Annotated in this window: 268 protein-coding genes, 3 tRNA genes, 4 pseudogenes, 5 CRISPR repeat arrays and 1 riboswitch (2 of these 281 cut by a window edge); of the genes and pseudogenes, 176 read left to right on the forward strand and 99 right to left on the reverse strand. The window is 67.3% G+C overall.

The window, feature by feature from the left end:
* A protein-coding gene (locus AB0B64_RS19455; protein WP_358178766.1) for a M48 family metalloprotease crosses the window boundary here: on the forward strand, positions 1-992 show its final stretch. 1,681 nt of this gene lie to the left of the window's left edge; only the last 992 of its 2,673 coding nucleotides appear in the window; its start codon lies beyond the left edge, outside the window; the stop codon is at positions 990-992.
* Here the strand turns inward: AB0B64_RS19455 and AB0B64_RS19460 are convergent.
* The 4 genes from AB0B64_RS19460 to AB0B64_RS19475 form a co-directional block, all read right to left on the reverse strand.
* The gene (locus tag AB0B64_RS19460) at positions 989-1,639 is read right to left on the reverse strand and encodes a hypothetical protein (RefSeq protein ID WP_357943597.1); all 651 of its coding nucleotides are present in this window, start codon (positions 1,637-1,639) and stop codon (positions 989-991) included. The genes AB0B64_RS19455 and AB0B64_RS19460 overlap by 4 nt on opposite strands.
* A gap of 133 nt (positions 1,640-1,772) precedes the next feature.
* Positions 1,773-2,498 (reverse strand): WYL domain-containing protein, encoded by a 726-nt coding sequence (locus AB0B64_RS19465; protein WP_358178768.1) that lies wholly within the window; start codon positions 2,496-2,498, stop codon positions 1,773-1,775.
* A 37-nt stretch (positions 2,499-2,535) separates the two neighbouring features.
* Complete coding sequence (locus AB0B64_RS19470) at positions 2,536-3,525, reverse strand: alpha/beta hydrolase fold domain-containing protein (RefSeq protein ID WP_358178770.1); 990 nt, start codon at positions 3,523-3,525, stop codon at positions 2,536-2,538.
* A gap of 43 nt (positions 3,526-3,568) precedes the next feature.
* A complete protein-coding gene (locus AB0B64_RS19475) occupies positions 3,569-4,468 on the reverse strand; it encodes a LysR family transcriptional regulator (RefSeq protein ID WP_357943603.1) in 900 nt (299 codons plus the stop codon).
* A gap of 126 nt (positions 4,469-4,594) precedes the next feature.
* Between AB0B64_RS19475 and AB0B64_RS19480 the strand changes: the two genes are divergently transcribed.
* On the forward strand, positions 4,595-5,803 hold the full coding sequence (locus tag AB0B64_RS19480; RefSeq protein ID WP_358178772.1) for an MFS transporter: 1,209 nt from the start codon (positions 4,595-4,597) through the stop codon (positions 5,801-5,803).
* 36 nt (positions 5,804-5,839) lie between these two features.
* Positions 5,840-6,346 (forward strand): pyridoxamine 5'-phosphate oxidase family protein, encoded by a 507-nt coding sequence (locus tag AB0B64_RS19485; RefSeq protein ID WP_358178774.1) that lies wholly within the window; start codon positions 5,840-5,842, stop codon positions 6,344-6,346.
* A 36-nt stretch (positions 6,347-6,382) separates the two neighbouring features.
* Here AB0B64_RS19485 and AB0B64_RS19490 read toward each other — a convergent pair whose 3' ends face one another.
* Positions 6,383-7,321, reverse strand: a complete 939-nt coding sequence (locus tag AB0B64_RS19490; RefSeq protein WP_358178776.1) for a cyclase family protein — start codon at positions 7,319-7,321, stop codon at positions 6,383-6,385.
* A gap of 146 nt (positions 7,322-7,467) precedes the next feature.
* Between AB0B64_RS19490 and AB0B64_RS19495 the strand changes: the two genes are divergently transcribed.
* The 4 genes from AB0B64_RS19495 to AB0B64_RS19510 all read left to right on the forward strand — a co-directional run bounded on the left by AB0B64_RS19495 (position 7,468) and on the right by AB0B64_RS19510 (position 15,209).
* Positions 7,468-10,302 carry a BTAD domain-containing putative transcriptional regulator gene (locus AB0B64_RS19495; protein ID WP_357943611.1) on the forward strand — a complete coding sequence of 945 codons (2,835 nt, stop codon included), beginning with the start codon at positions 7,468-7,470 and terminating at the stop codon, positions 10,300-10,302.
* A 156-nt stretch (positions 10,303-10,458) separates the two neighbouring features.
* Complete coding sequence (locus tag AB0B64_RS19500) at positions 10,459-11,838, forward strand: FAD-binding monooxygenase (RefSeq protein ID WP_357943613.1); 1,380 nt, start codon at positions 10,459-10,461, stop codon at positions 11,836-11,838.
* Positions 11,839-11,914: 76 nt separating this feature from the next.
* Complete coding sequence (locus AB0B64_RS19505; RefSeq protein WP_357943615.1) at positions 11,915-12,250, forward strand: hypothetical protein; 336 nt, start codon at positions 11,915-11,917, stop codon at positions 12,248-12,250.
* Between the two features lie 139 nt (positions 12,251-12,389).
* A complete protein-coding gene (locus AB0B64_RS19510) occupies positions 12,390-15,209 on the forward strand; it encodes a BTAD domain-containing putative transcriptional regulator (RefSeq protein WP_358178778.1) in 2,820 nt (939 codons plus the stop codon).
* 58 nt (positions 15,210-15,267) lie between these two features.
* On the opposite strand, the gene AB0B64_RS19515 is transcribed toward AB0B64_RS19510, so the two are convergent.
* Complete coding sequence (locus AB0B64_RS19515; protein WP_358178780.1) at positions 15,268-16,878, reverse strand: thiamine pyrophosphate-dependent enzyme; 1,611 nt, start codon at positions 16,876-16,878, stop codon at positions 15,268-15,270.
* 151 nt (positions 16,879-17,029) lie between these two features.
* Here AB0B64_RS19515 and AB0B64_RS19520 point away from each other — a divergent pair, with 151 nt between their 5' ends.
* Positions 17,030-18,154 carry an FAD-dependent oxidoreductase gene (locus AB0B64_RS19520; RefSeq protein WP_358178782.1) on the forward strand — a complete coding sequence of 375 codons (1,125 nt, stop codon included), beginning with the start codon at positions 17,030-17,032 and terminating at the stop codon, positions 18,152-18,154.
* Between the two features lie 32 nt (positions 18,155-18,186).
* On the opposite strand, the gene prfH is transcribed toward AB0B64_RS19520, so the two are convergent.
* From prfH to AB0B64_RS19540, 4 genes are all read right to left on the reverse strand, one after another.
* Positions 18,187-18,864 (reverse strand): peptide chain release factor H, encoded by a 678-nt coding sequence (prfH, locus tag AB0B64_RS19525; RefSeq protein ID WP_358178784.1) that lies wholly within the window; start codon positions 18,862-18,864, stop codon positions 18,187-18,189.
* Positions 18,861-20,048 (reverse strand): RNA ligase RtcB family protein, encoded by a 1,188-nt coding sequence (locus AB0B64_RS19530; RefSeq protein ID WP_358178786.1) that lies wholly within the window; start codon positions 20,046-20,048, stop codon positions 18,861-18,863. Before AB0B64_RS19530 ends, prfH begins: the two co-directional genes overlap by 4 nt.
* 247 nt (positions 20,049-20,295) lie before the next feature.
* Positions 20,296-21,165 (reverse strand): LysR family transcriptional regulator, encoded by an 870-nt coding sequence (locus AB0B64_RS19535; protein WP_358178788.1) that lies wholly within the window; start codon positions 21,163-21,165, stop codon positions 20,296-20,298.
* A complete protein-coding gene (locus tag AB0B64_RS19540) occupies positions 21,162-21,857 on the reverse strand; it encodes a hypothetical protein (protein ID WP_357943629.1) in 696 nt (231 codons plus the stop codon). Before AB0B64_RS19540 ends, AB0B64_RS19535 begins: the two co-directional genes overlap by 4 nt.
* A gap of 351 nt (positions 21,858-22,208) precedes the next feature.
* Between AB0B64_RS19540 and AB0B64_RS19545 the strand changes: the two genes are divergently transcribed.
* Both AB0B64_RS19545 and AB0B64_RS19550 read left to right on the forward strand, forming a co-directional pair.
* Positions 22,209-23,387, forward strand: coding sequence for a beta-propeller fold lactonase family protein (locus AB0B64_RS19545; protein WP_358178790.1), 1,179 nt, complete (start codon positions 22,209-22,211; stop codon positions 23,385-23,387).
* Positions 23,388-23,562: 175 nt separating this feature from the next.
* Positions 23,563-24,351: a hypothetical protein gene (locus tag AB0B64_RS19550; RefSeq protein ID WP_358178792.1), complete on the forward strand. Its 789-nt coding sequence runs from the start codon at positions 23,563-23,565 to the stop codon at positions 24,349-24,351.
* Positions 24,352-24,855: 504 nt separating this feature from the next.
* Here AB0B64_RS19550 and AB0B64_RS19555 read toward each other — a convergent pair.
* From AB0B64_RS19555 to AB0B64_RS19565, 3 genes and pseudogenes are all read right to left on the reverse strand, one after another.
* Positions 24,856-28,266, reverse strand: a complete 3,411-nt coding sequence (locus AB0B64_RS19555) for an NACHT domain-containing protein (protein WP_358178794.1) — start codon at positions 28,264-28,266, stop codon at positions 24,856-24,858.
* A 641-nt stretch (positions 28,267-28,907) separates the two neighbouring features.
* Positions 28,908-29,382, reverse strand: a pseudogene (locus AB0B64_RS19560) (NUDIX domain-containing protein).
* A 27-nt stretch (positions 29,383-29,409) separates the two neighbouring features.
* Positions 29,410-29,649, reverse strand: a complete 240-nt coding sequence (locus AB0B64_RS19565) for a winged helix-turn-helix domain-containing protein (RefSeq protein ID WP_357943637.1) — start codon at positions 29,647-29,649, stop codon at positions 29,410-29,412.
* Between the two features lie 140 nt (positions 29,650-29,789).
* On the opposite strand from AB0B64_RS19565, the gene AB0B64_RS19570 reads away from it, so the two are divergent.
* Positions 29,790-29,999 carry a hypothetical protein gene (locus AB0B64_RS19570; RefSeq protein ID WP_357943639.1) on the forward strand — a complete coding sequence of 70 codons (210 nt, stop codon included), beginning with the start codon at positions 29,790-29,792 and terminating at the stop codon, positions 29,997-29,999.
* Between the two features lie 694 nt (positions 30,000-30,693).
* On the opposite strand, the gene AB0B64_RS19575 is transcribed toward AB0B64_RS19570, so the two are convergent.
* Positions 30,694-30,948 (reverse strand): hypothetical protein, encoded by a 255-nt coding sequence (locus AB0B64_RS19575; protein WP_357943641.1) that lies wholly within the window; start codon positions 30,946-30,948, stop codon positions 30,694-30,696.
* Positions 30,949-31,127: 179 nt separating this feature from the next.
* Positions 31,128-32,339 carry a hypothetical protein gene (locus tag AB0B64_RS19580; RefSeq protein ID WP_357943643.1) on the reverse strand — a complete coding sequence of 404 codons (1,212 nt, stop codon included), beginning with the start codon at positions 32,337-32,339 and terminating at the stop codon, positions 31,128-31,130.
* Positions 32,340-32,861: 522 nt separating this feature from the next.
* On the opposite strand from AB0B64_RS19580, the pseudogene AB0B64_RS19585 reads away from it, so the two are divergent.
* Together AB0B64_RS19585 and AB0B64_RS19590 are read left to right on the forward strand one after the other, a co-directional pair.
* A pseudogene (locus AB0B64_RS19585) lies at positions 32,862-33,014 on the forward strand (transposase); the annotation flags it as partial.
* A gap of 19 nt (positions 33,015-33,033) precedes the next feature.
* Positions 33,034-34,011 carry an IS701 family transposase gene (locus AB0B64_RS19590; RefSeq protein WP_357943645.1) on the forward strand — a complete coding sequence of 326 codons (978 nt, stop codon included), beginning with the start codon at positions 33,034-33,036 and terminating at the stop codon, positions 34,009-34,011.
* A gap of 126 nt (positions 34,012-34,137) precedes the next feature.
* Here the strand turns inward: AB0B64_RS19590 and AB0B64_RS19595 are convergent, their stop codons facing one another.
* Positions 34,138-36,387 carry a restriction endonuclease gene (locus AB0B64_RS19595; RefSeq protein ID WP_357943647.1) on the reverse strand — a complete coding sequence of 750 codons (2,250 nt, stop codon included), beginning with the start codon at positions 36,385-36,387 and terminating at the stop codon, positions 34,138-34,140.
* Between the two features lie 526 nt (positions 36,388-36,913).
* A CRISPR array of direct repeats spans positions 36,914-37,855; the repeat unit is 29 nt; unit sequence GGGACCATCCCCGCACGCGCGGGGAGCAC.
* Positions 37,856-38,095: 240 nt separating this feature from the next.
* Here AB0B64_RS19595 and cas3 point away from each other — a divergent pair.
* From cas3 to cas2e, 8 genes are read left to right on the forward strand one after another with little or no spacing between them, the layout of a single operon-like run.
* On the forward strand, positions 38,096-41,017 hold the full coding sequence (gene cas3 / locus AB0B64_RS19600; protein ID WP_357943649.1) for a CRISPR-associated helicase Cas3': 2,922 nt from the start codon (positions 38,096-38,098) through the stop codon (positions 41,015-41,017).
* On the forward strand, positions 41,007-42,710 hold the full coding sequence (casA, locus tag AB0B64_RS19605) for a type I-E CRISPR-associated protein Cse1/CasA (protein ID WP_357943651.1): 1,704 nt from the start codon (positions 41,007-41,009) through the stop codon (positions 42,708-42,710). The genes cas3 and casA overlap by 11 nt, the downstream gene beginning before the upstream one ends.
* Positions 42,707-43,360, forward strand: coding sequence for a type I-E CRISPR-associated protein Cse2/CasB (gene casB / locus AB0B64_RS19610; RefSeq protein ID WP_357943653.1), 654 nt, complete (start codon positions 42,707-42,709; stop codon positions 43,358-43,360). Before casA ends, casB begins: the two co-directional genes overlap by 4 nt.
* Positions 43,360-44,559: a type I-E CRISPR-associated protein Cas7/Cse4/CasC gene (gene cas7e / locus AB0B64_RS19615; protein WP_357943655.1), complete on the forward strand. Its 1,200-nt coding sequence runs from the start codon at positions 43,360-43,362 to the stop codon at positions 44,557-44,559. Before casB ends, cas7e begins: the two co-directional genes overlap by 1 nt.
* Positions 44,556-45,260, forward strand: a complete 705-nt coding sequence (gene cas5e / locus AB0B64_RS19620) for a type I-E CRISPR-associated protein Cas5/CasD (protein WP_357943657.1) — start codon at positions 44,556-44,558, stop codon at positions 45,258-45,260. The genes cas7e and cas5e overlap by 4 nt, the downstream gene beginning before the upstream one ends.
* Positions 45,260-45,949 (forward strand): type I-E CRISPR-associated protein Cas6/Cse3/CasE, encoded by a 690-nt coding sequence (gene cas6e, locus AB0B64_RS19625; protein WP_357944571.1) that lies wholly within the window; start codon positions 45,260-45,262, stop codon positions 45,947-45,949. Before cas5e ends, cas6e begins: the two co-directional genes overlap by 1 nt.
* A 3-nt stretch (positions 45,950-45,952) precedes the next feature.
* Entirely contained in the window at positions 45,953-46,918 is a 966-nt protein-coding gene (gene cas1e / locus AB0B64_RS19630; RefSeq protein WP_357943659.1) for a type I-E CRISPR-associated endonuclease Cas1e, read from the forward strand.
* Positions 46,915-47,265: a type I-E CRISPR-associated endoribonuclease Cas2e gene (gene cas2e / locus AB0B64_RS19635; protein ID WP_357943661.1), complete on the forward strand. Its 351-nt coding sequence runs from the start codon at positions 46,915-46,917 to the stop codon at positions 47,263-47,265. Before cas1e ends, cas2e begins: the two co-directional genes overlap by 4 nt.
* Before the next feature lie 143 nt (positions 47,266-47,408).
* Positions 47,409-48,896: a CRISPR direct-repeat array (repeat unit 29 nt; unit sequence GTGCTCCCCGCGCACGCGGGGATGGTCCC).
* A 544-nt stretch (positions 48,897-49,440) separates the two neighbouring features.
* Here the strand turns inward: cas2e and AB0B64_RS19640 are convergent.
* A complete protein-coding gene (locus tag AB0B64_RS19640) occupies positions 49,441-49,854 on the reverse strand; it encodes a GntR family transcriptional regulator (RefSeq protein WP_357943663.1) in 414 nt (137 codons plus the stop codon).
* Positions 49,855-51,101: 1,247 nt separating this feature from the next.
* Positions 51,102-51,618: a CRISPR direct-repeat array (repeat unit 25 nt; unit sequence GGGACCATCCCCGCGTGCGCGGGGA).
* A 511-nt stretch (positions 51,619-52,129) separates the two neighbouring features.
* Between AB0B64_RS19640 and AB0B64_RS19645 the strand changes: the two genes are divergently transcribed.
* Together AB0B64_RS19645 and AB0B64_RS19650 are read left to right on the forward strand one after the other, a co-directional pair.
* The gene (locus AB0B64_RS19645) at positions 52,130-52,438 is read left to right on the forward strand and encodes a hypothetical protein (RefSeq protein WP_357943665.1); all 309 of its coding nucleotides are present in this window, start codon (positions 52,130-52,132) and stop codon (positions 52,436-52,438) included.
* Positions 52,438-54,381 carry a hypothetical protein gene (locus AB0B64_RS19650; protein WP_357943667.1) on the forward strand — a complete coding sequence of 648 codons (1,944 nt, stop codon included), beginning with the start codon at positions 52,438-52,440 and terminating at the stop codon, positions 54,379-54,381. Before AB0B64_RS19645 ends, AB0B64_RS19650 begins: the two co-directional genes overlap by 1 nt.
* A 10-nt stretch (positions 54,382-54,391) precedes the next feature.
* On the opposite strand, the gene AB0B64_RS19655 is transcribed toward AB0B64_RS19650, so the two are convergent.
* Positions 54,392-54,874: a hypothetical protein gene (locus AB0B64_RS19655; RefSeq protein ID WP_357943669.1), complete on the reverse strand. Its 483-nt coding sequence runs from the start codon at positions 54,872-54,874 to the stop codon at positions 54,392-54,394.
* 532 nt (positions 54,875-55,406) lie between these two features.
* Positions 55,407-55,803: a CRISPR direct-repeat array (repeat unit 29 nt; unit sequence GGGACCATCCCCGCGTGCACGGGGAGCAC).
* 400 nt (positions 55,804-56,203) lie between these two features.
* Positions 56,204-57,879: a CRISPR direct-repeat array (repeat unit 28 nt; unit sequence GGACCATCCCCGCGTGCGCGGGGAGCAC).
* Between the two features lie 301 nt (positions 57,880-58,180).
* Positions 58,181-58,256 (reverse strand) — tRNA-Arg (locus AB0B64_RS19660).
* Between the two features lie 1,236 nt (positions 58,257-59,492).
* On the opposite strand from AB0B64_RS19660, the gene AB0B64_RS19665 reads away from it, so the two are divergent.
* Positions 59,493-60,518, forward strand: coding sequence for a D-alanyl-D-alanine carboxypeptidase family protein (locus AB0B64_RS19665; RefSeq protein ID WP_357943671.1), 1,026 nt, complete (start codon positions 59,493-59,495; stop codon positions 60,516-60,518).
* A 34-nt stretch (positions 60,519-60,552) separates the two neighbouring features.
* On the opposite strand, the gene AB0B64_RS19670 is transcribed toward AB0B64_RS19665, so the two are convergent.
* Together AB0B64_RS19670 and AB0B64_RS19675 are read right to left on the reverse strand one after the other, a co-directional pair.
* A complete protein-coding gene (locus AB0B64_RS19670) occupies positions 60,553-60,999 on the reverse strand; it encodes an SAF domain-containing protein (protein ID WP_357943673.1) in 447 nt (148 codons plus the stop codon).
* A gap of 203 nt (positions 61,000-61,202) precedes the next feature.
* Positions 61,203-62,009 (reverse strand): S-methyl-5'-thioadenosine phosphorylase, encoded by an 807-nt coding sequence (locus AB0B64_RS19675; RefSeq protein ID WP_358178796.1) that lies wholly within the window; start codon positions 62,007-62,009, stop codon positions 61,203-61,205.
* Between the two features lie 109 nt (positions 62,010-62,118).
* Here AB0B64_RS19675 and AB0B64_RS19680 point away from each other — a divergent pair, with 109 nt between their 5' ends.
* Positions 62,119-64,092, forward strand: coding sequence for a DHA2 family efflux MFS transporter permease subunit (locus tag AB0B64_RS19680; RefSeq protein WP_358178798.1), 1,974 nt, complete (start codon positions 62,119-62,121; stop codon positions 64,090-64,092).
* Here the strand turns inward: AB0B64_RS19680 and AB0B64_RS19685 are convergent.
* The 3 genes from AB0B64_RS19685 to AB0B64_RS19695 form a co-directional block, all read right to left on the reverse strand.
* A complete protein-coding gene (locus AB0B64_RS19685) occupies positions 64,089-64,406 on the reverse strand; it encodes an FmdB family zinc ribbon protein (RefSeq protein WP_357943679.1) in 318 nt (105 codons plus the stop codon). The genes AB0B64_RS19680 and AB0B64_RS19685 overlap by 4 nt on opposite strands.
* Positions 64,407-64,474: 68 nt before the next feature.
* Positions 64,475-65,980: a potassium/proton antiporter gene (locus AB0B64_RS19690; RefSeq protein ID WP_358178800.1), complete on the reverse strand. Its 1,506-nt coding sequence runs from the start codon at positions 65,978-65,980 to the stop codon at positions 64,475-64,477.
* Positions 65,981-66,004: 24 nt separating this feature from the next.
* On the reverse strand, positions 66,005-66,565 hold the full coding sequence (locus AB0B64_RS19695) for a 5-formyltetrahydrofolate cyclo-ligase (protein WP_357944574.1): 561 nt from the start codon (positions 66,563-66,565) through the stop codon (positions 66,005-66,007).
* Between the two features lie 33 nt (positions 66,566-66,598).
* Between AB0B64_RS19695 and galU the strand changes: the two genes are divergently transcribed.
* From galU to AB0B64_RS19730, 7 genes are all read left to right on the forward strand, one after another.
* A complete protein-coding gene (gene galU, locus AB0B64_RS19700; protein ID WP_357943683.1) occupies positions 66,599-67,501 on the forward strand; it encodes a UTP--glucose-1-phosphate uridylyltransferase GalU in 903 nt (300 codons plus the stop codon).
* Positions 67,488-68,675, forward strand: a complete 1,188-nt coding sequence (glp, locus tag AB0B64_RS19705) for a gephyrin-like molybdotransferase Glp (protein WP_358178802.1) — start codon at positions 67,488-67,490, stop codon at positions 68,673-68,675. Before galU ends, glp begins: the two co-directional genes overlap by 14 nt.
* A complete protein-coding gene (moaC, locus tag AB0B64_RS19710; RefSeq protein ID WP_225296114.1) occupies positions 68,672-69,139 on the forward strand; it encodes a cyclic pyranopterin monophosphate synthase MoaC in 468 nt (155 codons plus the stop codon). Before glp ends, moaC begins: the two co-directional genes overlap by 4 nt.
* Positions 69,136-69,615 (forward strand): MogA/MoaB family molybdenum cofactor biosynthesis protein, encoded by a 480-nt coding sequence (locus tag AB0B64_RS19715; RefSeq protein WP_357944577.1) that lies wholly within the window; start codon positions 69,136-69,138, stop codon positions 69,613-69,615. The genes moaC and AB0B64_RS19715 overlap by 4 nt, the downstream gene beginning before the upstream one ends.
* A 56-nt stretch (positions 69,616-69,671) precedes the next feature.
* Positions 69,672-70,325, forward strand: coding sequence for a GNAT family protein (locus AB0B64_RS19720; protein ID WP_357944580.1), 654 nt, complete (start codon positions 69,672-69,674; stop codon positions 70,323-70,325).
* 181 nt (positions 70,326-70,506) lie between these two features.
* A complete protein-coding gene (locus AB0B64_RS19725) occupies positions 70,507-71,040 on the forward strand; it encodes a hypothetical protein (protein ID WP_357943687.1) in 534 nt (177 codons plus the stop codon).
* A gap of 49 nt (positions 71,041-71,089) precedes the next feature.
* Positions 71,090-71,163 (forward strand) — tRNA-Ala (locus AB0B64_RS19730).
* A 105-nt stretch (positions 71,164-71,268) separates the two neighbouring features.
* Here AB0B64_RS19730 and AB0B64_RS19735 read toward each other — a convergent pair.
* The 4 genes from AB0B64_RS19735 to AB0B64_RS19750 form a co-directional block, all read right to left on the reverse strand.
* Positions 71,269-72,954, reverse strand: coding sequence for a hypothetical protein (locus AB0B64_RS19735; RefSeq protein ID WP_358178804.1), 1,686 nt, complete (start codon positions 72,952-72,954; stop codon positions 71,269-71,271).
* A gap of 42 nt (positions 72,955-72,996) precedes the next feature.
* Positions 72,997-73,713 carry a hypothetical protein gene (locus AB0B64_RS19740; RefSeq protein ID WP_358178806.1) on the reverse strand — a complete coding sequence of 239 codons (717 nt, stop codon included), beginning with the start codon at positions 73,711-73,713 and terminating at the stop codon, positions 72,997-72,999.
* Between the two features lie 50 nt (positions 73,714-73,763).
* Positions 73,764-74,159: a hypothetical protein gene (locus AB0B64_RS19745; protein WP_358178808.1), complete on the reverse strand. Its 396-nt coding sequence runs from the start codon at positions 74,157-74,159 to the stop codon at positions 73,764-73,766.
* Between the two features lie 154 nt (positions 74,160-74,313).
* Positions 74,314-74,757 carry a hypothetical protein gene (locus AB0B64_RS19750; protein WP_358178810.1) on the reverse strand — a complete coding sequence of 148 codons (444 nt, stop codon included), beginning with the start codon at positions 74,755-74,757 and terminating at the stop codon, positions 74,314-74,316.
* Positions 74,758-74,966: 209 nt separating this feature from the next.
* On the opposite strand from AB0B64_RS19750, the gene AB0B64_RS19755 reads away from it, so the two are divergent.
* The 25 genes and pseudogenes from AB0B64_RS19755 (at position 74,967) to AB0B64_RS19875 (ending at position 86,724) form a co-directional block, all read left to right on the forward strand.
* Positions 74,967-75,215 carry a helix-turn-helix transcriptional regulator gene (locus AB0B64_RS19755; RefSeq protein ID WP_358178812.1) on the forward strand — a complete coding sequence of 83 codons (249 nt, stop codon included), beginning with the start codon at positions 74,967-74,969 and terminating at the stop codon, positions 75,213-75,215.
* Complete coding sequence (locus tag AB0B64_RS19760; RefSeq protein WP_358178813.1) at positions 75,212-75,583, forward strand: hypothetical protein; 372 nt, start codon at positions 75,212-75,214, stop codon at positions 75,581-75,583. Before AB0B64_RS19755 ends, AB0B64_RS19760 begins: the two co-directional genes overlap by 4 nt.
* Before the next feature lie 206 nt (positions 75,584-75,789).
* Positions 75,790-76,053, forward strand: a complete 264-nt coding sequence (locus AB0B64_RS19765; RefSeq protein ID WP_358178815.1) for a hypothetical protein — start codon at positions 75,790-75,792, stop codon at positions 76,051-76,053.
* The gene (locus AB0B64_RS19770; RefSeq protein ID WP_358178817.1) at positions 76,050-76,295 is read left to right on the forward strand and encodes a hypothetical protein; all 246 of its coding nucleotides are present in this window, start codon (positions 76,050-76,052) and stop codon (positions 76,293-76,295) included. Before AB0B64_RS19765 ends, AB0B64_RS19770 begins: the two co-directional genes overlap by 4 nt.
* Positions 76,292-76,621: a hypothetical protein gene (locus tag AB0B64_RS19775; protein ID WP_358178819.1), complete on the forward strand. Its 330-nt coding sequence runs from the start codon at positions 76,292-76,294 to the stop codon at positions 76,619-76,621. Before AB0B64_RS19770 ends, AB0B64_RS19775 begins: the two co-directional genes overlap by 4 nt.
* Entirely contained in the window at positions 76,618-77,448 is an 831-nt protein-coding gene (locus tag AB0B64_RS19780; protein WP_358178821.1) for a hypothetical protein, read from the forward strand. Before AB0B64_RS19775 ends, AB0B64_RS19780 begins: the two co-directional genes overlap by 4 nt.
* A complete protein-coding gene (locus AB0B64_RS19785; protein WP_358178823.1) occupies positions 77,445-78,038 on the forward strand; it encodes a hypothetical protein in 594 nt (197 codons plus the stop codon). Before AB0B64_RS19780 ends, AB0B64_RS19785 begins: the two co-directional genes overlap by 4 nt.
* The gene (locus tag AB0B64_RS19790; protein WP_358178825.1) at positions 78,035-78,382 is read left to right on the forward strand and encodes a hypothetical protein; all 348 of its coding nucleotides are present in this window, start codon (positions 78,035-78,037) and stop codon (positions 78,380-78,382) included. The genes AB0B64_RS19785 and AB0B64_RS19790 overlap by 4 nt, the downstream gene beginning before the upstream one ends.
* On the forward strand, positions 78,379-78,762 hold the full coding sequence (locus AB0B64_RS19795) for a hypothetical protein (RefSeq protein WP_358178827.1): 384 nt from the start codon (positions 78,379-78,381) through the stop codon (positions 78,760-78,762). The genes AB0B64_RS19790 and AB0B64_RS19795 overlap by 4 nt, the downstream gene beginning before the upstream one ends.
* Positions 78,763-78,806: 44 nt before the next feature.
* A complete protein-coding gene (locus AB0B64_RS19800; protein WP_358178829.1) occupies positions 78,807-78,929 on the forward strand; it encodes a hypothetical protein in 123 nt (40 codons plus the stop codon).
* Positions 78,930-78,988: 59 nt separating this feature from the next.
* A complete protein-coding gene (locus AB0B64_RS19805; RefSeq protein WP_358178831.1) occupies positions 78,989-79,831 on the forward strand; it encodes a hypothetical protein in 843 nt (280 codons plus the stop codon).
* Complete coding sequence (locus AB0B64_RS19810; protein ID WP_358178833.1) at positions 79,831-80,187, forward strand: hypothetical protein; 357 nt, start codon at positions 79,831-79,833, stop codon at positions 80,185-80,187. The genes AB0B64_RS19805 and AB0B64_RS19810 overlap by 1 nt, the downstream gene beginning before the upstream one ends.
* A gap of 80 nt (positions 80,188-80,267) precedes the next feature.
* Positions 80,268-80,723 (forward strand): hypothetical protein, encoded by a 456-nt coding sequence (locus AB0B64_RS19815; protein WP_358178835.1) that lies wholly within the window; start codon positions 80,268-80,270, stop codon positions 80,721-80,723.
* A gap of 199 nt (positions 80,724-80,922) precedes the next feature.
* A complete protein-coding gene (locus AB0B64_RS19820) occupies positions 80,923-81,531 on the forward strand; it encodes a hypothetical protein (RefSeq protein ID WP_358178837.1) in 609 nt (202 codons plus the stop codon).
* Positions 81,528-81,941 carry a hypothetical protein gene (locus AB0B64_RS19825; protein ID WP_358178839.1) on the forward strand — a complete coding sequence of 138 codons (414 nt, stop codon included), beginning with the start codon at positions 81,528-81,530 and terminating at the stop codon, positions 81,939-81,941. Before AB0B64_RS19820 ends, AB0B64_RS19825 begins: the two co-directional genes overlap by 4 nt.
* A complete protein-coding gene (locus AB0B64_RS19830) occupies positions 81,938-82,345 on the forward strand; it encodes a hypothetical protein (RefSeq protein ID WP_358178841.1) in 408 nt (135 codons plus the stop codon). Before AB0B64_RS19825 ends, AB0B64_RS19830 begins: the two co-directional genes overlap by 4 nt.
* Positions 82,338-82,763 (forward strand): hypothetical protein, encoded by a 426-nt coding sequence (locus tag AB0B64_RS19835; protein ID WP_358178843.1) that lies wholly within the window; start codon positions 82,338-82,340, stop codon positions 82,761-82,763. Before AB0B64_RS19830 ends, AB0B64_RS19835 begins: the two co-directional genes overlap by 8 nt.
* Complete coding sequence (locus AB0B64_RS19840) at positions 82,763-83,176, forward strand: hypothetical protein (protein ID WP_358178845.1); 414 nt, start codon at positions 82,763-82,765, stop codon at positions 83,174-83,176. The genes AB0B64_RS19835 and AB0B64_RS19840 overlap by 1 nt, the downstream gene beginning before the upstream one ends.
* Entirely contained in the window at positions 83,169-83,384 is a 216-nt protein-coding gene (locus tag AB0B64_RS19845) for a hypothetical protein (protein WP_358178847.1), read from the forward strand. Before AB0B64_RS19840 ends, AB0B64_RS19845 begins: the two co-directional genes overlap by 8 nt.
* Positions 83,381-84,469 carry a DNA cytosine methyltransferase gene (locus AB0B64_RS19850; protein WP_358178849.1) on the forward strand — a complete coding sequence of 363 codons (1,089 nt, stop codon included), beginning with the start codon at positions 83,381-83,383 and terminating at the stop codon, positions 84,467-84,469. The genes AB0B64_RS19845 and AB0B64_RS19850 overlap by 4 nt, the downstream gene beginning before the upstream one ends.
* 205 nt (positions 84,470-84,674) lie before the next feature.
* Complete coding sequence (locus tag AB0B64_RS19855; RefSeq protein WP_358178851.1) at positions 84,675-85,463, forward strand: hypothetical protein; 789 nt, start codon at positions 84,675-84,677, stop codon at positions 85,461-85,463.
* A 195-nt stretch (positions 85,464-85,658) separates the two neighbouring features.
* A pseudogene (locus tag AB0B64_RS19860) lies at positions 85,659-85,934 on the forward strand (WhiB family transcriptional regulator); the annotation flags it as partial.
* A gap of 45 nt (positions 85,935-85,979) precedes the next feature.
* On the forward strand, positions 85,980-86,138 hold the full coding sequence (locus tag AB0B64_RS19865; protein ID WP_358179453.1) for a hypothetical protein: 159 nt from the start codon (positions 85,980-85,982) through the stop codon (positions 86,136-86,138).
* Positions 86,138-86,497 (forward strand): hypothetical protein, encoded by a 360-nt coding sequence (locus AB0B64_RS19870; RefSeq protein WP_358178853.1) that lies wholly within the window; start codon positions 86,138-86,140, stop codon positions 86,495-86,497. Before AB0B64_RS19865 ends, AB0B64_RS19870 begins: the two co-directional genes overlap by 1 nt.
* Positions 86,494-86,724: a helix-turn-helix transcriptional regulator gene (locus tag AB0B64_RS19875; RefSeq protein WP_358178855.1), complete on the forward strand. Its 231-nt coding sequence runs from the start codon at positions 86,494-86,496 to the stop codon at positions 86,722-86,724. The genes AB0B64_RS19870 and AB0B64_RS19875 overlap by 4 nt, the downstream gene beginning before the upstream one ends.
* A gap of 23 nt (positions 86,725-86,747) precedes the next feature.
* Here the strand turns inward: AB0B64_RS19875 and AB0B64_RS19880 are convergent, their stop codons facing one another.
* The gene (locus AB0B64_RS19880; RefSeq protein WP_358178857.1) at positions 86,748-86,933 is read right to left on the reverse strand and encodes a hypothetical protein; all 186 of its coding nucleotides are present in this window, start codon (positions 86,931-86,933) and stop codon (positions 86,748-86,750) included.
* Between the two features lie 150 nt (positions 86,934-87,083).
* Here AB0B64_RS19880 and AB0B64_RS19885 point away from each other — a divergent pair, with 150 nt between their 5' ends.
* The 16 genes from AB0B64_RS19885 to AB0B64_RS19960 all read left to right on the forward strand — a co-directional run bounded on the left by AB0B64_RS19885 (position 87,084) and on the right by AB0B64_RS19960 (position 96,077).
* Positions 87,084-87,608 (forward strand): endonuclease domain-containing protein, encoded by a 525-nt coding sequence (locus AB0B64_RS19885; RefSeq protein ID WP_358178859.1) that lies wholly within the window; start codon positions 87,084-87,086, stop codon positions 87,606-87,608.
* 115 nt (positions 87,609-87,723) lie between these two features.
* Entirely contained in the window at positions 87,724-88,824 is a 1,101-nt protein-coding gene (locus AB0B64_RS19890) for a hypothetical protein (protein ID WP_358178861.1), read from the forward strand.
* Positions 88,821-89,381, forward strand: coding sequence for an ATP-binding protein (locus tag AB0B64_RS19895; protein WP_358178863.1), 561 nt, complete (start codon positions 88,821-88,823; stop codon positions 89,379-89,381). The genes AB0B64_RS19890 and AB0B64_RS19895 overlap by 4 nt, the downstream gene beginning before the upstream one ends.
* Positions 89,378-90,763 (forward strand): DnaB-like helicase C-terminal domain-containing protein, encoded by a 1,386-nt coding sequence (locus AB0B64_RS19900; protein ID WP_358178865.1) that lies wholly within the window; start codon positions 89,378-89,380, stop codon positions 90,761-90,763. Before AB0B64_RS19895 ends, AB0B64_RS19900 begins: the two co-directional genes overlap by 4 nt.
* A 115-nt stretch (positions 90,764-90,878) precedes the next feature.
* Complete coding sequence (locus tag AB0B64_RS19905) at positions 90,879-91,145, forward strand: hypothetical protein (RefSeq protein ID WP_358178867.1); 267 nt, start codon at positions 90,879-90,881, stop codon at positions 91,143-91,145.
* On the forward strand, positions 91,142-91,696 hold the full coding sequence (locus tag AB0B64_RS19910) for a hypothetical protein (protein WP_358178869.1): 555 nt from the start codon (positions 91,142-91,144) through the stop codon (positions 91,694-91,696). Before AB0B64_RS19905 ends, AB0B64_RS19910 begins: the two co-directional genes overlap by 4 nt.
* Complete coding sequence (locus tag AB0B64_RS19915; RefSeq protein WP_358178871.1) at positions 91,693-92,412, forward strand: helix-turn-helix transcriptional regulator; 720 nt, start codon at positions 91,693-91,695, stop codon at positions 92,410-92,412. Before AB0B64_RS19910 ends, AB0B64_RS19915 begins: the two co-directional genes overlap by 4 nt.
* Positions 92,413-92,456: 44 nt before the next feature.
* On the forward strand, positions 92,457-92,753 hold the full coding sequence (locus AB0B64_RS19920) for a helix-turn-helix transcriptional regulator (protein WP_358178873.1): 297 nt from the start codon (positions 92,457-92,459) through the stop codon (positions 92,751-92,753).
* On the forward strand, positions 92,731-92,919 hold the full coding sequence (locus AB0B64_RS19925; protein ID WP_358178875.1) for a hypothetical protein: 189 nt from the start codon (positions 92,731-92,733) through the stop codon (positions 92,917-92,919). The genes AB0B64_RS19920 and AB0B64_RS19925 overlap by 23 nt, the downstream gene beginning before the upstream one ends.
* Before the next feature lie 12 nt (positions 92,920-92,931).
* Entirely contained in the window at positions 92,932-93,144 is a 213-nt protein-coding gene (locus AB0B64_RS19930; RefSeq protein WP_358178877.1) for a hypothetical protein, read from the forward strand.
* Between the two features lie 42 nt (positions 93,145-93,186).
* Complete coding sequence (locus tag AB0B64_RS19935; RefSeq protein ID WP_358178879.1) at positions 93,187-94,095, forward strand: phage Gp37/Gp68 family protein; 909 nt, start codon at positions 93,187-93,189, stop codon at positions 94,093-94,095.
* On the forward strand, positions 94,092-94,349 hold the full coding sequence (locus AB0B64_RS19940; RefSeq protein ID WP_358178881.1) for a hypothetical protein: 258 nt from the start codon (positions 94,092-94,094) through the stop codon (positions 94,347-94,349). The genes AB0B64_RS19935 and AB0B64_RS19940 overlap by 4 nt, the downstream gene beginning before the upstream one ends.
* Complete coding sequence (locus AB0B64_RS19945) at positions 94,346-94,792, forward strand: DUF397 domain-containing protein (protein WP_358178883.1); 447 nt, start codon at positions 94,346-94,348, stop codon at positions 94,790-94,792. The genes AB0B64_RS19940 and AB0B64_RS19945 overlap by 4 nt, the downstream gene beginning before the upstream one ends.
* Positions 94,793-94,912: 120 nt before the next feature.
* Positions 94,913-95,500 (forward strand): DUF5565 family protein, encoded by a 588-nt coding sequence (locus tag AB0B64_RS19950; RefSeq protein ID WP_358178884.1) that lies wholly within the window; start codon positions 94,913-94,915, stop codon positions 95,498-95,500.
* Complete coding sequence (locus AB0B64_RS19955) at positions 95,497-95,868, forward strand: hypothetical protein (protein ID WP_358178886.1); 372 nt, start codon at positions 95,497-95,499, stop codon at positions 95,866-95,868. The genes AB0B64_RS19950 and AB0B64_RS19955 overlap by 4 nt, the downstream gene beginning before the upstream one ends.
* Complete coding sequence (locus AB0B64_RS19960) at positions 95,868-96,077, forward strand: hypothetical protein (protein WP_358178888.1); 210 nt, start codon at positions 95,868-95,870, stop codon at positions 96,075-96,077. The genes AB0B64_RS19955 and AB0B64_RS19960 overlap by 1 nt, the downstream gene beginning before the upstream one ends.
* A 255-nt stretch (positions 96,078-96,332) precedes the next feature.
* Here the strand turns inward: AB0B64_RS19960 and AB0B64_RS19965 are convergent, their stop codons facing one another.
* Complete coding sequence (locus tag AB0B64_RS19965; protein WP_358178890.1) at positions 96,333-96,482, reverse strand: hypothetical protein; 150 nt, start codon at positions 96,480-96,482, stop codon at positions 96,333-96,335.
* A gap of 216 nt (positions 96,483-96,698) precedes the next feature.
* Between AB0B64_RS19965 and AB0B64_RS19970 the strand changes: the two genes are divergently transcribed.
* The 24 genes from AB0B64_RS19970 to AB0B64_RS20085 all read left to right on the forward strand — a co-directional run bounded on the left by AB0B64_RS19970 (position 96,699) and on the right by AB0B64_RS20085 (position 105,742).
* On the forward strand, positions 96,699-96,974 hold the full coding sequence (locus AB0B64_RS19970; protein ID WP_358178892.1) for a hypothetical protein: 276 nt from the start codon (positions 96,699-96,701) through the stop codon (positions 96,972-96,974).
* A 116-nt stretch (positions 96,975-97,090) separates the two neighbouring features.
* The gene (locus tag AB0B64_RS19975) at positions 97,091-97,411 is read left to right on the forward strand and encodes a hypothetical protein (RefSeq protein WP_358178894.1); all 321 of its coding nucleotides are present in this window, start codon (positions 97,091-97,093) and stop codon (positions 97,409-97,411) included.
* Positions 97,408-97,695 carry a hypothetical protein gene (locus tag AB0B64_RS19980; protein ID WP_358178896.1) on the forward strand — a complete coding sequence of 96 codons (288 nt, stop codon included), beginning with the start codon at positions 97,408-97,410 and terminating at the stop codon, positions 97,693-97,695. The genes AB0B64_RS19975 and AB0B64_RS19980 overlap by 4 nt, the downstream gene beginning before the upstream one ends.
* 62 nt (positions 97,696-97,757) lie before the next feature.
* Complete coding sequence (locus tag AB0B64_RS19985) at positions 97,758-97,919, forward strand: hypothetical protein (protein ID WP_358178898.1); 162 nt, start codon at positions 97,758-97,760, stop codon at positions 97,917-97,919.
* A 74-nt stretch (positions 97,920-97,993) separates the two neighbouring features.
* On the forward strand, positions 97,994-98,164 hold the full coding sequence (locus AB0B64_RS19990) for a hypothetical protein (RefSeq protein ID WP_358178900.1): 171 nt from the start codon (positions 97,994-97,996) through the stop codon (positions 98,162-98,164).
* Positions 98,165-98,259: 95 nt separating this feature from the next.
* Positions 98,260-98,415: a hypothetical protein gene (locus AB0B64_RS19995; RefSeq protein WP_357961920.1), complete on the forward strand. Its 156-nt coding sequence runs from the start codon at positions 98,260-98,262 to the stop codon at positions 98,413-98,415.
* A 62-nt stretch (positions 98,416-98,477) separates the two neighbouring features.
* A complete protein-coding gene (locus tag AB0B64_RS20000) occupies positions 98,478-98,798 on the forward strand; it encodes a hypothetical protein (protein WP_358178902.1) in 321 nt (106 codons plus the stop codon).
* 94 nt (positions 98,799-98,892) lie between these two features.
* A complete protein-coding gene (locus AB0B64_RS20005; RefSeq protein WP_357961929.1) occupies positions 98,893-99,180 on the forward strand; it encodes a hypothetical protein in 288 nt (95 codons plus the stop codon).
* A 3-nt stretch (positions 99,181-99,183) separates the two neighbouring features.
* Complete coding sequence (locus tag AB0B64_RS20010) at positions 99,184-99,417, forward strand: hypothetical protein (protein WP_358178904.1); 234 nt, start codon at positions 99,184-99,186, stop codon at positions 99,415-99,417.
* Complete coding sequence (locus tag AB0B64_RS20015) at positions 99,410-99,823, forward strand: DUF4326 domain-containing protein (protein WP_357961933.1); 414 nt, start codon at positions 99,410-99,412, stop codon at positions 99,821-99,823. Before AB0B64_RS20010 ends, AB0B64_RS20015 begins: the two co-directional genes overlap by 8 nt.
* Before the next feature lie 46 nt (positions 99,824-99,869).
* Positions 99,870-100,172 (forward strand): hypothetical protein, encoded by a 303-nt coding sequence (locus AB0B64_RS20020; RefSeq protein WP_358178906.1) that lies wholly within the window; start codon positions 99,870-99,872, stop codon positions 100,170-100,172.
* Positions 100,169-100,486 carry a hypothetical protein gene (locus tag AB0B64_RS20025; RefSeq protein WP_358178908.1) on the forward strand — a complete coding sequence of 106 codons (318 nt, stop codon included), beginning with the start codon at positions 100,169-100,171 and terminating at the stop codon, positions 100,484-100,486. The genes AB0B64_RS20020 and AB0B64_RS20025 overlap by 4 nt, the downstream gene beginning before the upstream one ends.
* The gene (locus AB0B64_RS20030; protein ID WP_358178909.1) at positions 100,479-100,733 is read left to right on the forward strand and encodes a hypothetical protein; all 255 of its coding nucleotides are present in this window, start codon (positions 100,479-100,481) and stop codon (positions 100,731-100,733) included. The genes AB0B64_RS20025 and AB0B64_RS20030 overlap by 8 nt, the downstream gene beginning before the upstream one ends.
* The gene (locus AB0B64_RS20035; RefSeq protein WP_358178911.1) at positions 100,720-100,983 is read left to right on the forward strand and encodes a hypothetical protein; all 264 of its coding nucleotides are present in this window, start codon (positions 100,720-100,722) and stop codon (positions 100,981-100,983) included. Before AB0B64_RS20030 ends, AB0B64_RS20035 begins: the two co-directional genes overlap by 14 nt.
* A 111-nt stretch (positions 100,984-101,094) precedes the next feature.
* On the forward strand, positions 101,095-101,493 hold the full coding sequence (locus AB0B64_RS20040) for a helix-turn-helix transcriptional regulator (RefSeq protein WP_358178913.1): 399 nt from the start codon (positions 101,095-101,097) through the stop codon (positions 101,491-101,493).
* On the forward strand, positions 101,490-102,083 hold the full coding sequence (locus tag AB0B64_RS20045) for a DUF6011 domain-containing protein (RefSeq protein ID WP_358178915.1): 594 nt from the start codon (positions 101,490-101,492) through the stop codon (positions 102,081-102,083). The genes AB0B64_RS20040 and AB0B64_RS20045 overlap by 4 nt, the downstream gene beginning before the upstream one ends.
* Entirely contained in the window at positions 102,080-102,532 is a 453-nt protein-coding gene (locus AB0B64_RS20050; RefSeq protein ID WP_358178917.1) for a hypothetical protein, read from the forward strand. Before AB0B64_RS20045 ends, AB0B64_RS20050 begins: the two co-directional genes overlap by 4 nt.
* Complete coding sequence (locus tag AB0B64_RS20055) at positions 102,529-102,726, forward strand: hypothetical protein (RefSeq protein WP_358178919.1); 198 nt, start codon at positions 102,529-102,531, stop codon at positions 102,724-102,726. The genes AB0B64_RS20050 and AB0B64_RS20055 overlap by 4 nt, the downstream gene beginning before the upstream one ends.
* 103 nt (positions 102,727-102,829) lie before the next feature.
* On the forward strand, positions 102,830-103,078 hold the full coding sequence (locus AB0B64_RS20060; RefSeq protein WP_358178921.1) for a hypothetical protein: 249 nt from the start codon (positions 102,830-102,832) through the stop codon (positions 103,076-103,078).
* A gap of 65 nt (positions 103,079-103,143) precedes the next feature.
* Positions 103,144-103,329, forward strand: a complete 186-nt coding sequence (locus tag AB0B64_RS20065; RefSeq protein WP_357961961.1) for a hypothetical protein — start codon at positions 103,144-103,146, stop codon at positions 103,327-103,329.
* Between the two features lie 107 nt (positions 103,330-103,436).
* Positions 103,437-104,270, forward strand: a complete 834-nt coding sequence (locus AB0B64_RS20070; RefSeq protein WP_358178923.1) for a hypothetical protein — start codon at positions 103,437-103,439, stop codon at positions 104,268-104,270.
* Positions 104,271-104,451: 181 nt separating this feature from the next.
* Positions 104,452-104,697: a hypothetical protein gene (locus tag AB0B64_RS20075; protein WP_358178925.1), complete on the forward strand. Its 246-nt coding sequence runs from the start codon at positions 104,452-104,454 to the stop codon at positions 104,695-104,697.
* 240 nt (positions 104,698-104,937) lie between these two features.
* Positions 104,938-105,234, forward strand: coding sequence for a hypothetical protein (locus AB0B64_RS20080; protein WP_358178926.1), 297 nt, complete (start codon positions 104,938-104,940; stop codon positions 105,232-105,234).
* 268 nt (positions 105,235-105,502) lie between these two features.
* A complete protein-coding gene (locus AB0B64_RS20085; RefSeq protein WP_357961972.1) occupies positions 105,503-105,742 on the forward strand; it encodes a hypothetical protein in 240 nt (79 codons plus the stop codon).
* Here AB0B64_RS20085 and AB0B64_RS20090 read toward each other — a convergent pair.
* The gene (locus AB0B64_RS20090; protein ID WP_358178928.1) at positions 105,706-106,173 is read right to left on the reverse strand and encodes a hypothetical protein; all 468 of its coding nucleotides are present in this window, start codon (positions 106,171-106,173) and stop codon (positions 105,706-105,708) included. The two genes, AB0B64_RS20085 and AB0B64_RS20090, sit on opposite strands and share 37 nt — an antisense overlap.
* A gap of 45 nt (positions 106,174-106,218) precedes the next feature.
* On the opposite strand from AB0B64_RS20090, the gene AB0B64_RS20095 reads away from it, so the two are divergent.
* From AB0B64_RS20095 to AB0B64_RS20105, 3 genes are read left to right on the forward strand one after another with little or no spacing between them, the layout of a single operon-like run.
* Positions 106,219-106,503 carry a hypothetical protein gene (locus AB0B64_RS20095; RefSeq protein WP_357961978.1) on the forward strand — a complete coding sequence of 95 codons (285 nt, stop codon included), beginning with the start codon at positions 106,219-106,221 and terminating at the stop codon, positions 106,501-106,503.
* Complete coding sequence (locus AB0B64_RS20100; RefSeq protein WP_357961981.1) at positions 106,490-106,723, forward strand: hypothetical protein; 234 nt, start codon at positions 106,490-106,492, stop codon at positions 106,721-106,723. The genes AB0B64_RS20095 and AB0B64_RS20100 overlap by 14 nt, the downstream gene beginning before the upstream one ends.
* 2 nt (positions 106,724-106,725) lie before the next feature.
* Entirely contained in the window at positions 106,726-107,181 is a 456-nt protein-coding gene (locus AB0B64_RS20105; protein WP_357961983.1) for a hypothetical protein, read from the forward strand.
* Positions 107,182-107,505: 324 nt separating this feature from the next.
* Here the strand turns inward: AB0B64_RS20105 and AB0B64_RS20110 are convergent, their stop codons facing one another.
* From AB0B64_RS20110 to AB0B64_RS20125, 4 genes are all read right to left on the reverse strand, one after another.
* The gene (locus tag AB0B64_RS20110; RefSeq protein ID WP_358178930.1) at positions 107,506-107,682 is read right to left on the reverse strand and encodes a hypothetical protein; all 177 of its coding nucleotides are present in this window, start codon (positions 107,680-107,682) and stop codon (positions 107,506-107,508) included.
* An 87-nt stretch (positions 107,683-107,769) separates the two neighbouring features.
* Complete coding sequence (locus AB0B64_RS20115; RefSeq protein ID WP_358178932.1) at positions 107,770-108,060, reverse strand: hypothetical protein; 291 nt, start codon at positions 108,058-108,060, stop codon at positions 107,770-107,772.
* Positions 108,061-108,276: 216 nt separating this feature from the next.
* Positions 108,277-108,720 (reverse strand): hypothetical protein, encoded by a 444-nt coding sequence (locus tag AB0B64_RS20120; RefSeq protein ID WP_358178934.1) that lies wholly within the window; start codon positions 108,718-108,720, stop codon positions 108,277-108,279.
* Positions 108,721-108,798: 78 nt separating this feature from the next.
* Positions 108,799-109,842 carry a hypothetical protein gene (locus tag AB0B64_RS20125; RefSeq protein WP_358178936.1) on the reverse strand — a complete coding sequence of 348 codons (1,044 nt, stop codon included), beginning with the start codon at positions 109,840-109,842 and terminating at the stop codon, positions 108,799-108,801.
* A gap of 206 nt (positions 109,843-110,048) precedes the next feature.
* On the opposite strand from AB0B64_RS20125, the gene AB0B64_RS20130 reads away from it, so the two are divergent.
* The 22 genes from AB0B64_RS20130 (at position 110,049) to AB0B64_RS20235 (ending at position 122,739) form a co-directional block, all read left to right on the forward strand.
* Positions 110,049-110,387, forward strand: a complete 339-nt coding sequence (locus AB0B64_RS20130; protein ID WP_357961995.1) for a hypothetical protein — start codon at positions 110,049-110,051, stop codon at positions 110,385-110,387.
* Positions 110,388-110,863: 476 nt separating this feature from the next.
* Complete coding sequence (locus tag AB0B64_RS20135) at positions 110,864-111,007, forward strand: hypothetical protein (protein ID WP_357961997.1); 144 nt, start codon at positions 110,864-110,866, stop codon at positions 111,005-111,007.
* 20 nt (positions 111,008-111,027) lie between these two features.
* Positions 111,028-111,363, forward strand: coding sequence for a hypothetical protein (locus tag AB0B64_RS20140; protein ID WP_357962000.1), 336 nt, complete (start codon positions 111,028-111,030; stop codon positions 111,361-111,363).
* Positions 111,360-111,602, forward strand: a complete 243-nt coding sequence (locus AB0B64_RS20145) for a hypothetical protein (protein ID WP_357962002.1) — start codon at positions 111,360-111,362, stop codon at positions 111,600-111,602. The genes AB0B64_RS20140 and AB0B64_RS20145 overlap by 4 nt, the downstream gene beginning before the upstream one ends.
* On the forward strand, positions 111,603-111,779 hold the full coding sequence (locus AB0B64_RS20150) for a hypothetical protein (protein ID WP_357962005.1): 177 nt from the start codon (positions 111,603-111,605) through the stop codon (positions 111,777-111,779). It begins immediately after the preceding gene.
* 408 nt (positions 111,780-112,187) lie between these two features.
* The gene (locus AB0B64_RS20155) at positions 112,188-112,457 is read left to right on the forward strand and encodes a hypothetical protein (protein WP_358178938.1); all 270 of its coding nucleotides are present in this window, start codon (positions 112,188-112,190) and stop codon (positions 112,455-112,457) included.
* Entirely contained in the window at positions 112,441-114,081 is a 1,641-nt protein-coding gene (locus tag AB0B64_RS20160) for a hypothetical protein (protein ID WP_358178940.1), read from the forward strand. Before AB0B64_RS20155 ends, AB0B64_RS20160 begins: the two co-directional genes overlap by 17 nt.
* Positions 114,082-114,093: 12 nt before the next feature.
* Complete coding sequence (locus AB0B64_RS20165) at positions 114,094-115,626, forward strand: phage portal protein (protein ID WP_358179431.1); 1,533 nt, start codon at positions 114,094-114,096, stop codon at positions 115,624-115,626.
* A 3-nt stretch (positions 115,627-115,629) separates the two neighbouring features.
* Complete coding sequence (locus tag AB0B64_RS20170) at positions 115,630-116,559, forward strand: hypothetical protein (protein WP_358178942.1); 930 nt, start codon at positions 115,630-115,632, stop codon at positions 116,557-116,559.
* A gap of 96 nt (positions 116,560-116,655) precedes the next feature.
* On the forward strand, positions 116,656-117,408 hold the full coding sequence (locus tag AB0B64_RS20175; protein WP_358178944.1) for a hypothetical protein: 753 nt from the start codon (positions 116,656-116,658) through the stop codon (positions 117,406-117,408).
* 22 nt (positions 117,409-117,430) lie between these two features.
* The gene (locus tag AB0B64_RS20180) at positions 117,431-118,282 is read left to right on the forward strand and encodes a hypothetical protein (RefSeq protein ID WP_357962016.1); all 852 of its coding nucleotides are present in this window, start codon (positions 117,431-117,433) and stop codon (positions 118,280-118,282) included.
* Between the two features lie 45 nt (positions 118,283-118,327).
* Positions 118,328-118,696 carry a hypothetical protein gene (locus AB0B64_RS20185; RefSeq protein ID WP_357962019.1) on the forward strand — a complete coding sequence of 123 codons (369 nt, stop codon included), beginning with the start codon at positions 118,328-118,330 and terminating at the stop codon, positions 118,694-118,696.
* Positions 118,696-118,998: a hypothetical protein gene (locus AB0B64_RS20190; RefSeq protein WP_358178946.1), complete on the forward strand. Its 303-nt coding sequence runs from the start codon at positions 118,696-118,698 to the stop codon at positions 118,996-118,998. The genes AB0B64_RS20185 and AB0B64_RS20190 overlap by 1 nt, the downstream gene beginning before the upstream one ends.
* A gap of 11 nt (positions 118,999-119,009) precedes the next feature.
* Positions 119,010-119,582, forward strand: coding sequence for a hypothetical protein (locus AB0B64_RS20195; protein ID WP_358178948.1), 573 nt, complete (start codon positions 119,010-119,012; stop codon positions 119,580-119,582).
* Positions 119,579-119,971, forward strand: a complete 393-nt coding sequence (locus AB0B64_RS20200; protein ID WP_358178950.1) for a DUF6093 family protein — start codon at positions 119,579-119,581, stop codon at positions 119,969-119,971. The genes AB0B64_RS20195 and AB0B64_RS20200 overlap by 4 nt, the downstream gene beginning before the upstream one ends.
* Positions 119,971-120,351, forward strand: a complete 381-nt coding sequence (locus tag AB0B64_RS20205; RefSeq protein WP_358178952.1) for a hypothetical protein — start codon at positions 119,971-119,973, stop codon at positions 120,349-120,351. Before AB0B64_RS20200 ends, AB0B64_RS20205 begins: the two co-directional genes overlap by 1 nt.
* Positions 120,348-120,764, forward strand: a complete 417-nt coding sequence (locus AB0B64_RS20210; RefSeq protein WP_358178954.1) for a hypothetical protein — start codon at positions 120,348-120,350, stop codon at positions 120,762-120,764. Before AB0B64_RS20205 ends, AB0B64_RS20210 begins: the two co-directional genes overlap by 4 nt.
* A gap of 70 nt (positions 120,765-120,834) precedes the next feature.
* Complete coding sequence (locus AB0B64_RS20215; protein ID WP_358178956.1) at positions 120,835-121,167, forward strand: hypothetical protein; 333 nt, start codon at positions 120,835-120,837, stop codon at positions 121,165-121,167.
* Positions 121,167-121,358, forward strand: coding sequence for a hypothetical protein (locus AB0B64_RS20220; protein WP_358178958.1), 192 nt, complete (start codon positions 121,167-121,169; stop codon positions 121,356-121,358). Before AB0B64_RS20215 ends, AB0B64_RS20220 begins: the two co-directional genes overlap by 1 nt.
* Before the next feature lie 3 nt (positions 121,359-121,361).
* A complete protein-coding gene (locus tag AB0B64_RS20225; protein WP_357962041.1) occupies positions 121,362-121,847 on the forward strand; it encodes a hypothetical protein in 486 nt (161 codons plus the stop codon).
* Positions 121,847-122,368, forward strand: coding sequence for a hypothetical protein (locus tag AB0B64_RS20230; protein WP_358178959.1), 522 nt, complete (start codon positions 121,847-121,849; stop codon positions 122,366-122,368). The genes AB0B64_RS20225 and AB0B64_RS20230 overlap by 1 nt, the downstream gene beginning before the upstream one ends.
* Positions 122,369-122,427: 59 nt before the next feature.
* The gene (locus tag AB0B64_RS20235; protein WP_358178961.1) at positions 122,428-122,739 is read left to right on the forward strand and encodes a hypothetical protein; all 312 of its coding nucleotides are present in this window, start codon (positions 122,428-122,430) and stop codon (positions 122,737-122,739) included.
* On the opposite strand, the gene AB0B64_RS20240 is transcribed toward AB0B64_RS20235, so the two are convergent.
* Positions 122,736-123,182 carry a DUF4190 domain-containing protein gene (locus AB0B64_RS20240; RefSeq protein WP_358178963.1) on the reverse strand — a complete coding sequence of 149 codons (447 nt, stop codon included), beginning with the start codon at positions 123,180-123,182 and terminating at the stop codon, positions 122,736-122,738. The two genes, AB0B64_RS20235 and AB0B64_RS20240, sit on opposite strands and share 4 nt — an antisense overlap.
* A 135-nt stretch (positions 123,183-123,317) precedes the next feature.
* Here AB0B64_RS20240 and AB0B64_RS20245 point away from each other — a divergent pair, with 135 nt between their 5' ends.
* The 11 genes from AB0B64_RS20245 (at position 123,318) to AB0B64_RS20295 (ending at position 135,151) form a co-directional block, all read left to right on the forward strand.
* Positions 123,318-127,853, forward strand: coding sequence for a hypothetical protein (locus tag AB0B64_RS20245; RefSeq protein ID WP_358178965.1), 4,536 nt, complete (start codon positions 123,318-123,320; stop codon positions 127,851-127,853).
* Between the two features lie 46 nt (positions 127,854-127,899).
* Positions 127,900-128,151, forward strand: a complete 252-nt coding sequence (locus AB0B64_RS20250) for a hypothetical protein (protein ID WP_358178967.1) — start codon at positions 127,900-127,902, stop codon at positions 128,149-128,151.
* A gap of 9 nt (positions 128,152-128,160) precedes the next feature.
* Positions 128,161-128,625, forward strand: a complete 465-nt coding sequence (locus AB0B64_RS20255; RefSeq protein WP_358178969.1) for a hypothetical protein — start codon at positions 128,161-128,163, stop codon at positions 128,623-128,625.
* A gap of 69 nt (positions 128,626-128,694) precedes the next feature.
* Complete coding sequence (locus AB0B64_RS20260) at positions 128,695-129,192, forward strand: hypothetical protein (RefSeq protein WP_358178971.1); 498 nt, start codon at positions 128,695-128,697, stop codon at positions 129,190-129,192.
* Entirely contained in the window at positions 129,193-129,897 is a 705-nt protein-coding gene (locus tag AB0B64_RS20265) for a hypothetical protein (protein WP_358178973.1), read from the forward strand.
* An 85-nt stretch (positions 129,898-129,982) separates the two neighbouring features.
* Complete coding sequence (locus AB0B64_RS20270; RefSeq protein WP_357962066.1) at positions 129,983-130,990, forward strand: hypothetical protein; 1,008 nt, start codon at positions 129,983-129,985, stop codon at positions 130,988-130,990.
* Between the two features lie 37 nt (positions 130,991-131,027).
* Positions 131,028-132,851: a hypothetical protein gene (locus tag AB0B64_RS20275; protein WP_358178975.1), complete on the forward strand. Its 1,824-nt coding sequence runs from the start codon at positions 131,028-131,030 to the stop codon at positions 132,849-132,851.
* Positions 132,844-133,242 (forward strand): hypothetical protein, encoded by a 399-nt coding sequence (locus tag AB0B64_RS20280; protein WP_357962071.1) that lies wholly within the window; start codon positions 132,844-132,846, stop codon positions 133,240-133,242. Before AB0B64_RS20275 ends, AB0B64_RS20280 begins: the two co-directional genes overlap by 8 nt.
* A gap of 69 nt (positions 133,243-133,311) precedes the next feature.
* A complete protein-coding gene (locus AB0B64_RS20285) occupies positions 133,312-133,632 on the forward strand; it encodes a hypothetical protein (RefSeq protein WP_358178977.1) in 321 nt (106 codons plus the stop codon).
* Positions 133,632-134,291, forward strand: a complete 660-nt coding sequence (locus AB0B64_RS20290; RefSeq protein ID WP_358178978.1) for a hypothetical protein — start codon at positions 133,632-133,634, stop codon at positions 134,289-134,291. Before AB0B64_RS20285 ends, AB0B64_RS20290 begins: the two co-directional genes overlap by 1 nt.
* Before the next feature lie 11 nt (positions 134,292-134,302).
* On the forward strand, positions 134,303-135,151 hold the full coding sequence (locus AB0B64_RS20295) for an N-acetylmuramoyl-L-alanine amidase (protein WP_358178980.1): 849 nt from the start codon (positions 134,303-134,305) through the stop codon (positions 135,149-135,151).
* Between the two features lie 47 nt (positions 135,152-135,198).
* On the opposite strand, the gene AB0B64_RS20300 is transcribed toward AB0B64_RS20295, so the two are convergent.
* A complete protein-coding gene (locus AB0B64_RS20300; RefSeq protein WP_358178982.1) occupies positions 135,199-135,543 on the reverse strand; it encodes a hypothetical protein in 345 nt (114 codons plus the stop codon).
* 159 nt (positions 135,544-135,702) lie between these two features.
* On the opposite strand from AB0B64_RS20300, the gene AB0B64_RS20305 reads away from it, so the two are divergent.
* Both AB0B64_RS20305 and AB0B64_RS20310 read left to right on the forward strand, forming a co-directional pair.
* Positions 135,703-136,242, forward strand: a complete 540-nt coding sequence (locus AB0B64_RS20305; protein ID WP_358178984.1) for a hypothetical protein — start codon at positions 135,703-135,705, stop codon at positions 136,240-136,242.
* A 9-nt stretch (positions 136,243-136,251) separates the two neighbouring features.
* Entirely contained in the window at positions 136,252-136,617 is a 366-nt protein-coding gene (locus AB0B64_RS20310; protein WP_358178986.1) for a hypothetical protein, read from the forward strand.
* Positions 136,618-136,721: 104 nt separating this feature from the next.
* Here the strand turns inward: AB0B64_RS20310 and AB0B64_RS20315 are convergent, their stop codons facing one another.
* Positions 136,722-136,997 (reverse strand): hypothetical protein, encoded by a 276-nt coding sequence (locus AB0B64_RS20315; RefSeq protein WP_358178988.1) that lies wholly within the window; start codon positions 136,995-136,997, stop codon positions 136,722-136,724.
* Between the two features lie 408 nt (positions 136,998-137,405).
* Between AB0B64_RS20315 and AB0B64_RS20320 the strand changes: the two genes are divergently transcribed.
* Positions 137,406-138,185: a phage antirepressor KilAC domain-containing protein gene (locus tag AB0B64_RS20320; protein ID WP_358178990.1), complete on the forward strand. Its 780-nt coding sequence runs from the start codon at positions 137,406-137,408 to the stop codon at positions 138,183-138,185.
* Between the two features lie 99 nt (positions 138,186-138,284).
* Here the strand turns inward: AB0B64_RS20320 and AB0B64_RS20325 are convergent, their stop codons facing one another.
* From AB0B64_RS20325 to AB0B64_RS20335, 3 genes are all read right to left on the reverse strand, one after another.
* Entirely contained in the window at positions 138,285-138,689 is a 405-nt protein-coding gene (locus AB0B64_RS20325) for a DUF1870 family protein (RefSeq protein ID WP_358178992.1), read from the reverse strand.
* Positions 138,690-138,748: 59 nt separating this feature from the next.
* A complete protein-coding gene (locus AB0B64_RS20330; RefSeq protein ID WP_358178994.1) occupies positions 138,749-139,234 on the reverse strand; it encodes a hypothetical protein in 486 nt (161 codons plus the stop codon).
* A 213-nt stretch (positions 139,235-139,447) separates the two neighbouring features.
* On the reverse strand, positions 139,448-139,714 hold the full coding sequence (locus tag AB0B64_RS20335) for a hypothetical protein (protein ID WP_358178996.1): 267 nt from the start codon (positions 139,712-139,714) through the stop codon (positions 139,448-139,450).
* Positions 139,715-139,894: 180 nt separating this feature from the next.
* On the opposite strand from AB0B64_RS20335, the gene AB0B64_RS20340 reads away from it, so the two are divergent.
* Both AB0B64_RS20340 and AB0B64_RS20345 read left to right on the forward strand, forming a co-directional pair.
* A complete protein-coding gene (locus tag AB0B64_RS20340) occupies positions 139,895-140,317 on the forward strand; it encodes a helix-turn-helix transcriptional regulator (protein ID WP_358178998.1) in 423 nt (140 codons plus the stop codon).
* A gap of 74 nt (positions 140,318-140,391) precedes the next feature.
* On the forward strand, positions 140,392-140,682 hold the full coding sequence (locus tag AB0B64_RS20345) for a hypothetical protein (RefSeq protein WP_358179000.1): 291 nt from the start codon (positions 140,392-140,394) through the stop codon (positions 140,680-140,682).
* Here AB0B64_RS20345 and AB0B64_RS20350 read toward each other — a convergent pair.
* Together AB0B64_RS20350 and AB0B64_RS20355 are read right to left on the reverse strand one after the other, a co-directional pair.
* Entirely contained in the window at positions 140,679-141,659 is a 981-nt protein-coding gene (locus AB0B64_RS20350) for a hypothetical protein (RefSeq protein WP_358179002.1), read from the reverse strand. The genes AB0B64_RS20345 and AB0B64_RS20350 overlap by 4 nt on opposite strands.
* 7 nt (positions 141,660-141,666) lie before the next feature.
* Complete coding sequence (locus tag AB0B64_RS20355; RefSeq protein WP_358179004.1) at positions 141,667-142,644, reverse strand: hypothetical protein; 978 nt, start codon at positions 142,642-142,644, stop codon at positions 141,667-141,669.
* Positions 142,645-144,178: 1,534 nt separating this feature from the next.
* Between AB0B64_RS20355 and AB0B64_RS20360 the strand changes: the two are divergent.
* Positions 144,179-144,652, forward strand: a pseudogene (locus tag AB0B64_RS20360) (SUMF1/EgtB/PvdO family nonheme iron enzyme); the annotation flags it as partial.
* Between the two features lie 363 nt (positions 144,653-145,015).
* Here the strand turns inward: AB0B64_RS20360 and AB0B64_RS20365 are convergent.
* Positions 145,016-145,498 (reverse strand): NUDIX hydrolase, encoded by a 483-nt coding sequence (locus AB0B64_RS20365; RefSeq protein WP_358179433.1) that lies wholly within the window; start codon positions 145,496-145,498, stop codon positions 145,016-145,018.
* Between AB0B64_RS20365 and AB0B64_RS20370 the strand changes: the two genes are divergently transcribed.
* Positions 145,477-146,334 carry a sugar phosphate nucleotidyltransferase gene (locus AB0B64_RS20370; RefSeq protein WP_358179006.1) on the forward strand — a complete coding sequence of 286 codons (858 nt, stop codon included), beginning with the start codon at positions 145,477-145,479 and terminating at the stop codon, positions 146,332-146,334. The genes AB0B64_RS20365 and AB0B64_RS20370 overlap by 22 nt on opposite strands.
* Here the strand turns inward: AB0B64_RS20370 and AB0B64_RS20375 are convergent.
* The 18 genes from AB0B64_RS20375 to AB0B64_RS20460 form a co-directional block, all read right to left on the reverse strand.
* Positions 146,297-146,503: a transposase gene (locus AB0B64_RS20375; protein ID WP_358179008.1), complete on the reverse strand. Its 207-nt coding sequence runs from the start codon at positions 146,501-146,503 to the stop codon at positions 146,297-146,299. The genes AB0B64_RS20370 and AB0B64_RS20375 overlap by 38 nt on opposite strands.
* Before the next feature lie 129 nt (positions 146,504-146,632).
* Complete coding sequence (locus AB0B64_RS20380; RefSeq protein ID WP_358179010.1) at positions 146,633-146,929, reverse strand: hypothetical protein; 297 nt, start codon at positions 146,927-146,929, stop codon at positions 146,633-146,635.
* A 109-nt stretch (positions 146,930-147,038) separates the two neighbouring features.
* On the reverse strand, positions 147,039-147,506 hold the full coding sequence (locus AB0B64_RS20385) for a hypothetical protein (RefSeq protein ID WP_358179012.1): 468 nt from the start codon (positions 147,504-147,506) through the stop codon (positions 147,039-147,041).
* Between the two features lie 74 nt (positions 147,507-147,580).
* Positions 147,581-147,889: an HU family DNA-binding protein gene (locus AB0B64_RS20390; protein ID WP_358179014.1), complete on the reverse strand. Its 309-nt coding sequence runs from the start codon at positions 147,887-147,889 to the stop codon at positions 147,581-147,583.
* A gap of 71 nt (positions 147,890-147,960) precedes the next feature.
* The gene (locus AB0B64_RS20395; protein ID WP_358179016.1) at positions 147,961-150,294 is read right to left on the reverse strand and encodes a DNA translocase FtsK; all 2,334 of its coding nucleotides are present in this window, start codon (positions 150,292-150,294) and stop codon (positions 147,961-147,963) included.
* Positions 150,291-151,052 carry a hypothetical protein gene (locus tag AB0B64_RS20400; protein WP_358179018.1) on the reverse strand — a complete coding sequence of 254 codons (762 nt, stop codon included), beginning with the start codon at positions 151,050-151,052 and terminating at the stop codon, positions 150,291-150,293. The genes AB0B64_RS20395 and AB0B64_RS20400 overlap by 4 nt, the downstream gene beginning before the upstream one ends.
* A 320-nt stretch (positions 151,053-151,372) precedes the next feature.
* Positions 151,373-153,517, reverse strand: coding sequence for a hypothetical protein (locus AB0B64_RS20405; RefSeq protein WP_358179020.1), 2,145 nt, complete (start codon positions 153,515-153,517; stop codon positions 151,373-151,375).
* Positions 153,517-153,897 (reverse strand): hypothetical protein, encoded by a 381-nt coding sequence (locus AB0B64_RS20410; RefSeq protein ID WP_358179022.1) that lies wholly within the window; start codon positions 153,895-153,897, stop codon positions 153,517-153,519. Before AB0B64_RS20410 ends, AB0B64_RS20405 begins: the two co-directional genes overlap by 1 nt.
* A gap of 26 nt (positions 153,898-153,923) precedes the next feature.
* Positions 153,924-154,277 (reverse strand): hypothetical protein, encoded by a 354-nt coding sequence (locus AB0B64_RS20415; protein ID WP_358179024.1) that lies wholly within the window; start codon positions 154,275-154,277, stop codon positions 153,924-153,926.
* Between the two features lie 3 nt (positions 154,278-154,280).
* Positions 154,281-154,529 carry a hypothetical protein gene (locus AB0B64_RS20420; protein WP_358179026.1) on the reverse strand — a complete coding sequence of 83 codons (249 nt, stop codon included), beginning with the start codon at positions 154,527-154,529 and terminating at the stop codon, positions 154,281-154,283.
* Positions 154,526-155,158 (reverse strand): hypothetical protein, encoded by a 633-nt coding sequence (locus AB0B64_RS20425; RefSeq protein ID WP_358179028.1) that lies wholly within the window; start codon positions 155,156-155,158, stop codon positions 154,526-154,528. Before AB0B64_RS20425 ends, AB0B64_RS20420 begins: the two co-directional genes overlap by 4 nt.
* 166 nt (positions 155,159-155,324) lie before the next feature.
* Positions 155,325-156,857, reverse strand: coding sequence for a hypothetical protein (locus tag AB0B64_RS20430; RefSeq protein ID WP_358179030.1), 1,533 nt, complete (start codon positions 156,855-156,857; stop codon positions 155,325-155,327).
* A 20-nt stretch (positions 156,858-156,877) separates the two neighbouring features.
* On the reverse strand, positions 156,878-157,114 hold the full coding sequence (locus AB0B64_RS20435) for a hypothetical protein (RefSeq protein ID WP_358179032.1): 237 nt from the start codon (positions 157,112-157,114) through the stop codon (positions 156,878-156,880).
* Positions 157,115-157,191: 77 nt separating this feature from the next.
* Positions 157,192-157,371 carry a hypothetical protein gene (locus tag AB0B64_RS20440; protein ID WP_358179034.1) on the reverse strand — a complete coding sequence of 60 codons (180 nt, stop codon included), beginning with the start codon at positions 157,369-157,371 and terminating at the stop codon, positions 157,192-157,194.
* Between the two features lie 76 nt (positions 157,372-157,447).
* Positions 157,448-157,705, reverse strand: coding sequence for a hypothetical protein (locus AB0B64_RS20445; RefSeq protein WP_358179036.1), 258 nt, complete (start codon positions 157,703-157,705; stop codon positions 157,448-157,450).
* Positions 157,702-157,890, reverse strand: coding sequence for a hypothetical protein (locus tag AB0B64_RS20450; RefSeq protein ID WP_358179038.1), 189 nt, complete (start codon positions 157,888-157,890; stop codon positions 157,702-157,704). The genes AB0B64_RS20445 and AB0B64_RS20450 overlap by 4 nt, the downstream gene beginning before the upstream one ends.
* The gene (locus AB0B64_RS20455) at positions 157,890-158,129 is read right to left on the reverse strand and encodes a hypothetical protein (protein ID WP_358179040.1); all 240 of its coding nucleotides are present in this window, start codon (positions 158,127-158,129) and stop codon (positions 157,890-157,892) included. Before AB0B64_RS20455 ends, AB0B64_RS20450 begins: the two co-directional genes overlap by 1 nt.
* A 104-nt stretch (positions 158,130-158,233) precedes the next feature.
* On the reverse strand, positions 158,234-159,085 hold the full coding sequence (locus tag AB0B64_RS20460) for a hypothetical protein (RefSeq protein ID WP_358179042.1): 852 nt from the start codon (positions 159,083-159,085) through the stop codon (positions 158,234-158,236).
* 277 nt (positions 159,086-159,362) lie between these two features.
* Here AB0B64_RS20460 and AB0B64_RS20465 point away from each other — a divergent pair, with 277 nt between their 5' ends.
* From AB0B64_RS20465 to AB0B64_RS20475, 3 genes are all read left to right on the forward strand, one after another.
* Positions 159,363-160,241, forward strand: a complete 879-nt coding sequence (locus tag AB0B64_RS20465; RefSeq protein ID WP_358179044.1) for a GntR family transcriptional regulator — start codon at positions 159,363-159,365, stop codon at positions 160,239-160,241.
* 6 nt (positions 160,242-160,247) lie between these two features.
* Positions 160,248-160,964, forward strand: a complete 717-nt coding sequence (locus AB0B64_RS20470) for a protein phosphatase 2C domain-containing protein (protein WP_358179046.1) — start codon at positions 160,248-160,250, stop codon at positions 160,962-160,964.
* 97 nt (positions 160,965-161,061) lie between these two features.
* Positions 161,062-161,361, forward strand: coding sequence for a hypothetical protein (locus AB0B64_RS20475; RefSeq protein WP_358179048.1), 300 nt, complete (start codon positions 161,062-161,064; stop codon positions 161,359-161,361).
* Between the two features lie 6 nt (positions 161,362-161,367).
* On the opposite strand, the gene AB0B64_RS20480 is transcribed toward AB0B64_RS20475, so the two are convergent.
* Positions 161,368-161,949, reverse strand: coding sequence for a hypothetical protein (locus AB0B64_RS20480; RefSeq protein ID WP_358179050.1), 582 nt, complete (start codon positions 161,947-161,949; stop codon positions 161,368-161,370).
* Between the two features lie 254 nt (positions 161,950-162,203).
* Here AB0B64_RS20480 and AB0B64_RS20485 point away from each other — a divergent pair, with 254 nt between their 5' ends.
* Positions 162,204-162,500: a DUF6247 family protein gene (locus AB0B64_RS20485; protein ID WP_358179052.1), complete on the forward strand. Its 297-nt coding sequence runs from the start codon at positions 162,204-162,206 to the stop codon at positions 162,498-162,500.
* Entirely contained in the window at positions 162,497-162,745 is a 249-nt protein-coding gene (locus AB0B64_RS20490) for a hypothetical protein (protein WP_358179054.1), read from the forward strand. The genes AB0B64_RS20485 and AB0B64_RS20490 overlap by 4 nt, the downstream gene beginning before the upstream one ends.
* A gap of 83 nt (positions 162,746-162,828) precedes the next feature.
* Here AB0B64_RS20490 and AB0B64_RS20495 read toward each other — a convergent pair whose 3' ends face one another.
* Together AB0B64_RS20495 and AB0B64_RS20500 are read right to left on the reverse strand one after the other, a co-directional pair.
* A complete protein-coding gene (locus AB0B64_RS20495; protein WP_358179056.1) occupies positions 162,829-163,443 on the reverse strand; it encodes a hypothetical protein in 615 nt (204 codons plus the stop codon).
* The gene (locus tag AB0B64_RS20500) at positions 163,440-163,688 is read right to left on the reverse strand and encodes a hypothetical protein (protein ID WP_358179058.1); all 249 of its coding nucleotides are present in this window, start codon (positions 163,686-163,688) and stop codon (positions 163,440-163,442) included. The genes AB0B64_RS20495 and AB0B64_RS20500 overlap by 4 nt, the downstream gene beginning before the upstream one ends.
* A 132-nt stretch (positions 163,689-163,820) precedes the next feature.
* Here AB0B64_RS20500 and AB0B64_RS20505 point away from each other — a divergent pair, with 132 nt between their 5' ends.
* The 3 genes from AB0B64_RS20505 to AB0B64_RS20515 all read left to right on the forward strand — a co-directional run bounded on the left by AB0B64_RS20505 (position 163,821) and on the right by AB0B64_RS20515 (position 166,102).
* Positions 163,821-164,234: a GntR family transcriptional regulator gene (locus AB0B64_RS20505; RefSeq protein ID WP_358179060.1), complete on the forward strand. Its 414-nt coding sequence runs from the start codon at positions 163,821-163,823 to the stop codon at positions 164,232-164,234.
* Positions 164,235-165,246: 1,012 nt separating this feature from the next.
* Complete coding sequence (locus tag AB0B64_RS20510; protein ID WP_358179062.1) at positions 165,247-165,492, forward strand: winged helix-turn-helix domain-containing protein; 246 nt, start codon at positions 165,247-165,249, stop codon at positions 165,490-165,492.
* Between the two features lie 547 nt (positions 165,493-166,039).
* Positions 166,040-166,102 (forward strand) — tRNA-OTHER (locus AB0B64_RS20515).
* Positions 166,103-166,245: 143 nt separating this feature from the next.
* On the opposite strand, the gene AB0B64_RS20520 is transcribed toward AB0B64_RS20515, so the two are convergent.
* From AB0B64_RS20520 to AB0B64_RS20605, 18 genes are all read right to left on the reverse strand, one after another.
* A complete protein-coding gene (locus AB0B64_RS20520) occupies positions 166,246-166,434 on the reverse strand; it encodes a tyrosine-type recombinase/integrase (RefSeq protein ID WP_358179435.1) in 189 nt (62 codons plus the stop codon).
* On the reverse strand, positions 166,362-167,192 hold the full coding sequence (locus tag AB0B64_RS20525) for a hypothetical protein (protein WP_358179455.1): 831 nt from the start codon (positions 167,190-167,192) through the stop codon (positions 166,362-166,364). Before AB0B64_RS20525 ends, AB0B64_RS20520 begins: the two co-directional genes overlap by 73 nt.
* A 1,562-nt stretch (positions 167,193-168,754) precedes the next feature.
* Positions 168,755-170,023: a hypothetical protein gene (locus AB0B64_RS20530; protein WP_358179064.1), complete on the reverse strand. Its 1,269-nt coding sequence runs from the start codon at positions 170,021-170,023 to the stop codon at positions 168,755-168,757.
* Positions 170,020-171,132 carry a TOMM precursor leader peptide-binding protein gene (locus AB0B64_RS20535; protein WP_358179066.1) on the reverse strand — a complete coding sequence of 371 codons (1,113 nt, stop codon included), beginning with the start codon at positions 171,130-171,132 and terminating at the stop codon, positions 170,020-170,022. Before AB0B64_RS20535 ends, AB0B64_RS20530 begins: the two co-directional genes overlap by 4 nt.
* Before the next feature lie 676 nt (positions 171,133-171,808).
* Complete coding sequence (locus tag AB0B64_RS20540; protein ID WP_358179068.1) at positions 171,809-172,132, reverse strand: hypothetical protein; 324 nt, start codon at positions 172,130-172,132, stop codon at positions 171,809-171,811.
* Positions 172,133-172,271: 139 nt separating this feature from the next.
* The gene (locus AB0B64_RS20545; RefSeq protein ID WP_358179070.1) at positions 172,272-173,189 is read right to left on the reverse strand and encodes a hypothetical protein; all 918 of its coding nucleotides are present in this window, start codon (positions 173,187-173,189) and stop codon (positions 172,272-172,274) included.
* A 39-nt stretch (positions 173,190-173,228) separates the two neighbouring features.
* Entirely contained in the window at positions 173,229-173,999 is a 771-nt protein-coding gene (locus tag AB0B64_RS20550; protein ID WP_357943705.1) for a hypothetical protein, read from the reverse strand.
* Between the two features lie 220 nt (positions 174,000-174,219).
* Positions 174,220-174,357: a hypothetical protein gene (locus AB0B64_RS20555; protein ID WP_358179072.1), complete on the reverse strand. Its 138-nt coding sequence runs from the start codon at positions 174,355-174,357 to the stop codon at positions 174,220-174,222.
* A 358-nt stretch (positions 174,358-174,715) separates the two neighbouring features.
* A complete protein-coding gene (locus AB0B64_RS20560) occupies positions 174,716-175,063 on the reverse strand; it encodes a metalloregulator ArsR/SmtB family transcription factor (RefSeq protein ID WP_225296158.1) in 348 nt (115 codons plus the stop codon).
* Positions 175,060-175,980, reverse strand: coding sequence for a 2-dehydropantoate 2-reductase N-terminal domain-containing protein (locus tag AB0B64_RS20565; RefSeq protein ID WP_358179074.1), 921 nt, complete (start codon positions 175,978-175,980; stop codon positions 175,060-175,062). The genes AB0B64_RS20560 and AB0B64_RS20565 overlap by 4 nt, the downstream gene beginning before the upstream one ends.
* 203 nt (positions 175,981-176,183) lie before the next feature.
* A complete protein-coding gene (locus AB0B64_RS20570) occupies positions 176,184-176,741 on the reverse strand; it encodes a hypothetical protein (RefSeq protein ID WP_358179076.1) in 558 nt (185 codons plus the stop codon).
* 145 nt (positions 176,742-176,886) lie between these two features.
* Positions 176,887-177,066: a hypothetical protein gene (locus AB0B64_RS20575; protein ID WP_358179078.1), complete on the reverse strand. Its 180-nt coding sequence runs from the start codon at positions 177,064-177,066 to the stop codon at positions 176,887-176,889.
* A gap of 60 nt (positions 177,067-177,126) precedes the next feature.
* Positions 177,127-178,284 carry a phosphoribosylaminoimidazolecarboxamide formyltransferase gene (locus AB0B64_RS20580; protein ID WP_357943711.1) on the reverse strand — a complete coding sequence of 386 codons (1,158 nt, stop codon included), beginning with the start codon at positions 178,282-178,284 and terminating at the stop codon, positions 177,127-177,129.
* Between the two features lie 34 nt (positions 178,285-178,318).
* Positions 178,319-178,403, reverse strand: a riboswitch (ZMP/ZTP riboswitch).
* A gap of 4 nt (positions 178,404-178,407) precedes the next feature.
* The gene (locus AB0B64_RS20585) at positions 178,408-178,665 is read right to left on the reverse strand and encodes a hypothetical protein (protein WP_357943713.1); all 258 of its coding nucleotides are present in this window, start codon (positions 178,663-178,665) and stop codon (positions 178,408-178,410) included.
* 84 nt (positions 178,666-178,749) lie between these two features.
* Positions 178,750-179,007 carry a hypothetical protein gene (locus tag AB0B64_RS20590; protein WP_358179080.1) on the reverse strand — a complete coding sequence of 86 codons (258 nt, stop codon included), beginning with the start codon at positions 179,005-179,007 and terminating at the stop codon, positions 178,750-178,752.
* Between the two features lie 15 nt (positions 179,008-179,022).
* Positions 179,023-180,108 (reverse strand): serine hydrolase domain-containing protein, encoded by a 1,086-nt coding sequence (locus tag AB0B64_RS20595; protein ID WP_358179437.1) that lies wholly within the window; start codon positions 180,106-180,108, stop codon positions 179,023-179,025.
* Positions 180,109-181,022: 914 nt separating this feature from the next.
* A complete protein-coding gene (locus tag AB0B64_RS20600) occupies positions 181,023-181,550 on the reverse strand; it encodes an NUDIX domain-containing protein (protein WP_358179082.1) in 528 nt (175 codons plus the stop codon).
* 74 nt (positions 181,551-181,624) lie between these two features.
* Positions 181,625-181,756: a hypothetical protein gene (locus AB0B64_RS20605; RefSeq protein WP_357943719.1), complete on the reverse strand. Its 132-nt coding sequence runs from the start codon at positions 181,754-181,756 to the stop codon at positions 181,625-181,627.
* A gap of 51 nt (positions 181,757-181,807) precedes the next feature.
* Here AB0B64_RS20605 and AB0B64_RS20610 point away from each other — a divergent pair, with 51 nt between their 5' ends.
* Positions 181,808-181,939, forward strand: a complete 132-nt coding sequence (locus AB0B64_RS20610) for a TetR family transcriptional regulator (RefSeq protein WP_358179084.1) — start codon at positions 181,808-181,810, stop codon at positions 181,937-181,939.
* Positions 181,940-182,105: 166 nt separating this feature from the next.
* Here AB0B64_RS20610 and AB0B64_RS20615 read toward each other — a convergent pair whose 3' ends face one another.
* On the reverse strand, positions 182,106-182,753 hold the full coding sequence (locus tag AB0B64_RS20615; RefSeq protein WP_358179086.1) for a TetR family transcriptional regulator C-terminal domain-containing protein: 648 nt from the start codon (positions 182,751-182,753) through the stop codon (positions 182,106-182,108).
* A gap of 45 nt (positions 182,754-182,798) precedes the next feature.
* On the opposite strand from AB0B64_RS20615, the gene AB0B64_RS20620 reads away from it, so the two are divergent.
* The 5 genes from AB0B64_RS20620 (at position 182,799) to AB0B64_RS20640 (ending at position 187,094) form a co-directional block, all read left to right on the forward strand.
* Positions 182,799-183,665 (forward strand): type II CAAX endopeptidase family protein, encoded by an 867-nt coding sequence (locus tag AB0B64_RS20620; protein WP_357943725.1) that lies wholly within the window; start codon positions 182,799-182,801, stop codon positions 183,663-183,665.
* Between the two features lie 90 nt (positions 183,666-183,755).
* The gene (locus AB0B64_RS20625) at positions 183,756-184,262 is read left to right on the forward strand and encodes a VOC family protein (RefSeq protein WP_357943727.1); all 507 of its coding nucleotides are present in this window, start codon (positions 183,756-183,758) and stop codon (positions 184,260-184,262) included.
* Between the two features lie 26 nt (positions 184,263-184,288).
* Positions 184,289-185,107: a MerR family transcriptional regulator gene (locus tag AB0B64_RS20630; RefSeq protein WP_358179088.1), complete on the forward strand. Its 819-nt coding sequence runs from the start codon at positions 184,289-184,291 to the stop codon at positions 185,105-185,107.
* 117 nt (positions 185,108-185,224) lie between these two features.
* Complete coding sequence (locus AB0B64_RS20635) at positions 185,225-186,001, forward strand: hypothetical protein (RefSeq protein WP_358179090.1); 777 nt, start codon at positions 185,225-185,227, stop codon at positions 185,999-186,001.
* A gap of 175 nt (positions 186,002-186,176) precedes the next feature.
* Positions 186,177-187,094, forward strand: a complete 918-nt coding sequence (locus AB0B64_RS20640) for a lytic transglycosylase domain-containing protein (protein ID WP_358179092.1) — start codon at positions 186,177-186,179, stop codon at positions 187,092-187,094.
* Between the two features lie 428 nt (positions 187,095-187,522).
* On the opposite strand, the gene AB0B64_RS20645 is transcribed toward AB0B64_RS20640, so the two are convergent.
* Together AB0B64_RS20645 and AB0B64_RS20650 are read right to left on the reverse strand one after the other, a co-directional pair.
* Positions 187,523-188,077, reverse strand: coding sequence for a dihydrofolate reductase family protein (locus AB0B64_RS20645; RefSeq protein ID WP_357943735.1), 555 nt, complete (start codon positions 188,075-188,077; stop codon positions 187,523-187,525).
* Positions 188,078-188,176: 99 nt separating this feature from the next.
* Positions 188,177-188,824 carry a TetR/AcrR family transcriptional regulator gene (locus AB0B64_RS20650; protein ID WP_358179094.1) on the reverse strand — a complete coding sequence of 216 codons (648 nt, stop codon included), beginning with the start codon at positions 188,822-188,824 and terminating at the stop codon, positions 188,177-188,179.
* Positions 188,825-189,128: 304 nt separating this feature from the next.
* Here AB0B64_RS20650 and AB0B64_RS20655 point away from each other — a divergent pair, with 304 nt between their 5' ends.
* Both AB0B64_RS20655 and AB0B64_RS20660 read left to right on the forward strand, forming a co-directional pair.
* Positions 189,129-189,518, forward strand: coding sequence for a VOC family protein (locus AB0B64_RS20655; protein WP_358179096.1), 390 nt, complete (start codon positions 189,129-189,131; stop codon positions 189,516-189,518).
* Positions 189,519-189,645: 127 nt separating this feature from the next.
* Positions 189,646-189,789 (forward strand): hypothetical protein, encoded by a 144-nt coding sequence (locus AB0B64_RS20660; protein WP_358179098.1) that lies wholly within the window; start codon positions 189,646-189,648, stop codon positions 189,787-189,789.
* Positions 189,790-189,822: 33 nt separating this feature from the next.
* Here the strand turns inward: AB0B64_RS20660 and AB0B64_RS20665 are convergent, their stop codons facing one another.
* A complete protein-coding gene (locus AB0B64_RS20665) occupies positions 189,823-191,469 on the reverse strand; it encodes an FAD-dependent oxidoreductase (RefSeq protein ID WP_358179100.1) in 1,647 nt (548 codons plus the stop codon).
* A gap of 153 nt (positions 191,470-191,622) precedes the next feature.
* Between AB0B64_RS20665 and AB0B64_RS20670 the strand changes: the two genes are divergently transcribed.
* From AB0B64_RS20670 to AB0B64_RS20680, 3 genes are all read left to right on the forward strand, one after another.
* Positions 191,623-192,255, forward strand: a complete 633-nt coding sequence (locus AB0B64_RS20670; protein ID WP_358179102.1) for a TetR/AcrR family transcriptional regulator — start codon at positions 191,623-191,625, stop codon at positions 192,253-192,255.
* 44 nt (positions 192,256-192,299) lie between these two features.
* The gene (locus AB0B64_RS20675; RefSeq protein ID WP_358179104.1) at positions 192,300-192,803 is read left to right on the forward strand and encodes an NUDIX domain-containing protein; all 504 of its coding nucleotides are present in this window, start codon (positions 192,300-192,302) and stop codon (positions 192,801-192,803) included.
* 384 nt (positions 192,804-193,187) lie between these two features.
* Positions 193,188-193,706, forward strand: coding sequence for a GNAT family N-acetyltransferase (locus tag AB0B64_RS20680; protein ID WP_358179106.1), 519 nt, complete (start codon positions 193,188-193,190; stop codon positions 193,704-193,706).
* Positions 193,707-193,809: 103 nt separating this feature from the next.
* Here AB0B64_RS20680 and AB0B64_RS20685 read toward each other — a convergent pair whose 3' ends face one another.
* Positions 193,810-194,955, reverse strand: a complete 1,146-nt coding sequence (locus AB0B64_RS20685; protein WP_358179108.1) for a helix-turn-helix transcriptional regulator — start codon at positions 194,953-194,955, stop codon at positions 193,810-193,812.
* Positions 194,956-195,093: 138 nt separating this feature from the next.
* Between AB0B64_RS20685 and AB0B64_RS20690 the strand changes: the two genes are divergently transcribed.
* The 3 genes from AB0B64_RS20690 to AB0B64_RS20700 are packed head-to-tail and all read left to right on the forward strand — an operon-like array spanning position 195,094 to position 196,888.
* Positions 195,094-195,651, forward strand: coding sequence for a YceI family protein (locus AB0B64_RS20690; RefSeq protein WP_358179110.1), 558 nt, complete (start codon positions 195,094-195,096; stop codon positions 195,649-195,651).
* Positions 195,652-195,693: 42 nt separating this feature from the next.
* The gene (locus tag AB0B64_RS20695) at positions 195,694-196,296 is read left to right on the forward strand and encodes a dihydrofolate reductase family protein (protein ID WP_358179112.1); all 603 of its coding nucleotides are present in this window, start codon (positions 195,694-195,696) and stop codon (positions 196,294-196,296) included.
* Between the two features lie 25 nt (positions 196,297-196,321).
* Positions 196,322-196,888 carry a dihydrofolate reductase family protein gene (locus AB0B64_RS20700; RefSeq protein ID WP_358179114.1) on the forward strand — a complete coding sequence of 189 codons (567 nt, stop codon included), beginning with the start codon at positions 196,322-196,324 and terminating at the stop codon, positions 196,886-196,888.
* A gap of 152 nt (positions 196,889-197,040) precedes the next feature.
* On the opposite strand, the gene AB0B64_RS20705 is transcribed toward AB0B64_RS20700, so the two are convergent.
* The 3 genes from AB0B64_RS20705 to AB0B64_RS20715 all read right to left on the reverse strand — a co-directional run bounded on the left by AB0B64_RS20705 (position 197,041) and on the right by AB0B64_RS20715 (position 200,744).
* Positions 197,041-197,922, reverse strand: coding sequence for a phosphotransferase (locus AB0B64_RS20705; protein WP_358179116.1), 882 nt, complete (start codon positions 197,920-197,922; stop codon positions 197,041-197,043).
* Between the two features lie 177 nt (positions 197,923-198,099).
* Complete coding sequence (locus AB0B64_RS20710; RefSeq protein ID WP_358179118.1) at positions 198,100-199,464, reverse strand: erythromycin esterase family protein; 1,365 nt, start codon at positions 199,462-199,464, stop codon at positions 198,100-198,102.
* Positions 199,465-199,589: 125 nt separating this feature from the next.
* Complete coding sequence (locus AB0B64_RS20715; protein WP_357943764.1) at positions 199,590-200,744, reverse strand: cytochrome P450; 1,155 nt, start codon at positions 200,742-200,744, stop codon at positions 199,590-199,592.
* Between the two features lie 196 nt (positions 200,745-200,940).
* Here AB0B64_RS20715 and AB0B64_RS20720 point away from each other — a divergent pair, with 196 nt between their 5' ends.
* The 4 genes from AB0B64_RS20720 to AB0B64_RS20735 all read left to right on the forward strand — a co-directional run bounded on the left by AB0B64_RS20720 (position 200,941) and on the right by AB0B64_RS20735 (position 203,182).
* On the forward strand, positions 200,941-201,441 hold the full coding sequence (locus AB0B64_RS20720) for a MarR family transcriptional regulator (protein WP_357943766.1): 501 nt from the start codon (positions 200,941-200,943) through the stop codon (positions 201,439-201,441).
* Between the two features lie 104 nt (positions 201,442-201,545).
* Positions 201,546-202,457 (forward strand): aminoglycoside phosphotransferase family protein, encoded by a 912-nt coding sequence (locus AB0B64_RS20725; protein WP_357943768.1) that lies wholly within the window; start codon positions 201,546-201,548, stop codon positions 202,455-202,457.
* 42 nt (positions 202,458-202,499) lie between these two features.
* Positions 202,500-202,892 (forward strand): hypothetical protein, encoded by a 393-nt coding sequence (locus AB0B64_RS20730; RefSeq protein WP_358179457.1) that lies wholly within the window; start codon positions 202,500-202,502, stop codon positions 202,890-202,892.
* Positions 202,787-203,182, forward strand: a complete 396-nt coding sequence (locus tag AB0B64_RS20735) for a phosphotransferase (protein WP_358179439.1) — start codon at positions 202,787-202,789, stop codon at positions 203,180-203,182. Before AB0B64_RS20730 ends, AB0B64_RS20735 begins: the two co-directional genes overlap by 106 nt.
* A 17-nt stretch (positions 203,183-203,199) precedes the next feature.
* Here the strand turns inward: AB0B64_RS20735 and AB0B64_RS20740 are convergent, their stop codons facing one another.
* Positions 203,200-204,372 (reverse strand): NAD(P)/FAD-dependent oxidoreductase, encoded by a 1,173-nt coding sequence (locus AB0B64_RS20740; RefSeq protein ID WP_357943772.1) that lies wholly within the window; start codon positions 204,370-204,372, stop codon positions 203,200-203,202.
* Between the two features lie 109 nt (positions 204,373-204,481).
* Between AB0B64_RS20740 and AB0B64_RS20745 the strand changes: the two genes are divergently transcribed.
* A complete protein-coding gene (locus AB0B64_RS20745; protein WP_357943774.1) occupies positions 204,482-205,066 on the forward strand; it encodes a helix-turn-helix domain-containing protein in 585 nt (194 codons plus the stop codon).
* A gap of 22 nt (positions 205,067-205,088) precedes the next feature.
* On the opposite strand, the gene AB0B64_RS20750 is transcribed toward AB0B64_RS20745, so the two are convergent.
* The 3 genes from AB0B64_RS20750 to AB0B64_RS20760 all read right to left on the reverse strand — a co-directional run bounded on the left by AB0B64_RS20750 (position 205,089) and on the right by AB0B64_RS20760 (position 207,099).
* Positions 205,089-205,928, reverse strand: coding sequence for a hypothetical protein (locus AB0B64_RS20750; RefSeq protein ID WP_358179120.1), 840 nt, complete (start codon positions 205,926-205,928; stop codon positions 205,089-205,091).
* Positions 205,929-206,072: 144 nt separating this feature from the next.
* Positions 206,073-206,636 carry a hypothetical protein gene (locus AB0B64_RS20755; protein ID WP_357943778.1) on the reverse strand — a complete coding sequence of 188 codons (564 nt, stop codon included), beginning with the start codon at positions 206,634-206,636 and terminating at the stop codon, positions 206,073-206,075.
* A 112-nt stretch (positions 206,637-206,748) separates the two neighbouring features.
* Positions 206,749-207,099, reverse strand: a complete 351-nt coding sequence (locus AB0B64_RS20760; protein ID WP_357943780.1) for a hypothetical protein — start codon at positions 207,097-207,099, stop codon at positions 206,749-206,751.
* A 252-nt stretch (positions 207,100-207,351) separates the two neighbouring features.
* Between AB0B64_RS20760 and AB0B64_RS20765 the strand changes: the two genes are divergently transcribed.
* From AB0B64_RS20765 to AB0B64_RS20795, 7 genes are all read left to right on the forward strand, one after another.
* Positions 207,352-208,251, forward strand: a complete 900-nt coding sequence (locus AB0B64_RS20765) for an alpha/beta hydrolase (RefSeq protein WP_358179122.1) — start codon at positions 207,352-207,354, stop codon at positions 208,249-208,251.
* Positions 208,248-208,907 (forward strand): TetR/AcrR family transcriptional regulator, encoded by a 660-nt coding sequence (locus AB0B64_RS20770; protein WP_358179124.1) that lies wholly within the window; start codon positions 208,248-208,250, stop codon positions 208,905-208,907. Before AB0B64_RS20765 ends, AB0B64_RS20770 begins: the two co-directional genes overlap by 4 nt.
* A 22-nt stretch (positions 208,908-208,929) precedes the next feature.
* The gene (locus AB0B64_RS20775; protein WP_358179126.1) at positions 208,930-209,301 is read left to right on the forward strand and encodes a hypothetical protein; all 372 of its coding nucleotides are present in this window, start codon (positions 208,930-208,932) and stop codon (positions 209,299-209,301) included.
* A 33-nt stretch (positions 209,302-209,334) separates the two neighbouring features.
* Positions 209,335-210,132 (forward strand): metalloregulator ArsR/SmtB family transcription factor, encoded by a 798-nt coding sequence (locus AB0B64_RS20780; RefSeq protein ID WP_357943788.1) that lies wholly within the window; start codon positions 209,335-209,337, stop codon positions 210,130-210,132.
* A 109-nt stretch (positions 210,133-210,241) separates the two neighbouring features.
* The gene (locus AB0B64_RS20785) at positions 210,242-211,411 is read left to right on the forward strand and encodes an MFS transporter (protein WP_358179128.1); all 1,170 of its coding nucleotides are present in this window, start codon (positions 210,242-210,244) and stop codon (positions 211,409-211,411) included.
* Between the two features lie 81 nt (positions 211,412-211,492).
* Positions 211,493-212,653: an NAD(P)/FAD-dependent oxidoreductase gene (locus AB0B64_RS20790; RefSeq protein ID WP_358179130.1), complete on the forward strand. Its 1,161-nt coding sequence runs from the start codon at positions 211,493-211,495 to the stop codon at positions 212,651-212,653.
* A 59-nt stretch (positions 212,654-212,712) separates the two neighbouring features.
* Positions 212,713-213,453 (forward strand): hypothetical protein, encoded by a 741-nt coding sequence (locus AB0B64_RS20795; RefSeq protein WP_357943794.1) that lies wholly within the window; start codon positions 212,713-212,715, stop codon positions 213,451-213,453.
* Positions 213,454-213,471: 18 nt separating this feature from the next.
* On the opposite strand, the gene AB0B64_RS20800 is transcribed toward AB0B64_RS20795, so the two are convergent.
* Positions 213,472-214,221, reverse strand: a complete 750-nt coding sequence (locus tag AB0B64_RS20800; protein ID WP_358179132.1) for a polysaccharide deacetylase family protein — start codon at positions 214,219-214,221, stop codon at positions 213,472-213,474.
* A 101-nt stretch (positions 214,222-214,322) separates the two neighbouring features.
* Between AB0B64_RS20800 and AB0B64_RS20805 the strand changes: the two genes are divergently transcribed.
* On the forward strand, positions 214,323-214,964 hold the full coding sequence (locus AB0B64_RS20805; RefSeq protein WP_357943798.1) for a helix-turn-helix transcriptional regulator: 642 nt from the start codon (positions 214,323-214,325) through the stop codon (positions 214,962-214,964).
* A 59-nt stretch (positions 214,965-215,023) separates the two neighbouring features.
* Here the strand turns inward: AB0B64_RS20805 and AB0B64_RS20810 are convergent, their stop codons facing one another.
* Positions 215,024-216,478: an MFS transporter gene (locus AB0B64_RS20810; protein ID WP_358179134.1), complete on the reverse strand. Its 1,455-nt coding sequence runs from the start codon at positions 216,476-216,478 to the stop codon at positions 215,024-215,026.
* 91 nt (positions 216,479-216,569) lie between these two features.
* Here AB0B64_RS20810 and AB0B64_RS20815 point away from each other — a divergent pair, with 91 nt between their 5' ends.
* Positions 216,570-217,010 carry a MarR family winged helix-turn-helix transcriptional regulator gene (locus AB0B64_RS20815; RefSeq protein ID WP_358179136.1) on the forward strand — a complete coding sequence of 147 codons (441 nt, stop codon included), beginning with the start codon at positions 216,570-216,572 and terminating at the stop codon, positions 217,008-217,010.
* 18 nt (positions 217,011-217,028) lie between these two features.
* Here the strand turns inward: AB0B64_RS20815 and AB0B64_RS20820 are convergent, their stop codons facing one another.
* Positions 217,029-217,502, reverse strand: a complete 474-nt coding sequence (locus AB0B64_RS20820; protein WP_357943804.1) for an NUDIX domain-containing protein — start codon at positions 217,500-217,502, stop codon at positions 217,029-217,031.
* Positions 217,503-217,572: 70 nt separating this feature from the next.
* Positions 217,573-217,630, reverse strand: the 3' end of a protein-coding gene (locus AB0B64_RS20825; protein WP_358179138.1) for a serine/threonine-protein kinase. It continues 1,499 nt past the right edge of the window; 58 of the gene's 1,557 nt are visible here — the last part of the coding sequence; the start codon falls outside the window, past its right edge; it ends in the stop codon at positions 217,573-217,575.

Below are 217,630 nucleotides of genomic sequence, written 5' to 3' on the forward strand. Positions count from 1 at the left end.
TCCCGCTCCAGCGCCTGCCCGCCCACCTCGTACGGGCATCCCTGCCGTTCGCCGTGGCCTGCTGCCTCATGGCGGTCGGCGGTTTCGCGCTGCAGCCCATGCTCATCGCGGCCAGCAGGCAGAGGGGTACGGGACAGTTCCTCGAGGCCGTCTACGTGACCATGGGCGTGGCCGTGGGCCTGCTGGCGCTGGCCGCGCTGGCGGCCGGGATCCTGGTCGGCGGCCGCGGCTCGGGAACGTGGGCCGTGGCTCACGCGGGGATCATGCTCCTGACGGCGGCCGTTCCGATGGCCCTGGTGATCCTCGGCCATGTCGCCGTGGCCGAATGCGGGTGGGAGCGGGCGGGCGCCTGCTTCGCGCAGGGCGCGCCGCTCCAGGTGACGATCGGAAACTACGCCACGCTCACGTACATGTACGCGATCTACCCCGGTCTTCTGCTCGCCGGGTGCGGCAGCCTCATCAGAGCCCGGAGGCGACCGCCCGTCCCCGAACCGCGTCGGAGCGTCAACCGCCCGGTCGTGGCGAGCGCGACGATCGTGATCACGCTCGCCCTGGCGGTCGGCGTCTACGGCGCCCTGCTGAACTGGCGGCTGACCGTCGGGGCCATCCCCGCGGCGCGCATGACCTGGCAGCGGGCGGTCATGGAGGCGGCCGACCAGCCGATCAAGCCAGGCTCGGTTCCGCAGCTCGACGCCTGCCGCAACGCATTACGCATGTTCGCCAGCCCGGGAGTGCGCGACGCGCTCAACACCGACCAGCGCTACTACGTGCTGGCGGCCGGGCTCATCAACCATGTCGCCTCGTCCGACGACCCCGCCCTGCGAGCGATGGCCCAGGCCGGATACGTCTGGCTGGACAGGGGTCGCGCGGACATGGTCACCAAAGTAGTCACCAAAGTGCTGCACTACTGCGTGCTCGTCGGGGGCGAGCACCAGGTCGATCTGCAGGCGAGCGTCGCTCCGCAGACGAGCGTCGTTCCGCGGACAAGCTAGGCCAGGCACGCCCTGACGCCGTACCGGACGCCGGTGTTGAAGGCGTTGATCCGTTCGGTGGCGCTTCCGTGATCGCGCGGGTTCGTCCACGGCGTGTCACCCGACAGCCCCCGCAGCGTCGCCGCGATCTCTCGGTTGTCGCCCCGCTCCCACGTGAGTGTGCCGTCCCTCGACGCCCCCGCGAGTGCCGCCCCTCCCATGCAGTCCGCCTGCAGTTCGATCTGCGGCACCAGATATCTGGGCGGCATACGATTCTGGATGGAGTGGCTCCATTCATGTGAGATGACCTGGTACACCAGCCCGTCGCCGTAGCTGTAGCTCATCCTCATCAGGTTGATGTCCCAGGCGATGAAATGCTGGGTCGTGCAGTAGGAGGCGTTGTAGGGCAGCATCTTGTATCCCGAGCACGCGGGCCGGTTCGGGCTGCGCCCGTCGTAGGAGCCCAGGACGCGGGGCGGCGAATATCTGCCGGGTAAGTAATCCGACCAGTGATCTGACCAGAATCGATTGACCGCGTAGACGGCCGTCGCGATGTCCTCCTGGAGGCCGTCGACTTTCACCCCCGCCTCGGCTCCGTTCGCGCCTCCTCCGCCGATCCATGTGACGGCGAGAATGGTCACCACGGCCAGTCGTAAACGCGCCGACATGGAGCCCCCAGTTTGTTGGTTCGCTTTCGCCAGGCTCCGAACGATAAACGCGCGCATACGCTGCGAATAGGCTCGGTTACCGAAATATCACCGTTGTCTTAGGAGACGCCATGCAGAGGGGCGACGGCTTGGATCACGAGGGCGTCGTACCCCGGCTGAGGGTCCGTAGCGTTTCGGCCTGGCGGACGCGTTCGGCCAGGGTGTGGTCCAAGGATGGCACCGTACGGGCTGGGCAGGGCTCGTCCCGCAGTTCGGCGGCGAGGATGCGTTCGAGGCGGAAGCCCCGCCCGGCTCGGCGGCTGCGGCACCAGCCGATCAGATACCACGAGCCCGAGGCGGTGAGCAGGCCGCCCGGCTCCACCTCGCGCTCGCTTTCCCGCCCCGCCGAGTCGGCGTATCGGATCCAGACAACCCGCCGGCGGGCCACCGCCTGCTCAACCACCGGGAGTACGCCTGAGGCAGTGCGGGCGGGCAGCACATGGATGCGTTCGGTCAGGGCGCGCACTTCCTCCACGGCGGACTCGCTCAGGGCGGCCGCCAGCTTGCGCATGGCGGCCGGCCCCGCGGCCGAGAACGGCGTCGTCTGCTCGGCCCCGGCCAGCGCCGCGGCCACCGCCAGCGCCTCCGCGGCGGTGAGGTTGATCGGCGGCAGAGCGGTGTCGCGGTCGATGAACCAGCCCCCGCGCGGCCCGGCCTCCGCACGCACCGGCACCCTGGCCTCCATCAGCGCCTGTAGATCGCGCTGGATGGTGCGCCGCGACACCCCGAACCGGTCCGCCAGCCAGCCCACGGTGCGCGGCCGGGGCGCGGTCGCGCGCAGCTCGTCTACCAGGGCATAGAGGCGTTCGGTACGGTTCATCGCGTCATCGGGTCACAGGCACGGGACGCGTACCAGGTTAGGCCAGACATCTGCGTAGGAACTCCTCCTGGGCCGCCAACTCCCGCTGGGCCAGCGCTGTGGGGTGCAAGGTGAACCCGTGCCAGCCCTCCTCCGCCACCACCAGCTCGGCCGCGTTGCCGGCGGCCGCCCAGCGGGCCGCCATGAACAGCGTGTCGTCGAGCAGGGGATCGGCCGTTCCTACCGTGAACCGCGCGAGCGGCAGACCACGCAGGTTGCCATAGAGGGGTGAGATGTCAGGATCGAGTCGTTTGTCGGGCGACAGCCCCGGAAACTGCTTGCTCCAGAACCATTCCTGGATCGGCCTGTTGATCAGCCGGTTTCGATCGCCCGACGCGCGGCCGCTGGGTGTGCCGTGGCCCACGTCGTAGCCGCCGAAGGAGAGCTGTGCGGCCAGGAACGCCTCGGCGGGTGCCACGGCGTGCCGGTCACGCAGCCGCAGAAGCGTGGTGACGGCCAGCCGCGCGCCGCCCGACTCGCCGCCGATGAGCAGTCGTCGCGTGCCGAACTCGGCGGCGGCGTTCGCCACCAGCCAGAGCGCCGCCTGCTCGGCGTCGTCGTTGCCCGCGGGGTAAGGGTGCTCCGGGGCCAGCCGGTACTCGACGCTGAGCACCGCCACACCGCAGTTGGCGGCCACATCGCGAAGGCGTGGATCCTGCCCGTCCGCCGAGCCGATCACCCCGCCGCCGCCGTGGAAGTGCAGGAACACGCCCTCCGGTGCACGCCCGTCCGGAGGGAGAAAGGCCCGGAGCCGGAGCCGGCCGCCGTCGGAGGTGGTCACGGTCCGCCAACTCGCCTCGGGAACCGTCGCGAGGGTGGGAAACCCGCCTCCGCCCGCGCGCTGAAACTCACGAGCCGCCACGGGGTCGTCCTGGACATGCAGCGGCACCTGGCCGTCGAGCAGCTTCTCCATGCGGTCATTGACGGCACGGGTCTCAGCCAGCTCGTCGAGATCCAGGCCGAGCAGATGAATGGTGGGTACGTTCATGCAGCCAACCGTGCCGCCACGCCGCGACACCCTTATGTCACGGTCAACGCGTGATGTCGCTCACAGCCTTCTTCGAGGGGCGCTCGTCGAGGGTGGTGCGCAGGGCGGTGATGAAGGCGGTGGTGGCGGGCGGGTCGGGTGGCTCGCCGAACGCCGCCAGGTGGATCCGGCGCCGCGCGGCGGTCAGTTCGGTGGCCTTGACTCCGTCCGCGTGGTGGGTGCGCAGGGCCAGTCCCGGCATGGTGGTGACGCCCAGCCCGGCGGCGACGAAGGCCTGCTGGACGAGGATGTCGTCGCTACTGTAGGCGATGCGCGGGGTGAACCCGGCGTCCTCGCAGGTCCGGACGAGGTCGCCGCGGCAGTTCGGGCACCCGGCGATCCAGGCCGAGTCCCGGTGGTCGGTGAGGGTCTGCCCGGACTCGCGGCTGAGCAGGTACACCGGGTCGTCGAGCAGGTAGGAGTAGCGGATGCCGTCGTCCGGCATCGTGTCCTCGTACGAGAACATGATGGCCAGGTCAGCCGATCCCTCGCGCAGCATCCGGCGGGCGGCCGTGGGATGGGCGTCGCCGAGGTGCAGCTCGATGTTCGGGTACGACTCGCGCAGGGCCACGGCCGCCGGGGGGACCAGGACGCTCAGGGCGGAGCTGAAGGCGACGAGCCGGACCCGGCCGGTCCGCAGCCCGAGCTGGGCGGCCAGTTCGGCGTCGGCGGCGTCGACCCGGCCGACGATCTCCGTGGCGCGGCGGGCGAGCAGTTCCCCTTCGGGGGTGAGCCGGATGCCGCGCCCCACGCGCTGGATGAGCCTGGCGCCGGTCGCCGCCTCCAGCCGAGCCAGGTGGTGGCTGATCGAGGGCTGCGAGTAGTGCAGGGCCTTGGCGGCTTCGGTGACCGAGCCGTGGGCCGCGACCGCGGCCAGGACGCGCAGCCGGACGATATCGAGCATTCATCAAGGGTATCTATGGATTTTCGCCAATAGTGGCATTAGACGCATGTGGCACCTCATGGGCAGACTCGGCGGTGAGATCACCTGGGGGTCGCCGATATGTACACGTACCGGGAACTGTTCCGAATGCCCGAGTTCACGCCGCTGTTCACGGCCTCGTGCGCGCAGGTCGCCTCGACCACGCTGAACGGGCTGGCGCTCGCCACGCTGGTGTACGCCCGTACGGACTCGGCGCTGCTGGCGGCGCTGGGCATGTTCGGACCGTCGTTCGCCGAGTTGGTCGGCGCCACCCTGCTGCTGTCGGTGGCCGATCGGGTGCGGCCGCGTACGGCGCTGACACTGACCGCGCTCGCCGGCGGCGCGGCCAGTGCGGCGCTGGCCGCGCCGGGCATGCCGTTGTGGGCGATGTTCGCGGTCATCCTCGCGCTGGGCCTGGTCAACTCGATCGGCAGCGGCGTCCGGTATGGGCTGCTCAGCGACATCGTGCCGCCGGACGGGTACGTGCTCGGCCGCTCGGTGCTCAACATCTCGGTCGGCGCGATGCAGATCGCCGGGTTCGCGGTCGGTGGCGTCCTGCTGGCGGTGGTGTCGCCGCGCATGACGTTGGCCATCGGTGCGGCGCTGGCCTTCGTCGCCGCGCTGGTGCTGCGGTGCGGGCTCGGCGCCCGGCCGGCGCGGTCGGTCGGGCGTCCGTCCGTCGCGGCCACCTGGCGGGTCAATCGTCACCTGCTGTCCACGCGTGCCCGCCGGGCCGTCTATCTGTCGATATGGGTGCCCAACGGGCTGGTGGTGGGCTGCGAGGCGCTGTTCGTGCCGTACGCGCCTGGGGCGGCCGCCGTATTGTTCGTGGCGGCGGCGCTGGGGATGCTGTTCGGCGATCTGGCGGCCGGGCGGTTCGTGCCGCCGGGGGTGCGCGGGCGGTTCGTCACCCCGTTGCGGTTCCTGCTCGCGGCTCCGTACCTGCTGTTCGCGCTGCCGCTCGGCACGCCGGTCTTGGCCGGCGCCGCGGCGGTGGCCTCGGTCGGCTTCGCCTCCACGCTGCTGCTGCAGGAGCGCCTGATCGCGCTGACCGGCGAGGACGTCCGCGGCCAGGCGCTGGGCCTGCACGTCAGCGGCATGAAGGCGATGCAGGCGATCGGCGCCACGCTGGCCGGCCTGATCGCCCAGTACGTACCCGCGGGCGCGGCGATGGGCCTGATGGCCGTGGCGGCGCTCGCCGTCACCGCGGCCCTCAGCCCAGGCCTGCGGCTGTCGGATCCGGTTCGGCCGCTCCGTCGGACCAGCCGGCAACTGTCCTCGTACCGCGCCGCCTCGCCGACGAGTTCGGCACCGTGAAGTGCGCTGTCCACCGAGAAAACGACAATGAGAGGGATGACCGTGCAACCGTACGAGATCACCGAGATTCTGAACCGGCCGATCAGCCAAGAACTGCTGGCCCGCGACGTGACCCGCTTGGCCTACGTCGCCAAGGACGGCACACCCCGCAACATCCCGATCATCTTTGCCTGGAACGGCTCGGAGATCGTCATGTGCACTCCGAAGAACGCTCCGAAGCTTCAGGCCTTGAGCGAGAACCCGATGGTCGCCCTGACGATCGACACCGAGGTGCACCCGCCCAAGATCTTGCTCATCCGAGGTCGGGCCGAGCTGGACTTCGTCGATGGCATCCCCGATGAATACCTCCAGACGACCAGCACCTATGAGATGACGCCCGAGCAACGGGTCGAGTGGGAGACGGAGGTGCGTTCCCTCTACCACGACGGCATGGTCCGGATCGTCGTGACCCCGACCTGGGCGAAGCTGATCGACTTCGAGACGACTCTGCCGAGCGCGGTCGAGGAGCTGCTCCGACAGCGGGAGGAGCGTCAGCGCGGCTGAGCGGCGCGAGGTCGCTCGACTCGCGCAGCACCGGGGTCAGAATGTGGCGATCGGGTTGACTGGGCTGCCGGACGTACCGGCGAAGCGGACCGGCGCGACCGCGAGGTGGAAGTCCCACTGGCCGAGCTCGGCAGCCGTCGTCGCGCACGCCTCCAGGTCGCAGTTGTCGAGCAGCCACAGACCCATCGCGACGAGGCTCACGGCGTGAACCGGCATCAGCACGTCGTCGTACCCGGACGGCTGAACGTCCTGGGGGGTGTCAGCGCCGATCAGCGCCACTCCCCGTTCATGCAGCCACGGCAGGCAGGACGCGTGCCAGCCGGCCTGCGTGAAGCCGCCGGCCGCACCGGCCTCGTGCCGGACGCGGCCATAGCCGGTCCGCAGGAGTACCGCATCGCCGGCTCGCACCCGCACACCCTGGCGACGCTCGGCCTCCTCGAGATCGTCGGGATACACACCCTGCCCCGGTTCCAGCCACGGCACATCGCGGACCCTCGCGATGTCCAGCAGGACGCCACGCGTGATGATCCCGTTCGCCGCCGCAGTGACGGCCGCCCACGCCGATCCCGTCGCGGCGTCGACCAACGAGTGCGACCGCCCGTTGTACATCATGCCGTCCCAGAAGATGTGGCACGGCGAGTCGATGTGGGTGACGGTGTTGCCGTGGAACATGATGCCGAGCCGCTCGTTCGAATAACCCCAGTGTCGGTCGTTGCGGAATCCGGGCAGCGGCATGTTCTCGGCACCTGGCATGTCGGCGGCGCACGGGCACGTCGTCGTCGACCGCTCCATCTCCTCCGGCACGGCAACCTCCCACGCGCACGACACACTCCTGCCGTGGCGCACGGCCCGCGCCGCCGCCAGCCGGACGTCGTCGGTGATGTGGTTCAGAGTGCCGAGCTCGTCGTCGTCGCCCCACCGTCCCCAGTTCGACAGCGTGTCGAAGTACCCGAGCACGTCGTCCTGTGTGGGCATCGGTCGCTCTGCCGTCATCTCAGCATCAACCCCTCCGGTCACATGGTTCGAGGCAGCGCAGGAGCCGCCCGACACGCGAGTTTTGCGGCGCTTCAGGATGCGGAAGATATTCTCACAGCGCGTTTGGTGCGGCGGGAGGTCTGCTGGTGAGCGTGGTGGCCGAGGACGTGAGATTCGGCGTTCTCGGGCCGCTCCGGGCCGAGGTCGGCGGTCGCCCGGCAGGGCTTGGCGGACCTCGCCAGCGGGCCGTGCTGGCGCTGCTGCTGATCGCGCGGGGCAGGAGCGTCTCGGCGGAGCGGATCCTGACCGAAGTGTGGGAGGGCTCGCGACCTCCCTCCCTGACGACACTCCATGGATACGTCGCCGATCTGCGCAGGACGCTGGAGCCGGAAAGAGCGCCCGGCGCGCCGGCCCGGTTGCTGGTACGCGAGGGGCCCGGATACGCCCTTCGGGCGGTACCCGCCGCGGTTGACGCCGAGCGCTTCACCGATCTGGCCGCTCGTGGCCGGCGCGCGTTGGACGGCGGCGAACCGAGACTCGCCGCGGACCTGCTCGGACAGGCGCTCGCGCTGTGGCGGGGCCCGGCCTATGCCGACTTCGGCGGAGCCGCCTTCGCGGTGCCCGACGCGACCAGGCTGGAGGATCTGCGGGCCACCATCCGCGAGGACCGGCTTGCGGCCGTCATCGCGTCGGGGGAGCACGCCGCTGCCGTAGGCGAGCTGGAAGCGATGATCGCCGAGCAACCGCTGCGTGAGCGCGGCTGGGAGTTGCTCGTCCTCGCCTTATACCGGTCAGGACGGCAGGCCGACGCGCTCGCCACCCTTCGAGCGGTACGCAGAAGGCTGGCCGACGAGCTGGGCATCGACCCGGGACGCGGCCTGCGCGACCTGGAGGCGGCCGTACTCGCCCAGGACCCGCGGCTCGCGCCGGTGCCGGCTGAGCCCACTCGCATGTCATACCCTCCGGCCGCGGCTCCGGCGCAGCCCTCGGGCAATCTGCCGTTCGCGCTGTCCAGCTTCGTCGGCCGCGGCGGTGACCTCACGGCCGTCGCGTCCCTGCTGGACGGGCACCGGCTGGTCACGCTCACCGGCCCGGGCGGGGTCGGCAAGACCCGCCTGGCCTTGGAGGTCGCACGCGCCCGTACCGACGCCGACGGGCCCTGGCTCGTGGAACTGGCAGGTCTGCACGCACCCGAACTGCTCACCGGGACCATGGCCGCCGCCCTGGGGCTGCCCACCGCGGCGTCCCCCGATCAGCTGGCCGGGATGATCGCCGACCGTGACATGCTGATCGTCCTGGACAACTGCGAGCATCTGCTGGTCCCCGCCGCCATGCTGGTCCACACCCTGCTGACCCGCTGCGGCACCGTACGGATGCTGTGCACCAGCCGCGAACCCCTGGGCATCTCGGGGGAAATGGTGTACGAAGTACCGCCCCTGGATGCCGCCACGGAGGCCGCGGACCTGTTCCTGCGCCGTGCGGCAGCCGTCTCGCCCGGCTGGGCGGCCGAGCCGGGCGACAGGGAAAGGATCGCCGCCCTGTGCGTACGGCTCGACGGCATCCCGCTGGCCATCGAACTCGCCGCCGCGCAGAGCCGGGCGCTGTCCGTGGCCCAGATAGCCGATGCCGTAGCGGACCGCTTCACCTTGCTGGTGGACGGATCAGCCGGACGGCCGGACCGTCATCGCACGCTACTGGACACGGTCGCCTGGAGCGATCAACTGCTGCGGCCGGCCGAACGCCGGCTCTTCCACCGGCTCGGCGTGTTCGAAGCCGGCTTCGACCTGGAGGCGGCCGCCGCAGTGGGAGGAGTCGATCCCGTCCTGGCGCCGCTGCTGGCGTTGGTCCGCAAATCGCTGGTCACCGCGGAAACCGGCACGGCACCACGCCGCTACCGGATGCTGGAGACCTTGCGCCAGTACGCCCTGGCCTCGCTCTCCACCGACGAGCTGGCCCGGGCGCGGGAACGCCACCGCGCCTGGGCCCTGGCCCGGGCCGAGAACGCCGAACGTCATCTCCGCGGCCCGCAGGGAGCGGCGTTGCTGAACGGGCTGAGCCGCGATCAGGCGGAGTTCCGGGCCGCGTTCGCCTCGTCACTGGCGGCAGGTGACGGCGAGTACGCGCTACGGCTGGGCGGCGCGCTGTTCTGGTTCTGGTTCCGCATGGGTCATGTCGCGGAGGGTCTGGCCTGGCTGTCCGAGGCGTTCGCGGCGGCCCCGCGAGCCGGCGCGGATGTCCGGGCGCGTGCCCGGTTCGCGGTCGTGGGACTGCACTACCTGGCCGGACAGCCGCCACAGGCGTACCAGGCGGCCCGTTCGGCGATGGAGGAGGCCCATCAGGCAGGCGACCCGGTGACGGAGGCGCTCGCGACCGCGTACGCCGCCTACCTGGGGCTGCTGACCGGGGCGGCGCTCGACGCCGAGACTCTCGCCCGCGAGGCCGTCGAGGTGGCCCGGCGCAGCGCCCTGGACTGGCTGGAAGCGGAAACGCTCATGATCCAGGGCATGGTCCTGCGGCTGCTGGGCGATCTGCCGGGCGCCGACAGCGTCTTCCAGGAGGCCATCGGAGCCGCTCGCGCCAGTGGCCACGACTGGGCGGCGGACGGGGCGGCCTGGTGCGAGATGAAGACGGCCTCGGACCGCGGGGACGGTGCTCGGGCGCTGGCCATCGCGGCGGACATCCTGGCCACGATGGACCGGTACGGAGACATCTCCTTCTGGCTGGTGACGGTGCACAGCGCGGCCCGCGCCCTCGCGCTGACCGGGCAGGCCGAGCACGCGGCCGTGCTCATGGGGGCCGTGGAGGCCATCGGCAAGCGAGCCGGAGTCTCCCCGGAGCTGATGGACCCGTTGGACGGGCCGCGCGAGGCCGCCGCCGTACGCGGGGCACTTCCGCCGGAGGAGTACGAACGTCATGCGGCCCACGGGCGCGCGATGTCCCGGCGGGACGCGAGCGCCCTGCTCACCTCGTTGATCCGCTGATCGGGCCTTCCACGCCTTGAGGCTTGGAAGCCTTGGAAGTCGCTGGGAAAGCCGGTTCCCACCGGCCTCGAAGCGGGCCGGCCCACTCTCGTTGTTGTGAACGCGGCGCCGCCTGGTCCGGGCGGCCGGACAACGAGGTGAATCATGATCAAGCGGATGAGCATCGGACACCCGCCCACCGGACACGCCGTCGTCGCGGGAGCGGGGATCGGCGGGCTCCTGGCGGCCCGGGTGCTGCGCGAGACGTTCGACCGGGTCACGGTGATCGACCGCGACGCATTGCCCGCCCAGGGTGTCCCCCGGCGGGGTGTGCCGCAGGGGCATCACGCGCACGGGCTGCTGTCCCGGGGCTGCGAGATCCTCGAGGAGCTGTTCCCCCGGCTGACGGCGGACCTGGTCGCCGCCGGCGCCACCACCTGCGACATCCAGGACGACGTCCGCTGGTACAACGACGGCCGGCTGCTGCACCCAGCGCCTTCGCGGCTGCGCGGCCTGACGGTGAGCCGGCCGGAACTCGAACGGTACCTGCGGTACCGCGTCGCGGATCTTCCCGGCGTGGTGATCCACGAACGCTGCGAGGTGGTCGAGCCGATCACCGGCAGGGACGGCGCGGTCACCGGAGTACGCCTGCAGCGTTCGGGGCACCAGCCCGAGGACATGGCGGCCGATCTCGTGGTGAACGCCGTGGGCCGGGGAAACCGGGGCGCGGAGTGGCTGCGCCGGCTGGGATACGAGCCCGCGCCGGAGGAGCGTGTCGACTCCGGGCTGCAGTACGTCTCCCGTGAGTACCGCAGGCGGCCGGGCGACGCCGACTTCGTCGCCATGGTGGTGGGGCACAGCGCGTCGGTCCCCAGGGGCGGCGTCGCACTCAGCGGCGAGGGAGACCGCTGGCTCGTCACCCTGTTCGGCATGGGCGACGATGTCCCACCCGTCGACCCGGACGGGTACCACGGGTTCGCCGCCCGGCTTCCGGTCCCGGACCTGCACCGCCTCCTGGAGCGCCTGGAACCGCTGGGGGAGCCGCGGCGGATGCGCATTCCCGTGAGCATCCGGCGCCGCTACGAACGGATGGGCCGTTTCCCCGAGGGCTATGTGGTGTTCGGCGACGCCCTGTGCCAGTTCAATCCCAGCTACGGGCAGGGCATGACGGTGGCCGCCTGCGAGGCCGTCGCCCTGCGTGAGTGCTTGGCGGACGGCCGGCGCGACGGCCTGGCCCGCCGCTTCTTCGAGCGGGCTGCGCGGATCATCGACGTGCCCTGGGACCTGTCGGTCGGTGGTGATCTGCGGTTCCCGTCCGTCGAGGCGCCACGCCCGCTGCGCGTGAAGCTGCTCAACCGCTACATCGCCCGCCTCCATGTGGCCGCGGAAGCGGACCCGGTGGTCGGGCAGGCCTTCCTGAGCGTCGCCAACCTGCAGGCCCCTCCACAGCTCCTGTTGTCGCCCGGCGTCCTGGCCCGGGTGCTCCGGCCGCGTCCCGGCGGCGGCCCGGCCCACCTCCGACTTCCGGCCCGGGAGCAGATCCCGGCCGGTCAATGACGTCGCGGCTCATCCCGAGCCTCGGCATCCGAAACCCGAAACCGTCCCCCAAGGGATGGAGAGAAAGGACATCATCATGTTCAAGAACATCACCGCGGGCATCATCCTGGCGACCGCCGTGGCCGGTGGGCTGACGGCCATCGCGGCTCCGGCCTCGGCGGCGACGGCCGGCGCGGGCAACGCGGTCTGGGTCGAGCCCGGCGCCACCAAATCCTTCCTGGTCATGTGCCCTTCGTACGCCCCCACGATGCTGACCGGCACGATCAAGATCACCGCCGCCACTGGGGTGTCGGTCTCGACCAGCCTGGACACGGACTCCGACGCCTTCAGCCGCGACATGCTCACGGTGACGGCCACGAACGGCGGCGCCGTCCGCCGGTACGTCTCGGTCACGGCCACCTGCTCGAGCTGACCCTCTCCACAGCCGCACCAGGCACCCGTTCCCGCCCCTTCCTGGGCCGCAACCCTTCGGTTACTCTCGCAGGAGATCTTCATAAAGTGCGAGAGGGAGGCCGATGGGTGGGGTCGCTCCCGATATTGTGCGGTTCGGGGTGCTCGGTCCTCTCCGGGCCGAGCTGGCGGGACGGGCGGTCGGCCTGGGGGGTCTGCGGCAGCGGGCGATCCTTGCGGTCCTGCTGATCGCCGGGGGCAGGATGGTCTCCGCCGAGCGGATCACATCCCAGGTGTGGGAAGGCTCGCCGCCCTCCTCACCGACGACCCTCCACGCGTACATCTCCCAGCTGCGCCGGGCCCTGGAGCCGGAACGCCCGGCCGGCGCTCCGGCCCGGCTGCTGGTCCGTGAGGGGACGGGATACGCGCTGCGGACGGATCCATCCGCCATAGACGCCGAGCGCTTCGCCGACCTCGCCGCGGCGGGGCGGCGGGCCTTGGACGGCGGCAGACCGGGCCCCGCCGTGGAAGTGCTCACCGAGGCACTGGAGCTGTGGCGTGGTCCCGCCTACGCGGACTTCGACGGGGCCGGTTTCGCCTTCACGGAAGCGGCCCGGCTGGAGGACCTGCGTGCGGCCGCGTACGAGGACCGGCTGGCCGCCACCATCAACCTGGGCAGGCACGCCGCGGCGGTCGGCGAGCTGGAGGCCCTGGTGGCCGAGCAACCGCTGCGCGAACGCGGCTGGGAACTTCTCGTCCTCGCCCTGTACCGGTCCGGGCGGCAAGCTGATGCGATGGCGGCGCTGCGCACGGCACGGCGACGGCTCGCGGACGAGCTGGGCATCGACCCCGGACCCGCGTTATGCGACCTGGAGTCCGCGGTGCTCGCCCAGGACCCCCGGCTCGACCCGCCGCCCGCCCGCTCCGCCGGCGGCGCCGCTCCCGTCGTTCCTGACAACCGTCCGGCGACGGCGCCCGTCGGTAACCTGCCGTTCGCTTTGACCAGCCTGCTCGGACGTACGGACGACATCGCCGCCGTGGAGCGTCTGCTGACCGAGTACCGGCTGGTCACCCTCACCGGCCCGGGCGGAGTGGGCAAGACCCGCCTCGCGCTGGAGACGGCCAGAGCCCGTACCGACAGCACCGACGGGCCGTGGCTGGTCGAACTGGCCGGCCTCACCTCACCCGAGCTGCTGCCCGCCACGATCGGGACCGCCGTCGGCATCCCCGGGGCATCCTCGGCCGAAGACCTGTCGGCCGTGCTCGCCGGACGGCGACTGCTGCTGGTCCTCGACAACTGCGAACACCTTCTGGACGCGGTCACCACCCTGACCGGTGTGCTGCTGAGCCGCTGCGGCGGCCTGCGGGTACTGGCCACCAGCCGCGAAGCGCTGGGCGTCGAGGGCGAGGCGGTCTATGAGGTACGGCCGCTCGACCCTGACGGCGATGGCGCCGAACTCTTCCGGGAACGGGCTGCCGCGCTGTCCACATGGTCCCCCGACATGGACGACCTCGACCGGATCCCCGGGCTCTGCGCCGGCCTCGACGGCATTCCGCTCGCCATCGAACTGGCCGCCGCGCAATGCCGGATGCTCTCCATCGGCCAGATCGCCGACGCCTTGGAAAACCGTTTCGGCATCCTGGTCGGCGGCCCTGTCGACCTGCCCGCCCGGCATCGTGCGCTGGAGTCCACGATCGCCTGGAGCCACCGGCTGCTCGAACCCGAGGAACGGCGGCTCTTCCACCGGCTGAGCGTGTTCGCCGCCGGGTTCGACCTCGATGCCGCGGGCGTGGTGGGAGGCCAGACTCCCGTGCTGCCTCCCTTGTCGGCCCTGGTCCGCAAGTCGCTGGTCGGTGTCGAGCCCGGGACCGCTCCACGCCGCTACCGGCTGCTGGAGACGCTGCGTCAGTACGCGCTGCGCGAACTCGACCTTGACGACCTCGCGCGGACCCAGCAACGGCACCGCGCCTGGGTCCTGGCCCAGGCGGAGAGCGCCGAGCGTGGGCTCCACGGCCCTCAGGCGGCCGTGCTGCTGGGCCGGCTGACCCGGGAGCAGCCGGAGTTCCGCGCCGCCTTCGCCTCCGCGCTGGCCGCCGGTGATGGCGACTACGCGCTGCGATTGGGCGGAGCCCTGTACTGGTTCTGGTACCGCATGGGCCACATCGCCGAAGGCCTGTCCTGGATGTCGAAGGCTTTCGCCGCGGCGCCGCACGCCGAGCCGGCGGTCCGGGGGAGGGCCCGGCTCGCCGTCAGCGGGCTCAGCTACCTGGCCGGGAATCCGGCGCAGGCGTACGAGTCCGTCGTGCTGGCGGAGCAGGAGGCACGGGAGGCCGGTGACCTGGTGGTCGAGGCTTCCGCGCGGGTCTACCAGTCGCACTTCGGCGTATTCGCCGGAATGCCCGTTGACGCTCCGGCGCTCGCCCGCAGCGCGGTCGAACTCGCCCGGCGGGCCGGCGAGGACTGGCTGGTGGCCGAGGCGCTGATGGTTCAGGGCACGCTCGCCCGCGTTCTAGGAGATCTTCCGACCGCTGCCGCGATCCTGGCCGAAGCCATCACGACCGCTGACTCCTGCGGCCACGACTGGGCGGCCGGCTCCGCCGCGTGGGCCGCCATGAAGACCGCGTGCGATCGTGGCGACGGCCGGCGCGCCCTGGAGATCGCCGCCGGCATCCTGAACGCGCTCGACCGTCACCAGGACGTCACCTCCAGGCTCGTGCTCATCCACACCGCCGCCCACGCCCTCGTACTGACCGGCCAGGCTGAGCAGGCAGCCGTGCTGATGGGCGGCGTGGAGGCGGTCGGCCGCCGGGTGGGCTTCTCCCCCGAGCTGATGGACCCGAGGGATGGCCCCCGCGAGGCCGCCGCCGTACGCGAAGCCCTCCCGCAGGACGAGTACGAACGCCTGACGGCACGGGGACGCGAACTGTCCCTGGCGGAACTGACCACCCTCCTGGTGAGCCTGCTCGCGATCCGCTCATAGGTGGGCCGGCGGCATATCCAGCCGCCGCGGGACTGAGAGCTGAGAGCCACCCCGCGGGTCAGGGCAACTGCGCCGGCAGGCCGCGCGGGTTGACCTTCGCGATGATCAGCGCCGGGGCCCTGGATGTCTTCACGGTGGCGAGCGCCTGGTCGAGCTCCGCCGCAGTGTCGACGGAGTGGGTGGACCGGACGCCGAGGCCGTTGGCCAGCTTGACGAAGTCCCATTGGTTGAGCAGGACGTAGGGCTTCGGCGGCACGCTGGGATCGCTGAAGTAGTGCGCGTCGATGAGGTACTGCTCCAGGCCATAGATGCCGTTGTCGATGACCACGACGACGGGGTTGCGGCCGTAGCGCGCGAACGTGGACAGTGCCTGGGCGGTCATGTGGAAGCCGCCGTCCCCGCAGATGACCAGAGGGCGCCGGCTCGACCCGAAGGACGCGCCGACCGCGGCGGCCACGGAATGGCCGATGGAGGCCCACACAGCGCCGCACAGGAACCCGTCGCGGCCCTTGACCGGCAGGTTCGCGGCTGAGGCGCCGCCGAGGAAGGTGTCGGGGATCACGAGCCATGAGGTGTCCAGGGCGGCGCCGATGCGGTCGAACACCTGGCCATAGGTCAGCGGGCCCGAGGCGGCGGGCAGGGCCGGGTCAACGGCCACGGGCAGGGGCTCTGGCGCCTCCTTGGCCGCCTCGGCCACGAGTGCGCTCACCAGGGCGGTGATCTCCGCGTTCTGCTTGCTCCCGTTTTTGATCTTCACCTTGCCGTCGTAGGCGATGACGATGCGGTTGGTGCCGTCGCGGACGAACGAGGCGTAGCTGCTGGGGAAGACGCAGCCGAGCATCACGATGAGGTCGGCCTCCTGGACGGCGGCGGGCTGGGAGTTCGGCGGGGCGAAGACCCCGGCCCAGCCGTCTTCCTGTTCGGAAAGCACCGACTTGGCCGGCACCTGGGTCACCCACAAGACACCGAGCTTGGCGATCAGCTCGGCCACCTTGTCGGCCAGCCCGTAGCGCTGGATCTCGGTGCCCACCATGAGCACCGGCTTCGCGGCGGCGCGGACGAGGCCGACGATCGTGGTGGCGAGCTGCTGCTCGGTGCCCGCCGCCGGGTTGGTGACGGACAGTGTCCCGGCGGGGGGCGTACAGGGCGCCGTCCAGATGGTCCGGTCGATCTCGATGTAGACGGGCCGCTTCCTCCTGATCGCCGTCGAGATCGCGTGGTCGACCAGCGCGGGCACGTCGGTGGCCCGCTCGGCGCGGGCCGCACTCGCGGTGACCAGCCGATAGGCGTTGAGGTCCCCGTCCGGCTGGCCGGTCGAGTGTGAGAACAGGACGTCGAAGTCCTTCAGGTTGGCCAGGTTGGCGGCGTTCGGGCCGCCGTTCAGGACGACGACCGGACTGCGCTCGACGTACGCGCCGGCGATGGCGTTGATCATGCTGAGCATGCCGACACCGTTGGCCACCGCGACGGCGCCGAGCCCCCTCGTACGCGCGTAGCCGTCGGCCGCGTAACCCGCTTCGAGGTCGGTGGCGGTCACGACCGGCTTGATGTTGTGCGCGCCTACGGCGTCGAACAGCGGCGCACAGTACGTTGCGGGCACGCCGAACAGAGTGTCGACCTGCTGCTGGCTAAGCCGCTTGAGGATGTAGTCGGCAACGGTGAAGGGCACGATGACGCTCCTGGAAACGCCCGCCGTACGGCAGCTCAGTCGGATGGGGACAGGCGCGGATCGTCCGGCCGCTTGGGATGCTTACCCAGAGTAGTGGAGCGAACACGCGGGTAGGCATACCGCGCAGGGCAGTACTCATCGGAGGTCGGAAATGCTGCTGGACGAGCGTGGTGTGAGCACACTCCCTAACCTGCCCACCCCGGATTTCACCTTCGATCCTCATCAACCGGGCGCGTGCGTCGCAGGTCTGAGGCCCTACCGCAAAGGGTCCTACCGGCTCGACAAGGAGGTGCTGGGAGACAAGTTCGTCGTCCACAACTATGGCCATGGCGGCGGAGGCATCACGTTGAGCTGGGGCTGTGCCGCCAAGGTGCGCGACATGGTGCTCCGGCGCCAGACCGAGACCGGGACGGTCGAAAGGGAGGTCGCGGTGCTCGGCGCCGGCGTCATGGGGATGACCGCCGCCACGCTGCTGCTCGACCTCGGCCTCAACGTCACCATCTACTCCGACCGCAAGCCGGTCGACACCACGTCGTACAAGGCCGGCGGCCAATGGGCCGTGTCCATCTTGGAGTATTCCAAGGAATTCACGAAGGTCCAGGAGCTCCAATACATCATCAGAACCGCCTACACGATGTTCAAGGCCTGCATCGGCAAGGACTTCGGCGTCTCCGAGTGTGACAACTACAGCGTCAACGCCACCTCAGGTATCGAGGTGGTGCACGACCTCGTGCCAGGGCTGTTGCCGCAGCGCGAATACCTGCAGCGTCTGCCGTTCGAGGGGCACAACACATCCGGATACAGGTACCGGACGTTGCTCGTCGAACCGCCCATCTTCATACCCAGGCTGGAACGCGACCTGAGGGCGCGCGGCGTCACGTTCGTGAATCGGAGATTCATCAACAGCGCGGACGTGCTCACGTCCTTGACGCAGAAGGTGATCATCAACTGCACCGGGCTCGGCGCGAAGGAGCTGTGGAACGACTCCGAAATGCTCTCACTTAGAGGACAGCTCGCGATGTTGCGGCCGCAGGTCAACCTTGAATACCTGTATGGCCAGAACGGGTACCTGTTCCCGCGCAACGACCACGTCGTCATCGGGGGCACCGTCGAGGATACCGATGAAGAGGTGTTCGATCCGGAGAGGTGCAGGGGACTGGTGCGGTATATGGCTGGAGCGTTCGGCCAGCTACCGGCGGTGCCGATGCCGGACTTCCACATCCACCACCCGCGCAACGAGCGCCTGGTCGATCCGAGGTTGTCGATCTCCACCTGACCCAGAGCGGTGGACGTGGTCGGGGTGGACTGTCACCGTCGCCGGCGTGTCCGCACCTGCGGGATCAGGTCCTGCTTCGACGGTTCCGGGCGTTCGACGCGGGTGGGGTCGCCGCGTACGAGCTCATCGTGGATACGCCACCGGGCGGCGGTGACGGCGCGCTCCGCCGCCTCGTCGCCATGCTCTAGGCGCTCCCGCAGCAGCCGCATGGCGATCCGGCGATTGAGACTGAACTGCCGCTCGGTGTCGACCACGACGACGATCCCCGTGGGCCGGTGGGTCGCTCGTACGGCCGTGCTGGCCTTGTTGCGATGTTGACCGCCGGGGCCGCCGGTGCGGCAGGCGACGATGTCGACGTCTTCTTCCGCGAACGTCGTGCGCGGGGCGTCGACCTGGCACGGTTGGGAGATGACGTACCAGTTCTTCCGGCCGGTGTTGACCCGGTAGGGGCTGGGCGCCTGCCAGCACAGAGTTCCGGTCCATGAGGCGGCGAACGCCTCGGCGTCGTCTCCTGCGATCCGGATGAGGACCGATCGGTAGGTGCCGGGCCGGTCACCGGGAGCGATATGGGCCCGGTGAGTCTCCAGATTCTGCTGGGTGGCGTCGGCTTCCAGGCGGTGCAGCAGCTGGGCCAGTGCCCAGGCACACTCTTGCGGGCCGCGCCCGGCCGACAGGAGCAGGTGGACGCTCTCGGCCGGGTGGACGCTCACGGCCGCCCCCGCTTGCGGCGCTGGTCCCGGTGGTCCCTCCGGGACGCCGGCCCGAGATCAGGCGTCTTGTAGGTGACCAGCGGGATCGTGGTGGCCACGGGCGTGGCCAGGTCGTGCTCGACGAGGTCGGCGATCACCTGCTCGATGCGCTTGTACGCTGTCGGCGCCTCCTCGAAGAGCAACTGGCGGTCGCCGCACACCACCAGAGATCCCATCGGTGTGCGGCGCAGTTCTTCGACCGTGTGCTTGGCCCGCCCGCGCCGCAGGGCGTCGGCACGGGACATCTTGCGACCCGCGCCGTGCGCCACGGAATGGCCGGCGTCCGGCCCGGCGTGGGCGGCCACAAGATAGGAAGGGGTGCCGCGCGTACCGGCGATGAGCACGTCGCGGCCGTCACCCGGCGCCGCTCCCTTGCGGTGCAGGTAGATCCCGTCGCGGATTTCGACCAGGTTGTGGCACTGGTCGATGATCGGCTCGGTGGGCTCGGTCCTCAGGGCATGGGCGACCCGGGCGGCCAGCAGCCGCCGGTTGAGTGATCCCCAGCGTACGGCGTCGTCATGCATTGCCAGGTAGGCATCGGGATCAGGGGCGGGGCCCGCGCCGTGGACCTCGGTGTGAGCGCGCAGGATCCGTTCGCCCAGCCCTCGGGAACCGCTGTGGACGATGAGGACCAGGTCATCGGTGGCGAGTCCGAGTCGGCTCGCGTGGTCCGGCTCGAAGACGGTCCCGATTCGCGCCAGCTCGACGAAGTGGTTACCTCGGCCGACCGTCCCGAGACCCTCGACGTGACCGGCGGGAATATCACCCTTTACAACGGCCCAGGCCGGGTCGTCGACATCCCGCTCAGGGTCGAGCGCGCGATCGAGGTCGGGGAACCGGGCGGCGAGCTTCTCGGGTACGGTGCGCTTGAGCTTGACGGGGAACACGGCGATGCCACAACCGATGTCGGAGCCCACCAGGAACGGGTACAGGATGGTCGACGCCATGGCGGCGCCGATGGGGGCGCCCTTGCCGGGGTGCAGGTCTGGCATGGCGGCGACGTGCATCATGCCGTCGAGGGCGGCCACCTGATGGCATTGCGCGACGGCATCGGACTCGATCCAGCTGGTGGGGGAGGCGAACACGGTGACGCTGGCCGACCCCGTGGCCGGGGTGGACGGCAGCTGGGAGTGTTGCTGAGACAAAGACGCTCTCTTCGCTGAACAGGGGGATGGGCGGGCGGCATCACGGCGCGAGCCGGCGCCGTGGCATCTCGGATTAGTGGGGTGCTGTCCGTCAGAGCCTCATGGACACCACATTCCCCTGAGCCCGCCAAGCGGGGCAAACGGTTTTCGGCCGTACGGGCTCACGTGTCTGCACGCACCCTTTGGAAGACGATGTCGCTGAGGAGTGGAAGCGCTGGGGGCTTGCGGTAGAGAGCGCCAGCGTGCTTCAGACCGTTTCGAGCGCATGGTCGAGGAGTGCGGTGGCCGCAGGGAGCGGGTCGGCCGGGAAGGCCAGCAGGATAGTGCGCACGGAGGCCGGTTCGAGAGGGATGGTGTGAACGCCAGGGTGGTGAGCGGGTAGGGAGAGCTCGGGCAGGATGCTCACGCCGAGCCCTTCGGCGACCATGGCGAGGATGCTGTTGGTGTCGCGGACTCGATAGTGGCAGCGCAGGCTCGTGCCTGCTTCCCGCGCGAGCGCCGTGATAAGCGGCTCGCATCCGCCCGTCGACATGATGAACGGCTGCCGGGCCAGGTCCGCGACCGGCACGCTGTGGCGTACGGCCAGGTCGTGGCCGCTGGGTAGGGCGGCCAGCATCTGGTCGGTGACCAGCGGGCGCATGACCAGATCGGGCACGCTGGCGGAGACGGCCCCGGCCGTCAGGGTGCCGATGTCGGCGGCCCCGGTCTGCAGCCAGTCGAGTACCTCCCCGTCCGACCCCTCGATCACGGTGAGCCGCACGTGCGGATGCGCTTCGCCGAACGTCCGCAGGATCTGCGGCAGCAGGCGGGCGTTGGCACTGGGGATGGCGCCGACGCGCAGGCTGCCGCGACCGTCCCCGCGCGCCGCGGCCGCCTCCTGCTCCAGGGCTTCGAGCTGGGTGAGGATGAGCGCGGCGCGGCGGCAGACAGCCCGCCCGGCCGCGGTCAGGCTCACCCCGTGGCCGCCCCTGCTGAGGAGGGCCAGCCCAAGCTCCCTCTCCAGGCCCCGCACGGCGTGGCTGACCGCAGACTGCGTGGTGCTCAGCTCCTCGGCCGCGCGGGTCATGTTGCCCGTACGCGCGACCGCCTGGAGGATCCTGAGCTGCGTGAACGTCATAGCGCCGCGCGCAGCAGTCCCACGACCAGCGGGTGCGGGCGCCCGGGCCACGAGCTCGTCTGCGGCACGAACAGTGTGGCCAGATAGTACGGGTGGCCGGAAATCTCCAGCACCCGGGCCTCGCCGGTGTCGTCCACGCCCGTCACCCGTAGTCCGCCCACGTGCAGGGCGCTCTGGTAAGCGGGATTGAGGCCGAAGTTGCAGTAGTACTGCTCCTTGGCCTCCTCGCGCCCGTACACGTCGGCCACCAGGGAGCCGGGCGTGAGCGTGACGGGCATGGTCCGGCCGGCGAGCGAGCAGGCCAACTCGGTGACGAACAGGCTGGAGGCGTAGGGGTCGTACTCGGCGTGCTGCGCGTCCTCGAACCCGAGCACGTGGCGGGCGTACTCGAGAATGATGTGCTGGCATCCGCCGCACGTCCCCAGGGTGGGGACGCCGTGCTCGCGGCCGTGCCGGAGCGCGGCCAGTGCGCCGCGCAGGCTGCGGTACGGGCTCCCAGGAGCGCACCACAGCACGTCCGCGGCGCGGACGGCGGACAGGTCCGCTTCGAGCGGCTCGGTGGCCAGCCAGCGGACCTCGATCTCGATCCCGAGGTGGTCGGCGGCGTGGCGCAGCGCATCGTCGGTAGCCACGTGCGGGGTGTATGTCTTGTCGTAGTCGCCGATGACCGCGACCTGCAAGGAAGGCGTCATGCGCCCACTATGCGGGGACGGCGGCATGAGCTCCAATACCTGATTGCGCAGACGTCATGAGCTCACGCTCATGACGTCGTCGGTCTCAATGTCCATATGGAAACGGGGCGCGTCGTGGACCGACTGCACGACCACGAGCGGGCCAGGCTCGGGCAAGGCGCTGTGCCAGGTAGAGGCAAGACCGCCGGCGCCGGTTGTCACCGAGCGCGTTTCTCGCCACGTTCCGCCGAACCGTCGGCCGCTACCTCTGTAGGGACGGCGGAACGAGCCCATGGAACGGCATGGCACCCCGGTGGAACGCCTATGAGGGTGTCGGCAAATCAGGTTCAAGGAGTGATGAAGGAGACGTTCGTGTCATCCGTATTCAGGAGAGCGCGTGCTGCCGTCCTGGCCGCCGCACTGCTCTGCGTCCCTGCTCTCGCGCCGTCCCCGGCCGCTGCGGACCCGGTGTTGCCACCCTCCGGCGGCGTGCTCTACGTCACCAACGCGGTCTCCGGTGATGTCTCGTCCCTGGCGATCGGCCCGGGGGGCACCCTGTCGCCACTGGGCACGCCCGTGTCCACCGGCGGTTGCACCCTGGAGGGCACAGGCCCCGGCTGCACCCCGCGGGGCATAGCCCTCACCCCGAATGGGGCCACCGCGTACGTCGTCAACAGCGACTCGAGCACGCTGGCGGTGTTCCGAGTGGGAGTGCGGGGCGCGCTCCAGCCGCATCCGCTGCTCGTCGAGACCGGGAAGGAGCCGTGGGGGGCGACGGTCGCGCCCAACGGCCGCACCCTGTACGTCACTGACACCGCCGACCGGACCATTTCGGCGTACCGCATCGGAGCCGATGGCACGCCCAGCCGGTTCGCCGTATTCCGCACCACCTCGGACCACCCGAAGCAGACGGTGCTGTCCCCCGACGGGCGCTTCCTCTACCTCTCGTACGCGGACGCGGACGAGACCGAAGACAGCCCGGCGCGGCCCATCACCAGATATGCCGTGCTGCCGGACGGCTCGCTCGGACCCCCGCAGGACGTGGCGAAGGCCGGGCCGGCCAACTACGGGATCACGATGAGCCCGGACGGCGGCCTGTTGTACGTGACCTCGAACGTCGCGCAGAACGTGCAGGGGTTCCGGGTCGGTAAGGATGGCTCGCTGAAACCCGTGCCCGGGTTGCCGGTCTCCGTGCCGTTCCCGGTCGGTCTCAAGGTCACGCCCGATGGGCAGCACCTGTACGTCAGCGCCAACCTCGACACCGGCTCGCCCCCCGGCGGCCTGCTCGGCTTCACGATCCACGCGGACGGCTCGCTCACGCCGACCGCCGACTCGCCCGCCCCCACTGCCGGCACCGCGGCGGTCGCGATCACACCGGACGGCCGGGACGTCTTCGCCAACATCCAGGACACGAGCCAGGTGGTCGCGTTCGCGATCGGATCCGGCGGCACGCTGAAGCAGGCTCCCGGATCGCCGTTCAGCACCGGTGGGAAGCGCCCGCTGAGCCAGTCGCTCGCCGTACGCCCGGTTCCCGCAGCCACCCCGCAGTAGGGATCGGCACGACCGTGATGCGCGGATCGCCGCTACCGGCGATCTGCGCATCACGCGGTCGGCACCCACCAGTACCAGCTCCTACCGCATGGCTCAGACCCGCGCCCAGAATCACCTTGATCATTACAGCTCACTATGGGCCCACGACCTGATCATCCGGCTAGCATGGCGTGCCATGGCGATCACTGAGGAGTTGGTCACGAGGCTGCGGGCCGCGGCGACTGCGGGGGATCCGGACGCCGCTCGCGAGCTAGGCCGCCTGCTGTGCATGCTCAGGACCGACTCTCTGGAAGACGCCATGGACGGGGAGTGCCTCGCTACTTGGCCGGAGGAGCCGTGGCTCCGCGCCGCCTTGCGCGCCCGCCCCGACGATCGGCTCGCCGCCGTCATGCTCGCCGGGCGGCTCGTCCAGCAGATCGCGTACTGGCAGATCGATGATGACCACGCGATCGCGCAGGGCGAGGACGACCACACCCTCGCTCGCAGGCGGGACGAAGCACACGCCCTCTACGCGCGAGTGCTGGAAGCGGATCCCGGCAATCCCGCCGCGCGCGCTGGAGTCGCCACTCTGGACGCCTTGGCCGATGACACCGGCCGCATCGACGTACTGGAGAAGGAACCTCCCTTCTCGTACTACGAACTCCATCTGGAGGCGGGGTCAGGCTCGTTCCTCCATACCGAGTCCGTTGTCACCACTCATCCGGACGAGGTCCGCTGGGCCTGCTCATGGCTCATGGCTCCGGTGGTGGCGGAGGTGGAGGAACCTCCCTTCGGCGTAGACCTTTGCCTCTTCACCTATTCGGACGGGCGGTTCGCCGGCTCGATCAACCTCGGCGAGCATTTCACCGCCGACGGCCTGCTCGACTGGGACGTGGTCGAGATACCGCCGCTCACCGGCGAGCCGCTCCCCGTGGGCCACCCGGTGGGGACGAGCCACTACGGCTACTCCTGCGACTGGGGATGAGTCCGATCCTGCCTTTCAACTGCGGGACTAAACCAATCAGCGGTGGGATGGGTCGGCCGAGGAGCTGTCGCGGTCGAAGACGACGAGGGACTGCATGGTCTGAACGATCGGCTCAGCTACACCATGGAGACCAATAAATCCCTGAGTAGCCTGGGAAAACACCCCCAAGATCATCCCGTATATGTCCCGTGATCATGGTCCTACGGCTGATGCGGGTGCGACCTACCAGGGCCAGGCAAGCCAGAAACCTGTGGCCGAGAAACCACAGGTCAACGCACGAAAAGCCTAGTGGAGAAGAATGGCAAGTGGACCCGCACCGCAGGGCCGCCAAGGCCCGAGGAGCGGACGCCACGCGGCAGAGCCCTTACGCCAGCGGTCACAGTCGCGCGCGCTTAAGCTGGCGGATCGTCACATGTCAGGCCGCACATAGATCAACACCGATTGAGCACACAGACAGGAAGTGGGACGTGAGACTGGATATTCTTCTCCTCGAACGAATGTCGCTCACGAGCTTGTATTGGGTTTAACCCACCCAATCAGCTGTTCAAGCCGTCGAATTTCGACCTCATCGTGAGCCGCTGTCAAAGCATCTTTAAGGATCTTGTAAACAATATTTGCCGCATTCACACTCAGAAGCCTTTCGGCTGCCCGCCAACGTATATCAAGACCGCGGGAATAATCCGCGCAAACCTTGCACCAGAGCTCGATTGCTCCTTTGACCTGTCCAACCTCCTCAAAGAGATCCGCTAGCTCCATCCGTTCATCGCCGGAAAGGGAACACACGGCCTCCGTGAGAGCGATAACTTCCGGAAGAGCATCACCTCCCGCGGCCGAAATCCATGATCGTATGGCAACCTTGAGCTCCTCAAGGGTACGTCCGGCATCATACATGGCCAACCGACAGAGTTTGACAACTGCATCTACCTGCCGATGTTTCGCAAGAATAGGTGTCAACTCGGCCGAGAGGGGAGCGCAACCCGCGGGCCGCAAACGCAGCATGTCCATTATATGATCCAGCGCTTCGCCTCCATTTTCCTCCAACAGAATATCTGCTGCCTCGATGAATGATTCCCTTGGGCTGCCTGGATCACTAATTATCCTAGAGGCAAACATAGAGGCGGCCTGGCCGAGTCCCTGATCTACCAAATGGCGCATTGCCCAATGGAGCTCAAAAGGTCCATGATCAGCTTCACGCAACCAGGAGATTATCTCATCTGTTGCAGACGCGCCATATACCGAGACCAACACTCTTATCGGATCCAAAAACTCGACCCCGCCATGACTGCTAGGATTTTGGAGAATCGCTCGAGCGAGGTTTACTGCATCGTCAGAGTATCCAAGCTCAAGGAGCTGACGGGCAATAAGTGGCCGAACATCGGAGTTCCAGCAAGAATGAGTACTGGCTATTTTTACGATGGTTGTGGCCCCAGCTGCGCCACATGACTCAACCCAGGATTGCACAACGCTTTGAATACCCTCCTCATCAGTGCCAGTCAGAAGAACTTCCCGTGCGTGAGGTTCAGCGAGTTCGCGCGATCCGAGTCGGAAGTAGATATTTGCGATTCCAGCATGCGCCCACTCATTGCTGTGCTGCCGTTTCTTGATCGCTGCATCGATGGCATCGAGCGCTGATGATCCTTCTACAAATTCCCAAACCTCGGCTGCAAATTCCAAGAGATCTCCATTTTGGTCAGGGCCGCTGAGAACTGCACTAGCAAGATCTGCGACTCCTGTAGTCCTCCCCAGGTCTGCCAATTCTGAGCATGCCCAGACCTTGCGCCAGGTGCCACCGAGAACAAGCAATCGCTCCAGCAGTTGAATCCTGACTCCTGTTGCTGAGGCATCCAGTTCAGAAAGATGGGTGATTAGATTGGCCAATCCATCGGGATCTTCCATATCAGTGAGCTCATACAGGAGATCTAGGCTGCCAGAGACATTGCTAACCCGAGCATAGGCCGCAGCGGCAACAACTCGAATAGACGGATTGAGTTCCCGAGTCCGTGCAAGTGTGCTCAGACGCCTTGCGAGTCTTTCATTGCCTCGGAGTTCGCTCAATTCGTCAAACAGCGCGCGTTCATCACTGGAGCGAAGGTGGTTCGTCTCTACGATGGAGCCCAGCAGGCGATCGATAGCAGCATCCTCTAGTTCCAGGCCAAGAGGAACGCCTGCAGTAACCAGCCGCAGCGCCATTATCTTGTGCTGAAGATCTTGAGCGAGCAAGAGCCTTACTATTGTGGCAATCTTATTGTTCGATTTTCGCGCCCAATGCGCTAATGCGAAGAAGGCAAAGTTTCTCGTGGCCTCACTTCTAATGCGCCCAGTCCATTCGGCTAGATCAGAAAACTCGGATGGAAGCGCAGCTGCAGCAGCCCTCGCAGCGATAAATTCCGCAAATGAACGATGAAGAAATGAGAGCTTACCATCGAAGATCAGAATGCTAGTTGCACCTAGCAGGCGACCCAGATCATCTTCAATTCCCTCGGGCATCCTTAGCTCCGCGGGAAGATGTGCACGCGTCCAATTGGAGGCAGCGGCAAGCAGCGATTCCTTGCCTAGAAGTTTAAGTTCGCTCTCCGCCAGGTGGAGTATTAATGACTCCTGATTGGCAAATATCCACTCCGCGATATCCGCGCATCCGACTTCTTCCCATCTCTCCCGTATCCGTGATCGAAGATCTGAGCGGTGACCACGCACTGCCGAGAGTTCGTCCAAAAATCGTTCATAAAGATCGATACGACCCCTTGGTAGCGACTTTGTTGGATGTCTCGAAAAGAATGTTGCAGCTATTGTGGCAAGGAGGGGGACTCGCATTAGTTCGCTCAATCCGGCAACTCGGGCCTGCTGAAGAAATGCCTGTGCAAGGCCATCTGTCTCGGGCGCACCCTGAGCAGCGAACCACCGTTCAGCGAAAGTCTGTTGTTGTTCTTCATCGAATCCACGCAGAGCGTAGAAACCGATCGCGCGCCCTTGAAAGGGGCTCAACTCGTCTTGGGGAAGCGGCCGCGAAGTGATGATGAGGCGGTACGGCGTCCCATGTTCGATGCGCATTGAAAGGACATTTAACACTCTTGCCCGGTCTCTGGGTGAGGGTATCTCGTCCAAGCCATCGACCACGACAAGCCAGCGAACCCCGTAGGTTGTTTGGGCGAATATCTGCGGCTCGAATGGCACCGTCAAGGCGCTTGCGTACGAGGCATTCGCCAATACCTGCCCCCAACTGCCTGTCAGGACTTCAGCGGCAGTAATACTGATAGCAATGACCGGCTCGGGACACCACGGCGTTTCCTCAAACGGACCCTCTATCCAAGTCCGTGCGATCTGGCGAACCAACAGTCTGGCTAGCGTTGTTTTTCCGGTGCCTGGACCACCTGTGATAAACAAGTGATCGTGCTTCGCAAGTGCATAAGGGAATGGAATATCCCGTTGATTGTACTTTGGTGGGCGTTCGACTTGAGTCGATGTTTCGTGTATTTCAGCCAAAGGTATGGGATGGACTCCCTGCTCAACATAGACGTCGGCAAGTGGGGGGCGATTGACGTCTAGAAGGTCATAGGGGAAGCGATCAACTGCATCCCCTTGGCTGAGGAAGAACTCTCTTAGTCGCGCGTCGAGGGGTGGGAGATCCTGCCAGGTTGCGATATGCAACTTTTCGGATGTTGGCTTTAGATCCATCGCTCTCTTCGCCCTCGTCCACATTGGCTCAGCCACCTCCGCCGTTTGACCAAGTGCACGTGCCATGAGGCAGGTCAGCTTCCAGTCGAGGAGGCGCTCACCCCGGAGGAACTCGTAGACCGGATTCACCTGAATCGGCAGGCCCTGTCTTTGTACGGACAGGATGAATGACCGGACTGAGTGGTTCTTGGCGCGGAGGAGCTGCTTGAACCAACTGGTGAGCTCGCCGAGCTCGGGATGCACCTCACGCTGACTCTGCTGTGGTCTCCCTCCAGGCACCGAGCCTCCCTCAGAGACGAGTTTCTCAGGCGTTTCCTCAGCCTAGAAGGAAACTGATGCCGACGAACATCATTGCCTCAATCCGTTACGCCGAACCAAGGAGCAACCGATGCGAAGTATCGAGACCCTAGCCCTCAGTCCGGAAGGTATGTTGTTGATCGGCACCGTCTATGCGTTTGCCAGGCAACTGCTCCGCTATCTGACCACAGTTCGAAGGGACGATGGTCACACGCGCAGAGTGGAGGCGGCGATACGCGACACCAGGTCCGAGCATCGCGTGGCGGTGGTGCGAGCATGCATGGTGCTCCGGGGCATGGGCCAGGACGACTCTGCCCCGAAGGGATAGCTAGCGCGGCTTGGGTTACCCCTGGGCCATCGCGTGGGCGGCGCTCGCCGCGACCGGCCGAAGAGCCGCAGCGCGGTGAGCGACCGCCCGACGCGGCGGGCCGTCGGGGGCGGACCGCCTTGAAGCCGTAGAGAAAGTTCTCATCCATTCGACCTTGATAGTCTCTGACCTGGTCTTTTGTGACGATGCAGTCCGGACTCAGTATCGGATGATGCTTGCTTGACGTTGGCGCTCGGAGTGGGTGTGGTGGCCTTGTACTTCAGCCGATGTACGGTTCGTCCCCGTTGAGGTAGTGGTTCGATCCGCAGGCGCATTGACCGGTCCATGCGGTACCGCGCTGCTTCGCCTCTCGGCACCCATCGGACCTCGCGTGACTCCTGGCTGGGTGTCGGTTCGCCATTGATGGCTCGGGCCGTCAGGACGATGGAGAACTCTTGCCGAACCTTGCCATCACGCGTGTAGAGGATGACGTGCTTGGGATCGCTGTACGTACCGACGAATCCTGTGATCTCGCAGCTGACTCCGGTCTTTTCCAGCGTTTCCCTGATGGCAGAGGCTGGGATCGACTCGCCGAGGTCGATGGCTCTGCCGGGTAGAGCCCAGCTGCCGTTGTCGGGGCGGCTAATCAACAGGACGTCGCCGGAGACATTGGTGACCACGACGTTGACCGAGGGCGCGAGGCTGTTTGCGCCTGGTGCGTGGGGGCCGTCGTAGAAGTCGCTCCTGCCGGCCACGAGCGCGGGCTTGGCCCTGGTAGGAGCTCAGGAGTCCGTGGAGTCGGTGGGGCTGACGAAGCTGCCGAGGTTGGGCACGGTGTAGAGCAGGCCTTCTTGGCGGAGTTGGTGGATGGCTTTGCGGATGGTCTCGCGGGCTACGCCGAACTCCTGGACGAGCCGGACCTCGGACACCAGGTGCTTGGTCGGGTATTCGCCGCTGGTGATGCGCGTGCGGAGCACATCGGCGATCTGCTGCCAGCGGGGCCGGTCTGGCTCGAAGTCCATCACGTATCTAAGGGTAGAAAGGGGGCTCCACCCCCCTTCACTCGCCTCTCGGGATCTATTGAGACCCATCGCCGTCCCCTTGGATCTAATGGGATCCCTAGGGGTAGACAGGCTCGCGGTCGCGCTTCTAGCCTGAAGCCATGTCGACGCCCACCTATGACCTCGACGCGCTTCGCGTCACGTTCCCTGACTGGTCGTTCTTCCGCAGCGACGCGGGCGTGTTCTACGCGACCAGGCGTGGGGTGGGGCTGCGTAACGCGGAGATTGACGCGGGCCTCCAGCAGACAGTGAGCGCCGATGATATGGCGACGTTCGTAGCGCTGCTGCAAGAGCAGCGGGCCCGGGGGTGATGTCGTGGCGGCCTCGAAACTCGTGACGGCCTATCACGCCTGCACACTGCTGCTCCGCAAACGGAGGCTGAGCCGGTTGAGTGGGAGCAGAGCCAGCCACGTGCCTCGCGAGTGCGGATCCGGGAGCACACCTGTATCTGTCGGCGTCCTGTCTTCGAGCTGTGTACCGCGGGCGGGTTGTGGTTCGTCCGGCGGATCTCTGGTGGACGAACCTCAGAGATCGTCGAAAGTACGTGGATGACCGCCAAGGCCGCCCAAGACCTGTGGTTGCGGATCTTGATTGGTCAGGCGGTATGACTCGGTGCCGGCACTTGCCAGGCAAAGAAACCGCTGGCAATGCGCCGTGCCGCCTCCTCGGGTGTCGTCTGGTCGGTGCGGATGCGCAGCGGGAGATGTCGCCGTCGTGGGCCTGGAGGTCGGACAGCGTTTCGTCCCAGGCTCGCAGGCGTTCGCCCGTGTTGTGGTCGCCTCGTTGGTGGGACCGTTGTTCGCAGATCTCGCGAGGTATCCACAGCAGGGTGACCCACCACGGGTGGGATTCCATGAGGCGCCGGATGTCGGGGACGTTGCCTATGTGAACGATGGGCACCTGTCCGGCCTGGCTCAGTTCCTCGACCCTGTGGGGGTCGTCGGCATAGGTGTTGCGGTAGCGGTGGGTCTCGACCAGCAGCGGCGTCCTGCGCGGGAGCCTGCTCTATCCGCTGAACCTTTCTCGGAAGCGTTCCGTGACCCGCTCCGCTTCGGCCTCGCTGAGCTCGACCAATTCGACGCTGGATTCGCCTCGTCGCCAGTCCCCGATGACGCTGCTGTCATGCCATTGCAGGTCTCGCCGGAAGGTCTCCTCGACGATCCCTCCATCCGGGAGGATACGTCGCCTCGCTAGCCCGCCTGGGTTTTCCCGTGAGTCGCCCGAAAGCAACAACCCGTAGTACGTGACCTGCTCTTCCACGGTCAGTTCTCCTTGTTCACGTGGGGGATGTCGCGGACTCCTTGCGGCTCTGGCACGGCCTCGAAGATCTGTGCCTCGTACTTCTCCAAGCGTGCCTTGTCCTGAGCTGGCAAGTTGTTCTTGTACTCATATATCTCGTGGGTAACCTCCTTGGCCCAGAGGCTCGACGGCGTATGCATCTACACCTCGAACAGCTGCCCATCAGGCCCGCGCCACCGTGTGTTGATGCCCTTGTACTTCGATGAGTCACTCCAGGACGGCTTCTGCACGACCAGCTCGAACCCTTTCCCCTCCAACGCCGCCTTGGCGTTCGCGACACCCTTGACGTAGCGATCGTCGGTGAAGGTAAACGTGTAGCGGATCCCATCGTGCATGCCCGTACGGATGAGTTCCTCGGCGGTGCGGTCGGGGAAGTCCGCCATCAGCTTGGCCAGCTTCTCCTTGAAGCGGTCGGGGCCTTTGAGGACGTGGTCCGGGAAACCGGCCATGTCCGCGCGGCCGTCTTGCGCCGCTGCCCGAACGCCCTGCGATATTTGTGGCTCGACAGCTCGCACTCGAGTCAGAGCTTGGTCCGCTGTGACGTTGTCCGCAGGTCCAAGGTCGAGTCCCTTCCACTGCCAGGTACCGTCCGGCGTGATGCGCGCGGGAGCGACCTGTGGCCCGGCCTTCGCTTTGGCCAGCTTGAGCAGGTCTGCGATCTTGTCAAGTGCCCGTGTGGCCTTGCTCGCCCCGGAGGCCGCGCTGCTGCCGCCCGCGGTTGCGGCGGCGATCAGGATGTCTGGGGTGAGGCGGCCGAACGCGCGGTCGGGGTTGCTGATCCAGGTGTCCCAGTCCGTGATGGCCTTAAGAAGCTCGGCAGGGTGTTTCACCCCGTAGATGAGCCCCGTGGCGCCGTCTTGGAGCTGCCGGTCCCAGCCATCGCGGTCGACGAGCTTACGCACTTCGGAGGTTTCCCACACCATGCCCGCCAGGCCGGCCGTACCTTCCCAGGCGCCCTTGGCCATCTCGGCTGCGGGGTTGCCCGAGTTCTGGTCCAAGTCGAAGGCAGATTGCACCTGTTGGCCGAGCCGGTCCCAGAAGTCGCCGACCGTCGGGAGCGGCTTGCCGGGTGCGAATAGTTCGGAGTTGAGGAACACCGGCGCGCCGGGCTGTACCGCCGGGTCGTGCGCCACGAGACGTTCCAGCAGCACCACGCGCTGGTGAATGTCCGGGATATGCTGCCCGGCCCAACCGGCGATCCTCCGGATGGTGTCGGCATGAGTCGTGGCAAGACCCGCGTCATGTAGCAGGCCCCATAACTCGTTCCCGGCGGAGTCCAGTGTGGACTCCGCCTTGCGTAACTCGTCCTGCAAGGCTCGAACCCCGTCGGGGACCATGCCATCGATGTCCACCGGCTACCTCGGTGTCCGGGCGAGTAGGGCACGTAGGTCGTCGACAGCCGACGTACAGGCACTGATCAGGACCTGCCTTTGTGCAGCCAGCTCGGCGCCGAAACGGTCGGCCGCCGGCCCTGTCCAGACGCGCTGGCCCATCAAGCCCACCGCACGGTCCAGACCACCTCTGATCTGGCCGGTCAGCTCCTCCGCCCGTTGTAACGCCTGCTCTATCTGTTGCCTGGTCATCGGCGTACTTCCCGTAGACGTGCGAGTGCGACTGCTCTGGCCGGCAGCTGGAAGGCTTCGATCGACGCTGGGTAGGCGTAGATCTCATTCTGCGTTGCCATCATCCGCGGATCCTCTGGCTATTAAGGTCAGTTATCCCTGAGGTCAACGTGACGATAGGAGGACAGGAGGAACCCGTCTAGGAGAACTGGTGAACGGGCATAGAGCTCATCAATGGGGCGAGCTAGAAGTACTTTGTTAGGTCCTTTTGGCGTAGAGGCTTCGAGGCGATGCGGGTAGTTTCATGCTGCGGTGACCCTTGACGAGCTTCAAGGTCTGCTGCTCGACGGACGGCGCAAATCGATGCAGCCGATGGCGGGCCGCCTGGGGATGGACCACCAAGGGATGCAGCAGTTCGTGACGTCCTCGACCTGGGACATGCGCGCGGTGCGGGCCAGGCTGGCCCGGCGGGCGGTGGAGGGCGGTGCGGCCAGCGGCGTGGGTGATCGACGATACCGGCTTCCCCAAGGAAGGGAAGGGCTCGCCGTGCGTGGCGCGGCAGTACTCCGGCACGCTCGGCAAGGTGGCCAACTGCCAGATCGGGGTCAGCGTGCACGCCGTCACCGACACCGCCTCCTGCCCGCTGGATTGGGCCCTGTTCGTGCCGCCGTCGTGGGACGAGCAGGCCGCCGAGGCCGAGTTGCGCGCGCATGTGTCGGCGCGGCGCGACCGGTGCGGCATCCCGGACGGGGAGCGTCATCGCTCGAAGTGGAAGATGGCCGTGGAGATGCTCGATGTGCTCGCTGAGCAGGGGTTACGGCCGCCACTGCTGGTCGCCGATGCCGGCTACGGCGACAGCAGCCCGTTACGCGGTGCGCTGGACGAGCGCGGCATCGGCTATGTCGTGCAGGTCAAAGGTGATGCCCTGGCCCATTTGCCGGACGCGCGGCCGGTGCCGCGGACCTGGTCCAGGCGGGGCCGGTCACCGAGACGGACCGAGCCCCGCTATCTCGCCACCGCCATCAGCCTGGCCGCGCACATCCAGGCCGTCGGCCCCGCCGCCGCGGTCCCGATCACGTGGCGCGAAGGCTCCAAAGGGGCGATGACGTCGGCGTTCGTCTTCCTGCGGGTACGTCCGGCCGGGCACCGCATCACCCGCCAGGCGGACGGCACCCTGCCGGAAAGGTGGCTGATCGCGCAATGGCCTGCAGGTGAGCCTGAGCCGGTCAGGTACTGGCTGTCCAGCCTGCCCGCCACCACCGGCCTGGCCGACCTGGTCCGCTACGCCAAGATCCGATGGCGGATCGAACACGACTACCGCGAGCTGAAGACCGGCCTCGGCCTGGACCACTTCGAAGGCCGCTCCTGGACCGGCTGGCACCGCCACGTCACCCTCGTCACCGCCGCACACCTGTTCTTGACCACGCTGCGAGGCGACCCAAAAGCGGCTGCGCCGGTCTGACCCTCTACAAGGTCGTCCACGAGCTGCAGTTGCTGCTCGCCACCTGGACCGGCGCATGCCCGACCTGCCATCAACGATTACAACCGCTACACCGCAATCGTCACCTGCAGACCTAACAAAGCACTACTAGGCGCTGTCGGCCAGCTTGTTCATCAGCGCCTCCACATCGGTCCAGCCCCAATGAGTGTCCGGCGTTCGGCGGCGCCCGGCATCTGCGTGTGCGTAGCCTCGGCCTTTGGCTGTCCGTTCGTCGCATCGGGCCAGCATCCGCTCGACCTTTGCGAACTCGTCGTGCAGCTCGTTCTCCGCGCCGTGATCGGAGAGAAAGCTCAGGAGCTCAGTAATCCAGCCGCTCTGGTATGGCTTGGTCTCGTCGCGGGTGCACAGCTCTTGCAGGGTGCTCAGCCCTACGTCAACCAGTCGCTCGATCACGCCGGCAACTGCTGAGGCAGTGAGAAGACTCTCCGCGAGTTGGAACGTCTCGTACGCTCGAGGCCAGTGCTCGCCTTCGAGCAATTCCTCGATCTCGAACAGGAGCACCTCAGCCGTCGCCTCCGCGAACGCCTCGAAATAGGCCTCGGGAATCATGGGGCTCCCCCGCATGTCGCGCGCCAGATTGACGAGATGTGAGGGCCACGATGAGTGGAGCTGATTGTCTGCCCGCTTCATCATGTAATCGGCAAGCGGAGGATACTCGAGGTCTTCGGCCGTTTCGAGGATCCAGCTGAGGTGCTGCGCCATGCTGTAGTCCTCGTCTGAGGGCGAGTCGTATACGGTCTCCATCGTGGTGGTTATGGCGTCGGCGACGGCGCCTGGGCAGGCCTTGAGCCGGTTGAGCAGCGCTTCGGCGTCGTGGCCAGTGGCGACGCTCATGATCTGGATGATCTGGGTGGCGTCCCCGATGCTCGCCAGGAGTTCCGGCAGGCGTGCGCGGCCCAGGTTCATGTGATGGCGCAGGTAGTCGGCGACGGACGGATTGTGAAAGGCGACTTGGTGCTCATCGATGGCGACCATTGTCCCGGCCAGCACCTTCAACGCCCGGCGGAAGAGCCGTCCCTCGTCGGGAAACTCCAGTGCGCGCCGGTACCACATCCAGCACTCTTCCAGTGAGGACAGCTCTGCCTGGCGCTCGAAAGTGAACAGCACCTCCAGAATGTGCACGGCTTCGGCGCTAAGCTCGTTCTCGATAATGTGCTCCCAGATGCGGCGGGGGTCTTCGAGGTTGGCCAGGATGGCGGCCGCAATGTCGTGACCTGCGTACTTGCGCAGCGCGAGGGTGCGATCGATGATCCGCGGATTGAAATGGCGATGCTGGATGATCGGCATCCATACCTGGGGGGCTGCGAAGCGGCGCTTCTCCGCGGCCGGTATAGCGGCGTAGTAGACGTGGTGGTAGAGGATCAGTGCGCGGACGTCGGGTGTCAGGTTGTCGAGGTGCACCACGCTCGTGATGCCGGTGATCTCCTCCTCCGCGAGCCTGCCGTGACGCTGCCGGGCATGCTCCAGGATGTAATCGCGGGTGGTCATGATGAACGCCTTGTCATGCCTGCTTTCGATCTCGCGGAGCAGCGACAAGAGCCGGTTGTCCTCGTTCTTGTTGAAGCTGGGCTCCAGCGTCGTCTGACCGAGGAAGTCGTCATAGAGGAAGAGTTGCGGGACGTCGTCCCGCCATACCTGGTCGATCTCGCCGACATCTTGTGAGATCTCGTAGACCTCGTAGCCGTCCGCGATGAGACCGGCTGCGAGCATGCAGGCGACCGTGGTCTTGCCGACGCCTGGCAGTCCTGTGATGATGCAGGCGTTTCGCTGGTCGAGGGTGCGTCGGGCCTGCTCGAAGCCTTGGTGAGGGACGAAAGTCTCGGCTACGTGGGAGAGCCGCGCCCGCAGCCGCGAGGACCGCACGAACGTGTCTTGGTGGAGCAGCGTCTGCATGACGGCGGTGCTGCTCAGCCAGAGCCGGAAATGCCGCTGCACGATCTCGGGCCTGAGCCGTAACTCCTCGACGATCTGATCGGGCCCGTAGATGTCGCCGGTGGTGCGGACGAACGGAGCCAGTTTCTCCTGTATGGCGTCCTTGCCGTACGTGTTCACGGGGACACTGGTCGCCACGACATAACGGGACGGCTTCAGTATCCGGACCTTGGGCAGTTCCTCCTTCTCCAGCTGGCGGATGAGCTTGGCCTGGGTGCTGCTCGGCCAGTGCTTGCACTGGACCACCACGGTACGGCCATCGGCCGTCGTGTGACGCAGGTCGATGCCTTGGTCGATCCCTCGGGGAAAGATCTCCAAGGGAACGCCGAGTATCTGCGTGAACAGGTCGCGGCATACCGTCTCGAAATCGTGGTCGGTCAGCCGCCCGAGGTCGAAGGAGTCCACTCGTCACCCATCGCTCAAGATCGAACCGTTCGCTGTAAGGCTACTGCGGCGTGGCGGAGTCGCTCAGTCGAAACGTACCCCCGTAGGGGCGGGGCGTCATTCTGTGTAGGGGAGCGTGGTCCTGAGCGGAGTCTTGTACATCGTGTAGAGCCGTAAAGTACCCGGGACCTGGGAAAGCACCGTCAAGATCATCCCGACCATATCCCGGGATCATGGTCCTACGGCCGCATGCGGGTGCTCCCAGTGACCTACCGAGAGCGCTGGAAAGCAAAGACTTGCGGTCAAGAAACTGCAGGTCAGGGGCCAAAAAGCCTGGCGGAGAAGAGTGCCCCCGGCAGGATTCGAACCTGCGGCACCCGCTTTAGGAGTCAGGAGAACAAGAAGCGAGTCTTCGCAGGCCAAGTGGGCAATGCCTCGTTGCTACGGGTCGAGTTGCGCACGTATTCGGCATGATCAAGCTTGCGACGAAGCAACTTAGCCTGTCTGTTGAGGGCGCCAATATAACAGGAGGCGGACGCAAACCGGAGAGAGCATCCCCGCACGCGCGGGGAGCACAGTCGCCCGTTCCAGGCCGGGCAGCAGGCGCGGGGACCGTCCCCGCACGCGCAGGGAGCACGTCACGATGGGAACGGCCCTGAAATGGCCGTAGGGACCATCCCCGCACGCGCGAGGAGCACAGGAACAGGCGTCTGCCGTCAGGATCGAGCTCGGGACCATCCCCGCATGCGCGGGGAGCACACCGGCATCGAGGACGTCACGATGCAGGACCTGGGAACATCCCCGCACGCGCGGGGAGCACGGGATCGTCCACGGCGGCAACCAACTGGCCGTGGGACCATCCCCGCACGCGCGGGGAGCACCCGCAGACCCGGCACGCATCGCGGAAGCCGTCGGGACCATCCCCGCACGCGCGGGGAGCACGTATGACCACACCTGAAACTGGGCCAACGGCTGGGACCATCCCCGTACGCGCGGGGAGCACACCGAGGCGCAGATCCGGTCGGCGCAGGCCTGGGGACCATCCCCGCACGCGCGGGGAGCACGTGTCGGGCTGCAGGGCGGTAGTGGTCATCGGGGGACCATCCCCGCACGCGCGGGGAGCACCGCGTCCCGGGTCGCAGCGATCAGACGGGGGGGACCATCCCCGCACGTGCGGGGAGCACGCCAAAACGAGCTCCTACACATCAGGAGCGGAGGGACCATCCCCGCACGCGCGGGGAGCACCTCAGCCCGGACAGCTGTCGGCTCCGTTCGCCGGGACCATCCCCGCACGCGCGGGGAGCACTCTTCGGGAGTGCGTCGGCACACCTCGCATCTGGGACCATCCCCGCACGCGCGGGGAGCACAACGCCTTCTACGCCCTGCAAGTGCTGCGGGTGGGACCATCCCCGCACGCGCGGGGAGCACTAGCCGTAGGTAGATGCAAAATCGTTGATCATGGGACCATCCCCGCACGCGCGGGGAGCACTCTGTGTGACCTGCGAGGTTGTCTGCGGCTCGACCCGAAATGGAGCACTTTCTTGGAAGCGGACATATCGGTCATATTTGGTTTTATCAAGTTGGCGACCTAGTCGTCTCAGGCTGCAGCATCGGCGGCCCTCGGGCAACTTGGCTCTGCTGGAGGGCACGCACGACCGTACGTAGTGCACTCCAGTTCTATTACTCAAATGTTGAGATCCCAACCCGGACTATGCCCTTTAATGGCCCCATGCTCGATGAGGGGGCGACTCATGCTCAATTTATTGAGGGTCTGTCGGCTGTAGCTTGCACTGTTTGGGCGAAGCATGATCGGGATACCGATGGATGGCTGCCGTTGTGGCGCCACCTTGCCGATAGTGGCGCAGTGGCTGGCCTGCTATGGGATCGATGGTTGCCACTGCAGGTGAAACGAGTGATCGCTGAGGGACTTCCGGCGGGATTGAAGGACGGTCGTCGGCTGGCGGTGTGGCTTGCAGCCACTCACGACATAGGAAAGGCCAGCCCAGCCTTCGCTTGCCAGGTGGAGTCATTGGCGGATGCGATGCGAGCGGCCGGGCTCGATATGCCGCCGCACAAGGAACTCCTTGACCGGAAGCTTGGCCCGCACGGCCTGGTGGGGCAGATCCTCATGCAGGAGTGGCTGGTCGAGCGATATGGCTGGTCACGACTGGACACGTTGCAGGTGGGTATCGTGGCGGGCGGTCATCACGGGGTCCCGCCGACGTCCTCCGATATCGCAGCGTTGACGGCCCATCCGGACCTGATGCGGACCCCGGGCTCTGCCTCGTTGTGGCGGGACGTGCAGTGGGAGCTTCTTGGTCACTGCGCGCGGGCATGCGGAGTTAGTGATGCCCTGGCCGGCTGGCGGAAGATTCGACTTTCTCAGCCTGCTCAGGCGCTGCTGACCGGCTTGGTCATCGTGGCGGACTGGATCGCGAGCAATCCAGACCTGTTTCCGTATTTCCCCGACGCCGAGCATGTCAGCGACCGGGACCGGGTTGAGTCGGCGTGGCGTGGCCTCGATCTCCCGGAGCCGTGGCAGGCGTCCGAGCCCGTTGGCTCGCCGGAGGGGCTGTTCTCGTCGCGGTTCCGTCTCCCCGTCGGGAGCCGCATTCGTCCGGTGCAAGAGCGAGCGGTGCAGGTGGCACGCGGTATGTCGATTCCTGGACTGCTGGTGATCGAAGCACCGATGGGGGAGGGCAAGACCGAGGCTGCGCTGGCTGTGGCGGAGATCTTCGCCGCTCGGTCGGGGGCGGGTGGCTGTTTCGTTGCGTTGCCGACCATGGCGACGGGCAACGCGATGTTCCCGCGGATGCTGCAGTGGCTGAAGAAGGTTCCTGACGTACGGCTGGAGCCGGGCCGTCGTTCCGTGTTGCTGGCGCACTCGAAGGCTGCGTTGAACGACGACTACGTGGCGCTGATGCGCGCGGGCAGACGTGACGTCCGCGGCGTCGAGATGGACGGCGGCGCTGGTGAGTGGCGGCCAGGTCGTGACCGGTCAGTGGCTTCGGCCGAGCTGGTGGCGCATCAGTGGCTGCGCGGTCGTAAGAAGGGGATGTTGTCGTCGTTCGTGGTGGGGACGATCGACCAGTTGCTGTTCATGGGGTTGAAGAGCCGCCATCTGGCGTTGCGTCACCTGGCGGTAGCGGGCAAGGTCGTGGTCATCGACGAGGCGCACGCCTACGACACCTACATGAACTCCTACTTGGATCGGGTGCTGTCATGGTTGGGCGCTTACCGGGTGCCGGTCGTGGTGTTGTCGGCGACGCTTCCCGCCGCGCGCCGTCGCGAGCTTGCCGAGGCATATGCCGGGAAGACTGCCGCTGGTGTTGATCTCACTGCTGTGGAGGAGGCACGGAGATATCCGCTGCTGACGACGGTGGAGCCTGGCAGCACGGTGGTCGTACCTAAGGCTGTTGCAGCGTCAGGGCGCAAGATTTGCGTCCATGTAGAGCGGTTGCCAGATGATCTGGCCGCATTGGGAAAGCAGCTCGCCCTGGAGTTGGAGGGTGGGGGATGCGTGCTGGTCGTCCGGAACACCGTGGGTCGCGTGCTAGAAACGGCCGCGTATCTGCGCGGACTATTTGGCAACGAGAGCGTCAGTGTCGCACATGCTCGTTTCGTAGATATTGACCGAGCGGACAAAGACGATGACCTGCTGAGACGCTTTGGCCCACCGGAGAAAAGCCACGAATACCGCCCTGTCGGTCGACACATTGTCGTGGCGAGCTCCGTAGCAGAGCAGTCCCTGGACATCGATTTCGACTTGCTGGTTTCTGATCTTTGTCCGGTGGACCTGCTGCTGCAACGGATGGGACGGCTGCACAGGCACGTACGTGGTCAAGAGCAAAGCGATCGTCCCGAACGGCTACGGACGGCGCGATGCTTGCTGACTGGGGCGGACTGGGATGCGGTCCCTGCCAAGCCGGTACGTGGCTCCACGTCGATCTACCGTAATCACGCACTGCTGCGGTCGGCGGCTGTGCTTGAGCCGTACCTGTCCGGGACTGCCGAGAGTGGGCACGTGGTGCGGTTACCTGAGGACATCAGCCCACTCGTCCAAGTCGCTTATGGCATCGACCCAGTGGGCCCCGAGGAGTGGCAGGAGGCTATGGCTCGGGCAGCGGCGAGTGATCAACTGCACCAGGCCAGGCAGGAAGAGGCCGCGCAGGACTTCCAGATCAACGATGTCGGCCGAGCAGGACGCCCTCTGCTCGGTTGGATCGATGCTGGCGTGGGTGATGCCGACGACACCCGCCGTGGCCGTGCTCAGGTGCGCGACAGTCCCGAGACATTGGAGGTACTGGTAGTTCAGCAGCGTTTCGACGGTGTCTGGGTGACGTTGCCGGACCTGTCGAAGAACCGTGGGGGGTTGGAACTGCCTACCGACGCAGTGCCTCAGCCCAGCCTGGCTCGGATCGTCGCGGGGTGCGGGTTGCGCCTGCCTTACCACTTCTCCGACCCCGCTGTTCTGGAGCGAGCGATCGACGAGCTGGAGGCCAACTATGTGCCGGCCTGGCAGATCAAGGAGAGCTACTGGCTGGCCGGTGAACTGATCCTCGTTCTCGACGAAAACTGTCGGGCCCGGCTGGCAGGCTACGACCTGCGCTACACGTCCACCGATGGTCTGGAGGTGACTCGTGCCGAATGAGCCCGCCGCAGGATCGTTTGATCTGACGCGGCAACGGTGGCTGCCAGTGCAGCGCCGTGACGGCAGCGAGGATGAGCTATCGCTTCGCGAGGTGTTCGCGCAGGCAGACGACTTGCGACGACTGGTCGGGGATGTACCGACGCAGGAGTTCGCGCTGCTGCGGCTGCTGCTGGCGATTCTGCACGACGCCATTAAGGGACCGGCCGACATCATCGAGTGGCAGGAGTTGTGGGAAGACGGTCTGCCTGTCGATCGCCTCATGGGCTACCTGGACGAGCATCGCGAACGCCTCGACCTGCTCCATCCTGACCAGCCCTTCTACCAAACGGCGGGGCTACACACGGCCAAGGGCGAGGTGAACGCGCTGGACCGTATCGTTGCCGATGTGCCGAACGGCGTACCGTTCTTCACCATGCGCGGCCGGGGAGTTGAGCGCCTTACGTTCGCGGAGGCCGCCCGGTGGCTGGTGCACGCGCATGCCTTCGACACCTCTGGGATCAAGACGGGCGTGGTCGACGACCCCCGGGTCAAGGGCGGTCGCGCGTATCCACAAGGCGTGGCATGGGCTGGGACTCTGGGCGGTGTCTTCGTCGAAGGAGAGAACCTGAGGCAGACCCTGCTGCTCAACCTAATCGCATTCGATACCGACAACCTGCGCGTCAAGCCTGACCAGGATCGGCCAGCCTGGCGGCGGGCACCCGATAAGCCGGGTCAGGCAGACCCCTTGGAGCTGAGCCGCCGTCCCGCTGGAGTGCGGGACCTCTACACCTGGCAATCCCGCCGTGTCCGGCTCGTCCACGCTGGGCAGGTGGTGACTGGGGTGATCCTCACCTACGGCGACCCGCTCACCCCGCGCAACAAGCACCAGCATGAGCCGATGACTGCCTGGCGGCGTAGCCCTGCACAGGAGAAGAAGCTCAGTCTTGCCCAGGTCTACCTACCACGCGAACATGACCCCAGCCGCAGTGCCTGGCGAGGCCTGGGGGCTCTGGTCGCTGGCAGGGCAGCCGGTGCCGAGCAGCGTGGTGAGGCCGCGGCCGTGGTTCGTCCCCGGATTCTCGACTGGGTCGCCCGCCTGACCGTCGAAAGCGACCTGCCGCCGGCGTACCTCATCCGTGCGCGCCTGATCGGCGCCCTGTACGGCACGCAACAATCGGTCATCGACGAGATCATCGACGATGCGGTCACCATGCCTGTGGTGCTGCTTCATGCTCTCGACCGCCGTCTTGGTCAGGTTGCGATCGACGCGGTCGCCGATGCGGAAGACGCTGTCACCACTCTCGGTGATTTGGCAGGGGATCTGGCCCGCGCCGCAGGTAGCGATATGGACTCGCAGAAGGAGGTCGCACGGCATCAGGGCTTCGCCTTGCTAGATGGAGCGTTCCGCACATGGCTAGCCAAAATCTCTCCGGATGACGACGCCCACGAGCGCCGAGCGGCATGGCAGAGGCAAGCACACGAGATTATCAGCCGTGTCGGCAACGATCTGCTCCGTGCGGCGGGGGACGCTGCTTGGGAAGGCCGGGTCATCCAGACGAAAAAAGGTCAGAGCTTGTGGTTGACGGCCTCACATGCTGACCTGGTCTTCCGCGCCCGGCTGCGCTCCGCCCTTCCAGCAGCGGCATCAGAAGGCCGTCGGCCCGTTTCGCCGGACACCTCCGAACTTCCCGAAACCGCGGAGACCACATCATGACCTCACCCTCCCTCGAGGCGGTGACTGCGCGGCGTCCGGTCGCTGACCTCGTCCGCGACATCGCCTCTGCCTATATCGGCGAGCTACAAGACGGCTACCTGCGCGATCGCAGTGCCTCCGTCGCCGCACTGGCACAATTGCGACGCGGTGCCGGCAAGCTTCCTGACGAGGTACCTGAGCTGTGGGGCATGGCCGGGACTGAGCGGCTCTACAGCGAACAGGGCCTTTCTGAAAAGGAAGCCCTTAAAGCCGAATTCGCGCTGTTTTCAGCCATCACTTTGTACTCACTGCACCAGCAGTCCAAGTCCGGCCAGCCGATGCACCGGCCCCAGGCAGAATTGGGCGCGGCTGTGCGCCGCCTCATGCCTGGCGGCGTACTGGATGAACCGATCCGTCGCCGCTTCGTTCGCCTCGGCACCGCTTCCACACCGCAGGCGCTCGCGTACCGGCTGCGCGAAATCGTCATTCTGCTGCGCGGCCAGTCGATCCCGCTCGGTTACGGGATCTTGGCTCAGCAGCTGTACCAGGCGCAAGATCCCGATGGGCTGCGCCACGTCCGGCAGCGCTGGGGGCGCAGTTTCCACTCCTACCGTCCCCCCACCCCGCGCACCGACGCCGACACCATCGCTTCCCCCGACAAGGACACCTGATGACTCGGACCATCCTCGAAGTCCACGCGCTGCAGACCGTCCCGCCAAGCTGCTTGAACCGTGACGACACTGGTACGCCCAAAACGGCGGTGTACGGAGGAGTCCTCCGTGCCAGGGTCTCCAGCCAGGCGTGGAAGCGGGCGACCCGGCGGGGCTTTCACGACCTCTTGGATCCGAGCGAACTCGGCGTACGCACCCGGCGGGTGGCGGAGCTGCTGGCCGAGCGCATCCGAAAGCTAGACGGATCGATCACGCAAGCTGACGCTTGGGCGCTGGCTGCGGAGACGATCCAGACTGCCACCGGCTCCAAAATCGAAATTCCTAAGCGGAGGTCGGACGCTGCCCGAGGCGAGGCGGGGCCGGCTCCCGCTCCGGAGTCGAAGTATCTGATGTTCCTGAGCGCTCATCAGCTGGACGGTCTGGCCGAGCTCGCCGTCAAGGCTCATGGCGCCGGCAAGGACTACTTCAAGGACAAAGCCATCAGAGATCAGGCCAAGCGAACGGCCAACAGCCGTCACTCTGTCGACATCGCGCTGTTCGGCCGCATGATCGCCGATGGTGCTGACATCAATGTGGACGCTGCGGCGCAGGTGGCGCACGCCATTAGCGTTCACCGCGTGGACAACGAGTCCGATTACTACACGGCGGTCGACGACTACAAGGAACGCGAAGACGATGACCTGGGTGCCGGCATGATCGGCACCGTGGAGTTCAACTCCGCCACTCTCTACCGCTACGCCGCCGTCGATGTCGACCTGCTACGCCGCAACCTCGGCGCGGGCTTGCGCACCGACGAGCCGGTCACAGAACCCGTCCGCAGGGCGGTTGAGGTGTTCGTTCAGTGCTTCCTCACATCGCTGCCCACAGGCAAGATCAATACCTTTGGCAATCACACCCTGCCTGACGCCGTAGTGGTGAAGGTCCGTGATTCACGGCCCATCAATCTGGTGGCGGCGTTCGAAGAGCCCTGCCGGGCTGATGAGGCGACCGGCGGCCACATGCGCCATGCCTCAGAGGCCCTGGTCTCCTATTTCACTGACATCGAGCATAACTACGGCACCGGAGATGGCGCCCCCACCTGGGTCTTGCAGGTCGGCAGAAACACCGAGGCGCTGACCCGGCTCGGCACCAGCCAGCCGTTGTCGGAACTGATCACCGCAGTCGGCGCGGAAGTCGCACGGAGGCAGGACCAGGCATGAGCGTCCTGCTGATGCAACTGGCAGGGCCGCTTCAATCCTGGGGATCGACCTCGCGCTTCGCCCGGCGATCCACCGAAGCGGCGCCGACCAAAAGCGGCGTGATCGGCCTGCTGGCGGCGGCCTCGGGACATGAGCGCTCGGATGACCTCAGCGATATGGCCGCCCTGCGTTTCGGCGTTCGCGTGGACCAGCCCGGCACGTTGCTGCGCGATTTTCACACGGCACACCACTTCGAGACCGGCGAAGCCGCGCCTGTGTCGGAACGGTTCTACCTGGCCGACGCGGTCTTCGTGGCAGCGGTGGAAGGTGATGACCAGCTCATCGACAAGCTCCATCAGGCACTGCGCGCGCCGGTCTTCCTGCCGTACCTAGGACGCCGCTCCTGCCCGCCGTCCCGGCCCGTGAACCTGTGCATCCGCCAGGGACTCTCCCTCCTGGAGGCGCTGAAGAAGGAACCGTGGCAGGCTGCACGCTGGTACCAGCTACGACGACGCAATGAACATCGAGTAGACCTCGAAATGCTCATCGAGGCCACCGCCGAAGACGGTCCTGTCGATAGCCTGCGAGATCAGCCCGTGAGCTTCGACCCGCTGCACCGTCAATACCGGCTGCGCGGCGTCCATCGACCGCCGCCGGTGAGCGTCGTCAACCCCGCCGCCCGTCCCGTCCACGACCCCATTGCCGCTCTTGGGAGCGCATGATGTTCCTGACCCGGTTTCGCTTCAACACGGCCCGGCTTGGTGCCCGGCGTCTGCTGTCATCACCGCAGCGCCTGCACGCCGCGATCATGTTCGCTTTCGCTGAGCCCTTGCCAGATCAGAACGACGGCCCCAGAGTTCTCTGGCGGATCGACCGCAATAGCCGTGCGGAAACCTATCTCTACATCGTCAGCCCTGCCAGGCCTGACCTCACGCATCTCGTTGAAGAAGCCGGATGGCCAGAGACTGGGCGCTGGCAGACCCACGATTACGAACCTCTGCTGTCACGGCTGGCCAAGGGAGATACCTGGGCGTTCCGGCTGACCGCCAACCCCGTTCATAGCATTCGCCGGACTGCTGACGAGCCCACAAAGGTCACCGCGCACGTCGGCCGTAGCCACCAGGCGGACTGGCTCCTCAAGCGCCAGGAGAAGGCTGGATTCGTGGTTATCAGTAAGCCGCCGGAGCAGCGCCTACACAGCGAACTCGACCAGCACGAGCTGGTGATACACGACCGGAGGCAGCTCGACTTCACGAAGGCCGGCCAGCGGCAGCCCGTGACCCTGGTCACCGTCACCTTCGACGGCCGGTTGCAAGTGACAGACCCCGATGCGCTACGCCATACCCTCACTCGCGGACTGGGCAAAGCGAAGGCGTACGGCTGCGGCCTGATGACCCTTGCTGAGGGATGAACCGTGGCCACCGTTGGACAGCGTGGCCAGTCCTCGCCGCGCGAGCTCACCCGAATGGGAGACCGCATCTCCTTTATTTACCTGGAACGATGCGTTCTACACCGCGAACACAATGCCATCACGGCTGAAGATGCCCAGGGCGTCACCTACATTCCCGCTGCCACAATAGGCACCCTGCTGCTCGGCCCCGGAACCCGCGTCACCCACCAGGCGATGACCCTGCTGGGCGACAGCGGAGCAGGCGTGGTGTGGATTGGCGAGCAAGGGGTGCGCTTCTACTCCGGCGGCAGGTCGCTCAATCGCTCGGCCTCCCTCGTCGAGGCGCAAGCGACTAAATGGGCTAACCGCCGTACCCGGCTTGATGTGGCCCGTGAGATGTACCGCATGCGCTTTCCAGAGGAAGACCCGGCTGGTCTCACCAGACATGAACTTCTCGGCAGGGAAGGGCGCAGGGTCAAAGAGTGCTACCGCCGTCAAGCTGAGAGAACGGGCCTACCTTGGAACGGCAGGATCTATATTCCTGGTGATTTCAGCGCAGGCGATCCCGTGAACCAGGCGGTCACCGCAGCTGCCCAATGCATGTATGGAATCGCTCAGACCACGGTTGCCGCACTAGGTTGCGCGCCCGGTCTCGGTTTCATCCACTCTGGGCATGAACTGGCCTTCGTGCTGGATGTCGCTGACCTCTACAAGACGGAGATCGCTATTCCGATCGCTTTCGATGTGGCTGCTGATAGCCCTGAAGATGTCGGCTCTCGCACACGCAGAGCGATCCGCGACCACGTCAACAAGCTCAGTCTGCTGAAGCGGTGTGTGCATGACATCAAGCACCTGGTGCTGCTGGACGACGCTCAAGCTGACCCTGATAGCACCGACATCGACCGTGTCACGCTTCAGAGCGACCACGGAGCAGAACTGGAGTCAGGCCGCAACTATGCTGAGGATGACATCCATGAGGTCCCCTGGTGACCGTCATCGTTCTCACCCGATGCCCTACAGGACTTCGTGGCTTCCTCACTCGATGGCTAATGGAGATCTCGCCTGGTGTATTCATCGGAGGTCCTTCTGCACGGATCCGAGAAGCGTTGTGGCTTGAGGTCCAGAAGTACGCCGACACGGGACGAGCGCTTCTCGCCTACACCACCGATAACGAACAAGGCTTCACCTTCGAAACCCACGACCACAAGTGGCATCCCATCGACCACGAAGGCCTCATCCTGCTACGTCGGCCGAAGAAACAGCCCGAATCTAGTGCAGCCGCCACCCCCCGGAACTGGAGCAAAGCCGCCAAACGGCGCAGATACGGCCAACGGTGATCGGTAAGAGCAAACACGGTCTCGTTCCGCGTCATGCTCCACCCGCGAGAGCGGGTTACTCCTGACGGGTTCCCCTAATGTCCGTTTCTGCGGAAGTACTCGAAAATGGCCTCTGCGGTTCCTAACTACGCAGGTCACAGAGGGTGCTCCCCGCGCACGCGGGGATGGTCGCTGGGGCACCGTCGTACGTGCCGGGTCGGATGAGTGCTCCCCGCGCACGCGGGGATGGTCGAAGTCCTGATGGGGCTCGGGTCGTGGAAGCTGTGCTCCCCGCGCACGCGGGGATGGTCCCGACAACATCGACTGGACCGAAGAACCCGACTTGTGCTCCCCGCGCACGCGGGGATGGTCCCTCGTCCGCACCCCCGACGAAGCCCCCGACCTGGTGCTCCCCGCGCACGCGGGGATGGTCCCGCGACCTGGCCAGGGCCCGAGCCCACGCCGAGGTGCTCCCCGCGCACGCGGGGATGGTCCCTCGGGCTTGTCCACCATCGCGTGGGGGTCGGCGTGCTCCCCGCGCACGCGGGGATGGTCCCCGGCGATGACCGCCGCCTACGACGAGCTGCTGGTGCTCCCCGCGCACGCGGGGATGGTCCCGCGGCCCGCGACGCCGAGAAAAACCAGCGCTCGTGCTCCCCGCGCACGCGGGGATGGTCCCCGTGTCCAACAAAAAGGCCCCCGCCGGGGTCCGTGCTCCCCGCGCACGCGGGGATGGTCCCGGTCCGAGCAAGACATCGCCGAGGAGGACTGAGTGCTCCCCGCGCACGCGGGGATGGTCCCAGAGGAGTTCCAGCATGGCACACAAGCCGTGGGTGCTCCCCGCGCACGCGGGGATGGTCCCGATGCCGAGCATAAGGTCATGACCGCGCAGAAGTGCTCCCCGCGCACGCGGGGATGGTCCCTCATGCCGGCCAACCGCATTTGCACGGCTTTGGTGCTCCCCGCGCACGCGGGGATGGTCCCGCCGGCGGGCTCACCGGAGCGGCGGGCCGGCGGTGCTCCCCGCGCACGCGGGGATGGTCCCACGTGCAGAGGCTCTCATCCACCTCTATCGCGGTGCTCCCCGCGCGCGGGGATGGTCCCACGGTGAATTTCGCGACGGTGGCGGCGTTGTTGTGCTCCCCGCGCACGCGGGGATGGTCCCATGCTCCGCGCCCTGGAGCGCTGCCAGCCCTCGTGCTCCCCGCGCACGCGGGGATGGTCCCCGGGATCTGGGCCAGGAGCTGGCCGTCGCCCGGTGCTCCCCGCGCACGCGGGGATGGTCCTCACGTAGCACCGGCCCCGCGTTGTGAGGGTCAGTGCTCCCCGCGCACGCGGGGATGGTCTCTTTCCGGTTCGGGCGCCTGAATTCGCATGAGGGTGCTCCCCGCGTACGCGGGGATGGTCCCCAGACTTCGTCACCCGCCTCCAGATGGACTCGGTGCTCCCCGCGCACGCGGGGATGGTCCCCAGGGTTACGGCGACGAACGCCACCAGTCCCAGTGCTCCCCGCGCACGCGGGGATGGTCCCTGCGCGCGGTACTCCGTGGCGCCGCCCGACTCGTGCTCCCCGCGCACGCGGGGATGGTCCACCCACCCCGAGCGGGGGCAGTGGACGAGTCCGTGCTCCCCGCCGCACGCGGGGATGGTCCCAGGAACGGCAGGGCGAACCTCAGATAGAGGCTGTGCTCCCCGTGCGGGGATGGTCCCTAATCGGAATTCATGGGGAAGAATGGCACGAGGTGCTCCCCGCGCACGCGGGGATGGTCCCGGCAAAGCGAAGACCTTCAAGCTAAAGGCAGTGTGCTCCCCGCGCACGCGGGGATGGTCCCACCGTGTGGCCCGCAAGCGGGCCATACGCGGGGTGCTCCCCGCGCGCGGGGATGGTCCCGGCTCGATGTGCAGCAGGTCGCCCAGGGTCAGGTGCTCCCCGCGTACGCGGGGATGGTCCCTCGAAAACGAGCGGCGGCCGAGTCGAGCGGCAGTGCTCCCCGCGCAAGCGGGGATGGTCCAGCCGGCAGGGCCCCAGCACGGACCATGCGGGGGTGCTCCCCGCGCACGCGGGGATGATCCCAACCCGATCAATCCCATGTACCGGGTCGGCCTGAGACCCCCTTCGGGGGCATTTTTGGCCGGGGTCGTCGCCAGCATCTGCTGACTCTGCCTTGCTCGTTGTCTGAGATGTCAGGCCGTTTGTCATCTCTCTGCACCCCAAACGAGGGCTGTCCGGTCGGCCGGCAGGATGCGGTTGCCCTTGTGCGGCTGGCTGAGGACGAATACCGGAACCCCCTCGGGGATGTCCAGCTCCCTTCGCTCGTCTGGGGAGGGCATGCGAGCGGTGACCTCTGCTGGCCCCTCCACGATCACCCGTTCGACGGGGGCCTGTGGACGTACGTAGGAGCCTTCACGCTTCACGGTGACGATCAGTCCCTCGCTGCGCAGAACCCCGAGTGCCTGCCGTACGGCAACGCGGCCGAGCTCGTACTCCTGCATCAGCCGGCCCTCTGACGGGAGTGCCTGGCCAGGTGTGAGCCGTCCCGCTGCGATGTCCGCGCGGATGATGTCGGCGAGCTGCCGGTGCACAGGTCGATCGGAACCGAAGTCGATCACAACACGTCATCATCACAACCCCACTACCTCATATGAGCTTGTAGGCATATGCTCATAAGGAATGAGCAGCAGGAACGTTGCCACATCAAGGTAGGGGAGGTTGCCGCTATGCCTGAGCTTCTCGGTCTAGAGGCAGATGCCTGGCCTTGTCCAAGACTCTCCGCCCACCCGCCAGGCCGCAGCACCGCCGCCACCACGACGCACATCGACTGGACCAAGGAGGAACCGGTCCGCCAGCGGATAGTGGACTACACCTGCTCCTGCCGCGCACTCGTCTATGAGCTGCTGAGCTGCGGCGGCCACTACATGATCCGTCGCACGCACCAGACCGCGTCTCCCAAGGTCTTCTACGCCGGGCCATGGCCACGGGCCGTGGCAGAGCGCGTTTGGATGATGATCCTCACGGGTGAGGCTTGCTGATGGCACCGGTCCGTTGGTCGCTCCATGGCGGAGCCTGGGCGCAACCAAATCGAGAGCGGCAGGTAGGGCCGCCTCGCCCCATGCCGGGCCGCAGCACGGAGGTGAAGCACGGATCCTCGACGAGGCCGTGGTCATCCCTGCTGATGCTCTGTCGTCTTAGCCTTGAGTCCGTCGTTGCTCGGCAAGGGAGCCTCATGACTCAAGGCAAAGCTCAGCCCGCCTACGCCACGCTGGCAAGCGACCTCCGCCAGCGGATCACGACAGGGGAGTACCCGCCTGGCGGGATGACAGCAGCGGGATAACGACGCCCACGGCCGCGCCCGCTACTCCTGACAGGCCCCGTCCAGCCCCTGCTCCACGGTCGCCCGCTACGGATCGAACGGCTCCTTACGGGCGTCCTCCCAGTTCACCTCGGCGGCCTCCGCGCCGATGAAGACCGTGTCGCGGTGGGCGTCGAAGTTCCAGGCAAGAACGGCCATTGCCCCTTCCGATGCGACCCGGCTCACTGGGCAGGCCGTGGACGGAATCCACAACCCGACCGTAGGTCGCCGTGGCCAGATCGAGGAAGAGCGTTGTCACCGCCGTCACCGCCGTCGCGGGCGCTAGGAAGCATCGTCTTTACGGGGACGCGCTCGCCGAGCCATCCGCCAGCCTGTCGCCACTTCTGACCGATAAGCGTGTCCGAGCCGTATTCACCCCAGCTCTCCCCGCAAACCGTGTAGAGGTCGTCGTAGCCGATGATCTCACTGTGCGACACCCAGGGCGTCGTACCTGGACCCGCCCTGTTAGCGACCAGCCTTTACCGCAGCGCCCACCCGCGAACTGTAGGGACCATCCCCGCGTGCGCGGGGAGCACGTGCGGTGGCGCCACATCATGCGGTCCTGGTCGGGACCATCCCCGCGTGCGCGGGGAGCACCACAAGGGCGAACTCGTTGACTACCCGCTCGAGGGACCATCCCCGCGTGCGCGGGAAGCACGCGAGCGTGACCGTGCCGCGGCGGCCTCCACGGGGACCATCCCCGCGTGCGCGGGGAGCACAGGTCCAACAATGTGCACCCAGTTCAGCACAGGGGACCATCCCCGCGTGCGCGGGGAACACAGCCCCTTGTACGGCTGCCAGCGCGGCGCCAGGGGACCATCCCCGCGTGCGCGGGGAACACTGACGGTGGCGGTGGGAAAGCATGGAAGGCAGGGGACCATCCCCGCGTGCGCGGGGAACACTTGTACGGGCTGATCAGCATGGAGACCGTGGAGGGACCATCCCCGCGTGCGCGGGGAACACCCGTGGTGAGTTCCAGCCAGTACAGCCGGTACGGGACCATCCCCGCGTGCGCGGGGAACACACTCCACGACCTGCGTAGTTAGCGGCCGCAGGAGCCATTTTCGAGCACTTTCACTGAATCGGACATTATGGGCATCGCTGTTATGTACTGGCTTTCGAAGGTAGGGCATAGGCGCGGGACACGGAGGCCCGCTGGATATTGTCGGGCATCACGAATCGGTTGATGAAGGGCGCTAAGCGGGCGTGTGGTGCGTGCCCGCGGGTCCGCTCATACCGTGGGTCTTGCCGACGGCGCTACGGAAGGCCCCCGGCTGTCGCCTAAGGACGTTGGCCCAGCCGATTGCCGGATCCCAGGCGGGGGCGTCCGACGGCTGATGTCCCAAAGTCGATGACAGCAGCCAGTCTCCCGCCGTCGATTGCTGGCCGAAGCCTTCCTCCATGCGGCTATACCGTTTCGCAATAGCGTCACTCCTCCTTTATGGCAAGCCTCAAGCCAGATCTCTTGCGGAATGCCATAAAATCGGTCTAACGTACTAAGTCGGTATTTCTCGGATGACGCCCGGGAGATCTTCGTGGCTGAGGTCATGGTCCCCAACCCGCGACACGTACGCCTGAAGCAGTTGCTCGCCCAGGCCGAGGATGAGGCCCGCCAGCTACGCCAGGCGTATCTTCCGGCCATCCACGCCATGTCCTCCGGCACGGTATGGACCGGCCCTACTGCCCGTAAGTGGTCCGCCGACCTGCAGGAACGCCAGCATCAGCTACTCCGCATCGCGCAACGAGTGACCAGCGCTGTCGAAGAGGAGCTGCGCCATCACCCGCCCATGGTCACCGAGACCATGGCGAACGCCATCCGCCACGGGCTGGCCGGGCGCTCGTAATGACAAGCTCTGCCAACGAATTCTGCGGCATCGATCCCGACGCGATGGATGGAATGTCACGTTCTTTGCAGAACGCGACAAACCGCCTAGGCGACTTCTACCATGAATTCGATCAGCTTTTCCGCGCAAACGGTATCAGCACCGGACCTCTGCGGGAGATTCTCGATGTCTCCAAGTGGAGCGAAAGCCAGATCTCCATGCTCGCCTACCGCAGCCAGACGATCCGCGAGCTGGGCAAGGGGGCCGGCGCGGCCTTCCTGATGCTCCCCGACCAACTCGCCGCCTTCGATGACGCTCGCGGGCTGGCCAACATGTACAGCCAGGGCATCGTGGGCAACGGCTCCGCCGACCTCCAGGCGCAACTGATCCACGAACACGCCGATGAGATAGCCAAACTGGCGGACAACCCGCAGGCCGCCGCCGCTTTCTTCGCCATGCTCTCTCCGGCCGTACGCGACGCCCTGCCGAGCCTGATCGTCGCCACAGGCAGCAAGACCGCCAAACAAGACCTCGCCGCCTTCAGCAAGGCCCTCGGCGCCGCACTACGCGCCCCGGCGAGCGTGCCGGCCTTCGAGCGGTTCAAGAGCGACTTTCTCAAGCCCACCACCAAGAACGCCGCCTGGAACCGATTAGCCCTCCTCAAGGGCGCCAACGCCCCCACCGCGTACCGCACCGCAGCAGCCCGTGCCCTGGTCTTGGACGCCTTCGTGGCTAATCCGCAGCAAAGCCTCCGCGCTGGGAGCAATACACAGACCCAGGCCCTGGGCATCCCGTCGGACCTCGTAGCACTCGGATTGGAAGTACTGGATGGCGACGGTGCGGCCGTCCGGGCCACCTTCGCCGCAATGGGTACTCCGCAGTCCAAGCTCACCCAGCCCGAGAAGATGCAGCTGTTCATCAACTACGCCAAGGGCCCCGGCATCGAGGAAGAGGTCGCCGACGCCTTCGGTAGAGTTCTTGCGTCCGGCGCGGAGGTGAAGGCAGAGCAACCCGGTAAACACTCCGCTGACGCCGCCGCCTTCGCTCTCGACGCGATCAAAGCGACCAGCGCGTACCGAGAGAAGCTACCCGGTGCCGCTCGGGACTCGATGAGCCTGATCGCCCAGTCCTACATCCACGAACTGACCACAGGCGGCCGCTTCGACAAGGCCATCGATCGGTCATCAGGAATGGGACATCCACCGGAGTGGATCGATATCCCCGGCGTCACCCCCGGTTTCTACCTCAGCCCAAAAGACACCTTCAATTTCCTGCGCACCTTTACCGGCGACGAACGCCTCACCAAGGAGTTCGACTCGGCCATGGCACGGTTCTACCACGACACGCTCGTGACGACAGCGGGCCTCGACGGGAAGAACGCGACTACCCACTTCGACGATGCTGCCAAGATGTTCGGCGATTTTGCCGGGATCGAGTTCCAAGCGGCGTCCAAGGTACGCGGGCAGGCCGACGCCATCGACGCCCTCGTCCTCGACATGGTCAAGAACACCGCCGCCCTGGGCATCGACAAAATTCCGGTAGCCAGCCAGGCAGTCGACATGGGATGGACCGTGGCCAAGACCTATGCCGTCAGCAGGTTGCTCGACGGATGGGTAGCCAGCTTCGAGACTCGGGTCGAGAAACTCGATGCGGAGCGTGTCGATTACGTCGTACGCCAGAGGTACGACATGTCACGTCTCCTTCACGAGGGCGGCTTCCCCTCCACGCCCCCTCCTGACGAGCTGGTCAGCAAGGAGACCGGCCATCTCAAGACTTACGACGAGATCCTCAAAGAGGCCAAGCGGGACGCGGCAGGCGGCGACGTGGAGAAGGTCCTGAGAGACAAGCTCTCGGTCTTTGAGCACTGGACGGACGCCAACCAGAAGTTGGACGGGAAGATGGAAGACGCCTCAAGATTCACCACAAGTACCCTGACCAAAGAGTTGATCGAGAAATGGAGCTGACACCTCCGACTCAACGCGCGAGGCAACGAGATTCGGCCCGCAATCGCCAGGTCGGCGGCTCCTCATGGACCTCCACTGTCACGGTGATGCCGAGCGCCTCCTTCGTTCCGTGGATGGTCCGGCCTGTAAGTTGGTCCACTTGTGCGGGGTCGAACGTCACGTCATAGCCGAAGCGAGGCAGCCGCAGAGTATCCTCCATCAGGCGCTGAGCTCGGTCCAGATAATTATCAACTGGTTCGTTGGCGCGCGTGTAGTCCGCCGTTGCCTCTAGTACTCGTTTGAAGTGCCCGTCTCCGCAAGAGATATCGGTGTCCGGCCTTGCGATGATGTGCAGCTTCTTGAGCGGGTTCTTGAAAACGTCGTCTGTCTCCAGAGCATGGGTGTCCTTCTGCAACTCGGTCGCCGCATCATCAAGGGATGGCGCTGACGAGCAGGAGACCAAGGAGAGCACGCCCAGAAGGAAGATCGCTAAGAGGCAATATGCCGCGCGCATGCAGTACCTCCATTGGCGCCCAGACGGTGCATCAATCCTGACCCGAAGTCGGCGGGGCGGCTACCGCTTCTGGAAAGCTGCGACGCCCCCTGTAGGCCATTCTTAACGGCTACCGCGTCGCGTCGGCCTCCGAGCGGGCTCGGGCGAGCCGAGTCTCGGCGAAGGTCTGAAAATCCCACACCAGCGGATCGTTGCCGTATCGCGCGAGCTGGTTGACGAACTCCCGGACGTAGCGCTGGATGCGTGCCGATCGCAGGTCGCCACCGTGGTGACCACCTCGCGCGCTATCGCGCTGCCCTGTTCCAGGTCGCCGCAGGCCACGTGACTGGAGGCCAGGATGATCTGTACGAAGGACAAGCTGCGTACGTACAGGGCCTCCGACAACTCCACGTTCTCCAGCACCCACCCGATGGTGATGTCCGAGGTCGCGGATGCAGTGCGCGAACTCCGCCGCCAGCTCGGCCTCGTCGAAGTACTTCAGCCACACTGGATCGTCCTCAGGCATACGCCGCTCGAACCTGCGCGCGTAGGGGACCACATCCCCGCGTGCGCGGGGACCACGGGGCATTCGCGTCGTACGGCATGGGGCTGCTGGGACCATCCCCGCGTGCACGGGGAGCACCTGTACGTCGAGGTCCTCGCCGACGCCAGCAAGGGACCATCCCCGCGTGCACGGGGAGCACCTCCACAAGCGCCTTGCTTCCTCCAGGGCTAAAGGGACCATCCCCGCGTGCACGGGGAGCACTTGAGGTGCACCGGCATGGCCACGGTCCAGTAGGGACCATCCCCGCGTGCACGGGGAGCACCTGCGACCAGGTGTCTTGGACCATTGACCCGGAGGACCATCCCCGCGTGCACGGGGAGCACGTCTTCGAACTCGTCGAGGCGCAGCTTGACAGGGGGACCATCCCCGCGTGCACGGGGAGCACCCTGAATGACCTGCGCACTTAGCGGCGCCGGAGGCCATTTTCGAGCACTTTCACCGAAACGGGCACTTCGGACATATTGCCGTCGACTTCCTAGGTAGGGCATTTGAAGGTGGAAGATCTTCTGGCGCGGTCGGTCATGGCGATGCGGGTCGATACAGGGCTGAGGAAGAGTGAAGCACTGTGCGCACGCATTTGGCACGATCAATCGCTAACGATCAGTTACAGCGGGACGGTACGGATACGCAAAGAACCCCCAGACTATGGAGTCGTTCCAGGCATCCAAGAACAGCCGCACGCCAGGACCTCGCCCGGGCGCTTACCGCTTCCGAGGCGCTGGAGTAACGATGAGGTCGGCGTTGGAGGGTGTCTTCCTACCCTCGGGAGGGACACCGACCCGGGCGGGCCATCCCCGCGTGCGCGGGGAGCACATCGGCATCGCGACCACGCTCCAGGAGTCCGAGGGACCATCCCCGCCTGCGCGGGGAGCACCCCGCACCTGCGAGCAGTGCGGCGCCGCATATGGGACCGTCCCCGCGTGCGCGGGGAGCACTCGGACAGCGGGTCATCCGCCGACGGCTGGTCTGGACCATCTCCGCGTGCGCGGGGAGCACACCCACCAGCTCGGCAAGGTGTCGGGCGGCACGGGGCCATCCCCGAGTGCGCGGGAAGCACACGTCAGGGTCGACGCTCTCGCGCGAGCCGCTGGGACCATCCCCGCGTGCGCGGGGAGCACTGCTCCCAGCAGGCCGGCCGTGACGTGTGGCAGGGACCATCCCCGCGTGCGCAGAGAGCACACTTCAATACGAACCTTTCGATCCTTAATGCTGGGACCATCCCCGCGTGCGCGGGGAGTACTGATCCGGTGTAGCTCCCAGGGACTTCCACTGGGGACCATCCCCGCATGCGCAGGGAGCACTACCGCCTCATGTGGCTCCTAGAGGCCGGTATGGGACCATCCCCGCGTGCGCGGGGAGCACATTTTGAGACCATAGCGATAGCCGAACATTCCGGGACCATCCCCCGCGTGCGCGGGGAGCACGGCCGCGGCCATGCGGCGGTGGACGCTGCCTGGGGACCATCCCCGCGTGCGCGGGGAGCACACCAATTGGCTCATAACGGTCGTCTCGTAGAGGGGGCCATCCCCGCGTGCGCGGGGAGCACGCTGACTCCGACGCCCTGCTTGACAGCAGGTCGGGACCATCCCCGCGTGCCCGGGGAGCACCTCGGCCTGGAGCCTGGCGTGGACCTGCTGACGGGACCATTCCCGCGTGCGCGGGGAGCACCGGGCGATCATCTGCCCGAGCACGGGGGACTCGGGACCATCCCCGCGTGCGCGGGGAGCACAGCGAGTAGGACGCGATGAACAGGACCATCCGGGGACCATCCCCGCGTGCGCGGGGAGCACGGCGACAGCGAGATCCGGTCCGCCCCCGCCGCGGGACCATCCCCGCGTGCGCGGGGAGCACCCGACGACGACTTGCATCGTGGACAGGAAGCCGGGACCATCCCCGCGTGCGCGGGGAGCACAAGTTCGCCCCCTACGTCGAGGGGCTGGGGTCGGGACCATCCCCGCGTGCGCGGGGAGCACGGGTAACACCCTGGCGCCCCCGGGACCGCAGCGGGACCATCCCCGCGTGCGCGGGGAGCACACTGGGGGGACCCCCACGAAAGCGTGAGGCGGGGGACCATCCCCGCGTGCGCGGGGAGCACGCAAGGCCACGGAGAAGGAGTAGCGCCGTGGCGGGACCATCCCCGCGTGCGCGGGGAGCACAGTGAGCGAAGCGGGTTGACGTTGCCGTCGTAGGGACCATCCCCGCGTGCGCGGGGAGCACTGCTTGGCGTCGCCGATCTTTGCCTGGAGCTCGGGACCATCCCCGCGTGCGCGGGGAGCACATGCAGCGCCAGACGGCGGCTTCCCGCTCCGGGGGACCATCCCCGCGTGCGCGGGGAGCACCGGGCCGACGCCGCTGAACGGAAGTTCGCCGAGGGACCATCCCCGCGTGCGCGGGGAGCACTCTTCAGTCGAGGGTCTGCGGCGGCCTGCCACGGGACCATCCCCGCGTGCGCGGGGAGCACCCTGAATGACCTGCGCACTTAGCGGCGCCGGAGGCCATTTTCGAGCACTTTCGCCGAAACGGGCACTTCGGACATATTGCTATCGACTTCCAAAGGGGCATTTGAAGGTGTGACGGTCTTCTGCGTGGTCGGTCATGGCGACGCGGGTCGATGCAGGGCTGAGGAAGAGTGAAGCACTGTGCGCACGTATTTGGCACGATCAACCGCTAACGATCAGCTACAGCCGGACGGCACCGGACGCACAAGGAAGCCCCTGACTGGCGTTACCGCTGGTCAAGGGGCTTCTATGGCTGGTCAGGTCTGGTGCCCCCGGCAGGATTCGAACCTGCGGCACCCGCTTTAGGAGAGCGGTGCTCTATCCCCTGAGCTACGGAGGCGGACCCCGTAAGCCTAGCGAAACTACGGCAGTGTGTGGGACGCAGGGCGGTCGTGAGTTTGGCTGGGCGGGTCATGGGTGCTCTGAGCTGCAGTAAAGGCATGGCAAGCGATCAGATTGTTGCGCATCCCGCGTCGATAGCGTCGGGTCTGTGACCAGAAGGCGACGTAGTCAGGTGCGTAGGCGGCCTGTCGTGTTGATTGCGGCTGTGTTGGCGCCGGGGATCCTTGCTGGCGGGTTGTTGGCGGGGGAGCTCACCGGCTATGAGAGGGCGGCGGCGCAGCGGGGGATGCGGGCTGGGGTTGGGGGGTGGGTGGGGTTTGAGCCGGTTTTGATGCCTGCGCCTGCTCGGCCTGAGCGGTGGTACGAGGGGGTGGTGCCGGCGGCTGTGCGCGATGCCGCGCCGAAGCCGAAGTCGCAGGAGGACGAGGCAGAGGTGGTGATGCCCTCTCCTGCGCCTGTCGTCGTGGAGCGAGGTACGGCTGAGCCTGTGCGTACGGAGCGGGCGTGTGCGGGGGAGTGGGTGGATACGTGGCTTTGGAAGTCTTGTCGGGAGCATGGGCGGCGGCCCAAGCGGGGGGTGACCGGACTCAAGCGGGAGGCGGCCGGCCCCAAGGGAGAGGTGACCGAGCCCAAGCGGGAGGCGGCCGGGCTTAATCGGGAAGTGACCGAGCCCAAGCGAGAGGTGACCGAAGGGGGAAGTGATGGAGGGAGCGAAGGCGGAAGCGAGGGAGGGGAGGTGGATGTTTTGGAGTGGTGGTGGCCTGCTTGATGCGTTCGCTGAAGATGGTGCCGTTCCGACTGTGCTGGCCTCGTCTGAGTGTGTATGGCTCCGCTTGCCTGTGAAACCGAGTACGCGTTGATCCGACCGTGAGGGGTGCGGCAGTTGCCTGCCCTGCCACCCACCCCAATGGATGCCCCACATGACCGCCGCGCCACCCCCAGTGCCATCACATGCCCCACTGAGCCATATGCCCGTGAGGATGCACCAGCCGCACAGGTGGGCTGATCTGTCCGTGATGTACCCGTCCTACCTGCGACGACAAGCCCATGAAGGCAGCCGCGAAGGCAGTTGGGCGTACAAAGTGGTTCTTTCGCGGTCATAACAGCTCTTCAGAGTTCGGTCCGGGCACTCGGAGGGCTGTAGTAACGTGCGTGCCGGACCCTGGTAACAGAGTTGCAAACGGAGGAGTCGACGGTGCCATCCCCTCGGTCAGCGGGTCTGATCGCGGTTGCCATGGCCATGACTTCCCTGGTCATCCTGCCTGCGGCTACGCCTGCCCACGCCGAACGGCGGGATCCGGCGACCCTTACCGAGCTTCGCAAGGAGGCCGAGAAGTCGGCCAAGGAGCTTGAGGACGCGACCAAGGCGCTGGAGAAGCGTCGTAGCGACATTGCCGCCTCTGAGAAGAAGCTGACAGCGACGCTCACCACGCTGCAGGAGGCGGAGAGGAAGCTTGCCGTGATTCGGCAGCCGGTGGCGCAGATGGCGGAGTTGTTGTACGAGCAGCCTGTCGGTGGTGATGGGGTTGCGCCGTTCCTGTCCGGTGATGCTGACGCCGGGACGTTGCGGGCCATGACCAATACCGCTCATATCGTGGCTAATCGGCAGCAGGTGGTTGAGCAGACCAGCACGCTCTACAAGGAGACGGAGCGGCTGGCCGGCGAGGCGCAGGAGTTGCGGGCGTCTAATCTGCTGGCCGAGGCGCAGATGGCGGTGGAGATCGACACGCTCAGGCAGCGGTCGGACAAGATCGTGAAGTCGTTGACCGCGGCGCTGGTGAAGATGGGCATCAAGGTCGACAAGGTCGGGCGGGCGGCGCTGGGGTGCAATCCGTTGCGGGCGGCGACGGCCAACTCCTATCCCAATGGGTTGATCCCGAAGGCGATGTTGTGTCCGTTGCAGCAGAAGGGGCAGAGCCTCAGGGCTGATGCGACGATCGCCTTCGTCAGCTTGAATGAGGCTTATCGGAAGCGGTTCGGTAAGCAGATGTGTGTGACCGACGCGTACCGCAGCCTGGCTGAGCAGCAGTCGGTTTACTATCGGCGGCCGGGGTTCGCGGCGGTGCCGGGGCGGAGCAACCACGGTCTCGGGCTGGCCGTTGACCTCTGTGGTGGGGTGGAGCGGTTCCGGTCGGTGGAGTTCGTCTGGATGGAGAACAACTCCAAGAAGTATGGGTGGTTCCATCCGTCCTGGGCCTATAGCAGCCCGTTCGAGCCGTGGCATTGGGAGTACGACCCCAAGAAGGATTCCGTTCTCTAGGCAAGGTCTGTCTCGGCACAGCCGGTTACGGTTGCTACGGGTGGGGCTTGATGGTGATGGACAGGCGGCCGCCTGCCTGGGCGGCGGCCAGTTGGCTTGCCTGTGATGGGCTGGTGGCCAGCACGATCAAGGCGCCGTGGTCGTCCTCGGCCTTGGGGATGGTTACGACGGTGACGTCGTCGGCGATCAGTTGGGCCGGCTGGCCCTCCCAAGCCGCCAGGACGCCGATCGTCGAGCCCGGGGTGATCAGCTGGGCCGTGTCGGCGTCGGCGATGCGCACCGGCGCGGCCACGGTGCCGGATGGCAGTGGGAGCGAGTGGAGCAGCCGTACGTCGGTGAGGGGCTCGCCGCGGCGCATGGCCCCGGCCAGCATGCGGCCGACGGCGCCCGAGCGGATGGCGCCGTACGGGGGTGGGTTGAGGGCGGCCGGGCGGAGGTCGCCCGGTTTGAGGATGCCGGGGGAGAGGTCATGGGTTGCCACCAGTACGGAGGGGGCGTGAGTAGGGCGTAGGGCGATATATGCGGAAAGGACGCCGATGCCAGCCGCCATCGCAGCAACAAGCCGCCGCCGACGACGCCCAACCCGCCCAACCCGCCCAAGGCGCCCGAGCCCTCCGAGCCGTTCAGCCCGCCCCGCCGAACCGGGGCGGGCGAGCCCCGGCCAGCCGCCCGCAGGGCTCCCACTCACGGCAGTTCGAACGGCAGCTTGATGCCGTCCAACGCCGACCCACACGGGCACGACCGCTCACTCGGCAGCCCCTGCACCGCCTCCGCCACCAGCCCCCGCATGCGGGTCACATTCCGGGCGAAGAACTCCAACACCTCCTCATGGGTCACGCCCTCGCCCGCCTCGACCCCAGCGTCGTGATCGGTCACCAGCGACAGAGACGTGTAGCAGAGCGCCAGCTCCCGAGCCAGGATCGCCTCAGGGAAGCCGGTCATGCCGACGATCGTCCACCCGTTGCCCGCGAACCAGCGCGACTCCGCCCGGGTCGAGAAGCGCGGGCCCTCGATCACCACCAGGGTGCCGCCGTCTACCGTGGCCCAGCCGCCCGCCCGAGCGGCCGTCACGGCCACGGAGCGGCCCGAAGGGCAGTAGGGGTCGGCGAAGGACACGTGGACCGCGCCGTCGATGTCGTAGAAGGTCTGGACCCGTCCAGACGTACGGTCGATGAGCTGATCGGGGATCACGATCGCGCCCGGCCCGTGCTCGACCTGGAGCGAGCCCACGGCGCTGGGCGCGAGCACCTGGCGGACGCCGAGTGAGCGCAGGGCCCAGAGGTTGGCCCGGTAGGGGATGCGATGGGGTGGAAAGCGGTGATCCCGCCCGTGCCGGGGGATGAACGCCACGGGGCGCGAGCCGATGCGCCCGACCGTGACCACGTCGCTGGGCGGCCCGTAGGGGGTGGAGACCTCTATCTCTTCCGCGTCGTCGAGCAGGGAGTAAAAGCCCGAGCCGCCGATGACGCCGATGTCTGCACGAGTGAGCATGGCGCCGAGATTAGCGGCATTGGTGGAGGGGGAGCAGGGGCTGAATGGCGTTCTGTGGATAACTTACTTCACTGCGTTAGCACACAAGTGCGAAGAGTAGTATCTTCGCATGCGGCAAAAGGGCCTCGTCCTCATCATCGTCGCGCTCATGCTCGGTCTGCTCCTCGCGGCGCTCGACCAGACGATCGTGTCGACCGCCCTGCCGACGATCGTGAGCGACCTCGGCGGCCTGGAGCAGCTGTCGTGGGTGGTGACGGCCTACCTGCTCGCCTCGACGGTCTCCACGCCGCTGTGGGGCAAGCTGGGCGACCAATACGGCCGTAAGAGGCTGTTCGTCGCGGCCATCGTCATCTTTCTCATCGGCTCGGCGCTCTGCGGCCTGAGCCAGAACATGAGCGAGCTCATCTTCTTCCGCTCGATCCAGGGCCTGGGCGGCGGCGGGCTCATGGTGCTGGCCCAGGCGATCGTCGGCGACGTCGTGTCGCCCCGCGACAGGGGGAAATACCAGGGGTTCTTCGGCGGGGTCTTCGCGGTGTCCAGCATCGTGGGGCCGCTGCTCGGCGGTCTGTTCGTCGATCATCTCAGCTGGCACTGGGTGTTCTACATCAACCTGCCCATCGGCGCGGTCGCGCTGTTCGTGATCGCCACGGCGCTGCCGGGGGATCAGACGCGGACCAAACACAAGATCGACTATGTGGGTGTCGTGCTGCTCGGCGGTGCCACGTCGTGTCTGGTTCTGATCGCCACCGGGGGTGCCGCTGTGAGCCCGATGATCATCGGGCTCACGGTGGCGGCCGTCGCTCTGCTCGCCGGGTGGGTGCTCGCCGAGCGGCGGGCGGCCGAGCCGGTTCTGCCGCTCGGGCTGTTCAAGAACAGGGCGTTCTCGATGACGGCGTTCGTCGGGTTCGTGGTGGGGTTCGGGATGTTCGGCGCGCTCGCGTACCTTCCGCTCTATCTGCAGGTGGTTCATGGAGTCACCGCGACGTTGTCCGGGGTCTATCTGCTGCCGATGATGGCGGGGATGTTCACGATGTCCATCGTGAGCGGTCAGATCATCGCCAGGACCGGCAAATACCGCTTCCTGCCCATCGCGGGCACGGGGGTGGCGACGGCCGGGATGTTCCTGCTGTCCATGGTGACCGAGCACACGAGCCTGTCGGCGCTGGGCCTCTACCTGCTGGTCCTGGGTGTGGGGCTGGGGATGACCATGCAGGTGCTGGTGATCATCGTGCAGAACGCGGTCGACTTCAAGGACCTCGGTGTGGCCACGTCGGGGGCGACGTTCTTCCGGATGATCGGCGGCTCGTTCGGCGTCGCCACGCTCGGCGCGGTCTTCACCGCCCGGCTCGACGCCGATCTGCGCGAGTTGCTGACCAGGACCAGGCTGCCGCCGGCCTTCGATCCGGCGCGGGTCCAGCAGGATCCCACCACCATTCAGCGGCTGCCGGGCCACCTCGTGGCTGCGTTTCTGCACGTGTACGCCGACGCGATCGCCGCCGTCTTTCGGGTGGCGGCGCCGGTGATGTTCGTCGCTTTCCTGCTCAGCTGGCTGATTCCGCAGCAGCGCCTCAGAGAGACGACCAAGGCGACCGACCTGGGCGAGGGGCTGGGCGCCACGTCGGCGGAGCGGTCGTCGCTGGCCGAGGTCGAGCGAGGTCTCGTACGCCTGGCGGACGCCAACCTGCGCAGGGGCTTCTACGAACGGGTGGGCGACTTGGCCGGTTTGACCGGCGTACCACCGCAGGGCGTCTGGATCGTGGCCAGGCTCGGCGGCGAGGGCTGGGTCAAGGCCGCGGACCTGGCGGCGCGGGCGAACGTCAGCCGTGAACAAGGCCGTCCCTATGCCAACCAGCTGATAACGGACGGCCTTGTCGAACGGTCACCGGACGGCGACTCGCTGCGGCTCACAGAAGACGGCCAGCGGGCCGCGCTGAGGCTGCTGCGCTGCTCGAGCGAGGGATTGAGCAGACTCGTCGCGGACTGGGGCGCGCACCCCCAGCTGGAGCAACTCGTCGAACGAGTTGCCCCGGCCCTGCTCGGCGTCAACGCCGATTGCCCACGCCAGCAGCGTAAAGGGCGCTAGGAGGTGGCGGAAGCGGCCGCGGGGGCCGGAGTCGTGGTGGACTTCGACTCGGCCGGCTTGGACTCGGCGGGCTTGCTCTCGCTCGACTTCCCGTTGGACGAGGACGAAGAGGAGGTGGTGGACGAACCAGTCGAACTGGCCCGGTTGTCCGTACGGTAGAAGCCCGATCCCTTGAACACGATCCCGACGGCGGAGAACACCTTGCGCAGGTTCCCCTCGCAGGCCGGGCAGACCGTCAGCGCATCGTCGGTAAACTTCTGAACGACTTCGAGCTGCTCACCGCAGTCGTTGCAGGCGTACTGGTAGGTCGGCACGCGCTCCTCCTTCAAGTTCTGGCACTCGAGCGATGCGACTGCTAATGGTAACCGATTAGGTCAAACGTCTATTCCGAACCGCGTTCTCCGTACCATCCGGCCAGCTTGCCCCGGCGGCTGACGGCGCGCATGCGGCTCTCGACCTCGTCGCGGCAGGCCGCGGTGGCGACCACGAGCAGCTGGTCGTCCGCCCGGACCCGGGTGGTGGCCGAGGGGACGAACGATTTGCCGTCGCGGACGATGAGCGTGACGGCGGCCCCGGCCGGCAGGCGCAGCTCGAAGATCTCGACGCCGTGCAGCTGGGAGCCGGGCGGCACCTTGATCTGCAGCAGGTCGGCCTTCAGCTCCTCCAGCGGCGCCGACTCCACCTCCAGATCGTGCGCCTCTCCGGGGGCGGCCACGCCGAGGATCCTGGCCACGAACGGCAGCGTCGGCCCCTGCAGCAGCGTGAACACCATCACGATCACGAAGACCTCGTTGAAGATGTCCTTCGAGCCCGCGACACCGGCCGCCCAGGGGATGGTCGCCAAGACGATGGGGACGGCTCCGCGCAGGCCGGCCCATGACAGGAACGTCTGTTCGCGCCAGTTCGTCCGCCCGAGGCGCAGCAGCCGGGCCGCCAGCGCGCTGACCATCACGGACAGTGGCCTGGCCAGGAGCACCAGGACCGTTCCCGCGATGAGGCCCTGCACGATCGCCGACGGCATCTCCTTCGGGTCGGCCAGCAGCCCGAGCATCACGAACAGCCCGATCTGCGCCAACCAGGCGGCCCCTTCCGCGAACCCCCTGGTCGCCGCCCGGTGCGGCAGCCGCGAGTTGCCCAGGATCAGCGCCGTCAGGTAGACGGCCAGGAAGCCCGAGCCGTGCAGCAGCACCGCGCCGCCGTACGAGACGAAGGTCAGCGCCAGGACAGCGATCGGATACAGGCCTGAGGCGGGCAGGGCGACGCGGCGCAGGGTGTACGCGCCGGCGGGCCCGATGGCGAGGCCGACCGCCGCGCCGATGACCAACTCGGTCCCGGTTTGCAACAGGAACGAGCCGAGCGACGGCGGCGAGTGAGTGGCGGCGCTCAGCAGCACCACCGCGATCACCGTGGGCGCGTCGTTGAAGCCCGACTCCGCCTCCAGCACGCCGGCCAGGCGCGGCGGCAGCGGCAGCCGCCGCAGCACCGAGAACACGGCGGCCGCGTCGGTTGAGGCCAGCACCGCGCCGAGGATCAGCGCGGAGTTCAGGCCGAACCCCAGCAGCCCCTGTACGGCCACCGCCACCACCAGGATGCTGACCGCCACCCCGAGGGTGGCCAGGATCAGGGCCAGCGGCACCGAGCGGCGCACGTGGCTCCAGTTCGTGGTCAGACCACCCTCGGCCAGGATCACCGCCAGCGCGCTCAGGCCGATCTGCTGGGCCAGCTCCGGATTGTCGAACGGGATGCCGAACCCGGCCTCGCCCAGGACCAGACCCAGGCCGAGGAAGAGCAGGAGGCTGGGCAGGCCGCTGCGATGCGCGATGCGGACCGAGGCGATGGCCGCGATGACGATCGCGGCACCAAGGAGAAGCCAGACATCTAGCGTCATCTGGCCCCCTCCTGTGTGTTTCCTTCACATAAGCCTAGTGAGTCCGCTGGGTGTGATCGCCCAGCGGACCTGCTGATCGTGTGGTTCGGCCGGCACGTCGTCGATCAGCTCACCGTCATGGAGAAGGGCGACAGTCGGGACGTTCGGCCCCACTCTGGACAGAGCGCGGTCGTACGAGCCGCCGCCACGGCCGAGCCGTACCCCCGAGTGCCTGTCCACGGCGAGAGCGGGGACGATCACGAGGGCGGCCGTGCGGACCGCGTCGACGCCGCGCCGGGTGTCGACCGGCTCCATGATCCCGAAGCGGCCGGGTGCGAGCGTGTCGGGACCGTCATAAACCGCCCAGTCGAGGTCGTCGTCCTCCCGCAGCACGGGCAGCATCACGGTCGCGCCGTGCTTCCACAGCGCGAACACCAGCCCGTGCGTCCCCGGCTCCGAGCCGACGGACCAGTAGCAGGCCACCAGCCCGGCCATCTGTACCCACGGCTGATCGAGCAGTGTTTCGCGGACCTTCGAGGCGTTTATCCGCAACTGCTCCGGGGAGAGGAAGCTACGCGCTGAGAGCAGCTCGCGGCGCAGTTTCATCTTGTCCACAGATACCTCCACTAGGGTCTACTCATGGCTGACTTCGACCCTGTGACGAAAGCCGTCGTGCCCGCCGCAGGTCTGGGCACCCGATTCCTACCAGCGACGAAGGCGACACCCAAGGAGATGTTGCCCATCGTCGACAAGCCCGCGATCCAGTATGTCGTTGAGGAGGCGGCCTCCGCCGGGCTCCTCGATCTCCTCATGGTCACCGGCAAGAACAAGCGGTCGATCGAGGACCACTTCGACCGGGCGTTCGAGCTGGAGGAGGTGCTGGAGGCCAAGGGCGACGAGCATCGGTTGTCCCAGGTCCGCGAGCCGGCCTCCCTGGCGACCCTGCACTACGTACGCCAGGGCGAGCCGAAGGGGCTCGGCCACGCGGTCCTCTGCGCCAAGCAGCACGTCGGCGACAACCCGTTCGCCTGCCTGCTCGGTGACGACCTCATCGACCACCGCGACAAGCTGCTCGACCGCATGATCCAGGTGCGCAACACCTACGGCGGCAGCGTGATCGCGCTGATGGAGGTGCCCAAGGAACAGGTCTCGCTGTACGGCGTGGCCACGATCGAGGCCACTTCCGAGTCCGACGTCGTACGCGTGACCGACCTCGTCGAGAAGCCGCCGGTGGACGAGGCGCCCTCAAACTGGGCGATCATCGGGCGTTACGTGATAGACCCGGCGGTATTCGAGGTGCTCGAGAACACCCCGCCGGGCCGCGGCAACGAGATCCAGCTCACCGACGCGCTCCGTACGCTGGCCGCGCGCGGCACCGAGGAGGGCGGGCCGGTCCACGGCGTGCTGTTCCGCGGCCGTCGCTACGACACCGGCGACAAACTCGACTATCTCCGTACGGTCGTGAAGTTCGCGGCCGACCGGCCCGACCTGGCGCCCGAGTTCGTGCCGTGGTTGCGGGAGTTCCTCGATGAAATCAGTTGACGCCCACCTGGCCGAGATCCTGGCCACCGTGCGTCCGCTGGCCCCACTCGAACTCGACCTGGAGCAGGCCCTCGGCGCGACCCTGGCCGAGGAGGTCTCCTCGCCGGTGCCGCTGCCGCCGTTCGACAACTCGGCCATGGATGGCTACGCGGTACGTGCGCAGGATGTCGCGGATGTCCCGGTCACCCTTCCGGTGATCGACGACGTGGCCGCCGGGTCGAGCGAGCTGCGGGCGGTCGGTCCCGGGCATGCCGTCCGCATCATGACGGGGGCGCCCCTGCCCGCCGGCGCCGACGCCGTCGTGCCGGTGGAATGGACGGACGGCGGTACGGTCTCCGTCACGATCGACCGCGCCCCCACGGTCGGCAACGCCATCCGCCGGGCGGGCGAGGACGTACAAGCCGGTGAAGTCGTCCTCAAACCGGGCACGGTGATCGGGCCCGCGCAGCTCGGCATCATCGCCGGGGTGGGCCGCCGCCGCGTCATGGTACGGCCGCGCCCTCGCGTCGTGGTCCTGTCGACCGGCGCCGAACTGGTCGAACCCGGCATGCCCCTCGGCCCCGGCCAGATCTGGGACTCCAACAGCGTGACCCTGACCGCCGCCGTACGCGAGTCCGGCGCCGAGGGCTTCCGCGCGACCACCGTCGGCGACGACCCCGCCGCCTTCCTCGACCAGCTCGACGCACAGCTCATCCGCGCCGACGCGATCGTGACCAGCGGCGGCGTCTCGATGGGCGCGTACGAACCGGTCAAAGAGGCGCTCACCCCGCTCGGCACGGTCAACTTCGAGAAGGTCGCGATGCAGCCCGGCATGCCGCAGGGCTTCGGCGTCGTGGGCGAGGACCAGGTGCCGATCTTCGCGCTGCCCGGCAATCCGGTCTCGTCGTTCGTCTCTTTCCTGCTCTTCGTACGGCCGGCGCTGCAGAAGATGCGCGGCCTGCCCGTGGACCCTCCGGAGACGGTCTCCGCCCGGGTAACCGGGCCGTTGCGGTCGCCGTCGGGGCGGCGGTCGTACCTGCGCGGTGTGCTGTCGTCCGACGGCACGGTCTCGCCCGTGCGCGGGCAGGGCTCGCACCAGCTGGCCGCGCTGGCCTCGGCCAACGCGCTGATCGTCGTACCCGAGGACGTGACCGAGGTGCCCGCCGGGGCTGTCGTGGAGGTGACCCGGTTTTGACGGAATTCACCCATCTCGATGAGACGGGCGCCGCGCGCATGGTCGACGTGTCCGGCAAGGAGGTCGGGGCGCGTTCGGCCACGGCCACCGGGCGGGTGCTGCTGTCGGCCGCGGTGGTGGAGCTGCTGCGGTCGGGTGAGGTGCCCAAGGGCGACGCGCTCGGCGTGGCGAGGATCGCCGGCATCATGGGCGCCAAGCGGACGCCCGATCTGATCCCGCTCTGCCATCCGATCGCGTTGCACGGCGTGAAGGTGTCGCTCGACGTCGAGGATTGGGGGGTCGCCATCACCTGCCGGGTGAAGACGGCCGACCGTACCGGTGTCGAGATGGAGGCGCTGACGGCGGTGTCCGTGGCGGCGCTCGCGTTGATCGACATGGTCAAGGCGGTCGATCCGGCCGCGGTGATCACCGATGTGCGGGTGGAGGAGAAGGTGGGCGGGAAGACCGGGTTGTGGACGCGGTGATCAGGGCGTTGGTGGTGACCGTGTCGAATCGCGCATCAGCCGGGATTTACGCCGATAAATCGGGACCGCTCCTGGTTTCGTTGCTTTCGGAAGCCGGGTGTTCCGTGGAGGGGCCCGTCGTGGTGCCCGATGGGGAGCCGGTCGAGGCCGCACTCCGCGATGGCGTTTCGGCAGGGTACGCGGTGATCGTGACGACCGGCGGGACCGGTCTGACACCGACCGATCTGACGCCGGAGATGACGGCTCGGGTGATCACCCGCGAGATTCCCGGGATAGCGGAGGCCATCCGCCAGGCGAACCGCGACAAAGTGCCGACCTCGATCCTTTCCCGTGGTCTCGCGGGCCAGGCGGGCGACACGTTGATCGTCAATCTGCCCGGATCCTCCGGAGGCGTACGGGATGGTGTGGCCGTACTCGCTCCCGTCCTTCAGCACGCGGTCGATCAGATTCGGGGCGGTGACCACCCTCGCCCTTAGCGTGCGGAGAGTCACCGCTGCTGATCCGTGGCGACATCGTGCCCGATAGGGGGATGATGAGAGATGTGGATCGACTTCGTGGCTGGCCGGCGGTTCTCAACGAAGGTCCGGTGGGCCTGCGACCGCTGCGACTGGCCGACGTACGTGTGTGGCGAGAGACACGGCTGCGCAACGCCGAGTGGCTGCGTCCCTGGGAGCCCAGCAATCCGGAGACGCCGCTGTTCCGAACGGGTCTCGGCCCGTACATCTCGATGGTCGGCACCCTGCGTCGTGAGGCCAGGCAGGGCCTCGCGCTGCCGTGGGTCGTCACGCACGGTGGCCGGTTCGCGGGACAGCTGACCATCGGCGCCATCGTCTGGGGCTCGGCCCGCTCCGCACAGGTGGGCTACTGGATCGACGGCGCGCTGGCCGGTCAGGGCATCACCCCGACCGCGCTCGCGATGGCCGTCGACCACTGCTTCTTCACCACCGGCCTGCACCGGCTGGAGGCGAACATCCGCCCCGAGAACCAAGCCAGCCGCAGGGTGGTTGAGAAGCTGGGATTCAGGGAAGAAGGCATACGGCGTCGCCAACTTCACATCGATGGAGCCTGGCGCGATCACATTTGTTACGCGTTGACCGTCGAGGACGTACCCGGGGGCTTGCTCGTACAGTGGCGTCGCGCGCGTGAGTCAGCCGCTCACGGTGGGTCTCCAGTAGAAGAGGTTTGACGATCTCGCGACACACCGCACCGAATGCTCGTCAATTAGTGACACGCGGTCTTACGGTGCGTGACGTGAGCACATCGAAGACGCCGCCAGCAGCCAGGCGTCTTTGTGCTGCCCGGAGGTGGCTGTGAGCATCCTCCTCTACCTGGCCATCGTCGTTATGTGGCTGTGTGTCCTAGTTCCGATGTGGTTGCGCAGGGACAAGACCAACCTCGCCGAGCTGGTGGAGCTCGAGGAGTACTACACCGGCGAACACCAGCTACCGGACCTGTCCCAGCAGCCCGACGATCTGGTGGAGCAGCCCGAGGACTACACGGGCGAGTTCGAACGAGTCGACCCACGGCAGTTCCGGGCCAGGCGCCGCGCGATCATCGTGGCCCGGCGCCGGCGCCTGCTCTTCTTCACCGCCCTGCTCGTGATCGCCTCTGTCGTCACCGCCGCGGTCAAGGTGATCCCCTGGTGGAGCGTCGCGCCCGCCGGGGTCATCATGCTGGCGTACATGGCCTTCCTCCGGATCGCGGTCCAGGTGGACCGCGAACGGCGCGATCGTGCGGCTCAGGCCCGTACGGCCCGCGCCCGCCGGCTGCGCGAGCAGCAGCGGGCGGCGGAGCTGGCGGCCGAACAGGCACAGGCCGAGATCATCGACCTGGCGGCTCGACAGGGGGACGTACTGTTCGATCAGTACGCGGAGCCGCCTCGGCGGGCGGTGGGGGACTGAATGTGTGGCGCGAGGAGTGCTGGGGGTTTGCTAATCTGGTCAAGTCCATGGGGATGTAGCGCAGTCCGGTAGCGCACTTCGTTCGCATCGAAGGGGTCAGGGGTTCGAATCCCCTCATCTCCACCGCAGGTCAGAGGCCGTTTCCCAGTCGGGAAACGGCCTCTTCTGTTTGGTCGATGTCCGATTCTGGGAGCAGAATGGGAGTGACCTTGGAAATGTGAGCCCTGCTCAGCCCGTGGCCGAGGAGATCCGCCGCCGCCCCTGAGGGGCCGCCCGGAGCCGCCGAGTGGGTCGGCTGATCCTCGTGACGACCTCCTCCCGATACGGCCGCAAGATCTCGTTCACGATCCGCACGGGCGACTGCGGCGTCTGGCCGCTGTCACGGAACCAGATCTGCTCCAGCTCGACGCGCTCGACCAACGATCGCTCCCACCGCTTCTGCAACGAGTCCACGAGCTCACCCCGCATCGTGTCGGAGATCTCCGTGTACCGGTCCCGCATGGACCGCTTCGTCTCCGGGTCGTCGTCCTCCCCGATGTGGCCCATTCGGTCGTCCCTCAGCACGTCCGCGATTCGATCCTCGGCCATCCACGTCTCCTGGCTGCGCCGGAGCCCGTGCGGGGTTATTCCGAGCTTGACCGGCAGCCACATCGCCCCCCACTCCGCCCCCTCCGGCAGATAGGAGGAGCGGACGAACCGGTCGAGCAGCTGCTCCCGCGTGAGCGCCTCTGCCGCCTCCAGTGTCATCCCCTGATCGACCGCGTACACGATCAGCGCGTCCCGCTTCGAGCGGCTGTTGACCGGCAGCTGCTCCGGTCGGCGCAGTATGCCGCGAGAGGCCGGCACCTCGAACACCCCGTCGGCGAAGCTCGCAGGGGCGGCCACGCCAGGCCAGGACGACGAGGTGTCCACCAGAACCGGCGTCGCTGGTCGCGGCCGCTTACCCCCCTGTGCCGGGTAGCGGCCGTCAGCAGCGGGCCGGAAGAACCGCCTCGCGAAATCGCTGCGGCGTGCGTGCGTGCGGCCCGGCCCGAGGAAGGCGTAGGCGCCGCCCTTGCAGTAGGGGTCCTCCGTTGCCGGGTCGCATGCGCACCTCGTGGTGCCCATCCGCCCCAGATGGGTACCCACGAGCGCATCCAAGAACGGCGGCGTATCGATGGCGCGGACGGACCCATCCTTCGGGTATTGCCGATAGAACTTGCCGTTCAGCTCGTACAGCTTCCAGTCGATGTCCCATCGGCCTTCGTGCAGCAGGTCGGGGTGGAGCCCTTTGGACTCCGACCAGCGCAGCCCTGTGTACAGGATGGTGATGAGCTCGACGAATTCGTCATCGCGCCCGCTGAGTACGGCGGCGCGCTCAGCCAGCAGGAAACCCTCAAGCGGGGTTACCCACGGTTTGCGCTTGTGCTCCCGTCGCGCCATGCGGCGGGTGGCCTTCTTGCCGGTGGCGCGTTCGCGGATGGCGGGGTTTGTCGGGATGCGTTTCCCTCTCACCGCGGCTTGCAGGCAGGTGGCCAACGTGGAGCGGACATCCCGCGCTGTGCGCTTGGACACGCCGCCCTCCGCTACCATCGCTAGCTCCCAGGCGTCGATCTCTTCTGGGGCGCTGGCGATGGCCGCGAGAGATCGGCCTTGGAAGGTGGGGAGCGCCCACATCTCCAGGTGGTACATGCGCGTCTCCAGCGTGGACAACTCAAGGTCCAACGTGGGAAACCAGGTGTTGACCCAGTCCTCGAACAGGATCTGCCCGGCTCTCGGATCCACATATCGGTTCGCGTCGATGTCGGCTTCTTGCCGCTGCCAGTACTTGTCGGCGGCCTTCTTATTGAGGAAGCCGGAGACGCTCTCGGCTTTGCCGTTCGGGGCTATCCAGCGGGCACGCCAGAAGGTCCCGCGTTGCTCAGACCAGCCCATTGGCAGGTCTCCTTCGGGGAGGGTTGAGGGCAGGGGTTCAAGCTAGGAAAGCACACAGAGGTCGAGCAGCGGATCCAAATCGACCCGCACCGCGCACCGGGCCGCCGCGGCGGTCGTTGCAGGCCCCTCCTCCGCCGCGGGCGGCTGAGTAGCGGCTGGCCGTTCAGGCGAAGGGGCCGGCGCCGCGGGAGTCCTGGTCGCGGAAACCTCCTGCGCCTGCATGGTCGGCTCGCTGACTGCGGTCGGCTGCTTGGCGCTCGGCTTGGGTGTGGGCTTGGCGGTTCGCCGCGCGGTCGGCTTGGTCGTGGGCTTGACGCTCGGCTCGGTCTGGCTGGTGTGGATGATCGGCGGCTGCGTGGGGTCCGCCAAGCTGGCTGGCTTCGATGAGGGTTCGGCCGTGACGGTGGTTCGTACTGGCCTCGGCGTCGGGGCGACGACTGGCTCCACCCGCGTGGCCATGATGGTGACCGTCTGCTGCGGTAATGCAGCCGGCAAGCGGTCGCCGTCCAGCGCTATGTTCGCCCCTGTGACGACCGCCGCCGAGGTGACGGCAGCAGTGATGGTGGTGGCTGCCCCCTGATGGTCGCGAGCCCAGTGTGCAAGTCGCTCCGCCAGCCAGCCGAAGGCGGCGGCCACGAGAGCGTCGATTCTGAACACGCTGTAGGCGGCCCGCTGGTTCTTCTCGGCCGTGTTGAGGATGACGGTCGGTGCCTCGCCCTCCTTCCGGGGAAGGGCGAGTACGGCGATCTCCGGCGGCATGTCTAAGCGGAGGGGGATCGGCTTGACGTTGTCGTCTCGGCGATGCGAGCTCATCTTGCTGTGCCCTCCCGTACGAGGGCGCGGACGTAGTCCCACAGCCACTGCTCACGGTCGGGATCGGCCTTGCCTTGCGGGTTGAGCAGGATCGGGACGCGGTCGCCGTCCACCATGACGACGATCGTTCTGCGGCGGGCGCGAGTCGGCCGCCGCAGTTCTTCGACGAAGCGCTGCGGCGGAATCGACGGATCTTCGGGCGGCTGGTGATGCCGCCCAATACGGTCCAGGCCGCGGATAGCTTTACGCATCCTGGCCCGGTCTTGGCGGGTGGTGCGCGAGGCTTCGATCGCGTGGGCGATCAGGGCGCGCTGGCTGGGGGAGCCGCCGCCGTCGTCACCACCTCCTCCTTGGCCGTCGGTGCCATTGGTGCTGTTGGTACGGGACGTCACGTCCGCCCTCCGGTGCTGGGAGATGTGCGGGTTGGTCCCTCGTGCAGTAAGGCTGTCGGGACTTTATTGACGCTCTTGCCATGGTTTGGGTCTACACCCAAAATCCGAATGTAACCGTTCTGTTACTTTTAGTGGCGTGTGCGAAGATCTTCCGCTATGCGCCCTTGCGTCGTCGATCCTCTTCGTCGAGTCGCTGCTCTCGCCGCAACTCCTCAATCTGTCGGGCCTGCTCGTCGAGTCTGCTGGCGACTGTCTCGTGGAGTTCCGCCAGTCGCCGATCGACTGACGCCAGCAGGTCCTTCAGCTGCGGGGTGATGGCCGAGTCTCCTTCGTCGTCGGCTTCATCGACCGCCCCCCGAACCTCCGCTTCGAGCGCGGGAAGACTGCCAGCTGGCGGAAGGGGGGTGGGGTCGCGGCCCGCCAGGACCGCGTCGATGCTGTCAGGTTTCCAGTGGAGGGCGCGTTCGAGTCCTCTCTTTGTCAGGGTGCTGGGCTCGTTCTTGAAGCGCCGGATAGCGCGGAGCGTCTCGACCGTAATTTCCGCTTCGGACGCCACTTTTGCCCATGTCATGCCGAGGGCCTGCCGTCGCTCTTCCATGGCGGCGGCTAGTCGCTCTCGGGGAGTTGCTGGTGTAGGGCTCACGAATACTCATCATGGACTACAGACCTGTACAGGTCTACCTGTTGTAAGGGCCCAGTGTCAGGCCAGGTCTGTATCAATCTGTGCCAACCTGTACTAGAAATCTGTACAGATCTGTTCTCCTGGACTCTGGACTCTGCATACAGATCTGTACTAGTCTGCAGTCCATGCAGCTCACAAGAGCCGACGGAAAAAAGATCCGAGCCCGACGCGAAGCCGCCGACCTCACCGTTGATGAACTCGTCGCCAAGCTCGCCAAGCGCGAAAAAATGCAGCGGCATCCCGACACCATCAGGAACGTCGAACTCGGCCACGCACAGCCTGGCTTCAAGCTCCTCAACGCCATCGCTCGCGTCTTAGGCGTACCCCGCGAAGACCTGCTGGCCGACGATGCCGCCGAGCGGGAATCGGCATGAGCGCCACCCCTGCCTACTGCCCCTGCGGCAAGACGCTGCACACCAAACACTGCCTGGCGGAGCTGTTCAACTGCAAGCCTCGGGCCGTCGTGCGAATGGCCGCGTCGGGCCGTTGGGGATCCACCAGGGTCACGGTTGGCAAGAAGGGCACCGGTGAGTACCGGTGGACCGACGAGATGATCGCCGAGATTGTCAGCGAAGGTGAGCAGCGGCCCGCCGCCCGCGAGACCGCGAACGAGCCGAAGCGCCAGGCCGTCAAACCGCAGCCCGTTCCGCGCCGCACCCGTCAGCCACAGCCCGCCCCCATCTCTGGGAGCAACGTGCGCCCGCTCGTCGCCAAAGGTCCACGCATCGGGAAGGCGTCGTGACCGCCACCGAGCGCTACAACCGCGACGTTCTGGCCGGCGCCATGCTCGCCCGGATCCTGCGCGCCATCGATGACGCCCTGGAGTTCGCCGCCGAGATCGGCGCCTCCACCCCCTGAAAAGACGCGGGCCCGACAGCTTCTGACCCCTGCCGGACCCGCTTGATCCCGCTCAAGAGCACTGACTGATCGATAGAGAGCAGGACCTCAATGACTATCTCATCTCCCGAACGTACCGGCGTAATGCCGGAGATCGCCGGGTCCGGTGTTGCCCGGTACCAGGTCAGGTACACCTGCCTGGACTCCGAGGGGGACCAGCAGTTCGGCACCGACCCCGTGGAGGGGATCGCCGAGGCCCACCTGGAGTGCGCGCGGATCCTCGAATACCAGGAGAGCCGCGGTCTGCCGGAGGACGCCAGCATCTGGTGGCGGGTCGGCGCCAGACCGTGGCAGCGGTGGGGCGGTGTCCTGTGAAGGGCATCGCGATGATCGGCCCCGCTCTGGTGGTGGGCGACACGCTGCTCATGCCGGACGGCCGCGAACTGCTGATCTCCAAGCTGAACCCGGCGACGGGCGGCGAGGCTATCGCCGCGGGGGCGCGCGAGGTGTTTTCCGGCTCCTGGTCGATGACCGTGGAGCGCGGCGAGAAGGTCTGCGTGTTCCCGCGCCACGGCGTGCTGTACCGCTCCGTCGAGCAGGCAGAGGTGTCGGCGTGACGGGCTCCTGGTTGACGCTGTCCGCCGCCGCTTCCCGCATCTCTGACGTGACCGGCCAGCCTGTGAGCTTGGACGACGTCCACCGTCTCGCGGGCGACGGGCTGTTGACCGTGAGCTGGCTGCACGACCACTACGGCGTTCTCAAGTCCTCCCTCACTGCCTACCTGTCGACCGTGCCCGCCTCGGAGTTGGCCGCCCACGGGGGCGACGACCTAGCCGAGAGCAAGCCCCGACCGACATGGACGGCGTGGACCGATCCCGATTACCGCCGCGAACAGGCCGACTACGACACCACCCCCAACGCCGAGGGAGACGACGAGCAGTGACAACGACCGAGGCCGAGCGCAACCCGCTGCTCGACTTGCTGAAGCCCTTCCCTGAGGAGATGGTCGGGAAGCTGCCCCGCATCATCTGCCCTGGCTGCTCGCGCAACCGTGGCTCCTGCGACGAGCACAAGAAGGCCAAGTGCGACGAGTGCGGCGCCATCACCTCGCCCCGTCACATTCACCTCGACTACGTCGGCCACGCGGACGTGACGAAGCGCCTGATCGAGACGGACCCGGCGTGGTCGTGGGAGCCGGTGGAACGCGACGTGGACCCGCAGGTTCTCACCGCCGCGATAGCGACCGGCAACCCGGACATGGTCAAGGCCGTCCTGGACGCGGCCCCTCCCAAGTTCGACGTGGACGGCCACGGCAACCCGGTCGGCTTGTGGATCTACCTGACGGTCCTCGGCGTGCGAAGGCGTGGCTACGGCTCATGCCCCGGCAACCAGTCGGACGCCGCCAAGGTCCTCATCGGTGACGCGCTCCGCAACGCGGCCATGCGATTCGGTGTCGCGCTGGACCTGTGGGCGAAGGGCGACCGCGCCGACCCATCCGCCGAGAACGCCGTAGCCGCTCCAGGCCGCCGCGCACACCAGTCGCGCCAGCAGCCCCGACAGCAGGCGGCTCAACCAGCCGAGGTCGATGAGGCGTGGGTGGTCGCCTTCCAGAAGCGCCTGTTTGAGGCGCCGGCCGACCAGATCGGCAAGCTCAAGCAGGAAGTGCTGGACAAGTTCAAGCAGCGCGCCATTGACCCGAAGACCGGCAACGAGCTCATGGACGCGATCAAGACGCGTCAGGCGGCCCTCGACGGTCAGGAGGCTGCGTGAACGCCAAGACCCACGCGCTGAAGGTGGCCGCCGCCAAGGTGCTGGCCGACATCGTCGCCGAAGGGTACGAGCAGCTCCGCAAGGACGCCGAACCCGACTTCGCCGAACTTCGCAAGACCACGAACTCGAAGTCGCTGAGCGCGGAACTGCCGGACGGCACCGAGCTGGGCAGCATCGCCATCCTCGCCGGCCCGCCGAACACGCAGGTCAACATGAAAACCCTGTCGGGGATCATCGCCAACGACGCGCCCGAGGAGTTCGTCGAGGCGCTCACCGACGACGCGTTGACGGACGAGAACCTGCTGGCGTTCGTCCGCGACCAGATGCCGCACCTGCTCAAGCTGAAGATCCGCGACGACTACCTGAAGAAGACGCTCAAGCGGATCGACTCCAACGGCTACCTGAAGGACGCCTCCGGCACCCGCATCAAGGTGGCGGAGGTGACGCGCGGCGAGCCGACCGGCAAGTTCGCGTTCACCGCCGGGCCTGGTGCTCGTGAGCTGGTGTGGCAGGCGTGGCAGGACGGCACCCTCCAGCCGCTCATCGGCGACCTACTCAACCCCGCCATCGAAGCGGGTGAGCAGACATGACGCTGACACCCAACGAGATCGCAGCCAACCTGATCAGCCTCACCCGCGACCTGGACACCCTGGTCAAGGAGTACAAGCAGCTCGGCGTGAAGGTGGCCAACGCCAAGCGCGCCGCCGAGGTCGCGTACGCCCGCGCCTATCTGGAGTCCGCGGGGCCGGTGGAGGAGCGCAAGCAGACCGCTCTCCTCAAGGCCGACGAGCAGCGGTTCCAGGCCGACCTCGCCGAGCGCGAGGTGGCTGGCTGCAAGGAGGCGCTCCGAGCGATCCACGCCCGCATCGAGGTCGGTCGCACGTTGAGTGCCACCACCCGCGACGAGCTCAAGACGCTGGGGGTGACCACGTGAAGCGCTCCTCGATGCCGCGCCGCAAGACGGAGTTGAAGCAGGGCAAGCCGCTCGAGCGGAAGACGGCCCTACGGGCTGGCGGGAACATCGAGCGCAAGACCCCGCTCAGGGCGCGCTCCAAGAAGCAGGAAGCCAAGTACCGGGTCCGTCGCGTCCTGGTAGCCGAACTGCTTGAGGAGCGACCGATCTGCGAGCGCTGCCAGTCGGCCCGTGCCACGGACGTGCACGAGCCAGGCATGCGGTCGCGGGGCGCCGACATTTGCGATCCCGAACAGTGCGTGTGCCTGTGCCGGCTGTGCCACTGCTGGATACACGACAATCCGGCTGCTGCGACGGCTGAGGGCTGGCTGATCGCGTCATGGGATCGGAAGGCGTCATGATGCGCGCCCAGATCGTCCCGGCATGGTGCCCGACCTGCACTGCTGTGACAGGCCATCTCCTGGCCTCCTGCACGATCGCCTGCCCGCACTGCTCCACTGCGCGCGTGATCGAGGCCGAAGTGCCGGTGCTGTCGGTCCAGATCGTCGCCGACATCGACTTTCCCTAGCCCCTGCCGGTGGGCGACCTATCGGGGGCGCCCACCGGCACCAACCCCAAGGAGATCGTGTGAACGAGCTCGCTCTCATCCAGTCGCAGGCGGTCCGCGCCGAGCATGCTGGCCGCGTCGACGTCCTCGACAAGGTCAAAGCGCTGAGCCTGCTCCCTGATGGCGTCCACGCCACCACGGAGATGGTCGCCTCCTACTACGAGGTGACGCCTGAGGCGATCGACCAGATCGTCAAGCGGAACCGCGCGGAACTGGCGGGCAACGGCTACAAGGTCATGCCGCGCGCCGAGTTTGAGAGTGTCATCGGTGACACCCTCGAACTGTCTCCACAGACCCGCCGCGTCGCGGTGTTCAGCCGCCGGGCGATCCTGAACGTCGGCCAGATCCTCACCGAGTCCAAGGTGGCCAAGGACGTTCGCGCCTACCTCCTGAACGTTGAGGAGATCGCCACCCACGAGCAGCGGTCCGAGGCGATCGACCGCGTCGAGCTCGCGAAGGCCCGTATCGAGATGCTCGCCTCCACCGTCGGCTACCTCGACGACAAGTGGGTCAAGCTCAAGATGAAGATCCAGGCGGCGATCGGGCTGGGTGAGGAACCCGAAGTCGACGCCGACGACATGCCGCTGTACGTCCCCGACTTCCTCAAGTCGAAGGGCCTGACCGACGCGCAGATCCGTTCCGCGCAGTCCTGGTTCGGCCGCCGCGTCGTCAAGGTCGCACTCGCCGAGCAGCGGCCCATGCCCGACAAGCGCGCCGAGAGCACCAAGAGCGGCGCCGTCCGTGAAACGTACGCCTGGACTCGCAAGGACCTGCCTCTCTTCGAGGAGGTCTGGGACATGTACTACGCCGGCGGCTACGCCCAGGACGAGCAGGCTGGCCTTTTCGCTGGGAGTGACGCCTGATGGCCGAGGAGCGAGAGTTCGTCATCCGCGCGCTGCTCGAGTTCGAGTACCGGGTGACGGCCGAGAACGCCGACGAGGCCGAGCGGCTCATGGAGGAGGGCGGACTCGACGACAAGGGCGCATGCGTCGGCTACCGCGTCGAGGCGGTCGTCTCGCCGGACAAGCGCGGCCACACCTGGTGGGACGAGGACGACCTGCGTGCCCGCTGTGAGTGCGGCCACCTGGTTGTCAACGAGCACACCGGACGCAAGTTCGGGGAGCGCGAGCCGAGCAAGACGTTCACCAGGCGGTGCGGCGCCTTCCGATGCAACTGCCTGGCCCCGGTCGAGGCTGTGGCCTCCGTCCCCTCTCCCTGACCTTCTTCCCGCGTACTCGACCGCTCGGGGGCCGAGTACGCACCCCGCAAAGATCCACAACGCACCAGGAGCCACCAGCAATGAGCAATACCAGCGTTTTCGACAACCGCATCGCCTACCGGCCCGCCGTCGTGGACCTCTTCCACGCCGCCGTCGACCCGGAGATCAAGCTGGCCAGCGACGAGATCGCCGAACTCCAGGGGCAGGTAAACCAGCTCCAGGTGCGGATCGCCGACCGCAAGCAGCACATCGCCGAATTGCGGCAGGCGCTCAGTGACGTGGTCGCCAGCGCGGACCTCCCCATCACGGGCCTGCCGCCGCAGCCGCAGCCGTGCCGCTCATGCGACCAGCCGATCGTGACCGTCGCGGACGGCACCTGGACGCACGCGGGCCGGGAGCTGCTGGAGAAGGGCCACCTGTGCACCCCGGAGGACAGGAACTCGCCCGTGGCCGAGCCGGTGAAGGGTCCCGGTCAGGCATTCGGCGACTGGAACGAGGCGATCGAGCAGCAGCGGTCAGAGGGGAGACGGCCGTGAGCCTGTTCTCCCGCCACACGGGCCGGCACTGCCGTCACGGATCCCGGCCCTCTCGCGGATCTCTGTCTGGCTGGTCGTCGCTGGCGCAGCTTGTCCCGGTGCCCGCCGCTCTGGACTTCACTGGCCGGCTCCGTACCCCTCTGGCCATCGCGCCGGTGGCCTCCCCTGACTACGACACCAACCCTCTGGAGCGTGTTTCGTGAGCACCGAAACCCCTGAGAAGACCCCGTACCAGCTCCGCCGTGAGGCTGTGGCCCGCGCCATCGAGGCCTGGCAGGAGCTCCTCGGCAGCGAGTCCGGCCATGAGCCCGAAGACGCGGGCGACCTGGAGGACTGCCTCATGGACGCAGGGCTGATCCTGCAGCCGCGTTCGACCGGCCACGGCAAGTGGCGGGTGCTCGTGGACGGCAAGCCCGCCCCGTACCCCGGCCAGGACCTCCTGACGGGCCCGATCGGGGCCGAGGAGGTCGCCGAGGTGTTCCTGACGCAGACAGCAGCCGACGAGTACGGCGAGCGGCAGATCGTAGTCCGCCCGGCCACCGAGACGGAGATGGTCACCTCCGCCGTTACCGGGGACACCACCGTCCGCGAGGAGCCATTCCGGCTCACAGCCGAGACATACAAGTCCTCCCGCGAGAACGCCACCGGCCGCGTCGAACTGGAGATCGGCGGTTCCGGGCGCCGGGTCGTGATCGACCTGGGGGACGACGGCGACGAGATCCTCGCCGGGCTGCTCGGCTTCCATGAGCGCGACGACGAGGACGAGTTCTTCGACGAGGACGAGGACGCGTCCGGTGGTGTCGCATGAGCGAGATCACCCCCGAGAAGGTCGCCGCCGCCGTCTGTGAAGGCGTCGGCGGGTGGATGGACTGCCTTGAGGCTGCGCTGACCGTGACAGCCGAGCGCAACGTCCTGAGCCTGGATGTCACCAGGTGGGACGGGCCGGGCGACTCTGAGGTGGTCCGCCACTTCCGGGCAGTCGTCGTCCCCGGCGAGACAGTGCCAATCGTGCTGGAGCGTCCCGCTGAGCTCGGCATCTCGTGGGATGACGGCGGCGATCTGCTCGCCCTCACCCCCGACGGGATCCGTCTGTACCTGCGAGGTATGGATGAGTGGGAGCTGGACCCGTCCGATGCGCGCGAGCTTTCCGCCCAGCTGGCCGAGATGGCAGACGCCCACGAGGCCGCTCAGGCAGAGCAGAGCGGCGGTGCCTCATGAGCTTCGGCCACTTCAGCGACGACTGCCACAAGCACCACGACCTCGTCGTGGACTTCGGCGGACCCGCCCCCACGATCGTCTGCTTGTGCGGTTCGACGAGGTTCCGGGGCGAGTTCACCTGGGCTAACCGGGAACTGACCCGCTCTGGCGCGATCGTTCTGGCGCCTGGCGTGTTCGGGCACTCTGGCGACGAGTTCACCGACGACGACAAGGCCCGGCTCGATGACCTGCACCTGCGGAAGATCGAGCTCTGCCACGAAGTGCTCGTGATCAATTCGGGCGGCTACATCGGCGAGAGCACCCGCTCGGAGATCGAGTACGCAGAGAAGCTCGGCAAGCGGGTCCGCTACCTGGAGCCCAACGCCGCAGACCTTCGGAGCGGAGAGGTGGCCGACCATGCCTGAGCCTCTCGCACTGCCCTCCTACGACGATCTCGACGAACTGGTGGACACGGATCCGATCCGCCTGCGCGACAGGGCGTGGGAACTGCGCTGCGAGGCGGCTCGTCTCGCCGAGGACCTGAAGCGCGCCACCGAGGTCGTGGCCGCTGTTCGCCAGGTGACCGGCGGCGGCTACCTGCCGCCCGCCTGGTCCTACAAATGGCGTGAGCGGGCGGAGACAGCCGAGGCCGAGGTGGACCGCCTCAAGGCCGAGAACGAGCTGCTGCGCCGCCTCCACGTCGGCGCGGAGAACAGCATCAACGCCGCTCTCGACCTGGCGGCCCGGCTGGACCCGACCTGTGGCCACACCCGCGTGAGGGCCTTCATCGCCGACCTGCTCCGCACCCTGACCACCACCCCGCAAAAGGGGGTGGGCGAGTGATGGCCCTCATGCTCGCGGAGGCGGTCCGCCGCACCCTGAGAGACCTCGCGGCGCGCGTCCAGCCGTACAGGCTGGTCGTCGCTGCTGCAGGGTCCAGCGTGCTCGGCGTCGCGGTCTTGGCCTACTTCGGGCTGGGAGCGTTCCTGCTCGGCGCGTCCTGCATGTTCGTCGGTGCGACGTTCGGCGGGCTGGCCGGCTTCGACCTCGCCCGCTCCCGGTACACGGCCGAACTGGAGCGGGCCGAACGTGAAGCAGCGCGCCTCGCCGCCGAGCTGTACGTCCACGCGACCACGATCGAAGACCAGCGACGGGTGATCGCCAGACGGGACGAGTCCCTCCGCATCGCGGACGAGCGCGCGGCATCCCACCTGGACGCGCTGAACGAGCTCCGCCGGGAGGTGTCCGGTGGCTGACCTGATCCGCGACATCCTCACCGGTATCGGCGCCCTCGCCCTACTCGCCGCCGTTGCCGTCGTCGCGCTGGCATGGCGAGCATTCAGGCGCGACCAGCAGACCCTTAAGACCGCCTTACCGCCATGCGACCTTCCCGCCCTCTCGCCCGAGCAGCACCGCCGCCTCCTCGACGACCTGGAGGCATTCGAGAAGGGGGAGCGGCCGTGAAGGGCCAGCACGTGATCAACCTCTTCGCTGGGCCAGGCGGCATGGACAAAGGCGCCGAGATCCTAGACCTGTCCGAGCTGATCCACGGCTACGACATCGACGCCGACGCCTGCGCCACAGCTACCGCCGCGGGGTTCCTCCGCACTCAGGCCAGCGTGACTGACCTCGACCCTGACGACTTCGCCGGCACCACCGCCGCTCTGATTACTCCGCCGTGCCCGCCGTTCAGCCGTTCCGGCCTCGGCAAGGGCATGAAGGACTTCCCCGCCATCAGCGGGGCGCTGACGCTGCTGGGCGACTATTTCGCGGGCATGGTGTCCGAAGGCGCCTACCGCGAGGCGCTGGCCGAGCTGCGCGATACGCGGTCAGCTCTCGTCGTCGAGACGCTGCGGTTCGCGTTCCTCATGCCCGACGTGCGAGTGGTGCTCGCCGAGCAGGTGCCCGGCGTAGCCCCGATCTGGCAGGAGATCGGCGCCGAGTTGGCCATGACCGCGGGCTGGTGCTTCCTCGGCGTGGTCTCAGTCGCGGCCGAGGACCTCGGCGCAGCGAGTCGCCGCACCCGCACGTTCCTGATCGCCACCCGCGACTACGCCCCCGACCTGGTCGGCCTGCCGATGCGGTCGCTGTGGCACACCGGCAAGTTCGGGCCGCCGCCCGTGGACGAGCCGGTGCCGTCGTACGAAACCTTCCCGTCGACCAGCATGGCCGCCGCGCTCGGCTGGCCCGACGGCGAAATGGTCAACACCCGCGGCAACCGCAAAGCGACCGGCGGCAACTTGTTCTCCGCGGACAAGCCCGCCTGGTGCCTCACCGAGAAGGCCCGCACCTGGTATCGGGTCAGCGACGGATTACGGCTGACCCCGGCTGACGCCGGCCTGCTGGTCGGATTCGACCGCGGCCACCCGTGGTCAGGATCGCGATCGAAGTGCTTCCTCCAGGCCGCCGACGTGGTCTCTCCGATCGTGGCCGCGGCCGTGCTCGGCGCCGCGCTCGAACTCGACTGGGAGCCCGCGGTCCGCGGATACCTGGCCTCCATCTACCCGACCGACAACTACCAGCTTCCCCTGTTCTCGGCGGTGGCTTGATGTCCGTCGACCTCCGCCCCTGCTGCCAGCGCTCCCTCTCTGCCCCTTGTGCCTGTACGCACGTCGAGGTCCTTCATGCGATCCGAGGCAACGGCACGCGCGGCGCCTGCTCCATCTCGACCGGCGCGAAGGCCGTCCCGTGCGGGTGCAAGTCGTTCGAGGCTGCTCCGGCTCGTCTCTCGCCGGCGCCAGCGGGGGCCTCGTCATGAGCGTCGACTACGACATGCAGTGGAGGCTCGCCGAGGTGAGGCATGGCTACACGCTTCACGACCTTGACCAGATGACCCGTGCCGCAGTGATCGCCGACAGGTCCATGGCGTCGAACATTGAGGACCGCAAGGACATCGCGTGGTCGGCCATCGCCGAGCACTTGTGCATGAGCGAGGAGCCTCCTGCGCGGCAAGAGCTGATCCGCATCGGGTGGCAGGCCATCTACCGGGAGGCGCGCACCGCATACCGGGAGCGCGGACGGCCCGACGAAGCGTGGTCCGGCAGCGAGAACGCGCCCAGGCCGCGGTTCGCGCAGTACTGGCGAGACCGGCAGGTCGCCCCGTCGCACGAGCATCGCGTCGTGGAGTCGATCGCGGTCTGGCAGGTCCTCGCCCCACTGACCGACACCTACCGAAGCGCCGTCGTCGCCCTGGCGACCACGGACGACTACGACAAGGCCGCGGAGATGCTCGACATCAGCTACACCGCATTCAAGTTCCGCATCCAAACGGCCCGCAAGAGCGTGCTCAGCCTCTGGCATGAGGGTGAGACACCCCACCTGTCCCGACACCGCACAGACCGGCGCGTCGGCTCCCGTAACGCCGAGCTGGCCACGCACTGCAGCAACGGCCACGAGTGGACGCCCGAGAACACCTACACCCGCAATCGGATCATGCGCGGCAAGCGGCACACCAGCCGCGTGTGCAAGACGTGCGAGCACGACCGCAGCGTGCAGCGGGCCCAGGACAAGCGCGAGCGCGCGGAGGTGCCCGATGCCTCTTGACCTCGCCGCTGACCTTGAGCGGATAGCCCGCCACATCCCGCACCTCGAAGCGGCAGCCCGCGACGAGTCCGCCGTGCCTGCTGCCCGCGCCGCGCTAGCTCTCGAACTCGCCGCTTGGCGGATGGCGCTGAACCTCGCCGGACAAGACCGGACCCCCTCGGACGAAACCGGAAACCCTCGAACGGAGACGCACCCATGACCTTTCGTCGACAGCTCGCCCGACCGCGCCCCTCTTGGGCTTGGCAGGACGACGCAGCCTGCCGCGGGGAGGACCTGGTCCTCTTCTTCGGCCCCGACGGCGAACGGCCGCCACAGAAGGACATCCGGGAGCGGAAGGCGAAGGCCATCTGCGCCCAGTGTCCGGCCCGAGCGGCTTGTCTCGATTACGCACTGGCCAGGCCAGAGAAATATGGGCTGTACGGCGGCCTGAATGAGGATGAACGCGTATCCGTTCGCCGGCGCCTATTGCGGACCGGCACGCTTTCCACTGTCGCCCGCCCCGGCCCGCGAGTCACCGTGTCCGAGAAGCGGTGCTGCCGCTGCCAGGAGGTGCTGTCCGCCGAGCTGTTCTACGCCGACAACCGGGCCACGGACGGGCTCACGTCCGCCTGCAAGGGCTGCCAGCACGCGGGGGAGCGGCAGGGTCGCCGTGACGCGCGCGAGGAGGTGGCGTGATGGCGGAACCAGCGCCGCACGGCACACCCAGGCGCTACCGGCACGGCCCCTGCCATTGCGACCTGTGCAGGGCCGCGCACGCCGCGGCGGCCCGGCAGCGGCGCCGGGACAAGGCGTACGGACGCTACCGGCCCGACGTGGATGCCGAACCTGTACGCCGTCACGTCCGCAAGCTTCACGAGGCCGGTCTACGGATTCCGCAGATCGCCGCGCTGGCGGACCTGAACCGCAGCACCGTCTCCACGCTGCTGCGCGGCAGGCCGCCCCAGGGTGTCCCACCGACGAAAAAGATGCGGGCCGTCAACGCCGACAAGTTGCTGGCCATCCGCGCCGAGCAGTGGATCGGGGTGGCGTCGTGAAGCATCCGCTCATCGAGGCGCTGGCATCCCGCCGGATCGAAGCCGGCCTGTCCCAGTCCGCCCTGGCCCGCCGCATCTACAAGTCAGCCCGAGCCGTGAGCCATTTCGAGAGCGACCCGGGCGGCCGTCAACTTCTGCTGGTTGAGGAAGTCGCCCGCGGCCTGGGTCTGCGTCTGGCGTTGGTGCCTATCGAGGACGACGCCGAGCAGCTTGAGGAGGCGTCGTGATCTTCGGGGGCGTTGAGGCGCGGTCAGGAGTCGGCCGGCTCAGTGTCCTTGGGCGGGCGGGGAAGTCGTGCGCCGCGCTCGCCTATGTACCAGCGGATGAAGTCCCGGATCACCTGGGATCGCTTGCGCTCGCCGACGAGCGCGCCGAAGGCAGTCCACAGCTCGTCCTCGACCCTGATTGGCCGGTGCTTGGTGTGGGTGTCCTTCACGAGGTCAAGCGTAACCCGTGTATATGCAGGTGTGATCGTCGCGAGGTTGCCGTGTATATCCACAGGCGCTATCTTCGTGTATATCCACGCCAGGAGCAAGTTCCCTGGCAGATGAGGCTTTGTTCGCGACGGGCCGGGGGGCTATTCGGCATGCGCAAAATCGATACAGCGGTTGGCGTGGTCCGCACCATGCCGGGTCATATCAACTGCCACCACCGCTTCTACGGGCTCAACTGCCGCGACTACGAGCAAATGCTGGTGGCCACTGGCCAACGGTGCGAGATCTGCGGCGTCCCGCCACAAGGCAACACGAGCGGCAAGTTGTTCATCGATCACGAGAACAAGCTCGGCCTGTGGGCGGTCCGCGGCCTGCTCTGCCACCGCTGCAACAGCCTGAACGCCGAGCGTCCCGGATGGAACGTTGTGGCGCCTGCGGGCTCGGATCGATACCTAGCCAACCCCTGGTATCGCCGACGCCTCGCCGAACTCGGCATGTCGGATGAGCCGCCCGCCGAGCCGCCGCCGTCCGCTGTCGTTCGGGACTCGCATGGGGGTCTCTGGATTCACGCCCGCGGAGAGTGGCGTACGAAACGCAGCCGCACCCGCGGCCGTGACTGGTCGAGGCTCGTCGACCAGTTCGGACCGATCGGGCTCACGATCACCCTTCCGCTTTGACCAACTACTCGAACATCTGAGTGATCAGGGGGACTGAAGTGGCCACATCTCGAAGACCGGCATCTCTCTCATAGGCCCAATCCCCGAGTAGCACCCCGAGAGAGAGCCCCTCTACGTGAACGACGACGAACAACCCGCGGGAGGCCAAGCCGCGGGCCTGAACCAAGCGGCGATCGACTGGGCGTGGGTTCAGTCGATCGCCAACAACCCCGGTGCGCGAATGGCGCTGCTGTGCCTCGCGCGCCGGGTGGATGAGACGTGGGAGTGCACGGCCAGTCAGGAGGAGGTGGCAGTGGACGCGATGGTTCCGGCCCGCTCGATGCGTCGCTACCTCGAGCACTTGGAGGACGGCGGCTTCATCGAACGGCTGAAGCGCCTGGATGAGAAGGGGCAGAGGTTGCCGTCCGTGTTTCGGCTAAACCCCAGGTCGAGCCCAACGGCCATATTGGCCAGTGGACGCGACCAGCAAGGACGCCGGGAAGGGGGGCATTCCACCAGCTCGGACCCAACGGCCAATTTGGCCACTGGACAGACGGCCCAGTGGCCAAATTGGCCGTTGGATAAACCGGACACTTCCAGCTCAGAGCCAACGGCCATATTGGCCGTTGGGAAACAGGTTTCTGAGGAAGACGAGCCATCGGCCAATCTGGCCACTGGATCTGACCAGCAGGAACAGCCACCGGCCAATTTGGCCGATGGGCAAGGGGCGCTGTGGGGGGACCCCCAAAACGGGGAAACTGGCAGGTCAGGTCCAGTGGCCAATTTGGCCGATGGGAAATCCCGGACAAGAGAGAGTTCTTCTTCAAAGAAGAAGAACAAGAAAGAACCTCTCTCGTCCGGGATCCGCGACGACGTCGAGCAACTCTGCAACCGCCTCCTGTCGTGGCTGGTGAAGAAGGACTACCGCAACCGTCCAGACGCCGTGACCGAGGCCTGGCGAACCGAAGCGCGGCTTCTGCTCGACAAGGACGGCGCCGACCTCCAAGAGGCGCTCGCGGTCCTCGATTGGAGCCAGCGAGACGGCTTCTGGCACAAGAACATCAACTCGATGCCGACGTTCCGCACCCAGTACGGCCAGTTGGAGCTCAAGTCGAGGGGCGCTCGAGGAGACGCGCCGACCGCCGCTACCGGAACAACTCACCAACGCCCCACGCCCCTGCCGCCTCGTGTCGGCGGCTACGAGAACGCGAAGAACTTCGGAAGGAAGCGATCATGAGCGATGGCAATGGCCTGTCCGAGTGGCACGAGGAACGTCGGCGTAAGCGCATCGCCGACTTCCAGGCCAAGCGGCCAGACCAGCTCCGCCACAAGGGCGACCTGAATGACGACATCGCCGAATGGGGTTCACGCCTGTTCGACAGGACCGCTGGCAACCTGATCCTGTTCGGTCCGACCGGCGTCGCCAAGACCTGGTCGAGCTGGGAAGTCATGGAGCGGGCGCTGAAAGTCGGATACGACGGCCAGGTCCTCATGCTGGCGCAGGCCGACTGGCAGGAGATCGTCGGCCCGCCCGCGGACCGTGAGCGGCTCGCCGACATGCGCATCGCAGACGTGCTGGCTTTGGATGACCTCGGAAGCTCTCGGATCAACGAGTGGACCCGAGAACTGCTGCTCCCCGTGATCGACAGCAGGTGGTCCCAGGGGCGCCCCACGATCGTCACGTCGAACCTCGACGACCTCGACGACAAGCTCGGCGAGCGGATCACCTCCCGCCTCGCCCACCGCGCGACCGTCGTGGTGCTCGAAGGCGACGACCTGAGGGGGAGCCGATGACCGCGACCGACTTCGAGACGAGCGGCTGGGAAGCCACCGAGAAGGTCGTCGCCGCCGAGATGGCGATTGCCGGGGCGGCCATCCAGTCCCGGACGGCGCTGGACGACGCGGCAGAACTGGTCGACCCCGCGGACTTCTACGGCATCGCCGGCCTGGTGTTCGCCGCTGCTCTGTCGTTGCGTGAGCAGGGCAGGCCGATCGAGCCGACTGCGGTTCTCATCGAACTGCAGCAGAGGGGCGACCTCGAGCGGGTGGGGGGCGGCCCGTACCTGCACACGCTGCTCGAGCACGCCGCCGTCGACGGGTCGATCGGCCACTTCGCGCGGTTGGTCGCCGCCGACGCCGACCGGCGCAGGCTCCAGGAGGCCCTGCGCCGCGGCGTGCAGATGACAGAGCACGCCTCATGGGAGCCGGACGCCGACACCGACCGGGTCCGGCAGATGGTCGACGCGGCCACCGCGCGACGGGTCGGCGAGCGTCCGCGTGACGTGTCCGCCGCCATGATCAAGCTGTTGGACGAGTTGGAGAATCCGCCGCCGAAGCTCGACGTGGTGGAGCCGCCGTTCGAGGACCTCGCCCACCTGCTGGGCGGAGGGTTCCGTAAGGGGCAACTCGTCGTGGTGGCAGGCAGGCCCGGCCTGGGCAAGAGCGTCCTGTCCACGGACTTCGCCCGCAAGGCGGCGATCCAGGACGGCGAGCGGAGCATCATCTTCACGCTCGAGATGAGCGAGGAGGAGGTCCTGCAGCGCATCACCGCCGCCGAAGCGCGCGTACCGCTCCGTGCCATCCAGACCCGCAACGTCACCCGGCAGCAGCTGGCTGCCGCCGCAGAGGCCGGCGCCCGCATCTCCGGATCACCGCTGACGATCGACAACGCGCCCGGTTGCACGCTCGAGCACATCCGCGCCCAACTCCGCTGGCTGTCCCGAGACGACCCAGCGAAGCTGGCCGTCGTCGACTACCTGCAGATCATGAACGCGCCCAAGCACCAGCGTCGTGACATGGAACTCGGCATGGTCACCCAGCAACTGAAGGCCATGGCGGGCGAGTTCGGGCTGACGATCGTGCTGCTGTCCCAACTCAACCGGGAGTCTCAGAAGCGGCAGGACAAGCGCCCCCAGATCGCCGAGTTGCGCGACAGCGGGTCCATCGAGTCCGACGCCGACATCGTGATCATGGTGCATCGCGAGGACGCCTACGAGTCCGAGACACCCCGCGCGGGCGAGGCTGAACTCATCGTCGCCAAGAACCGCAGCGGACCTCTCGCGACCATCACCGTTGCCGCGCAACTCCACTACAGCCGCCTGATCGACATGGCGAAAGACGACGAATCATCAACCCCCGCCACCGACGGCCGCCCGAACCTGCGCGCCGTCAACTGAGAGCCACCCCATGAACTCGTGCCCGGCCTGCAGCGGCCGGCACCCCGACGACCCACCCTCCCGCCGCGTCTGCGAGTGCGGCACCAACTGGACCTCTCCCCGAAAGGACTTCCCGATGAGCGCAGCGGCCGACTTCTTCAAGTGGCGCGAAGACTGGCTCCAGTTCATCCCGGTCCGCAACAAGCACGGCAACTGGGCCGTCGCCATCATCATCGACGACGGATACGGCGACCTCGCGGATGCCCTGCACAACTGCGAGGACTACCAGCGCAAGGTCGAGAAGGCGTGCGCCGAAGACGGACTGCCGCTCGGCGTTCCGCTCAACCCGGTCACCCTCCGACCGCAGGTCGCGGAAGGCGCGATCGTCGAGGAGATCGAGTGAGCATCAAGCCGATCGAGACCTGGTACCGCGGCTATCGCTTCAGGTCGCGCACCGAGGCAAGGTGGGCAGTCTTCTTCGATGCGCTCGGGCTGCAGTGGGAGTACGAGCCTCAGGGGTATCTGGTGGACGGTAAGCCATACCTGCCGGACTTCGAGGTGGCCCTGCCGAGCGGCGAGCGCATCTTCGCCGAGATCAAGGGAGCGGGCACCGACGAGCACGAAGGGGAGCACGTCGACCTCTGCCGTGCTCTGGCTCGCGAGTCGGGGCGTCGAGTGCTCCTCCTCGTGGGCGCCCCCGGTCATCGGCTGTTTCACCTGTTCGCGCCGGGCCTGCCCAGCGACGGATTCATGGCCGCCTTCTTCCACGACTACGGGCCGATGCTGACCGTCGCCGACCAGTACTGGTTCCAGACGGTGGCGCTCAACGAGAACACGGGTGTCTTGGAGTTCACGCATGACGCGCGCGGGCTGGTCAAGTCGTTCGGGCAGGGCCTTGTGGACGCCGTGACCGCTGCTCGTTCTGCCCGTTTCGAACATGGGGAGTCCGGGTGACCGCCCCGGACGGCGACTGGGTGGCGGTAGGGCGCGCTGTCCGCGAGCGGCGCCGCGAGATCGGAATCCCGACGCAGCGCGCCGCGGCGGAGCGGTCCGGCGTCTCGAAGAACACCTGGCAACGATTGGAGATGGGGAAGCCAGTCTCGATGACGTCGCTTGTGGACGTCGCCGCGTGCCTGCGATGGGAAGAGTCCGCCCCTTGGGCACTTCTTCGCGGCGACGGCGCGCCGGTAAGCGAGGCGACGCCGGCCACCGACCCGAACGCCTGGCAGGCGCTCGCCGCAGCGGTCAGAAGCCGCCGCCTCGAACTCGGTTTCATGACCCAGAAGCAGGCCGCTGGCAAGGCGGGCATCCACGTCAACACGTGGAACGCCGTCGAGAACGACAAGCCCGTCAAAGCGGCGAGCCTCAGCGCTATCGCTCGCGTCCTGCGCTGGCATCCGGCCCGCATCACCGCAATCCTTCGCGACGGCTCGCTGCATGCCGACTTCAAGGACGCTGAGCCCAACGCGGCTCCGCCTTCGCAGCCTGCCCTGCTGTTCATCACCTCGAATGGGACCCGCTGCGAGATCGACCGGGACGTCTGGGACCCGCTCGACCTGCCGGCGCGCGAGCGAGCCCTGTGCCGGGCTCTGTTGCTGCATTCGCTGGCTCGCCTCGACGAACTGCCAGCCAACCCTGGGCCGTCCGACCCGATCGAGGAGGCGCAGTGACACAAGGCCCTCGACCCTCCGCCCGCCCTGCCCCGTACGCCGCCGTGGCCGGCCTCCTGGTCGACCTCCCGACGCTGCTGCGGGAGGCGCGTGAGGACCGCGAGCTGAGCCTTCGGTCGGCGGCAGAGCAGATCGGCTACTCGCGGTCGACGCTGGGCCGTATCGAAGCCGGTGAGTGTTTCCGCGTGGACATTGCGGTCGCTGTCCTGCGGTGGCTCGGCACCCCTGCCCCATCGGGCGCGAACCGTCCACAACCTGTGCGAATGCCTGTGGACGGGACCGCATCAGCTGTTAACCGGACAGACATGGAGGCGACCCGTGCTCAAGATCAGCCTGCGTAAACGGCAGGGCTGGGAACTGGCCAACACCGCCCGCCGCAATCAGAACCGCTCGCACTGGTACCGGCTGATCGGGATGCGGCGATGGGCGCTGATCCTCATGGTCGCCGACCCCGACTTCGTCAGCGAAGCCGACCCGAGCAACGTCCCGCACGAACCGATCCCGTAGGAGAGAGCCTCAATGGCCAAGGCCAAGCACGACCACAGCGGTTGCGCTGGAGTCCTGAAGGACGAAATGGCATCGATGGGCGTGGAGATCACCGTCCGGACGGTGAAGCCGCTCGTGGCTGGCCCGTACACCACAGACCCGCACATCTGCCCCCACGGGACGCGGTTCTGGATCGAGCCGACGGGCGAGCAGATCGCCGCGTGGGCTGCGAACGGCGTCGAGTGACGCGACCTTCCTGTTTTTCAAGATCGAACGAGGAGAGCCTTCATGGCTGATACCAAGATCGAATGGACGGATGTTACCTGGAACCCCACGACCGGCTGCGACCAGATCTCCAGCGGTTGTGACAACTGCTATGCCCTCACGATGGCCCGGCGGTTGAAGGCCATGGGGCAGGCGAAGTACCAGACCGACGGTGACCCGCGAACCTCAGGTCCCGGCTTCGGCCTCGCCGTGCACGAGGGATCGCTGAATGACCCGTTCACCTGGCGTACGCCGCAAAAGGTGTTCGTTAACTCGATGAGCGACCTGTTCCACGCCAAGGTGCCGCTCGACTTCGTCCGCCGCGTCTTCGAGGTGATCGAAGCCACCCCGCAGCACACCTACCAGGTGCTCACCAAGCGGGCATCGCGCCTGCCGAAGGTCGCGGACAAGCTTTCGTGGCCGCGCAACCTGTGGATGGGCACGTCGATCGAGTCCGACGAGCACACAGGCCGCGCTGACGACCTGCGCCAGGTGCCCGCAGCGGTGCGGTTCCTGTCCCTGGAGCCGCTTCTCGGCCCGCTGCCGTCGCTGGACTTGGCCGGCATTTCCTGGGTCATCGTCGGTGGGGAGTCCGGCCCTGGCGCGCGGCCGATGTACCCGGACTGGGCGAGGTCTCTCCGTGACCGGTCGGTCGCGGCCGGCGTCGCCTTCCACTACAAGCAGCACGGCGCCTGGGCGACCTACGGCGACGGGGAGACCACCAGCGCAGGCAGCCACGGCCCGCTGGCCCTCGTCAGCCCCGACGGGCGGACCCACTCCACCCGCATGGGCGTCCTCGCCCCGGCTGGCTCCGTGCTGATGGCCCGGTACGGCAAGCACCGCGCTGGCCGGGTTCTGGATGGGCGCACCTGGGACGAATTTCCGCAGGAGAGGGCCGCCGCTGGTGTGGCGTCCCGTGAGGGCTCTCCATGACGTGGCCGTTCCGCCCGTACCCGTGGCCGTTCCGCTCGGTCGACTTCTGGGATGCGGCCACGGTCGTGGGCGACCCGCCGACGGTGGCCGAGCGGGTGGTCGACGAGGCGGACGGGGTGTGGCCGTTCGGAGACGCCGACGTCGCGGTGGAGGCGTGCGTGCTGGACGACCTGGCAGCGCTGACCTCGGTCCACGGACCGTGGGAGGCGGCGAACCTCAGGTTCAACCCGATCGGCGAAGGAGACCGACGATGATCCCGAGCGAGTGGCGTAACGCCAGCGACTGCAACGGCGCCTCGTCGTGCGTGGAGGTGCTCGTCGACGACGGCTGCATCTTGGTGCGGGACTCCAAGCTCGGTGTGGCCTCGCCCGTGCTTCGGGTTCCGGTCTCCAGCTGGTGGTCGTTCCTGGCTGCCGTGAAGACGGGCCAGGTGCTCACCTACAGAGGCGTGCTGTGGGTGGCGGATGTGGACGCCGGCTGGCTGATGTGGCTGCGGGACGAGCCGGACGTGGTGCTGTCGTTCGGCCGGGCGGAGGTTGCTGCGTTCGTCGCAGGGGTTCGCGGTGGCGAGTTCGATCTGGAAGCCCTGAAGGCGTCTTCCTCCGAATCTGCGACGGTCGCTTCGGGCGGGCATGCCTCTGGCGCGCCCCAGAAGCCGCCTCTCGCGTTCGTAGAGCCGCCTCAGGTCTCTCGCTAGGACTCACCCCCCGGATCGCGGGGCTCCGTGGATTCTGCGGCTCCGTAGATAGATCACCAGTACGGAAAGACGATCAAGAAAACATCGATCAGAGCGAGATTCGAGAGAGGAATCGAACGAATGCGCAAGATCCCCACGCTGTTCCAGCGGGACTGGGACGGCCACCCGAAGCACGTCACCCGCGAACCGAACCCCGAGTGCGCCTGGGTCTTCGCCGGCGAGGGCCAGCCGACCGTGAAATGGGACGGCACATGCGTCATGCTCGACGACCAGGGCGAATGGTGGGCGCGGCGCGAAGTCAAGCCAGGCAAGCTGCCGCCGAAGTGGTTCCGTCCCATCGAGACCGACGACGAGACAGGCAAGACCATCGGCTGGGAGCCGGTCGAGCAGTCGTCGTTCGCGAAGTGGCACGCCGAGGTTCTGGACCGTGGCGAACGGTTCCGGCCGGGAACGTACGAGCTACTCGGCCCGAAGGTCAACGGCAACCCCGACGGGTTCGAGGCGCACGTCCTCATGGAGCACGGGTGGGCGCCGCTCTCCATTCGGGAGGACGTCAAGGCAGCCCCGCGCGACTACGACGTGCTCGCAGTCTGGCTCAGCGCCCGGCCGTACGAGGGCATCGTCTGGCACCACTCCGATGGCCGCATGGCGAAGATCAAGCGGCGCGACTTCCCGGCTCAGCGGTCCGGAGAGGCGGCAACCCGATGAGCGCCGAGCGGAAGATCGTCAACCTAACCCCGCATGCGATCCGGATCTACCATCCGGACACCCCAGACCGGATCGACGACCTGGCTTGCGGGCTGCTCTACCTGATCCCACGGTCCGGCACTGTCGCCCGTCTCGCCACGATCGACCTCGGAACGTGGGAGTACATCGAAGGCGTCCCGATCGAGGGCGTCGAGTACGGCCACGCCCACAACCTGCCGCCGAAGCAGGACGGCGTCCACTACGTGGTGTCGCTGGCGCTGGCGCTCGGCCAGCCGCACCGCGATGACCTGCTCGTCCCCTACTCCGAGGTCCGCAACGCCGACGGCACGGTGGTCGGCTGCCGCCTCCTGGCGAAGGTCGCCGGCTGATGACCAAGGGCAGCGCTGACTACGTCCGCCGCTACTACCAGGTGCCCGCCAAGCGCGGCGGCCGGATCAAGTTCCGGGGGCAGCCCGGCACCATCGTCGCCTTCCATGGCGCGGGCCTGCGGGTCCGCCTGGACGACAACCCGAAGCGGATCCTCACCTGCCATCCGACGTGGCGTATCGACTACCTCGACGGGGCGGGAGAGCGGTGAAGCCCGCCCTCCGGTTCTTCGCCGCCCTGGCCGTTGTCCTGCTCGCGGCCGCCTGCGCCAGCTATAGCGCCAGCCCTCCCGGCGTGGTGGTCGATACGGGCCTGCGCTGGGTCGAAGTGCGTGAGGACCGCAGCGGCACGACGGTCAGGCATGACACGGACAAGCAGACGCCTCGCCGTTGCGATCGCGGCGATCGGTGGTCGGAGTGTGCGCGAGGACCGTTCGCCGGGACGTTGGGGGAGTCCCGGTGAAGGGCTACTCCCCGGAGGGAGGCGTCTTGCGGGGATCCTCGCCCGTCAGCGTGTCGGTGAACTCTTTCGCGGGCCGCTCGGGAAGCTTCGCGCCGGGCCGCCTCAGGTACCAGGCGATGAACTGGTTGAGCGCCTTTGCCCGATCGCTGTCCATGTGGGCGGTTGTAGTGCCCAAGTCGTTCCAGTCCGCATCTGGGACGCGGACGGCGCGGTGCTGGGTCTTGGGCTTGTTCGGCACGTGATCAACAGTGCCAGTTGTACGTACAGACATCAACTCAACCTCCTGCTTGGTGTACGTACATTTCGCTATTGCGGTGTACGTACACCCAAGGCTATGGTGTACGTACACCGAAAGCAATGGGGAGAAGTGATGACGCTCATGGCCACCGAGACGAAGACCGCCACCACGATCGCGATGCAGATCGCTGACCTGTCCGAAGAGCTCCGTTCCCTGCCCGTGGACGGCCTGGTCGACGTCCTGATCGCGCTGAGTCGGGCCACCACACACATCGCCGACTTCGTAGCCGCCGCTCCCGCGCACTACCCGCACGTGACCAAGCGCGCAGCCGACCAGATCCAGAACTCGGCCGGGTTGCTGGAGTTCGCGATCGACGCCGAGCTGAACCCGCCCGCCGACGACGCCTGACCTTCCCCTCCGGCCCGGGAGAGATCCCGGGCCCACCCAGTCCGATAGCAGACGCCCAGGTGCAAGTCCCGGGACGGACGCCAGAGCAAGCCCCCCCTTCGACCGAGGAGCCCGCGATGACCCCGACCGAGATCGCAGCCCAGATGGCCGCCCTGGCTGACCAGCTCCGCCTCGCCCTCATCGACCCGCCCGACGACTGGGATCAGAACTACGCCGCCGTCACCGGCTCCCTGAAGAGCACGGTCGAGTCACTGACCGGCGTCTCCAACCTCGTCGTCGACTTCGCGGACGGCTGCGACACCCCCGAGTGGACGCAGGACGTGCACGAGGCGGCGATGAAGACCGCTGACCAGCTGCTGCAGGCCGGGTGGGCGGCGGACCTGCTGGTCGACGAGACGGCCCACGCCCAGTCCGCGCTGACGGGCGCCGGCGCATGACACCGTTCGACGCCGCCACGCTGGTCATCACGCCTGACCACATCCACGCTCTCGCCAAGCCAGACGGCGACGTTCTCGCCTGGGACCACAACCGCGGCGAGGTGCGGGCCATGACCCGCCAGGAGGCGCTCGCCGCCGAGTTCGTGTCCTTCACCAACCGGGGCTGGCTCAACGACTGGACCCGCGAGCCCGGCTGCTGGAACGACGACCGCACCGACGTGACGCCGGAGTGCGCCAAGCAACTCGCCGGCGTCCAGACCGAGTGGCTCCGCCGCATCACTTGACCTTCTCCGGCCCCGGTGCCGGACCAACCCTCAGTCGCCCGCCGCGAAACGAAAGGGCCGCCATGTACGCGATCACCGTCTTCCAGACCGACGAGACCGGTCGCCGTATCGACATCGCCCACTTCGTGCGGGCTGCTTCCGCGCCGGAGGTGGAGGACGTCGTCACGGCGCTCCACAAGGAGTTCCCTGCGCCCGGCTTCGCGGTCGCGGTCGAGAACTGGTGATCAGCGCACACTCTTCCCGCTGCCCCGGGAGACCGGGGCAGCGTTCAACCCCGCAACGACCAAGGAGGAGCGAGATGAGTCTCATGGGCAACCACGGATACGACGAGACCACCGACCCTGGCGAGATCCAGGCAGCGCAGGACGACGCCGAGTACTTCGCCCGCACCGTTGACGAAGCTCGGTGGCGTGACGAGCGTTCGGAGCGCGAGTACCTCGCTGAAGTCGAGCCGCCGCGCCGCCGCTGAGCGCGCCGAAGTGCTCGGCCTGGACGCCTGACCTTCCCCGGCCCCGGAACCCCTCTGGGGCCACACCCAAACCCGCGACGAGCAAGGAGCCCACCGTGCGGACAACCCTCACTCCCGAAAAGCTCACCGACCTCGCGCCTGCTGATCGCGAGAGGTTCGCAAACGATCTGGAGTTCCTCGTCGACAGGCTCGAAGGGGTGGCCCTCGCTGAGGCTGTCGTGAGGCAGATGCAGCGGTTCGGCCTCGCCTGATCCCCTTTGGCCCGGCTCCTCCTGTCCGGCCATCCCAACCCCCTGAACGGAGAACCCGAACGATGAGCGTCCTAGTCTGCGTCAGCTGTCGCCTGGCTGAGGGCCACCTGGAGACGTGTGAAGGCGGCGGCTACGCCGATCGCGACGAACTCGCCATGGAGCGCAGAGCCGAGCGAACCCACGAACACGACCACTGGCGACTCGATGAGCGCGTGCAGGGCTGCGACTACTGCCTGCTGGACCCGCCGAGCTTCAGCGTCCGCGTCTCCGACACCGGTCGGCGTGAGTTGGCCGAGGCCTGCGAACGGTATCGGCAGCGGGTGACCACCCTGGAGCAGTACGACGCCGAACGGGCCGCGATCATCGCTGCCTACCCCGCCTGATCCCGCTCAGCTCTCTCCTCCCGGCTTGGACGGGCAGCCTCAGACGCAGGAGGGAGCACCAGACCCAAGACCATCGACGACAAGGAGACTTGGGATGGCCAAGCGCCGCCTCACCATGACCGCCGTACAGGACGCGATCCACGAAACCAAGACCGGGCCGTTCGTCGATCGGGTGCTGCCGACCGTCCGGCTCGATGACGGCCGCCAGTTGGTGCGTGTGATCCTCTGCGACTGCTACGACGACCCGCGCTCTACGCCCGCTGGGGAGGCGCTGATCGGCAGTCTGGAGGCGTCCGGCTGGGTCGTCACCCACAGACACGGCCGCGCCTACTCCACGCTGACCGTGTGCGAGCCGGTCTCCGACGCTCCCAAGGAGAGCTGACCCGTGACGACCACGATCGACGATCTTCTCGGCCGCATGTGGAGCGACGAATCCGACACTGTCGCCGAACTCCAGCCGGACGGCTCCTGGACAGTCACCGGCCGGCAGGGACGCTACAACCGCAACCAGGCCATCACCGCCATGGTCCTCGCCGAGTCGTACGCGGCAGGGACGCCGGCCGATGACCCGTTCGTGCAGGGATGGGAAGCCGAGCTGAAGGAGCCCCACCATGGGTGAGACCCCTAAGCCGCAGCGCATCCAGAGGAGACGCACGAAGGGCTGGACCATGCCGGAGGGCGCCGTGTATGTGGGCCGCCCAACCCGCTTCGGTAACCACATCCGCATCACGCGGAGGAAGTTCGACGACGAACGCAACCCGATGTGGCACGTCACCGGCAGCCCGCGCTATCTGGACGGCCCAGCGTTCAACCTGCTCTTCACCGCCAGGGTGGAGGCAACGAAGCAGTTCGAGGCCGACCTCCTACGGTGGCGAGACATCGAGTACCCGTCCATAGAGGAGATTCGCGCCGTACTAGCGGGGCGCGATCTTGCGTGCTGGTGCCCTCTTCCCGAGTGGCCTGAAAGCGACTGGTGTCACGCGCGGGTCTTGCTGGAGATCGCGAACGGAGAGCCCGATGCCTGACATCCCGGAGCCCGCGTTTGAGACTCCCTTTGAGGGAGCCGACACGGTGTCAGCTCCCTCAAAGGACGACGCCATCCCTGAAGAAGCCGTACAAGCCTGCCCGTGCGTCTGCCACTCCGACCACCCCGGCCTGGAGCATGTACGGGCCTGCTGCCCCTCCTGGGATGGACCTCTCGGCGGGCATGTGGGGGAGTCCCAGCCCTACATCGAGGCTCGGGTACGGCGACGGGTGGCCGAGGAGATCGCCGCCGCCCTCCTCGCCGTCAATCCCGTGGAGTGGGCTCTCGCAGGCCAGCATGCAGGACGGGACGCTGCCCGTATCGCCCGCCAGATCGGAGAAGGCCGGTGACCGCCGCCGCGCGCGCCGTGGCGATCCTCGCCCTACAGGGCTGCTCCAGAGTGGTGGACGGGCACCCGTGCGAGGTGTGCCTGTTCAGGGCCGCGAAGGACGTGGCCGCTGTCGAGCGAGGCGGGCACCTGGTCATCGGCTCCGCTGAAGACCTCCAAGCGTGGCGGGAACGCGCCGAGAACGCCGAAGCCGTCGTCGCTCTGACGCGGGAACGCTTGGATACCCTCATCGCGGCCGGATTCGGCGCGGTCACGGACACCCTCCGCGAACTCCGTGCCGCTCTCAACGACACGGGGGACGCCGAGCGTGGCTGACTCGCTCCTTGTGGCCGCGCTCAACGTCGCTGACGCCGACCTGGCCGAGCACCACGACGGCGTGGACGAGTGGTACGTCGGCCACCTCGACGATCACATCTACGCCACCTGCCCGGGGCTGAAGCGCTCCGGGCGGGCATTACAGCGCGGTCAGGGCAGGCTGTACCCGGAGGCCGGCGACGTGTGCGGGACCTGCCTGCGGTGGTGGAGAGCACGGGAGAGGAACAAGATGCATGTCCAGCCCTGACGGAGTACTGGCCGCTATCGACGCTGCTGTACGGGACTACTCCGTGAGCCCGGACGCGATGAGGTGGGCACCAGAAGAGCCGGTCCCGACGCTGCCGCTCGCGGTCAACCTCTCAGTGAACCTTTCCGCCTTCACCGCGGCGATGGCGAGCATCGGGAAGGCGTTCTGCCCGCTCCTCAGCGACACGAAGGGCATGTCGATCGACCGTGGGGAGTACAACCGACGCCGACGCCGGAGGAACCGCCGTTGATGACTACCCTCCCGCCTCCAACCCGGAGGAGCGGGCTATGCGACTGGCGTGGGCGATCATTGTTCCTGTACTGGTTGAGCAACTGGCGTCAGCCCAACTCCAGGAGGAGATGTGACCGGAGTAGCCGCAGCCTTCCACCAGCGAGCAGAAACTGAGCGAGCCCGTCTCGGCATGACCAAACTGGCGCTGGCCGCGGAGCCGGGAGTCAGCCGCGTCACCTACGACCGGCTGGCGACCCAGGAGAAGGCGCCACTGCCCGCCACGATCATCCGCCTGGCCACAGCGCTCGGCCTCGACCGGGACGAGGCGTTGAAGCTCGCCGGCCTGATAGTCGAACCAACCCCCGCCCAGATCGCCGAACGGCGGGTACGGGCCGCCATGGTCGAGGCGCTCCACCACCGCCTCCCCGGCGTAGACCCGGCCGTCCTCGCCGCGGTCGCGTTCCACATGGGAGACATCCTTCAAGGTCTGGCCGGCGAACTGTCGGGGCAGGTCGAGGATTCGTCGTGACCCTCCTGCTCGACCTCAGCGAGCCTGCCACCCGCGACCACGTGGTCCTGTGCAACGCCTGCAAGCACACTTTGAAGACGCCCGAGTCCCGCGCTCTCGGACTCGGCCCGGACTGCGCATCCAAGCTCGGCCTCACCCCGCGCCGGCCGATACGGATCACCGGAGTACCCGCGGGGTGGAACTGCTACGGACAGACCGACCTACTGGAGGAGGCGCACCCGATGGAGATCGTCAGGCCGAACGAGCCCTGGACAGTGGAGCTCTACAACGGCGAAAGATTGATCGACGCCACAACGTTGGCGGAGGAGCTGGGCGAAGTCCTGACGTGGGCGCATGCACGCTGGTACGCCCGTCGGGTAATGCTCGGCTCCGAGATTACGGTCAGGCTCTCGCAAGGTGACCGCACGTGGGATCACGAGGAGGTGGCCGCTGAGTACGACCGCCGTTTCGCATCTGCAATCAACTCTTGGCACATGACCACCCAGGAACAGTTGGACGCCTTCGAGCAGAAATACGGACCAAGGGAGGACACTCGGCCGGACGCGACCGTCCACCGGATCTTCCCTCCGCCGGAAGGAAAGGCGCCGTGAGCACCGATCGCACCGCCGAATTGCAGACGGCGATCGACTCCGCCGACCACGAAGGGTTCACCTCGCTGGAAGAGGCCGCCGCCGATGAGCTGATGCGCTTGTGGGGCGACCTGCACGAGGCGATGTGCGCCGCTCGCAACGGCTGCTGGTCGGTCGGCTGCGAGAACACCGCCCACCGAATCGCTGTCCTCACCCGAGCGCTCGGCAAGGCGACCCCGTGGCAGGAGGTCCAGATAGAGCTGCTGGAGACGGGCATCTACCAGGTGTTCCACGACCTGGCGGGCGTGCCGTACGAGGAGCCGGACATGGACGTGATCGCCCGCATGCGGGCAGAGCGGGAAGCAAGCCTCGCCCAGATCCGCGCCAGGCCGCGCATGACCGTCAATGTCTACCCCCGCATGGAACCGGACCTCAGCATCAACCCCGACTGGTTCAGGCGGCGGCCGTGATCTGGGACCGCACCTACCAGAAGATCAACGGCGACCAACTGGTCACCGACTTCAAGGAGTTCTCCATCAGCTTCGAGCCCGCGCTGAGCGGCCCGTTCATCTGGATGAAGAGCAAGCCTGGCGCGTTCCGGCCGACGTGGGATCTGCGGATCTGGCCGTTCAACATCCACTACCACGGCAAGCGGGCGAGGTGACCACCATGAGCGAAGGAGAGTGGTGGGCGCTGGCGACCGCCCTTTTCAAGGACGAGCAGTAGTCAACCGTCCGATCATGGACACCACGTGCCAATGTGGGATAGTGCACCACCAGAACCGCCCCCCACAGCACACCAAAACCCTCCGCGAAACCGCAGCACAGATCGCGTTCCCCGACTGGCGACCGCACCCCGACGACTGGACCAGCCTCCACACCGGCTTTGACCACGGCGACCCGTACACGGAGGTGGCCGTCTACCGAGACCGCACCCGCGTCCACTACGCCCGTATCAGCGGCGCCGACCTGGAGCCGTTCTGGGAGCGCATTCTCACCGCACACACCACGCTGTGAGACGATTGCTGCCGATCCCACGTCCCGACATGCGCCAGACTCTCATCTGCGATAATGATCGCACGATGCACGATTCTCTCGCCCTCATCACCCGCCATCCCCGCCTGCCCGGTGTAGAGCTACACCACGGGCCGCGCTCGGGCGAGTCCTACCTGATCGCTGTCGGCGTCCGCCTGGACGGCAACCAGCTGATCGATGTGGGAACGTGGCTGATCGAACACGGCCAGACAGCCGACCAGCGAAGACGGTAAACGACAGACGGCCTCCCGCCCGCCAGCGAGAGACCGCCCACAACCCCACCAGACCCCACAGGCTCACAGGTCTTCCCGTACAGCGTACTGATCGGGGAGGCCAAACCGTGTGGATCCACTCAGACCCGAACGCCGACGACGGCCACTGGCGCGACAACGGCCAGCGCGAATGCGCCCGCGGCGACCGATGCTCCGACCCGCGCCTGGTAGCGCAGGGCGCCAAGACGGTCCGTCTCCCAGCTCTCACCTATCAGGCGTTCTGTCACCAGGACCGCAACGCGGTCGCGAAAGCCCTCAACGATCTGCCGATGCTGTTCGTGCGCGTCCACCAAAGGCTCGACAAGACGTTCGCCGCAGCTGGGGGAGGACCGATCGTCGCCATGTCGAAGACCGCGCCCGTACCTCTGTCGCTGCCCGCGGACGAACTGCTGCGGCTCCTGCTCGCCACGCTCGTATCGTGGGAGGAACGAGTCCGTACTGTGGCACGCCTCGCCGCGCTGGACACCGTGACATCCCGGCGCCGGCGTGATGGTGCGATCCTCACGCAGGCGTGGACGATCCTCGCCGCCCACCTCGACGCGCTGCTCGCCCTGCCCGCCGAACCGATGCCCCGCGGCGACAGCATCGAAGACCTGTCCGGAGTCGACGCCGGCCTCGAACTCCTGCATCTGGCCTATCGGTGCCGGGCGTTCCTGACCGACACCAAGCAGGCGGCACGTCACCTGTCCGGCGTGTACTGCGATTGCGGGTTCGCGGAACTGTATGAGGTCCTCGACGATGACGGGCAACCCGATGGAGCCCGATGCCGAACCTGCCGTAGCGAGTACGACCAGGAGGAGTACAGCGAACTGACCAAGGTTCGGGCCGAACCGGTGAAGACGTACCGGAGGGGTGGAGTTCGAGTCGCCGTGCTGGACGACGCAGGCAGCAGGCGGGCGTGATCAGTTGATCCGTGGCCGCCATCCGTCAACGCGCAGGAATGGCGGCCATGAAGTCCGCGTTTCGGCGCGCCGCAGTTGGCGTTTCGGCTGGTGACCTGTTATAAATCGATTGATCGTGGGATCAAAGGCTCTCGGACGCGGACGTGCCGAGGGCCTTTTCGCATGTCTGGGGGTGGCCAGCATGCCGGACCGCCCTGAGCGGATCACGATCGCCGCCGCCGCTATGCGCCTCGGAAAGCCCGAGCCGACCGTCCGCGTGTGGGCTTCCCGCCACCACGCCCGCAAACTGCTCAAACTCGGCAAGACCGCCTGGTATGACTGGCTGGACATCGCTACGATCGCCCGCCAGCTCCACCGCGGCGAGCCTGTGCCGGCCACCCCTGAGGAGCGCGACGAGCTGCGCTCCTCCCTCTCTGCCGCCGCCTAGCACTGCTAGACATTCCAAGTCGCGCGCTCCTGGTGCAAGGAGCGTGCCCGCTCCGCCGTCCTCCCTCCCCCGTGGGAGTCGGCGTGGAGCCCCACCCGGTGTCGGCCTGGTCTGCGGGGCTGAGGGTCCACGGGACGCAGGCCAGGCCGTCACCACCCCCAAGAGCGCGTGCCCAACTCCCCGCGTGGGGGGTCACCAGGGAGCTGGGCGCGCATCAACCTCCAACCCCCTGGAGATCACGTGGACGGCGTGAAGCCGTACCTGGTAGTCGACACCAGAACGAGCAGCGGCAAGGACGAGAGTCACCACCCGTATGAGGCGTTCCTGAAGTGGCTGCGAGCGGAAGGCATCGACCCCGAGAAGGGGAACCGGTGCGAGGTGTACGAAGGCCGCGACGGGAAGCCGCCGTACGCGATCGTTCACCTCTTCGAGGTCGACGCGGACGGACGCAAGATCTTCGACGAGGTCACCGACGAGGCGGTCACCTACGCCGACATCGTGGCCCTGTCCTCGCTGCCGCCCTCGTGGGAGGTCTGATGCCCGCGATGCCTGAGCCCTGCGAGCACTTCGTCTTCCTCGTCATCACATGGGGCGACTCTCCGCCCACCTGGGACGGCAGCGACAACCGGACTCTCTTCGGCCCGTACATCGTCCGTGAGGACGGCTCTCACCTCTCTGAGATCGAGGAGGTGGCACGCGGCTGGAAGCGCGACCACCCGGACCTTCCCGGTATGGCCTTTATCTATTTTCCACCGAGCCGACCCGGTTCGAATAGCTGTTCGACCCGCTAGGTATCCTCGACGGCATGCAGGGCGACCCTCCGTCTGTACGTCTTCCCGGCCATCCTTCCGGAGCAGGCTTCCTGCTGGAGTGGCGCAAGAACGCGGACGGCGCCAGGGAGTACCTCGTCGAGATCGTGGAGATCTCGTCTGGCTACCGTGGCGGCCTTCAGGAGCCGCGCCCGGTCTGGTTCCAAGCGGACGAGGTCGAGCCGATCTCCGGCGAGGACTACACGCGGGTGCCGCGCACACGCACCGACAGCTGAGGGTGGTGGCCGCGTACAGCCAGTTCGGCAAGTGCCGCCTCCACGGCAGAAGACTGCGTCTCGCTAGACAGCGAGCCAAGGATGTCAGCGATCCTGCGGGACTGTTCGATCGCTCCGAGTTCAACGGCCGACGCGGCAAGCTCGCGTACTACCACCCGCCGATCTTCTGCTACGTCTTGGTTGGCCACCTGCTCTGCGAGCTCATCTACCTCTTCCCGCCGTGCGGCAGCGGCTGCGGCCAGATCGATCTGTCCGCCAGGGAACTGCAACGACGTGATGCGGTCGATCAACCTGCTGAACGCCGCGTTGTGCCGCCGCATGATCAGCCACACGGCGAGCACTACCGCGACTGGCCAGGCCAGCCCTGAAACCAGCCCGCTGATCGCTTCGATGAGTTTCGCCCACTCTTCCACCCGCTGATCGTCCTCCAATGCCCGCCTCTATGCGGGCTCTTTCGCATGCCCGGAGGTGGTCGCGTGGCCCTTTCGCCGACCCGCTGGACCTACGAGAGCACGGGCCTGACCTACGCCGAGTGGCTGCGCGACAAGAGCCCGCAGACCCGCCCTCAGGGCTGGACCCACGCCACCCACGATCAGGTACGCGAAGGCCACGACCGCACTGGCCGGCGCTTCAAGGCGACCACCGACCAGCTCGGCAACGACGTGATCCAGCACGGCCGAGACCAGCAGAGCGTGCATATCAAGAGCCCCGAAACCATCTTCGCCACCATCCCGAAGGAGGGCTCTCGTGTCGAGCCTTGATCTTGCCGAGGAGCTAGAGGCTCGCGCCGCCGCGCTGCGAGCGGAAGCCCGCCTCGAAGACGACCTCGAAGCCGCCAAGCAGGAGTACGCCAACAGTCCGACCGAGCAGACAAGGGCGGCCAAGCAAACTGCCGCCGAGGCGCTGCGGGCCGCCCGCGCCGAGCGCCGCTCTGAGGGCGTCGTGGTCGGCGGAGACGCGTTCGTGGATGAGGAGGTTTAGCCGTGTCGATCACTCAGTCTGGCCTGTTCGTGGCCACGGTCGTCGACATCTACGACACCACCCAGCTCGCGGCCAACCTGGATGGCGACACCATCAAGGTCGCCCTGTACCCGTCAACGATCACTCCGGACTTCAATGCGGCGGCGGCGAGCGCCGCCTACGCGGCAGGCGTCTACTCCGGAACCGAACTGTCCGGCACCGGCTACACCGCTGGCGGGGCGACGCTAGGTTCCACCACGTTCACCGGCGCGTCGGGTATCGCCACGTTCGATGCCGCAGACACCTCGTGGACCAGCTCCACCATCACCGGTGCTCGCGGGGTTCTTGTCTACGACAACACCCTGGCGGGCAAGAACGCGTATGCCCTAGTCGACCTAGGTAGCTCGTACAGCACTTCCGCCGGGACGCTGGCAATCACCTGGTCGGCATCGGGGATCTGGCGGATCACTCTCGCCTAGCCTGATCTGCGTAAACGCCGCCTGACTCTGCCGCCGCCGGGCGGTTTTCGCATGTCGGGGGGTCGGCGTGCCTGCGGCGTACCGCTCCCACACCATCGCCGACAGCGGGACCACCCCGTACACGATCGCCAAACCGTCCGGCGTGGTCTCCGGAGACGTGCTGGTCCTGTGCCAGTACGCCGACTTCGGGGCGTTGACCGACATGGTCACCCCCTCAGGCTGGACGCAGATCGGCAGCGTCGACGCCGCCTCCTCCTCCGACCTGCACGGCAAGGTGTGGGTGCGAACGGCGGGCGGATCCGAGCCGTCCACATACAGCTTGTCTCACCACTCGTCCGCGTTCAGTGTCGGCATCCTGGTCGCAGTGTCGGGCGGAAGCGCACCGTCCACAACAGCGAACTCGACCTCCGGCACCGGCACCGCTATCGCCACGCCGGGCATCACCCCGACCGGGTCCACTGACCTGGAGGTCCGGTTCGCGGGCTGCAACGGCGCAGGCACCGTCCGGACGCTTACCGTTGCCGCGGGGTTCACCGAGCCTGCGTCGGCGGATGTCAACCACGGCGGCTACCCGACCGCGACGGTCGGCTATCGGACGCTGGTGAGCGGGAGCGCGACGTCCGCCGCGAACTTCACCGCTTCCGGCACGATCTCAGCAACGGCCCGTATCGGATTCACGCTGACGGTCCCGTCCGATGGCACGTCCGCTACCGCGACCCCGTCTGTGGTGTCGGCAGCCGCGAGTATCCCGTCTGCGACGACCATCGCAGGCTCCACCGCTACACCTGCCGTGGTTGCGGCGGTCGCGTCCGTCCCCGCACCTGCGACGTCCGTCGGCGGCATCGAGTTCGTGGCCGCCTCCCACGCCGAGAGCCTCACCGGCGTCCTGCCTGCGGGGGCGCAACAGGGTGACATCCTGCTCGCCATCGCCCAGGACGCGACAGCCCTGACCGGGCCGGCCGGGTGGGCGCAGATCGGCTCCAACCGGGCGGGCGGCTCCTTCAGCGCCAACGCCTGGACCATCACCGTAGGCGCCTCCAGCCCCGCCCTCAACTGGGCCGGAGGCGGCGGTGGCCCAATTGTGGACATCCTGTGCTACCGGGCCGCCTCCTCGACGCTGGTGACCGCCCAGTCCGCCGCCGCATCTGCGGTCGCGCCGTCCGTCACCACCACGGCCGCCAACTCGTGGCTCATCTGCCTGTACGCCGACGAGGTCGTCCACGACATGACCGCCCCGTCCGGGATGACACTCCGGACACCGCCCTCGACGTTCGCGTACAACGCCGAAGCCGACCAGGTCATCAGCGTCGCCGGCGCGACTGGAACCCGCACGTTCGGCGGCACGAGCGGCCCCATCGGCGCCTGGTCGATCGCGCTCACCCCCGCCACCGGCAGCGCCACCGCCACGCCTGCGGCCGTCACGGGCACTACCTCGGTCCCGTCGCCGACTCCCAGCGCCGGCTCGACAGCCTCACCGGCCGTCGTAGCAGCCACGGCGAGTGTCTCCGCTCCTGCGACCTCGGCCGGTTCCAGGGCCACGCCAGGCGTGGTAGCCGCCACGGCGTCGGTTCCTGGCCCGTCAACCTCGACGGGCAGCACGGCAAGCCCTGCCGTCGTTCAGGCCACCGCCAGCGTCCCTGCTCCTACACCGCACGCGGGCTCTACCGCTTCGACCGCAGTGGTGCAGGCGACCGCGAGCGTGCCCGTTCCGACCGTCACAGCCGTCACAGCGGCCTCCCCGGCAGTCGTCACGGCCACCGCTTCCGTCCCCGCGCCGAATGTCTTCACCGGCTCTACAGCCGCCCCAAGCGTCGTCGGGGCCACAGCCATCATCCCGGCGCCCACCGCCTCCACCGGGGCGACCGCGTCTCCGGCTGTGGTTCCGGCGACCACCACCATCCCCACGCCGGCGACCGCGACGGGTTCAACCGCGAGTCCTCCTGCGGTCACAGCTGTTGCTGCGGTTCCAGCTCCGAGCGTGTCGGCTGGCTCCACAGCATCACCTGCGACGGTCCAGGCCACGGCGTCCGTCCTCGCCCCTACCGTGGCCACGGGACAGGTGGCTACGCCTGCGACCGTTACCGCGACGGCCGCCATCCCGGCGCCAAGCGTGGCCAACGACATGACCGCCACACCGGCGGTCGTCTCCGCAGTCGCGTCGATTCCATCACCGAGCGTCCAATCGGGCAGCTCGACGACCGCGTCCCCCAGCACAGTCCAAGCGTCAGCCTCAATCCCGGCTCCGGCCGTGACGGCTGGATCCACCGCGAGCCCGTCTGTGGTGGCCGCTACGGCTTCCGTAGGAGTCCCGGCGATCTCCGCTGGCTCGACGGCGTCTCCCGGCGTGGTGAGCGCTTCTGCGGCGATCCCGAGCCCAGACAGCAGTACGGGAGCCACAGCCACACCCAGTGTGGTGACGGCGTCGGCTGACATCCCGGCGCCCACCGTCACGGCCGGCGGCAACGCGACAGCGCAGCCCGCGGTCGTCACGACCACGGCCAACATCCCGGCACCATCGGCCGGCGCGAGCTCCACCGCCCTGCCCGCGGTCGTCCTTGCTACAGCCGCGGTACCGACACCGACCACCGCATCCCTGGTCGCTGCCACAGCGGCAGCCGTCCAGGCGTTCGCGTCCGTTCCCGCCGCGCTGATCTCCAGCACGGCACGGCCTCCCGCCGTAGCCGCGGTGGCGTCCATTCCGGCGCCGTCCGTTTCCACCGGCGAGCCTCCGCCGAGCCTCGACCATCTGGGCGGCTCTCTCGTCTCCGCTGCGACTCTCGGCGGATCCCGCCTCGCATCCCAAGGATTGGGCGGTTCGCGCCTGTCCGCGGCCGATCTGGGCGGACAGCAGCTCTGAGGAGGTGGCCATGCCCGACACGATCAACCTCACGCTCACGGAGGACGACGACGGGCAGGCCACCTTCCAGATCACATCCGGCGGAAGCCCGCTCGGGCTCGCCTCCGCCAACGTGTTCGCCGTGGTGAAGACCAGCCAGCATGTCGAGGATGACGCAGCCTCGGGCGTATACACGCTGACTGAGGGCTCAGGCGTGACGATCGTGGATGCTGCAGCGGGCACCATACGCCTCGACTTCCCGGACGCCATCACCGAGTCGCCGTCGATCTGGTTCTACAAGGTGCGCGTCACCGCTTCGAGTGTCACCGAGACAGCCATCACAGGATGGCTGAGCATCTCGGACGCCTGATGGCACGCAAGGCGCTGACCGTATGCTCCCGCCACGGCTGTGCTGAACTCACCTCGGGCGGTCGCTGTGCTGGCTGTAGGAGCGAGGCCGAGCGGGCGCGTGGCAGCGCCTACGAGCGCGGCTACGGCGGACGCTCCTGGGACAGCGCCCGTAACGCGGTGCTCGTCAGGGATCCTCGCTGCGTCTGCCCCGACGCCGAGCACGGCCATGCCGCGCCCTGCGGGGCGCCCAGCAGGGTGGCGGATCATCACCCGCATGAGCGCAAGGACCTGCTCGCCGCTGGCGTGAAGGACCCGGACGCACCGCATCGCATGAGGGGCATGTGCACCGACTGCCACAACCGCAAGACGGGATCCACGAGACCGGGCGGATGGAACGCAATCTGATCACAGCGGGCGAGAATCCGGACCTCAGGTCTTGGCTCAGCCGGGCTCTACACCTACCGACCGTAATCACCGCAGGAAACGGAGATCAACATGGACGTCCTGCTTCTGCTCGCCCTCGTCACTTTTCTCGCCGCCGCTGTCGTGGCCGGGATCCAGAAGTCGTGGGTCCTCGTACTCGTCTGCGCGGGCCTGTTCCTGCTGACGCTCGCCCAGACCGGGCTGATCGACAGCTAACCCCATCCAAGATCCTCCAGTTGCGCGACTTGCCTGAAGAGGTGATCGTTATTTCGGGAGGCAGCTACAGCTATCTGGGCGATCAGGCGCGCTTCTACAACCTGGTCCTCGTTCCCGAAGCCATGACGCGGATGGCCGATCGCCTGGCAGGACTCTCCTACGCAGCCGACGTAGCAGCAGAAACCAAGGCCGTCATCGAACACCTTGAAGCCGCCCGAGAGATGGCCGCCAAGCTGGGCGAGGTGTGGACTGCTGTCGAGTGGTGGGACTCCGGAGACGGGCGCGGAGAGATCGACGTCCACGAAGCCCTCGCCAAGTACCGAGGCGACAACTCCAGCGAGGGATCGCAGTCGTGAAGGTCTCCACCGACTCCCTCATCGCCGCACTCCTACACCCCGCCCTCTTCCTCTCAGGCGACGAGAACGGTGACGTCGGCCTCCACTGCCATGACCACTTCGACGGCGGCCGGCCTCTCGCCCACTACGACCGAGGCGGCAGCACCTCCGTAGATCCTGCCGTCGTCAGCGTGTCCACCCTGCCTGCCCTGTGGGCTGAGGCAGCCACCCACCTGAAGGACCACCATCGGGAGGCGTGAGTGGCCGAGCAGCACACCACCACACCACTCACCACAGACGTGGCCCTCGCCAACGCAGCGCGCATCCTCTACCACGCCGAAGGTGAAACCAACCTCGTCTCGATGGAGCGTCTCGACGACCTGGCCAACACGTGGATCAGCATCGCTGCCCTGCTCCACGAACGGGATCGGGCCTGACTTGCCGTCCCCAGCTCCGATTGTCGTAACTGTCCGCAACGGGACCGGCGACAGGGGTGGGGGATGACCCGCTACAAACATGCTGAAATGAGGACCGCGGGGGTGGTCGCCGTGGGGTGCGCCAGGACAACAGGTCCTTGATCAACTTCTGATGGTGACGCAATGTGACCATCGCCGATGCCGCGCAACGCGGCTGAGGAGTGAATGCACATGAAGGGTGGACACGCCGCGTCTGGACCAGCTCCAGACCCGAATGCGCTCCGGCGCAGTAGGCCAGCGGACGCAGCCACATGGACAGCCCTCCCATCTGAAGGCAGAGCAGGCGACCCGCCTGAGTGGCCGCTGCTCGAACCGGACGGACGCGAGTGGGAGCTGTGGGCGGACTTCTGGTCCCGGCCGCAGGCGCTCATGTGGGAGCGGATGGGGCAGTTGTACGAGGTCGCGATGTGCGTGCGGATGCTCGCTCGCGCGGAGCAGCCGAAGAGTTCGATCGAACTGCAGAAGGTGGTCCGGCAGTACTTCGACTCGCTCGGCCTGTCAACGCAGGGCATGCTCCGCAACCGGTGGAAGCTCACCGACGCCCCCACGGATGAGAGCGCTAGGACGCGGAAGGCTCCGGCGCGTCAATCTGCGCGGACCAGGCTGACCGTGGTCCCCGGCGATGCCGCCGGCGAGTGACTACGTTGTCGACTTCCCGACCCTGTGGGTGGCGGCGGACTGGATAGAGGAGCACTGCAGCGTCCCGGATGGGTTCCTTAAGGGCATCCAGTTCGAGCTGTACGACTGGCAACTGTGGTGCACGGTCAACCATTACCGGGTCAAGCCCGACGCTCGTCTCGGCCAGCTGGCGCCCGCGTTCCACAACCGGCGTTCGCAGGTCATCGCGCCCCAGAAGACCGGGAAAGGGCCGTGGTCGGCGTCGATCATCTGCGTCGAGGCTGTAGGTCCCGCCCTTTTCGCGGGCTGGTCGACCGGCAACGAAGTGTATGACTGCCGCGACTACGGCTGCGGCTGCGGCTGGTCGTACGAGTACGAGCCGGGCGAGCCGATGGGCATGCCGTGGCCGACGCCGTTGATCCAGCTTCTCGCCACGTCGGAAGACCAAGTCGACAACGTCTACCGGCCGCTTCAGGCGATGGCCAAGAACGGCCCGCTCGCGGAGTTGATGCGGACGGGCGAGGAGTTCATCCGCCTCCCGAACGACGGCCGCATCGACGTGGTGACGTCGTCGGCCACGTCCCGGCTGGGCAACCCGATCACGTTCGCCATGCAGGACGAGACCGGGCTGTACACGAAGACGAACAAGATGGTGCGCGTCGCCGAGACTCAGCGCCGCGGCGCCGCCGGCATGGGCGGCCGGACGATGGAGACGTCGAACGCCTGGGATCCTTCCGAGGAGTCGGTGGCGCAGCGGACGTCGGAGTCGCAGAGGCCGGACATTTTCAAGTTCCACCGGATCCCTTCGGCGAACCTGTCGTACACGAACAAGGCTGAACGAACGAAGATCCACCGGTACGTGTACCGCGGATCAAAGCATGTCGACCTGGACGCGATCGAGGCCGAGGCTGCGGAGTTGTTGGAGAAGGATCCGGCCCAGGCCGAACGGTTCTTCGGCAACCGGGTCGTGTACGGGCAGGGCGGCTACATCGACGGCGACGTCTGGGATGCGTGGGCGAGCCCGCGCGAGGTTCCGGACGGGACTCCGATTGTTCTCGGCTTCGACGGCAGCGACAGCGACGACTGGACCGGGATTCGCGCGGAGACTGGCGACGGCTTCCAGTTCACACCCACGTTCGGCCCCGACCATCTGCCTACGGTGTGGGATCCTGCCCAGTTCGGCGGCCAGGTGCCGCGGCTTGAAGTCGCTGCGGCGGTCGATGAGCTGATGACCCGATACCGGGTGATCCGCATGTACGCGGACCCTCCCGGTTGGACGTCGGAGCTCGACGCGTGGGTGGAGCGGTACGGAGACAAGGTCGTTCTGCGCTGGGCCACCTACCGGACAGTCCAGATGCACGCCGCGAATGAGCGACTGCTGACGGACGTGACGAAGGCGGAGTCGCCGTTTTCGCACGACGGCTGCCCGATCACCGCTATCCACGTGAGGAACACGAGGAAGGCGCCGCGTCCGGGCCAGCGGTACGTGCTGGCCAAGGCCAGCCAGACGCAGAAGATCGACCTGACCGTCTGCTCCGTCCTCGCCCACGAGGCGGCTGGCGACGCCCGAGCGGCCGGCCTGTTCACAATCGAGAAGCCCACCGAGAACTACCTGTATACGGCGTCATCGACCAGACGGAGGTGACGCCGGGTGGCTATGCCTCTGCCTGTCGAGGACGGGCCCAACACGGATGGCGCGCGCAGGGCGGTCACCATTCTGAACCGGCTCGCGGATGAGCTGCGTTTGCGGGAGACGGTCACGCGGCGCCGGCTCGACTACTACCGGGGCGTGCACAGGTTGTGCTACGCCAGCCCAGAGTTCCGCGACTACTTCGCGGACCGCTTCACCGGCTTCTCCGACAACTGGTGCGGGCCCGTGGCTGCCGCTCCGGCCGAGCGGATGAACGTGCTCGGAATCCGGCTCGACTCGGACACGAAGCCCGATGAGGGGCTGTCGCGGGCGTGGCGTGCTGCGGACTGTGAACGAGGCTCGTCGGAGGCGTTCGTTGTCACCCTGGCCGCGGCCCGCTCGTACGGGCTGGTGTGGGGCAATCCTCGCGACGACCAAACGCCGCGGGTCACGTGGGAGCGGCCGGACCAGGCAATCGTGGCCTACGACTCGGACACGGGGGAGCGGGCCGCGGCGCTGAAGCTGTGGGCCGACGACAGCACCGAGTATGCGACTCTGTACACCGCGTCCGACGTGTGGAAGTTCCAACGCCCCCGGTACGCGCGTAACGGCTACAGCGTGTCCGGCCTGATCGTCCCCGCCGAAGCGCTGGTGCGGTCCGCCGGGCCTGAGGGCTGGCAGATGCGGCACCCGCCCTCCGATGACACGTGGCCGATCCCGAACCCCATGGGCGAAGTGCCGATGGTGGAGCTCAGAAATCAGACGCTGCTGGACGACAACCCGATCAGCGACATCGATGGCGTGATCGCCATGCAGGACGCGATCAACCTGACCTGGGCCTACCTCATGAACAGCCTGGACTTCGCCTCGCTGCCCCAGCGCGTCGTCATGGGTGCGGACGTGCCGAAGATTCCGATCCTCGACTCCAACGGGGTCAAGGTGGGGGATCGGCCGATCGAGCTGGACACGCTCATCAAGGAGCGCATCCTGTGGCTGACCGGCGACGCGAAGATCGGCAACTGGCCGGCCGCGGACCTGGGCGCCTACAGCAACGTCATCGAGCGGGCGATCGAACACCTGGCCGCACAAACCAGAACGCCGCCTCATTACCTGATCGGCAAGGTCGCCAATCTCTCGGCCGAGGCGTTGACCGCGGCCGAGACCGGCCTGGTCTCCAAGACCGGCGAACGGATCGTGTACGTCAACAGCGGCATCCGCGATATCTATTCGCTGATGGCCAACGCGATGAACGACGATGGCAAAGCCGCCGCCGCCAGGTCGGGCACTGTCATGTGGGGAGACGTCCAGTTCCGGGCGCTCGCGCAGAAGGTTGACGCCCTCATGAAGCTGAAGGGGATGGGCTTCCCGCTGGAGTGGATCGCCGAACAGTACGGTCTCGAACCGCCCGAGGTGACCCGCGTGATGCGGATGCGCGAGGCCGAACTGGAAGCGGACCCGATGGCGACGATACTCAACGGCAAGCCGACCCTGCCGGAAGTGCCGGCCGCGGCCGATCCGGGAGAGGATCCGTTCGCGGTCGCTCCCGAACCGGTCGGATAGCCGATGCCAACGCCGGAGGAAATCGCCCGGATCCACCAGCAGCAGCAGCGAGGCATCATCCTGTCGCTCCTCGCAGCGATCCTCGGATTGTGGCGGCGACTGGATCGGGAGCGGCTGGCCGAGTCGTGGCGGGCGGGGATCGGCCCGTCCATTGTGGAGATGATGGCGCGGGCTCAACTGCAGATCGCTGCGTCGGCGCCCGTATACCTGCGGGAGCTGGCTGCGGCGCAGGGCGTCGCGATGTCGGACCTGGAATTGGTGCCCGAACGACTGTCCGGCGTCACCTCGACTGGCGGGCCACTCGAAACTGCCCTCTACCAGCCGATCATCGCGTTCAAGAAGCTCCTGTCGGACGGTGTGCCGCCGGATGAGGCGATGCGCCGCGCGACCGCAGCAATCACGATGATCGCAGCCACGCAGGCTTCGGACGCTGGACGCGCGGCCATCCAGGTCGGGATGACCGCGACCAAGGAGTGGGTGTCGTACGTCAGAGCGGTCACCCTGCCAGCTTGCTCGCGCTGCATTGTCCTGGCTGGGCGCGTCTACTCCTACTCCACGGGGTTTCAGCGGCACCCGAACTGCGACTGTTCCATGATCCCCTTCAGGGAAGGCGACGCGGTCCCGCCAAGCCCTGGCGCCCTGTTCGAGCAGATGAGCCCAGAGGAGCAGGACCGCCGCTTCGGCAAAGCGGGAGCTGAGTCACTTCGGCTCGGCGCCGACATCAACCAGGTAGTCGCCGCACGGCGCGGCATGAAGTCCGTGGGCGGCCAAGTCGTCACCACCGAAGGCGTGACTCGCCGCGGGGTGGCCGGTCGGCGTATGCGCCGCAGTGCGGTCCGCCTGATGCCGGAGCAGATCATCAAGGACGCCGCAGGGGATCGTGACGCTGCAATTCGGGCGCTGCGAGAGAACGGCTACCTGCTCCAACGCTGAACCAACCTGACCGGACCCGCTCTCAGCTGGCCCGGCGTTTTCGCATGCCCTCGCGCAACGCCAGGGCTCCACCACCCCGCAACGGGAGATACACGAATGCCCGAACTCGACCACGTCGACGACGACGTCATCGTCACGGACTCCGACGACGCCGCCGACTCCGACGTCGACAGTAACCACTCGGCGGACGACGACAGCGGTGATGACGCCGCCGCTACGCGTGACGACGACGCCGACAAGCCGCTCGGCCCGAAGGGCGAGAAGGCGCTGCAGGCGGAGAAGGATCGCCGCCGCGAGGCCGACCGGCAGCGGCGCCAGGTGGCGCGGGAGCGTGACGATGCGCTTGCCGAGCTCGCCAAGCTGCGCAAAGCGGCCGAGTCCAAGGCCGCGGGCGGCGGCGACGACGCCGACGCGGACAAGGGGCCGGATCTGGACGCCATACGGGCGGAAGCCAGGGAGCAGGCGAAGGCGGAGGCGAACGCGGAGATCATTAGGGACCGCGTCGCCGACAAGATCGAAGTCCTGGCGGCTAAGCGGGCCCAGGACCCGGATGTGGTCCGCACGCTGCTGCTGGCCAGCAATGAGATTGCAGACTTCCTCGACGGCGGAAAGATCGACGCCGAGGCAATCAAGGAAGCTCTCGATGAGCTTCTCGAAACGAAGCCCTACCTGGCTGTGGCCGCGCAAAGCGCCAAGCGATTCCAGGGCTCAGGGGACGGCGGTGCCCGCAAGGGGCCCCAGAAGCCAGCCCAGCTCACCGAGGACGACCTCCGCCGGATGTCGCCCGAGCAAATCGTCAAGGCGCAGGCAGAAGGCCGGTTCAACGACCTTCTCGGCGTGCCGCAGTAAGCCAACCTGAAGAGGAATCACTATGGCGATCACCAGGTTCCGGCCTGAGATCTGGAGCGCGAACCTGCTGGTCGCGCTCCGCAAGGCGCTCGTCTATGCGGGCCCCAGCATCGTCAACCGCGACTACGAGGGCGAGATCTCCGAGGCGGGCGACACCGTCCGCATCACGTCGATCTCGGACCCGACGATCGGCACCTACGTGCCGAACTCCACCACCATCACGCCCGAGGAACTGACCGACGCGCAGCGGACCCTGCTCATCGACCAGGCGAAGTACTTCGCTTTCAAGGTCGATGATGTGGACGCCCGGCAGGCCAAGGGCAACGTCATCCCTGAGGCGATCTCGCGGGCCGCCTACAAGCTGGCTGACGTGGTCGACCAGTATGTGGCTGGCCTGTACACGGGCGTCGCCACGGCGAACGCGCTCGGCACCATCGCGGTCACAGCGGCCACGCCGACGGACGCCTACGACAAGGTTCTCGTCCCGCTGAAGGTCAAGCTGGATGAGGCGAATGTCCCCAACGAGGGCCGTTACGCCGTCATCCCGCCGTGGTTCCACGGACGGCTCCTGCTGGATGGCAGGTTCATCAAGCTGAACGAGTCCGGCACGCAGGACGGCCTGCGTAACGGCATGGTCGGCCGCGCTGCGGGCTTCGACATCCTGGTGTCGAACAACGCGATCAACGTGACGGGCGACGACTACATCGTGCAGGCGGGCTCGCCGATGGCGATCTCCTTCGCGGAGCAGATCAACAAGACCGAGGCCTACCGGCCCGAGGGCGGATTCAGCGACGCGGTCAAGGGCCTCGCGTTGTACGGCGCGAAGCTGGTTCGCCCGGACTGCATCGCCACCGCGGCGGCCTCCCAGACCTGATCAGGTCCCTCATCCATCTGAACTCAAGAGAAAGAGAGCCTGATCATGGCTAGGACGGCACTGCCGTACTCCAACCTGGTTGCCAACAGCAACCTCTCGCAGCCAGCCGGAACCACGATCGACCAGGCCAACGGCATGGTCATTGCTGCGGCCCGGCCTGAACTGACGATCCTGCGGGTCGCCAACACCAACGGTACCGACCGCGTCGTCACCATCAAGGCGGGCGACAACCCGCCCGCTCTCGCCGCTGGCCAGGGCGACCTCGCGGTCACGGTGGCCGCTACGACGGGCGTGCAGTTCATCGGCCCGTTCGAATCGGGCCGGTTCATCCAGGCCGACGGCACCATGGAGATCGACTTCGCGGCGTCGTTCGCGGGCACGATCACCGCGCTCAAGGTTCCGCGAGGCACCTGATGTCCGACGACAGCGGATACTTCCGCGGTGCTGGCGGCGTCGTCTGGGAGATGAAACTCCCGCTGTCGGGCGACATGGCCGAGCAGCTCATCAAGGGCTATCTGACCCGCGTCAACGCCGACGGCACCGACTACGTGCAGCCGGACGCCGAGGGCAGCACGGAGCCGGAGCAGCCGCCAGCGGCCAACGCCTCCAAGGCGATGTGGGTCGGCTACGCCCACCGCGTGCACGGAGTCCGGATCGACGACGCCGAGGCACTCACCAAGAACGACCTGATGGAGCTGTACGGCTCCAAGGGCTGAGGAGGTAGCCGATGCCTCCTCTACCTCTCGCATCCCCTGCCGACGCCGCACGGCTCGGCTACACCCTGCCCGTAGGGCGGGAGATGGAGATGCTGACCCGCGCGTCCGCCCGGCTACGGCGCGAGGCGGGCCGGCCGATCTCCTCCACCACGTCCACGGTCCGCCGGCGTGTGGAGGGCGGTTCGGTGCTGCTGCCGGGCGGTCCGATCACCGCCGTATCCGCCGTTGTACGGCTGGCGGAGGACGGCGGCGCCACCCTCACCGGGTGGCGGTGGGACGGCATGGAGCACATCCACTGCATCCCGCTGTGGCGCGGAGACGTCGACGTCACTTGGACGCACGGCTTCGTCATCCTGCCGGACGAGCTACTGGAGCTGGTCTGCTCGGTCGCCGTGCGGCTGGCCGCCGCTGAGGAAGCGGCAGGGATGGAAGCCGGGATTCGCAGCGAGTCCATCGACGACTACACAGTGACGTACGCCGCCGAGGCTGTCGAAACCGCGTCGGGTCTTCTGCCGGGGGAGTGCGAGCAACTCGCAGCATTCCTCGGCTCCAACCCTGGCGCCTACGTGGTGAGACCCAGGTGAGCGTCGCAGGCGTCCTCGGGCGAGGACGCACCGCGGCGCTGGCCCTGATGCGGGACACCTGCACGGTGGAGCGCAAGTCCGGCGCCCCGGTGCTCAACGAGACCACCGGCCAGCTCGAACAGGCCTACGTCACCGTCTACACAGGCGTGTGCAGGGTCAAGCCCCGCTCCGCCAGCGAGACGGAGTGGGGCGAACGCGAGGTCACGCTGCACTCGTACGTGGCCGTACTCCCATGGGACGCAGTCCCCGAGGTCCAGCGGGAAGACCGGCTGACCGTCACCGTCAGCGATGATGCGTGGCTGATCGGCCGGCACCTCGAAGTCACCGCCATCTCTCTCGCTGGGACCGCAACGGTCCGGCGTCTTCTCGTCGAGGACAAGGAGGGCTGATGACGCTCAGTTGGGACACCTCCGAACTCGAACATCTCGAAGACGAGGTCCTCCTGAAGGCCGCCGTCGAGGCCCATCTCGGCGCGTCCGACGTGATCAAAGATCAGGCGACCAAGTTCCGTAACGACTGGCGGGACAACGCCCGCCAGTCCGCTGGAGCGCACGGCAAGCACTACCCGTCGTCGATCACGACCGAGAGGGTCGGCGACGCCGAATGGGAGGTCGGCCCGGACTCGGCTATGCCGCAGGGCGGGATGGGCCGCGGCTTTGAGTGGGGCAGCGTGAATCAGCCGCCCCACAACGACATGGGGCAGGCGATCGTGCAGGTCCCTGACCGGCTTGAGTCTGCGGTCAAGAAGTGGTCGGAGAACCTCCTGTGACCACAACCCCGCTGGAGGCGAGGCCGCTCGTCCTGGCGCTCGTGGCGATGCTCGACGCCGCCTTGCCGAACACGATCGGCATCTACTGGGGCGGCGCACCGGCGAACGCTGCGGCTCCGTACGCGGTTCTCTATCCGGACGTCGGCATGGAATCTGTGGCGGATCGTGCGCTGTCCGATGATGTGCCGAACGACCTTCGTTTCCAGATCACGTCGGTCGGCGCGTCCGCCGAGCAGGCGGTCCTGGTAGCCGACAAGGCGAACACGGCGCTGCTCACCGCCGCCCCCATCATCACGGGCCGGCGTGTCCGGCCGATCCGGCAGGAGGCCGCCCAGCCGGTCCGGCGTGATGACGTCTCCACCTCGCTCTGGCTCGCCACGGCGCAGTATCTGGTCCGCTCCGACCCCACCTGACCAGCACCACTTCACGTAGCCCGCCACCTCAGGTGACCGGGCTCTTTCGCATGACTGAAGGAGAGCCCGCATGGCTACCCGTACAGCTCAGGCGGTCACGGTGGGCGGGATCACGCCCACCTACTACGCCGCCACCGCCACCACCGGGGACAAGGTCCTGGCCGGCCCCCGGACGTTCATCCACCTGAAAAACGGCAGCGGGGGGTCGATCACCTGCACCGTCTCCGGCGCCGGCCAGACCGCCTACCTGGTGGACAACCCGGACAAGGCGTACACGATCGCCGCGGGCGCCGAGATGTGGATCCCGATGCTGCCCGAGTACGGCGACCCTGACGACGGCCGGCTGGTCACGTTCATCTGCTCGGCGGTCACGACGGTGACGTTCGCGGCGGTGCGCATCTGATGCCCGCCCCGAAGATCCGCGTCCGCTCCACGATCAACGGCCAGGTCACCGAGGTGTCGCCGCAGGCGCTGCGGCATTTCCCCGACTTTGAGCGGGTCGACGAGCCCGACGCTTCTCCCGCGCCCGCGGTCGAGAGCCCTAAGCCCAGCACGAGCCGCAGTACGGCGGCCAAGACCACCGACAAGGAGTGACGCATGGCTGCCGACCTTTTGGGCGATGGCAACGTCAAGGCGACGTTCTGCCTGACGATCGCCAACGTGTCCGCGCCGACCGCTGCCGAGTGCAACGCGGGCGTGGACTTGCAGGAGTACATCACCAAGGACGGCTTGGGAATCAGCCCCGAGCAGGCCGCAGTGGACAACACAGCGCTCGCCTCCCGCGACGAGACCGAGGACGCGGGCACGGTCAAGTACAGCATCGAGCTGACCGTTAAGCGTAAGGAGGTCGCGGTCGAGGACATCGGCTGGGACACCCTCACCGACCGGCAGCTCGGCTACCTGGTGGTGCGGCGCAACATGGCGCACGAAACCGCTTACGCCGCCGGCCAGGTCGTCGAGGTGTACCCGGTGAGGTGCGGTCGGCCGAACATGCAGCCGCCCGAGTTGAACGCGGCGCAGAAGTTCGTGTCCAAGCTGTTCAACCACACCACCGCTGATGCTGCTGCGACGGTGGCCGCGTAGTGACGAGCATCGACGACATCCTCGGGCAGCTCAAACTGCCCGAGCGTGTCTACCCCCTGTGCACGAATGCCGACCTGCGGGCGGAGTGGGAGCAGGCAGACGCCGTGGTGACCGCCGAGTACCGCGACAGCATGGACTCCCTCGCCGGAACCAGCAAGGCGGGCAAGGATGCGGCCAAGCGGGCGCAGGAACTCGAAGCGGAGATGGCTGAGCACACCGTCCATCTGCGGCTGCGGGCGCTCGCCCACAAGGCGTGGTCGGACCTGGTGGCAGCCAACCCGCCGCGTGAGGGCAGCGATGACGGCCAGTGGAACGGCGAGACGTTCGGCGTGGCGCTGCTGGCGGCGAGCGCGGTAGACCCGGTCATGTCCGAGGAGCAGGCCGCCGCTCTGGTGGACCGGCTGACGTTGGGGCAGTGGAACGAACTTCAGGTGATGCTGTTCACCCTGTCCACGGGCAGCGTTGAAGTCCCAAAATCGCGGCGAGCCTCAGAAGTTCTCCGGAGCTCGCGGAAGAGGTAGCTCTCGCTGCCGCTCACGGGGTTCCTCGGTCGGTCCTGCTCGGCCGGCAGCGCAGGTCCGTGACGACGCACGAGTACGAGGAAGGGCGTCTGGTCCGGTCGGTGACGACACACGACGCCGAGTGGACCGGTGAGGATCTCGGCTACGGCAAAGCCCACCGCCGCAACGAGCAGAGCAAATGTCCGGGGTGCGGGCTGCCGTTGGCGGAGACGACCGACCCCGACAACGAAGGTGCCTACGAGGCGCCGCCCCCGACGCGGTGCCACGCCTGTACGCCGCTGGAGCACAGGAAGTCGGAATATCTACAGAGCCCGCCCGGTTTGCTGTTCCGCGTCTATCTGAAGGTCAAGCGGGCGGCCGGGCGAGGCTAGTCGAGGCCGGAGCAGGACAAGACGTCCTCGGGGTTCTTGTTGATGCAGTCCGTCATCTGCTGCACCTGCCGCTCGTTGGCGGTCTGCTGGTTGGTGGCGACAACCCACAGGATGACGGCCAACGGGATCGACACCATGCCGAGGGCGAGGCCGGCAGCGGCGAGCTTGGTGCCGCCCTGCTTCTTGGCGACCAGGGCGACGATGGCCAGCACCAGAGCGATCAGGCCGATGAACGGGGCGACACCGCGGGACACCACCCACAGGGCGGCCACGACCGCGATGACGCCGGCCACGAGCGCGGTGACGGCGAGCGCCTGGCTCCTGGGCTGCGGCGGCGCAGGCGGGATGTAGGGCGGCTGCTGCGGGGCGTACCTCTCGCCGTAGGGCTGCGAGGGTAACTGTGGAGGGCCGTACGGCTGTTCTGGCTGCCCGTAGTGGGTCATGTGGGACTCCTGGGGAGTGAAGTGGGACGCGCATAGGACGCCGTCCGTAGCCGATCGGTTTGCACAGTGGCACGACATAGCGTGATCGATCCCGTGAATCGGGTGATCTGAGGCTGGGCGGAGGTGTTCTCCGCCGTGACCGACCGTTCCGTGACAGTCAAGCTCGACGCCGACGTCAAGGGTTTCGTCGCAGCGATGGCCAAGGCCGAGGCGTCGGCCAAGCAGCTACGGGACTCGCTCGGCAAAGCCGCCAACATCAACGTCAACGCGGACACACGGGCTGCGGCGGCGGCCATCCAGAGCCTTCAGCGCGAGGTTGATCGGCTCAACGGGACGCGCGCCACGGTCCGGGCGGACGTGGACGCCGCTCAGGCGCAGGCGCAGGTCGCGGAACTGCGTCGCCGCCTGGAGGAGCTGTCGTCGCGCCGGATTGGCGTGGACCTGGACACGGGTGCGGCCCGGTCGGAACTGTCGAGCATCCAGCGTGACCTGGAGCGCCTGAACGCCACTTCTGCCGATCCGAAGGTGCGGGTCGATTCCGCTGCGGCCTTGGCGCAACTGCGCGCGGTTCAGTCGCAGATGTCGAGCGTCAGCGGCAAGTCGGCCCGCGTCAAGGTGGACGCCGACATCGGCGGGGCGCTGGCTGGTATCGCGACGGTGGCTGCGGCTCTGGCCGCTCTGCCGTCGGCGGTGTCGATCGGCGTGGGCGTGGCCGGACTCGGGGCGGCTTTCGGTGTCGCCGCTGTGGGTGCGGCAGGGTTCGCGTCCGTCGCGATCCCGTCGCTGGGCCGCATCAATGAGGCGTTGAAGCAGGCCGAGACGGCAAGTGGAGGCGCTGGCGGCGCGATCAAATCCGCTGGTCAGAAGGCCGCCGAAGCGGCTGCTTCGGCGCTGCGGCTGGCTGAGGCGCAGGACCGGGTCAAGGACTCGGCGCAGGCGGTCAAGGCCGCCCAGCAGAGCGTCCGTGACACCGTGGCCAATGTGCGGTCCGCGCAGCAGGATGCGGCTCGCGCGGCTGAGGATGCCGCTGACCGTCAGGCTCAGGCGGCGGCCAGGATCGCCGACGCCGAGCGATCCGTGCAAGACGCTCACCGCGCCACCCAGCGGGCGATCGAGGACCTGACCAGGGCTCGCGAGGCGGCCAGGGAGCGTATCGAAGATCTCGCCCTGGCCACTGAGCGTGGCGCGCTGTCGGAGGAGCGTGCGCAGATCTCGATCGCGCGGGCGCAGGCCGAGCTGGCGCGGATCAACGCGGACCCGCGGGCTTCCGCTCTCGACAAGCAGGACGCTTCTCTCCGCCTGCGTGAGGCCGAGCTTGCGCTGAAGGAGATCCAAGAGCGCAACGGCGACTTGGCCAAAGAGCGGGCCGATTCCGACAAGAAGGGCGTCGAAGGCAGCGACGAGGTCGTGGCCGCCAAGGAGCGGATCCTCGACGCGCAGCGCGCCGAGGCCGACGCCGAGCGCGCCCTGGGCGCCGCCCGTGCCGAGTCGGCGCGTGTGGCCCGTGACGGGGCCCGCGAGGTGGCCGACGCGCAGAACCGGATCGCCGAAGCGCAGCGGAAGGTCGCTGACGCCCAGCAGGCGGTCGTTAAGGCGCAGCGCGACCACCTGCGCGCCGTTCAGGCGCTCAAGGTCGAGCAGCTGCAACAGAAGGCAGCCCTCGACCAGGTCGGCTCCAGCTCGGGCGGCGCCGCCACCAAGATGTCGAAACTATCCAAGGCTGAACGCGAACTGGCCGCGGACATCAAGAAGTTCCAGGACGAGTACGTCGCCTGGCAGCGGTCGTTGCAGCCTGACGTGTTCCCGACCATCGAGAAGGGTCTGGACGTCCTCCGCGTTGGGATGGATCGGGCGACGCCGCTGGTCAAGGGCGGCGCCGAAGGGCTTGGACGGTTCGCCGACGCGGCGAAGAAGGCGCTGGAGTCCAAGGAATGGACGGCCTTCTTCGACGACCTCGGACGGCGGGCCCCGGACGCCATCGAAGGGCTCGGCAACGCGGCGATCAACGTCGCGGGCGGGCTGCGCGGCGTCGTCGAAGCGTTCCTGCCGTACACGGGTCCTTTGACGGACTGGGTCGAGAACATCACCCAAGACTTCGAGGATTGGGGGACCAGCCTCAAGGACTCAAGCGGGTTCAAGGAGTTCCTCGCCTACGCCGCCGAGCAGGGGCCGAAGGTCGCCGAAATCCTCGGCAACATCGCCAAATTCGCGGGCAATGTGATCGAGGCCGGAGGGAACGTCGGCCCTGGAGCGCTGGACTTCCTGGTCCACCTGTCGGAAAAGATCGCGGGTCTCGATCCAGCGCAGATCGAGGCGGTCGCCAAGGGCGTCGGGCTGATCTTCGCCGCCGTGAAGCTCGGCGCCTCCCTGAAGATCGCCGGTCTGCTCGCTTTGGCTGAGGTGCTCGGCAATATGTCACCCGGCCAGATCCAGGCTCTCGCGGTCGCCATTGCTGCGGTCGTCGGAGCGGTCAAGGGCTACCAGATCTTCAAGACCGTGTCGGACTTCCTGGGAGGATTCGCGTCGAAGGTCGGCGCCGCAGGCGAGGCCGCAGGAGCGGCTGGCGGCAAGCTCTCGCTCCTCAGCGGGATCTTCAAGGGCGGCGTCATCGCAGCCGCCGTCCTCGGCACCGCAGCCGCGTTCGACAAGATAGCCGACACACTGTCAGGGCTGAATCCGGACATCGAGAAGCTGTCGGGGAACCTCCTGGCATTCGGCAAGGGCAGCGAGCCTACGGCTGACCTGCTCGACCAGCTCGGCCCCAAGTTCAGCGGGGTAGTCGGCCAGTTCGAGACTTTCCGAGACTCAGCCGCCCGCCTGGCTGGCGACAATCCGCTGGCGAAGATCGCCGAAGGGATCACCGGCTTCGTCGACAGCAACTTCGGCATCCAGTTGGACTCCGGCCGTCAAGCGATCGACAACCTTGATAAGTCGCTGGCCAACGCGGTTGCGTCTGGCAACGCGGAAGGGGCGGCGAGTGCCTTCAACAGGCTCGCCAAGCAGGCACTCGACACAGGCGTCCCCGTCGAGAAGCTCAAGGAGTTGTTCCCGCAGTACGCCCAATCCATGAACGGTATCCCCGCCACCACCGGGGAGGTCGGCGCGGCAATCGAGACTCTCGGCGGGCACGTCGACGGCACCCAGAAGGCGCTCGGCGAGGCCACTCAGCGGATGGCCGACTGGAAGGCTTCCCTGGATGCCTTCAACTCCCAGACTGACGCTGCGGCGGCGGTCCGCGAGATGGAGAAGGCGTTCAACGACACCAAGACCGCCATCGAGGGCGCCAACGGCAAGCTAGAGCTCACACCCGGCCTGACAGCTAAGCAGCGCGACGCCGTCATCTCGGCCCGTGACGCCTTCGCCGGCTTCCTGGAGAAGGTCCGGTCCAGCGCAGACGCGCAGGGCACCTTGGCGAGAGACACCACGACCGCTCGGGATGCGGTGCTGAACCAACTCCCGGCGATGATCGACTTGGCGGGTAAGAACGAGTCGGCCCGCGCGCAAGTCCTCGAACTGGCGAAGGCGTATGGGATCAGTGGGTCGGACGCCCTCAAGGCGGCAAAGGGTGGCCAGGACCTGGTCGAGGTGTTGGCCAAACTGAAGTCGAAGGACATCCATGTCGGGGCCGATACGAAGCCGGCGCAGGACGCCATCGACAATTTCGTACGGCTCAACAGCGGCCGAAAGATCCCGCTGTCGGTCTACACGAAGAACAGCCAGCTCGCGGCGGGCGGCATCCTGCAACGGTACGAGCAGGGCGGCATCCGGGCTATGGCTGGCGGCGGCATGTCGTCGGCCGGGCCTCCGGCGCCGAACATCGCCTCGACGCCGACCGTGGTTTACGCGGAGGCGGGCTATCCAGAGGCGTACGTGCCGTTCGATCCGAAGTACAGGGATCGGGCGATCACGATACTCGGCCAGGTTGCCGACAACTTCGGGTTGCAGGTGTGGGATCCGAAGGCGCAGCAGAAGGTGACCACGCTGACGGCTGGGCTGCAGGCGACAGACACGAGCATCTCGACGTCGCTGGACGGCGCGACACGCCAGCTCGACACGACGCTCGGCGCCTCGGGCACGCTCACCGCGACCGTGGCTCAGGTGGGTTCGGTCGGCACGCAGATGACGACCGCGTGGGCGGCCGGAGCCCAGACCGTCAGCGACTCGGTGATCGGGGTCAACGACGCGATCGGCATCTCGGCGGACATGATCGTCAAGAGCAGCGAGAAGGTCACGTCGGCCGCGATCACGGTTGCCGAGGCGGTCGCCAAGGCGGCTGCTGCTGCCGTCGCAGCGGCGAAGGGCGGCTCCACGAAGAACTCGTCGGGCTCGGGCTCCGGCAAGGGCTCGCAAGGCAGCGTGATCCCGCCAGCGCCCGGCTCTTCGCTGAATTCCAGTAATTCGGTTGCCGGTAGCGAGAGCGCGTATGGGCTGCAGGGCAACCGGGATGCGGCGCTCACGAACTATTCGCGAGTGTCCGCGCCTCAGCAGGTGATGGTCGTACCTGCTGCCCGTGTGGCGTCGACCGAGGGCGTGAACGCGGGCACCTCGTCGGGTGGCGGTTCGATGTCTGGCGGTACGTCGGTGAACTTCTACAACACCCAGATCCGGGAGTCGATGGACGCGGATGTGGTGACGGCGAAGATCGGCGCGGTTCTCGACAGTCGCGGCTGAGCCCGCTCTCTATTTCACTTCTACACGCGAGGGGGCGGGCTTCGGCATGCCTTGGGATCCAAGTAGGGACGGGCCGTTCGGCCGCTGGCTGCGCGGCGGCGCGCCGCTCGGCCAGGGCCGCACGGCGGACGTGGTGGTCGGCGAACGCACGTCGGCCACACGCGACCAGGTGAAGGAGTGGCGGGGCGAGGACGGAAGCCGGTTCAAGAGGGTGACCGACCAGGCAGGCCACGAAACCACGCAGGAGACCAGCCCGGACGGCCGCGAGAAGCAGCACGTCCGCATCAACCTCAGATAGGAGGTCCCTGTGGCGATCACGCAGGACGCGTGGTTCATCGACAGCTACGTCAAGACGATGCGTCAGACGGTCACTATCGACGTGGGCAGCACGACGCCTGGTGTGTTCAAGGGCGCGCTGTACACGGGCACCGTCGTGCCGGACTTCTCGCAGACAAACCCGGCGTGGAACGTCTCGCCGTGGAACTCGGGAGAGTCCAGCGGGCCTGGCTACACCTCGGGCGGCCAGAACCTGACGGTCGTCTCGTTCGCCGGGCTGGCCACCGCGAACAAAGTCGGCTGGAAGTTCAACACGATCACGTGGACGTCGACGACGCTCAGCGCCGAAGGGCTGCTGATCTACGCGCCGGGCCTGTCGAACAGGGCGTTCCTGTTCCGGTGGTTCGAAGGGGTGCGAACAACCAGCGACGGGGATTTTTCGATCGCATTCCATTCCGACGGTGCCTGGCGGACCGTGCTCCGCGACACCGCCTGACCGACCCGACCCTATTCCGATCTTCGACCCCACCAGCGTGCGGGGTTTTCGCATGAAAGGGGCCAGGTCATGGCCTTGTATTGGGCTGCCAACGGGGCCATGCCGACGACGGCGGCGCTCACCCCGGTCAGCACCGGAACAGCCGTGAAGACGCTGCTGCAGATCGCCACCCCATCAACGAAGGCCATCAAAGTGGTGGAGTGGGGGATTGGTTTCAACGGGTCCGCTGCGGCCGAGCCGATCCGGTGCGAACTCGTCCAGACGGACGTCGCGGCCACCGTTACCGCGCATGTCAGCGCCGGTGTGCAGCCGTACAGCGACCCGAACGCGCCAGCCAGCTTGATGACGCTGGGCACCAGCGCGACCGGCTACACGGCCTCCGCCGAGGGGTCGATCACCGCCACCAGGACGGGCGATCTGCAGCTGATCGCGCCAACAACGTCGTACGTCAAGATGTGGCCGCTCGGCCGGGAGTTCGCAGTCCCGGTGTCGAAGTTTCTGCGGGTCCGCGTCACGGCTGCCGCCGCCGTCCTGGCGTACACGTACGTGGTGTGGAGCGAGGAGTAGATGGCGATCGCCGTCGACGCCTCCAGCCCGGCGATTGTCACCGGCACCACCCCCAGGACCACCGCATCCTTCACCGCGCCTGCCGACAGCCTGCTGGTGGCGTTGTGCGGGTCCAACTCCGGCACCGTCACCCACACCGTCACCAACTCCGGCACCGCGTTGACGTGGACCTCCAGAGCCAAGCGCGACATCCTCGACTCGGGCGGCGCCACACCGGCCGTGGAAATCTTCACAGCTCCCGCCGCCCCATCGGTTGCCCGCACGGTGACGCTGGCCAGCAACAGCGGCGGCGACACCGTCGAACTGAAACTACTGGTGCTCACCGGTGTCGACCTGGCCGCGCCTGTGGGCGCGGTCGGCGAGGGCAGCAGCGCCACCGCCAACCTGACCGCGGCCGTCTACACCTCCACTGCGGCGAATAGCCGTGCAGTCGGCATCGCGGCAGATCAGAATCAGGCCGGTACCCCCACCTCCAGCGACGTGGGGTTCGCGTGGAACATCTCCGGGCAATCGTCCGGCATCGCCGTCTACAAGGCCGCCGACACGCCGACAGTCGGCTCGTCGGTGACGCTCAACTTCGACGGCACTGGCGGCTCCAGGGCGTGGAACTGGTGCGGGATCGAAATCCTTCCCGCCGTGATCCCGTTTGTTGCCGGGCGCGGCATCATGCTGGGCCAGGCAGTCAACCGCGCCGCCTTCTACTGACTGGGGGGCGTGCGTGGCTCGCATCGGCCGGTCTCATCCGATCCAGGTCAGCGTCCGTGGCCGTCTAACCTTCCACCGCTCAGACGTGGCGCTGCCGGCGTTCGAGTCGGTCTCGGAGTGGCCTGCGCTCGCGATCACCACGCCGAACGTGGACCTGGCGCTGCCCGTCTTCGAGTCGATCTCGGAGTGGCCGGCGCTCACCCTGACGTACGAGCAGTCGTTCGCCTTGCCGGTGTTCGAGTCGGTCAGCGAGTGGCCCGCCCTGACGGTCACCATACCGGTCAAGCCCGGCGATTCGCTGACCGGTGCGAACGGCGAGGCGGAGTGGAACGGCACCTTGTGGGGGCCGACGACGAGCATCCGCGTGCTGCTGCCGGTCGAGGGCTGGCTGGGCACGCCCAGCGTGGACAACCTGAACGTGGAGAAGCCCGCCCAGCATGGCGCGTGGGACGCTCTCAAGTTGTCCCAGCAGCGGGTCGTCACGCTGCGGTTGCAGGCCAACTCGGCGACCGACCCGTTGTCGGTGGATGACCTGCTGGAGCAGGTGATCGCCGCCACCGGCCTGCCCGAATCCGAAGATCCGCTGCCGCTGGTGATCAAAGCGTATGGGGCTCCACGCCTCGCCTACGGGCAGGTGATCGACCGGCCGATCACGATGGACGGCGACTACAACGCCGGCCTGCCCACGGTCGGTGTGCTGATCGCGTGCGGTGATCCGCGCCTGTACGGGCTGGATCCGCGCGGCGCGACCGTCGCTCTGAACACCCCGACCGCCTTGGCGAACGCGGGAAACTCCAGCACGCATCCGCTGATCAGGCTGAAAGGGCCGCTCACCGACCCGACGCTGGTCAATCAGGCGTTGGACAGGACGCTGCAGTTCACGATCACGCTCTCGGCCGACCAGATCCTGGAGATCGACACCGCTAACGGGACGGTCACCCTCGACGGCGTGTCGAAAATGTCGACCCTGGGCGGGGTGAGCGACCCGGTCTCCGACTTCGTCCTGAAGGCCGGATCCAACCTGATCCAGTACACGACCGCCGCCGACGGCACCAACGGAGCCGACCTGACGTGGCGAGACGCCACCATCTGACCTGGTAGCGCGCTGACCTGCATGATCGGAGGCCAGCGTGACGGCTGCGGTTCGGTCGGTCCAGTTCAACACCCTCCAAGCGCCGAGCGGCACCGTCAGCAGAGGTGAAGCCCGCCCCGGAGACGTGCTGCTCGCCTTCCAGTCGGCCGACTCGGGCGGGCATGGCGCGATGAACCTGGGCGGCGACTGGCTGCTCCTGGACGCCTACCCGGGCGACCTATGGCCGGGCAGCGTCAACGGCACGTGGGCAGGCGTCAACCTGTGGAAACGCGTCTGCGACGTCGGCGAACCCGTCTCCTACACCGCGTCCCAGGGCCCGGTCGCCGACGGAGTTGTGGTGATCGTCGCCATCTCCGGCGCGGTCACCGACCGTACGCAGACCGCCAACGAGTCAGACACGACCACGCCCGGCCTCGCCCCCAGCCAGCCGTCCGGCGTCGAACTGCGGTACGTGACCGGCGTGCCGTCCCCTCCGGGCGGCTCCGTGTCGTGGAGTCTGCCTAGCGAGTACACGGCGCGCGGGCAGGCCCAGTCGGGCGTGTGGGTGTCGGGCGCGATGGTGTCCAAGCCGGTCGTGTCCACAGCGCCGACCGGCGATGTGACGCTGTCGCCATCACTGCCTCTTGCTGCCGCCGCGTTCACGGTGTTCCTGCCCAGCGCGGAAGAGCCGGTTCCTGACCCTCCTGTGGTGCAGCCGTTCGCGCCCGGCCGGGGCGCGTCGAAGTTCCGGTACGTGTTCACCAGGCTGCTGGACCGCACCTACCTGGGCGACCTGAACCTGACGAACGTCACCTTCGACAAGAGGATCCTGCAACCGGGGGCTTTCAGCGCGACCATCCCGATTCCGAACCGGCGCATCGGCGACCAAGTGGCTGAGATCATCCCGCGCGACGACACGGACCTGTCCATCGGGCCCGGCGTCATCACCTGCCAGATCTTCAGGGAGGGCGAGCCGTGGGGCGAGTATTGGATCACCTCCGCCCAGCCGTCCCGCAGCCGTAGAGGCACCCCCGCGATCCAGTTGCGGGGCAGCACCCTGGACGCCTACCTGGCGCACGTCGAAATCCAGTCCGACCTCAACTACTCGGCCGACCAGATCGACATCGCCCGCAGCCTGCTGTCCCACCTGTCCGCGCAGGCGCACGCCAACATCAGCCTCACCCTGCAGCCTGGCACCAGCGGCGTCGTACGCGACCGCACCTACCTGGAGTCCGAAGGGGCGAGCTACGGCGGGCGACTGGTTGAGTTGGCCCAGGTCGATGACGGCTTCGAGTGGGTCATCGACCTTGCTCTCGTGGACGGCGCCTTGCAACGCCAGTGGCGGTGGGGCTACCCGAAACTCGGCGTGCAAAGCCCAGCCCCGCACTTGTTCGCCGACGGCCGGTCCGGCGGCGACATCCTGGAGTGGGGCGAAGAGATCGACGCCCTCCGTGGCGGGACCAGATGGCGGGCGCGAGGCGCCACCGCATCCACGGACGCCTCCACCACCTCAACGCCGCTCATCTCCGACGCGCATGAGGCGACCGCCCACCTGGCCGCAGGCTGGCCAAGGCTGGACCGCACCCTGTCCTACAGCACCGTCAGCCAGCAGCAGACCCTGGAGGACTACGCTGCGTTCTGGGCAGCGACCGCGCCCGGCGCCCTGAGAGTCGACCAGGTGACGGTCACGTTCGGCAAAGTCGTCACCTTCACACCCAACACCCTCGGTGACAGCGGGCGCTTCTACTTCAACAACCAGTGGCATCGCGGCGTGTGGCGCACCCGGCGCATCATCGGCATCGGCATCACCCCCACCTCGCGCGGGTCCGGCAAAGAAGAAGCGCGCCTCGTACTCGAAGGGCTGGAGGTGCCCGGTGCCTGACGTCTACCCGGCAGACCTAGGAACCCGCATCCGCACCCTGGAACGGGAAGTCGCCGAACTCAAAGCGCTCCTGCAAGCCCGTCAGCCGATGACCGCCGCCAGCAAAGGCTGGCTCCTGACGGATATGTCCATCCCGTCGGTGGAGCCTGGCACCTGCCATCTCGGCTGCAACGACGGCGACGTCTTCAGCGTCAACGCGTCCGGCCAGGTAAAACGCATGTTCCTGCAAGCGGCGGTGATCGCCAACCAGGCCGACTTCACCTCTGGCGACATCGCGGGAACGCCGACACCGGCGCAGTACAACGCGCTTCGAGCGGACGCGGTGGCCACCCGTCAGTACGCGTTCGACCTGACCACCATCCTGCGGAGTGCGGGTCACATCGCCACCTGATCGTGCCGCCCGCCTTCTTCCGAGGGTGCCGGGCGCGCGGCACCCCCAACTCTCACGGCGAGGAGCGATGTGGCTGATGAGCCGTCCCTGGGCGAGGTCTCCCGCCGGATCGACCACGTAACCATGTCGTTGACCCAGCTCGTCCAACGGACCGAGTACACGGCTGACAGGCGCTACGACGACAGGCGGTTCGGCGAACTCGAATCGGACGTCGTCGAGCTGCGGCGCCAGCTGACCGAGGACATGCGGGCGCTCAAGGCGAGCATCGACGCGGCCACGGAGCGGCGCGGCACCAACATGAGGCAGGCCGTGTACGCGGGCATCGTCCCCGCGGTGTTCGTGCTCGTGGGGATCGTCGTGCAGATCTGGCTCGCCCGGCAGGGGGCCTGATGGGTGTGCATGTGCGGCGACTACGCCGCAACTGGCTGCTCGTCGCCGCCGCCGCTGTGATCGGCGTGCTGGTGGTGGTCATCTCGATGCAGATCCACGCTCTCGGCGAGCAGCTGCGCCAGGCCGAATCGGACAGCGCCGTGCTGTCCGACCAGGTGAAAAGGATGGGCGGCGTGCCACTCGTGTCACCGTCCGCTGGCCCTCCTGGGGAGCGCGGAAAAGTCGGGGACAAGGGCGACCCGGGAACTCCAGGCCGGGCGCCAACCACAGCCGAGATCTCCGCCGCTGTGGCCGCGTACCTGCGCGAGCATCCGCCGGCGTCCGGCCGCGCTCCAACGTCGGGGGAGGTCGCTGCGGCTGTCGCGGTGTACCTGAGGGATCATCCGCCCGCCCGCGGCCTGGCCGGGGAGAAAGGCGACCGCGGCGAGCCCGGAGCCACCGTTACCGGTCCTCCGGGAGCCGATGGGAAGCCGGGCGTGGACGGCAAGGACGGGAAAGACGGCGCGGACTCCACCGTTGCTGGGCCCAAGGGCGAAACCGGGCCCCGCGGGGAGACCGGCCCACCGCCGAGCAGCTGGACATTCGACATCGGCCCCGTCACGTACACCTGCACACCAGTCGAGACCGGATCCACCAGCTACACGTGCAAGCCGACATAGGAGGACCCTCAATGAAGCCGGGAGAACCGCCGATCAGCCGGCGTGCCGTGCACAACTCCGGCGCCGGGAATCTGCCGATCCGCAGGGTGATCATTCACGCCACCTGCCCGGGTGTCGGCTACCCGGCCGCGAGCAAGAAGGGCGCGGCCAGCGGTACGGCGAAGTACTTCGCGATGGCATCCTCCGGCGGATCGGCGCACTACATTTACGACTCCAGCCGGCGCGAGGAGCACTGCGTCCCGGAGAGTGTCATCGCATGGCACGCTCCGCCCAATAGCCACTCGATCGGCATCGAGATCTGCGGTGAAGCGTCATACACGCGCGCCCAGTGGCTGTCGGACAAGGTGTGGCCGGCCGTCGAGGAGGCCGCGGCCAGGACGCGAGACCTGTGCCAGCGGCACGACATCCCGATGCGGAAGCTGACCGTCGCCCAGCTCAAGGCCGGCGCCCAAGGTGTGTGCGGCCACGTTGACGTGAGCAACGCCTTCCACCAGACCGACCACAGCGATCCGGGACCGTACTTCCCGTGGGACGAGTTCATGCACCTGGTCAACCGCGAGCCGGCGCTGCCCAGGCCGGATCCGGAAGCGGATTGGACGGAGGAGATCGTGAAGCAGCTGCCCACACTCAAGGCCGGGGCCGACAACTACGACGTCAAGACGCTCCGGGCGAACCTGTTCGCACGCGGCACCGTAGGCGAGGACCGGTACGCTGCGGCGGGGCTGCGCGCCTGGCTGGAGAAGACGGCATTCGATGCCGCCCTCACCGCTGACGTGAAGCACTTCCAGGAGCTGAAGAAACTCGACCAGGACGGCGTGTGCGGGCCCAAGACCTGGACCGCCGTGCTGCGCGTCTCCTGATGAGCGACGGCCTCTGGCTGCGCTACTGGCCGTACCAGGAACGCCCTCTACAACCCCTCAGCGGCGGGCACGGGCTTGTCCGGCGGGATGAGCGTCTTGCGCTTGGATGTCGTCCAGGTAACGCCTGCTCGCAAAACGGCTTCCGCGTTGCGGTTGTCGGACTTGTGCGTAGCGATGATCAGGAACACGGCGGTGCCGACGGGGACCCCTGCCAGCAGCAGGTCCGGGTAGGCGTCCAGGTCGAGGCCGTAGAAGTAGCCGACTGCTGCGCACACGACCGCGGCATAGATGATCTGCCTCACGACCATGCCTGACAGTGCCAGTAGGTTCCGCCATTTCGCTTCGCGGATCACCGCGTTGAGCTTCTGTTCGTACGTTTCTTGATCGGCCACAGCGGGTGATTGTGTCGCAGGCGTGGAGTCTGGCGCCAGGTCTTGCCGCTAACTGATCGGTAACTGAGGACCGGCTTCCCGAGTTCGATTCTCGGTCCCTGGGCGGACTGCCGTATGTGGTCCGCCTTTCGCATTTCCCCCATCCGAGGAGCATCCCTCATGCGCAAGAGCGCTGTCCTATTCGCCGCTGTCATCGCCGCCGCGGGCCTGACCGGCGCTCCAGCCTCGGCCACCGCTTCTGCGGACGTGCCGGGCCTGGCCATCACGCAGGTCGGCTACAACGCCTACGGCAGCGACACCGTCTGGAACAGGAACCAGGAATTCGTCGACGTCCGCAATACCGGCGCCGACGCGGTGAACGTGGCGGGCCTGGTCGTCGCTGATCAGTGGGCCAAGAGCCACGTCGACGACAACGACCGCAACTGCAACACGCTCAAGGTCACCTCGCTGGCTGGGATCGTCACGGGCGCGGACGGAAGCGTCATGCTGCCCGCTGGCCACACGGTGCGCGTCTACAGCGGTCGGGGCGTCCCCGCGGTGTCGGCCGGCGGTTCGGTCCACGCGCTCTACATGAACAGCCTCTGCGGCTACCACGGCCACATCTGGGGCAACGGCGGCGACACCGCCTGGATCACCAAGGGATCCGACTCGGAGTCGTTCGCCTACGACTTCGACAACGGCTACACCGTCAAGCCGTAGGAGGCTGACATGGCTTCTTCTCCAACCTTGTTCGGCCGTGAACCGGCCATCATCCTGGGCTTTCTGTCGGCGGCCCTCCAGATGCTGACGGCGTTCGTGCTGCCGCTCACCTCCGACCAGGTGGGTGCTATCAACGCGATAGCGGCTGCTGCGATCGGCGTGTGGACGGCGGTCGTTACTCGAGCAGCGGACGGCGGATCCTCGATCCAGTCGGCGGTGCTGGGCTTCGCTCAGGCGGGTATCACGCTGGCGCTGGTGTTTGGCCTGGCCCTGTCGGGTGACCAGACGACGGCCATCATGGCGTTCGTCGCGATGGGCGTCAGCATGTTCGTCCGTCAGGTGTCGTCGCCGAAGGGTGTCAGCCTGGTTCGCTAGGCTGATCTGCCCGCCTCTGCCATGGGAAACCCTGGCACCCACGACGGTGGTACAGCGGCGGGTACTTACGGGGTCGGGTCGCCTTCGGGCCGCCCGGCCCCTCTTCAGTGGTCGCCCTTGTATCTGTAGATCCGTTCGCCCTGGTCGTTGACGGAGTCGGTGTAGTCGTACACCGGCCACCTCGATACCCCGAGCGGGTCTAGGTCTGGCGCGTCGGTGCGGGAGTACATCGCGGCGGGGTCCGACCGGTCGGGCATGAGCCACCTCAACGGCCATTCTCGCTGCGGCAGGACCACCCGCTCGCCGTCGTACGGGCCGCCCTGCAGTCGCATCGCCAGGGGTGCCGCGTCGTACAGGTCGGCGAGATGGTCGGGAGTCATGCCATCCATCGTCGCATCAACTCCTCTGCTGTTGCTTGAGAGCGCCGCTCGGTTCCCCATTGCGGGAGCCGGGCGGCGCTTGTCTGGCGTCTCAACCCGTCCACGGCGTACGGTGGCAGAGCCGTCGTCTCCAACTTAGGAGCCCGTCCTCTTCGGAGGGCGGGCTCCTTCGTGTTGTACGGCCGACCTGGGCACCCGCCATGTCCCGTCTGGCAAGCATGGATTCCGCTTCCAATGGGCTATCAGGTGTTCCCGTTATCGAAGTGAGATTTCTCCCAGTCGACACGTCCGTAATGCGCGCATTGCACACAGGTGGCTACTGGGAGAATCGATGCCAAGTTCGATTCAAGACCCGGCACCTGCGCGAACAGGCCCGGGTTCGGCCAACTCCAGAACGGAAGAGTTGACGTGTCCGAAAATAGCATTGCGCGTACCAGCAATGGTGGGGCGGGGCCCGATTCGCCGTTCGACGCTATCCGACGCGAGGACGAGCAGGGCGAATACTGGTTCGCGCGCGAGCTCCAGTCCGTCATGGGCTACGACCAGTGGCGTCGTTTCGAAGACTCCATCGAGCGCGCCATCCGCTCGGCCGAGAACACCGCCACCTACTCTGAACAGGCTTTTTGCCGCCTCCGGCAAGAAGGCACCGGAGGTGCTCCCCGAGTCGACTACCGGCTGAACCGCTACGCCGCCTACCTGATCGCCATGAACGGCGACCCGAATAAGCCGCAGGTTGCCGCCGCGCAGGCGTACTTCGCGGTGAGGACACGCGAGGCGGAGATCGCCACCAACAGGCCGATGTCCGAGCTGGAGATGGCGCGCAAGTACGTCGCCGTTCTGGAGCGCGAGCAGCAGGTCTCCAAGGAACTGGCGATCGCTAAGCCGAAGGCGGGCAAGTGGGACGCCTACTGCAACTCCGAGGGCCTGATCGGGATGACCGAGCTGGCCGACATCTTGCAGACCAACGCCAAGACACTCACGAGCTGGCTGGTCGAGATCAACCTGTTTCGTCGTCAGGTGTCGCGCAACGGTGGCGCTCGTAACCTTCCCCGGACCACGAGCCAGAATTCCGGGCACTTCAGCGTGAAGACAGAGTCGCAGAACGGCGCGGTGTTCCCGGTGGCTTATGCCACCCCTCAGGGAGTCGATCTGGTTGCGGACCTTTGGGGCCGTGAGACCAAGCAATAGCGCATCGGAGGTCTCGCGGCGTACGGTGCCGAGAGACGCCTGGGAGCGAGAAGCCCGCCTGTCCTTTCGAGGATGGGCGGGCTTCTTCGCGTTGAGCGGCTACTTGATGGTGTCCGTGTAGACGATGGACAGTCCTGGGATCTCCTGGGCGATACGGGCGGACACTGCGCGGTGCCACGACGGCGGCCACGGGCATTCGGGCGGACAGTCGGAGTCAACGCGGGGGATTGCCATGACGGCATCTGGCGCGTCGTTCAACACTCCGACGCCAGCGTCCACCTGCTGGGCGGCGGTGGATTCCAGACCCTCGATGGTGAGTCGCACCCCGTCGGGGATGGCGTACTTGCCCTGCTCCCAGTGCTGGACGGTACGCAGGGACACGCCGAGATGGTCGGCGAGCCACTGAAGTGAAAGGCCCAGAAACTCGCGTACGACCTTGAGTTCAGCGTCGGTCATCCGCTCGTCGTCGGGCATACCGGGCGGGTCGGTGTAGGCGGTCATCATGAGACTCCTCGGTATATGACGACGCGCCCCCGAGCGTCGGGGGCGCGTGGCGGTGTGGGTCAGTCCTCGTCGGCGCCGGCGGGGAACGCCTCGTTCATGGCGTCGATTTCGCGCTCGTACGCTTCGCGGGCTTCCTCGACGGTGTCGTACTGGGTGGTGTCGGCGTAGCTCGCCTGCCCGACGTATACCGACCGCCAGTCCAGGCGGACTTCGGCGTCGGCGTCGTCCCATGTGGTCGTGTCGTACTCGGCGGGGCACCAGTGAGGCTTCTCGATCTCCGGCATGGTGTGGAACATCGGGCATCCGGCGTGCCAGGAGGTCTTGTATTCGACGGCGGCGGTTCCGTCTGCGAGGACACAGCGGGTGGCGGTGCTGGCGTCCCGGTCGAGGTCGTAGGTGACGAACCGGCCGTCATTGCCGAGCAGGCCGACTCCGGGCCAGTCGAGGGGGGTTTCGGTGGCGTCCTCCGCGGTGAGCGGCGCGTGGGTGTTCATCAGTTCGGCCAGGTCGATGCTGGTCGTGATGGCGGTGATGTTGCGCTGCATACCGGTTCCTTCCGGCGGGGTCTCGGGCTGTTCCCGTAACCTCTTGCCATCACCATAGCTTCGTAAAATACGAAGCGCAATAGGTTTCGTGGAAAACACGAAGCCCGCCACTCCCATTCCGGGGGTGGCGGGCTCTTCGTCATGCCGGGGAAGCCCATCGGACCGGGGCTCAGCGTAGGCGACGCCTCCGACAGTTCTCGGACCGGCGGCTGCTCAGACCCGCTTCCACCGCCACTGCTTGTTGGAGTACTGGGAGCACTTGTACTTGTGGCTGGTCACCTTCGCGTACCCGTACTTGGTGTGGGCCGCTGCCGGGCAGTAGGCGCCGGGAGTCACGCAGTTCCAGTGGCTACCGGACCGCTGGTAGGTGCACGCCGCCGCATGGGCCTGGACAGCGGCGGAGGCGGGCAGAGCCGCTACAGCAGGCGCGGCGAGGGCCGACCCGGCGAGGACGGCAGAGACGAGCAGACGCTTGAGCAACGCAGCTCCAGATGTGGGAGGTGTGGAACGTGACAACGAGTGAGACGCCATGCATGTCACGCTGGTTGTCGGGAAGCCGTGTCCGCTTCCGGCCAACACCCGGCCCCAGCGCGGAGCCTCGCTCTTCGGTCCCCAGGCGTTCATTGTGGCGCAGGAAAGCGTGACATAAGCTCTGTGCGTATGGGAGAACTCGCAGGTCGGCCTGGCGATTGGTTACGCAAGGCTATGCTTGCTCGCGGTTTTGACCCTGCGCGAGGCCAGTCCGAGTTTGCGCGCGAGGCGGGTGTGAGCGTTTCGAGCGTCAACCGTGTCCTCAAGAAGGGTGCTGGCGTTGAGAACGCTATTCTTCGCCGGATCGGGAAGGCGCTTGGCTACAGCTTCGGTGAGATGCTGGTCCTCTCAGGGCAGGCCGAACGTGACGAGCTTCCTGTGCGGCCACCTGAGATGCTCGAGGAAGCTCCGCCGCCCGAGCCCGACACCAATCCGTTCAGCGATCCCTACGAGCGGCAGATCTGGGAGTGGGACAAGCTCTCGGAGGATGTCCGTCGGCATCTGATCATCACCTTGCGGACGGCTCTGCAGATGGAAGCCAACACCCTGTAGGGCGCCCGGTCGGTCGCTCGCACGCGTGTTCGGTCTAGGATCGCCCCCGAACCACGCACCAGGGGAGATCCACCATGGCCGACTACGAGATTCCGCCCGACCTGCTGCAGAAGCGGGTGGACTTCGTCACTGCTCAGGAGAGGCTGTCCGCGCCCGGCCGGGCCACGCCGTGGCTGGAAGCCCAAGCGAAGTGCCGGGACCTGGCGGTGGAGATCCAGGAGCACGCCTGGTGGGGGACGGTAGACAACCGGCAGAAGGCGGAGAAGGCACTCCGGCAGGCGGCAGAGAAAGTAGTCCAGGAGGCGGCGGAGAAAGCTCGCCGGGAGGCCGCCGACGAGACAGCAGCAAGCGGGCAACCCGACTAGGCGCTGGTGACCAGCCGGTCGGCGGCGGCGATCTGGGCGTTGCTCCGGTATGGCTGCCAGTCCGCGCGGAGCTGGCGAAGCTGGTTGCGTACCCGCGCCGACGAGATCGAGCGCACGTCCGTACCCAGACTGAGGACCATGGCGGCAGCCTCGTCGACGGCGCTCGTGAGCAGGAAGGCGTGGGCTGCACGCAACCCGATCAGGGCGCGGGTGCGGCGCTCTACCGGCCGGCGTGCGGACATGGAGGCGGCGTAGTGGCGGGCTGCGGTGGCGTGGTCGCCAAGCTGGGTGAGCGTTAGTCCGGTCTGGTGCTCGAACGATTCCCTCCTGTAATTGCCCGTCCAGTCGGCCTCCGGTAGGGAGTCGGCGCGTTCAAGCTGGGCCTCGGCCTGGCGCAATAGGTTCAACGCGTCCCACCGGCCGCCTACGCCGGCGGCGGCTTCGGCTTGCATGCCGCGCACCCATGCCCGAGTTCGGTCCGGCCCGCGCCCACCCAGACTGGACGCGGCGGCCTCGGCCAAGTCGAACGCTTCGGTGTGGTGGCCGAGCTCGGCTGCTTGCACAGCCATGCTGCGTAGGCCGGTCGCACGCAGCACCACGTCGCCAGCCTCGCTGGCAAGGCGGATCGTGCTGATGTAGTAGCGGGTGGCCAGGTCGTGGGCGCCGGCGTCCATGGCCATGTAAGCGGCCAGGTAGGTGAGTTCCGCTGCCGCGCAGAGCAGGTCCTGGCGTGCTCGGCCGCTGGTGCCGCGCAGTAGCGGCGCCACGTCGCGAGTGAGATACGCGGCGACGGCGGTACGGGCGTGCCCGCCGCCGTACTGATCGTCGAGATCGGCGAACATCTTCGTCGTGCCCCTGAGCCGCTGGACGTCTCCGGTGTAGCCGCGGCGCTCTGGCGAGGTGGGGGAGTTCCTCGCAGGGGCGAGCCCAGCCACGGTGAACGCTCCGGCCGTGAGCAGCGTCCTGCGGTTGAGCATGTCGTCCTCAGACGGTAGGCAGGGCTTGAGGGCGGCTGATCGCCCTGGCAAGATGCCGCGCGCCGGCGACCCGTGGGTGCCGTTCCACCAACTCGTTCGCGATCCGCCGGATCGATGGCCTGTCGAGCACCTCCGAGGGTGCGTGGCGGTGTGCCGTCAGCAGCGCCGCCGTGGTCTCCTCGGGCTTGCCCCATTGCCAGTAGAAACGAGCGAGGTCCGTATGGAGCCGCCCACGCCGCTCAGGCGTCGGGTACATGCCGTCCCGCAGGTCGCGGGCAGCGTGCAGCGCCGTTCGGGGATCGCCGAGGGCGTAGGCGATATTCGCGCGGTACAGCACGGCGAAGGGCATGGCTGTCGGGGCCATGGCCGGTATCCGGGCGGCGGCCTGCTCTGCTTCGGCGATCCCCTCCAGGGCGCGCGACTCGTCCCCGCCCCAGGCGTGGGTGTAGGCCCTCGCGCACAGCAGACGCAGGTGCATGTCGGCTTGAGCCGTCGTACGCACGCCGGTTGCCGTCAGCTGGTCGATGCCCCTCGACATGACGGCGGCGGCGAGGTCGGGGCGCCCTTGGATGCGCAGCATCATGCCCAGCGCTCGCGCCGAGGCGGCCTTAGCCACTGGGTCTTCGGATCGGTTGGCGTACAGCATCGACCGATCCGCCGTGAGCCGGGCGGAGGGCTTGTTGCCGACCTTGTTGAGGGTGTCGGTGGCTAGACCGTGCGCGGCCGAGACCAGCGCCCACGCTGCGGGGGTGTCGGCTCGTTCGGCCGCTTCCACCGCTGATGCGAGCAGGCCGGGCAGGGCGGCTACCAGGCCGGCCAAGTCGCTGGTGTCGAATTGTCGGCGCGCTGCCCGCAGTTGCTGGGCGATCTGCGTCGGTTCGGCGGGTTGGCTGGGTTGCGGCGGCACTGCCAGGGCATCGTCCAGGCGTTGGAGCGCCGCTAGTGGGATGGTCAGCCCGGCCGCGAGTAGTGTGCGACGCCGCATTGGTTCGGTCCCCTCGTCGTCATGGCTCCCATCTCGTACTGTAACCGCACGGTGGCGTTGTGTAACAGATCCGGGATGCTGGAGCGTTTCGGTAGGCGCCGGCCAAGCTGCGGCGCCGGGGCGCAACTGCTCCGGTCTCATGTGGTAGAGGCGGCACAGCATGTACCTGTAGTCCGGGCGTATGCCCCTATCGCCGTGCTCCCACCGGCACAGCATCGAGGTGGTGACGTCGGGTTGAGGCTGTCCATCAGCCTCATACAGACCCAGGAGTTTGGCCAACGCCTCGGGTCGGGACCAGCCGCGCGCTAACCGCCACGCCTCCAACGGCAAGATGTCCGGCAGCCGCTGAAGAATAGCCGCGGCCACCTGCGCGGCCCCCATGCCTTGATCCACGCATGCCCGGCGGATGGCACGGGCCTGGCGGGCTAGGTCGGCCCGCCGTGCTCGACTCATAGCGACCACGGGCTGAGCGTAACGTCCGGCTCCGTCGAGGCACATTGCCGCGGCGGCAATGCCCCTGCCCCGGCATTGATGCCATGCGGGCAAGGGCGCGACCGTGTGGCGCAGGCCACGAGCCGAGCACACGGGAGGACCAATGCACTCTGATCACCGCATAGGAGCTGATCAGCGCGATCGCGAGCACGACGCTGTGGGAGCCGCCCTGGAGGAAATCTCGGCCCGAGTCGAGCAGGCGCGGACGGCCGCTGCGACTCAGGGGTTACGCCTCCATCCGCCGTTGCTGCTGCTGGGCAGCATGGAGCGGGTCGGCTCCAACTGGCTGTCGGACACGCTGCGCGTGCTCATGGATCAGCACAACGAGCCGCTACGGCAGCAACTCACCGCCGATCATCCGCTGTCACCGCTGAACCCGGAGGGGGTCGGCCAACGCCTCACCCCATACGGCAAACACTGGCTGGTGGCGTTCGCGGTGGCGAAGTACGCGCCAGTCCGGCAGGTGGTCAAAGAGACGAACCTCTTCCTGGCCGTGCCGAACATGCTGGCGATGTTCCCTGACGCGCCCGTGGCCGTGCTCACGCGCAGCCCGCTCGGCGTTGCCAGCTCATTCGCGCGGGGCAACCTGTTCGCCCGGTGGGGATACGCCGCCAGGTACCGCCACATGGTGACCATGACACGCCGCCCGACGTGGAAGGCGTGGGCTGATCTGGTCCCCGACGACAAGCCGAGCGAGCTGGTGGCGCTGGTCCGGCTGCACGTGCTCAACACGCTGCTGCTGGCCGGCGCGCTCGACGGTCGCGACGTGGTCACCATCGCCTACGAAGACGCTGTGGCCGACCGGAACGCGGCATGGGCCGAACTGGCTCGGATTCTGCCGGAGCTTGAGGGCGTGCCGCTTCCCGTCGCCGCCGTAGCCTGTGCACCGATCGGGGAGGACACGTTCGCGACGACGGTGAACAAGACGCGACTGGTCGCCGAGCTCAGCGCCCGCTCGGCCGAAGTCGTGCGTGAGACCCTCGCAGCCTCCCTGGCCGCGGCCAAGCAGCTGGTGGCGGAGGAGGCGATCTCATCCGAGGCGATGGGCAGGGCCGCGGGCTGGCTGTCCGGAGACCACCTGTACGCGTTGGCTCCGCCCCCGGCTACCGCCGCCTCCCGCATCAGGGCCGCCGCTGACTCTTCCACGGCTGCCGAGCCGGTCCCGTGCCCGGTCGCGTGGCTGCCTCGCGGGCAGGTGGCGTGGCGCAACCTGCTGGTCACCAACGCCGAATACGCTCACTTCCTCAACGAGCTCGCCGACCACGGCCTGCACAACACCTCTGGCGGCGCGTACGTGCTGTGCTGCGAGATGCCGCACGAGCGAGGCGGACGCCTCCACCGCGACCACGCCGACGGCCGGTGGACGGTCAGCCCCGGCCTCGAGAACCATCCGGCGTACTGGGTGACTTGGATCGGCGCTGCCGCGTTCGCGGCCCGCTACGGCGCCCGCCTGCCGCTGCTGTCTGAGATGGCCGGTCTGATGGCCGGTGCCACGGCCACCAACGCCGACTATGCGGTGGGTGACACCGTGGCGGTCATCGAATCGGGCCGCGGCGTCGAGGAGATCCACCACCTGCTCGGCAACGTTCAGGTGTGGTGTGTCGACGGGCCTGATCCGGCCGGCGGGCCTGGGAGCAGGTGGCTGGCCGGCGCCGCGTGGAACACCCCGTCGGCGCGGGAGGAGGTCTTACGGCTGCGGCACCGCCACCTGGCGGGCAGCTCTCGCGGCGTCGGTATCCGCCTCATCGCCGACGATCTCGACCGGCCGATGCCGGTCGACCTGGTGGCCGGGCTGCTGGGCGAGTGGATGAGCAGCCTGGCCGAGCGGAGCCTGCCGTTGAGCGTGCTGGACGGCCGCCTGGTGGCGGCGTTCACGCGGTCACAGGCCGATGTTCGCCTTGGCGCCCATGTAGGACCCGGCGCCGGGGAACCCATCTTGGGCGAGGTCGGCGAACCTCGGGGAGAAGCCCTTGGAGGGCAGGTCGGCGAGTTTCACCCACTCCAGGCCGCGGATCGGGACCATCTCGGGGTGGTCGCGGTCGAAGGCGGCGACACGGCGGCTACTCCAGCTCACCTCGAACGTCATGTGCAGGACGTCGGCGGCTTGGTAGTCGCACACGTACAGGAGACGGCCCGGCTCGACGAGCAGGCCGGTCTCCTCCCGCATCTCCCGCACGAGCGCCTCGGCGAGGGATTCGCCCGGGTCGACTTTGCCGCCGGGCAGGGACCAGGAACGCCCGCTGTCGGTGTCCTGGTCGAGCAGCAGAATGCGGTCATCCTCGATGAGGACGCCAGTGACACGTACCTTCACTCCGGCAACGTACCCGAGGAAGGTGCCCGATGACCGGAACCCTGCGGACACGGGTTGTGGTGGCGGCGGGCGGCCTGGGGACGCGGGTCGGCTGCTGGTCTCGCTACCTGCCCAAAGAGTTCCTGCCGGTGGCCGGCCGACCTGGCATCGTGCACATCTTGGAGGAGATCGCCCAACTTGGCCCCGCCCATGTGGTGATCGTGCACCACCCGTACTATTCGTCCTTCGCCACCTGGGCCCGCCAGGCGCTCAGCCCGCACAGCCGCACCCGCTACGTGCAAGCGGCCGGCCAGGACCTCTTCGAGCCCGACCGGCACAAGCACCTGCTCGTCGAGTTCGTCGTCCAGCGCGGCCCCTACGCGGACCTGACGTCGATCTTCAACGCAGATGACCGTTTCGCCACCACGACGACCGGGGCCGGTGAGCTGTACGTGGTCTTCTCCGACAACCTCTACCCGGGAGCGCACCCGCTCCTCGATCTGGCCGAAGCTTCCCCCGGCGTGAGCGTGCTCGCCCGGCCCTTCTGCGACGACCTGGCCGCACAACGCGGCGTCATCGCCACCCGTCCGGACCGGGGTCACCGGCGGATGGTCAGCCTGACGGAGAAGCCCGACTCCGTCACCGCTTATGCCCTGCAACGCGAGCATGGCCGGGGCAACCTGTTCCTCAATGAAGGGCGCGCCCGGCTGAGCGCCGACTTCATCGCCTTCGCTCGCGCTCGCGTCTGGCCCTCCCAGGTCGAACCGAAGCTCGCTCTGGCCATCGGCGCCTACGCCCACGACCACCCCGTCCGCGTGATCCGGACGAGCAGCGACGTGATCGACCTCGGCACGCCTGGGCTGGTGACATCTATGGCCGGTTCGGGGGCCGTCCAGGTAGGTAAATGACCTCGACCAGGTCGGCCAGGTCGACGTGCTTCTCCACGTCGTGCACCGTTCGGCAGTCGGCGACGAAATATCGGCGATTGTTGACCTTCTGGGTGATTTTGTAGAGGGGCGTTCTGTCGAGGACGATCGCCTCCACCTCGATACCGCCAGGACCTCGCCACACTCGCACGCGCCAAATCTACACAAACCGGACATTGGTCCCTGGTTCGGGATCGCCTCTGCCAGGGAGTGGTGGGCGCCAACGTACGGACGCCCCGGCCGCGAGATGCAGCCGGGGCGTCAGTGCGCGGATGAGGATTCATGTCCAGTACACGTGCACCTTGTACGCCACCAGAACGGCGACGAGGAGGACTATGCCGACTCCGACGACGGCGGTGGGCAGCCTGCCGATCCGACGCACGAGAAGCAGGTCGTAGGCGAAGTTGGCGGCGGCCAGAGCGGTGAGGCCGGGCACGATCCAGGAGATCCAGCCGACGTTGGACAGGGCGTAGGCGAAGTACGGCTGGTTCAGCATGGTCAGGGCGCCGAGCGTGAGGACGGCCACGGCAAGCAGGTAGTCCTCGGGCCTGCGTGCGGCGGGCAGCTGGTCGTTCATGGACGTCGCCTTCCTTGAGGCTTGGGTGGAGGTGAGGGCGCCCCGGCCGCGCGACGGGGGCGGCTGAGGCGCCTATCTATGTGGACACCGGGGATTACCGGTGCGGGCTTCAGAACAGCGGCGGGGTGGCCGAGACGAGCTGTGCGGGCGGGTAGTAGCGGGCGTGGGCCAGCCACACGCCGGCCAGTCGAGCGAGCGTGTCGTAGTCGCCCCGGCGGGCAACGCAGTTCCAGACGTGCAGCCACAGGCCGAACGCGTGTGCGCGTAAGGCGCCGTGGTCGCCGTCGGCAACGGCCTGATCGATGTCGGCCAGCGTCGCCACCGGCGGCTCCGGTTCGCCATCGCAGAAGTGCGTCCGGTGCTCGGCCTCCGCTGTGAGGGCCAGCAGATGGCAGCGTGGCATGTCGCCCTCGCGGCGGAGCGCCTCGTACAGGAGCAGGAGGCTGTCGAACACTGGTAGCCATGCCCCGCCCGGGTCACGATCGGCGAGAGCTGCCGTGATCGCCTCCTCGTAGGCTGGCCAGTCCATGTCGGCGGGGATGAGAGGTTCGGCCGCCGCGCTGACGGTGTCCGTCACGATGGTGATCTCCTTCGGTTGTGGGGCGCGTCCCAGCCGCAGGGTTCCGGCTGGGACACACCCGGCTCAGGGGGTTAGGCGGCCTGCTCGGTCGCCGCGGTCTTGCCGCCCTCGTTCACGGCCTCCTTGAACTTGGAGCCGGGACGGAACTTCGGCGCCCACGACTCCGGCACCTGTACCTCGGCGCCGGTCTGCGGATTACGGGCGGTACGGGCGGGCTTGTACACCTGCTCGAACGAGCCGAACTCGGCGAAGGCGACCTTGTCGCCAGCAGCGATCGCATCCTGGATGACGGCGAGGAAATGGCCGATAACCGCGGCCACGTCCGCCTTGTCGAGGTCGGCGCGCTCGGCGACCGCGTTGACAGCCTGGGTCTTGTTCATGTGTTTCTCCTTGCGTGTTGTGTTTCCAGTCCACAGCCCGGACTGGGCTGGGTGGTCAAGGGGCGGTGCAGCTATTCGCCGCGAAGATCGGCGAGCAGGGCGGGCAGACCTTCGGGCTTCACGATCACCTCGCGGGCCCTCGATCCGTCGCTCGGGCCGACAACGTCATGGCTCTCCAGCAGGTCCATGAGCAGCCCGGCTTTGGCGAAGCCGACGCGGAGTTTGCGTTGCAGCATCGAGGTCGAGCCGAACTGGGTGGTCACGATCAGCTCGGCCGCCTGCACGAGCAGGTCGAGGTCGTCGCCGACATCTGGCGGCTCCTTGGACGCGCTCGGGCTGGGGGCGTCGATGTCCTGATAGGCGGGCGCGCCCTGCTTCTTGCAGTGGGCGACGATGGCCTTGATCTCCTTCTCCTCGACGAGAGGCGACTGCAGCCGGATCGGACCACTCGCCCCCATCGGTAGGTAGAGGCCGTCGCCCGCGCCGATGAGGTCCTCGGCGCCGACCTCGTCGAGGATGACCCGCGAGTCGGTGTTGCTGGCGACGGCGAAGGCCAGCCGCGACGGCATGTTCGCCTTGATCAGACCGGTGACCACGTTCACGCTGGGCCGTTGTGTGGCGACCACCAGGTGGATGCCGGCGGCGCGGGCAAGCTGGGTGATGCGGACGATGGAGTCTTCGACGTCTTTCGGCGCGACCATCATCAGGTCGGCCAGCTCGTCGATGAGCGCCAGGATGTACGGGTAGGGCTGGAGCTCTTCGGCGCCGTACGGCGCCTTCAACGTGCCGTCGCGGACGGCCGCGTTGTAATCGTCGATGTGCTTGCACCCGTGCTCGGCCAGCGCGTCGTAGCGCCGGTCCATCTCGCCGACCAGCCATTCCAGGGCCTCTGCCGCCTTGCGCGGTTCGGTGATGATGGGGGTGATCAGGTGGGGGATACCGCGGTAGGCCGACAGCTCGACCCGCTTGGGGTCGATGAGGATCATCTGCACCTGGTCCGGGGTGGCCCGGGTGAGGACACTGCAGATCAGCCCGTTGACGCACACGGACTTGCCGCTGCCGGTCGCTCCGCCGATGAGCAGGTGCGGTGTCTTGGCCAGGTTCGCGATGATGGCCTTGCCTTCGACGTCTTTACCCAGTCCGACGGTAAGTGGGTGGCGTCGCTGCTTGGCCTCCTCTGAGCGGAGGAGGTCGCCCAGCCGCACCAGGTCGCGTTCATCGTTGGGGACGTCGACTCCGATCGCCGACTTGCCCGGGACGGAGGTGAGCACGCGGGCGTGCTCGTTCTTCACCCCGAGCTTGATGTTGTTGCGGAGGGCGACGACTTTCTCCACCTTTACGCCCTTGCCGAGCTCTACGTAGTAGCGGGTCACCTGCGGTCCGCGCGCGTAGCTGATCACGTGGGCGTTGACGGAGAACTCGGCCAGAACGGCGTCGATCGCCGCGGCAGTCACGTCGTTGGCCTTCGTCCGTGCCCGCGGTGCTGGCGCGGTTTTCAGCGTGGCCACGTCGGGCGGGGAGTAGGCCCTGTCTGCGGTCCGCCGGGGTTCGGTCTTCGGGGCTTCGGCTGGCTGCGTGTCCGCTTCGCCGGGCTGTTCAGGCTGCGGGGGCGCGTCTTCCCTGACCTCAGGTTCGGGTTCGGGTTCGGGGGACTCGCTCCGCTCGTCCGCTGTCTCGACCTCCTCGGCCTCGTTCGTGTATCGCCGAGCGGCCGGCTGCTCGGGTGGACGCCTTGTCGAGCCGCGGCCCGGAAGAGACAGGCCGCCTAGCACGAGGATGAGCCCGTAGCCAGCCACCCCTGCCTGGATCATGATCACGAAGAAGGCGGGGATCAGCAGCACCAGGCAGGACGTGGCCAGCCCGAGAAGGCCGCCGGCCGACGCGACGCGATCCCACGCCGCGGCGTCGCCGAGAGTCGGCGTGCCGTGCGCCAGATGCACCAGGCCGAGAATGACGGCCACGACGAGGGTCACACCGACGCCGCGGCGCATCGTAGTCAGGTGGTCGTCCGGTCGGCGCCAGATCCGCACGGCCACCCACAACAGCAGCAGCGGGGCCAGCCGGTAGGCGACACCGAACGGCACAGCCTCTGCGTAGGCGACGGCCTGGAGCCACTTGACGCCGTGCCCGTCCGCGAGCGTGAGCATGGCCGCCGCGGTGAGCAGCAGGCTCAGAGCGGCGTCGTCATGGCGTTGACGTTCGTCCACCTTCTCGGGCCCGCCAGCGGTGGCGCGGATCAGGTTTCCGATGCCGCGCGCCAGCCCACGGTAGGCGGCACGAGCCCGTTTGGACAGGTCACCTGAACTGGAGCGGCCGCGCGGAGCTGAGACGGTGCGGGCAGCCGCCGGCTTGCGGGTCGGCTTGCGGCGGGTCGGAGGTCGCGTGCTGCGGCGTCGGGCGGTCACCGGTCCAGCCCTCTCCACAACGTCCAACCGACCCAGCCCAGCACGGCCACGAACGCTGCCGCGCCGCTGGCCGCCTTGAGCTGCCACGGCGCCTGCGGGGCGACGACCAGCAGGACGGGTACGGCCATGGCCAGGGCGGCGCCGACGTATTTCGCCATGCGGGCCACGGCGTCGCGTAGCGCGGTTGACGGCGGCGTGCTGGCTGCCGCTCGGGCGAGGTCGTCTCTCTCGACGGGCTCGGCGACGATGTCTTCTCGCCCAGCATCGGCTGCTGCCCGGCGCCGTGTGGCGCGGGCGTACACGTCCGCGAGTCCGGCCTCGAAGTCGAAGCCGCCGTCCAGGTCGGCGAGCGTGGCGTCGTCAGCCGTCTTGGGCGTCTGGTCGAGGTCGGTTTCGACGTCGTGGGCGTGCCGCTCAGTGTCGGCGATCTCAAGGAGGATGTCGGCGTCCTCGCCGCCGACCTCGGTCAGCGCCCAGTCCCGCCAGAGCTCCTCCAGCAGCTCGGCTCGGATGAGCCTGTCGGCGGTACCGGCGAGCCGCCACCACGCTCCTTCGTCCCATGCGGGGTCGTCTTCGGGTTCGCTGTCGGGGCGGGCGAGCATCGTCTCGGTGGCGGCGATGAGGCGGAGGAGCCGGGCCCGGTTGGGGGTTCCGGTGAGTTCGTGGGCGTCGGCGAGGTCGTCGAGTCGTGCTGCCCGCTGGAGCGGGTCCGCGGTCTCGTGGAGGGCTGTGAGGAGCGTTGGGGGGATGGTTGCCATGGTGGTCTCCGATGGTGTCTTGGGTGTCCGGCATGTCCGTTGATCTTGTTCGGGCACGCTCTGTGCGCGTTCGGGCGCGGAGTGTTCATGTCCGGGGCGTGTTCGGCGTCCGACGATCTTGTCCGCAGTGTCCGTCGATCTTGTCCGGCATGTCCGGCGACGTGTTCAGTTACTCTCCGTCGATGTCCGGCGTGTCCGATGATCTCGTCCGGAGTATGTTCGTAAGGTGTCCGGACCCTCTTAGGTCCTTACGAACACCGAGAAATCCCCTAAGGAAAAAGGGAGCGGCGCGGCGAGTGTCCGGCCGGCCGCGCCGCCAATCACTCTCCGTGAGGCGGGCCGAGGAGTGCCGGCTCAAGCGGTGAACCGATGAGATCCCAACCCTCAGCGTCCGCGCGCGGGACGAGGCATCCCGCGTCCTCCCAGCGGTCGCGCTGGCGGTAGAGGAAGGGGCGCTTCCTGCCCACCGCCTCCAGCCACGTGGTCAGCATCTCGGTGGACAGGCGCCTTACGCCGGAGCGCCAGAGCTCGTCGAGCTTCTCGTCCCAGACGCGCTGCGCCTGCTGCGGCGTCAGCGACACCTTTCCAGCGTCGTCTTCATCGTCGACGGCGTCGAGGTCGGGGATGGGCCGGTCGGCGTCCACATCTTCAAGATCGATTGGGGTGGCGTAGTCGCCGAGGTCGCGTCGACGGGCCTCGGCGAGTTCGTCGAAGACTTCCTTGCGGTCCTCTTGGTGCTCTTCGGCGGCCTCCGCTTCAAGCTCGTCCGCATCTGACCCGTCAACCTCTTCATCTTCGTCGAACTGGTGTTCAACGCGGGTGGCTCTGGGAACGGGACGGCCCACGATCGGCGGCTTCGCGCCCCACTGCCGCACATGGTCGACGAACAGGTCACCGAACAGCTCCTGCGTCACCGAGTCCATCGGGTCCCGGTACGGCGCCCCCAGCTCGACCGCCTGCAGCAGCTGCTCACGGAGCGGGTCGAAGGCGCGCATCATCTTCGGCCACATCCGCTCCGGGATGCCCATAGCCGCGATGTAGCTGTAGCCGCGCTTCCGGTCGCCCCAAGTCGGTAGGTTGCCGCCCAGCGCGGCCACCGCCTCCTCCGGCAAGACCGTCTCCACGTCGCCGGGCTCCGACTGCCCGAAACACCACCCCGATGGGTGCTGTTTGCGCACGTCAGTGGACAGGTTGCGCCACAGCCAGGACTGCGTCGAAGACACGATCCAGATGCCGGCCGCGCGAGCATCCGACACCATCGTGAGATAGGCCGCCTGAAGCCGGCCGAACGCCTTCGACTCTTCGAAGACGACCATCATCACGTTCAGGCTGGACTTGGGCGACCAGCGCTTCAGTCCTTCGCGGGCCAGATGCGCCTTGCGGCCAGGGATGACGACCTTCGCCATGCGGTGGATGAACGCCTTCGCCAACTCGTAGTCGGTGATCGGCGGAATGGTGAACCCGTCCGCGAGCGGGCCGAGAATCTGCAGCTCAGCCGACACGTCCACGCCGATGCTGGTGAGCCGTCTCATCCCCATCGTGGAGCCGATCAAGATCTGGGCGCCGGTGCTCTTGCCGCTGCCGGTCACCCCACCAATCTTCATGTGGGAGACGTCCTCGGCGCCGCGGTCCTTCTCGACGTCGCCGACGATTCGCACCCAGCATGGGCCCGTCTGGTATTCACCCAGCGGGAAGCGATCGGTCGGCAGGATGCCGCGCAGTTCTCGCGTCAGACCAGGCCAGGAAATGGGATCCTTGAGGTTGTCCCGGGTGGGGAGCTCGAGTTCGCCCTCGCCTTCGACATCTAGGTCACGGACCAGGCTCGCGCCGCCGCGGACGCCGCGCGAGGCCGCGGCGAGCGGCTCGATCAGCGCCTGCGCGTCGCCCATGGTGCCACCAGGCAGGGTGGACACCTTGGCCCGGATGACGCCACGGTCGTCCATCGTCGGCTTGTGGATCTTTGTGCGGGCGTCCCGAACCATCTCCACCAGCGCGGACGTGCCCGTCTCATCCCCGGCGGCGATGGCAGCGGTCGCGCCGGCGTACTTGCCCCAGCGCCAGATCAGCCACAGCGGCCAGATTCCGATCATGCAGATCGCATACACCGAGATCAGCCACCAGTTGACGGACGGCTCCCGGGTGACGAACCCGAACACCAGGCCCAGCACCAGGGTGAGCGTCGCCGTGACCCCGCTCGCCGTAACTGCGATCTTCAAGTGCTTGCGGGGGCCGGCCGTCGCGTGACCGTAGGCCGTGACGAACCCGCCCACGGCGAAAAGGACGATCGCAACCAGCGGCGTCACTGTCGGGTTCCCTCCCCACGCCAGGTGCGCGATCTCGATCAGCACAGCCCACGCCAACGCCACGAAGAGCGGGGCGACGGACGGCAGGCCGTGCGTCAGCCACCAGCCGCCGCCCACCTGCGGCATCTGCTCCTGCTCGACAACTCGCGTCCGCCGGGCCATCACGTCTGGTCCTTTCGATACCGGTCGTTCGGGATCGTCCCGTCGCCCTCCATCAGCAGATACTCGGCGTGCACGACGCCCATCAGGACGGCGTCCTTCGCCGCCTCCTGCACCAGTTCGGCGACGAGTTTGCCCTTGAAGCGGTAGCGGACGCCCTGGAAGAACGCCTCCAGCCAGGGCATCCTCGGGCAGACGCGCCGTTCGCTGCCCTTGCTCTTCTTGCCGTGCTGGCGCAGCCACCGGGCCGCCTCGTCGGTGTCCCGGGAGACCACGTACTCCACGTGCATCAGCAGCACGCGCACGTTCTCCAGGTGCTGCCGGTAGGCCCGGTGCCCGGTCGTGAAGTCGGCGTTCTCCCAGGCGGACGCACGCACGCGCATGCTCGACGCTCGGTTCCGATCGGCGGTCATGACTGGTCGCCCCCGTCCAGCTGCTTGCCTTCGCGCTCCATGAACTCCCGGTGGAACGTCGCCAGGTCCCGGACCTTGTCGGCTGCTCGGGCGAGCGCCTTGGAGCCGTGCTGGCCGTGCGCCTTGGTGCGCCGGCCGAAGGCGATCCGCTCCCGCAAATGGATGAACCGGCCCCGCTTCGGCCGCCGCTTACGCAGCCAGGTTCCGCCGATCTCTCCGTCCTGCCCGAACATGATCGCGGCGGCCCGCAACATCTCCTCCAAGTTGTCCAAGTACTTCGCGTGCGCTTCGTGGGAAGCGACCGGAGTACTCGTCTCGAAATCGCCGATGCGGCGCGCCAACTCGCCCATGATTTACAGGTCTCCAATCACGTCACGAAGCAGCCGCAAAGCGGTCGCCCTAGTCGAGGTCACCGTGACGGTCTTGCCGAGCACGGCGGAGGTTCTGGTCGTGCCGGCCGCCGCCCACGTCCACCGGCAGCGCGTCGACCACAGGCGGGTGCGGAAACTGGCCGCGTCCTCGGCGCAGAAGGTGACCGCGACGGCGACGACCACGAGGACAGTGAGGGTCGCGTACTCCAGGAGGCGCTCCGGCCAGCTCATTGCTGGCCTCCGTCACCCCAGGTGAGGCTTGGCTGGATCGTCCAGCCGTCAGGAACGCGAAGCCGGCGCATGGCCGCAACGGCTGCGGCCCGGTTGTCGGGGCGACCTCGGTAGGCGCGCGCCATGTAAGGCCGGTCGGAGGTGTCGGCGTTGACGCACCGCTGGTAGGCGGCGGCCAGGCTTTCGCCGAGAGGCAGGCGGGTGCCGTAGGCGACCACGGCCAGAGGGTTGCCGGGCAAGTACGGCGGTCTCGTCACGTCGACGGGCGGGGTGATCAGGGTGAGGCTCGCGGTCAAGCGGGCAGTCTCAAAGTCGGTGATGCGCGGGACAGGCCGGCCGCCGTTGCGGCGCAAGAAGCCGACCCGCGCGTGGAAGACGCCGCCCTCGGGTTCGAGGTCGAAGAACACCCCGATGGTCACGTCCGGGCCGACCGGCTGGCAGGTCTCGATGCCCGCCCGGGTGACCATCGCGTCGTCCGGCTGCGGATCCTGCAGCCAGGCCAGCCCCTCGAACAGGGCCCGCGTCACGTCCCGGTAAGGCAACGCGGTGGTGGTGGGTGTGCCGTCGCCGCATGCCCAGTCGCCGATGGCGGACAGGATCTGCGAGGCGAGAGCGGGATCCGGCGCCATTACGCACCTCCAGCGATGATCGGAGCGCCGTTCGGTCTGCACGGCGCCTGTTCGGCAACAGATCGGCACTCTGCGCACGAGCGGGACGAGTTCACGCCGTGGCTGGAGCATTTGGCCAGGTCCTCGCTGTGGTGGAACGAGGGGCAGAACGGGCACTGGTAGCGGGTCATGACTGGTCTCCGTTGGCGGTCGCGGGAAGGGAGGTGGTCGCGACCGGTTCCGCGACCTCCGGAGGCGGCGTCGGCGTGCCGCGGTCGTCGAATGTCCAGCCCTGTTCGGTCATCTGCTGCTGGCCTTCTTGGATGCAGCCGAGCGCCCACGTTTCGGAGAAGCCCGTCCACTCTGCGAGGACCCGTTTCGACGGCGGGTTCAGCTTCTTGGCGCGGCCGATGTAGAAGCGGATGGCCCTGCGCTTGTCCTGCTCATCGGGCCTTTTGCGGTCCGCGACCGGTCCGCGACCGGTCGCGACCACCTCGCCGTTGGAGGCGCCGTTGGCGACCGTTTCGGCGACCGCTTCCGCGACCGAGGGCCGGTCGTCCTCGTGGTCGCGGGCTTCGATCGCGACCGGTCGCGACCACGGCACCAGAGTGGTCAGCCACGATCGGCCGGCGCGGTCGACGGGAACGGCCCCGGCGGCGACCTCAAGCGGTCCGCTGTCGTCGCCGCGACCGGTCGCGGGGTCGGTCGCCGACCGGTCTTCATCCGCGACCAGTTCGGCCTCGTCTGCACGAAGGCGGGCGGCCGTGTTGCGGTCGAGCGCCGCGGCCAACTCGACCGCTTCGCTGTGTCGGACAGCGCCGGTGACGGCCGGGTGGTCGAGGTGGGCCCACGGTGCGCGGGCGGTCCCCAAGATGCCGGACAGGTTCTCCGCCCCGCCGAGCGTGGTCACCAGATCCAGCAACGCGCTCTGTGTCGCCGGGTTGGTCGCCAGGTCGGTGTTCGCTACAGCCTGGTCAAGGGCGCGGTCTCGCGCTACGACGGCGGCCGTCACCTTGCGCGGCTTGGCCCCCGAGGTCCGCAGCTGGTGAACCTTCTTCGCAGCCAGCGCGATGCGGGTAAGCCTGCGGTGCACGTCGACCTCGGAAGCGGTGCGTTCGTTAGCCTCGGCTACACCCAGCAGCACCAGGATCCGCGCTGGGGTGAGCCGCCAGTTGATGCCCTTCGTGCCGCGCATCCGGTGGCGTTCGAGGCGCATGCCGCGCTCCCACAGCCATGCCGCGACCAGGGGCGCGGCGAGCCTGAACACGACCTCGCCGAACTTCTCCGAGTCGAGAGCCGACAGGACTGCGGTGAGGCAAGCGAGCCCCCACACGGCGACGCCATCGAGTCCGGCCTTGAAGTTATCGCGCATGCTGCGCTTGGCCCGCAACGCCGAGATGACGATCGCGAACTCGATAAAGGCGAACAGCAGCACCTGAAGCGGCCCGCTGAGTTCGAGCACGTCACGCGCGAACTTCCACATGCCAGTCGATGAGACACCGGTCGCGATTCCGGCGACCAACCAGGTCAGCCAGTCCTCAAGCGTCGCTGGGGTGGCGGTCTTACCGTCGCGCGGGGCCTGCGCCTTCCTGCGGGCTATCCACGCGGAGCGGAGCGCGCGGATCAGGGCGCGCACCATCATCCACGTGGCGGCGACCGCACACATGCCGCCGACGGCCCACACCACCCAGGCAGGCGGAAGGTACGAGGCGAGGTCCATGATTGGGTCCGTTCGTTGTGTCAGCGGGTGATGTAGGGCGGCTCGGTGAGGGCGCCGTCCTTGTCGGTGGTGATCTCGCAGTCGCCGTTGACGCAGACCAGCAGGGCGCCGGTGGAGTTCTCCCGGACTTCCATCTCCTCGCCGCAGTGGTGGGGCGGCTCGTCAAGGTCGATGCGGTCGCCGGTCGTGAGGTCGCCGTAGTAGTCGAAGTGAGGGGTCTCGAACATGTGGGCCTCCTCGCTTGTGCCGGTACTCATGGGTTTTCCTTCGGGATGTCGGCTGGTGATTCGTGAACCGCCCAGCCAGGGGGAGAGGTTGGGAGGCTCACGGATCGTCAGCTCGTCTCGGCCACGTACTCGCGGTAGGCGGCCCCGATTTCCCTGCGGGAGCAGGTGCGCTTCACGCTGTCCAGCACAGCCAGGCAGCAGTTCTTCTCGCTATCTGAGCCGCTCAGCGTGGCCAGGTCGTACGCCTTGATCGCTTTTATGAGCTGGTCTATCTGCGTCGCGCGCATGTCGATCTCCAGGGGTTGGGTTGGGATGCCCGGCCACTGCACGGGAGGATGTGGGAGGCGCAGTGGCCGGGCTGGTTCATCGGGCGTCCTCGCGGCTGGCGGACGCCTCGGCCAGGGCCCGCTCGACCGCGTGGTCCACCAGGTACTGCGCGGCGGCCAGCTCCTCGTCGACGAGGGCCAGCACGCCCATCGCGGCGGCGAACCGGGCATGCGCGTCGGCCGGGTTGAGCCGCAGCCAGTGGAAGGCGAGGATGCGGTGCCGTTCGTAGTGGGACAGCGCCTGCCAGCGGTCGAGGTCGGTGATGTCGGGGCTGAAGGTGAGGGTGGCGGTCATCGCGACCTCCCCTTGCAGGAGCAGCGGCGGTTGGTGCAGTTCTGGTCAGTGCAGCGGCTCTCGTCGATCGCCCAGCGCCGGTCGAGACTCGAAGAGTCGCGGCGGAGGGCCGCGGTGTGCTGGGTGCTCGCCCGAACGTCCGCGTCGACCTTCGCGAGCGTGGCCTTGATCTGGTTGGGGGTCATCACGAGGCCGCCTGACGGCGTGCACGGTGGTCGGCGAGGGAGACGACCGGGCAGAGCTTCGCGGTGATGGCGGCGGGGGGAAGCAGTCCCGTCTCCTCCATGAGCAGGCGGCTGTCCGCGAGATGGGCGAGGCCCTGCTCGACGAGGTCGGCGCCCTGCATGTAGACGCGGAGAGCGAGCTCCGTGACCTCCCGCCGTTCAGCGGCAGGAAGGGGGACGACCGGTGCGGGATGTGCCATGATTGGCGCAGTCCTTCCATGGGAGTGGGAGGCATGCGGGCGGCCTGAGACTTGGCGGTAGCGGGTCGCCCTCTGCATGTCCTGGTGGTGGATGGATAGGTAGTTCACGCATCGCTCCCCAACAGCGAATCCTGTAGGGGGGTCATCTGCATCGCGTACTTCTCGGCGTACCAGCGCTCCCAGACCTCCTCGAAGATCGGGAGGTCGCGCTGCGTCCAGGCGAGCGTGTTGCGGACGCTGCCGTTCGGGGTGTCAGCGGCGCGCTTGCCGGGCTTCTCTCCGTGCTCAGCCTCGTACAGGGCGGCGGCACGCTTGCCGAACCACGACTGCTCAGACTCGACCTGCTTCTTCTTCAGCCCCATGGACTTTAGGAAGTCGGGGACGTACAGGGGGATGTCGAGCGGGTCGATTTCGGGTTCCTCGCCGAACATGCGGGCCAGCGCGACCTTGGTCTTGGCGGCCAGCCATGTCCGGTCGAGTAGTCCGTCAGCAGCCTTGAGCGCCAGGACCTGGATCCGGGTGAGGGCGGCGAGTTCGATCGCTGCCGTGCGGATCTCAGGCGGCGCAACCTCCTCGACATCGAGCAGATAGGTGCGGACCTGACGTGCGACTGGTGACTCGGTGAGCATCTGGCCGACGTTCAGGATCGCGCGACGGGCGAACAGGGTGATGGAGCGGGAGTTCGGATTCGCGTCCGTCAGGTTGACGGACGCGAACTCCCGGTATGCCTGCCCCTTGAGTACCTGGAAGCCGTTGGACTCCAGCTCGGAGCGGTTGCGGCGGACGACACTCTCGATCGCATCCTCGGCCACCTCGTAGTAGCGGGCGACCATCGGCAGATCGGCGTGAACGTCATCAGGGAGCAGACTCAGCGCCTTGACCTTGTCGAGAACATCGACACGGTCGGCGTACTGAGCGCGGAGGGATGGGGACTCCGTCAGGGCCAGTTCGTTCACGATGCGCCTCGCTTGGTGGAGGCGATCGGCACACTCGGCTCACCGAAGGGTCGCTGTTCAGGGCAGCCACCCTCGATGAAATGATGATCGAGCATCAGGCGGACACCTTTCGCGAGGAAGCCTGATGGGCGGCCCTCGACGTTGCAGCGTCGGGGGCCCGTCTTCTTTTGTGCTCACAGACCGAGGCGTTGCAGCGCGTTGGCCTGCTTCTTGCTGATCCCTATGGGACTTCGTGCTTCTATGAGGATAGTCTTGGGACAATGTAGCATCTTGTCAATTGTCCCAAGACTATTTCTTGGAGACTCATGCGAAGGGTTGGTGCGGGGTGGTGGTGCACTCGCGGTATCTAGACATCGCTGCTGCGATCCGCGAACGGATCGAGGCCGGCGAGTGGGAGCCGGGGGCTCTGCTTCCGCGCCTGAACGACTTCGCCAAGCAATACAACGCCAACCGAGACACGATCGGGCGAGCGGTCAGCGTGCTGGAATCGGAAGGGTACGTGTGGGCTGTGCAGGGACGCGGCATCGTGGTGCGGCATGGCCTGATGCGCCTCCGCAGACCGCGCGGCGACCTGGTCAAGCGCAATAAGGCCACGCCCAACGCCGGCTACTCCTTCCCGGCGGCGTCCGGCCAGGAGAAGTGGAAGCATCACATCACGCCGCTTGCTGGCTACGAACCGCTGATCAACCCAAGGGTCGCTCGGCTGTTGGGCGTCGAGCCGGGGACCTCGGTGATGCGCCGATTTCGGGTCACTGGCCCGGAGTCTGAGCCGCCCTTTCAGATCAACATCTCGTGGATACACCCGAGAGGAGTGGCTGACGCTCCCGGGGTGGCTTCCGAGGATCCCGGTCCAGGCCACTGGCTCTACTTGCTAGAGCGGGCTGGCCACTGGCCGATCAGTTGGACCGAATTCCACCGGGCACGCATGCCCACCCAGGAAGAGGCCAAGCTGCTGGAGATCGCCATCAGTCTGCCCGTGCTGGAGATCGTGCGAGTTGGTACCTCAGGGGGCGACGGCCAACCAATCGAGGTCACCGAGTACGTGGCGGCTAGCGACCGGGTAGAAACTGTGCACGTACTGCGACGCGACGAGTCCGCTCAACCCCCTTGGCCCGACATCGACGGGCCGCCCGACGAGATCGAGAGCGACAGGTGAACGCCCGTGAGCAGCCTCACAGTTGACGCCGTAACCCGCACTCACGTCGGGCTAGTGCGTCGGCGCAATGAAGACGCCGCCTATGCCGGAAGGTATTTGTTCGCGGTTGCTGATGGCCTTGGCGGACACACGGCTGGCGACATCGCCAGTAATACCGTGATCGACGTCCTGTCCGCTTATGACCATCACGCTGACTCCGCAGACCTCACTGACGCCCTTGGGCAAGCTATCCACCGCGCGAACCAGACGTTGCGTGCCAGGGTCGAGCGCGAGCCTGAGTTGGCAGGCATGGGCACCACGCTGGTGGCAATGCTCTGGTCTGGGACGACTGTCGTGGTGGCGAACATGGGCGACTCGCGTGCTTATCTGCTGCGTAAAGGGGAGCTCATTCAGCTGACCGAAGATCACACCTACGGCAACCTTGTGGCTGGCGCTGCCGATGTACCTAACCTGTCGGAGAAGATCGCACGGTTCCTTGATGGTCGTACTGACGGACGGTCTCCTGATCTCACACCGCGCGGCTTGCATCCTGGGGATCGGTTCCTGTTGTGCTCCGACGGTCTGAGCGGTGTTGTGCCCGTGGGAGTCCTGCGAGACGTATTGGAATCCCTCCAAGATCCGGAAGACGTGGCCGAGCGCCTGGTCTCGCTGGCACTGGAGGATGGAGGGCCGGACAACATCACCGTGATCGTCATGGATGTGCGGGAGCGTTGCTCCGCCTGAACCCACGGGAGTGAACTGTAACCGCCATTCCGATTGCATGATCGTGATCCCATGGCTACCGTCTGCGACGATGACCTGTTGAGGCGAGGAGACTGCCGTGGAACCGCGCGACCACTTCGCTGAGATCACCACCCCCCGAGGTAGCCGCGTCTTCCTCCAGGGACTCACCGAGGCGCAAGCCGCCGCCGTCGCCGCCCAGTTCGCACAACCGGACGCCCCCGAGGACGCCACCGTGAACGACTGGGCGGACAAGAAGAAGCAGTGCGGCCGATGCCAAGGTGCCGGCGGCTGGCACGAGAACGTTGAGACGAAGACCGCGGGCGGCGGCACCGTCGTGACCAAGAAATGGGTCAACTGCCGTCCCTGCAAAGGGTCCGGAGAGGTTGAAGACAAATAGGGAGAATCACCCTGCCGTTTCGGGCGGAGGCGCACACCGAGGAAGCAAGTTGCGGTGCCAGTCGACGACAACATGGTTCTTTTCCATGCCAGCGGGGCGGACCAGATCGAATCGCTCAATGAGGTGCTCTCGGACCGTCCAGCGCAGGATGAGATGGTTCAGCTCGTGCTTGCGTCCGACATCGGGGACATCAAACAGGCTCATCTGGCGGCTAGGCGGCTGGCTGACGAACTCGCACTTCGTCGGCGTGGTGGGCTTGGGAATTTCAGGAGTGGCGATGTGCCAGATGCGAACCACGTCGTGTTCGAGCGTGAGGATGAGCCCGCTCATCGGCAGGTCAGTAGCATCTACGGGCTCCGAACCTGTCTCGCCTTCCGGCTTTAGCACTTTGAAGGCTTCCACGGCCTTTCGCCGAATCATGTGCTGGTAGAGGTGCTTATCGTCGCGATAGTCCCAGCCGATGAAATCATGCAGGTCGACGGCGGCCTTAATGCCATCCATGAGCGCCTCGCGGATGTCGGGCCAGACATGTGCTGTGCGGGCTAAAACCGCGTCTTCCGAGTCATCTCTGCTCACAGCGATGCCCATGTGCGGTTGAGCGTCATGGCCTGTCTCCCTCGCCGTCGTCAAGCCATGCACTGACGCTCACCAGGCTGAATGATCAACTCCGTATCGTAAAGATCAGCAAAAGCTGAGGTGAGGGCCACGCAGGTATGGCTGGCACGGACACCTGCGAAGTGATCTCAGGCCAGAGTGACCGGAGTGACCGTCTCTCCGCCTCTCTCGCGTGCTAAATGCCTGTGCGGTCGGTAGCCTCGAAGGGCAGCGAGAGGAGGCGGCAGGTGAGCGCTCAGCCGGTGTTCGAAGACGATCCGCTCGACCCTCAGGTGATCCTTGACGGCCTGCCGGAGCGGGAACGTCCTGAGTTTCTGCGCCAGTACCGTGCAGCGGCGCAGGCGGCCTTGAGGGATGTTGCCCAGTACAAGGCGCTGCGGCTGCTGCTGCATCGTTGGAGCTTGGCTGTGATTGCCACGAACCGGCCCGGCTACTACGAGGCCATCGAGGACGCCAAAGCAGGCCGCGGGGAAGCCGTGCCGCTGGCGCAGGCCATCGCAGCGGAACTTGCCCGCCGTTCGTGACCTACCGCCCGGATCTGTCCGAACGGGCGTTATCCCAACTCGGAGGGTTCCCCGACGAGGCGCTGACCGCGTTGACGCAGGCCATGGCCGAGGTGTGCGAGGACCCTTACGATCCGCTCACCTCGATGGCGACCGGCGACCCGCAGGTGCGGCGCTCGGACTTCGGTGGCCACGGGTTCGTGACGTTCCTGATCCTGGATGGGGTGGCTGTCGTGCGGATCGTCGACATCGTGTGGGCGGGCTGACAGCTGGTTTTCGCTGGCGCCTTGCGGAGGGTTGAAGGCCCGGCCCTCGCTCGTCCCCTCCGGTCGGCGAAGGCCGGGCTGCTCTAGGGGCGGGCCGCGTCCTGTAGGTCGTCCAGTGCGACCCACAACTGCTTGGCCAGCGCGCAACGCAGCAGCGGTGACGACGCCGTGAGCATGGCGTCGCACTCCACCCTGACGGCCGTCTCGTCGTCGCCGCTGGGGGAGTACAGGTCGACCACGAAGCCGAATGCCCGACTGCCGGCCGCGGTGCAGACTCTCGAGCGCCGGCGCAGGGGCGGGCAGGTGTCCAGCGCTTCCGGGATGCACTCCCAGCAGGTGGGCGGAAGGTTCGTCAGCCGTGCGCCGTCGCCGGTCGATTCTGGGTCGGTGTGGAACAGCCACGGGATCCGTCCGCCCAGCTCGGCGGCAGGCTTGCTGCACACCATGCAGAGGTGCTCGACCATCATGGTCCGCTGCCGCAGGGCGTTGACAGCCCTCCACTTGTGATGCCCGGACCGGTCCTGGCCGTGGCGCGCCCATAGGACGTCGAACATCCAGTCCCCGTCGACCGGATCCAGGTAGGAGAGTCGGACGTCCAGGACCGCAGCATGCCAGGCGAAAGCGAGCGGGTAGGGCACGAGTTCGCCCGTCCACACGTTGGCGTCGGGTACTCGCCAGCCGCTGGGGAGCCTGGTCATGTCGGATCTCCCGTCGTGAACGGGATCTCCGCGCGCCTGGCCAGCTGGGCGCGTAGCCGCTCCTGGTAAGCCAGCTTCGCCTCAAGGCCGTGGAGGTCGTCGGCGTCGACGGTGACCGAGCATCCAGGCGACAGCCGCGACTCCTCCCGAGTCGCCCAGTAGCGGCCGACATCGCTGCGTCGGATCGTCCACTTGGGAAAACGGGACATCAGTTCGCTTGCAGCTGGGTCGTCGGGGAGGGCCATGGGCCCGACCGTATTCCCCTACTCATGAGTAGGCCAGTAGGCATCGCAACAACGGTCACGTGACGGTCTAGGTTCTATCCAGTACGTTGAGCGCAATCAGGTACGGATCAACCCTGTACTTACCGTTAAGCCGTGATCGATCCCGAGGGTGAGCAGCCGGTGTACTTGCAGGTCGCGGCGCTCCTTCGCGAGCGCATCGAGGCAGGCGAATGGCGGCCTCGCCGTCGTCTGCCCGCCGTGGTGGCGCTTGAGCACGAGTATGGCGTGGCCCGCAATACCATCCTCAAGGCGATCAAGCATCTGCGCGAGACCGGCTACGTCTACACGGTCCCGAACTGGGGCACCGTCGTACGTGCCGGGTCGGATGACATCACCGTCGTGGTGATGGAGCCGGGAAGCCGCGGCATCTTCCGCATAGCCAACGACCAGGAGAGCGCTCGGCTCGACCTCGACCCGGACGCCGCGGTGTTCGTGCTTGAACGGAGGGGCGGCGAGGTCGAGGTGCTGCCCGCCGACAAGGTGGAGATCCGCGGGCCTGAGGGCTGACCGGTGCCCCTTTGTCGACGGATTGAAACGACTCTTCGGAGGTTCCGGTTAAGGATCGTCCTCCTGCGGACTGTTTCTTACGCGCCACGAGGGAGAAGCGACTCCCCGAGAGCAAATTGTCCACGTTGCGCTGTTGGCCAAGGTGAGCGATGTTGGGCGGGCAGCTCTCGGGGACCGATCGCACGCGCGAACCTCTCCGCCTGGTCCATCAGGACTGCCCACCGGATGGCCCGGTGGGGGAGGAGATTCGGTCCATGTCCGAGAGTGGCAAGCGGGACGAGCGTCACCAGAGGATCCGCACGGCGCTGGCTGTAGCCGGCGCCGTGTTCAAGGTCTTGTGGACGATGTTCGACCCGCGCCGCCACCTCTAGGGTGGCTGGGCCTCCTACCGGCGTGAATTGAACACTCCAGCAGGTAGGAGGCCCACTGCTCACCATAGGGACGTACCGGTGATCTCGCCATGCTGCGAGGGTTGCACCCTGTAGGGCAATTGATGTCCTCCGGGGATGCTTGGCTCTGCCTCCGGGGGAGCGGCCTCTACCTGGAGGGCGTCGAACGCGACAAGGCTTCACGATCGCACCTGGTCGGCTCGTTTGCCACTTCCGGCATCCACAGGGCCGTTGCTTTTGTCAAGCTTCCTGTGTCTCAGGGTATGAGTTTTTTCGCGTCTGGGTGGATCGGGTGCGCCTAGGGTGGAATGCTTTCTCTTAGGAGGGTCCGGTATGCCCACGCGTTTCCGGCGTGTAGCCGGCACTGGGAGGGCACTCCGTACATCCGGATCGCGGTTCTCCGCGTATCCATAGGTGTGGCGGCGGGGCCCGACAACCTCTGTACGAGGATGATCCCCGCCGCCACGTCCATATGTGTATCACTCACGCATAAGCATTCTCCAGGTGGTTCCGATGCGGACCTAGGTAGTCCCAGGTAGTCCTGGGACGTCCCCGGTCTGCCTGGGTAGTCCTGGGTAATGCCCGGTGTGATGGGGTCTGCCTGGGCCCACTAGCGTCATTTCATGATCAAGTGGCAGCCGCAGCACCGCTGGGAAGAGGTCGTAGACGATCTACGGCGGCGCATCCTGGCTGGCGAGTTTCCGCCACGCACCACGATCCCTGGCATCCCCAGGCTCATGCAGCAGTACGAGATCGGCAGAAACACGGCCCTGCGCGTGATCGCGGCGCTGGCCGATGAGGGCTTGGTCGTGGTGCGCCGGTCTATGGGCACCTTCGTCATACCGCCCGAGGACCGGCCGGAGTCGTGACGGATCGGCCCCGATGCCGATGGGCGATCTCCAGTTGCTGCGCAAGGACGGCTGCCAGCGCTCGTGGGCCGGGTTGCACGATGTACCGGTGCAGTCCGGCCTCGGCCTGCCGACGGGTGGGGGCGGTTGCCCGGATGGCGTACCACATGCCGGTGCGCCACTCCTGGATGTGGTACGCGGGGTAGGTCTGCTCCAGTGCGGTTCGCTCGGGTGACCGGCGATGTTGGTCGGGTTGGGCGGGTTGGGATGCTGCGGGCATTCGAGGGTCCCCCTCTGTTGCTACGTGACCTTCGTCCCGCCGTCTCCCCATGTGACGGGACCGTCACATAATGCGCGATGCGGGACGGCTACGGAAGTGGTTACTTATTGCGTAATGCAAGAGTCATTAGAGGCAGTCAAAATTGGTCCAAACGGGCAGGGCTAATTGGCGGGGCGGAGTGGGAGCAGAATGGGAGTGGATCACGTGGTATCAGGTGGTCACACGTGGTCTGAAGTTGTACGCTAAACCCGATCAGAGCTGGGGAAACGTCAATTTGTCCCTGGTCGCGGAGATGGTGTGACCTCGTTCGCATCGAAGGGGTCAGGGGTTCGAATCCCCTCATCTCCACCAGGATATTTGCAGGTGACAAGGGGTTTCGGAGTTGATCCGGAGCCCCTTTTCCCTTGTCTGGGAGTCGATGGGAGTCAATCGGGGAGCCATCTCGCTCGGACTCTCTACCCGTGTTCGCTGTCGCCGAAGATGGAGTTCATCGTTTAGGCACCTTTGGTGATCACCGGTCTGAGCTGGTGCCGGTACACGGCTTCGGTGACGCTGGTGCCCGCGTGCCCGACGAGATCGGCGATGGTCTCGATGGGTACGCCTTGGTCACTCATGATGGAGACGAACGAGTGACGTAGTTCCCGGGCGCTCCAGGCGGTTCCGAGCCCCGCTCGTTTGGTGATCTTGCGGAAGGCCGCCGTACGTTCGAGGCGTCCAGCGGAGTTCCGACGCTCGTGCAGAACACCAGGTTGTGATCCTGCCACGCCTCGCCGACCTTGAGCTTAAGGATGGCTTGGCGGGTGTGATGTTGCCGGAGTGCCCGCGCCGCCAGCTTGGGCAGTTCCAGCGTGCGACGCGACTTGCGTGTCTTGGTGTCCCCTCCTTCTCGGTCGGCACGCCATACGTAGATGGCGAACTTCTTGTGCTGAAATCCCACCTCCGTCACCGGATGCCAGGTCTTGAGGCTGGGGATCCAGGCGACGACATGATCCCAGCGCAGTGCGCGGGCTTCCTCGGTACGGACGCCTGTGGTGAGGCTGAGCACCACGTAGGCGTGGAGTTCGGAGAACTCGGCGGCTTTGAGTACGGCCTCTGCCTCCTGCCGAGTGAGCGCCCTGCTGGGGCGTCCATCCGTACCCGTTGGTGTGGTGACCAGCTCGGCAACGTTCCTGAGCACCATGTCGCGTGCCTGAGCTTGCCGGATAGCTCGCTTCAGCACGCCGTGAATCTCCCGAAGAGTGGTGGTGGCCAACGTGTTGGCGAGCTGGTCAATCCACTCGTCCACGTGATCGGCACGTAGCGGGACTGTACGGGTTTTCGGCTCTGTCGCAGATTCGGTGGTGACGGAAGGTGTTACAACGTCACGCTGAGTTGTGACCAACGTCGACGAGCTGACGCATATGGTGTTCTCGGGGTTATCGCCTCTGGTGGTGGAGGACATAGCGGACGAGGGCGAGCACATTCGTAATATGGCTGAATGAAATTCAGCTCTACCTCCTTACTCCTGACAGCAGCATCGGTGCGCAAGTTGCAGCCGAACTGAGAAACTTGCTGCGAGACCCTGGGCGGGGACCGATATTGCTCCTTGGTACCGCCTGGCCTGGCTACTGGTTTACTCCTACTTCGAGAGTGGACGATAACAATCTGAACAATCCAAATGATCCACATGCCCACGCAAGAGAATTACTTTTCGGTACAGATATATCTGTTCCAGAACGATTTGACACTCAGGCTCTTTCACAAGTGCGGGAGGCGGGGGCCAGAGACCCCCGGCTTGCTCTCGCTTATCGTTATGCAGAAAACGGTCAAATCACTCAATATCTTTCCGGTGTGCCGACGTTGCTGGAGAGGCACCGCAACGCTCCGCCCTCGGCGCGCGCAATCATCGCCGCAGCCATCGATGCCAGGCGCTTAGGGCACACGAATGCTTTGTCAAGAGAGTTACTAGAAAATGCATCTTGTGCATACATGACAGATGATCAATGGAACTCGTTGCCCAACGACTGGTTCGAGCAGGCTCTCGCGTATACAGCCGCCCCTTGCCGAGGAACTCCGGGACCACTAACCCCTATTCGCCCTAAGCCGGGAAAGACATCCCCGCCTAGCTCGAGATACCGATTGGCTGATTATCTCGAACAGAGTAGCTCATTACAGTACACATCGATGCTTGCGCCTGCGTACCTATGGGATGCTCTTGTCTTGCATGGCGACCGAGATGATTTAGTGCGGCTCGCCGTAGAAGCGCGACAAAGAAAGTCTTCATAGGCATGCCTTGGAACTGTATGAAGCGGCCGTCGAGGCGGGACACGTCGCTGCATTGCGACCCACTGCAGCGTTATTGGAAAAGGCGTCCAAGATAGACAAGGCAGCTTGGTGCTATTTTCGAGCAGCCGAACATGGTGACAGCAGTGCTATCGCACAAGCTGTCGTTTTGATGCGCAAGAACAACAATCTTCACGGGGCAATCGACCATCTTCGTCGCCTTGCGAATCACGGTGACCCTGTCGCCCTTAGGCGCCTAGGCTATCGAACTGTGCGAGAAAGCCGGACGGCAAGGAGACTCAACGGCACTCGGCCGCGCTGCAGGTTACCTTCAGAAGCAAGGGCGTACCGAAGAGGCAATAGGCTTATACCGGTATGCGGCCGAGTCCGGAGACCTCTTGATGCTTACGTTTGTTACTCACATTCTCGCTGATCTGGGGCGGGTAGGCGAGCTAATACCTATTCATCAACGCGCGGCAGACAATGGTATCGTTGGCGCCTATGACACGGCAATAAAGCTTTTCAGTGACATCGGTCAATTGGATGTTGCCTTGGCCTGGCTGCATGAACGGGTGGCTGCGGGAGATCGGAACGCCGCAGTATGGTTACGTCATCTGCAGTAAATTTGGTTGAGGGTGGGGTGATAGATAGAGAGGTTCAAAGGCTGAGGTTACGGCGGTGAAGCCGCTGATCAGCTGGGGCGGTACGGGGACATATCGAGCATCGACATGTGACGCCGCCCTACGAGGAGCGGGTGGCGGGGGCTGTGCTGCGCCGACGGAACCAACGCCGGTGGCCCCGGATGAAGGTCACTACGAAGAGGACCTGGATGCCGCCTTCGATGAGCACCAGGAGCCCGGAGTCCAGCGCTAGGAGCACCGGTCCGCCGTTGAAGCCGTCGGCGATGGCGAGGAGGGCTCGCACCAGCGCCGCGATCGCGATCGGAACGCCGAACAGGGCGAGGAAGCTGAGGCTGATGGTGGCACCGAGTACGAGGAAGACGGAGTAGACGCGGGTCGCCCGCCGCTCATGGGGGGCCAGCCCGGTCGTCGGGTCCGCGACAGGAGCGGGACGGCGGCGCAGGCCTGCGACGGTTCTCGCGAGCAGATACCTGGCGTAGGCGAGCCCGTCGTCGAAAAGGTTCCGGGTCCGCAGCAGGTCGCGAAGAACGTAGTACAGGTCGGTGCGCATGTAGACCTGGAGCTGGAACGGAATGCTCAGGAGGACGCAGACGACGAGTGCCTGAAGTACGGCCTTCACCGGCTGAGGCATGGCTACGTGGGCGACCAGCAGGGTCAGGGACGCGATGAGAAACAGGTCCCAGGCCATCCCCGCCAGATACACCCGATAGCGGGATCGCCTCGGCACGCCCCACACCGCCGTGACGTCGGTCTGCACCACCAGGTTGTGGAGGCGGGTGCCGAAGCCGATCCGCCCGGGAACGCCGAGTGACCGGGCCGCCGTCAGGTGCATAAGCTCGTGCATGCTGATGCTGATCGACATCATCACGGTGTTGACCAGCACCGTCAGGCCGACGTAGTCGCCCCAGAAGAAGTCCGTGTAGTTCGGCAGCAGATCGGGCCGCATGGCGAGGGTGACCAGTGCCGCGCCCATGACCAGCAGCCAGACGAGTTTCATCGACCGGCTGAAGAGCCACGCCACATGCAGCTCGGTCAGTCGGCTGAAATGGCTGCGCGGAGTGTTCGCCTCCGGATCCGGCAGCGGCTGTCCATCGACGGAACGGACGAATCCCAGATCCGCCAGGGCTTCCACGAGCTCCGCGACGTCGAGCTCCACCTCCTGCTCGGCTGCCATCCGCTCCTCGGTGGCGCTTATGGAGAGCCCCGCGCTCAGGAGGCTGATCGCGTCGCCGTAGACCGCCGGCAGCTCTATGAACTCCCCGATCTCTGACCGGCCGACGACCACGACTTCCGGGTCGTCGTCGTCCGGGCGGACGATCAGCGGATGGAAGCCGACGTTGCTGTCGGCGGTGAGCGGTGCGGCACTCACGACGTTGTGGGCCCGCAGGCGGGGCAGTCGTCGTCGTGCGGAACGTCGATGTAGTAGGAGTGATCCCACATGGCGTAGTTCCAGTGGAAGACCCGGCCGCGCACCTGGGTCGGCAGGCCGCCGAGGTGATACAGAACTTCCAGCGCGCAGAGATGCCCGCTGATGTTGGCGCTCGCCGCCACCACGGCGTTCGGACGCTCCTCGGTAAGTGGGCGGCCGTGGGCGTTGACCTCGCGACGGTCCTCCTGACGGTGCAGGCACGCCCAACACCCGGTCTCGCCTGGGATCAGGGATCCGACGACGGCCATCGGCCCCGTGTAGAAGCTGACGAACCATGGCGTGCCGGTGCGCAGCGCCGCCTCGTTGGTCCAGAACATGATGTCCGGGTGCGGCTTGTCCGCGCAGAGGACGAACACGTCGCAGTCTTCCATCAGGGCGGCGATGTCATTGGACGCGCCTGCCTTGACGGTGCTGCCGGTCACTGTGACCAGACTGTTCATGGCACGCAGCCGATCCACGGCGCTGTCGACCTTGGGCCGGTCGATGTCCTGCTCGGTGTACAGGAGCTGGCGCGTGAGGTTCGGTTCCTCGACTGTGTCGAAGTCGGCGATGTGCAGAGCTCCGATACCGCTGGAGACCAGTCCGGCCGCCACGGCGGAGCCCGTGCCGCCGATGCCGAGCAGGCACACCTTGGCAGCTTTGATCTTGGACTGAATGTCGTACGGAGAGCTCCGCGGAGTGGAGTCGATCCACGCGAAGAAGTTTCTGGCCGGTCCGTAGCGTGCCGCCTCACGCGGGGTGAGGTTGCCGGGAAGCGGCGCGCCGGCGTCTTCGACGAATCCGTTGTCGATCAGCCCCGCGATGACCTCGCGGACACTCTGGTCATCGAAATCTGGGTGTGTCTCGGCGAAAGTGGCACAAATCTGATCGATCGTCTTGGTGCCGTCCATTAGGACGATCAGCTGGGCGATCGCGCCGTCCTCATCGTCCTGGATCTCGGAGGAGATGCCCTGCTGCATGAGACCTATGACGATGCGACCATCCGGCAAGGCCATGGGCTGATGGACACTCTTGATGCGGGGGAAGTGCACGAGAACCTTCCAGATCACGCCGAGAACACAGGAGGGCCGGCCAGGTCCTGCCTGACCGGCCGGGTATCCGTAGGTGTCAGCCGACCAGACGGAGCTGGGTGGTCTCCACCTTCTCCAGCCGCTTGATCTTGAGGTCGATCTTCTTCGTGGGCTTCTTGTCCTCGGTTACCTGGCTTGACTTCTCCACGTTGCCTCCTCGATAGAACGAAGGGCGGTGCGCGACGAGTTACGCACCATGATCAGCGATCATAGCCACAAGGTTCCGCCGACATAAGCCCCGATTTCCTGCGCCTTCGGATTGAACGGTGTGATTAGGCCATCAGGTCGCTGAACGCCCGTTCCATCACATACCGCTCCGCTCCTACTGCCAGCGAGACGATCTCGCATGGGAGGGGTCGAAGGCCCCGGGGAGCACGCCGCGGCCCCTGGGCGCGAAGCGCCTGATCGGGTGAGCCCTTGCAGTGCGCGTGGTCGCCCGGGCTACCGAACCGGGTCGCGTTTCCGTGTGCGTCACCAGACTAGCCTCGCTTGGAGCTAACCTGTGGCCTCTACTTGTCTGCAACAGCTCATCGATCGCGTCCACGATCACCTGTGCGCGGAGGCAGCGATGCCGTTGGGGCTGGCCGCGCCGCCCCCGCAATAGCCCGTAGACCGCTGCGCGGCTCGGCCTAGTGGTGATGGCCTGTTAACCGCGTCAGCTCTTCTCTACTTCGTTCCGTACACACTGCCAGGCGTGCATGCTGACGGCGCGAATCTCGGTCGCGTCGCGAAAGCATGTGGGGTAGAGCAGGTTCTCGGGAGCGTCGCTGTTAGGCACGCTAGGGTCAGCTATGGCCAGAGCAGGCACCTCGACGACGACCCGCCACTCGTCGGGACCGCATTGAGCCAGGACAGTGCCCGGCAGCCACGGCCACGAGTCGCGATCGTCGTTCTGGTCATCGCGTAGGGGATACCTGACGAGGACGGGAGCGTCTTCGGGGAAACGCCCGTCATTGTCGTCAGGGAGGTACTCGATCATGGGATTCCTCTCCCACCCCGGGGAGGAGCCACGGGAGCCAATTTCGGAGCCACCGCCTTACGGCTCCCTCGGACTTCCCGCGTCCTCCCCGGAGCGTTCTGTAAGGTGAGAGGCATCCGATCGACTCGGATCGACATCCTCAGACTTCCCGGACTTCCTTCGCATCGAAGGGGTCAGGGGTTCGAATCCCCTCATCTCCACCAGGGGCCGTTCTTGAGACGGCTGGACTGAAGTTGACGGGATCCCGTCTGATCTTGGTGATCGGGCGGGATCTTGTCGTTTCAGGAGTTTCCGAATCGAGTTCGTCCTGGTTTGGGAACCGCGGAGCAGGTGTCCGGGAAGGCCCGGGTGGTGTCAGGCCGCTGGTGGAGGACCGACATTCGGCCGTTGGGCATGGCGAAGCCGACGGTGGGCTGGGTGCTGCGGTGGGGTGGCGGGTTTTGCGGCTTATGGGGCAGGTGGTGGCCTGCTCTGGCCTGCGGGTGGTGCGCCGTCGAAGGTCCCGGCTGGTGTCAGCGAGTGTGATGGGCTCGTCTTGGGGCTCGTGGGTGTGGCGCCACTGATCGAGGAAGTGGTCGTTGGCGACCGCGACGAGCAGCGCGACCAGGATGGTCTGGGCGACGCGTCCGTGGGCGAGCCGGTTTTTGGGGTCGCCGAGGTCGAGGTCGTGTCCCTTGAGTCTGCCGTTGATGCCTTCGGTGTTGGCGCGAACAGGCTTGTAGGTCCCGATCCAGGCGGGACTCAGGTAGGCCAGGTCCTGGCGGAACTTGTCGAGGTGGCCGAGATCGCCGGGGTGCAGGGTGATGGTGTGCTGGCGGCAGATCTTCGGCAGTTGGTCGGTCTTCAGGTCAGGCTGCGGTGGCAGGACGCGGGGTTTGGCCGCGGGGTGAGCGCCTCGTTGTCGGGTGTTGGTGAGGTCGACTGCGGCGGGCCGGTTGGGTCCGCGCTGGTGGAGGCGGTCGAAGCGGGGGCAGGTGACCGACGGGGAGGTGCCTGCTGCCGGGCATTGCAAGCGGATGGCGCCGTCCGCGTTCGTGTTTTGTTTGAGGCGCAGCAAGTACGGCGCTCGCGCGCTGATGAGCGCGGTGAGCTCTTCCTATGGGCTGCGGATGGCGGCGTCGTCCAGACCGGTGGTGACCTGGGCGAGCCGGTCGGGCATCAGCGGGCAGGCCAGGGAGCCGTCGATGAGCAGGGCGCCGTGGACGCTGCCCTGCACCCCTCGTTGATCCACTTTGTAATCGAGGGCGAGCCTGTGGCCGAGTTCGCGTGCGGGATGGGCGAAGTGGCCGGGCTGCTGGTCGGTGTAGGCGCGATCGACGACAGCGAATGCTGCGGGCAAGCCGAGTGTGGCCAGGGGTTTGAGGGTGGTGATGGCGTTGGCGCCGATGCGTTTGTGTGGGGTGTCGAGGACCAGGCCGAGCGCCAGCTGCGGGAAGGAACCGCGAACCGGGCGGGTGCGGGCGGCGACGGTGAGGGTGGCGCTGTAGCCGTACTCGGGTGGGCCGTTTCCGGTCGAGTGGTGCCAGCCCGCGGTGATCTCGGTGGAGGCGATCAGTTCGCCGGTGGAGCGACGGGCGCGGGGTGGGCGGGCGAAGACCGGGGTGGCGGTGGTGTCGATGCCGACATCGCCGCGGAAGTGACGGAGGTATCCCCGGCCTTTGGCCCAGCGCACCGAGGTGAGCACCAGCGCGGTGACGATGTCCTGCAGCAGTTCCCGCTTATGCGAGTGTGCTGGGTCGTCATCCTCCCAGGCGGTGGCCAGCGCGTCGGCCTGCTGCTGGGGCAGGCGGGCGCGCCGATCGTGGCGGGCCGGATCCAGCACGGTGGTCAGCTGTTCTAGAGGGACGCATCTGGACGCGATCGTCAATGAGGACGCCTTCGTCGAATAGCGCCCAAAGTCCATGATCAACCCTCGGGGAGAGTTGGGCTGACGCTGGGAAACGATCGCTGCCGGGTCTGGGAAGCGATCTTCTCAACCCCTTCTACATCCCAGGCCAGCTGTACTCGTGAACACCCCACCCAGGTCAAAGGCCACTTCCAGCCATCGGAAGTGGCCTTTTTGATCTTCTGAGTGACATGCTGGCGGGCTACACGTCCGCGATGCCGTCGAAGATACGATCCATGGCCCGTGCGCCGGTTTGGAGCACGGGGCGGATCTGGGGTCGATAGACGGTCTCGGTCACGGTTGTGCTGGCGTGTCCGCATGGCTTTGCGATCTCGTCCATGGAAAGGCCCGCCATCGTCGGAGAGCAGCGACACGAAGCTGTGTCGTAGCTCACGTGGTGTCCATGCGTCGGCATAGACGCCCTTGATGCCTCTGATGGGCGTGGCAGGGTTCTGGCCGGCAGGTGCAGCGGGTCTTGTCGGTGCAGGTGTGGGTGCGAACGTGCCGGGTGTGGACGGCGCCGAAGGCGGGGGCGGTTGAGGGTTTCCGTACTAGGTCCTCTCGGGATGCCTTGGCCGGCGACCGAGCCGCTGGAACGGGACCTGTCGGCCGTACGCGCCGCCGACGCCGTGGGGCGGCGGGTGCCCGGGTGAGACGGCCGGTCCAGCATGGCGATCAGGGCGGCCCCTGGCGCAGGGTCAAGCCGGAGGGCCGGGGATCGTGGCGCAGGCGATGATCGAAGAGGTCAGATCGCGCAGCGGGGTCAGCAGACGCGGATAGTCGGCCGCGTTGAGCGCGTACAGGCGTTGTGCGCCGTTGCGGCGCACGGTGAGTAGCCCCGCGTCACGCAGGATCTTCAGATGGTGCGACACGGCGGGCTGGGACAGGCCCAGGTGGTCGGCGATGTCGCTCACGCTGCGCGAAGCGCCGGATTCGAGCAGGAACACGATGATCTCCTGCCTGCGTTCGTCGCCCAGCGCGGTGAACAGCGGCCGGGTCGTGGCGAACAGCGCCAGGACGTCCTGCGCCTCGGCATGGCCGGTCATGCGGACGCCTCGGCACGCAGCTGCGTGAGGTGTGTGACGGGCAGGCCACGGGCCGCGCCTTCGGCGATCCAGCCGTCCAGCATCAGGCGCGTCTGCGCGCTCACCTTGGTGAAGTGCGTTTCAAGATAGCGCGGCAGGTCGAAGGGTACGAGCAGTGGCAGCGCGCGTAGGGCCACGGACACGGCCCAGGCCGGGATCGCGAGTGGGGCCCGCCTTCCGTGCACTGCCGCGGCGATCGCGACAGCCTCCCGGCTGGCTCGTGCCGCGTGCGCGTATCGGGTGGCCGCGATCGACCAGCCCGCGTTCTCCAGCGCGGCGATGTAGGGCATCATCCGGGCGGCGGTGATGTCGGCCGCCCCCGCTTGCCGTGTGCGTCTGGCGCGCGCGCCGCCCGCCGAGAGCGCGGCGATCACCTGCCGGGCGCGCGGTTCCGCCCCGAAGACGCCGAGCGCTGCCCCAGGCGGCGCCCAGTAGGCGATGCCGGGCTCGCACACCTCGCCGGGCATCGGCGCCTGGTAGGCGAGCAGGGCCGGTACCACCTGGATGATCTGCTCCGCCGGCCAGGTCCGGGTGAGGACCGCGTGGTCCTGTGGTGCTTGGCTGATGGTGACCACGGTCGCGCCGCCGGTCGCGGCGTGCAGGTCTCCCGTCCAGGAGCCGGGCAGAGCGGTGGAGTCCACGCACAACCACACCATGTCCCACTCTCCGGCCACCGGCTCAGTGACCACCTGGTACGGCGTCAGTCGCTGCTCGACGGGCCGTCCTGGCCGGCGCAGCCGGTACAGCAGCGCGCCATCACCGTCCGCCCAGTGCTCCCTGCCGGGCTTGACCAGGTAGCTGACCTGGGCGCCGCCGGCCGCCAGCCACATCCCGAAGACCTGCCCAAGTGCTCCCGCCCCCACCACCAGCACCTTCATCCGGTCTCCATCCTTAGGAATATTTAAATCTTTCGATGGATAGAGTATCTCGGGATTGGCGCTGGTTGGACAATCCAACGGGTGGCGCCGCCGCCATCACCGAGGCGGTGCCGGTCTGGGCGAGCGCCGCGATTGTCGCTGGAACCGTTCTGGTCGGATCGGCCGTAGCCGTATTCGGGTGGGTCGCTGCCGGCCGAGTGGTGCTAGCCCGCGGTGATCTCGGTGGAGGCGAACAGTTCGCCGGTGGAGCGGCGAGTTCGGGGTGGGCGGGCGAAGACCGGGGCGGCCGTGGTGTCGATGCCGACGTTGCCGCGGAATCCTGCCAGGTAGCCGCGGCCTTTGCCCCAGCGGGCCGGGGTGAGCACAAGCGCGGTGACGATGTCTTGCAGCAAGTTCCGCTTGCGGGTGTGGTCGGGATCGTGGTCTTGCCAGGCGGTGGCGAGCAGGTCGGCCTCGTGCTGGGGCAGGCGGGTGCGGTGGTCGTGCCGGGCCGGATCGAGAAGGCTGGTGAGCCGGTCGAAGGCGCGGTAGAAACGCCAGTTGTCGGCCAGGCAGGCGTGCGGATCGTCGGCAGGTGGCCGGTCGGCGTCCAGTCCCAGATGCTCACGGGTAGTCGGGGACAGGCAGAAGGCGGCCAGCCGCCAGGCTTCGGCCAGGGCGGCTTGCCGCTGTGGCGGATCGAAACCATCAGAGCGACGAGTACCGCCCGGATCGGCACTCCCGCCGGTCCGGGGCGTGGGCCGAGTTCGGCGTCGATCCACGGCATGATGCCGGAGTCGTCCAGCAGCCGGGCGTAGTGGCTGGTGACGGCGTCGGGGATCTGTGCCGTCTGCTTGGCGGGAGGCCGGGGACGGGTGGCTCGGGTTCGGGTGGTGCGCGGTGGCCAGGCGCGTGGCTTCGCCGTACTCACCTGGCGCGGCCGCGCAGCAGCGCGACCGCGGTGGGCTCGTCCAAAGCCGGGACGAACTGTTGGTAGCGGGCTAGCGCGGAGACGCTCATCCCGGCCGCGGCGGCCACCACGCCCAAGTCGATCCTCGCGCTCAGCAGCTCGACGATCCACGAGGAGCGCAGCCGGCGCACCGACAAGGCGGGCAGGCCGCCGGTCGGGGTGTGGCGGGCCGTCCAGGAGCTTCAGGCCATGCATCGTCAATGGTGGAACAGTCGAAGGCCGGTACGGGCGAGCGCGATCTGGTGCTCCCGGCAGGCGTCCTGCACCTCCGCGGACCGGATCGAACCACCCGGCTCGGCGATATAGCGGACGCCGTGGCGGGAGGCGTGGTCGACGTTGTCGCGGAAGGGCAGGGCGCCGTCGGAGACGAACGCCACCTCGCCCAGGGCCGCGAGCCACGATGTGCGCTGCTCGTTCGTCAGCTCAGGCATCGGCGAGGAGAGCGCTCCCGACAGGCGCAGCTTCTCCTCTGCGGTTAGGTCACCCTCGATGAAGCGGATCTGCCAGTTGATCCGATCCTGAAGCCGGACGTCCGACCGGAACGCGAGCGCGCGCACCATCGGATGGCGCCGCAGCCACCAGGTATCGACCTTCGCGCCGGCCAAGCGGGTGCAATCCACACGCGATTGCTGACCGGCACCGATACCCAACGTGGCGCCGCCACGCAGATAACACACGGAGTTGGACTGGGTGTAGCGCAGAACAATCAAGCCCAACAGCAGATCCTCGGCCGCGTTGGCCGGTAGCGTCCCGCACACGACGTCGTCCAGAAGCGCGGTCGAGAGCACAACCTCATCGCGCTCCTGGGTCAGCCGCAATCCGAATACCTCCCGCGCCTCCTGCCGCGGCGGGACGTAGGCCGGGTCCGCTTCCATGACCAGGAACCGGCCACCCCTCTTCTGGCTGAGCGCCGCCACGGTGCCCGGAGCGTACCCGGGAGCGATGACGCCGTCGCAGACCAGCCGGGTCAGCAACTCGGCGAGTTCGGCATCGACAGGCTGCGAGACCGCGATGAAGTCGCCGTAGGAGGATTTGGGATCAGCGTCGCGGGCTCGCAGGTAGGCGCTCGTGAGCGCTCCGACAGCGGCGCGGTCGACGCCGTTGAGTTCGGCGGTGACCTCGTCCACGGGCCCGGCAACTGCCGCTCCGGCGGGCGATACGTGCTTGAAGGACGCCGCTGCCGGTCTGTCCAGCGCGTTACTCGCCTCGCTCACCAATTGCCAACTGTTGAGCGCGTCGAGCATGTTGATGTAGGAGGGGCTGCTATGCAGCACCCTGACCGGCCAACGGCCAGGACCCACCGGTGTGGCAATAGCCGATCGCTGCTGCGGATTCATTCCGTAGCGCAGGTCCACGTCACGACCTCCTGTGTCAGTTGAACATCACTGACGCAGGCGCCCAGGCGGTCGACGCTCACGCGAGAATGCGGCCGCTCCCCGGTGGTTGTCCACCTTCGCCAGTCGCGGCCATACACAATCCTAATCACACACGTTCGGACCAATTTGAGCCACTAGAGCAAACACGGCCGCGCCACAGTCGGCCATCCGCTCGGCCACACTCGCGTGCATGGCGATAGCGGACAGCTCGACCGGGGTGGCGGTGGTGTCGATGCCGATATCGCCGCGGAAGTGGCGGAGGTAGCCCCGGCCTTTGGCCCAGCGCACCGGGGTGAGCACCAGCGCGGTGACGATGTCTTGCAGCAGTTCCCGCTTATGCGAGCGTGCTGGGGTCGTCATCCTCCCAGGCGGTGGCCAGTGTGTCGGCCTGATGATGGGGCAGGCGGGCGCGCCGATCGTGGCGGGCCGGATCCAGCACGGTGGTCAGCCGGTCAAAAGCCGGGTAGAAGCGGCGGGAGGAGGCGAGCACCTGATGGATATCTTTGGGCAGGCCGAGCCGCGTGCGGCGGCGGTCAGACAGAACGCGGCGATCCGCCAGGCCTCGACGAGAGTGGCCTTGCCGGTGTGGTTGACGGACAGCAGCAGGCAGGTCAGCACCGCGGTGATGGGCAATCCGGGCGGGCCGGGCCTCGGGCCGAGTTCGGCGTCGATCAGCGGCAGGACGCCGGAGTCGTCCAGCAAGTGCGGCTGGAGTGATCACTTCGCGGGGCAGAACAGCGATTTGAGGGCATTGGTGATGCGCGACGGCACGGTGCCGCGCTCGGCATCGTCCATGGCCAGGGTGAGGGACACGGCGAACTGCAGGCGGCCGTCGGAGGAGGTGAGGGTCGCGGCGGTGAAGCCGGGGGCGCTGCCTCCGCCCCCGGCGGCGAACTCGGGATTGCCGGAGCACGGGCCGCCCGCAGGTGGCGACGGCTGGCCGGGAGGCGGGTCGGTGATCACTTTAGTCAGGGACGCGGGCAGCAGCTTGCCCTGGCGGAAGGCGCGCTGGAAGGCGCTCATCTCGCGCGCGGTGGAGATCACGCCGCCGGCGCCGAGCATGGTGGTGGCGTTGATCTTGTCGGCATCGCGCATCGTGCCCGTCTCGTCCGGGGCGTAGCCGTGCCCGTGCGGGCCCTTGATGCCCTCGGCCGCCTTGGTGGGCAGGTAGGTATCGCGCATGCCGAGCGGGGCGAAGAGCCTCCGGTTGAGTTCGGCCGCCAGTGGCCTTCGGGACAGTTTCTCGATGATCATGCCGAGTAGGATGTAGTTGGTGTTGGAGTAGTTGAAGGTCCCGATTTCCACGGGCCGGGCGTTCTTGCGTGAGGCCGCCAGCAGGTCGGTCGGGCGGTAGTCGCGCGTGGGGTCGGAGGTGTCCGGGCCGATGTAGTCGGGGATGCCCGAGGTGAGCTGGATCAGATTGCGGACCGTGATCTCGTCGGCCCGCTCCACTAGGTCCTTTTCCGCCACCTTGGGCAGGACCTCGCTGAGTTCGTCGTCCAGGCTCAGCTTGCCTTCCTTGACCAGTTGCAGCACCGCGGTGGCGGTCATGGTCTTGGTCTGCGAGCCGATCCGGTAGCGGGCGGTCGACGGGATCGCGCCGCCCTTGCGTCGAGCAGGCGGGACCCGGCTGATCCCTTTCCGACACGCTTGCCGTCCACGTACACCTCGCCGATGGCTCCCACCACGTGGCCCGTCTTCACCAAGTCTTCCATCGCCTTTTGCACATTCCCGAGCTTGACGGGGGCGGCAGCTGTCGAGGCGGTGGCGGGCGGGGCCGCGCTCAAGACCAGCGCCGCGCACGCCAGCGAGGCTGCGCCAGTGAACGTCGCTCGACGCAGAATCATGAAGTCTCCCTCTTCCAGGTCCGAATACTCGGCTGTCGAGCCACAAGTTCTAACGAGGGCGGTGTTTCCTCGGCGTTACCGTGCAGGCCAGGTGGCTCTGCACGGAGCCCAGAGCACAGGCGCGAACCTTGGCCCTCCCCTCCCGCACTCTGGGAAACGATCAGCGCTACGCCGGGACGCGATCTTCTCGACCGTTCTTCCGGCCCAGGTCGGGGCTATTCGTGAACACCCCACCAGGGGCCGTTCTTGAGACGGCTGGACTGAAGTTGACGGGATCCCGTCTGATCATCGCGATCGGGCGGGATCTTGTTTTGCAGGGGTTTCCGAATCGGGTTCGTCCTGGTTTGGGAGCCGCGGAGCAGGTAGCCGGGGAGGCCCGGGTGATGTCAGGCCGCTGGTGAAGATCCACGTTCGCGTCGGTGGGCATGCCGACACCGGCTCCGAGCTGGTGCTGCGACAAGGTGATCTGAATTGCAGGTCATGGGACGGGTAGTGGCCTGCTCCGGCCGGTGAGCGGCGTGCGGTCCATGTGCTCTGCGGGCATCTCGAGGATGTCGACGGGTGCGTCGGGCTCGTCTGGGGGCTGGCGGGCATGGCGCCACTGGTCGAGGAAGTGATCGTTGGCGACGGTGACGAGCAGCGCGACCAGGATGGTCTGGGCGCGACGCGGCCGTGGGCGAGCCGGTTCTTCGGGTCACTCAGGTCGAGGTCGTGGCCCTTGAGACGGCCGTTCAGCCCCTCTGTCATGGCCCTGACGGTGGAGCGCGCTGGTGGAGGCGGTCGAAGCGGGGGCAGGTGACCGATGGGGAGGTGCCTGCCGCCGGACGCTGGAAGCGGACGTGAACACCCCCGAGGGATGGGAAGTCACGCTCATTCAGACGTTGCCGCCGCACCCGCAGTTGGCAAATGCCACGGCAGCGCGACCGGCTGAGCTGGAAGATCCCCTGGCAGCAGGAGATCCATCAGCGCGGCCAGGCCCGCCGGAACGACCAGCTCGGCTGCCGACCTGAGCTGCGAAACCGTCCACCACTCGAAACGGTCAGTCACCCGCCGTTCCTCATCGTCCATGCCGGAGGTATCCACCTCCAGCCCGCCGACACGATGAAAGAAGTAGGAATCCACTGAGCTGAACGTCTCACCGCCTAGTGACCATGTTCCCGAACTGGTCGCGACGACCGGTCCAAGAGTCGAAGGGGCGATGACATAGCCCAGTTCCTCTCGAAGCTCGCGAGCGGCGGTTTGATGCAGGTTTTCACCAGGATCAACGGCGCCCCCCGGCGTGAACCAGGCGTAGAAAGGCTCCTCAACCTGAAGCAGCAGCCCGCGGTAGACCAGGAGCCGATCGACGGCATCTACCAGCAGCACGCGAGCGGTTGACCGGAAGATCGTTTCGTTCATGAGCGAGATCATAAGGCGGTCCCAGCGACCATGGGCGCTGGGAAGCGATCTTCTCTTAGCGCATCTCTACGCCGTCAACCAGTGCACGGGGACACTTGGCGCAGGTGGACGAGCACGTCGAACGCATCGGGCAGGGAGGCGACGGCGAGGTGTTCGGTCGCGTCCCTGGAGGGGTGGTAAGCGCCGCTGATGACGCGTGCTTTCATCGGCCCGTCCCATCCGCCGAGGTGTGGCCGTAGCCGACGAAGCCGGCCGCCTTGTCGTTCCGCCGGGCGATCATGGCCGGGGCGCTGACCCTGTTCGCCCGCGACGGCTACACGCGCGCCGGGCTGGACGCGATCACTGTCGAGGCGGGGGTGTCCAACCGCACCATCTACAACCACTCGTGAGGTCGCCGCGCTCGCGCGCTCCGAGAGATGGTCACCGCAGGGGTTTTGACCTTCCTGTACGGCTATGCGGAACGGGCCGCGCACGGCTCGTGATGCGGTCATCGGGCCGCTTGGGCTTCACGATTCACGTGCCGAGGTCCGGCGGACTGAGGCAGTGCTCGATCCGTCAGCGGTCGGTGCCGGGCCGCGGCGACCTGGGCGGCGCCTCGGTGAGGAGGCGCAGTTCGTCGTGCACGATCCGACGAATGGCTTGAGGCGTGAAGTGGTGGGGGAAGGTCGTTGTCTGGAGCGTCAGGCCGTCCACGAACACGTGAAGGCGCGTGGCCTGGCCTTCCAGCCGGGTTTCGGCGAGCTCCTGTCCCACGCGATCGGGGAGCGGCAGGCCGTGGCAAGAGGCGATCGCCAGGCGGCAGATGTGGCGTTCCCCCGGCCAACTCGCGTCACGCAGCTCCGCCAGGGACTCATCCACATGCGAGCGCACCAGACATGCCAGCCATACGTCCACCTCGACGCGGCGGTTGTCATCGAGGGGAAGGAGCTCTTCGAGGATGAGCTGGGCGCGCTGCATGCCTGGCAGGTCCGCATCGAGGTGGGCGGTGATGCGCTTGGTGACGCTTCTGGCGACCGCCTGCGCTGCGAAGCTGAGCAGGCCGCGCTGATTGTCGAAATAGTGGCGCAACCCACCGACTGAGACGCCTGCCGCCTCGGCGACCTTGCGGGCGGTGGCCCCTTCGATCCCATCCCGGCTGATGATGCCCCACACGATCCGGGTGAGTTCCTCGCGCCGCTGCTCGTGGTCCACGATCTTCGGCATGCCCCTATTACAGCACATCTGTACGGTCTCCTATATAGTACGGGCGTGCGAAATAAAGCATGGCAACCAACGCTGGGCCTGAGCATCCTGGTGGCCGGCCTGGCCCTGATCGCCGGAGCGGCACTATGGCTGGCGCTGAACGGCAACACCGGCATCCGCTACTCGGCGGACCACGCCGACACCGTGCCCATGTGGCACCGCTGGATCCCGGCCCTCACCGGACTGGTCCTCATACGGCTGCTGCCCCCGAAGACGACTCCCGTCGGCGCCGCGCCGGCACGCGGCGGCCTTCACCTCCAGGCCATCCTCCTCTTGGTTTCAGCCACACTTTTCGCCGCGGGGTTATGGTTGTCGGGCGGCGGTGAACCTGCCCACACGCTGCTGAAGCTCATCCTGCTGCTCGCCGTACCCGCACTGCTGTTCTGGCTGTCACGGCGCGATTCCACGGATCGCGGCCAGATCCATGAGCGGCCCGCGGCCTGGCGTGACTACGGCCCCATCGCACCGGTGACCGCCTGGCTCGTTCTCACCTACACAGGTCCGCTGGCCGTGCCGTCCAGCGACTACGCGGCGAGAGTCGACCCTGTCACACTGGTGCTCACCATCGTCGTGGTGTTCAGCGTCAACAGCCTGCTCGAAGAGGTCTTCTACCGGCGCTGGCTGCAGACCCGATGGGAGCACGTCATCGGCCGCTGGCCCGCCATCGTGCTGACTTCCCTGCTCTGGGCGGCCTGGCATGTCGGCATCCAAGGCACGGGACACCTTCCCACAGACCTCTCCTCGGTCTTCGTCAATCAAGGAGTGCAGGGGTTGTTCCTCGGCTATCTGTGGAGCCGATACCGACTGATGTGGCCCATCCTCGTTGTCCACGGTGCCATGAACGCCGGCCCCGTACTTCTGGGCATGCTGTAATGCCTGTCGCTCGCATGGCCTGCAACGTCGGGTGCCGGTACGACTTGCGGGATTTGACCCTAACGTTGCGTCAGGCTCCACGATGAGCGCATGACCGAATACTACGAGGCATTCGATATCAGCCCTGTCCCTCCGCCCGGGCCCGACGCGACGCCACCTGAGATTTACCGGGGCATCTACGGCATGCCGATGTTCGTCACCGTGCCGACGCCGGACCTGGCCGCGTCCGTGAATTTCTGGACCCGCGGGCTCGGTTTCATCGACCTGTTCACGGTCCCGGGCCAGGTCACGCACCTTCGACGGTGGGCGTTCCAAGACACTCTGCTCGTCCCGACCGACGTCCTGCCGGCCACTTCAACGGTGAGCATCGGCTTCAGTTGCGTGCTGAGCCAGGTCGACGAGATCGCGCAGGCGTGCACCGCGCTGGTGCCCGGATGCACGACGGGACCGAGACAGACTCCGTGGAACACCGTAGAACTGGAAGTCATCACGCCGGAGAACGCTCGCGTGATCATGACCGCGGCCCGTCCTCTCGACCCCGACAGCGCCGAGGCACGCTACCTCGAAGCAAACGGTTTCACCCTCCCCAAAGGGTGAAACCGGCGCATGTCAGACTCGACGGCGTGACCAACGCCGCGATGGATGATGCCGCGGGACCCGGCGGGCTGACCGTCGGGGCCGCGGCAGCGCACGTAAAAGTCACCGTCCGCACCCTCCATCATTGGGACGCGATCGGGCTCGTCCGCCCGTCCGGGCGAACCACCGGCGGTTACCGGCTCTACTCCGCGGCCGACGTCGCACGCATCCACCGGGTGCTCATCTACCGCGAGCTCGGTCTGTCGCTCGACGACATCGGTGAACTTCTCGATGCTCCGACGGTCGATATGACCGTGCCGCTGAGACAGCAGCGCACCCAACTCCTCGATCGCATCTCCCGCTTGCAGGCAATGGTCGACGCGGTCGATCGCATGATCGAAGCCGCGCGCGCCGGCATCCTGCTCTCCGCGGAGGAACAAGTCGCGATCTTCGGGCAGCGCTGGAAGCCGTCATTGGTCGCGGACGCACGTGACCGATGGGGCGACACAGTTCAATGGGCACAGTACGCCGAGCGCGCCGCGGGCATGACCCCCGAGGACTGGCAGCAGATCGCCGACAACATCGCAACGCTCGAGCACGACCTGGCGGAAGCCAAGCGCGCCGGCGTCAGGCCAGGCAGCGCCGAAGCCAACGCCCTGGCGGAACGACACAGGGCCTCCATTGACGCGTACTTCGACTGCACCCTTTCGATGCATGTTTGCCTGGGACGGAAGTACGCCGCCGATCCCGACTTCACGGCCTACCACGACGCGATCGAGCCAGGCCTGACCATGTGGCTCCGTGACATCATCGACGCCAACGCCCGCGATCGAGGCATCGACCCGGAATCGGCGACTTGGACCTGACGCACCCTGCAGGACACACCGTGATCACGGCGAGACCTCCCTCTGCGAAGATCAGCGCTTCGGCCCATGTCGGCGAAAGTACGGGCCCATCGTGAGGAGAACCCGATGAGGCGATGGATGACGGTCGTGGTCCTCACCCTGGCCGGACCGGCCCTCGTTGGCGCGCCCGCTTCCGATGCGGCCACGACCGATGACCCGGCCGCGGCGATCCAGCGTCAACTGGTCAAAGGGCACGGGGTGCGGATCGCTCGATACAGCACATTCAACTCGGGCTCGGGCTGGGAGCGCTTCAAGCCTACGAAGGGCGTCGTTGGATTCGGCGACGGCAAGGTGGTCGCGACCGACCTGTGGGACTTCCAGGTGCGGAAGGCGGGCGTCCGCGATATCTGCATCGGCAAGCGCGCCTGGGAGTACGACCCGAAGGAGAAGCGGCCGAACGGCAAGAAATGGGCCACCTTCAAATGGCCCTGCGCCTTGCGGCTGGAGACGGGACTTCTGCGGTTGGACAGGCCGGCCGTGCTGACAGCCGTGCTCGCGACCACGGCGACCACAAAAGCCTCAGGCACCTACGACGGCTCACCTACGACCCTTCGTCAAGGGTCGATCACCTTTCGTCAACTGTGGGACGTCGCGCCCGATCTGCGCGAGGGCGTTAAAGACGATCATGGTGAGTGGAAGATCGACTGGCGGCTGTGGATCGGCAAAGACGGTCTCGTACGCCGGGCCTGGTCCAAGTGGCGTCAGCCCGAAGGAGACAAGCTGAAGGGCGCAACCGGCGGGCAGGGATGGTTCGGCTTCGTCGAAGATGTCCGCTACTCGGACTGGGGAATGAAGCTCACGGTCAATCCTCCGCCCGCCGCTCAGACCATCGACCACGCCAAGGTGAAGCGCTGAATGCCCTAGGTACTAAGCATCGAGCGCCTGGCGAGGACCATCGGATACGGGAAACGATCACTCCGGTCCCGGGAGGCGATCTTCCGAGGGCCTCCTTCGCGGTTGGCTCTGGCGCGGGTGGTGCGTGGTGGCGTCCACTCTCCGGCAGGTGATCCGGGCGATACGGTAGGGCGTCATGAGATCGGTCCACGTCATGATCGCGGCGTCCCTCGTAGCCGTCCTCGCGGGATGTGGCGGTGCGGCGGACGGATCGGCGGCACCGGAGCGGCCCGCCCAGGCCACCGCTCCGAGCGCCACCCAGACGCCCTCTCCGGAGGCGGGAGCCATGGGGGTGCCCGCGCCTGATGTCCGCATTCCCAACGACGCCGTCAAGCTGGCCGATGCTCTGATGAAGACGACCGCCGCGCTGAACGAGGCGATCGACGGCTGGACCAAGGGGGCGCAGGAGCGGCCGCCGCAGGACGTCGTGTTGCTCGCTCTTCATCAGCAGCGCATCTACCGGGCGATGGCCCGCAGTACGACGCTGACCCAGGGGGTCGTCAGGCGTCTGCCCAAGGGGCTGGCCGCTGAGGCGCGCGACAACACCACGGCCATCGGGAAGCTGCTGTCCCTGGCTCGTCCGATCAGCGCGGCGCAGCGCAAGCGGATGCGTCTGGTGGAGCCGCAGCCCGCCGAGCGTTTGCGTGGCTACATGGTGCGGGCCGAGAAGCGGTTCGGCGTCGAGTGGGAGGTGCTCGCGGCGATCATGCTCGTCGAGACGAAGTTCGGACGGGTCAGGTCGGCGAGCTCCACCGGGGCGCAGGGGCCCATGCAGTTCATGCCGGGTACGTGGCGGCAGTACGGGCTGGGCGGGGACGTCCAGGACGCGCGTGACGCGGTGCTTGCCGCGGCCAACTACCTCAAGGCGTCGGGGGCGCCGCGAGATTACCGGCGTGCGGTGTTCGCCTACAACCACGATGCCCGGTACGTGGATGCCGTCCTCGCGCACGCACGCCAGATCAAGCGCGACTCGCGTAGCTTCTACGCGTACTACAACTGGCAGGACTTCGTCCTGTCCGCGCAGGGCGACGTCCGCCTCACCGGCCCCCGCTGACCTGACCCAGTCTCGAAGACCGAGACCCGAGCCGGTGAGCATGGCGAAGGGACGGAAACGTCCAGGAAACGACCTTCTTGCTTGCATCTCTCACAGATCGTTTCCTGTGAGAGGAGTCTCCATGGTGTTGTCGCGTCCCCTGGCCGGACACGACCCTTCACGCCGCTCAGCCCTCGGGCTCTTGGGCGCGGTCCCGCTGGCCGCCGGTGGTCTACTGGCCGCGTCGGGAACCGCCGAGGCGAACACCGGTGCCTCGGCATGCCCCGGCCGGATTCCAAAGGACCTGCCTGGACAGCCATCGTCCTGAGGCCACGTCACCGTAGACCTCGGCCGCGAAGTGAGCCTTACCGACGACGTCGGTCGACGGCGTCCCCCACCCCGGCGGACGCCAGGGATAGGGCCGCCTCGTGGGTCCGCTCCTGGGCCGGTCAGCACCGTACGTAGCGCCGGAACATGGTTCCTGAGGCGAAGGAACGGTGCTCGACCAGACGCAGCCGCAGTTTTTCCCCCACGGGCAGGTACGGCTTGCCGCCCCCGACGATCACGGGGAGGGCGTACACCCAGAACTCGTCGATCAGGTCCAGCAGGGAGACGGCCAGCTCGGGGCCGCCGAGTTGGAGAGTGCCGTCGATCTCCTGCTTGAGGCGCGTCACCGCGGACACGGCGTCCTTGCGACGGACGATCGTGACCCCTTCGGGGACGGTCTGGAGGGTGTCGGAGAAGACGTACCGCGGCGTCTCCTTGTAGAACTGGGCGAACTCCCGCTCGAGGGCCGGGGCGCCTTCCTTGCCGAGGTCCTGCGTCCAGGGCTTTTCCATCGCCTCATACAGCCGCCTCCCGAACAGGAACGCCGCGATCCGGCGGACGTGGTCGTTCGCCGCCTGGCGAAAGTCCTCGTCCGGGTCCATGAAGTCCATGCCGCCCTCGGGATCCTCGATGTAGCCGTCGATCGAGGTGTTCATCCAGTAGATGACCTTGCCCATGAAACTTCTCCTTGGTCGTAGAGGTCGTGTGGAGTGGAGACCCGATGGAGCGCCGGAACTCATCGCAGGCCGGGCCAGCAGCAGGCCCGATGACTCACATCAGGTGGAGGCGTAGGTGGCCAGGGCGGGCTCCAGCAAGTCGAAGGCTTGGCCGGCTTCGGCGGCGATGGTGTGGGCGATCTGATCGTTGGGGTGTCCGGCGAGGATGAGGGCCTGGATCCGGTGAAACAGTACGCGGTGGACGGTGCCCAGCAGGGCGGCGGCGGTCTGCACGGTGATGTCGCCGGGCTGAGCGGCGGTGACGTGGGCGAGCACCTGGGCGAGGTGGTGTTCGCGCTGGTCGTGCAGGCCGCGCAGGCAGACGGTCAGGGTGGGGCTGTCGGCGATCATGCGGGCGAACTCCTGGCCGGAGAATCCGGCGACCGGGTCCTGGACGGCCACGGCGTCGGCGAACGCGCGGCGCAGCGCGGCCAGCGCTGATTCCCCTGGGCGTCGTGCGGTGACGGCGTGGGCCAGGGAGGCGGCAAACTCCTCCTGATGGTCCAGGGCCAGGTCTTCCTTGCGCGGGAAGTAGTTAGTGACGGTCTTCTTGGCGACGCGGGCGACGGCGGCGATTTCGGCGATGGTCGTCTGCTCGAAGCCCTGAGCGATGAACAGCCGGGTCGCGTGGTCGGAGATGAGCTGCCGGGTCTCGTGCTTCTTGGTCTCGCGCAGCCCGGCGGCCGGGGCGGGAGTCTGGGTAGCCATGACGCAATCTTACCCTCGTAGCATCTTTATGTTGACACTCTTGGACGTCTTGGGTTAAGTTTACCTCCGTCGTAAGTTTATGACGATGGAACGCCTAATCCGAAGGGGGACGCCCATGCGCAAGCACACCCACGAGTTCGCTCGTATACCCCGGTCGCAGCAGCCCGAGCGGGCCCCGCTGCACGGCGCCGAACTGCGTCGTCCACCGTCCGACCACAGCATCCGTGCGTCGCAGCAAGTCCGGGGCATGCGCATCGTCCCGCGGCGCCGTAGCTACTGACCCCACCCCACCAGAGGAGATCCCGTGCAGTTCATCGCTTCCACCGTCTCGCTGACCGTCGACGACGTCGCCGCCTCCCAGGCGTTCTTCACCACCTACCTGGGCTACACCGTCCAGCAGGCCGCCGACGGCTTCGCCTCCCTGTCGCGCGACGACGCGGTCGACATCGTCCTGCTCGCCCGCGGCATCGAGGTGCTGCCGCCCGAGCAGCGCGACCAGCGGGCCAGCGGTCTGATCATCGCCTTCACCCTCGCCGGTGGCCTGGCCGAGCAGGAAAAGCGGCTGCGCGACGCCGGGGCGCAGATCACCATGCCGCTGCGCCAGGAGCCCTGGGGCGAAGCCTTGTTCCAGGTCACCGACCCCAACGGCGTGATCGTCCAGTTCGTCGAATGGGTCGCCCCCGAACACCTCTGACCCGCCCCCACCTGCTGACCGCCACCTCAGGAAGGAGCTTCCCCTTGACGCCCGACCCGATGACCGTGGACCCACTACCCGCCCACGAGCGAGTGGTCTTCCTCAAACCTCCGGCACCCGCTTCCTGATGGCCGGCGCCGACCACCCGACGATGGGTGGTCCACCTTCCCGGTTCATCATGTTCGGCGGCGAGTGGACCGAACGCACCCTGGTCGGCGCCATTCGTGAACATTCCAGCAAGAGTGTTCTTGAAAATGCGGCATCACGCTGAGTCGCTTGACCACTTGAGCTCCCGGGATGTCTTTCAGATGCGGGCGGGTTCCATGGGGCCGAACCACCGCTGCAAGGCCGCCCGGAGCGTTTCCATCTCCGCGGAATCTGGTTGGGGTGATTCGGATGCCCAGGCCACGTAGCAGTCCGGTCGAAGGAGCAGGGCGGTGGGCGCGTGGGGCTGGGGGCGTGCGGTGACGATGTCGACCTGGTCGTGTCGTAGGGCAGGTGCCTGCGCCAGCGATGCTCCTTCGGTCAGGTCGAGCAGCAGAGGGCGTGCGGTTCTGGCCAGCTCGGCCAGCCGGACCGGCCCGGTCGGGGTGTGCAGTTCCAGGTCCGGGACGAAGTGGCCAACCAGCGGGTGCGGCTTGGGTCCGCCCATGTCTTCGCCTATGTCTTCGCCCACGTCTTCGCCCACGTCTTCGCCCACGTCTTCGCCCACGTCTTCGCCCACGTCTTCGCTCATGTCGTAGCGGACGTCGGCGCCCGCGGTGAGTTCGGCCAGGCGCCGTACGGTGTTCGGGTCGCGGAGCAGCTCGCTGAACACTTCGCGCAGTCCGGTGACGTCACTGCCGGGGGCGATCAGCGCCGACTGCGCCTGGGCGTTCAACACCATGCGGTGCGCGGCCGATCGCCGCTCTGTCTCGTACGTGTTCAGCAGTCCGGGCGGGGCGCTTCCTCGGATCTCGGCGGCGAGTTTCCAGCCGAGATTGATCGCGTCCTGCAGTCCGAGGTTGAGCCCGGGGCCGCCCCCGGTGGCGGCGTACACGTGGGCGGCGTCACCGATCAGGAACACCCGGCCGTGGGCGAACCGTTCGGCGACCCGGGTGTTGCCGCCGGTCAGCCGGCGCAAGGCGTGCGGCCCTTCGCCGTTGGGCGGTCCGAGTGGTACGTCGACGCCGAGCACGCGACGGATGCTCGCCCGCAACTCCTCCAGGCTCATCGGGGCGTCAGTCGCGGGCTGGTCCCACTCGGTAGTGGTGACCAGCGGTGGATGGCCGGGCATCGGCGCGTACGAGAACCCGCCCTGCTCGGTGCGGTGGGGCAGGAACGGCATGACGGCGCCGTAGCCGGGCACGTTCAGCGCGCCGTTGGCGGGGTCGACCCAGTCCGCGGGGACGGTCGCGTGCGCCGAGCGGACGGTCATCCGGTCGTGGGTGACGCCAGGGAATCCGATGCCGGAGAGCTTGCGCGTGGCGCTGTGGGCGCCGTCGGCGCCGATCAGGTATCGGGCCTGTAGGTGGTACTCCCCGTCCGGGCTCGTGATGTCGACGGTGACGGCGTCGTCGCCCTGTGACAGGCCCACGACCTCGTGTCCCCGCCGGATTTCCACCCCCAGCTCGATCGCTCGATCCTCCAGGACCTGCACTATGCGTCGCTGCGGCACTGGCAGAGCGTAGACGGGGCTGTCCGCCAGCAGGCTCAGGTCAAGGCCCATCGCGCCGAACATGAAGTACGCGGAGTTCGGCCGTGGCGGTTCGGGGCTGCCGCTGAGACGTTCGTGCAACCCGCGGTGGTCGAGCATCTTGACGACCTGGCCCAGCAATCCGTTCGCTTTCGGCTCCTGGCTGGGCTCAGGTAGCCGCTCCAGCACGAGCGGCCGGACTCCTGCGAGGCGTAGTTCGCAGGCCAGCATCAGCCCGTTCGGGCCGCCGCCGGCGATGACGACATCTGTGATCATGTTGCTCCTTCGCTCGAATGGGACTCGCATGGGACTTGCATGCGACTCGCATAGGGATGGGACGCGAGGCTAGGCAAAAAAGTGCGTGCACGCAAATTTGCGCGTACGCAATCAAGCTGGAATGCTGAGATGGTGACGACAAGACGAACCGGGTTGCGCGAGCAGAAGAAGCAGGCCACCCGGGAGGCGTTGAGCGCGGCGGCATTGCGGCTGGCCCTTGAGCGTGGACCGGACCACGTGCGCGTCGACGACATCGCCGAGGCCGTCGGCGTCTCAGTCCGGACCTACAACAACTACTTCTCCAGCCGCGAACAGGCGATCGTCGCCGCCATCAACAGCGAACGGGAAGCGTGGGTCGCGGCGGCAGTGGCTGACCAGCCCGACGACGTCGGCCTCGCCGCCGCGATCATCGAGGCGATCGTGGATCAGTACACGGATCCGGGCGTACCCAGCCGCGAGGCGCTGCTGATGATCACCACCCGTCCCGCGCTGCGCGAGGCATTCTTCGATACCACCAGCGCGCTCGAACATCCCCTCACCGACGCGATCACCAGACGCCTCGGCGATATCGACCCGCACACCGCCCGTGTGCTCGCGGCCAGCGTGGCCGCCGCGGTCCGCGTCGCGATCGAACAGTGGCTGCACGCCACTGCCGCGTCCGTCACGGCCGGCGGGCTCGTCGTGCCGTCCGGCTCGCTAGCGGACCTGCTGCGCAGCACGCTCGCACCACTCACGCCCGCACTCGACGCCGCGGAGCAACGGGCACACCGCCCAGCTGCTTCCTAGTTATGGGAGCGTTGCCGGGTGGCTACGCCGGATGGGAGCGAGTGATGCGGACCCGACGAGGTGCCCGGATTGTGCTGCTGGATCAGGACGATCGGATTCTGATGATCCGGCACAGGTACGACGGCGTCATCGTCGTCCCTGGGTCTCCGGTCCAGGAGTTTTTCTGGGTGCCCCCAGGCGGAGGATTGACGGAGGACGAAGACTTCCTTCAGGCCGCTAGCAGGGAACTGCTGGAGGAGACGGGACTGACGGAGGTCGAGTGGGGGCCGTGCTTGTGGACTCTGGATGCGGACGTCCGGTGGGGCGGCGAACCCGTACACATGCACGAGCGGTACTTTCTGGCGCGGGCGCGTGGTGCGCAGACCATCACCCGCGCCTACCTGGAGCCGGAGGAACAGCAGGGCATCATTGACCACCGATGGTGGTCCTTGGCCGAGCTTGTCGCGACCACAGAGACTCTGCGGCCTATGGGACTCTCTGAGCTGTTGGCAGACGTGCTGGCCGTAGGGGGACGTCCGTCAAGCGAGCCGCGTGCCCTGCGTACGTAAGGGTCCTGTCCCCTCACTTCCGTGCTTCAGCGGCTCAGTCAGGGAGCTCGGGCCTACAGCGCCTGGTGGAACGTCAACAGCCACAATCGGCTGAGCTTCGTGGCCGGAGGCGAGCTCATCTTGGCGATCGGCCCGGCTCCCGCGTCTCGCGGTCATCGATCAGACCACAGGAGCAAGGCTGACCAGCGAGTGGCTGGAACGGGCACATCCGTACGTAACGGCCCGCATGCCCGGGCGGGATCCCGTCTGATCTGTTCGCGTTTCCTGCCCTGCCGCAGCGAAGGCTGAGCATTGTCAGGCAGAGGTCTTTCTTCTCGTCTGTCGTTCCGGCCGGGGCAATTCAGCCTGTCGACGGCGATGGCCGGGGAGTGCTATGACCTTTTGATGCGCATTCGACCAGCTGAACTCGCTGACAGCGAGGCGATCGCTGTTACCCACGTGCGATCCTGGCAAGCGGCCTACCAGGGCTTGGTCCCCCAGCAATATCTTGATGGGATGACTTCCTCCCAACGGCAACCCGTCTGGGAGCGTCTGCTGGCCGAAACGTCGTGGCCCTGGAAAGGAATCCTGGTAGCCGAATTCGACGGCTCCGTTGCGGGCTTCACCGGGTTTGGCCCCACACGAGATCGGGATGAGAATTCCGCGACCGTCGCAGAGATCACCACGATCTATCTGGCACCCGAGTTCTGGGGTGCCGGCGTCGGCAGGCAACTCATGACGACGGCGCTGGAAACCATGGCTCAGGCCGGTTATGAGAAGGTCACCTTGTGGGTGCTGGAGGCCAACGTACGCGCTCGGCGCTTCTATGAAAGCAACGGCTGGCACAGTGACGGTTCCGTCAAACAGGACGAGACACGCGGCTTCCTGCTCACTGAAATTCGGTACCGCCGTGTAGTCAACTGACCGTGCGGGGTGCGTACGGTGACTCCGTGCCGACTATGTCGTTGATCGTTAGCCACGATGCTTTCCTACCGCACAAATCACGCTGTCCGCGGAACGATCAAACCTACGTCAGGGTTCTTCGATCGGATGCGGTCGGCGGCGCGACTCCCGACGTCAAGGAGGAGGCATAGTGATCGAGGAACAGCCGGGCGATCAGGTCGCCACGTGAACCGGTGCCCGACTTGGCGAAGATCGACTTCAGGTGGTCCTGCACGGTGTACGACGACACATTCAGCCGGCCGGCGATCTGCTTGGTGGACAAGCCCTTGGCCACCAGTTCGGTGACCCGGCGCTCGCTGTCGGTGAAGCCGTAGGCATCGACCATCAGGGGTGCCATCTCGGCGGGGCGAGCGACTTCCAGCATCACCGCGACCTGCGGTTCCGGACCGTCGTTCAGCAGCGAGCCTCGGACGATCAGCCACTGACCGGCCCGGGTGCGCGCTCGGGCCCTGGCCGGCCGGAGATCGGTCGGCGCAGGTGCCGTACTTGTCGCCGGGCCGCAGAGGGAACGGGCCTGGCGAGCGACAGCGGAGATCACCAGCGGCAGCCGGGCGCCCGCTCTGTCACCGGTGCCCAGTTCGTCCAGCCAACGATCCGCTGCCTTGTTGGACATGCGTACGCCGTCATCGGCGTCGAGGATCAGCAGACCGACGTCGTCGTCACCGGCCTGTGCGTCACCGAGCAACAGGCCGCGCCGTAGTCCATCGGTGATCAGGGGGGCGATCGACGATACGAACTCCACCTCGGCCAAGGAGAAGTACGGGCGCTTCGCCTCCCGGAACACGGTCAGCTGCCCCCATGTCCCCGTGCTGCCGGCGAGCACCACCCGCAACTCATCGGAGAATCCCCCCGGGCGACGGATCTCCCGCTGGCGCAGGCTACGGTCGAGGTCACCGGCGGTGGCTTCGCTCAGGCTGCCGGCTGGGCGGCCCGCATGGGCGAGCTGTACCCACGTGTTGAAGTCCGGCTCACGCACCTCGATCTCCACGAGCCGGAGCAGTTCTGCGGCGGGCAGGCCGTTTTCCACGAACTCGGCGGTCGGGAGCATGGTCGCCGGGTCGGTCGTCATCAGGCAGGTGCCTTCGGCGGGCACGGCCCGGGCCAAGGCGTCGCCGACGGCCCGCGCGAAGTCCGGCACGGGCAACCCTCGGTGAACCAGCCTGACGATTTCGTCGCGGACGCGCGCATGCGCCGCCGATGCGTTGACCACGATCGGAAGCTTATGGCGATCGACGGCGTCATCCCAGAAATCTGGGATACAACCCGGCTCCACGATCTCGCATGCTGGTCGCACAGATCAGTATCCGCCCGGGCAGGCCGGGCCGCACAGAGGGAGCACCCGTACGCCATGATCACCGTCGATACCACCCTCGCCGTCGGCACCTGGGTCGGCGATCCCGTTCATTCCGACATCTCGTTCAAGGTCCGCCACATGGGCGTCGGCAAGGTCAGGGGAACGTTCGCGCTCGCCTCGGCAGCGCTGAGCGTCGGCGAGGGCGGCGGCCGGGTGACCGCCCTCATCGACCCCGCCTCGGTGCACACCGGCAACGAACAGCGCGACCAGCACATCCGGTCGGCCGACTTCCTGGACGTGGAGAAGTACCCGCAGATCGAGTTCACCTCGACCGAGGTCCGCGGCTTCGACGGCGAGACCTTCATTCTGGTGGGCGAGTTGACCCTGCACGGTGTCACCAGGACCGTCGAGATGGAGGCCGAGTTCCTCGGCGTCGTCGACGACCCGTCCGGCGCGGTGCGGACCGGGTTCTCGGCGACCACCACCATCAGCCGCGCCGCGTTCGGCGTCGACATCCAGCTCGGCTTCGGCGCCGGCAACGTCGTGGTCGCCGACACCATTGAGATCGCCATCGAGATCGAGTTCACGACCACCGAATCGGACCCGCGATGACGCTCCTGGCACTCCGTTGGACGTACTGAAAGGACCGGAAACGTGAGTAAGACCGTGCTGTACATGTCGATGTCGGTGGACGGGTTCATCGCCGGGCCGAACGTGGCGCCGGGCAACGGGCTCGGTGACAAAGGGCATCGGCTGCATGAGTGGTTTCTGCCGGATGCCGACGCCGGTCACAGGAAAGACCTCGACCACCTGGCGGGCGCGAACCGTGAGGTCACGGACGAGGTCATGGCCACCGGGGCGGTCGTCGTCGGCCGGCGGACGTTCGAGCTCGCCGACGGCTGGGGCGGCGACCACCACGATGGCGTGCCGATCTTCGTCCTGAGCCGCCGTCAGCCCGATCCCGAGCTGCAATGGCCCGGGGTCACCTATGTGAGCGACGTAACGGCCGCGATGAACATGGCCAAGGAGGCGGCCGGCGACAAGGACGTACTGGTCCACGGAGCCCGCACCGCTCGGCTGGCACTTGCCGCAGGCGTCCTCGACGAGCTGCAGATTCACCTGGTCCCGGTCCTGATCGGACAGGGTGAACCGCTGTTCGGGGACATGCCGCCCGACCACATCGAGCTCGAACTGCTCCGCGCCGCGGACGGGCCGGGCGTGACGCACCTGCGTTACCGCGTAAGAACGGCGGGCTGAGGCGATGGCGCTCATCCGGCTGTACATGACCATGTCCCTGGACGGTTACGTCACCGGGCCGCGGGACAGCCCGGACACCCCGCTGGGAATCCGCGGGTTCCGGCTTTTCAACTGGCTCGATCGGCGCAACGCCCCGGGACCCAGCGGACAGGTGTACGCCGAGGCGCTGGCCAGCCGCGCCCTCATCGCCGGCCGCCGCACCTACGAACACGCCGACCGCTGGCAGGGCGATCATCACGACGGCGTCCCCATCTTCGTCCTGACCCACAATGTCCCGGACGAGCCGCCGCCGGGCAGCGTCCGCTACGTCACCGACGTAAACGAGTGCGCCGCACAGGCCCGCGCGGCGGCCGGGGACGGCGACGTGATGGTGCACGGTGCCGGGGCTGCGCAGGCGCTGCTGCGGGCAGGCCAGCTCGACGAGCTCGAACTACACGTCGTACCGGTCCTGCTCGGGCAGGGACGCCGGCTGTTCGACGACCTGCCGGCCGAGCACATCGAACTCGACCCGGTCCGCCGGTTGACCACGCCGCAGGTCGAGGAACCCACACAGCACGTCATGCACCTGCGCTACCGCATCCGCCGCCCGTGACCCGCGAAGTCTCTCCCCATCGGAGCGCGGCCGCCGACCGACAACCGCTGTCCGTTGTCAGCTACGGAACCACTGTCAGGACTCGGAGGTCCACCTGCGTGTTCGTCGGGCAAGCCAGTGCACCGTCCAGGAGGCTCTCGTGACGTGCGGCGTCAGCGTGTGAGCTCGTTGCGTAGATCGGCGAGCGCGATTCGGTCGTCCTCGCTGCCGGTGTGCGGTGCCTGGAACCAGCGTGCGTACTCTCTGATCTCGGTCAGCCGCCACTCCAGTTCGAACAGCTCGATCATCTCGGGCTCGCCGCCGAGGGCTCGTCGGTCGTGTTCGGGCAGGTCGAGAAGGTCCCGCTCGTGCGGGGCGAGCGCGAACGACTCCCAATCCACCAGCACGAGCCCGGAATCGGTGAGCATCTGGTTGGCGTGGTGCGGCTCGCCGTGGGTCGGCACCCAGCGGTCAAAGGCGGCCAGCGCCTTCTCGGCGAGCTCGGCGTACCGTGACGCCCAGCCGGCGATCGATTCGGCGGACTCGACGATCAGACGACGAGCGTCCTCTCCGAACGGGCCCGCATTCCACAATCCTGTGGCGGCATGAGGCAGTTGGTCGGAGAAGTCCGGTGTGATCCGCGGTTCCCAGTGCGGCAGCGAAACCGGCGCGGGAGCGCTGTGCAGCTCGGCGAGCAGCCGTCTCGTCTTGGCGGTATGGTCGGGCCGTGCGGCCTCTGCCTCGTCGGGCGTGCGCCCCGTCGCCCAGGAAGTGACGCTGAGAATCCCCTCGGCCAGGGGGATCGTGAAGCTCCCGTTCGTGGATCGGACCGGTGCGAGCACCCCGAGAAAGCCTGTCGCCGCGAGCTCGGACGCCGCCGCGTATGCTCCCTCGAACGAGTCGGGGGTTCGATGCCCGCCCGGTACGTCGAGCGTCGCGAAGAGCACGGGCACGCCATCCTGGTCGATCCGCCAGTGGTGCGCCCCGAATCCCACCGGCAGATAGGCGGCGCGCCCCGCAACCGGAAGCCAGCCATCCCGCACCGCCGAAAGCACATCATGATCGGTCGGCGACAGAGGCGGAGTGAACATGTCTTGATCGTCCCACCTGGTCGCCGCGCCGACCGCCAGGGCACTTGCCGGCACAACGGTTCGGCGTCCAGAGAACAGACTGACAGCCCCCCAGATACAGGGGAGACGAGCGAGTTGGTCTCGCCCGTCTCCCCGGAGACGTCACGGCAGCAGTGCGGCGGCCTTGACCTTGTGCAGGTGGATCAGGATGTCGAAGGACTTGCCGAGGGCGGCCTTGGTGGCCTGGTCGGGTGACCAGAAGCCACCGCCGATCAGGCGGGTGAGGCGGGGTTCGGCGAGCCAGGTTCTGGCCGCCTGCGGTGCGGCGCGGGTGTCGAGGATGAAGTCGCGGTAGCGGACCTGGTCCAGGACGTACTCGTTGTAGGCGCTGTCGGCCGCTGCGACCGAGCCCTTGCAGGTCAGGGGCCGCTCGGCTGGGGTGGAGCCGGCCGGGCACTCACCCTTGTCGAGGGTGAAGTTGTAGCCGCCCTGGTCGAAGCTGGTGCCGACGGTGACGAAGCGGGCGCCGAGGCGTTCGCGCAGTACGCCGCCCATCGGGGCGGGGACGAACACGGTGTCGATCGGGGTGTAGCTGATGTGCGCGTTCAGGCCGGACATCTGGATCTTGTGGCCGGTCGTCTTGTTCCACCAGACGACGTTGTCGGCCAGCGTGGTGTCCCGGTACTCCTGGGCCTGCCGGCGTCCCTCGGCGGTGGCCTGGTCGAAGGCGAAGTCGGTGAAGGTCTGCGACAAGGCGCGGGCGTGCTGCACCGCCCACCGGTAGTCGTCGCCGCCGGGCTTCTGCCGCTGGAGAAGTTCGAGGGCCTCGGTGGCGCGGCGGGCGTTGTCCTTGCGGGTCTCCAGCGGCTGGGACAGCGCGATGCCCATGTACTGCCCGGCGTTCGGGGTGGTGGGCCGTAGCCCCTCGTACAGCTTGGTGAACTCGGGTGTCAGGTCGGGATGGTGCTCGGCAACGTAACCGAGAACCTTGTCGAACAGGACGTCGCCGGGGTAGAGCAGGTCGGCGCCCATGAACTGGACCTTCGCCTGGTGGGTGGTGTTGTAGGAGCGCATCCAGGTGATCAGGCCGAGGAACTCGCGGTTGTTGAACAGGGCGTAAGGGCCGGTGACCTCGTCGTGCAGGATCTGCCGTGGGTCGCCCTTGCCGTGCAGGACGTAGTCGTTCAGCCGTACACCGGTGCTCCAGCTCAGCTCCCGGGCGAAGGTGGTGAACCCCTTCTCCGTCACAAGGTAACGGAACAGCCGGTGGTTGAGGGTGTAGAACTCGGCGGTGCTGTGCGTGGCCTCCCCGACGCCGACCACCTTCGCGCCTGCCACCATCGCGCCGAACACGTCTAGGTCGCGCAGGCCACCCCCAGACGAAGTGGAGACGAGAGGCTTGGCCACCGCGTTGAGCGCCGCGACGACGGCGGCCGGGCTGTCGGCGTCGGCGGTCGCGGCGGGGCCGACGGCGGTGGTGAGCGCGAGGCCGAGAACGAGTGCGCCGCCCCAGGTCTTGGTGTGCATATGGTGTCCCGTCGCATGAGTGCGTGTTGTTGACGGGTGTAAGCCTCGGCGGGAGCGCTGACAGTACAGCGACAGTCTGCTGACGATGCCCGAGGGACACCGGCACAAAAATACGGCTGTCTATTTCACCGCAGATTCACCGGGAGAGCGGTCAGCCGGCTCCCCTGTATGCCGCCGAAGTCGACCTGCTGGAGCTCGGAGATCGGCACTGCGAGGTGTGCGTCGGGGAAGTCGGCCCGTACGACCGCTACGACCGCGCTCAGCTCGAGTTGAGCCAATTGCGCACCAGTGCAGTAGTGGGGACCGGCGCCGAAGGTGAGGTCCGGCCCGATCGACCGGCCGGGATGGGTGTTGATGCCCTGGATGTCGATGAGCACGGGGGCGTGGGCAGGGAGCCGTACCCCGGCGAGATCGATGGCGGCGGAGGTGAACCGCCAGAGGCTGAAGGGTGCGGGCGCGTGCAGGCGCAGCGTCTCCTTGACGAACTCCTCGACCGTGTTCTCCTGCGCTGAAGAGCCGTCGGAGTCGAAGACGTGGGCGAGCAGGAACCCCAGCGATGGGTCGGTGGTCAGCTGCCCGGCGTAGATCAGTGTGAAGATCAGGTAGTGCAGTTGTTCCTCGGTGAGCTCGTCGGGGACCCGTTCGCGTAGCTCGGTGGCCAGGCCGGGCCGGCCGTCGCTGAGCGCGGCGGCGGCCAGCTGTCCGAAGGCGGCCATCGCCGCCTCCACCTCCTGGGGATCGGCGCTGTGCATGCCCCGGCAGGCCGTGATGGCCTGGTCGATCCGGTCGAGTGGTACGCCGATCACGTCGCAGACCACGGTGAGGGGGAACCGAGTGGTGAAGTCGGCCATCAGGTCGACCGTTTCACCTGTCGCGGCGAGCACGGTGAGCTGATCGCGGGCGAACCCCGTGATCCGTTCGGCATAGTCCTGCATCCGCCGGGCGGTGAAGAGCGGGGCGTGCGCTCGGCGCAGCCGCGTGTGCGCCGGGCCGTCGAAGGTGGTCAGCGACGGCTGCGCGGCGGCAGTCGGTTCCAGACCTGCGATACGCGGGTCCCAGTGCGCCGGTGCGTAGGCGGGGTCTTTCACGATGTGAGGGTGTACGAGGGCCTCACGGGCGAGGGCGTCGTCGGTGATGATCCATACCGGGCCGCCGGCTGGGGCATCGGCCTGGACGATGGGACCGGTGGCGCGCAGGGCGGCGCGGACGGGATGGGGTTCGCCGATCCCGCGAACGGTGACGGCGAACGGGTCGACGGTGGCACGGGGCGCGTCGGTCATCGAGTCTCCATGGGGTGGTCCGAATCGGATGGTGAGGCAGACGTCCTGGCCGATCGCTGGCGGAACGACGACGGCCGTGCGCCTGAACGGAGTCGATCTATGAGGCGATGAGATAGAATGACTGCGTAGCACAGTAACTGCGCCACGCAGTGAATCTACCACAGACTTCGCTGCGCGACGCAGTGAAATGGAAGGGATGGGTGTCGCGATGGCGGAGCCGGCGGCGGGCAGGGAAGCGCTACTTGCCGAGGTCACCACGGACGTGGTGCCCAGCTGGGCGATCTTGGTCGTCCAGCTCAACAGCCTTGTCGCCGAGCGGCTGGGCGTCACCGACACCGACGTGCAATGCCTGTTCGTGCTGGGCCGGCACGGTCCGACAACACCCGGCGTCCTGGCCAAGCACGTGAACCTCACCACCGGATCGGCCTCGCGCATGATCGACCGGCTCGTCGCCGCAGGCTGCGTCCGACGGGTGGCCGACCCCCACGACCGCAGGCGAGTGCTCATCGAACCCACCCAGGAAGGCCTCGACCGGGTCAGCGCCGCCTACTCGGGACTGATCGCCCGTACGCGAGACGACCTCGGCGACTTCGACGACGCGGAGCTCAACACCATCGTTCGCTTCATGAAAACGGCCGAGCGCAGCACCGCCGCCGAGATCCACCGACTCCAAGCCACGCTCCAGGGCCGAACATGATCGTGCTTGGCTAGGGTGGAGGTATGTTTTGACGCTTGCCCGGAAGTCGGGCACCCCCATGGCCTCCTTCGTATCCCGAACAACCTACGAAGGAGACACCTGACATGAGCACGTTCATCCCTGACGCGTTCGCCGCGTCGTACGGCGACAACAGCCCGACCGCCCGTGCCTGGATCGCCGAGCTGCCCCGGCTGGCCGCGGACTTCCTCGACCGCTGGACGCTGCGGCCGGACGGCCCCGCGGCACACGGCATGGCCTCGCTCGTGCTGCCGGTGATCCAGGCAGATGGCGCTCCCGCGGTGCTGAAATTCCAGCAAGCAAGCGAGGACAACGCCGGCGCCGCCCTCGGCCTGCGGGTATGGAACGGCAACGGCATCGTGCACCTGCTCGACCACGACCCCGACACCGGCACCATGTTGCTGGAGCGGCTGGACGCGGCCCGGCCGCTGTCATCGGTGGTTGACGACGATGTCGCCATGCAGATCCTCGCCGAGCTGATGGCGCGCCTGGTCGCGGTGCCCGCCCCACCCGGTCTGCGGCATCTGTCCGACATCGCCGCCGCCATGCTGGATCAGGTTCCACGCGCTGTACTGGCATTGCGCGACCCGGCCGAGCAGCAGCTGGTACGCACCTGCGCGTCCGCCGTGGCCGAATTGATCGGCGAACCTGGCGACCGCCTGCTGCATTGGGACCTGCACTACGACAACATCCTCGCCGGGCAACGGGAACCATGGCTGGCCATCGACCCCGAACCGCTGGCCGGCGACCCCGGGTTCGACCTGTGGCCGGCGCTGGACAGTCGATGGGAGGAGGCGGTGGTGGCGACCGGCGACGTGACCCGTACGGTCCTGCGCCGGTTCGACCTCCTTACCGAGGTGCTCGGCCTGGACCGGCAGCGGGCGACCGGGTGGACACTTGGCCGCATCCTGCAGAACGCGTTGTGGGACATCGAGGACGGCAAGCCCACGCTGGAACCGGCCCAGGTCGTCCTTGGCACGATTCTGCTACGCCGGTGATGTCGCGCCACGCGCCTGCCCGCAAGCCGAACGGAAGTACGGATGATCTACGCAAAGACGCCCCTTACCCTTGAGATCCGCGAAGCCGCGGCCCTGACCTGGGGTGTCACGGGGGACGGCGAGCGGTTGCACGGCGGGGAGGACTCCGCCGCCTACCGCCTCGACGGGCACGTCATCCGCGTCGGCCCGGTGTGGCGCGCCGCCGCCGAGTCGGAGTGGTGTCACGCGATCGCCCGGCACGCCGCCGGCGGCCTCCCCGAGGCGGTCGCCCCGCTGCCGACCGCCGAAGGGGCGACGGTCATCGTCGTGGGCGGCCGCCCGATCTCCTGCTGGCCGTATGTCGAGGGTGCGCCTTCCACGCCGAGCACCCCGTGCGCCACCCCCTGCACGGCGACTACTACACCGGCAACACCCTGGCAAGGGACGGCCGGATAGTGGCGGTTCTCGATTGGGACGAGACCTTCGTCGGCGCCCCTGAGCTGGAGCTGGCCGCCGCCGCCCTGGAATGGGGCGACGACCTGGCCGGGCCGAGTGAGGAGTTCGTGGCCGCGTACCACGAGGCGGGCGGCACGGCAGCCCGCCTGGACGAGGAGTCGCTCGCTCAGCTCGTCAGGCACAAGCTCCGCAGGGAGTACGCCTACTTCCACAAGGGGGTGACGCATGACGAGGAGGACATCGAATACCACCGCGCCCGGGTAGAGCTGTTCCACCGGCTGCGCCCCTGACAGCCGTACCGGCGTCCCTATCGCTGGATGGTGGCCTGCGCCTGGCGGATGCGGTCGTTGAGGGTGCGTCGCACGCTGTCGACGTCGGTGGTGGAGTTCTCGGACAGAGTGTTCATCAGTTCCGCGCAGGCTTGGGCGGCGGCCTCCGACCGGGGCAGCATGATCTTCTCGTAGGCGGCAGCGGCCTGGTCGAGGTCGGGGTGGGTGGCGATGGCGGTGGCCAGGTCGCTGCCGTCGATCAGGGCGAGGTTGGCGCCGATGCCGAAGGGCGGCATGAGGTGGGCCGCGTCGCCGAGCAGGGTGATGCCGGGGACGTGGTCCCAGGTGTGCCCGGCGGGCAGGACGTGCAGGGGCCGGCTGACGAACCCGCTGTCGTTGTCGCGGAACAGGTCGAGGAGCCGGGGGTGCCAGCCGCTGAACAAGGCGCGGAGGTGATCGCACACCGCCGCGGTGTCGTCGAGGTCGAGGCCGGCGGTGGCGTACCAGTTCGCCGGTGCGTCGAAGCCGGCGTACAGGCGGATGTGGGCGCCGCTGTTGCGCTGGGCCGAGATCATCTTCCCGTCGGCTCGCGCCGCCAGCGTGCCTGGCCCCACCCAGCGGGCCAGGTCGGGGTGGCGTACGTCGACATCATCCAGGTACGCCTCGACGATCGTGGCGCCCGTGTAGCGAGGCACAGCAGCCGAGACGGCGGGGCGGACCCGGGACCAGGCGCCGTCGGCGCCGATCACGAGGTCGAAGTCCGCGGTGGTGCCGTCGGTGAAGCACAGGCGAGCGCCGCCGCCGTCCAGCGGTACGACCCCGTCCACCGGGCGCCCCCAGCGCACAGTGCCGGGGACGAGGGAGTCCAGCAGCAGCCCCCGCAACTGGCCCCGGTCGATCTCCGGGGCGTAGCTCTCGTCGCGGCTGTCGGTGGGCCGCTCGTGGTGTACCAAGGCGGCGGTGAAGGGATCCAGCCCGCGCAACTCCTGCCCCTGCGCCCGAGCCAGCTCGGTGAACCGCTCGAACAGGCCGACCGCCCGTAGCGCGGCCTGACCGGTCGGCACATGCAGATCCAGCATGCCTCCCTGCCAGCGGGCATCGCGGGAGGCCTCCCGCTCGAACACGGCTGCCTGGATGCCGTACGTCTGCAGGCCGCGGGCGCAGGCGAGGCCGCCCACGCCGGCGCCCACGATCGCGATTTGGGGGTTCATGGCACATACCTCCGGGTAGCGGCTCCGAGGTGGCCAGAAAATCATAGTTACTCCGAATTCGCAACAGCTCCGATTTCGCACTCGATCCGAGTTGCCGTACGCTGAGCGAGTGAGCGAAGGAGTCGGGCGCCGCGAGCGCAGGAAGGCCCAGACCCGCAAGGCGCTGGCCGACGCGGCGCTGCGGCTGTTTCTGGAACGCGGTTACGACCAGGTGGGCGTCAAGGACGTGGCCGAGGCCGCCGACGTGGCGGTGTCCACGCTGTTCGCGTACTTCCCGAGCAAGGAGGCCCTGGTCTTCGACCTCGACGACGACCTCGAGGCCGAGGTCGTCGCCGCGGTGCGCGATCGTGACCCCGGCCAGTCCATCCCGTACGCCCTGCGCGAGCACATCCTCAGGCGAGCGATCGAAGTCGCGGCCTTCCCTCACACCGCGGCCCTCACCCGCATGGTGGAGAGCACCCCGGCCCTTCGCGACTACGCCCGCCACATGTGGCTACGCCACGAAGCCGCCCTCGCCCGCGCCCTCGCCGACGAGACCGGCGCCCCTCAGGACGACATCACCTGCGCCGCCTTCGCCAGGTTCGTCCTCGAAGCCGCCCACGTCATCCACGGCCACCCGGCCCCCGAACAGGCCGCCACCGCAATCTTCAACCTGCTCGAACACGGCTGGACCACCGCCCATCCCGGCACCTGAGCACCGGCGGCAGGATGCGGGGCTAATTGAAGGCGCCAGGCACCTGGTAGGGCACCTTGCCCTCGAGCTGCTCCTGGTCGAGCACCTCGCCTCTCAGCGGCAGCAGAACGGTGACCTCCCGTCCCCAACCGGAGTAGCGGGTGTCCGACTCGACACGGAGCAGGGAACCCTTCCAGTGGTGCAGGACGCCCCTGGCCGTAACCCGCTCCACCAGTCCGGCCGCACTCAGCCGGAGGGTGTAGGAGATGGTGCTGACGGGCTTGCTGATGGAGTAGCCACGGAAGCGAGAGGCGAAGGAACGGGATACCTTAACCAGCTTGTCGGCCTTGATCGTGCCCTTCACCAACCCGTCCCGCCAGGACGTGCGGTGGGCCAGCAGTGCCTTGAGCGTGGCGGGCTCCAAGACCTCCAGCGGCGGGTTGCTGGCAGGCTGATCGGTGGCGGAGTAGCGCACCCAGTTCGTGCCCTGTGGCAGCGCGTCGGCGAACTGGGGGCCTGAGACGTAGTCGTCGTAGCCTGACGAGATCACCCTTAGGGGCGTCTCTTCCAGGGCGGCGTCCTCCGCCATGCCGAGTTTCTTCAGGCCGCTCATCATCGTCTTGCTGAACCGCAGGCGCTGGGACGTATCAGCGGCGGTCTCGCCTTGCGGTCCGAACCCGACCGTGCCGTCCACATCCACGGTGTAGTAGAAGCCGCGACCCTGATCAACCTTTACGGTGGACACGATGTTGACGCCCTTACCGCGGGTCAATGCGGCTTGGAGCGCTTTTACCGGGTCGACCCTGGGCGCTGCTTGCGCGGGGGTGGCGACGAGCTGTGCCAGTCCCGCGATCAGGATTGCACCCACGACGGTCCGCTTCATCACGATCCCCTGGAAATTGGTCGGAGGGACGATCAATCTCGTGCATACGAGATCAACTGTCAAACCGAACCGCGATCGTGAGATGGCCTCGATGGGCATGCCGGAATCGGAGAGCTGTGCCGCCTGTGGTTTGTGGGGCCGCCGTTAACAATTGAGAGTGGCGGTGGTCTGGGGTCGGCCCGAGTCGGGATCCAAGGCCACAGGGAACGTCCGCCCGTCGGCCACCCGGATCTCAACCGAACTTGGCCCCGTCCACTTGACCGAGTCGAAGGTGTCGTCGGGGACGTCGTCGTTGAAGCAGCCGAGATCCCACTCCCTGCTGAGCAGCCCGCCGTCATTGCGGACGCTGAGCGACATCACCATGTCCGGCCCGAGCCCCGCCATCGACCGCTGGAGCCGGATCCTGTACGGGGGCGGTCCGTCGACGAAGCCGACCTCCTCGGCAGAGGAGAACCCAATGGCGAGCAACCCCCCGAACAGCGCGACACTCGCGCCCAGTCCGGCAAGGAGGACGATCACGACGCGTAGCCACATCCACCGCAGCCCGACGGCGGCCAACGCCATCAGGAGGCAGGCCAGCACGCCGAGTGCGAACGGATGGTTCAGATGTTCCCGTAAGAGCACGAAGTCAGAGTCGTGGAAGTACACCAGAGCTGCGAGACCGCCCACGCAGAGCGAGGCGGCCAGCAGCGCGAGTGAGCGAGACATGTAAATCCCATCGGTGGGGGGCCACCGAGATCATGACAGCACCGCGGTGCCGTAACCGCAATTGCGCGGAATCTCCACAAAACCCGCATATCGCGGCCGGGTGAGGTTCTTCTCAGGTCCCGAAATCACGAACCCGAAGCGGGCTGGTTCCGTAGTCCGGACCGCTGAGGCTCTCGTGAGCCCTTGCCCACGCTTGGTCGAAAGCGTCGAGAGTCAGCGGCTCGGGGTTGTGACCTTCCCACTCATGGACGGGTTGCTCGGCTATTCGGTCGTAGACAGCTCCGTATCGTGCGACTTCTCCGCTCTCGAAAGCCGTCTGCCATTCGGCCAGGGAGGCGGCGGCGAAAGGCTGTTCGTCGGGGCCGCGGAATTCGATCTGCCGGGTCACCCAGCCTTCGTCGTCGGCCTCGATGTAGAACCAGGTGTCCTCGTCGGCCCAGTGGCTGCGGAACCAGTGCGTCATCGTGGCATTCCTCCTGGGGCGAGTGGGAGGGCTTGGAGCTTCCCGATGTCGGGTGGGTGGGGCGAAGTCGCTCGTTCTCGAGGCCGAGCATGCTGACGGCTCGGGAAGCACGGCTTTCATTTCCGGGATCATCGAACGCCAAACCCGTCGCAGCGATCTTTGGATTCGCCTATTTCGCCAGGTCATCCCCTCTCCTGAACATCCCACTCAGGGCCGTTCTTGAGACGGCGGGGCTCCGTCTACACTGTAGACATGAACTACAGTGTAGATGTGGTGGAAGCGTCCGGAGCGCGGTTGCATGTCGAGCGGACCGGCGACGGACCCCCGCTCCTACTGATCTCCGGAGGCGGCGGCGACGCCGGTATGTACGCGGACGTGATCCCGCTCCTGGCCCGGAGCTTCACCGTGATCGCCTACGACCGGCGCGGCAACTCGCGCAGCCCCTTCACCGATCCCGGTGGCTCGATCACGGTTGCCCGGCAGGCTGGCGACGCGGTCGCCGTCCTCGACCACTACGGCATGGAACGCGCCTATGTCTTCGGCAACAGCGGGGGCGCGATCATCGCCCTGGAGATGGTGATCGGACACTCGGACCGACTCCTGGGCGCGGTGGTGCACGAGCCGCCGCTGGTACAACTCCTCGCTCCCGACAGCCCCGAACGGCGCGAGATCGAACACATCGGCCGCCTTGCCCGAGACGGTCACCTGATGCGGGCTTACGCCGCTTTCGGCGCGATGACGCTACCGGACCCGCCGCGCGTGTTCCTGTCGCCATCCGGCCAAGCCACGATCGCCGCCGCCACTCACCTCATGCTCGCCGCCGACGGCCTGGTACGAAAGATCACCCGACGTACGCCGGACGTGATGACCCGCCAGCTCCGCAACGCCGAGCTGACCCTGCGCCGCGAACTGCCCGCGTTCTGCTTCGAGTACCAGCCGGACCTGACCGCGCTGGCCGCCACCACAGCGCCCTGGTGCCTGGCCACCGGCCGCGACAGTGTCGGCAAGCCGTACCACGCGCCCGCGCACCTGTTGTCTGAGCGCCTTGGCGTACCCTGCCAGGAGTTCCCCGGCGGCCACGTCCCGTTCATGCGGCACCCGCACGAGTTCACCCCGACGCTCACGAAGATCCTGGAGGGCTTCCAGCCATGACGGCCGACCCCAGCCCACCGGTCAGATTGCCAGAGCCGCCCACCCGGCCCACCCTCACCCGCGAATACCTCGCCGCCGCCGCGCTCGCCCTGATCGACGCCCATGGTCTGCGTAAATTCTCCATGCGCAAGCTCGGCACCGCCGTCGGCTTCGACCCGATGGCCGTCTACCGTCACTACGACGACCAGGAGGACCTCTTCGACGGCGTCGCCGAGACGCTGTTCACCGAGGTCAATGTCGACACTCTGCCCTGGGACGGCCCCTGGCGGGAACTGGCCCAGAACTACTGCCTGCGGCTGCGCGACACACTCCTGCGCCACCCCCAGGCTGTGCCACTGTTCGCCACCCGCCCGGTACGCTCACCAGCCTCCATCGACACCGGCGTGAAGATGCTCACCAAGCTCAGCGACGCCGACATCCCTCCGGCGCAGGGCTTGCGCATCATCCGCTGCCTGCGAGAGTTCACCATCGGCCACACCCTCGCCATCGCCGTGACCAAGCTCGGCGCCGACCAGCGCAGTCGCAAACCCGAGCCCGGCAGCCCCGACTACAACCTGCTCGCCGAAGCCGCCGACGCCACCACCCTCGACGACCACTTCGAGACGGGGCTCACCGCGATCCTGAGTGGCTTCGAACAGTCCGCCCGCATGCGCTGAGGCGTCTCGTCAGCGGCATCGATTGCGGCCCGGGAACCTGCTCCTCGCCGCCGTCTTCCTCTTGGTGCCGGCGCTGCGCGTCTCGTACGCCATGGCGCTGCCGGCGGTCGCGGCCTGCGGCGTGTTCTCCTTCACTGTCACGACGCCGCAGCAGCACCTGATCATGGGGTACGCCCCGGCGGGCACGCAGCCGATGGTCGCCTCGCTGAATCAGTCAGCGCTGTATCTGGCGGTCTCGTTGTCCGGCGCGGCCGGCGGGATCGTGCTCGACGCCGCCGGCGCCGTGCTTCTCGCGCCGCTGGCGGCCGTGTTCGTCGTGGTCGCGGCCGGCCTCACCTGGTGGTACGGCCGAATGGACGCACGCGGGTGGGCTCCGGCAGTGAGGCGCCGTTGACATTATGCAGGCAAATACCTGCATAATGGAGACGTGAGCCTCGAAGCGAGAGCGATGGACTCGGTCTTCAAAGCGCTGGCCGACCCCACCCGACGACTCCTGCTCGACCGTCTGCGCGAGCACAACGGCCAGACGCTGAGCGAGCTGTGCGACCGCCTGAACATGGCGCGCCAGTCAGCGACACAGCATCTCGACATCCTCGAGCGGGCCAACCTCGTCACCGTCGTACGACGCGGACGGGAGCGGCTGCACTACCTCAACCCGACACCGATCCATGAGATCGAGGAGCGCTGGATCTCGGGGTTCGACAAGCCGCGCCTGCAAGCGATCAGTGCCATCAAGAACCAGGCAGAGGAGTACGCCATGACCGAAGTACCCACCTATGTCTATGTCACCTACATCCGCGCGAGCGCCGAGCAGGTGTGGCGAGCCCTGACGGACGCGGACCTGACGGCGCAATACTGGGGCCACGCCAACGTTTCGGACTGGCAGCCGGGCTCGACCTGGGAGCACCGGCGCGCCGACGGATCAGGTGTCATCGATGTCGTCGGCCGAGTGATCAAGGCCGAACCCCCGACGCGCCTGGTCATCACCTTCGACGACGCCCCTGACACCGAAGCGCCGGGAGAGCCGTCGGTCGTCACCTTTCTCGTCGAACCCCACCAGGAGATCGTCCGCCTCACCGTGACCCACGAGAACCTCCCCAACCAGGAGATGCTCACCGGCATCTCGGACGGCTGGCCGGCCGTGCTGGCGAACCTCAAGTCGCTGCTGGAGACCGGCGAGGTCCTTCCGCAGGCGCCATGGGACATGAACAGCGCGCACGCCTGAGGCCGAAGCCGCAAAGGTGATGGTTGAGTCTGAAACGTGCCAGTGTCAGCGGCTTCATGACTGCTTGGGTGGGTGTCCCAGTCCACGTGCACCTGCCTGAACGGGAACCATGTCAACCACCACCCTGGCCCCGCCACGCCCGCCTCTCATCAGCTGGCTCGCGGTCACCTCACTCATGCTGGGCATCTTCGCCATCGTCACCAGCGAAATCCTGCCCATCGGCCTGCTGACCGCCATCGGCGCCGACTTCGGCATCTCCGACGGCACCACAGGGCTGACCATGACTCTGCCCGGCGTCGTCGCCGCGGTCGCCGCACCCGTTGTCACGCTGACCACCGCGCGCCTGGACCGCCGGGTGATGCTGTGCGTCTTCATGGCGGTGCTCGCCGTGGCCGACGTGCTGGCCGCCGTGGCGACCTCCTACTGGGTGATGCTGATCTCCAGAGTGCTCGTCGGCCTCACCATCGGCGGCTTCTGGTCCATCGGGGCGGGGCTGGCCGGCCGTCTGGTGCCGCCGCACGCCGTCGGCTCCGCCACCGCGGTGATCTTCTCCGCCGTTCCGCTGGGCTCCGTGCTCGGCGTACCGGCCGGAACCTTCATCGGCGACCTCGCCGGCTGGCGAACCGCGTTCCTGGTCCTGGCCGCGCTGGCCATCCTGGTCCTGGTCGCCCTGGTGATGCTGCTGCCGCCGCTGCCCGCCCACCAGGTCACCAGCCCGCGCGTCCTGCTCGACCTGCTACGCGCCCGGGGCGCCGGAATCGCCCTGCTGGCCACCTTCCTTATCGTCTTGGCCCACTTCGGCACCTACACCTACGTCACGCCGTTCCTCCAGAACGTCACCGGCTTGTCTCCCGTGGCGGTCAGCGCCGTCTTGCTGGCGTACGGCATCGCCGGAATCGCCGGTAATTTCCTGGCCGGCAAGGCCACCGCCACACATCTGCGAGCCGCCTTCGTGACCTGCGGCTGCCTGATCGCGGCCACCACCCTGCTGCTGCCCTCGGTCGGCGGCACAACCGTGGGCGCCGTGGTGCTGCTCGTGGTCTGGGGACTGGCCTATGGAGGCGTGCCCGTCTGCTCGCAGGCCTCGTTCATCGCCGCCGCCCCGCACACGCCCGAAGCCGCCACGGTCGTCTTCACCTCCTCCTTCCAGGCGACGTTCGCCCTCGGCGCGTTCGTCGGCGGCCGCGTCGTCGACGCCTTCTCTGTCTCCACCGTGATGATCTGCGGCGGGCTGACCGCTCTCCTGATGGCGGTATCCCTGTACTCCAAAACCCCCTGAGTGTGGCGGCCGCGTGGAGATACGGGGCAGGTAGCGTGCAAACGGGCGTATGGGTGAGGTCCCGCGCCTACCGTCGCAGGTATGCAGGCCGTCGATGTACTGGTCGTGGGTGCGGGTCTGGCCGGGCTGCGCACAGCCCGTTCGCTCGCCCGGCGGGAACTGAAGGTGCTGGTGGTCGACCGCCGCAGGTCGCTGTCAGCGGGCATCCGTACGACGGGGATCTTCGTACGGCGTACCCTCGACGACTTCGACCTGCCGGACCAGCTGCTCGGGCCCGGTATCCGGGACGTGCTGCTGTATCCGCCGTCGCGGCGAGCGCCGATCCGGCTCACCAGTGACCGCGACGAGTACCGCGTGGCCGACATGGCGGCCGTCTACGAGCACGCGCGCCGCGCCGCGGAGTCGGCCGGGGCGCGGGTCCTGCTGGGCGTACGGTATGTCGGCGCGTCGAGGGGTTTGGTGCGGTTCGCAGATGCGGACCCGGTGACGGCCCGGTTCATCGTCGGCGCGGACGGCGCCCGCTCCCGGGTGGCCCGTGATCTCGGCCTCGATGTCAACCGGCGCTCCCTGCTCGGTGCCGAGATCGTCCACCCGATCGCGCCTGGCACGGCCACCCCGGCGTTCCACTGTGTGCTGGACCCCCGGGTCGCTCCGGGGTACCTGGGGTGGGTCATCGACGACGGCCGGCACGCGCATGTCGGCGTCGCGGGATATCCGGCCGCGATGCGCACGGGCATCCGCCACCTGCTGGACGCGTTCGCCGCGGACGCGCCCGGCCGTGCGGCGCCGACCGGTCCGGTCGAGCGTCGAGGCGGTCCGATCCCGGTCGGTGGTGTGCTGCGACGGCTGGCGTGCCCCGCCGGGCTGCTCGTCGGAGACGCGGCGGGCGCGGTGTCGCCGCTGACGGCGGGTGGATTGGACCCCTGTTTACGCATGTCCGAGTGGGCCGCGGCGGTCGCCGCCGGGTACCTGCGTACCGGCGATCAAAGCGTCTTGAGCCGGTACGACGGGGACGCGTTGCGGGCCCGGTTCCGAGGTCGCCTGTTGCTGCGCCGTGTGTTCGCCGGTATCCGGTCTCCCGCCGCGGCAGAGGCGGTGGTGACGCTGCTACGTAGTCGTGCCGGTCGGGCTTTGGCGGCGCGCGTACTGTTCGGAGACGGCTCGTTTCCCGATGTCAGCTCACGGCTCGCGGATCCGGCGATCGACCATCTGGGTGGCAGCCGAGAGCCCGGAGTCCGTTGATCGCCTCCTGCTCTCGGCCGTGCCCCGTTTGTGATCCGACTCCGGCATCATCACTGACCATGAAGAAGATGATCACTGCTCTGGCGGCCGGCGCCGCCCTATCGGCCGCCTTATCGGCGGTTGCCGCCCCCGCTCAGGCGGCCACCAAGGACCCCGTCAGCGCGCTGAAGGCCCAGCTCGTACCCGGGCACGGCGTGCGCTTCACCGAAACGGTCGCCTGGTCGAACGGCACGGAGGAGAGCGAGATCCAGGACCGCAAGGGCGTCTTCCAGTTCGACAAGAAGGGCGTCGCCGCGTTCGACATCAACATCCACTGGGACGACGACACCTACGGGCGGCAAAGGGCCGTCGGCGTCGGCGACATCACGTACCACACCGGCGGGGTCATGCCCATGGTGCTCCCGGAGGGCAAGACCTGGTACAAGGTCAAGAGTTACGGAGTGCCCGACTCCTACGGTCAGATTCTCAACCCGGCCGAGCCCAAGACCTTGGCCGCACTGATCAAGCACGGCAAGTCGACGAAGAACTCCATCACCGGCACGATCACCTTCAAGGACCTCAAGCAGGCCTCGGCCTGGTGGGCGGGCGCGAAGGCGCCCAGTTCGTTCGACAGCACGAAGGTCTCCTACACCCTCACGCTCACCTCGGGGGGCCTGGTGAGCAGGGTGCAGAGCAAGTTCACGGCTACGGAGGCCGGGCGACAGGCCATGATCGCCGTGGACAGCCGCTACAGCGGGTGGGGTGCGAAGGTGTCGGTCAAGGCGCCGGATCCCGCCAAGGTGACCACCGACTTCCGCTGACCCCACTCCCTCGCTAACTCAGCGTCCTGGGAACCCGGCGTAGTGCTCGGCGATCTCGTCGCTGGTCGTCAGCCATACGTCGGGGCGATTGGCGATGTACTCAAGCGCCTGATCGAGGTACTTCGCCCGGAACGCCTGGCCGATGACGAACAGGTGCAGCGCCAGCGCCATGACGCGCCTGCTCTCCGTGGATTCGGCACAGAGCTGGTCGACCTGGTCCTTGACCATCTGTACGAAGTCGGCGCCGCTCCTGCCGTGCATGGTGAAGATGCCCAGGTCGTTGAGTTCGAGTGAGTACGGCACGCTCAGCATTCCCGGGACGTTCAGCCGGTACGGCTGGTCGTCGTTGGTCCAGTCCAGCACGTAGCTCAGGCCGAGCTCGGCGAGCAGGGACGGCGTCTGGAACGTCTCGGTGAGCGCGGGACCCAGCCAGCCGCGTGGCCGCCGTCCCGTGGCCTTCTCGATGGTGTCGACGACCTCGGTCAGGTAGGCGCGCTCGTCGTCGACGTCGGCCTGGAGGGTGGAGTTGTTCTTGCCGTGGGCGAGCCACGCCCAGCCGTGGGCGTTGCCCGCCTCGACGATCTGGGGGTAGTGCTCGCACACGTCGGCGTTGAGCAGCACACTCGCCCGGATGGCGTGCCGGTCGAGTACCTCCATGACGCGCCAGATCGCCACCCGCGGTCCGTAGTCGCGCCAGCCGTAGTTGAGCGGATCCGGTACGAGAGTCGCGGTCGCCTCGTTGATGCTGGTGGAGGGGCGGTCGATCATGAAGTGCTCGACGTTCAGGCCCACGTAGAAGGCGAGGCCGTCGCTTCACCGCCATCGCCGACCCGGCCGACCGGCTCACGGTCACCCGTCACGATGGCGGGGTGACCGTCGCTTGGGAGGGTCCGTACCGCGACTACCCCGAATACGCGATGATCGCGGAGTTCGTGCCGTACATGCTGGCCGGCTCAGGGGCCGGTCGGCGGCTCACGCCGGTGTGGGTGGGGCTGCCGCGCCGCCCGCCGACCGCGCCCAAACGCCTGGCCGCGCTGTACGACACCAGGCGCGTCGAGTACGAGGCCGCCCACCCGTCGATCACGTTCGCCGAGGCCGACATCGACGCGCCCCTGCCACGCGCCGACCCCGCCCTCGCCGCGATCCTGGACAACCACGCGCAGCTGTCCACCGCGGCCGCCCGTCCGGTGCGGGGCTGGCTCGACCGTTTCCACGCCGCGCTCGAGTCCGCGGTCGCCGACGGCCCGCCGGGCCTTGACCAAGTGGCCCGGCGACTGGCCATGAGCCCCCGTACGCTCCAGCGCCGCCTGCGCGACGAGGGCAGCAGTTGGCGAGAGGAGCTGGAGAAGCTGCGCCAGCGACGGGTGGACCGCCTGCTGCGGGAAACCACGCTCAGCGTGGAGTCCATCGCCACGCGGGTCGGCTTCACCGACCCCCGGGCCCTGCGGCGAGCCATCCACCGCTGGTACGGCCACGGACCGGCCGCCATCCGCGCGAGTGGCCCAATGTGAGCGCCGGTCCGGCGCGGCGGCGGCTGACGGGTGGCCGGCGAGGAAGGCGGTCTTCGACCTCAAGCCCCAGGTAGCCCACGACGATCCCTTCTGCCGGTGATGAGGAAGACCGCCAGCGCGGCCAGGCAGAGGAAGGCGGCGGCCGACAGGCTCGCCACGGTGAACCCGTGCACGGTCGCCTCGGCGACGGCGTTGGGATGGGCCGCCAGGTAGCCGGCCGTGGCCGTACCGGCGATGGTGCTGAGCAGCGCGGTGCCAAGAGAGGCGCCCATCTGCTGGGCGGTCATGACGGCGGCGCCGGCGACGGAGGTGTCGGCGCCCGCGTTGAGGGTGGCGGTGCTGTTGGCGGTGATCAGCACCCAGCCGGTGCCCAGGCCGACCAGGAAGAGCACCGGCAGGACATGAAGCCAATAGCCGCTGTCCTGCCGCAGCAGGCCGAGCAGGCCCAGCGCGAGCGCCAGGGTCAGCAGCCCGGGGGTCAGCAGTGCGCGCAGCGGGGCACGGGGCACCAGTCGGCCGACCGTCCGCGCGCCGAGCATTAGGCCCGCAGTGAGGGGGAGGAAGGCCAGTCCGGCGCGTACGGGCGGGTAGCCGAGCACGTTCTGCAGGTAGAAGGTGAGGAAGAACAGCGCGGCGAACATCCCCACCGCCAGGCTGAGCACGGCCAGGTAGGAGCCGCCGCGGTGGCGGTCGAGGATCACGCGCAGCGGCAGCAGCGGATGGTTGACCCGGTGCTGGACCCACGCGAAGACGGCCAGCAGCAGAACTCCCGTGATCAGCGGGCCGAAGGTGAGGGCCGCGCCCCAGCCGTCGGTCTCGGCCCGCGAGAAGCCGTACACCAGCGCCATCAGGCCGCCGGTGGCCAGCAGGGCGCCCACCACGTCCACTCGGGGTCTGGATCCGGCCGGCGTGGAGCGGACCGCGTAGAGCACGCCCGTGCCGGCCGCCAGAGCGATGGGGATGTTCACGTACATGCACCAGCGCCAGTCCAGGTACTCGGTCAGAACCCCGCCCAGGAGTACGCCCAGGCCGGAAGAACTGCCCATCACCGTCCCGTACACGCCGAAGGCCCTGCCCCGCTCGGCGGGCAGCGGGAAGGAGACGGCCATGGTGCCGAGGACGGCAGGCGTCAGCAGGGCACCGAAGGCGCCTTGCAGGCCCCGGGCGGCCAGCAGCGTCGCCGGCCCGGTGGCCGCGCCGCCCAGGGCGGAGGCCAGGGCGAAGCCGGCCAGCCCGATCAGCAGGCTGCGGCGGCGGCCGAACAGGTCCGACAGCCGGCCGCCCAGGAGCAGCAGGCCGCCGTAGCACAGGGCGTAGACGGTGATCACCCACTGGCGGGTGGGGTCGGACATGGACAGTGATCGCTGCGCGGAGGGCAGCGCGATGTTCACGATCATCAGGTCGATCCCGACCATGAGCTGGGCCGTGGCGACCGTGGCCAGTGCCCACCAGCGGCGCGGGTCGGGAAGCGGGGGATCGGAGGGGTGCCGGGCGGAGCCGACTGTCGTGGTCATGGCATACCTCGAAACTAGTTGGCCAACCCAACGTTGGCCCGGCCAACGGTAGCACCATAATCGTGGGGCGCGCCAACGGTAGACTCGGTCCATGGAGTCGGCACCCGCCCGCCTGCGCGGCAAGCCCAGCTGGTTGATCAGTAAGACCTCGCTGCACGCGCAGCGACTCATCGGCGAGGTGCTGACGCCCGTCGACGCCCGTGGCTACCACTTCGCGATCCTGGCCGCCCTGGAGGAGTTCGGACCCGCCAGCCAGATCGCCCTCGGCCAGCGCTGCGGCATCGACCGCAGCGACACCCACGCCACCGTGAACGAGCTCGCGGACCAGGGGCTGGTCGAGCGCGCGCCCGACCAGGCCGACCGGCGCCGCAACATCATCACCCTGACCCCGGCCGGGCGGCGGCGGCTGGAGGAGCTCGACTCGATCCTGGCCGGGGTTCAGGAAGAGCTGCTGCGGCCGCTGTCAGAAGCCGAGCGCACGCAGCTGCTGGAGCTGCTGAGACGGGTATTCGATCACGTGGTCAGACGGTAGCCGGGAGACATGACCGCGTCAGCCGTCGACAAGTACCGGGTTGCGAGGCGGGCCGTCGGCGAGAAGGGTGGCCAGCAGGTGCGGTAGCCCGGCGGGTCGCAGGAGGTCGGTGGTCTCGGTCAGTTCTTGCGCCGTCCACCAGCGGTGGCCGGTGATGCTCGTCCTTTCGAAGTCCTCCATCCGGGTGGTGTCGATCTCGAAGACGGGGACGCGGGCCAGGTAGTAGCGCTGCCGTACCTCGTAGGTGACGCCGTCTCGATCGACGGTCCAGGGGCGTCCTCTCCACACCTCTGGGCCCAGGGTCGCGCCCGTCAGCCCGGTCTCCTCGTACAGCTCGCGCAGTGCCGCGTCTTGATAGGTCTCGCCGGGTTGGAGCCCGCCGCCGGGGGTGTACCAGCGAAGAGTGCCGTCGAGCCGGTTGCGGCTGGAGAACAGCAGGAGCCGATCGGCGGCGTCGATGAGCACGACTCGGGCACTGGGACGCGCGATCAAGCGGCCCGCCCCATCCTCCGTACGAGCGCAGGGTGCAACCTGCTCTCCTTCGGGTCTCGGGCGGAGGCGGTCAGCCGAAGCCATTGGGGCAGAGGAAGGCTCTGATGGCACTCGGCGCGCTCTTGAGG

The organism is Nonomuraea sp. NPDC049129 (assembly GCF_040648495.1).
GTDB lineage: Bacteria > Actinomycetota > Actinomycetes > Streptosporangiales > Streptosporangiaceae > Nonomuraea.

Coding starts and splice junctions, on each gene's coding strand:
- AB0B64_RS20160 (WP_358178940.1), top strand. CDS start 112,441: ATGCCGCCGGCGAGTGACTACGTTGTCGACTTCCCGACCCTGTGGGTG.
- AB0B64_RS20540 (WP_358179068.1), bottom strand. CDS start 172,132: ATGATCGAGTACCTCCCTGACGACAATGACGGGCGTTTCCCCGAAGAC.
- AB0B64_RS19985 (WP_358178898.1), top strand. CDS start 97,758: ATGTACGCGATCACCGTCTTCCAGACCGACGAGACCGGTCGCCGTATC.
- AB0B64_RS19485 (WP_358178774.1), top strand. CDS start 5,840: ATGACCGTGCAACCGTACGAGATCACCGAGATTCTGAACCGGCCGATC.
- AB0B64_RS19465 (WP_358178768.1), bottom strand. CDS start 2,498: ATGAACCGTACCGAACGCCTCTATGCCCTGGTAGACGAGCTGCGCGCG.
- AB0B64_RS19935 (WP_358178879.1), top strand. CDS start 93,187: ATGGCTGATACCAAGATCGAATGGACGGATGTTACCTGGAACCCCACG.
- AB0B64_RS20785 (WP_358179128.1), top strand. CDS start 210,242: ATGTCAACCACCACCCTGGCCCCGCCACGCCCGCCTCTCATCAGCTGG.
- AB0B64_RS20370 (WP_358179006.1), top strand. CDS start 145,477: ATGACCGGAACCCTGCGGACACGGGTTGTGGTGGCGGCGGGCGGCCTG.
- AB0B64_RS19975 (WP_358178894.1), top strand. CDS start 97,091: ATGACCCCGACCGAGATCGCAGCCCAGATGGCCGCCCTGGCTGACCAG.
- AB0B64_RS20220 (WP_358178958.1), top strand. CDS start 121,167: ATGCCCGCCCCGAAGATCCGCGTCCGCTCCACGATCAACGGCCAGGTC.
- AB0B64_RS19735 (WP_358178804.1), bottom strand. CDS start 72,954: ATGGGCTGGTCTGAGCAACGCGGGACCTTCTGGCGTGCCCGCTGGATA.
- AB0B64_RS19665 (WP_357943671.1), top strand. CDS start 59,493: ATGGCCATGACTTCCCTGGTCATCCTGCCTGCGGCTACGCCTGCCCAC.
- AB0B64_RS19870 (WP_358178853.1), top strand. CDS start 86,138: ATGGCGGAACCAGCGCCGCACGGCACACCCAGGCGCTACCGGCACGGC.
- AB0B64_RS19760 (WP_358178813.1), top strand. CDS start 75,212: ATGAGCGCCACCCCTGCCTACTGCCCCTGCGGCAAGACGCTGCACACC.
- AB0B64_RS19855 (WP_358178851.1), top strand. CDS start 84,675: ATGAGCGTCGACTACGACATGCAGTGGAGGCTCGCCGAGGTGAGGCAT.
- AB0B64_RS19930 (WP_358178877.1), top strand. CDS start 92,932: ATGGCCAAGGCCAAGCACGACCACAGCGGTTGCGCTGGAGTCCTGAAG.
- AB0B64_RS20800 (WP_358179132.1), bottom strand. CDS start 214,221: ATGATCGACCGCCCCTCCACCAGCATCAACGAGGCGACCGCGACTCTC.
- AB0B64_RS20290 (WP_358178978.1), top strand. CDS start 133,632: ATGGGTGTGCATGTGCGGCGACTACGCCGCAACTGGCTGCTCGTCGCC.
- AB0B64_RS20005 (WP_357961929.1), top strand. CDS start 98,893: ATGGCCAAGCGCCGCCTCACCATGACCGCCGTACAGGACGCGATCCAC.
- AB0B64_RS20380 (WP_358179010.1), bottom strand. CDS start 146,929: ATGAACGACCAGCTGCCCGCCGCACGCAGGCCCGAGGACTACCTGCTT.
- AB0B64_RS20345 (WP_358179000.1), top strand. CDS start 140,392: ATGGCCGACTACGAGATTCCGCCCGACCTGCTGCAGAAGCGGGTGGAC.
- AB0B64_RS19810 (WP_358178833.1), top strand. CDS start 79,831: ATGGCCGAGGAGCGAGAGTTCGTCATCCGCGCGCTGCTCGAGTTCGAG.
- AB0B64_RS19460 (WP_357943597.1), bottom strand. CDS start 1,639: ATGTCGGCGCGTTTACGACTGGCCGTGGTGACCATTCTCGCCGTCACA.
- AB0B64_RS19955 (WP_358178886.1), top strand. CDS start 95,497: ATGAGCGCCGAGCGGAAGATCGTCAACCTAACCCCGCATGCGATCCGG.
- AB0B64_RS20355 (WP_358179004.1), bottom strand. CDS start 142,644: ATGCGGCGTCGCACACTACTCGCGGCCGGGCTGACCATCCCACTAGCG.
- AB0B64_RS20645 (WP_357943735.1), bottom strand. CDS start 188,077: ATGGGCAAGGTCATCTACTGGATGAACACCTCGATCGACGGCTACATC.
- AB0B64_RS19830 (WP_358178841.1), top strand. CDS start 81,938: ATGAGCTTCGGCCACTTCAGCGACGACTGCCACAAGCACCACGACCTC.
- AB0B64_RS20225 (WP_357962041.1), top strand. CDS start 121,362: ATGGCTGCCGACCTTTTGGGCGATGGCAACGTCAAGGCGACGTTCTGC.
- AB0B64_RS19740 (WP_358178806.1), bottom strand. CDS start 73,713: ATGCCGCCGGAGATCGCCGTACTCGCCCTTCCCCGGAAGGAGGGCGAG.
- AB0B64_RS20015 (WP_357961933.1), top strand. CDS start 99,410: ATGGGTGAGACCCCTAAGCCGCAGCGCATCCAGAGGAGACGCACGAAG.
- AB0B64_RS20315 (WP_358178988.1), bottom strand. CDS start 136,997: ATGACTCCCGACCATCTCGCCGACCTGTACGACGCGGCACCCCTGGCG.
- AB0B64_RS20625 (WP_357943727.1), top strand. CDS start 183,756: ATGACCGAATACTACGAGGCATTCGATATCAGCCCTGTCCCTCCGCCC.
- AB0B64_RS20790 (WP_358179130.1), top strand. CDS start 211,493: ATGCAGGCCGTCGATGTACTGGTCGTGGGTGCGGGTCTGGCCGGGCTG.
- AB0B64_RS19540 (WP_357943629.1), bottom strand. CDS start 21,857: ATGACGCCTTCCTTGCAGGTCGCGGTCATCGGCGACTACGACAAGACA.
- AB0B64_RS19490 (WP_358178776.1), bottom strand. CDS start 7,321: ATGCCCACACAGGACGACGTGCTCGGGTACTTCGACACGCTGTCGAAC.
- AB0B64_RS20130 (WP_357961995.1), top strand. CDS start 110,049: ATGCCCGACACGATCAACCTCACGCTCACGGAGGACGACGACGGGCAG.
- AB0B64_RS20765 (WP_358179122.1), top strand. CDS start 207,352: ATGAACTACAGTGTAGATGTGGTGGAAGCGTCCGGAGCGCGGTTGCAT.
- AB0B64_RS19815 (WP_358178835.1), top strand. CDS start 80,268: ATGAGCAATACCAGCGTTTTCGACAACCGCATCGCCTACCGGCCCGCC.
- AB0B64_RS20195 (WP_358178948.1), top strand. CDS start 119,010: ATGCCTCCTCTACCTCTCGCATCCCCTGCCGACGCCGCACGGCTCGGC.
- AB0B64_RS20180 (WP_357962016.1), top strand. CDS start 117,431: ATGGCGATCACCAGGTTCCGGCCTGAGATCTGGAGCGCGAACCTGCTG.
- AB0B64_RS20205 (WP_358178952.1), top strand. CDS start 119,971: ATGACGCTCAGTTGGGACACCTCCGAACTCGAACATCTCGAAGACGAG.
- AB0B64_RS19720 (WP_357944580.1), top strand. CDS start 69,672: ATGAGAGATGTGGATCGACTTCGTGGCTGGCCGGCGGTTCTCAACGAA.
- AB0B64_RS20450 (WP_358179038.1), bottom strand. CDS start 157,890: ATGACCCCCAACCAGATCAAGGCCACGCTCGCGAAGGTCGACGCGGAC.
- AB0B64_RS19980 (WP_358178896.1), top strand. CDS start 97,408: ATGACACCGTTCGACGCCGCCACGCTGGTCATCACGCCTGACCACATC.
- AB0B64_RS20510 (WP_358179062.1), top strand. CDS start 165,247: ATGATCAAGTGGCAGCCGCAGCACCGCTGGGAAGAGGTCGTAGACGAT.
- AB0B64_RS20725 (WP_357943768.1), top strand. CDS start 201,546: ATGAGCACGTTCATCCCTGACGCGTTCGCCGCGTCGTACGGCGACAAC.
- AB0B64_RS19905 (WP_358178867.1), top strand. CDS start 90,879: ATGAGCGCAGCGGCCGACTTCTTCAAGTGGCGCGAAGACTGGCTCCAG.
- AB0B64_RS20265 (WP_358178973.1), top strand. CDS start 129,193: ATGGCGATCGCCGTCGACGCCTCCAGCCCGGCGATTGTCACCGGCACC.
- AB0B64_RS19945 (WP_358178883.1), top strand. CDS start 94,346: ATGATCCCGAGCGAGTGGCGTAACGCCAGCGACTGCAACGGCGCCTCG.
- AB0B64_RS20310 (WP_358178986.1), top strand. CDS start 136,252: ATGGCTTCTTCTCCAACCTTGTTCGGCCGTGAACCGGCCATCATCCTG.
- AB0B64_RS20400 (WP_358179018.1), bottom strand. CDS start 151,052: ATGGCAACCATCCCCCCAACGCTCCTCACAGCCCTCCACGAGACCGCG.
- AB0B64_RS19690 (WP_358178800.1), bottom strand. CDS start 65,980: ATGACGCTAGATGTCTGGCTTCTCCTTGGTGCCGCGATCGTCATCGCG.
- casB (WP_357943653.1), top strand. CDS start 42,707: ATGACCTCACCCTCCCTCGAGGCGGTGACTGCGCGGCGTCCGGTCGCT.
- AB0B64_RS19965 (WP_358178890.1), bottom strand. CDS start 96,482: ATGGACAGCGATCGGGCAAAGGCGCTCAACCAGTTCATCGCCTGGTAC.
- AB0B64_RS20435 (WP_358179032.1), bottom strand. CDS start 157,114: ATGAGTACCGGCACAAGCGAGGAGGCCCACATGTTCGAGACCCCTCAC.
- AB0B64_RS20340 (WP_358178998.1), top strand. CDS start 139,895: ATGGGAGAACTCGCAGGTCGGCCTGGCGATTGGTTACGCAAGGCTATG.
- AB0B64_RS20680 (WP_358179106.1), top strand. CDS start 193,188: ATGCGCATTCGACCAGCTGAACTCGCTGACAGCGAGGCGATCGCTGTT.
- AB0B64_RS19520 (WP_358178782.1), top strand. CDS start 17,030: ATGCTGCTGGACGAGCGTGGTGTGAGCACACTCCCTAACCTGCCCACC.
- AB0B64_RS20815 (WP_358179136.1), top strand. CDS start 216,570: ATGGAGTCGGCACCCGCCCGCCTGCGCGGCAAGCCCAGCTGGTTGATC.
- AB0B64_RS19950 (WP_358178884.1), top strand. CDS start 94,913: ATGCGCAAGATCCCCACGCTGTTCCAGCGGGACTGGGACGGCCACCCG.
- AB0B64_RS19885 (WP_358178859.1), top strand. CDS start 87,084: ATGCGCAAAATCGATACAGCGGTTGGCGTGGTCCGCACCATGCCGGGT.
- AB0B64_RS19900 (WP_358178865.1), top strand. CDS start 89,378: ATGACCGCGACCGACTTCGAGACGAGCGGCTGGGAAGCCACCGAGAAG.
- cas6e (WP_357944571.1), top strand. CDS start 45,260: ATGTTCCTGACCCGGTTTCGCTTCAACACGGCCCGGCTTGGTGCCCGG.
- AB0B64_RS20260 (WP_358178971.1), top strand. CDS start 128,695: ATGGCCTTGTATTGGGCTGCCAACGGGGCCATGCCGACGACGGCGGCG.
- AB0B64_RS19755 (WP_358178812.1), top strand. CDS start 74,967: ATGCAGCTCACAAGAGCCGACGGAAAAAAGATCCGAGCCCGACGCGAA.
- AB0B64_RS20675 (WP_358179104.1), top strand. CDS start 192,300: ATGCGGACCCGACGAGGTGCCCGGATTGTGCTGCTGGATCAGGACGAT.
- AB0B64_RS20165 (WP_358179431.1), top strand. CDS start 114,094: ATGCCTCTGCCTGTCGAGGACGGGCCCAACACGGATGGCGCGCGCAGG.
- AB0B64_RS19970 (WP_358178892.1), top strand. CDS start 96,699: ATGACGCTCATGGCCACCGAGACGAAGACCGCCACCACGATCGCGATG.
- AB0B64_RS19470 (WP_358178770.1), bottom strand. CDS start 3,525: ATGAACGTACCCACCATTCATCTGCTCGGCCTGGATCTCGACGAGCTG.
- AB0B64_RS20710 (WP_358179118.1), bottom strand. CDS start 199,464: ATGCACACCAAGACCTGGGGCGGCGCACTCGTTCTCGGCCTCGCGCTC.
- AB0B64_RS19675 (WP_358178796.1), bottom strand. CDS start 62,009: ATGCTCACTCGTGCAGACATCGGCGTCATCGGCGGCTCGGGCTTTTAC.
- AB0B64_RS19500 (WP_357943613.1), top strand. CDS start 10,459: ATGAGCATCGGACACCCGCCCACCGGACACGCCGTCGTCGCGGGAGCG.
- AB0B64_RS19565 (WP_357943637.1), bottom strand. CDS start 29,649: ATGGACTTCGAGCCAGACCGGCCCCGCTGGCAGCAGATCGCCGATGTG.
- AB0B64_RS20585 (WP_357943713.1), bottom strand. CDS start 178,665: ATGACGACCCCAGCACGCTCGCATAAGCGGGAACTGCTGCAAGACATC.
- AB0B64_RS20770 (WP_358179124.1), top strand. CDS start 208,248: ATGACGGCCGACCCCAGCCCACCGGTCAGATTGCCAGAGCCGCCCACC.
- AB0B64_RS19550 (WP_358178792.1), top strand. CDS start 23,563: ATGGCGATCACTGAGGAGTTGGTCACGAGGCTGCGGGCCGCGGCGACT.
- AB0B64_RS20175 (WP_358178944.1), top strand. CDS start 116,656: ATGCCCGAACTCGACCACGTCGACGACGACGTCATCGTCACGGACTCC.
- AB0B64_RS20430 (WP_358179030.1), bottom strand. CDS start 156,857: ATGGACCTCGCCTCGTACCTTCCGCCTGCCTGGGTGGTGTGGGCCGTC.
- glp (WP_358178802.1), top strand. CDS start 67,488: ATGAAATCAGTTGACGCCCACCTGGCCGAGATCCTGGCCACCGTGCGT.
- AB0B64_RS20410 (WP_358179022.1), bottom strand. CDS start 153,897: ATGCGCGTGCGTGCGTCCGCCTGGGAGAACGCCGACTTCACGACCGGG.
- AB0B64_RS19835 (WP_358178843.1), top strand. CDS start 82,338: ATGCCTGAGCCTCTCGCACTGCCCTCCTACGACGATCTCGACGAACTG.
- AB0B64_RS20730 (WP_358179457.1), top strand. CDS start 202,500: ATGATCTACGCAAAGACGCCCCTTACCCTTGAGATCCGCGAAGCCGCG.
- AB0B64_RS20000 (WP_358178902.1), top strand. CDS start 98,478: ATGAGCGTCCTAGTCTGCGTCAGCTGTCGCCTGGCTGAGGGCCACCTG.
- AB0B64_RS20350 (WP_358179002.1), bottom strand. CDS start 141,659: ATGCTCAACCGCAGGACGCTGCTCACGGCCGGAGCGTTCACCGTGGCT.
- AB0B64_RS19840 (WP_358178845.1), top strand. CDS start 82,763: ATGGCCCTCATGCTCGCGGAGGCGGTCCGCCGCACCCTGAGAGACCTC.
- cas5e (WP_357943657.1), top strand. CDS start 44,556: ATGAGCGTCCTGCTGATGCAACTGGCAGGGCCGCTTCAATCCTGGGGA.
- galU (WP_357943683.1), top strand. CDS start 66,599: ATGGCTGACTTCGACCCTGTGACGAAAGCCGTCGTGCCCGCCGCAGGT.
- AB0B64_RS19650 (WP_357943667.1), top strand. CDS start 52,438: ATGACAAGCTCTGCCAACGAATTCTGCGGCATCGATCCCGACGCGATG.
- AB0B64_RS20795 (WP_357943794.1), top strand. CDS start 212,713: ATGAAGAAGATGATCACTGCTCTGGCGGCCGGCGCCGCCCTATCGGCC.
- AB0B64_RS19990 (WP_358178900.1), top strand. CDS start 97,994: ATGAGTCTCATGGGCAACCACGGATACGACGAGACCACCGACCCTGGC.
- AB0B64_RS20240 (WP_358178963.1), bottom strand. CDS start 123,182: ATGACCCACTACGGGCAGCCAGAACAGCCGTACGGCCCTCCACAGTTA.
- AB0B64_RS20650 (WP_358179094.1), bottom strand. CDS start 188,824: ATGGCTACCCAGACTCCCGCCCCGGCCGCCGGGCTGCGCGAGACCAAG.
- AB0B64_RS20715 (WP_357943764.1), bottom strand. CDS start 200,744: ATGACCGACGCGCCCCGTGCCACCGTCGACCCGTTCGCCGTCACCGTT.
- AB0B64_RS20565 (WP_358179074.1), bottom strand. CDS start 175,980: ATGAAGGTGCTGGTGGTGGGGGCGGGAGCACTTGGGCAGGTCTTCGGG.
- AB0B64_RS20295 (WP_358178980.1), top strand. CDS start 134,303: ATGAAGCCGGGAGAACCGCCGATCAGCCGGCGTGCCGTGCACAACTCC.
- AB0B64_RS20455 (WP_358179040.1), bottom strand. CDS start 158,129: ATGGCACATCCCGCACCGGTCGTCCCCCTTCCTGCCGCTGAACGGCGG.
- AB0B64_RS19505 (WP_357943615.1), top strand. CDS start 11,915: ATGTTCAAGAACATCACCGCGGGCATCATCCTGGCGACCGCCGTGGCC.
- AB0B64_RS20065 (WP_357961961.1), top strand. CDS start 103,144: ATGCACGATTCTCTCGCCCTCATCACCCGCCATCCCCGCCTGCCCGGT.
- AB0B64_RS20555 (WP_358179072.1), bottom strand. CDS start 174,357: ATGGACGAGATCGCAAAGCCATGCGGACACGCCAGCACAACCGTGACC.
- AB0B64_RS20615 (WP_358179086.1), bottom strand. CDS start 182,753: ATGCCGAAGATCGTGGACCACGAGCAGCGGCGCGAGGAACTCACCCGG.
- AB0B64_RS20035 (WP_358178911.1), top strand. CDS start 100,720: ATGTCCAGCCCTGACGGAGTACTGGCCGCTATCGACGCTGCTGTACGG.
- AB0B64_RS20190 (WP_358178946.1), top strand. CDS start 118,696: ATGTCCGACGACAGCGGATACTTCCGCGGTGCTGGCGGCGTCGTCTGG.
- AB0B64_RS19940 (WP_358178881.1), top strand. CDS start 94,092: ATGACGTGGCCGTTCCGCCCGTACCCGTGGCCGTTCCGCTCGGTCGAC.
- AB0B64_RS20605 (WP_357943719.1), bottom strand. CDS start 181,756: ATGAAAGCACGCGTCATCAGCGGCGCTTACCACCCCTCCAGGGACGCG.
- AB0B64_RS20250 (WP_358178967.1), top strand. CDS start 127,900: ATGCCTTGGGATCCAAGTAGGGACGGGCCGTTCGGCCGCTGGCTGCGC.
- AB0B64_RS20665 (WP_358179100.1), bottom strand. CDS start 191,469: ATGATCACAGATGTCGTCATCGCCGGCGGCGGCCCGAACGGGCTGATG.
- AB0B64_RS20750 (WP_358179120.1), bottom strand. CDS start 205,928: ATGAAGCGGACCGTCGTGGGTGCAATCCTGATCGCGGGACTGGCACAG.
- AB0B64_RS19825 (WP_358178839.1), top strand. CDS start 81,528: ATGAGCGAGATCACCCCCGAGAAGGTCGCCGCCGCCGTCTGTGAAGGC.
- AB0B64_RS19480 (WP_358178772.1), top strand. CDS start 4,595: ATGCCCGAGTTCACGCCGCTGTTCACGGCCTCGTGCGCGCAGGTCGCC.
- AB0B64_RS20760 (WP_357943780.1), bottom strand. CDS start 207,099: ATGACGCACTGGTTCCGCAGCCACTGGGCCGACGAGGACACCTGGTTC.
- AB0B64_RS20755 (WP_357943778.1), bottom strand. CDS start 206,636: ATGTCTCGCTCACTCGCGCTGCTGGCCGCCTCGCTCTGCGTGGGCGGT.
- AB0B64_RS20185 (WP_357962019.1), top strand. CDS start 118,328: ATGGCTAGGACGGCACTGCCGTACTCCAACCTGGTTGCCAACAGCAAC.
- AB0B64_RS20420 (WP_358179026.1), bottom strand. CDS start 154,529: ATGAGCTGGCCGGAGCGCCTCCTGGAGTACGCGACCCTCACTGTCCTC.
- AB0B64_RS20560 (WP_225296158.1), bottom strand. CDS start 175,063: ATGACCGGCCATGCCGAGGCGCAGGACGTCCTGGCGCTGTTCGCCACG.
- AB0B64_RS19960 (WP_358178888.1), top strand. CDS start 95,868: ATGACCAAGGGCAGCGCTGACTACGTCCGCCGCTACTACCAGGTGCCC.
- AB0B64_RS20525 (WP_358179455.1), bottom strand. CDS start 167,192: ATGTCCTCCACCACCAGAGGCGATAACCCCGAGAACACCATATGCGTC.
- AB0B64_RS19535 (WP_358178788.1), bottom strand. CDS start 21,165: ATGACGTTCACGCAGCTCAGGATCCTCCAGGCGGTCGCGCGTACGGGC.
- AB0B64_RS20305 (WP_358178984.1), top strand. CDS start 135,703: ATGCGCAAGAGCGCTGTCCTATTCGCCGCTGTCATCGCCGCCGCGGGC.
- AB0B64_RS20700 (WP_358179114.1), top strand. CDS start 196,322: ATGACCATGTCCCTGGACGGTTACGTCACCGGGCCGCGGGACAGCCCG.
- AB0B64_RS20740 (WP_357943772.1), bottom strand. CDS start 204,372: ATGAACCCCCAAATCGCGATCGTGGGCGCCGGCGTGGGCGGCCTCGCC.
- AB0B64_RS19655 (WP_357943669.1), bottom strand. CDS start 54,874: ATGCGCGCGGCATATTGCCTCTTAGCGATCTTCCTTCTGGGCGTGCTC.
- AB0B64_RS19570 (WP_357943639.1), top strand. CDS start 29,790: ATGTCGACGCCCACCTATGACCTCGACGCGCTTCGCGTCACGTTCCCT.
- AB0B64_RS20390 (WP_358179014.1), bottom strand. CDS start 147,889: ATGAACAAGACCCAGGCTGTCAACGCGGTCGCCGAGCGCGCCGACCTC.
- AB0B64_RS20635 (WP_358179090.1), top strand. CDS start 185,225: ATGACGGTCGTGGTCCTCACCCTGGCCGGACCGGCCCTCGTTGGCGCG.
- AB0B64_RS20325 (WP_358178992.1), bottom strand. CDS start 138,689: ATGATGACCGCCTACACCGACCCGCCCGGTATGCCCGACGACGAGCGG.
- AB0B64_RS20075 (WP_358178925.1), top strand. CDS start 104,452: ATGCCGGACCGCCCTGAGCGGATCACGATCGCCGCCGCCGCTATGCGC.
- AB0B64_RS19750 (WP_358178810.1), bottom strand. CDS start 74,757: ATGGAAGAGCGACGGCAGGCCCTCGGCATGACATGGGCAAAAGTGGCG.
- AB0B64_RS19695 (WP_357944574.1), bottom strand. CDS start 66,565: ATGAAACTGCGCCGCGAGCTGCTCTCAGCGCGTAGCTTCCTCTCCCCG.
- AB0B64_RS20480 (WP_358179050.1), bottom strand. CDS start 161,949: ATGGGCATCGCTGTGAGCAGAGATGACTCGGAAGACGCGGTTTTAGCC.
- AB0B64_RS20425 (WP_358179028.1), bottom strand. CDS start 155,158: ATGGCGCCGGATCCCGCTCTCGCCTCGCAGATCCTGTCCGCCATCGGC.
- AB0B64_RS20415 (WP_358179024.1), bottom strand. CDS start 154,277: ATGGGCGAGTTGGCGCGCCGCATCGGCGATTTCGAGACGAGTACTCCG.
- AB0B64_RS20720 (WP_357943766.1), top strand. CDS start 200,941: ATGGGTGTCGCGATGGCGGAGCCGGCGGCGGGCAGGGAAGCGCTACTT.
- AB0B64_RS20660 (WP_358179098.1), top strand. CDS start 189,646: ATGGCCGGCGCCGACCACCCGACGATGGGTGGTCCACCTTCCCGGTTC.
- AB0B64_RS20690 (WP_358179110.1), top strand. CDS start 195,094: ATGATCACCGTCGATACCACCCTCGCCGTCGGCACCTGGGTCGGCGAT.
- AB0B64_RS20215 (WP_358178956.1), top strand. CDS start 120,835: ATGGCTACCCGTACAGCTCAGGCGGTCACGGTGGGCGGGATCACGCCC.
- AB0B64_RS19895 (WP_358178863.1), top strand. CDS start 88,821: ATGAGCGATGGCAATGGCCTGTCCGAGTGGCACGAGGAACGTCGGCGT.
- AB0B64_RS19765 (WP_358178815.1), top strand. CDS start 75,790: ATGACTATCTCATCTCCCGAACGTACCGGCGTAATGCCGGAGATCGCC.
- AB0B64_RS20330 (WP_358178994.1), bottom strand. CDS start 139,234: ATGCAGCGCAACATCACCGCCATCACGACCAGCATCGACCTGGCCGAA.
- cas7e (WP_357943655.1), top strand. CDS start 43,360: ATGACTCGGACCATCCTCGAAGTCCACGCGCTGCAGACCGTCCCGCCA.
- AB0B64_RS19680 (WP_358178798.1), top strand. CDS start 62,119: ATGCGGCAAAAGGGCCTCGTCCTCATCATCGTCGCGCTCATGCTCGGT.
- AB0B64_RS20440 (WP_358179034.1), bottom strand. CDS start 157,371: ATGCGCGCGACGCAGATAGACCAGCTCATAAAAGCGATCAAGGCGTAC.
- AB0B64_RS20155 (WP_358178938.1), top strand. CDS start 112,188: ATGTGGGAGCGGATGGGGCAGTTGTACGAGGTCGCGATGTGCGTGCGG.
- AB0B64_RS20810 (WP_358179134.1), bottom strand. CDS start 216,478: ATGACCACGACAGTCGGCTCCGCCCGGCACCCCTCCGATCCCCCGCTT.
- AB0B64_RS20640 (WP_358179092.1), top strand. CDS start 186,177: ATGAGATCGGTCCACGTCATGATCGCGGCGTCCCTCGTAGCCGTCCTC.
- AB0B64_RS20170 (WP_358178942.1), top strand. CDS start 115,630: ATGCCAACGCCGGAGGAAATCGCCCGGATCCACCAGCAGCAGCAGCGA.
- AB0B64_RS19790 (WP_358178825.1), top strand. CDS start 78,035: ATGACGCTGACACCCAACGAGATCGCAGCCAACCTGATCAGCCTCACC.
- AB0B64_RS20600 (WP_358179082.1), bottom strand. CDS start 181,550: ATGAACGAAACGATCTTCCGGTCAACCGCTCGCGTGCTGCTGGTAGAT.
- AB0B64_RS19725 (WP_357943687.1), top strand. CDS start 70,507: ATGTGGTTGCGCAGGGACAAGACCAACCTCGCCGAGCTGGTGGAGCTC.
- cas3 (WP_357943649.1), top strand. CDS start 38,096: ATGCTCGATGAGGGGGCGACTCATGCTCAATTTATTGAGGGTCTGTCG.
- AB0B64_RS19475 (WP_357943603.1), bottom strand. CDS start 4,468: ATGCTCGATATCGTCCGGCTGCGCGTCCTGGCCGCGGTCGCGGCCCAC.
- AB0B64_RS20495 (WP_358179056.1), bottom strand. CDS start 163,443: ATGACCAGGCTCCCCAGCGGCTGGCGAGTACCCGACGCCAACGTGTGG.
- AB0B64_RS20135 (WP_357961997.1), top strand. CDS start 110,864: ATGGACGTCCTGCTTCTGCTCGCCCTCGTCACTTTTCTCGCCGCCGCT.
- AB0B64_RS20085 (WP_357961972.1), top strand. CDS start 105,503: ATGCAGGGCGACCCTCCGTCTGTACGTCTTCCCGGCCATCCTTCCGGA.
- AB0B64_RS20500 (WP_358179058.1), bottom strand. CDS start 163,688: ATGGCCCTCCCCGACGACCCAGCTGCAAGCGAACTGATGTCCCGTTTT.
- AB0B64_RS20405 (WP_358179020.1), bottom strand. CDS start 153,517: ATGGCCCGGCGGACGCGAGTTGTCGAGCAGGAGCAGATGCCGCAGGTG.
- AB0B64_RS20445 (WP_358179036.1), bottom strand. CDS start 157,705: ATGACCGCCACCCTCACCTTCAGCCCCGACATCACCGACCTCGACCGC.